Source organism: Bacillus sp. I-2, from assembly GCF_001974945.1.
Lineage (GTDB): Bacteria > Bacillota > Bacilli > Bacillales > Bacillaceae > Bacillus > Bacillus safensis.
On record NZ_LZRW01000022.1, the window covers coordinates 1 to 230,686 of the forward strand.

General features: G+C 41.5%; 248 protein-coding genes, 1 tRNA gene, 1 rRNA gene, 4 pseudogenes and 3 riboswitches (1 of these 257 cut by a window edge). Of the genes and pseudogenes, 67 read left to right on the top strand and 187 right to left on the bottom strand.

Annotated features, from left to right (window positions below; translation table 11 throughout):
• Nucleotides 1–196 (bottom strand): 16S ribosomal RNA (locus tag BAE31_RS06285); the annotation flags it as partial.
• A 435-nt stretch (nt 197–631) separates the two neighbouring features.
• A riboswitch (TPP riboswitch) is annotated at nt 632–733 on the top strand.
• A 98-nt stretch (nt 734–831) separates the two neighbouring features.
• Between BAE31_RS06285 and thiT the strand changes: the two genes are divergently transcribed.
• Nucleotides 832–1,407: an energy-coupled thiamine transporter ThiT gene (gene thiT, locus BAE31_RS06290; RefSeq protein WP_076839858.1), complete on the top strand. Its 576-nt coding sequence runs from the start codon at nt 832–834 to the stop codon at nt 1,405–1,407.
• Between the two features lie 92 nt (nt 1,408–1,499).
• Nucleotides 1,500–1,688 (top strand): hypothetical protein, encoded by a 189-nt coding sequence (locus tag BAE31_RS06295; RefSeq protein ID WP_076839860.1) that lies wholly within the window; start codon nt 1,500–1,502, stop codon nt 1,686–1,688.
• On the opposite strand, the gene BAE31_RS06300 is transcribed toward BAE31_RS06295, so the two are convergent.
• From BAE31_RS06300 to BAE31_RS06310, 3 genes are all read right to left on the bottom strand, one after another.
• Nucleotides 1,648–2,202, bottom strand: a complete 555-nt coding sequence (locus tag BAE31_RS06300; RefSeq protein WP_076839862.1) for a GNAT family N-acetyltransferase — start codon at nt 2,200–2,202, stop codon at nt 1,648–1,650. The genes BAE31_RS06295 and BAE31_RS06300 overlap by 41 nt on opposite strands.
• A 150-nt stretch (nt 2,203–2,352) precedes the next feature.
• The gene (locus BAE31_RS06305) at nt 2,353–3,900 is read right to left on the bottom strand and encodes a flotillin family protein (protein WP_024423234.1); all 1,548 of its coding nucleotides are present in this window, start codon (nt 3,898–3,900) and stop codon (nt 2,353–2,355) included.
• Between the two features lie 11 nt (nt 3,901–3,911).
• The gene (locus tag BAE31_RS06310; RefSeq protein WP_034284306.1) at nt 3,912–4,442 is read right to left on the bottom strand and encodes an NfeD family membrane protein; all 531 of its coding nucleotides are present in this window, start codon (nt 4,440–4,442) and stop codon (nt 3,912–3,914) included.
• Between the two features lie 207 nt (nt 4,443–4,649).
• Between BAE31_RS06310 and BAE31_RS06315 the strand changes: the two genes are divergently transcribed.
• Nucleotides 4,650–5,129 (top strand): DinB family protein, encoded by a 480-nt coding sequence (locus tag BAE31_RS06315; protein WP_024423236.1) that lies wholly within the window; start codon nt 4,650–4,652, stop codon nt 5,127–5,129.
• Nucleotides 5,130–5,168: 39 nt separating this feature from the next.
• On the opposite strand, the gene BAE31_RS06320 is transcribed toward BAE31_RS06315, so the two are convergent.
• Both BAE31_RS06320 and betB read right to left on the bottom strand, forming a co-directional pair.
• Nucleotides 5,169–6,377: an iron-containing alcohol dehydrogenase gene (locus BAE31_RS06320; protein ID WP_076839863.1), complete on the bottom strand. Its 1,209-nt coding sequence runs from the start codon at nt 6,375–6,377 to the stop codon at nt 5,169–5,171.
• 27 nt (nt 6,378–6,404) lie between these two features.
• Nucleotides 6,405–7,874, bottom strand: a complete 1,470-nt coding sequence (betB, locus tag BAE31_RS06325; RefSeq protein WP_076839865.1) for a betaine-aldehyde dehydrogenase — start codon at nt 7,872–7,874, stop codon at nt 6,405–6,407.
• A 206-nt stretch (nt 7,875–8,080) separates the two neighbouring features.
• On the opposite strand from betB, the gene cudC reads away from it, so the two are divergent.
• Together cudC and BAE31_RS06335 are read left to right on the top strand one after the other, a co-directional pair.
• Nucleotides 8,081–8,638: a choline uptake/conversion transcriptional regulator CudC gene (cudC, locus tag BAE31_RS06330; protein ID WP_076839866.1), complete on the top strand. Its 558-nt coding sequence runs from the start codon at nt 8,081–8,083 to the stop codon at nt 8,636–8,638.
• Between the two features lie 72 nt (nt 8,639–8,710).
• Nucleotides 8,711–8,783: transfer RNA gene (locus tag BAE31_RS06335), tRNA-Ala, on the top strand.
• A gap of 52 nt (nt 8,784–8,835) precedes the next feature.
• Here BAE31_RS06335 and BAE31_RS06340 read toward each other — a convergent pair.
• The 20 genes from BAE31_RS06340 to BAE31_RS06430 form a co-directional block, all read right to left on the bottom strand.
• Nucleotides 8,836–9,018 (bottom strand): hypothetical protein, encoded by a 183-nt coding sequence (locus BAE31_RS06340; protein WP_076839868.1) that lies wholly within the window; start codon nt 9,016–9,018, stop codon nt 8,836–8,838.
• Nucleotides 9,019–9,134: 116 nt separating this feature from the next.
• Nucleotides 9,135–9,938: a peptidoglycan recognition protein family protein gene (locus BAE31_RS06345; protein ID WP_076839870.1), complete on the bottom strand. Its 804-nt coding sequence runs from the start codon at nt 9,936–9,938 to the stop codon at nt 9,135–9,137.
• Between the two features lie 19 nt (nt 9,939–9,957).
• Nucleotides 9,958–10,221 (bottom strand): phage holin, encoded by a 264-nt coding sequence (locus BAE31_RS06350; RefSeq protein WP_019743388.1) that lies wholly within the window; start codon nt 10,219–10,221, stop codon nt 9,958–9,960.
• Between the two features lie 11 nt (nt 10,222–10,232).
• The gene (locus BAE31_RS06355; RefSeq protein ID WP_012011023.1) at nt 10,233–10,445 is read right to left on the bottom strand and encodes a BhlA/UviB family holin-like peptide; all 213 of its coding nucleotides are present in this window, start codon (nt 10,443–10,445) and stop codon (nt 10,233–10,235) included.
• 36 nt (nt 10,446–10,481) lie between these two features.
• Nucleotides 10,482–10,625, bottom strand: a complete 144-nt coding sequence (locus BAE31_RS06360; RefSeq protein ID WP_034624530.1) for an XkdX family protein — start codon at nt 10,623–10,625, stop codon at nt 10,482–10,484.
• 37 nt (nt 10,626–10,662) lie between these two features.
• Nucleotides 10,663–11,358 carry a hypothetical protein gene (locus BAE31_RS06365; RefSeq protein WP_249895849.1) on the bottom strand — a complete coding sequence of 232 codons (696 nt, stop codon included), beginning with the start codon at nt 11,356–11,358 and terminating at the stop codon, nt 10,663–10,665.
• A gap of 43 nt (nt 11,359–11,401) precedes the next feature.
• Entirely contained in the window at nt 11,402–12,529 is a 1,128-nt protein-coding gene (locus BAE31_RS06370) for a pyocin knob domain-containing protein (protein WP_024425890.1), read from the bottom strand.
• Between the two features lie 7 nt (nt 12,530–12,536).
• Nucleotides 12,537–12,710: a phage portal protein gene (locus tag BAE31_RS06375; RefSeq protein WP_024425891.1), complete on the bottom strand. Its 174-nt coding sequence runs from the start codon at nt 12,708–12,710 to the stop codon at nt 12,537–12,539.
• Nucleotides 12,707–13,036 (bottom strand): XkdW family protein, encoded by a 330-nt coding sequence (locus tag BAE31_RS06380; protein ID WP_024425892.1) that lies wholly within the window; start codon nt 13,034–13,036, stop codon nt 12,707–12,709. The genes BAE31_RS06375 and BAE31_RS06380 overlap by 4 nt, the downstream gene beginning before the upstream one ends.
• Before the next feature lie 10 nt (nt 13,037–13,046).
• Nucleotides 13,047–13,925, bottom strand: coding sequence for a hypothetical protein (locus tag BAE31_RS06385; protein WP_076839872.1), 879 nt, complete (start codon nt 13,923–13,925; stop codon nt 13,047–13,049).
• Between the two features lie 15 nt (nt 13,926–13,940).
• Entirely contained in the window at nt 13,941–14,324 is a 384-nt protein-coding gene (locus BAE31_RS06390; protein ID WP_041107568.1) for a phage tail-collar fiber domain-containing protein, read from the bottom strand.
• Between the two features lie 11 nt (nt 14,325–14,335).
• Nucleotides 14,336–15,259, bottom strand: a complete 924-nt coding sequence (locus BAE31_RS06395; protein ID WP_034624537.1) for a YmfQ family protein — start codon at nt 15,257–15,259, stop codon at nt 14,336–14,338.
• Nucleotides 15,243–16,292: a baseplate J/gp47 family protein gene (locus tag BAE31_RS06400; RefSeq protein ID WP_076839873.1), complete on the bottom strand. Its 1,050-nt coding sequence runs from the start codon at nt 16,290–16,292 to the stop codon at nt 15,243–15,245. Before BAE31_RS06400 ends, BAE31_RS06395 begins: the two co-directional genes overlap by 17 nt.
• Nucleotides 16,285–16,707, bottom strand: a complete 423-nt coding sequence (locus tag BAE31_RS06405) for a DUF2634 domain-containing protein (protein WP_024423252.1) — start codon at nt 16,705–16,707, stop codon at nt 16,285–16,287. The genes BAE31_RS06400 and BAE31_RS06405 overlap by 8 nt, the downstream gene beginning before the upstream one ends.
• Nucleotides 16,708–16,721: 14 nt before the next feature.
• On the bottom strand, nt 16,722–16,988 hold the full coding sequence (locus BAE31_RS06410) for a DUF2577 family protein (protein WP_041107576.1): 267 nt from the start codon (nt 16,986–16,988) through the stop codon (nt 16,722–16,724).
• Complete coding sequence (locus BAE31_RS06415) at nt 16,985–17,995, bottom strand: XkdQ/YqbQ family protein (protein WP_048237251.1); 1,011 nt, start codon at nt 17,993–17,995, stop codon at nt 16,985–16,987. Before BAE31_RS06415 ends, BAE31_RS06410 begins: the two co-directional genes overlap by 4 nt.
• A 12-nt stretch (nt 17,996–18,007) precedes the next feature.
• Nucleotides 18,008–18,676 (bottom strand): LysM peptidoglycan-binding domain-containing protein, encoded by a 669-nt coding sequence (locus BAE31_RS06420; protein ID WP_076839876.1) that lies wholly within the window; start codon nt 18,674–18,676, stop codon nt 18,008–18,010.
• Complete coding sequence (locus tag BAE31_RS06425; RefSeq protein ID WP_076839877.1) at nt 18,669–22,784, bottom strand: transglycosylase SLT domain-containing protein; 4,116 nt, start codon at nt 22,782–22,784, stop codon at nt 18,669–18,671. The genes BAE31_RS06420 and BAE31_RS06425 overlap by 8 nt, the downstream gene beginning before the upstream one ends.
• Nucleotides 22,785–22,922, bottom strand: coding sequence for a hypothetical protein (locus tag BAE31_RS19450; protein WP_095357030.1), 138 nt, complete (start codon nt 22,920–22,922; stop codon nt 22,785–22,787).
• A 41-nt stretch (nt 22,923–22,963) separates the two neighbouring features.
• The gene (locus BAE31_RS06430; RefSeq protein WP_012011040.1) at nt 22,964–23,404 is read right to left on the bottom strand and encodes a phage tail assembly chaperone; all 441 of its coding nucleotides are present in this window, start codon (nt 23,402–23,404) and stop codon (nt 22,964–22,966) included.
• 183 nt (nt 23,405–23,587) lie between these two features.
• Here BAE31_RS06430 and BAE31_RS20125 point away from each other — a divergent pair, with 183 nt between their 5' ends.
• Nucleotides 23,588–23,644: a putative holin-like toxin gene (locus BAE31_RS20125; protein ID WP_350223447.1), complete on the top strand. Its 57-nt coding sequence runs from the start codon at nt 23,588–23,590 to the stop codon at nt 23,642–23,644.
• Between the two features lie 284 nt (nt 23,645–23,928).
• On the opposite strand, the gene BAE31_RS06440 is transcribed toward BAE31_RS20125, so the two are convergent.
• From BAE31_RS06440 to BAE31_RS06520, 18 genes are all read right to left on the bottom strand, one after another.
• The gene (locus BAE31_RS06440; protein ID WP_003213309.1) at nt 23,929–24,372 is read right to left on the bottom strand and encodes a phage tail tube protein; all 444 of its coding nucleotides are present in this window, start codon (nt 24,370–24,372) and stop codon (nt 23,929–23,931) included.
• Between the two features lies 1 nt (nt 24,373).
• On the bottom strand, nt 24,374–25,720 hold the full coding sequence (locus BAE31_RS06445; protein WP_041107583.1) for a phage tail sheath family protein: 1,347 nt from the start codon (nt 25,718–25,720) through the stop codon (nt 24,374–24,376).
• 3 nt (nt 25,721–25,723) lie between these two features.
• Nucleotides 25,724–25,936, bottom strand: coding sequence for a YqzN/YkzM domain-containing protein (locus tag BAE31_RS06450; RefSeq protein WP_034282476.1), 213 nt, complete (start codon nt 25,934–25,936; stop codon nt 25,724–25,726).
• Nucleotides 25,923–26,378 (bottom strand): phage tail terminator family protein, encoded by a 456-nt coding sequence (locus BAE31_RS06455; RefSeq protein ID WP_039180991.1) that lies wholly within the window; start codon nt 26,376–26,378, stop codon nt 25,923–25,925. Before BAE31_RS06455 ends, BAE31_RS06450 begins: the two co-directional genes overlap by 14 nt.
• Before the next feature lie 4 nt (nt 26,379–26,382).
• On the bottom strand, nt 26,383–26,880 hold the full coding sequence (locus BAE31_RS06460; protein WP_041107586.1) for an HK97 gp10 family phage protein: 498 nt from the start codon (nt 26,878–26,880) through the stop codon (nt 26,383–26,385).
• Complete coding sequence (locus tag BAE31_RS06465; RefSeq protein ID WP_041107588.1) at nt 26,877–27,233, bottom strand: YqbH/XkdH family protein; 357 nt, start codon at nt 27,231–27,233, stop codon at nt 26,877–26,879. The genes BAE31_RS06460 and BAE31_RS06465 overlap by 4 nt, the downstream gene beginning before the upstream one ends.
• The gene (gene yqbG, locus BAE31_RS06470; protein WP_041107590.1) at nt 27,230–27,613 is read right to left on the bottom strand and encodes a protein YqbG; all 384 of its coding nucleotides are present in this window, start codon (nt 27,611–27,613) and stop codon (nt 27,230–27,232) included. Before yqbG ends, BAE31_RS06465 begins: the two co-directional genes overlap by 4 nt.
• A gap of 13 nt (nt 27,614–27,626) precedes the next feature.
• A complete protein-coding gene (locus BAE31_RS06475; protein ID WP_024425904.1) occupies nt 27,627–28,550 on the bottom strand; it encodes a phage major capsid protein in 924 nt (307 codons plus the stop codon).
• 22 nt (nt 28,551–28,572) lie between these two features.
• A complete protein-coding gene (locus tag BAE31_RS06480) occupies nt 28,573–29,661 on the bottom strand; it encodes an XkdF-like putative serine protease domain-containing protein (protein WP_076839879.1) in 1,089 nt (362 codons plus the stop codon).
• Between the two features lie 38 nt (nt 29,662–29,699).
• Complete coding sequence (locus BAE31_RS06485) at nt 29,700–31,157, bottom strand: phage portal protein (protein WP_041107594.1); 1,458 nt, start codon at nt 31,155–31,157, stop codon at nt 29,700–29,702.
• Complete coding sequence (locus BAE31_RS06490; RefSeq protein WP_163115067.1) at nt 31,154–32,455, bottom strand: PBSX family phage terminase large subunit; 1,302 nt, start codon at nt 32,453–32,455, stop codon at nt 31,154–31,156. Before BAE31_RS06490 ends, BAE31_RS06485 begins: the two co-directional genes overlap by 4 nt.
• A gap of 8 nt (nt 32,456–32,463) precedes the next feature.
• Entirely contained in the window at nt 32,464–33,108 is a 645-nt protein-coding gene (gene terS / locus BAE31_RS06495; protein ID WP_076839883.1) for a phage terminase small subunit, read from the bottom strand.
• Between the two features lie 152 nt (nt 33,109–33,260).
• Entirely contained in the window at nt 33,261–33,779 is a 519-nt protein-coding gene (locus BAE31_RS06500) for a sigma-70 family RNA polymerase sigma factor (protein ID WP_024423267.1), read from the bottom strand.
• A 130-nt stretch (nt 33,780–33,909) separates the two neighbouring features.
• On the bottom strand, nt 33,910–34,116 hold the full coding sequence (locus tag BAE31_RS06505; RefSeq protein ID WP_024423268.1) for an XtrA/YqaO family protein: 207 nt from the start codon (nt 34,114–34,116) through the stop codon (nt 33,910–33,912).
• The gene (locus tag BAE31_RS06510) at nt 34,113–34,514 is read right to left on the bottom strand and encodes a RusA family crossover junction endodeoxyribonuclease (protein WP_034624557.1); all 402 of its coding nucleotides are present in this window, start codon (nt 34,512–34,514) and stop codon (nt 34,113–34,115) included. The genes BAE31_RS06505 and BAE31_RS06510 overlap by 4 nt, the downstream gene beginning before the upstream one ends.
• Nucleotides 34,515–34,564: 50 nt before the next feature.
• A complete protein-coding gene (locus BAE31_RS06515) occupies nt 34,565–34,807 on the bottom strand; it encodes a hypothetical protein (RefSeq protein ID WP_029706250.1) in 243 nt (80 codons plus the stop codon).
• Nucleotides 34,785–34,937, bottom strand: a complete 153-nt coding sequence (locus BAE31_RS19605) for a hypothetical protein (protein ID WP_162860191.1) — start codon at nt 34,935–34,937, stop codon at nt 34,785–34,787. The genes BAE31_RS06515 and BAE31_RS19605 overlap by 23 nt, the downstream gene beginning before the upstream one ends.
• Nucleotides 34,934–35,197 carry a helix-turn-helix transcriptional regulator gene (locus tag BAE31_RS06520; protein ID WP_076839884.1) on the bottom strand — a complete coding sequence of 88 codons (264 nt, stop codon included), beginning with the start codon at nt 35,195–35,197 and terminating at the stop codon, nt 34,934–34,936. Before BAE31_RS06520 ends, BAE31_RS19605 begins: the two co-directional genes overlap by 4 nt.
• Nucleotides 35,198–35,356: 159 nt before the next feature.
• Between BAE31_RS06520 and BAE31_RS06525 the strand changes: the two genes are divergently transcribed.
• The 3 genes from BAE31_RS06525 (at nt 35,357) to bioB (ending at nt 37,449) form a co-directional block, all read left to right on the top strand.
• Nucleotides 35,357–35,734, top strand: a complete 378-nt coding sequence (locus BAE31_RS06525) for a helix-turn-helix domain-containing protein (protein WP_076839886.1) — start codon at nt 35,357–35,359, stop codon at nt 35,732–35,734.
• Nucleotides 35,735–35,951: 217 nt separating this feature from the next.
• A complete protein-coding gene (locus BAE31_RS06530) occupies nt 35,952–36,302 on the top strand; it encodes a hypothetical protein (RefSeq protein WP_076839887.1) in 351 nt (116 codons plus the stop codon).
• A gap of 151 nt (nt 36,303–36,453) precedes the next feature.
• Entirely contained in the window at nt 36,454–37,449 is a 996-nt protein-coding gene (gene bioB / locus BAE31_RS06535; protein ID WP_041107600.1) for a biotin synthase BioB, read from the top strand.
• Between the two features lie 35 nt (nt 37,450–37,484).
• On the opposite strand, the gene BAE31_RS06540 is transcribed toward bioB, so the two are convergent.
• The 4 genes from BAE31_RS06540 to BAE31_RS06555 form a co-directional block, all read right to left on the bottom strand.
• Nucleotides 37,485–37,958, bottom strand: coding sequence for a hypothetical protein (locus BAE31_RS06540; RefSeq protein ID WP_024423274.1), 474 nt, complete (start codon nt 37,956–37,958; stop codon nt 37,485–37,487).
• 170 nt (nt 37,959–38,128) lie between these two features.
• Complete coding sequence (locus BAE31_RS06545) at nt 38,129–38,962, bottom strand: undecaprenyl-diphosphate phosphatase (protein ID WP_025094210.1); 834 nt, start codon at nt 38,960–38,962, stop codon at nt 38,129–38,131.
• 127 nt (nt 38,963–39,089) lie between these two features.
• On the bottom strand, nt 39,090–40,232 hold the full coding sequence (locus BAE31_RS06550; RefSeq protein ID WP_024423275.1) for an AI-2E family transporter: 1,143 nt from the start codon (nt 40,230–40,232) through the stop codon (nt 39,090–39,092).
• Between the two features lie 65 nt (nt 40,233–40,297).
• Nucleotides 40,298–40,690, bottom strand: coding sequence for a DoxX family protein (locus BAE31_RS06555; RefSeq protein WP_024423276.1), 393 nt, complete (start codon nt 40,688–40,690; stop codon nt 40,298–40,300).
• A 197-nt stretch (nt 40,691–40,887) separates the two neighbouring features.
• On the opposite strand from BAE31_RS06555, the gene BAE31_RS06560 reads away from it, so the two are divergent.
• Nucleotides 40,888–41,880, top strand: a complete 993-nt coding sequence (locus BAE31_RS06560) for a Gfo/Idh/MocA family protein (RefSeq protein ID WP_076839889.1) — start codon at nt 40,888–40,890, stop codon at nt 41,878–41,880.
• Between the two features lie 74 nt (nt 41,881–41,954).
• Here the strand turns inward: BAE31_RS06560 and BAE31_RS06565 are convergent, their stop codons facing one another.
• From BAE31_RS06565 to BAE31_RS20145, 7 genes and pseudogenes are all read right to left on the bottom strand, one after another.
• The gene (locus BAE31_RS06565; RefSeq protein ID WP_076839891.1) at nt 41,955–42,479 is read right to left on the bottom strand and encodes a type 1 glutamine amidotransferase domain-containing protein; all 525 of its coding nucleotides are present in this window, start codon (nt 42,477–42,479) and stop codon (nt 41,955–41,957) included.
• Nucleotides 42,480–42,569: 90 nt separating this feature from the next.
• Nucleotides 42,570–44,558, bottom strand: coding sequence for a methyl-accepting chemotaxis protein (locus BAE31_RS06570; RefSeq protein ID WP_076839892.1), 1,989 nt, complete (start codon nt 44,556–44,558; stop codon nt 42,570–42,572).
• Nucleotides 44,559–44,922: 364 nt separating this feature from the next.
• The gene (locus BAE31_RS06580) at nt 44,923–46,899 is read right to left on the bottom strand and encodes a methyl-accepting chemotaxis protein (RefSeq protein ID WP_076839895.1); all 1,977 of its coding nucleotides are present in this window, start codon (nt 46,897–46,899) and stop codon (nt 44,923–44,925) included.
• Between the two features lie 173 nt (nt 46,900–47,072).
• Entirely contained in the window at nt 47,073–48,023 is a 951-nt protein-coding gene (locus tag BAE31_RS20130; protein WP_390892037.1) for a methyl-accepting chemotaxis protein, read from the bottom strand.
• Nucleotides 48,018–49,064 (bottom strand): annotated as a pseudogene (locus BAE31_RS20135) (HAMP domain-containing protein); the annotation flags it as partial. The pseudogene BAE31_RS20135 and the gene BAE31_RS20130, both read right to left, overlap by 6 nt.
• Before the next feature lie 125 nt (nt 49,065–49,189).
• Entirely contained in the window at nt 49,190–50,140 is a 951-nt protein-coding gene (locus BAE31_RS20140; protein ID WP_373272901.1) for a methyl-accepting chemotaxis protein, read from the bottom strand.
• Nucleotides 50,132–51,181, bottom strand: a pseudogene (locus BAE31_RS20145) (cache domain-containing protein); the annotation flags it as partial. The pseudogene BAE31_RS20145 and the gene BAE31_RS20140, both read right to left, overlap by 9 nt.
• A gap of 156 nt (nt 51,182–51,337) precedes the next feature.
• Between BAE31_RS20145 and BAE31_RS06595 the strand changes: the two are divergent.
• On the top strand, nt 51,338–52,078 hold the full coding sequence (locus tag BAE31_RS06595) for a protein-glutamine gamma-glutamyltransferase (protein WP_076839898.1): 741 nt from the start codon (nt 51,338–51,340) through the stop codon (nt 52,076–52,078).
• A 21-nt stretch (nt 52,079–52,099) separates the two neighbouring features.
• On the opposite strand, the gene BAE31_RS06600 is transcribed toward BAE31_RS06595, so the two are convergent.
• From BAE31_RS06600 to BAE31_RS06625, 6 genes are all read right to left on the bottom strand, one after another.
• A complete protein-coding gene (locus BAE31_RS06600; RefSeq protein WP_024423284.1) occupies nt 52,100–52,348 on the bottom strand; it encodes a hypothetical protein in 249 nt (82 codons plus the stop codon).
• 24 nt (nt 52,349–52,372) lie between these two features.
• Nucleotides 52,373–53,404, bottom strand: coding sequence for a nitronate monooxygenase (locus BAE31_RS06605; RefSeq protein WP_076839900.1), 1,032 nt, complete (start codon nt 53,402–53,404; stop codon nt 52,373–52,375).
• Nucleotides 53,405–53,420: 16 nt separating this feature from the next.
• Nucleotides 53,421–53,822, bottom strand: coding sequence for a secondary thiamine-phosphate synthase enzyme YjbQ (locus BAE31_RS06610; RefSeq protein ID WP_076839901.1), 402 nt, complete (start codon nt 53,820–53,822; stop codon nt 53,421–53,423).
• A 113-nt stretch (nt 53,823–53,935) separates the two neighbouring features.
• Nucleotides 53,936–55,228, bottom strand: coding sequence for a hemolysin family protein (locus tag BAE31_RS06615; RefSeq protein ID WP_076839903.1), 1,293 nt, complete (start codon nt 55,226–55,228; stop codon nt 53,936–53,938).
• Nucleotides 55,229–55,276: 48 nt separating this feature from the next.
• Nucleotides 55,277–55,951: a zinc metallopeptidase gene (locus BAE31_RS06620; protein ID WP_024423288.1), complete on the bottom strand. Its 675-nt coding sequence runs from the start codon at nt 55,949–55,951 to the stop codon at nt 55,277–55,279.
• 81 nt (nt 55,952–56,032) lie between these two features.
• Nucleotides 56,033–56,257: a YuzI family membrane protein gene (locus tag BAE31_RS06625; protein WP_041107610.1), complete on the bottom strand. Its 225-nt coding sequence runs from the start codon at nt 56,255–56,257 to the stop codon at nt 56,033–56,035.
• A gap of 126 nt (nt 56,258–56,383) precedes the next feature.
• Between BAE31_RS06625 and BAE31_RS06630 the strand changes: the two genes are divergently transcribed.
• Nucleotides 56,384–57,370 carry a potassium channel family protein gene (locus BAE31_RS06630; RefSeq protein WP_041107611.1) on the top strand — a complete coding sequence of 329 codons (987 nt, stop codon included), beginning with the start codon at nt 56,384–56,386 and terminating at the stop codon, nt 57,368–57,370.
• Here BAE31_RS06630 and BAE31_RS06635 read toward each other — a convergent pair.
• The 5 genes from BAE31_RS06635 to BAE31_RS06655 all read right to left on the bottom strand — a co-directional run bounded on the left by BAE31_RS06635 (nt 57,367) and on the right by BAE31_RS06655 (nt 62,268).
• Entirely contained in the window at nt 57,367–57,768 is a 402-nt protein-coding gene (locus tag BAE31_RS06635) for a YugN-like family protein (protein ID WP_024423291.1), read from the bottom strand. The genes BAE31_RS06630 and BAE31_RS06635 overlap by 4 nt on opposite strands.
• 44 nt (nt 57,769–57,812) lie before the next feature.
• Nucleotides 57,813–58,016, bottom strand: a complete 204-nt coding sequence (locus BAE31_RS06640) for a spore germination protein (RefSeq protein ID WP_226015519.1) — start codon at nt 58,014–58,016, stop codon at nt 57,813–57,815.
• Nucleotides 58,017–58,328: 312 nt separating this feature from the next.
• Nucleotides 58,329–59,684, bottom strand: a complete 1,356-nt coding sequence (locus tag BAE31_RS06645; protein WP_041107612.1) for a glucose-6-phosphate isomerase — start codon at nt 59,682–59,684, stop codon at nt 58,329–58,331.
• Nucleotides 59,685–59,810: 126 nt separating this feature from the next.
• Complete coding sequence (locus BAE31_RS06650) at nt 59,811–60,983, bottom strand: iron-containing alcohol dehydrogenase (RefSeq protein WP_076839904.1); 1,173 nt, start codon at nt 60,981–60,983, stop codon at nt 59,811–59,813.
• Nucleotides 60,984–61,104: 121 nt separating this feature from the next.
• Nucleotides 61,105–62,268, bottom strand: a complete 1,164-nt coding sequence (locus tag BAE31_RS06655; protein ID WP_041107614.1) for an iron-containing alcohol dehydrogenase — start codon at nt 62,266–62,268, stop codon at nt 61,105–61,107.
• Nucleotides 62,269–62,412: 144 nt separating this feature from the next.
• Here BAE31_RS06655 and BAE31_RS06660 point away from each other — a divergent pair, with 144 nt between their 5' ends.
• Nucleotides 62,413–62,649: a DUF378 domain-containing protein gene (locus BAE31_RS06660; RefSeq protein ID WP_003212952.1), complete on the top strand. Its 237-nt coding sequence runs from the start codon at nt 62,413–62,415 to the stop codon at nt 62,647–62,649.
• Between the two features lie 243 nt (nt 62,650–62,892).
• On the opposite strand, the gene yugI is transcribed toward BAE31_RS06660, so the two are convergent.
• The 3 genes from yugI to BAE31_RS06675 all read right to left on the bottom strand — a co-directional run bounded on the left by yugI (nt 62,893) and on the right by BAE31_RS06675 (nt 65,178).
• Nucleotides 62,893–63,285: a S1 domain-containing post-transcriptional regulator GSP13 gene (gene yugI / locus BAE31_RS06665; RefSeq protein ID WP_007500519.1), complete on the bottom strand. Its 393-nt coding sequence runs from the start codon at nt 63,283–63,285 to the stop codon at nt 62,893–62,895.
• 198 nt (nt 63,286–63,483) lie between these two features.
• Nucleotides 63,484–64,677, bottom strand: a complete 1,194-nt coding sequence (locus BAE31_RS06670; RefSeq protein ID WP_041107615.1) for an aminotransferase — start codon at nt 64,675–64,677, stop codon at nt 63,484–63,486.
• Entirely contained in the window at nt 64,678–65,178 is a 501-nt protein-coding gene (locus tag BAE31_RS06675) for an Lrp/AsnC family transcriptional regulator (RefSeq protein WP_003213765.1), read from the bottom strand.
• Nucleotides 65,179–65,353: 175 nt separating this feature from the next.
• Here BAE31_RS06675 and BAE31_RS06680 point away from each other — a divergent pair, with 175 nt between their 5' ends.
• On the top strand, nt 65,354–66,178 hold the full coding sequence (locus BAE31_RS06680; protein WP_041107616.1) for an alpha/beta fold hydrolase: 825 nt from the start codon (nt 65,354–65,356) through the stop codon (nt 66,176–66,178).
• Here BAE31_RS06680 and BAE31_RS06685 read toward each other — a convergent pair.
• Nucleotides 66,175–66,435: a YugE family protein gene (locus tag BAE31_RS06685; protein ID WP_041107617.1), complete on the bottom strand. Its 261-nt coding sequence runs from the start codon at nt 66,433–66,435 to the stop codon at nt 66,175–66,177. The genes BAE31_RS06680 and BAE31_RS06685 overlap by 4 nt on opposite strands.
• 83 nt (nt 66,436–66,518) lie before the next feature.
• Here BAE31_RS06685 and BAE31_RS06690 point away from each other — a divergent pair, with 83 nt between their 5' ends.
• Both BAE31_RS06690 and BAE31_RS06695 read left to right on the top strand, forming a co-directional pair.
• Nucleotides 66,519–67,694, top strand: coding sequence for a MalY/PatB family protein (locus BAE31_RS06690; protein ID WP_076839906.1), 1,176 nt, complete (start codon nt 66,519–66,521; stop codon nt 67,692–67,694).
• Between the two features lie 133 nt (nt 67,695–67,827).
• Nucleotides 67,828–69,120 (top strand): sensor histidine kinase, encoded by a 1,293-nt coding sequence (locus tag BAE31_RS06695; RefSeq protein ID WP_041107619.1) that lies wholly within the window; start codon nt 67,828–67,830, stop codon nt 69,118–69,120.
• Here the strand turns inward: BAE31_RS06695 and BAE31_RS19610 are convergent, their stop codons facing one another.
• Complete coding sequence (locus BAE31_RS19610) at nt 69,121–69,297, bottom strand: hypothetical protein (RefSeq protein ID WP_170871276.1); 177 nt, start codon at nt 69,295–69,297, stop codon at nt 69,121–69,123. It lies immediately after the preceding gene.
• Nucleotides 69,298–69,388: 91 nt separating this feature from the next.
• On the opposite strand from BAE31_RS19610, the gene kapB reads away from it, so the two are divergent.
• Nucleotides 69,389–69,781, top strand: a complete 393-nt coding sequence (gene kapB, locus BAE31_RS06700) for a kinase-associated lipoprotein KapB (protein WP_044332458.1) — start codon at nt 69,389–69,391, stop codon at nt 69,779–69,781.
• Here the strand turns inward: kapB and kapD are convergent.
• Nucleotides 69,778–70,395 carry a 3'-5' exonuclease KapD gene (gene kapD / locus BAE31_RS06705; protein WP_056765912.1) on the bottom strand — a complete coding sequence of 206 codons (618 nt, stop codon included), beginning with the start codon at nt 70,393–70,395 and terminating at the stop codon, nt 69,778–69,780. The two genes, kapB and kapD, sit on opposite strands and share 4 nt — an antisense overlap.
• A 218-nt stretch (nt 70,396–70,613) precedes the next feature.
• Here kapD and BAE31_RS06710 point away from each other — a divergent pair, with 218 nt between their 5' ends.
• The 3 genes from BAE31_RS06710 to BAE31_RS06720 all read left to right on the top strand — a co-directional run bounded on the left by BAE31_RS06710 (nt 70,614) and on the right by BAE31_RS06720 (nt 74,230).
• Nucleotides 70,614–71,792, top strand: a complete 1,179-nt coding sequence (locus BAE31_RS06710) for an MFS transporter (RefSeq protein ID WP_220396324.1) — start codon at nt 70,614–70,616, stop codon at nt 71,790–71,792.
• Nucleotides 71,793–71,899: 107 nt separating this feature from the next.
• The gene (locus BAE31_RS06715) at nt 71,900–73,801 is read left to right on the top strand and encodes a transglycosylase domain-containing protein (protein ID WP_076839908.1); all 1,902 of its coding nucleotides are present in this window, start codon (nt 71,900–71,902) and stop codon (nt 73,799–73,801) included.
• Nucleotides 73,802–73,819: 18 nt separating this feature from the next.
• Nucleotides 73,820–74,230 carry a thiol-disulfide oxidoreductase DCC family protein gene (locus tag BAE31_RS06720; RefSeq protein WP_056765908.1) on the top strand — a complete coding sequence of 137 codons (411 nt, stop codon included), beginning with the start codon at nt 73,820–73,822 and terminating at the stop codon, nt 74,228–74,230.
• Between the two features lie 42 nt (nt 74,231–74,272).
• On the opposite strand, the gene BAE31_RS06725 is transcribed toward BAE31_RS06720, so the two are convergent.
• Complete coding sequence (locus BAE31_RS06725; RefSeq protein WP_024423305.1) at nt 74,273–74,830, bottom strand: YufK family protein; 558 nt, start codon at nt 74,828–74,830, stop codon at nt 74,273–74,275.
• Nucleotides 74,831–75,015: 185 nt separating this feature from the next.
• Here BAE31_RS06725 and malK point away from each other — a divergent pair, with 185 nt between their 5' ends.
• From malK to BAE31_RS06760, 7 genes are all read left to right on the top strand, one after another.
• Nucleotides 75,016–76,614, top strand: coding sequence for a malate sensor histidine kinase MalK (malK, locus tag BAE31_RS06730; RefSeq protein ID WP_024423306.1), 1,599 nt, complete (start codon nt 75,016–75,018; stop codon nt 76,612–76,614).
• Nucleotides 76,607–77,314: a response regulator gene (locus BAE31_RS06735; RefSeq protein ID WP_024423307.1), complete on the top strand. Its 708-nt coding sequence runs from the start codon at nt 76,607–76,609 to the stop codon at nt 77,312–77,314. The genes malK and BAE31_RS06735 overlap by 8 nt, the downstream gene beginning before the upstream one ends.
• Nucleotides 77,315–77,708: 394 nt before the next feature.
• Nucleotides 77,709–78,791, top strand: coding sequence for a BMP family lipoprotein (locus BAE31_RS06740; RefSeq protein ID WP_024425935.1), 1,083 nt, complete (start codon nt 77,709–77,711; stop codon nt 78,789–78,791).
• Between the two features lie 159 nt (nt 78,792–78,950).
• Nucleotides 78,951–80,486 (top strand): ABC transporter ATP-binding protein, encoded by a 1,536-nt coding sequence (locus tag BAE31_RS06745; protein WP_075621899.1) that lies wholly within the window; start codon nt 78,951–78,953, stop codon nt 80,484–80,486.
• Nucleotides 80,479–81,525 (top strand): ABC transporter permease, encoded by a 1,047-nt coding sequence (locus BAE31_RS06750; RefSeq protein ID WP_075621898.1) that lies wholly within the window; start codon nt 80,479–80,481, stop codon nt 81,523–81,525. The genes BAE31_RS06745 and BAE31_RS06750 overlap by 8 nt, the downstream gene beginning before the upstream one ends.
• Nucleotides 81,526–82,485, top strand: coding sequence for an ABC transporter permease (locus BAE31_RS06755; RefSeq protein ID WP_024423311.1), 960 nt, complete (start codon nt 81,526–81,528; stop codon nt 82,483–82,485). It abuts the gene before it with no gap.
• Nucleotides 82,486–82,661: 176 nt separating this feature from the next.
• Nucleotides 82,662–83,999: a 2-hydroxycarboxylate transporter family protein gene (locus tag BAE31_RS06760; protein WP_024423312.1), complete on the top strand. Its 1,338-nt coding sequence runs from the start codon at nt 82,662–82,664 to the stop codon at nt 83,997–83,999.
• A gap of 74 nt (nt 84,000–84,073) precedes the next feature.
• On the opposite strand, the gene BAE31_RS06765 is transcribed toward BAE31_RS06760, so the two are convergent.
• On the bottom strand, nt 84,074–84,283 hold the full coding sequence (locus tag BAE31_RS06765; protein WP_024423313.1) for a hypothetical protein: 210 nt from the start codon (nt 84,281–84,283) through the stop codon (nt 84,074–84,076).
• Nucleotides 84,284–84,502: 219 nt separating this feature from the next.
• Here BAE31_RS06765 and BAE31_RS06770 point away from each other — a divergent pair, with 219 nt between their 5' ends.
• Genes BAE31_RS06770 through mnhG form a run of 7 tightly spaced genes read left to right on the top strand, consistent with a single transcriptional unit; the run spans nt 84,503 to nt 90,273 of the window.
• Nucleotides 84,503–86,908 (top strand): Na+/H+ antiporter subunit A, encoded by a 2,406-nt coding sequence (locus tag BAE31_RS06770; RefSeq protein WP_076839909.1) that lies wholly within the window; start codon nt 84,503–84,505, stop codon nt 86,906–86,908.
• Nucleotides 86,905–87,336, top strand: a complete 432-nt coding sequence (locus BAE31_RS06775; RefSeq protein WP_024423315.1) for a Na(+)/H(+) antiporter subunit B — start codon at nt 86,905–86,907, stop codon at nt 87,334–87,336. The genes BAE31_RS06770 and BAE31_RS06775 overlap by 4 nt, the downstream gene beginning before the upstream one ends.
• Nucleotides 87,336–87,677 carry a Na(+)/H(+) antiporter subunit C gene (locus tag BAE31_RS06780; protein WP_024423316.1) on the top strand — a complete coding sequence of 114 codons (342 nt, stop codon included), beginning with the start codon at nt 87,336–87,338 and terminating at the stop codon, nt 87,675–87,677. Before BAE31_RS06775 ends, BAE31_RS06780 begins: the two co-directional genes overlap by 1 nt.
• Complete coding sequence (locus BAE31_RS06785) at nt 87,670–89,148, top strand: Na+/H+ antiporter subunit D (protein WP_076839911.1); 1,479 nt, start codon at nt 87,670–87,672, stop codon at nt 89,146–89,148. Before BAE31_RS06780 ends, BAE31_RS06785 begins: the two co-directional genes overlap by 8 nt.
• 6 nt (nt 89,149–89,154) lie before the next feature.
• Nucleotides 89,155–89,634 (top strand): Na+/H+ antiporter subunit E, encoded by a 480-nt coding sequence (locus BAE31_RS06790; protein WP_076839912.1) that lies wholly within the window; start codon nt 89,155–89,157, stop codon nt 89,632–89,634.
• Nucleotides 89,634–89,915 (top strand): Na(+)/H(+) antiporter subunit F1, encoded by a 282-nt coding sequence (locus tag BAE31_RS06795; RefSeq protein ID WP_024425942.1) that lies wholly within the window; start codon nt 89,634–89,636, stop codon nt 89,913–89,915. The genes BAE31_RS06790 and BAE31_RS06795 overlap by 1 nt, the downstream gene beginning before the upstream one ends.
• Nucleotides 89,899–90,273, top strand: coding sequence for a monovalent cation/H(+) antiporter subunit G (mnhG, locus tag BAE31_RS06800; RefSeq protein ID WP_024423320.1), 375 nt, complete (start codon nt 89,899–89,901; stop codon nt 90,271–90,273). Before BAE31_RS06795 ends, mnhG begins: the two co-directional genes overlap by 17 nt.
• A 92-nt stretch (nt 90,274–90,365) precedes the next feature.
• Here the strand turns inward: mnhG and BAE31_RS06805 are convergent, their stop codons facing one another.
• The 6 genes from BAE31_RS06805 to degQ all read right to left on the bottom strand — a co-directional run bounded on the left by BAE31_RS06805 (nt 90,366) and on the right by degQ (nt 95,184).
• A complete protein-coding gene (locus tag BAE31_RS06805) occupies nt 90,366–90,755 on the bottom strand; it encodes a hotdog fold thioesterase (protein WP_024423321.1) in 390 nt (129 codons plus the stop codon).
• Nucleotides 90,756–90,778: 23 nt separating this feature from the next.
• Nucleotides 90,779–91,420 (bottom strand): two-component system response regulator ComA, encoded by a 642-nt coding sequence (comA, locus tag BAE31_RS06810; protein WP_024423322.1) that lies wholly within the window; start codon nt 91,418–91,420, stop codon nt 90,779–90,781.
• A gap of 80 nt (nt 91,421–91,500) precedes the next feature.
• Entirely contained in the window at nt 91,501–93,807 is a 2,307-nt protein-coding gene (locus tag BAE31_RS06815) for a sensor histidine kinase (RefSeq protein ID WP_076839913.1), read from the bottom strand.
• 13 nt (nt 93,808–93,820) lie between these two features.
• On the bottom strand, nt 93,821–93,991 hold the full coding sequence (gene comX / locus BAE31_RS06820; RefSeq protein ID WP_076839915.1) for a competence pheromone ComX: 171 nt from the start codon (nt 93,989–93,991) through the stop codon (nt 93,821–93,823).
• Nucleotides 93,969–94,892, bottom strand: coding sequence for a polyprenyl synthetase family protein (locus BAE31_RS06825; RefSeq protein ID WP_076839916.1), 924 nt, complete (start codon nt 94,890–94,892; stop codon nt 93,969–93,971). Before BAE31_RS06825 ends, comX begins: the two co-directional genes overlap by 23 nt.
• A gap of 151 nt (nt 94,893–95,043) precedes the next feature.
• Nucleotides 95,044–95,184, bottom strand: coding sequence for a degradation enzyme regulation protein DegQ (gene degQ, locus BAE31_RS06830; RefSeq protein WP_003213123.1), 141 nt, complete (start codon nt 95,182–95,184; stop codon nt 95,044–95,046).
• Between the two features lie 505 nt (nt 95,185–95,689).
• Between degQ and BAE31_RS06835 the strand changes: the two genes are divergently transcribed.
• Complete coding sequence (locus BAE31_RS06835; protein WP_083703979.1) at nt 95,690–96,046, top strand: YuzC family spore coat inner layer protein; 357 nt, start codon at nt 95,690–95,692, stop codon at nt 96,044–96,046.
• Nucleotides 96,047–96,081: 35 nt separating this feature from the next.
• Here the strand turns inward: BAE31_RS06835 and BAE31_RS06840 are convergent, their stop codons facing one another.
• The 9 genes from BAE31_RS06840 to BAE31_RS06880 form a co-directional block, all read right to left on the bottom strand.
• Nucleotides 96,082–97,308, bottom strand: coding sequence for an EAL and HDOD domain-containing protein (locus tag BAE31_RS06840; protein WP_041107632.1), 1,227 nt, complete (start codon nt 97,306–97,308; stop codon nt 96,082–96,084).
• Nucleotides 97,309–97,445: 137 nt separating this feature from the next.
• Complete coding sequence (locus BAE31_RS06845) at nt 97,446–98,918, bottom strand: nicotinate phosphoribosyltransferase (RefSeq protein WP_076839918.1); 1,473 nt, start codon at nt 98,916–98,918, stop codon at nt 97,446–97,448.
• 17 nt (nt 98,919–98,935) lie between these two features.
• On the bottom strand, nt 98,936–99,487 hold the full coding sequence (locus BAE31_RS06850; RefSeq protein ID WP_076839919.1) for a cysteine hydrolase family protein: 552 nt from the start codon (nt 99,485–99,487) through the stop codon (nt 98,936–98,938).
• Between the two features lie 60 nt (nt 99,488–99,547).
• Entirely contained in the window at nt 99,548–99,955 is a 408-nt protein-coding gene (locus BAE31_RS06855) for a YueI family protein (RefSeq protein WP_024423329.1), read from the bottom strand.
• Nucleotides 99,956–99,982: 27 nt separating this feature from the next.
• Nucleotides 99,983–100,231: a YueH family protein gene (locus BAE31_RS06860; RefSeq protein WP_076840239.1), complete on the bottom strand. Its 249-nt coding sequence runs from the start codon at nt 100,229–100,231 to the stop codon at nt 99,983–99,985.
• Nucleotides 100,232–100,327: 96 nt separating this feature from the next.
• Nucleotides 100,328–100,549: a spore germination protein gene (locus tag BAE31_RS06865; protein WP_024425952.1), complete on the bottom strand. Its 222-nt coding sequence runs from the start codon at nt 100,547–100,549 to the stop codon at nt 100,328–100,330.
• 98 nt (nt 100,550–100,647) lie between these two features.
• On the bottom strand, nt 100,648–100,869 hold the full coding sequence (locus BAE31_RS06870) for a spore germination protein (RefSeq protein WP_003213446.1): 222 nt from the start codon (nt 100,867–100,869) through the stop codon (nt 100,648–100,650).
• Nucleotides 100,870–100,935: 66 nt separating this feature from the next.
• A complete protein-coding gene (locus tag BAE31_RS06875; protein ID WP_024423333.1) occupies nt 100,936–102,039 on the bottom strand; it encodes an AI-2E family transporter in 1,104 nt (367 codons plus the stop codon).
• Nucleotides 102,040–102,222: 183 nt separating this feature from the next.
• A complete protein-coding gene (locus BAE31_RS06880; protein ID WP_024423334.1) occupies nt 102,223–102,459 on the bottom strand; it encodes a YuzF family protein in 237 nt (78 codons plus the stop codon).
• Nucleotides 102,460–102,635: 176 nt separating this feature from the next.
• Here BAE31_RS06880 and BAE31_RS06885 point away from each other — a divergent pair, with 176 nt between their 5' ends.
• Nucleotides 102,636–104,123 carry an esterase/lipase family protein gene (locus BAE31_RS06885; RefSeq protein WP_249895850.1) on the top strand — a complete coding sequence of 496 codons (1,488 nt, stop codon included), beginning with the start codon at nt 102,636–102,638 and terminating at the stop codon, nt 104,121–104,123.
• On the opposite strand, the gene BAE31_RS06890 is transcribed toward BAE31_RS06885, so the two are convergent.
• The 8 genes from BAE31_RS06890 to BAE31_RS06925 form a co-directional block, all read right to left on the bottom strand.
• Nucleotides 104,120–104,653: an HD domain-containing protein gene (locus BAE31_RS06890; protein WP_024423336.1), complete on the bottom strand. Its 534-nt coding sequence runs from the start codon at nt 104,651–104,653 to the stop codon at nt 104,120–104,122. The two genes, BAE31_RS06885 and BAE31_RS06890, sit on opposite strands and share 4 nt — an antisense overlap.
• Nucleotides 104,654–104,918: 265 nt before the next feature.
• Nucleotides 104,919–105,662 (bottom strand): (S)-benzoin forming benzil reductase, encoded by a 744-nt coding sequence (locus BAE31_RS06895; protein WP_034622151.1) that lies wholly within the window; start codon nt 105,660–105,662, stop codon nt 104,919–104,921.
• Nucleotides 105,663–105,764: 102 nt separating this feature from the next.
• On the bottom strand, nt 105,765–106,247 hold the full coding sequence (gene essA / locus BAE31_RS06900; protein WP_041107636.1) for a type VII secretion protein EssA: 483 nt from the start codon (nt 106,245–106,247) through the stop codon (nt 105,765–105,767).
• Nucleotides 106,237–109,122, bottom strand: a complete 2,886-nt coding sequence (gene esaA, locus BAE31_RS06905; protein WP_076839923.1) for a type VII secretion protein EsaA — start codon at nt 109,120–109,122, stop codon at nt 106,237–106,239. The genes essA and esaA overlap by 11 nt, the downstream gene beginning before the upstream one ends.
• Nucleotides 109,119–113,594, bottom strand: a complete 4,476-nt coding sequence (gene essC, locus BAE31_RS06910; protein WP_076839925.1) for a type VII secretion protein EssC — start codon at nt 113,592–113,594, stop codon at nt 109,119–109,121. The genes esaA and essC overlap by 4 nt, the downstream gene beginning before the upstream one ends.
• Nucleotides 113,595–113,645: 51 nt before the next feature.
• Entirely contained in the window at nt 113,646–114,959 is a 1,314-nt protein-coding gene (gene essB / locus BAE31_RS06915) for a type VII secretion protein EssB (protein ID WP_076839926.1), read from the bottom strand.
• A gap of 14 nt (nt 114,960–114,973) precedes the next feature.
• Nucleotides 114,974–115,213 carry an ESX secretion system protein YukD gene (gene yukD, locus BAE31_RS06920; protein ID WP_003213579.1) on the bottom strand — a complete coding sequence of 80 codons (240 nt, stop codon included), beginning with the start codon at nt 115,211–115,213 and terminating at the stop codon, nt 114,974–114,976.
• 95 nt (nt 115,214–115,308) lie between these two features.
• Complete coding sequence (locus BAE31_RS06925) at nt 115,309–115,602, bottom strand: WXG100 family type VII secretion target (protein ID WP_003213769.1); 294 nt, start codon at nt 115,600–115,602, stop codon at nt 115,309–115,311.
• A 406-nt stretch (nt 115,603–116,008) separates the two neighbouring features.
• Between BAE31_RS06925 and BAE31_RS06930 the strand changes: the two genes are divergently transcribed.
• The 3 genes from BAE31_RS06930 (at nt 116,009) to BAE31_RS06940 (ending at nt 119,198) form a co-directional block, all read left to right on the top strand.
• Entirely contained in the window at nt 116,009–117,238 is a 1,230-nt protein-coding gene (locus BAE31_RS06930; protein WP_024423341.1) for a PucR family transcriptional regulator, read from the top strand.
• Between the two features lie 110 nt (nt 117,239–117,348).
• Nucleotides 117,349–118,485 carry an alanine dehydrogenase gene (ald, locus tag BAE31_RS06935; protein ID WP_076839928.1) on the top strand — a complete coding sequence of 379 codons (1,137 nt, stop codon included), beginning with the start codon at nt 117,349–117,351 and terminating at the stop codon, nt 118,483–118,485.
• Nucleotides 118,486–118,601: 116 nt separating this feature from the next.
• The gene (locus tag BAE31_RS06940; protein WP_034282595.1) at nt 118,602–119,198 is read left to right on the top strand and encodes a biotin transporter BioY; all 597 of its coding nucleotides are present in this window, start codon (nt 118,602–118,604) and stop codon (nt 119,196–119,198) included.
• Between the two features lie 39 nt (nt 119,199–119,237).
• Here BAE31_RS06940 and BAE31_RS06945 read toward each other — a convergent pair whose 3' ends face one another.
• From BAE31_RS06945 to BAE31_RS06955, 3 genes are all read right to left on the bottom strand, one after another.
• Complete coding sequence (locus BAE31_RS06945; protein WP_041107645.1) at nt 119,238–120,014, bottom strand: sporulation protein; 777 nt, start codon at nt 120,012–120,014, stop codon at nt 119,238–119,240.
• Between the two features lie 159 nt (nt 120,015–120,173).
• The gene (locus BAE31_RS06950) at nt 120,174–121,502 is read right to left on the bottom strand and encodes a Na+/H+ antiporter family protein (protein ID WP_041107647.1); all 1,329 of its coding nucleotides are present in this window, start codon (nt 121,500–121,502) and stop codon (nt 120,174–120,176) included.
• A 140-nt stretch (nt 121,503–121,642) separates the two neighbouring features.
• The gene (locus tag BAE31_RS06955; protein WP_076839930.1) at nt 121,643–123,133 is read right to left on the bottom strand and encodes a leucyl aminopeptidase; all 1,491 of its coding nucleotides are present in this window, start codon (nt 123,131–123,133) and stop codon (nt 121,643–121,645) included.
• A gap of 323 nt (nt 123,134–123,456) precedes the next feature.
• Between BAE31_RS06955 and BAE31_RS06960 the strand changes: the two genes are divergently transcribed.
• Nucleotides 123,457–123,933: a divergent PAP2 family protein gene (locus tag BAE31_RS06960; protein WP_024423347.1), complete on the top strand. Its 477-nt coding sequence runs from the start codon at nt 123,457–123,459 to the stop codon at nt 123,931–123,933.
• Between the two features lie 40 nt (nt 123,934–123,973).
• On the opposite strand, the gene BAE31_RS06965 is transcribed toward BAE31_RS06960, so the two are convergent.
• From BAE31_RS06965 to BAE31_RS06975, 4 genes are all read right to left on the bottom strand, one after another.
• Nucleotides 123,974–124,618: a 3D domain-containing protein gene (locus tag BAE31_RS06965; RefSeq protein ID WP_076839931.1), complete on the bottom strand. Its 645-nt coding sequence runs from the start codon at nt 124,616–124,618 to the stop codon at nt 123,974–123,976.
• 99 nt (nt 124,619–124,717) lie between these two features.
• Entirely contained in the window at nt 124,718–125,038 is a 321-nt protein-coding gene (locus tag BAE31_RS06970; RefSeq protein ID WP_024423349.1) for a YuiB family protein, read from the bottom strand.
• Nucleotides 125,039–125,119: 81 nt separating this feature from the next.
• On the bottom strand, nt 125,120–125,245 hold the full coding sequence (locus BAE31_RS19615; RefSeq protein WP_157840088.1) for a YuiA family protein: 126 nt from the start codon (nt 125,243–125,245) through the stop codon (nt 125,120–125,122).
• Between the two features lie 135 nt (nt 125,246–125,380).
• A complete protein-coding gene (locus BAE31_RS06975; protein ID WP_024423350.1) occupies nt 125,381–126,598 on the bottom strand; it encodes an NAD(P)/FAD-dependent oxidoreductase in 1,218 nt (405 codons plus the stop codon).
• Nucleotides 126,599–126,989: 391 nt separating this feature from the next.
• Here BAE31_RS06975 and yumC point away from each other — a divergent pair, with 391 nt between their 5' ends.
• The gene (gene yumC / locus BAE31_RS06980) at nt 126,990–127,988 is read left to right on the top strand and encodes a ferredoxin--NADP reductase 2 (protein ID WP_076839933.1); all 999 of its coding nucleotides are present in this window, start codon (nt 126,990–126,992) and stop codon (nt 127,986–127,988) included.
• A gap of 46 nt (nt 127,989–128,034) precedes the next feature.
• Here the strand turns inward: yumC and BAE31_RS06985 are convergent, their stop codons facing one another.
• On the bottom strand, nt 128,035–128,241 hold the full coding sequence (locus BAE31_RS06985; RefSeq protein WP_024425965.1) for a hypothetical protein: 207 nt from the start codon (nt 128,239–128,241) through the stop codon (nt 128,035–128,037).
• 237 nt (nt 128,242–128,478) lie between these two features.
• Between BAE31_RS06985 and BAE31_RS06990 the strand changes: the two genes are divergently transcribed.
• Entirely contained in the window at nt 128,479–129,246 is a 768-nt protein-coding gene (locus BAE31_RS06990) for a MerR family transcriptional regulator (protein WP_170871277.1), read from the top strand.
• A gap of 296 nt (nt 129,247–129,542) precedes the next feature.
• Here BAE31_RS06990 and BAE31_RS06995 read toward each other — a convergent pair whose 3' ends face one another.
• From BAE31_RS06995 to BAE31_RS07005, 3 genes are all read right to left on the bottom strand, one after another.
• Nucleotides 129,543–129,905 carry a HesB/IscA family protein gene (locus tag BAE31_RS06995; protein ID WP_024423354.1) on the bottom strand — a complete coding sequence of 121 codons (363 nt, stop codon included), beginning with the start codon at nt 129,903–129,905 and terminating at the stop codon, nt 129,543–129,545.
• Between the two features lie 73 nt (nt 129,906–129,978).
• The gene (dapF, locus tag BAE31_RS07000) at nt 129,979–130,833 is read right to left on the bottom strand and encodes a diaminopimelate epimerase (RefSeq protein ID WP_076839936.1); all 855 of its coding nucleotides are present in this window, start codon (nt 130,831–130,833) and stop codon (nt 129,979–129,981) included.
• A gap of 270 nt (nt 130,834–131,103) precedes the next feature.
• Complete coding sequence (locus tag BAE31_RS07005; RefSeq protein ID WP_008346813.1) at nt 131,104–131,340, bottom strand: YuzB family protein; 237 nt, start codon at nt 131,338–131,340, stop codon at nt 131,104–131,106.
• A gap of 255 nt (nt 131,341–131,595) precedes the next feature.
• Between BAE31_RS07005 and BAE31_RS07010 the strand changes: the two genes are divergently transcribed.
• Nucleotides 131,596–132,663 carry an NAD(P)/FAD-dependent oxidoreductase gene (locus BAE31_RS07010; RefSeq protein WP_041107658.1) on the top strand — a complete coding sequence of 356 codons (1,068 nt, stop codon included), beginning with the start codon at nt 131,596–131,598 and terminating at the stop codon, nt 132,661–132,663.
• 50 nt (nt 132,664–132,713) lie between these two features.
• Here the strand turns inward: BAE31_RS07010 and BAE31_RS07015 are convergent, their stop codons facing one another.
• The gene (locus tag BAE31_RS07015) at nt 132,714–132,944 is read right to left on the bottom strand and encodes a WYL domain-containing protein (RefSeq protein ID WP_041107660.1); all 231 of its coding nucleotides are present in this window, start codon (nt 132,942–132,944) and stop codon (nt 132,714–132,716) included.
• 100 nt (nt 132,945–133,044) lie between these two features.
• Nucleotides 133,045–133,374, bottom strand: coding sequence for a YuzD family protein (locus tag BAE31_RS07020; protein ID WP_034282615.1), 330 nt, complete (start codon nt 133,372–133,374; stop codon nt 133,045–133,047).
• A 121-nt stretch (nt 133,375–133,495) separates the two neighbouring features.
• Here BAE31_RS07020 and BAE31_RS07025 point away from each other — a divergent pair.
• Nucleotides 133,496–133,795 (top strand): annotated as a pseudogene (locus BAE31_RS07025) (NifU family protein).
• A gap of 212 nt (nt 133,796–134,007) precedes the next feature.
• Here the strand turns inward: BAE31_RS07025 and BAE31_RS07030 are convergent.
• The 6 genes from BAE31_RS07030 to yutH form a co-directional block, all read right to left on the bottom strand.
• The gene (locus BAE31_RS07030) at nt 134,008–135,981 is read right to left on the bottom strand and encodes a S9 family peptidase (protein WP_076839938.1); all 1,974 of its coding nucleotides are present in this window, start codon (nt 135,979–135,981) and stop codon (nt 134,008–134,010) included.
• Between the two features lie 304 nt (nt 135,982–136,285).
• Nucleotides 136,286–137,218, bottom strand: coding sequence for a homoserine kinase (thrB, locus tag BAE31_RS07035; RefSeq protein WP_076839939.1), 933 nt, complete (start codon nt 137,216–137,218; stop codon nt 136,286–136,288).
• Complete coding sequence (gene thrC / locus BAE31_RS07040; protein WP_076839941.1) at nt 137,215–138,276, bottom strand: threonine synthase; 1,062 nt, start codon at nt 138,274–138,276, stop codon at nt 137,215–137,217. The genes thrB and thrC overlap by 4 nt, the downstream gene beginning before the upstream one ends.
• A complete protein-coding gene (locus tag BAE31_RS07045; protein ID WP_076839942.1) occupies nt 138,276–139,577 on the bottom strand; it encodes a homoserine dehydrogenase in 1,302 nt (433 codons plus the stop codon). The genes thrC and BAE31_RS07045 overlap by 1 nt, the downstream gene beginning before the upstream one ends.
• A 223-nt stretch (nt 139,578–139,800) precedes the next feature.
• Nucleotides 139,801–140,769, bottom strand: a complete 969-nt coding sequence (locus BAE31_RS07050; protein WP_076839944.1) for a 2-hydroxyacid dehydrogenase — start codon at nt 140,767–140,769, stop codon at nt 139,801–139,803.
• 74 nt (nt 140,770–140,843) lie between these two features.
• On the bottom strand, nt 140,844–141,866 hold the full coding sequence (gene yutH / locus BAE31_RS07055; protein WP_076839947.1) for a spore coat putative kinase YutH: 1,023 nt from the start codon (nt 141,864–141,866) through the stop codon (nt 140,844–140,846).
• A gap of 132 nt (nt 141,867–141,998) precedes the next feature.
• Between yutH and BAE31_RS07060 the strand changes: the two genes are divergently transcribed.
• Nucleotides 141,999–142,499, top strand: coding sequence for a phosphatidylglycerophosphatase A family protein (locus tag BAE31_RS07060; RefSeq protein WP_041107672.1), 501 nt, complete (start codon nt 141,999–142,001; stop codon nt 142,497–142,499).
• A gap of 39 nt (nt 142,500–142,538) precedes the next feature.
• Here the strand turns inward: BAE31_RS07060 and BAE31_RS07065 are convergent, their stop codons facing one another.
• The 3 genes from BAE31_RS07065 to BAE31_RS07075 are packed head-to-tail and all read right to left on the bottom strand — an operon-like array spanning nt 142,539 to nt 144,060.
• The gene (locus tag BAE31_RS07065; protein WP_087978090.1) at nt 142,539–143,312 is read right to left on the bottom strand and encodes a TIGR01457 family HAD-type hydrolase; all 774 of its coding nucleotides are present in this window, start codon (nt 143,310–143,312) and stop codon (nt 142,539–142,541) included.
• Nucleotides 143,313–143,330: 18 nt separating this feature from the next.
• The gene (locus tag BAE31_RS07070; RefSeq protein WP_076839949.1) at nt 143,331–143,765 is read right to left on the bottom strand and encodes a DUF86 domain-containing protein; all 435 of its coding nucleotides are present in this window, start codon (nt 143,763–143,765) and stop codon (nt 143,331–143,333) included.
• Nucleotides 143,766–143,784: 19 nt separating this feature from the next.
• Nucleotides 143,785–144,060, bottom strand: coding sequence for a YutD family protein (locus BAE31_RS07075; RefSeq protein WP_024423368.1), 276 nt, complete (start codon nt 144,058–144,060; stop codon nt 143,785–143,787).
• A 120-nt stretch (nt 144,061–144,180) separates the two neighbouring features.
• On the opposite strand from BAE31_RS07075, the gene BAE31_RS07080 reads away from it, so the two are divergent.
• Nucleotides 144,181–144,816, top strand: coding sequence for a YhcN/YlaJ family sporulation lipoprotein (locus BAE31_RS07080; protein ID WP_024425978.1), 636 nt, complete (start codon nt 144,181–144,183; stop codon nt 144,814–144,816).
• Between the two features lie 39 nt (nt 144,817–144,855).
• On the opposite strand, the gene lipA is transcribed toward BAE31_RS07080, so the two are convergent.
• Nucleotides 144,856–145,752, bottom strand: coding sequence for a lipoyl synthase (gene lipA / locus BAE31_RS07085; protein WP_008360456.1), 897 nt, complete (start codon nt 145,750–145,752; stop codon nt 144,856–144,858).
• 326 nt (nt 145,753–146,078) lie between these two features.
• On the opposite strand from lipA, the gene BAE31_RS07090 reads away from it, so the two are divergent.
• The gene (locus BAE31_RS07090) at nt 146,079–147,023 is read left to right on the top strand and encodes a M23 family metallopeptidase (protein WP_239500369.1); all 945 of its coding nucleotides are present in this window, start codon (nt 146,079–146,081) and stop codon (nt 147,021–147,023) included.
• 26 nt (nt 147,024–147,049) lie between these two features.
• On the opposite strand, the gene yunB is transcribed toward BAE31_RS07090, so the two are convergent.
• The 4 genes from yunB to BAE31_RS07110 form a co-directional block, all read right to left on the bottom strand.
• Nucleotides 147,050–147,814, bottom strand: coding sequence for a sporulation protein YunB (gene yunB, locus BAE31_RS07095; protein ID WP_034282711.1), 765 nt, complete (start codon nt 147,812–147,814; stop codon nt 147,050–147,052).
• 75 nt (nt 147,815–147,889) lie between these two features.
• Complete coding sequence (locus BAE31_RS07100) at nt 147,890–148,195, bottom strand: YunC family protein (RefSeq protein WP_024425980.1); 306 nt, start codon at nt 148,193–148,195, stop codon at nt 147,890–147,892.
• 67 nt (nt 148,196–148,262) lie between these two features.
• Entirely contained in the window at nt 148,263–149,636 is a 1,374-nt protein-coding gene (locus BAE31_RS07105; RefSeq protein ID WP_076839953.1) for a bifunctional metallophosphatase/5'-nucleotidase, read from the bottom strand.
• 66 nt (nt 149,637–149,702) lie between these two features.
• Nucleotides 149,703–150,554 carry a DUF72 domain-containing protein gene (locus BAE31_RS07110; RefSeq protein WP_044331225.1) on the bottom strand — a complete coding sequence of 284 codons (852 nt, stop codon included), beginning with the start codon at nt 150,552–150,554 and terminating at the stop codon, nt 149,703–149,705.
• Between the two features lie 305 nt (nt 150,555–150,859).
• Here BAE31_RS07110 and BAE31_RS07115 point away from each other — a divergent pair, with 305 nt between their 5' ends.
• Together BAE31_RS07115 and BAE31_RS07120 are read left to right on the top strand one after the other, a co-directional pair.
• Nucleotides 150,860–152,029: a PucR family transcriptional regulator gene (locus BAE31_RS07115; protein WP_041107678.1), complete on the top strand. Its 1,170-nt coding sequence runs from the start codon at nt 150,860–150,862 to the stop codon at nt 152,027–152,029.
• 64 nt (nt 152,030–152,093) lie between these two features.
• Nucleotides 152,094–153,252: pseudogene (locus BAE31_RS07120) on the top strand (oxalate decarboxylase family bicupin).
• 57 nt (nt 153,253–153,309) lie between these two features.
• On the opposite strand, the gene BAE31_RS07125 reads toward BAE31_RS07120, so the two are convergent.
• Both BAE31_RS07125 and BAE31_RS07130 read right to left on the bottom strand, forming a co-directional pair.
• Nucleotides 153,310–154,500 (bottom strand): tetracycline resistance MFS efflux pump, encoded by a 1,191-nt coding sequence (locus BAE31_RS07125; RefSeq protein ID WP_041107682.1) that lies wholly within the window; start codon nt 154,498–154,500, stop codon nt 153,310–153,312.
• A gap of 167 nt (nt 154,501–154,667) precedes the next feature.
• A complete protein-coding gene (locus BAE31_RS07130; RefSeq protein WP_076839955.1) occupies nt 154,668–155,894 on the bottom strand; it encodes a pyridoxal-phosphate-dependent aminotransferase family protein in 1,227 nt (408 codons plus the stop codon).
• A gap of 171 nt (nt 155,895–156,065) precedes the next feature.
• Here BAE31_RS07130 and BAE31_RS07135 point away from each other — a divergent pair, with 171 nt between their 5' ends.
• Nucleotides 156,066–156,944 carry an endonuclease I family protein gene (locus tag BAE31_RS07135; protein ID WP_076839957.1) on the top strand — a complete coding sequence of 293 codons (879 nt, stop codon included), beginning with the start codon at nt 156,066–156,068 and terminating at the stop codon, nt 156,942–156,944.
• Between the two features lie 13 nt (nt 156,945–156,957).
• Here the strand turns inward: BAE31_RS07135 and BAE31_RS07140 are convergent, their stop codons facing one another.
• The 8 genes from BAE31_RS07140 to BAE31_RS07175 form a co-directional block, all read right to left on the bottom strand.
• A complete protein-coding gene (locus BAE31_RS07140; RefSeq protein WP_076839959.1) occupies nt 156,958–157,701 on the bottom strand; it encodes an IucA/IucC family C-terminal-domain containing protein in 744 nt (247 codons plus the stop codon).
• Between the two features lie 21 nt (nt 157,702–157,722).
• Nucleotides 157,723–158,760, bottom strand: a complete 1,038-nt coding sequence (locus BAE31_RS07145) for a FecCD family ABC transporter permease (protein ID WP_041107690.1) — start codon at nt 158,758–158,760, stop codon at nt 157,723–157,725.
• On the bottom strand, nt 158,753–159,769 hold the full coding sequence (locus tag BAE31_RS07150; protein WP_041107692.1) for a FecCD family ABC transporter permease: 1,017 nt from the start codon (nt 159,767–159,769) through the stop codon (nt 158,753–158,755). The genes BAE31_RS07145 and BAE31_RS07150 overlap by 8 nt, the downstream gene beginning before the upstream one ends.
• Before the next feature lie 73 nt (nt 159,770–159,842).
• The gene (locus BAE31_RS07155; RefSeq protein WP_076839961.1) at nt 159,843–160,796 is read right to left on the bottom strand and encodes an ABC transporter substrate-binding protein; all 954 of its coding nucleotides are present in this window, start codon (nt 160,794–160,796) and stop codon (nt 159,843–159,845) included.
• Nucleotides 160,797–161,360: 564 nt separating this feature from the next.
• Nucleotides 161,361–161,921: a cupin domain-containing protein gene (locus BAE31_RS07160; RefSeq protein WP_076840241.1), complete on the bottom strand. Its 561-nt coding sequence runs from the start codon at nt 161,919–161,921 to the stop codon at nt 161,361–161,363.
• Nucleotides 161,922–162,277: 356 nt separating this feature from the next.
• Nucleotides 162,278–162,706: a phosphate-starvation-inducible protein PsiE gene (gene psiE / locus BAE31_RS07165; protein WP_024423385.1), complete on the bottom strand. Its 429-nt coding sequence runs from the start codon at nt 162,704–162,706 to the stop codon at nt 162,278–162,280.
• Nucleotides 162,707–162,743: 37 nt separating this feature from the next.
• The gene (locus BAE31_RS07170; RefSeq protein ID WP_076839963.1) at nt 162,744–164,057 is read right to left on the bottom strand and encodes a HAMP domain-containing sensor histidine kinase; all 1,314 of its coding nucleotides are present in this window, start codon (nt 164,055–164,057) and stop codon (nt 162,744–162,746) included.
• On the bottom strand, nt 164,038–164,739 hold the full coding sequence (locus BAE31_RS07175; RefSeq protein ID WP_076839965.1) for a response regulator transcription factor: 702 nt from the start codon (nt 164,737–164,739) through the stop codon (nt 164,038–164,040). The genes BAE31_RS07170 and BAE31_RS07175 overlap by 20 nt, the downstream gene beginning before the upstream one ends.
• 249 nt (nt 164,740–164,988) lie before the next feature.
• On the opposite strand from BAE31_RS07175, the gene BAE31_RS07180 reads away from it, so the two are divergent.
• Complete coding sequence (locus BAE31_RS07180; RefSeq protein ID WP_076839967.1) at nt 164,989–166,194, top strand: DUF418 domain-containing protein; 1,206 nt, start codon at nt 164,989–164,991, stop codon at nt 166,192–166,194.
• Between the two features lie 83 nt (nt 166,195–166,277).
• On the opposite strand, the gene BAE31_RS07185 is transcribed toward BAE31_RS07180, so the two are convergent.
• A complete protein-coding gene (locus BAE31_RS07185) occupies nt 166,278–167,210 on the bottom strand; it encodes a helix-turn-helix transcriptional regulator (protein WP_076839969.1) in 933 nt (310 codons plus the stop codon).
• 82 nt (nt 167,211–167,292) lie between these two features.
• On the opposite strand from BAE31_RS07185, the gene BAE31_RS07190 reads away from it, so the two are divergent.
• A complete protein-coding gene (locus BAE31_RS07190) occupies nt 167,293–167,937 on the top strand; it encodes an FMN-dependent NADH-azoreductase (protein WP_041107704.1) in 645 nt (214 codons plus the stop codon).
• 166 nt (nt 167,938–168,103) lie between these two features.
• Here BAE31_RS07190 and BAE31_RS07195 read toward each other — a convergent pair whose 3' ends face one another.
• Both BAE31_RS07195 and BAE31_RS07200 read right to left on the bottom strand, forming a co-directional pair.
• Nucleotides 168,104–169,960 carry an alpha/beta fold hydrolase gene (locus tag BAE31_RS07195; RefSeq protein WP_076839970.1) on the bottom strand — a complete coding sequence of 619 codons (1,857 nt, stop codon included), beginning with the start codon at nt 169,958–169,960 and terminating at the stop codon, nt 168,104–168,106.
• 57 nt (nt 169,961–170,017) lie between these two features.
• Nucleotides 170,018–170,584, bottom strand: coding sequence for a TetR/AcrR family transcriptional regulator (locus BAE31_RS07200; RefSeq protein ID WP_076839972.1), 567 nt, complete (start codon nt 170,582–170,584; stop codon nt 170,018–170,020).
• A 463-nt stretch (nt 170,585–171,047) separates the two neighbouring features.
• On the opposite strand from BAE31_RS07200, the gene BAE31_RS07205 reads away from it, so the two are divergent.
• A complete protein-coding gene (locus tag BAE31_RS07205) occupies nt 171,048–171,476 on the top strand; it encodes a hypothetical protein (protein ID WP_076839973.1) in 429 nt (142 codons plus the stop codon).
• Nucleotides 171,477–171,893: 417 nt separating this feature from the next.
• Here the strand turns inward: BAE31_RS07205 and sufB are convergent, their stop codons facing one another.
• From sufB to BAE31_RS07295, 19 genes are all read right to left on the bottom strand, one after another.
• Nucleotides 171,894–173,291, bottom strand: coding sequence for a Fe-S cluster assembly protein SufB (gene sufB / locus BAE31_RS07210; protein WP_007500362.1), 1,398 nt, complete (start codon nt 173,289–173,291; stop codon nt 171,894–171,896).
• Between the two features lie 17 nt (nt 173,292–173,308).
• Entirely contained in the window at nt 173,309–173,755 is a 447-nt protein-coding gene (gene sufU, locus BAE31_RS07215) for a Fe-S cluster assembly sulfur transfer protein SufU (RefSeq protein ID WP_012011181.1), read from the bottom strand.
• On the bottom strand, nt 173,745–174,965 hold the full coding sequence (locus BAE31_RS07220; RefSeq protein WP_041107713.1) for a cysteine desulfurase: 1,221 nt from the start codon (nt 174,963–174,965) through the stop codon (nt 173,745–173,747). Before BAE31_RS07220 ends, sufU begins: the two co-directional genes overlap by 11 nt.
• A complete protein-coding gene (gene sufD / locus BAE31_RS07225) occupies nt 174,965–176,278 on the bottom strand; it encodes a Fe-S cluster assembly protein SufD (protein WP_024423399.1) in 1,314 nt (437 codons plus the stop codon). The genes BAE31_RS07220 and sufD overlap by 1 nt, the downstream gene beginning before the upstream one ends.
• Nucleotides 176,279–176,296: 18 nt before the next feature.
• The gene (sufC, locus tag BAE31_RS07230) at nt 176,297–177,082 is read right to left on the bottom strand and encodes a Fe-S cluster assembly ATPase SufC (RefSeq protein WP_007500355.1); all 786 of its coding nucleotides are present in this window, start codon (nt 177,080–177,082) and stop codon (nt 176,297–176,299) included.
• A gap of 213 nt (nt 177,083–177,295) precedes the next feature.
• A complete protein-coding gene (locus BAE31_RS20025) occupies nt 177,296–177,430 on the bottom strand; it encodes a YuzK family famiily protein (RefSeq protein ID WP_254965641.1) in 135 nt (44 codons plus the stop codon).
• A 215-nt stretch (nt 177,431–177,645) separates the two neighbouring features.
• Nucleotides 177,646–178,014: a carboxymuconolactone decarboxylase family protein gene (locus BAE31_RS07235; RefSeq protein ID WP_003212803.1), complete on the bottom strand. Its 369-nt coding sequence runs from the start codon at nt 178,012–178,014 to the stop codon at nt 177,646–177,648.
• 308 nt (nt 178,015–178,322) lie between these two features.
• The gene (gene metQ, locus BAE31_RS07240) at nt 178,323–179,144 is read right to left on the bottom strand and encodes a methionine ABC transporter substrate-binding lipoprotein MetQ (RefSeq protein ID WP_024426003.1); all 822 of its coding nucleotides are present in this window, start codon (nt 179,142–179,144) and stop codon (nt 178,323–178,325) included.
• Between the two features lie 14 nt (nt 179,145–179,158).
• Complete coding sequence (locus tag BAE31_RS07245) at nt 179,159–179,827, bottom strand: methionine ABC transporter permease (protein WP_024423401.1); 669 nt, start codon at nt 179,825–179,827, stop codon at nt 179,159–179,161.
• Nucleotides 179,820–180,845, bottom strand: coding sequence for a methionine ABC transporter ATP-binding protein (locus BAE31_RS07250; protein ID WP_076840243.1), 1,026 nt, complete (start codon nt 180,843–180,845; stop codon nt 179,820–179,822). The genes BAE31_RS07245 and BAE31_RS07250 overlap by 8 nt, the downstream gene beginning before the upstream one ends.
• A gap of 154 nt (nt 180,846–180,999) precedes the next feature.
• Nucleotides 181,000–181,108: riboswitch (SAM riboswitch) on the bottom strand.
• Between the two features lie 102 nt (nt 181,109–181,210).
• A complete protein-coding gene (locus tag BAE31_RS07255) occupies nt 181,211–181,552 on the bottom strand; it encodes an SCP2 sterol-binding domain-containing protein (protein ID WP_024423403.1) in 342 nt (113 codons plus the stop codon).
• Nucleotides 181,553–181,672: 120 nt separating this feature from the next.
• Nucleotides 181,673–181,975 carry a thioredoxin family protein gene (locus tag BAE31_RS07260; protein ID WP_024426005.1) on the bottom strand — a complete coding sequence of 101 codons (303 nt, stop codon included), beginning with the start codon at nt 181,973–181,975 and terminating at the stop codon, nt 181,673–181,675.
• Between the two features lie 12 nt (nt 181,976–181,987).
• Nucleotides 181,988–182,332, bottom strand: a complete 345-nt coding sequence (locus tag BAE31_RS07265) for a toprim domain-containing protein (protein ID WP_024423404.1) — start codon at nt 182,330–182,332, stop codon at nt 181,988–181,990.
• Nucleotides 182,333–182,463: 131 nt separating this feature from the next.
• Nucleotides 182,464–182,700: a YusG family protein gene (locus tag BAE31_RS07270; RefSeq protein ID WP_024423405.1), complete on the bottom strand. Its 237-nt coding sequence runs from the start codon at nt 182,698–182,700 to the stop codon at nt 182,464–182,466.
• 44 nt (nt 182,701–182,744) lie between these two features.
• On the bottom strand, nt 182,745–183,128 hold the full coding sequence (gene gcvH / locus BAE31_RS07275; RefSeq protein ID WP_008347039.1) for a glycine cleavage system protein GcvH: 384 nt from the start codon (nt 183,126–183,128) through the stop codon (nt 182,745–182,747).
• A 66-nt stretch (nt 183,129–183,194) separates the two neighbouring features.
• Nucleotides 183,195–183,551, bottom strand: a complete 357-nt coding sequence (locus tag BAE31_RS07280; protein WP_024423406.1) for an arsenate reductase family protein — start codon at nt 183,549–183,551, stop codon at nt 183,195–183,197.
• Nucleotides 183,552–183,662: 111 nt separating this feature from the next.
• On the bottom strand, nt 183,663–185,444 hold the full coding sequence (locus BAE31_RS07285; protein WP_076839975.1) for an acyl-CoA dehydrogenase family protein: 1,782 nt from the start codon (nt 185,442–185,444) through the stop codon (nt 183,663–183,665).
• Nucleotides 185,445–185,458: 14 nt separating this feature from the next.
• Nucleotides 185,459–186,634 carry an acetyl-CoA C-acetyltransferase gene (locus BAE31_RS07290; RefSeq protein ID WP_024426007.1) on the bottom strand — a complete coding sequence of 392 codons (1,176 nt, stop codon included), beginning with the start codon at nt 186,632–186,634 and terminating at the stop codon, nt 185,459–185,461.
• 12 nt (nt 186,635–186,646) lie between these two features.
• Nucleotides 186,647–189,034 (bottom strand): 3-hydroxyacyl-CoA dehydrogenase/enoyl-CoA hydratase family protein, encoded by a 2,388-nt coding sequence (locus tag BAE31_RS07295; protein ID WP_076839976.1) that lies wholly within the window; start codon nt 189,032–189,034, stop codon nt 186,647–186,649.
• A gap of 199 nt (nt 189,035–189,233) precedes the next feature.
• Here BAE31_RS07295 and BAE31_RS07300 point away from each other — a divergent pair, with 199 nt between their 5' ends.
• The 3 genes from BAE31_RS07300 to BAE31_RS07310 are packed head-to-tail and all read left to right on the top strand — an operon-like array spanning nt 189,234 to nt 190,008.
• Nucleotides 189,234–189,371: a YuzL family protein gene (locus tag BAE31_RS07300; protein WP_003212904.1), complete on the top strand. Its 138-nt coding sequence runs from the start codon at nt 189,234–189,236 to the stop codon at nt 189,369–189,371.
• A gap of 44 nt (nt 189,372–189,415) precedes the next feature.
• Entirely contained in the window at nt 189,416–189,649 is a 234-nt protein-coding gene (locus BAE31_RS07305; protein ID WP_224426662.1) for a hypothetical protein, read from the top strand.
• 11 nt (nt 189,650–189,660) lie between these two features.
• The gene (locus tag BAE31_RS07310) at nt 189,661–190,008 is read left to right on the top strand and encodes a spore coat protein (protein ID WP_024423410.1); all 348 of its coding nucleotides are present in this window, start codon (nt 189,661–189,663) and stop codon (nt 190,006–190,008) included.
• Between the two features lie 214 nt (nt 190,009–190,222).
• Here the strand turns inward: BAE31_RS07310 and BAE31_RS07320 are convergent, their stop codons facing one another.
• The 3 genes from BAE31_RS07320 to BAE31_RS07330 form a co-directional block, all read right to left on the bottom strand.
• A complete protein-coding gene (locus BAE31_RS07320) occupies nt 190,223–190,474 on the bottom strand; it encodes a YusU family protein (RefSeq protein WP_041107719.1) in 252 nt (83 codons plus the stop codon).
• 71 nt (nt 190,475–190,545) lie between these two features.
• Nucleotides 190,546–191,376: an ABC transporter ATP-binding protein gene (locus BAE31_RS07325; protein ID WP_008347057.1), complete on the bottom strand. Its 831-nt coding sequence runs from the start codon at nt 191,374–191,376 to the stop codon at nt 190,546–190,548.
• A 146-nt stretch (nt 191,377–191,522) separates the two neighbouring features.
• Nucleotides 191,523–191,969: a YusW family protein gene (locus BAE31_RS07330; RefSeq protein WP_170871283.1), complete on the bottom strand. Its 447-nt coding sequence runs from the start codon at nt 191,967–191,969 to the stop codon at nt 191,523–191,525.
• Between the two features lie 113 nt (nt 191,970–192,082).
• On the opposite strand from BAE31_RS07330, the gene BAE31_RS07335 reads away from it, so the two are divergent.
• Entirely contained in the window at nt 192,083–192,925 is an 843-nt protein-coding gene (locus BAE31_RS07335; protein WP_080769515.1) for an oxidoreductase, read from the top strand.
• Between the two features lie 45 nt (nt 192,926–192,970).
• Here the strand turns inward: BAE31_RS07335 and BAE31_RS07340 are convergent, their stop codons facing one another.
• The gene (locus BAE31_RS07340; protein WP_076839979.1) at nt 192,971–194,371 is read right to left on the bottom strand and encodes a S1C family serine protease; all 1,401 of its coding nucleotides are present in this window, start codon (nt 194,369–194,371) and stop codon (nt 192,971–192,973) included.
• 327 nt (nt 194,372–194,698) lie between these two features.
• Between BAE31_RS07340 and BAE31_RS07345 the strand changes: the two genes are divergently transcribed.
• A complete protein-coding gene (locus BAE31_RS07345) occupies nt 194,699–195,376 on the top strand; it encodes a response regulator transcription factor (RefSeq protein WP_076839980.1) in 678 nt (225 codons plus the stop codon).
• A complete protein-coding gene (locus BAE31_RS07350) occupies nt 195,373–196,704 on the top strand; it encodes a HAMP domain-containing sensor histidine kinase (protein WP_034280863.1) in 1,332 nt (443 codons plus the stop codon). Before BAE31_RS07345 ends, BAE31_RS07350 begins: the two co-directional genes overlap by 4 nt.
• A gap of 20 nt (nt 196,705–196,724) precedes the next feature.
• Here BAE31_RS07350 and spxO read toward each other — a convergent pair whose 3' ends face one another.
• Nucleotides 196,725–196,889 (bottom strand): anti-adapter protein SpxO, encoded by a 165-nt coding sequence (gene spxO, locus BAE31_RS19620; protein ID WP_003212782.1) that lies wholly within the window; start codon nt 196,887–196,889, stop codon nt 196,725–196,727.
• Nucleotides 196,890–197,081: 192 nt separating this feature from the next.
• Between spxO and BAE31_RS07355 the strand changes: the two genes are divergently transcribed.
• Entirely contained in the window at nt 197,082–197,960 is an 879-nt protein-coding gene (locus BAE31_RS07355; protein ID WP_076839982.1) for a TetR/AcrR family transcriptional regulator, read from the top strand.
• Between the two features lie 21 nt (nt 197,961–197,981).
• Here the strand turns inward: BAE31_RS07355 and BAE31_RS07360 are convergent, their stop codons facing one another.
• From BAE31_RS07360 to BAE31_RS07370, 3 genes are all read right to left on the bottom strand, one after another.
• Nucleotides 197,982–198,287, bottom strand: coding sequence for a hypothetical protein (locus BAE31_RS07360; RefSeq protein ID WP_229137085.1), 306 nt, complete (start codon nt 198,285–198,287; stop codon nt 197,982–197,984).
• 154 nt (nt 198,288–198,441) lie between these two features.
• Nucleotides 198,442–199,836: a class II fumarate hydratase gene (gene fumC / locus BAE31_RS07365; protein WP_024423418.1), complete on the bottom strand. Its 1,395-nt coding sequence runs from the start codon at nt 199,834–199,836 to the stop codon at nt 198,442–198,444.
• Nucleotides 199,837–199,925: 89 nt separating this feature from the next.
• On the bottom strand, nt 199,926–200,093 hold the full coding sequence (locus BAE31_RS07370) for a YvzF family protein (protein ID WP_003213147.1): 168 nt from the start codon (nt 200,091–200,093) through the stop codon (nt 199,926–199,928).
• Nucleotides 200,094–200,205: 112 nt separating this feature from the next.
• On the opposite strand from BAE31_RS07370, the gene BAE31_RS07375 reads away from it, so the two are divergent.
• The 4 genes from BAE31_RS07375 to BAE31_RS07390 are packed head-to-tail and all read left to right on the top strand — an operon-like array spanning nt 200,206 to nt 204,235.
• The gene (locus BAE31_RS07375; protein WP_076839985.1) at nt 200,206–201,630 is read left to right on the top strand and encodes a spore germination protein; all 1,425 of its coding nucleotides are present in this window, start codon (nt 200,206–200,208) and stop codon (nt 201,628–201,630) included.
• Entirely contained in the window at nt 201,617–202,711 is a 1,095-nt protein-coding gene (locus BAE31_RS07380) for a GerAB/ArcD/ProY family transporter (RefSeq protein ID WP_076839987.1), read from the top strand. The genes BAE31_RS07375 and BAE31_RS07380 overlap by 14 nt, the downstream gene beginning before the upstream one ends.
• Nucleotides 202,708–203,829, top strand: a complete 1,122-nt coding sequence (locus BAE31_RS07385) for a Ger(x)C family spore germination protein (RefSeq protein WP_076839989.1) — start codon at nt 202,708–202,710, stop codon at nt 203,827–203,829. Before BAE31_RS07380 ends, BAE31_RS07385 begins: the two co-directional genes overlap by 4 nt.
• A 37-nt stretch (nt 203,830–203,866) precedes the next feature.
• Nucleotides 203,867–204,235 (top strand): hypothetical protein, encoded by a 369-nt coding sequence (locus BAE31_RS07390; protein WP_039181321.1) that lies wholly within the window; start codon nt 203,867–203,869, stop codon nt 204,233–204,235.
• A 42-nt stretch (nt 204,236–204,277) separates the two neighbouring features.
• Here BAE31_RS07390 and liaR read toward each other — a convergent pair whose 3' ends face one another.
• The 7 genes from liaR to BAE31_RS07425 form a co-directional block, all read right to left on the bottom strand.
• A complete protein-coding gene (liaR, locus tag BAE31_RS07395) occupies nt 204,278–204,913 on the bottom strand; it encodes a two-component system response regulator LiaR (RefSeq protein WP_076839991.1) in 636 nt (211 codons plus the stop codon).
• The gene (liaS, locus tag BAE31_RS07400; protein ID WP_024426016.1) at nt 204,910–205,974 is read right to left on the bottom strand and encodes a two-component system sensor histidine kinase LiaS; all 1,065 of its coding nucleotides are present in this window, start codon (nt 205,972–205,974) and stop codon (nt 204,910–204,912) included. Before liaS ends, liaR begins: the two co-directional genes overlap by 4 nt.
• The gene (gene liaF / locus BAE31_RS07405; protein ID WP_169510657.1) at nt 205,971–206,762 is read right to left on the bottom strand and encodes a cell wall-active antibiotics response protein LiaF; all 792 of its coding nucleotides are present in this window, start codon (nt 206,760–206,762) and stop codon (nt 205,971–205,973) included. Before liaF ends, liaS begins: the two co-directional genes overlap by 4 nt.
• Before the next feature lie 3 nt (nt 206,763–206,765).
• The gene (gene liaG / locus BAE31_RS07410; RefSeq protein ID WP_041107741.1) at nt 206,766–207,635 is read right to left on the bottom strand and encodes a LiaG family protein; all 870 of its coding nucleotides are present in this window, start codon (nt 207,633–207,635) and stop codon (nt 206,766–206,768) included.
• Between the two features lie 104 nt (nt 207,636–207,739).
• On the bottom strand, nt 207,740–208,408 hold the full coding sequence (gene liaH, locus BAE31_RS07415) for a stress responsive protein LiaH (protein ID WP_024423427.1): 669 nt from the start codon (nt 208,406–208,408) through the stop codon (nt 207,740–207,742).
• A 15-nt stretch (nt 208,409–208,423) separates the two neighbouring features.
• Nucleotides 208,424–208,816: a hypothetical protein gene (locus tag BAE31_RS07420; protein WP_076839992.1), complete on the bottom strand. Its 393-nt coding sequence runs from the start codon at nt 208,814–208,816 to the stop codon at nt 208,424–208,426.
• A 164-nt stretch (nt 208,817–208,980) separates the two neighbouring features.
• A complete protein-coding gene (locus BAE31_RS07425; RefSeq protein WP_076839994.1) occupies nt 208,981–209,550 on the bottom strand; it encodes a cob(I)yrinic acid a,c-diamide adenosyltransferase in 570 nt (189 codons plus the stop codon).
• Between the two features lie 259 nt (nt 209,551–209,809).
• Here BAE31_RS07425 and BAE31_RS07430 point away from each other — a divergent pair, with 259 nt between their 5' ends.
• Entirely contained in the window at nt 209,810–210,130 is a 321-nt protein-coding gene (locus BAE31_RS07430) for a putative quinol monooxygenase (protein WP_076839995.1), read from the top strand.
• Nucleotides 210,131–210,290: 160 nt separating this feature from the next.
• Here BAE31_RS07430 and BAE31_RS07435 read toward each other — a convergent pair whose 3' ends face one another.
• The 13 genes from BAE31_RS07435 to BAE31_RS07495 form a co-directional block, all read right to left on the bottom strand.
• Nucleotides 210,291–211,577, bottom strand: a complete 1,287-nt coding sequence (locus tag BAE31_RS07435; RefSeq protein WP_076839997.1) for a heme ABC transporter ATP-binding protein — start codon at nt 211,575–211,577, stop codon at nt 210,291–210,293.
• A complete protein-coding gene (locus BAE31_RS07440; protein ID WP_076839999.1) occupies nt 211,574–212,632 on the bottom strand; it encodes a FecCD family ABC transporter permease in 1,059 nt (352 codons plus the stop codon). Before BAE31_RS07440 ends, BAE31_RS07435 begins: the two co-directional genes overlap by 4 nt.
• Nucleotides 212,598–213,548 carry an ABC transporter substrate-binding protein gene (locus tag BAE31_RS07445; RefSeq protein WP_024426031.1) on the bottom strand — a complete coding sequence of 317 codons (951 nt, stop codon included), beginning with the start codon at nt 213,546–213,548 and terminating at the stop codon, nt 212,598–212,600. The genes BAE31_RS07440 and BAE31_RS07445 overlap by 35 nt, the downstream gene beginning before the upstream one ends.
• A gap of 147 nt (nt 213,549–213,695) precedes the next feature.
• Complete coding sequence (locus BAE31_RS07450; protein ID WP_076840001.1) at nt 213,696–215,111, bottom strand: glycoside hydrolase family 28 protein; 1,416 nt, start codon at nt 215,109–215,111, stop codon at nt 213,696–213,698.
• Between the two features lie 20 nt (nt 215,112–215,131).
• Entirely contained in the window at nt 215,132–216,625 is a 1,494-nt protein-coding gene (locus BAE31_RS07455; RefSeq protein ID WP_076840003.1) for a UxaA family hydrolase, read from the bottom strand.
• Nucleotides 216,622–218,079 carry a tagaturonate reductase gene (locus tag BAE31_RS07460; RefSeq protein ID WP_076840005.1) on the bottom strand — a complete coding sequence of 486 codons (1,458 nt, stop codon included), beginning with the start codon at nt 218,077–218,079 and terminating at the stop codon, nt 216,622–216,624. Before BAE31_RS07460 ends, BAE31_RS07455 begins: the two co-directional genes overlap by 4 nt.
• A gap of 58 nt (nt 218,080–218,137) precedes the next feature.
• Nucleotides 218,138–219,148: a LacI family DNA-binding transcriptional regulator gene (locus BAE31_RS07465; protein WP_076840007.1), complete on the bottom strand. Its 1,011-nt coding sequence runs from the start codon at nt 219,146–219,148 to the stop codon at nt 218,138–218,140.
• Between the two features lie 57 nt (nt 219,149–219,205).
• A complete protein-coding gene (gene uxaC / locus BAE31_RS07470; protein ID WP_076840009.1) occupies nt 219,206–220,645 on the bottom strand; it encodes a glucuronate isomerase in 1,440 nt (479 codons plus the stop codon).
• Nucleotides 220,646–220,780: 135 nt separating this feature from the next.
• Nucleotides 220,781–222,535, bottom strand: coding sequence for a HAMP domain-containing sensor histidine kinase (locus BAE31_RS07475; protein ID WP_075621784.1), 1,755 nt, complete (start codon nt 222,533–222,535; stop codon nt 220,781–220,783).
• A gap of 3 nt (nt 222,536–222,538) precedes the next feature.
• A complete protein-coding gene (locus BAE31_RS07480) occupies nt 222,539–223,261 on the bottom strand; it encodes a response regulator transcription factor (protein WP_024423448.1) in 723 nt (240 codons plus the stop codon).
• Nucleotides 223,262–223,435: 174 nt separating this feature from the next.
• On the bottom strand, nt 223,436–224,251 hold the full coding sequence (locus tag BAE31_RS07485; RefSeq protein WP_024423449.1) for an ABC transporter ATP-binding protein: 816 nt from the start codon (nt 224,249–224,251) through the stop codon (nt 223,436–223,438).
• A gap of 20 nt (nt 224,252–224,271) precedes the next feature.
• The gene (locus BAE31_RS07490) at nt 224,272–225,294 is read right to left on the bottom strand and encodes a FecCD family ABC transporter permease (protein WP_048237425.1); all 1,023 of its coding nucleotides are present in this window, start codon (nt 225,292–225,294) and stop codon (nt 224,272–224,274) included.
• Nucleotides 225,295–226,347, bottom strand: a complete 1,053-nt coding sequence (locus BAE31_RS07495; protein ID WP_024426037.1) for a FecCD family ABC transporter permease — start codon at nt 226,345–226,347, stop codon at nt 225,295–225,297.
• Nucleotides 226,348–226,606: 259 nt separating this feature from the next.
• Between BAE31_RS07495 and BAE31_RS07500 the strand changes: the two genes are divergently transcribed.
• The gene (locus BAE31_RS07500; protein ID WP_076840011.1) at nt 226,607–227,545 is read left to right on the top strand and encodes an iron-hydroxamate ABC transporter substrate-binding protein; all 939 of its coding nucleotides are present in this window, start codon (nt 226,607–226,609) and stop codon (nt 227,543–227,545) included.
• A 40-nt stretch (nt 227,546–227,585) separates the two neighbouring features.
• On the opposite strand, the gene BAE31_RS07505 is transcribed toward BAE31_RS07500, so the two are convergent.
• From BAE31_RS07505 to BAE31_RS07515, 3 genes are all read right to left on the bottom strand, one after another.
• Nucleotides 227,586–228,992: an amino acid permease gene (locus BAE31_RS07505; protein ID WP_041107769.1), complete on the bottom strand. Its 1,407-nt coding sequence runs from the start codon at nt 228,990–228,992 to the stop codon at nt 227,586–227,588.
• Between the two features lie 191 nt (nt 228,993–229,183).
• Nucleotides 229,184–229,362: riboswitch (Lysine riboswitch) on the bottom strand.
• Nucleotides 229,363–229,483: 121 nt separating this feature from the next.
• Entirely contained in the window at nt 229,484–229,627 is a 144-nt protein-coding gene (gene sspJ, locus BAE31_RS07510) for a small acid-soluble spore protein SspJ (RefSeq protein WP_024423454.1), read from the bottom strand.
• Nucleotides 229,628–229,708: 81 nt separating this feature from the next.
• A complete protein-coding gene (locus tag BAE31_RS07515) occupies nt 229,709–230,137 on the bottom strand; it encodes a MarR family winged helix-turn-helix transcriptional regulator (RefSeq protein ID WP_024423455.1) in 429 nt (142 codons plus the stop codon).
• A 171-nt stretch (nt 230,138–230,308) separates the two neighbouring features.
• Between BAE31_RS07515 and BAE31_RS07520 the strand changes: the two genes are divergently transcribed.
• A protein-coding gene (locus BAE31_RS07520) for a metal-dependent hydrolase (RefSeq protein ID WP_056765800.1) crosses the window boundary here: on the top strand, nt 230,309–230,686 show its 5' portion. The gene runs 108 nt beyond the window's last position; only the first 378 of its 486 coding nucleotides appear in the window; it begins with the start codon at nt 230,309–230,311; its stop codon lies off the right edge, out of view.

Genomic DNA, 230,686 nt, shown 5'->3' on the forward strand with positions numbered 1-230,686 from the left:
CCATGCGGTTCAAGGAACTATCCGGTATTAGCTCCGGTTTCCCGGAGTTACCCCAGTCTTACAGGCAGGTTACCCACGTGTTACTCACCCGTCCGCCGCTAACATCCGGGAGCAAGCTCCCTTCTGTTCGCTCGACTTGCATGTATTAGGCACGCCGCCAGCGTTCGTCCTGAGCCAGGATCAAACTCTCCGAGGTATGCAGGATGCATATCACACATGCGTTGCTACACGATGTAGCGAACTTAGCATGTGATCATTTCCTGCCTCGCCAGTTTGACTGACTACCTATGAAGTATCATAGGATTTTTTTATAAAAACTCGAATTAACAGGTACGTTTTGTCTTGTTTAGTTTTCAAAGATCATCTTCGTCGTCTCTCAGAGGCGACTTTATCAATATAACATTCTATCAAGATAAAGTCAACAACTTTTTTCTTAATGTTATTTATCAACCGCGCTGTTTCAGCGGCGAATACAAATATAACACCTTTTGAAAGAAGAAACAAGTATTTTTTCTAAATAATTTATTTTTCCTTATCTCTTCCTATATATTGATACAAATGCTGCTTATCTCGGGAATTGTCTATTGTTGATCCTGCAGGTCTTTAGTATATTTATAATAGATTGAAACTTAATAACCGCAGGGGGAGCTTTGTGCTGAGAGTGAACATTCGTTGTTCTGACCCTTTGAACCTGTCAGTTAATACTGAAGTAGGAATGTGGAATCACTTGAATACATACGGTGTATTCAAATCGATATGTTTTTCTATGAATAACATACTCATCCTTACACGGTCTCTCCTTGCTCAATTCATGAAAAAGGAGATTTTTTTATGCAGCAATCAAATCAATTGGTACGACTGATGGAAATCGCAATTATGACTTCACTTGCACTTGTATTAGATTACTTATCAGGTCTCTTTTTAAGAATGCCCAATGGCGGTTCTCTTGCGCTGATTATGATTCCCGTCATTCTCATGTCTATTAGATGGGGAATATCTACCGGATTTATCATCGGTGTGTTAATCGCAGGTCTTCAGCTGATGAATAGCCCGATCATCGCTACACCTGTTCAAGGATTCCTCGATTACTTCGTTGCATCTGTTGTTATTTCTTTAAGCGGCCTGTTTTCTGGACTGATCAAAAAAGCCATTCAGGATCAAAAGCGAAAACAGCAATTCTTCTATATTACCCTAGCTGTTTTTGTTGCTAGTTTCTTCAGACTGCTGACGTTCTTTATTTCTGGCGTCGTTTTCTTTTCTCAATATGCACCGAAAGGAACACCAGGATGGGTCTACTCTTTAATTTATAACAGCACATATATGGTTCCTTCATTTATTATTTGCAGTATCGTTCTTTGCATACTCATCCCAAGTGCATCCCGTTTGGTTTTTCCTCGTCAAAAATAACCGGCTGATTACAGCTGGTTATTTTTTTATGCATAATTTACCGCTCTATGGAATCTATTAATAATAGAAGATTTCATGCTGGAGGTACGACAATGAATCCTTACTCCATTATGCTTTGCTGTTATATTCTCAGTCTTGCTTATTTCTTGGCAGGTTTCTATGAAGCTTTAAAAATAGCAGGCGTGAAAGGAAAAGTAGAAGCTTCACCGTTTATTTCTTACATGTTGCTTGCTGTACTTTTCACTTTTTTCTCTCATTATTACTGGAAGCTGACGATTTAATTCGTTGTACATGGTTATTCAATATAGACAGCTCCCACCCATATCCTATTTCATTATGGTTCTCGCCAGCCAGCTCGAACTGGCTGGTAACGACAAAATGAGGTTGAAGCTTTTGATAAAATTGTTTTGCCGAATTTTGTTCAAACACCCATAGCATCAACTTCTGATACCCTTTTTCTATTAAATAATCGACACCTTTAGCAATTAAAGCAATACCCGCCCCTGATTTCTGTTTCTGTTGTAATAAATAGATGGCATATAGCTCTCCATCATATGTAGAATAACGTTCGTCACGTTGTTTTCCGAAAGAGGCAAAACCAAATACGCCATCCGCATCTTCTGCGACAAACGTGCCTTCAAGCGATCTTTTTCTCCAGCTCTCTTCCTTCTCTGCAATGTTTAAACCATCTAAATACTCCTGCGAAATAATCCCTTGATAAGTCGTCTGCCAGCTTTTCACATGTATTTCGGCGATTTTTGGAATATCTTGATGTACAGCATGTCTCACCTTCATCCGCGCCACTCCTTTTAGTTTTTTTCACCCTATCTTCATTATGATAAATTCCTATTATATAAAATTCAATGACCGACGTTTTGTCAGCATACCTTTTAATGATTACAGAAAAAAGTGACACCTTCTGATAGAAGGTGTCTTCTTTTGATTTTATTCTTCTATTTGACGATCAGCGATTTCTTTTTTTCTTGGCTGTTTGATTTCATTGGTTAGTTCTTGGATGCTTTGTTTCACATTGCCTTTGCCAGAGAAATTCTCAATAATTTCTTTGACATCAATCCCAGAGGATGCTTTCAGGCTTTCTTGCAGACTGGACATGAGATTTGTGGCATAGCCTGTAACTTTATTGGCACCGCTGCCTTCTCCGTTACCGCCCGTATCCACAACAGTAATTTTATCAATGTTAGAAAGTGGTGCAGATACTTGCTTCGCATATTCAGGTAGCATTTTCACAATCATATCAAGAATCGCTGCCTGACCATACTGTTCGAATGCTTCCGCAATTTTCTCTTTCGCTTCGGCTTCTGCAAGTCCTTTTAGTCTAATGACTTCTGCTTCTGTTTCCCCTTTTGCACGATCCGCTTCCGCTTTGGCAAGCCCATCAATTCGGACTTTCTCAGCTTCTGCTTTTGCCATTGCTTCAATGCTGTATTTCTTGGCATCTGCTTCAGCGAGGCGTTTCGCTTTTTCCGCGGCAGCCGACTGCTCAACAGCATAACGGTCCGCATCTGCTTTCTTTTTCACTTCAGAATCGTATTGACGTTCACGACGCTGAATCTCTTTTTCTTCTAATTCAATTTGTTTCTGACGCTCAATGATTTTGACTTGCATTTCTTGTTCAGTTACGTGCTGACGGTTACGAGCTGTTTCTAGATCGTACGCTTGGTCAGCACTTGCTTTTGCTGTATCCTGTTCACGTCTGAATTCTGCTCTTTTCAGCTCATTAATCTTTTCTGCTTCAGCGATTTCAGTAGCACGCTCAAGCTCAGATTTCTTCGCATCTTTATCTGCTTCGGCACGTTTGATACGTGTTTCTTTATCTGCTTCAGCTGTTGCAATATCTGCATCGCGTTTTACTTGGGCAATTCTTGGTTTACCTAGAGATTCTAAATAGCCATTTTTATCACGAACATCTTTAATCGTAAACGATACAATGACAAGACCCATTTTCGCTAAATCTTGAGAAGCGACACGTTGTACTTCTTGAGAAAATTTCTCTCTGTTTTTATAAATCTCTTCGACTGTCATTGATCCTAAGATGGAACGAAGGTGGCCTTCTAATACTTCTCTCGCTTCGTTTTCACGGTCTTCTTTTGTTTTCCCTAAAAATTGCTCTGCAGCAGTCGCGATTTCTTCAATCGATCCGCCAATTTTAATGATGGCCGTTCCATCCGCCATGACCGGTACACCTTGTTCGGTATAGACTTCAGGTGTTGAAACGTCTAGCTTGCTAGATAGTAAGCTGAGCGGCTCTGCTTGTTGAAAGACTGGAAGTACAAAGGTACCGCCGCCTCTCACAATCTTAATCTTGTTTCCACCTTCATCCACGTGGACATTTTTACTTCCTAGGTAACTTCCTGTGACGATTAATGCTTCATCTGGACCTGCTGTCCGGTATTTAGAAACAAATACACCAATAAGTGCAATAAGAATTACAAGCACAATTCCAATGATCACTAAAATAGTTGTTCCTGGCATAGCATTCCCTCCTAGATTTCTTCATTTGGTATAACAGATAAGACGCCTTTGTTCACTTCGACAACTAGCACACGGGTTCCATATGGAATCTCCTCTTGGTCGAAACTGACAGCTGGCTTTGAGATTTTCCCGCTATTACTGATTAACAGCACTTCTCCAAATCCGTCTTTTGGAACAGATACAATGATCTCCCCAGTTCTTCCTTTTAAATCGGCTTCCGTATAAGAGAGAGATTCTTCAGCAGAGGAAAGCGGGACTAATACAAATACATTCAAACAGGTCACAAGGATCACTGCGAGGATGGCAGATAATACTGCGCCAAGTCCACTTCCTACAATTGCTGTTTTTTCAGAGATAAACCCTCCAGCCGAGAAAAAGGTAAGAAATGCGAGGATCAATGTTGGTTGAAGGAATGGAACAGGGATCGCTTCAAACAATCCATCAAATACATCGCCGAAAAAGACGAAAACAAGTGTCAGGATTCCTGATATCATCAATATGTATAAATACAGCGTCTGAAGAGGCAGCCCGAACACATCCAACTTCCTCACCCTTTCATCATGAAATGAACATCTTTTGTTTCATTTAGACCACACTCACCTCCAATGTATTCCTTCTAACAGGTAATACGAACCACTTTTGTAAAGGTTTCATATTTCATCACAATTCTTCAAAGGGATTTTCGGATAGCTCAAGAATGATTGTCATGTACCATTATGTTAAAATTTGACCTTGAGGTGATGAAGAAAATGAGTTTATTACATGAAGCGAGACAAGAATTGTGGCACGAGCTGCAAGGTTTGAGCGAAGAACAATTGAACCAAAAATTATCTGATGATACTTGGAGTATTCAAGAGGTAGCAGATCATTTAAAGAAAATGGACCTAGTTGCAGCAAAACATCTAGCTGCTGAGGGTAAAAAAGCACCGATTAAAGAATATGAACCAAAGCCGGTAGAAATGGCAGAGGACCGTTCGAAAAAAGCCACTGCGCCTAGTATTGTTGAGCCTGAGCGCAAGCATGTAACACCTACACATTTAAAGGATGAGCTCGATACTGCACGTGAGCAGCTCAATCAAATTTTATCAACATTTACTGAGGAAGATTTCAAACGCGTCATTGCACACCCTGTGTTTAAAGAGCTATCCCTTAAGCAATACCTTGATTTTATCGGCGCACACGAAAAACGCCATATTCATCAAATCAAAGAAATTAAAGAACAACTATAGACATAAAAAAGACTCCCTTTTGGGAGCCTTTTTTCATTGTTACACCGTTTTAGGTGTTAACTCAAAGCAACGAGCATAAATCCATTTGTACGCTTTTTCGTTTAAATCTCTTGGGTTTCCAACTGTTTGCGGATCTTTCATCGCTTCTTTAGATAAACGATCAATCATATCTTTTGATACACCTTGTTCTTCTAATGAAGGAACTTCTAAATCCTCCACTAAATCATACATCCAGTTCACAGCTGCTTTGGCTGCTTCCTCTGTTGTCATTCTGCTTGTATCAATCCCAAACGCTTGCGCAATTCGAGCGAATTTTTCCGGATACCCTTTCCAGTTATACTCCATCACTGGTCCCATCATCGCTGCAACACACTGACCGTGAGCGACAGGAATAATACCTCCGAGTGTTTGACTCATCGCATGTGCAGCTCCAGCTGATTCACTTCCATAAGAAAGCCCGGCAAGCATCGCAGCTTGTGCCATTCCATATCTGGCTTCTAAGTCCTCGCCATCAGCAAAGGCACGGCGAATATAATGAGCAGCATATTCAATTGCCATGAGCGCTACCGCATCTGTAATCGGCTGAGCAAATTTCATCGTATAGCATTCAATCGCGTGAGCAAGCGCGTCAATTCCAGTCATTGCTGTCACATGAGGCGGCATGGACACATGAAGCTCTGGATCAATTACTGTTAGATGAGCTGCAATGAGAGGTCCACCAGTATTGAATTTGAATTCTCTTTCTTCATCAGTAATAACCGCCCACTGCGTTACCTCGGAACCTGTACCAGCTGTTGTCGGAATAGTGGTTAAAGGAGGGATTCTGTTTTCTAGCGGTTTTTTTCCCTCTGCTGCTTCGTAATCAAGGACTGAACCTTCATGAGTTGCCTCTACTCCGATTGCCTTTGCTGTATCCATTGAACTGCCGCCGCCTACTGCGACTAATCCATTACAGCCTTCTTTTTCATATAAAGCAGATCCTTCGCTCACTAGACGGACTGGCGGATTTGGCTCTACTTTATCAAATAGAACGACATCGATTTGCGCTTCTTTTAATGAAGCAATGACTGGGTCCACCACGCCGGCTTGATAAATACCAGGGTCTGTTACAAGCAATACCTTTGAAACGCCGTATGCTTTCACTTCTTCCCCAACATGTTTCACTGCACCAATGCCGTGTTTGATAACAGTCGGAATTTCAAATGTGTGGAATTTCTGCATGCTTTCAATTTTCATATTTAGTGTCATAAAGAATCTCCTCCAAATGCGTAATTTTTATTTAAACCAATGAACCGCTTCAGGTTTTGTATTTCGATATAAGTGCTTCAGTTCGGTATATTCTTCAAGTCCCGTGCGTCCTAATTCGCGCCCAATGCCTGATTGCTTGTAGCCACCCCAAGGTGCTTGAGCGAAATAAGGGTGGAAGTCATTGATCCAAACTGTGCCTAATCTTAATTGTCGAGCCACTCTTTCGGCCTTGCTGATATCAGAAGACCAAACAGCTCCTGCTAAACCATAAATCGTGTCATTTGCCAGCTTGATGACTTCTTCCTCTGTACGGAAGGATTCGACTGTCAGGACGGGTCCAAAGACTTCTTCCTGTACAATCCGCATATCTGACGTGCAGCCTGAGAAAATGGTCGGCAAGTAGAAGAACCCATTTTGCAGCTCCTCTGCGTCAGGTCTTTTTCCGCCTGTCTCTAACTTAGCGCCTTCTTCTAAACCGATGCTGACGTATTTTTCTACTTTTTCTCGATGCTCAGCTGAGATGAGCGGCCCGCTCTGGGTGTCTTCATCAAAGCCGCTGCCTAGCTTGATTTTTTTCGTACGCTTCACCAGTTCTTCTAAAAATTCATCATGAATAGATTCTTCCACTAGCAAACGTGAACCTGCTGAACACACTTGCCCTGCATGGAAAAATACAGCATTCATTGCCTGGTCAACCGCTACGTCTAAATCAGCATCTTGAAACACAATATTCGGATTCTTTCCGCCAAGCTCAAGGGCTATTTTTTTCACATTCCCGCTGGCTCCCTGCATAATTTTCTTCCCTGTTTCAATACCGCCTGTAAATGAAATCAGATCTACTTGATCATTTACAGCAAGCTCATCACCAACGGTTGCCCCAGGTCCAAGCACAAGGTTTGCAACGCCTGCTGGAACGCCCGCTTCTTCCATGAGTTTAAATATTTTTATTGTGGTGAGTGGTGTGATTTCACTTGGCTTTAGAACGATTGTATTTCCCGCCGCAAGTGCAGGAGCGATTTTCCAGCTTGCTTGAAGCAATGGATAGTTCCAAGGAGTGATTTGTCCGCATACACCGACAGGCTCTCTGACTAATTCACTTTTCGAGTTTGAAATTGGTGATGCAATGATTTCCCCGCCATCTTTATCAGCCAGACCTGCGTAATATTGGAACACGTTCGCAATATCGTCCATATCTGCTTTGCTTTCCTCTAATGTTTTGCCAGTATCAAGCGATTCCAATTTGGCTAATTCATCAAGATCACGTCTAATCAATTCAGCTATCTTAAACACAATATTTCCTCTTTCAAGTCCAGGCATGTTTGCCCAGTCCCCTTGATCGAATGCTTTTCTCGCTGCTTTAATGGCTAGCTGCGCGTCATTTCTAGATCCTTCGCTGACTGTCGCGATCACTTCTTGATTGAACGGATTGATGATATCTCGCGTGTCGCTACTTTTAGCGCCAACCCATTGTCCGTCTATAAATAGTGTTTGACTCATAGAAGGAACCTCCTCTGATTCTCTTTGATAAGTTTGTTAAATAAAAATTTAACGTTTTGAACATAATTAACTTATCATGTTCAAATTTTTCTGTCAAAGGGAGATATGCTTCATTTATTTTGACATTTTGTATTCTTTCGTTAACATATAGTCCATAAAGATTTTTTTGAACGGATTGAATTTTCTTAATAGAAAGCAGGGACAAAATGAAAAAGCAGGAAAAACCGCAAGCAGAAGATCGTATTTTAGCTGCTAAAGATCTAGTCATTGATTCCATAGCTGAAACGATGGATCTCTATGGCATTACACGAAGTGCAGGTATTCTATATGGGACAATGTATTTAAATGAGGAAATGACGCTGGATGAAATGCGTGAAGAGCTGCAAATGAGTAAGCCCAGTATGAGTACTGGTGTGAAAAAGCTGCAAGACATGAATATTGTCAAAAAGACGTTTCACCGGGGCCGAAGAAAACACAGCTTTGTTGCGGAAAAAGACTTTTTTAAGTTTTTCACGAACTTCTTTCCGCAAAAATGGGAACGTGAGGTCGAGGTCAATTTAGCGGCAATTGAAGAAGCGCAAGAGCAGCTTCAAGAGGTGGCGCGTGATGATCAGCTGGAGGAACATATAAGAGAAGAAGCGCAGCAGCTCATTGAGCAGCTTGAAAGCTCAAAAGCCTATTATGACTGGCTGAGACGATTAGCCCATTCTGTTCATTCTGGTGAAATTTTTGACTATATTCCGATTGAACAGAAAGAAAAATAGACGATGTGTTTATGTTTTACAGCTTGAATTTCACAGGAGGATTGATTATAATAAATTATGTCGTCATACCTCGGGGCATTAGCTCAGCTGGGAGAGCGCTACGCTGGCAGCGTAGAGGTCAGCGGTTCGATCCCGCTATGCTCCATACGAAAAACCATTCTTGTAAAATCAAGGATGGTTTTTTATGTACATATCTCTTACAGTTCTGTTTGTTCTTTGTTTTTTCTTAATACCTTTATGATGCGGTATGTGATCACAGAAAGATAAGTTAGGATGAGAATGATTGTGTAGGACACAGGGAAATCGCTCGTCATTCCGTGATAAAAGAAATAGATGAGCAGCACTGACAGCATGATGATCTGGAACAGTTCTTTTTTCATTTTTCTCTCCTCTCAAAATAGTGATTTGGCCGATTATATCACAAATGAAGTCAATTTTAGTTAGCTATCAGCAAGGAAGCATTTCCTCACTTGCTGATAGCTTTTTTTATAGATCATCACTTCTTCTGTAGTTGTTCGATTTTGTTCTTCGTCTTCGGTCCGTAAATTCCGTCTGCAGCTAAGCCGTTCATGAGCTGGAACCGCTTGACCGCATTCGCCGTTTTTGGTCCATAATAGCCATCAATCCCGTTGTTTTTTGCCCCTTTGTCTGGGTAAAAATAGAGGGAAGATAAGGCTTTTTGCACGGCTGTGACTTGAGGGCCTTTTGTCAAGGGCTTGGTGACTTTTAAAATGCCAGATGGCAGGTTTGACGAATTTTGTCTGGGAACGGGTGCTTTGTGGCTCAAGCTTTCTGTCTGAACTGGTTTTCTTGTGCTTTTGCTACCGGTATGTGCTGTGGCTATTCCAGCTTTAAACTGATCCCATCGTCCGAGAAGTTTCCTTGGACACTCTTTCCCGCTCCAATGTTTATGAGGCACTACATTTGATAAAGGAATTCCGAAATCTCCCATCAGCTTTCGAATGAGCCATTGGGCATTTTCGACTGCTTGTTCAAAGCTGCCGTCTGCATTTTCACAAATTTCAATACCAATTGATTTCATATTGCCGGTGCCTCTGCCATCCCCTGCGTGCCAGCCGTTTTCGTTTAACGGTAAATGCTGATAAATCACCTTATCATCAACGGTGTAATGCCAGCTCACCCCGGTACTTGAACGTGCAACAAATGCTGCATGACTGGCTGCATTAGCACCTTTTGCACTGTTAGACGTATTATGCACTGTAATATAGAGCGGCTTCATTGTTTTTCCTGGTCTGTTGCGATGTTGTTTTGGAATCAATGCTTGAATGATTTTTACCATGTCGTTTCTCCTTCAAGTATTATTTTGTTAGCCCTCTTTGTTTCAGAGCATCTTTTTGTAATTGGCCTTTGTAGGTCACATAATTGTTTTTAAACCAAGCTATTACCGCTGTGACCATAGTAAAAATCGTAGAACCTGCCACATAAAGTGCTTCACCTGCGGTTTGTACTTGCTCCTCACTAATCGGCAGCACCGTCTGTCCAAACATGACAAGCGTTTGATTGATCAGAGCAATAAAAAGAAGCACTGTGCGAATCACAGTGCCTTTGTCGAATGTTTTCATGATCTTTCCTCCTATTTTAAATTTCGTTCTATTTTGTCGAGTTTGTCGATCACGACATCATACTTTTCACTAAACTTTGCTAACACTTCATTTTGTGCCTCGATTTGTGCATTGAGCTTATTTTCTCGTTCCTTCGTTGTGTTGAGAACATAAAACAGAATCCAGCAAAAGAGAACGGCAAAGGGGCCTTGTGTCATTAAGTTCTGTACGACATCTACTTCCATTGGAATCACCTTCTTTCCGGCAAAAAAATAAAGCCATTAGGCTTCGTATTTGTCTCCTGTTATGTCTTGATAGTCATCTGCCGAGATCCAGCCGATGCTTACATAAAATGCAATGTCCTCTGGGCCGTAACATTGCCAGTCCCAAAATTGTTTGATATCTGCTACAGTTGGAAACATCATTTTGATTCAGCTCCTTTAAAGATAGCAAATAGCTGCGTTAAATGATCCAGCCATAAGTATTTTCACTAAAGACTGATAAGACCCTCATAGAACTTTTTGTAGGCAGATCGGGGTGTGCTTCATGAATATACCAAGAATGCACGCCAGGTAATTTGATAAGTTTATCTAAAATACTAGGATCGTTTGCATTAATTCTTTCATAAGCTTTTCCATCGTCAGCAGTGATTTTAGATAGTTGTCCTGCGTCCCATTTGTTTTTTTCATTTTGTGTCGGCAATTGGAGCCAGTTAATTCCGACGTCATTCACATGATAGGAAAAACAAAATGCATTGCCTGATGTGTCAATCGCGATTCCTACGCCAATATTATTTTGACCTACAAGCTGAAAGCCTCTTAATGCAGCATTACCTATAGCAGGAGAATCGACTACTCCAGAACCTCCCGGAGCATAGAACGAGCAGGCACCTAACGATTTAATCCCGTTATAAATACTGCCGCCAGCAGGGATATTCACCAACTGGGACCCGTTATCATTTGTCATTTTATATAACTGAGATTGATCCCATTTATGCTTTTCTGTTACAGATACATGAGATGTTGCATCATTTTTGTGTTGATTGATTTGATCCAAAAGTCCAACATCATTTTCAAGAATAACCTTGATCATGTCATTAAACAGATCTGCATGGGCTTTGTCACTGACTTTAAAAGAACGAGGTGTCTTTATCTCCATGAACATTCTCCTTTTATATTTCAGCTCTAAATATTGATTTTATTCACCTTGTGCTGAACTTAAAACCAAATGTAATAAACTCAGTGGGATTGGCGTTATTTGAAGATGATTGTACACATACATTACCCTCTTTATCTATTAAGGTACGATGGAATTGTGGTACTCCTGGAGTCCCTATACTAGAAGCGACTCCTACAAAATGCATTGCCTGTTTCGGCCGATATTCTTCAGGCAAATTAAACACTGCATTATTTCCTAATGTCCCACCTTTTACAGCTCCTACTATCTCAACTTCACCTAGGAGATTCTTGCGATATTTTACTGGTAAATTAATAGGGTCATATTCCTTCCAATTGCTTTTAATCTCTTTAGGTGTTTCCCAAGATCCTTCTAATAAATCTGATAGCGTGATTTGCTTCTCCCATGGTGTCCATGATTCTGCATTGTGTTTAAGAACTCTAAAGTATGTGTTCTTCCCATAAACAGATTCGTATGCTATTTGCACTAATGTACTGCCATAACTCATGACCAATAAAAACACTCGATTAAAGGATGATGGACCGTTTATACCTTGGTTATAAATGAGGTACATTCCTGTCTGAGTGAGGGTGTTATAGTCTGTTTCGCTAGCAAATCCATGATAAATGGGCTTTCCATTATCTTGTGTGATTTTTACTAATTGACCGTTATCCCATCTATTCATATCGCTTTCTGTAGGCAGCTTTGTCCATGAAATCGATGTATGTCCAGCATCATAATAGAAAAAATAAGCATTACCTGACATATCAATCGCAAAGCCAGATCCAATATTTTCTTGCCCTACTGTCTGCAGCCCTCTTATTGATACATTCGGTAAGGCAGGTGAATCCTCCACGCCAGCAGCTGCATAAAATGTACATGTTCCTTTGTCTTTTATCGCATCAAATATGCTTTCCCCGGCTGACACATTGATAAGCTGTCTTCCACTATCAGCCGTGATCTTATAACTCTGGGATTCATTCCATTTTTTCTTTTCTGTTTCAGATGCGTGTACTCCGCCATCATTTGTATGTTTTAAGAGATGCTCTAATAATCCAGTATCATTTTCAAGTAATACTCTGACCATGTCATTAAACAGATCTGCATGCGCTTTATCATTCACGTTAAATGGTTTTGGTTCTTTTATTTCCATTCGGTTTTCACTCCCTTGCCTTGAAATTTGGTTCAATCTCTTGCAGCTGCTCTAAAGTGAGTATCCTTTGCTCGTATCCTGCATTTAGATCTTCCATTGAACAATCACCTAGTTCAATTGCCTGTTTGACCAATCCAGGTGTCACCCATTTGAAATATAATGCCATTACCCAATAACTCATCTATCACTCTCTCCTTTAATGAAAAGGATCTCATTTTTTAGCGCTTTTAGTTCGTTTGATAGAAGATCACATTGATGTTCAAGCTGTTTTCTCATCAGCTTTTCTTTTGCTACTTCTTGTGCTAGATAATCTAGCGGGAGCGGTGGTTGATACCTTGGATTGGCTTGTGATTCCTCCCACCATTTTTTCAACTCTTTCTCTGTTGGTTTGGGCACATCAAGATACCATTCATCTATATACGAACCAGCACCGTCATTTCTTAGTTCAAAATCCTTTTGCGGATCCGCAGCGGGATATTTATATTTAATGGCTTCATATAAAATCATCAAAACCCTCCTATACTCGCGGGAAATTTCGGCCGCCTACTTCTGTAATGTCAAAATAGTTGTACCAGCCTGAGTTATCTGATATATAACGACTAACGTCTCCGTCATACCCTGCGTACATGTAAATTTCTAAATAATCCCCTTTATTAGCCGGTACATTGGCAGAACCATAAAGTCCCATACTAAAGCTCAACGTATCAGATGGGCTTGTCGGACTTTGTCTTTGATGTGAAATATTTTTATATCTTTTTCCATTTAAATAGATCGATAATTCAAAGTTTGCATACCGTTGAAAGCTTTCAATATACACACCAGCATTCACTGAATACATTCCGTTTTCAGGGCAGATGAAGCGATTATTTTTGATATCAAAATTGTTATGACTGTCTTTTATCTTTCGATTAAAAAGGACTTTTTGATACTCTCCCTTGGTTAATAACTGCTTCCCAGTTGTACCTATATTGGCATGACAGAACCCAGAGAGTTTATGCCACTCGGTCCACCCCGACCCAGTCCACCAATGACGGCACCACGTACCTGTGCTATCAAAATAGCTGCCTGCTTCGTTTCCAGTCCCATAATAATATTGAACAAATCGAAAGTTACTATATTTTTCATTTTTCACAAAGCCGAATCTTGTAGGGTATCCCGTATCATTGGCTTGACCAATATCCATGAATGTAATACCTATTGGATATTCCTCGCCGCTGACTGTTGCATCTTGAATGGCTTGATCCCCTGTTAGTTTGAATAAGCTTTCATTTGTGATCCCTGCTATTTGTTTACTAAGCGCATTGTCATTTTCCACAAGTGTGTCGACCATCCTGTTAAACAAATTGGCATGTGCTTTGTCAGAGGTTTCAAACGGTAAAGGTGATTTTATGTCCACTTCATTTCTCCTCCATCAATAAATATCATCAATCTCAAAAACAAATTCGATGTCGCCGTCTTTTTGTTTGTCTGTCATGGTGCGGATGGCGGTGAATTTGCCTTCTTCGTCGACAAGTGCTAGTTCGTTGATCACTTCTCCTGCCAGTTCTCCTTCGGCGATCGTGCAGGTGTAGCGGATTTTTGCTGGTTCCATGAAGGTAAATGAATCAATATTTTTTTGAACTAGTTCTTTTTTTAGTTTTTGTTCAGTGCCGTCTAGTGAGATCGGTTTTCCATCCTTCGTTCCCCCATTTCCAAATGCCATTTTGACGACTTTTGTGAGTTTTGTTCCTTCGGCTCTTGCCTTTGCCATTTGTTGACGTGCATACAGTGTTGTTACGGTTAATTGATCAGCCATTGTGATCCTCCTTATAAATCTATTTTTTTAGAAGTTGCTGCTAGCATTTTTGATCCGTCCAGCGGAACAGATCCATCGAGAATCCAGTAATGATCCTTGATCAGTAAGCTTCCATCTTGCTCAGTTTGGACATGTACTGGCAGACGGAACGTCATCTTCTTCTTTGTTTGATGCTGGAGCTGATTTTTTGTGCGTAAAGTCAATGCCGCTCCTTGCTTCGTTTCATGTACCGCTCCAGTCATGACATAGTTCATGCGATATGCTGTTTCTGACTGATGTTGAAGCGGCATTCTCATGTTTAATGAGTGCCGAAAACGAGCAGGCACATCCGTTGTCCCTCTTGTTCCGCTGAGATAAAACGTACCATTTAAGACAAATTCACCATTGAGTAAAATGGGGATATGATCGAAAAAACCCACTCTGCTGCGCAGTGTGAGCCTCCCGTGATGATCATTTTTTTCATGTACGTCGGTATGATGAAAAGCCGTGAATGTATAAGCCAAGTGTGCAGGTTTTAACGTTTCAAGTATTTCTACAATATATCTCGTGTTTTGCAGATCATCTAGGTTCACACGTAAGGCGAAATGATAGCGATTGGTTGTGAGACGGATGACAGCACTTGGATTCTTGAGAAAGCGATTGACTGATTTCTCTAATGAAAGATACGTGATTGGCGGAATATTTGACATCATATTGAGTAAGCGTGCCCTGCGCAGTTCAATTGAATCATCTGATTCCCGCTGCACCTTCAGCATTCTTTCCCATCTATTCAATCCCCATGTCGCTGTTAAAGGAAAGAACTGATCCGTTAAGTCGAAAATAGATTCGTCCAATCCCTCAAATTCCGGTGCCTCTGTCTTGAGCAGGTGATCAACTTCATAAATCTCTGTAAAATATGGCGGCAAGTAGTTTTTCATTTCATCCTGTTTGCTCAATAACCTTCACCTGCCTAAGACGCGGAATCTCAATGTCCTGTAATACTAAGTTTTTCGACTCCCCATTCAATAACACATCTGCATAATCTGACACACTTTCTGAATGGTACAGAATATCATTTAAGGCGGACATTCGAATGGTACTCTTTTCAAATGCGATTGATTTCAACAGCGTCTTGACCTTTTCTTCTATTTCTTTCTGAGCTCCTTCAAGGGTCCAGTCCATTTGAAGTTCGACAGCCACTTCTATGTCGATATCCAGCCATTTGGCGCTTTCAACGGTTGCTTTTGAGCCTATAGGCGCTTGTCCTTCTCCTTCACCTGGCACTGGGTCTATATATTCCTGTACCCTTTTGACTAGAAGGTCTGATGCAACATCTAGATTGCCATCTGTGATGACAATTTTGACTGTCCCTTCTCCGTTCCAAAGCGGGAACACTTTCGCTCTGCCAACACCAGGCACTTCCTCAGCCCATTTTTTATAATGCGCCCTGTTGGCGCTGACAGCCTCCCGCCTCGCACGTATTAAATATCGATCATATAAAGAAGCGTCATCTTCCTCCTCTTGACCTGGTATTACCAGTTCTTTCATCTTAATCGATTCAAGTCCTGGAATTGTATCAAGTGACAGCAGCGGCTGATCTGTTAATTGAACATTGCCGGCTTTACCAGGTGTCTCGCATTCTAGCGTACCATCCTTCGAATACTGGAAATAAACGTCTTCAATAAAAAAACGTGAGCCAGCTGGAATGTTGATACTGTTGGGCTGAATGACCGCTGACCAAACCGCTTTAGTGGCTGGTTTTCTTTCGATCCCTACTTCAGCAGCCCGCCGATCTAGAAACTCTCCTTGTGCTGTGTCTGCAAAGACCAGCTCAAACACTTGGTCAAGCCAAATATAGGACTGGGCCAGTTCAGCGGCAGCAGGTGCCAAGGCATTCCAAATGACGCTGTTTTCTCTTTTATCTATATCATCTGGCAGTCTATCCAGCATTCTTTCCATTAATGCTTCGTACGTCTGTTCCTCAAACATCGCCCTCCATCACCTCCTCTATTTCTAATGTGCCCTCATCTGTGACAATCGCTAGTTTGACATGAAACGAGTCATTTTGTTTTGTGACCTCTAACTCTTCAATATGATCAATCCGTTCGTCAACGAGCAGTGCTTCCTCTAGCAGCCTTGGAATCTCCATTTCTTTGTATTCATCCGTAGCTTCTGTATCCGTCAACAGCTCCTGAATTTCAGTGCCAATGTCGTGGCTGTAGATAGGATGTGCATACCGCTCTGTCCTAAGTGTCATATAAATGAATTGCCGGATTGCCTCAATACCTGAAATGGTTTCGCCTGTCAGTCTGCCAGTTTCAAAATCTATTCGATACGTCGTTGAGGTTTCGACCTCTTCATCTTCTTCTATTTCCTCGATTTCTTCCTCTGGTGAAAGTGCCACGTTCATCACCTCCCTTACAATTTGTCGATGATGTAAAAGGATTGGCCTCCTGCCATTGCAAGCACCATAATACTGTCTCCCCTTTTCAGCTCATCATCCTCACCCTTATTTAAGCGCTTCGGCCAAATCAGTAATTCTTCTGGAATGATCAGCTTATGATTTTCATTTAATCGGATGCCGAGAGGGGAAACTGCCGTGACTTCTCCGATAACAAGATCAATTGGAGATGCTGCGTCTACTGCATTCACTGCTAATCGTTTAATCGCTTCACTTAATCTCACGCTTGATCACCCTTTGGCATGGAATTCTTCTCAACAACATCAATGGTCATGGTGTGTTTCACCCCACTGAATTCATGTTTGTCTTGATCGATCCAGTAAGTTTTTTTTACGTTGATTTCAGGAATTTTCAAATAGATTGGGAGACCGCTTTGCAGCTCAGGAATTCCTAGGGCTTGTATGCTTTTGACTTCTTGTTTGACGCCTTTTTTCTCTGCCAGCCGTACTTTGGCTCTTTTTTGCAGCTGCGGCTGGTTGATTTGCCCTGTGACTGTCTCAACATGCTGTAAAATACCGTATTTATTCTGACCGGCTTTATCCTGTTCAATCACCACAATCTCGGATTTACTGCCTTTTTTCTTATTCTTCCCCTGTTCATCAGCAGACGTACGCATCTTGACACGAGTGGCTGTCTCTTCAATCGAGGTGCTGTATTGATAGCTGATGAGATTAACGCCTGATTCAATGACCCATACGTCCTCTGGATCAGGCCAGGCTCTCAGCCCCATCTTGCCTTTAGCAGAATAGATTTGATAGTTTCTTCCTGTTTGCCGCTTCGTTTCTTTCAATGCTTTCAATATCATGTCATACAAGCTTGTATCATTTTTAAACACTAGTGATTTTATGACATGTCCTGTATTGGCGATGGAGGTCATTGGAATTTGAAAGTCAGCTCCAATCCGCCTTAAGATTTGATCTGCTCTTTGATTTGAAAAAACATAGACATCTTGGTTTTTCACCAAATATTGGAGCATATCGTATGCAGTAAACGTCAGCTTTCCTTCAACAGGCGTCCGGGAAAAAACAATGCCTCTAAACAGCTCTTTTCCTTTCCATTTAAAAAGAACCGTGTCCCCTTCCGAGACACGGTAATATGTTTGACTGCCTTGCTTTGTGATAATATTTGCCTGAATTGAGCGAGGGGCTTGATACCTTTGCCCCTGAAGTGTCACACTCTCTGTGACAAGCTCATACATGGTGCCGCTTCTGATGGCAAAAAGCTCGATCAATGCCAGCCCCCCCTATTGTGGTATTTTTAACCTTTGTCCAGGGAAAATCCAATGCCCCGGCTGCTTAATATTACGTCTGCTACGTTTAATCATCACTAATTTATTGGCATTCCAAATACGCCGCCATTTTGTACTGTCTCCATAAAACCTGCCAGAAATTGCCCATAGTGTATCCCCTTTTTTGACGGTGTACATTTTTGGTGGTGTTTTTGAAGGCCGCTTCTTTTTCGTTTGTTTTGCTTTTTTCTTTCGTTTGATTTTCCTAGGCGATGCGGTTTTATATTCCTTTAACTCAATCGTAAATTCACGATCTCCAATATCATATGACCCTTCCTTGTGGGTGAAGCTTTCAATGCTGCACGTCATATTGATTTTTGTTCCAGTTACAATCAACCGCACGGATTTCTTTGAACGCATCATTCGTTCAATTTTCGCGATCGCATTCTCTGGTGATGGAATGCTTTTATATTCAGCAATCGGCGAATATTTCTTAGGAAATAATGAGGTGAATGATACTTGTTTCGCCGATGGTACGTCAATAAAGGTCAGTTCTCCAAAAGAGGCGACCTTTACCGTTTCATTTTGTACGTTATTTGTGATTTCGAGTTCGGATGGAAGGACAGGGAATCGCAACTTGTCCTTTCCTTGGGAAATCCACAATTGATACACTGATTTACCCATCAATTACGACCCCCTTCGTTCCTGTATGAAGCTCTACTTCCAGTTCATCTACAAGCATTTGTTTAATTTTTTCGACTAGCGATTGCTGGTCTTGTCCATTATGGAAATGCTGATCTCCATTGAACTGAATCGTGATTTGTTTATTACCTGACGGTGTTGTACTGCCAGTAGTCTGAGCTGAGGTGACTTGCTGCATCTGTGCTTCCGGTAAAGGAGCAGATGCATTTGATGGATCATATACTTGCATCCCAAGTGCCTTGGCTGCCTGCGTCAATAAATACCTTCCGCGAATGCCTCTTTCCTCAGGAATAATCCATTCGCGTTTATTTCCTTCACCGACTCTAGCAACCTGCTCTTGAGTAATCAGTCCGCCATTTGCGTAGCCTTTATAAGGGCCGCCTCTTCTCATACTTCGTAATCCCGGTGTGTTGAAGACTGTTCCATATCTGCCCTTAATGTAGTTAATGGCTGCTACGGCATTATGAATTGGGTTCCAAATGTCATTCATGCCTTTGCCTTTATTGGCGTTAAACGTCGTTCCAATGGTTTGCATTAAGCCTTTAGAAGGGGTTCCCTTTTTAGCGTTGGAATCCCATAAGTTGATCGCTCTCGGATTTCCATTTGATTCATGCTGCGCGATGGTCATCAGACCTGGAAGCCAGTTCATAGATGTGCCAGTTGCCATCAGAGCTGCCATCAGCCATTGCTGAACACTAAGACCTGAAGCCCCCATCCCGCTGAAGGCACCAATCAATGAACCAGCCTGATTTTCAGCAAATTTTTTCACATCAACTGAGTCAAGCCCTTTGACGACACCGATCGATGCGAATTTTCCAAGACTCATCATGACGCGTGAAGGGGAATGAATGTCTAATTCCTCTCTAAACGCCTGTTCTACTTTCTTCGCCATATCTTTGGCTGCTTGCGTGACTTCGCTTCCTTTGGAACGCATGCCGCTGTTAAAGGCGTCAATCATTCCAGAACCCCAGCCTGGTGATTCTTGTTTTGCTTGCAGGAATGGTTGTTTGATGTTTTGATCTACGTATTGGCTCGTCCCAATTGATGTGGCATTTTGGCCTGCTGCAAAACCACTCACCGTTCCAGAACCCCAAGTTGGTGATGCTGTCATGACTTGTTGGTAGGGTGCTTTTACACGACTTTGTAAAAAGCTATTTGTTCCTGTTGGTGTCATCTGCTGACCGTTTGCAAAGGCAGAAACCGTTTGCTGACCATACTTTCCTGAGTCTGATGTCAATTGACCAAAAGGCTGCTGAATATTCTTTTGTTTCCATTGATCAAGAGAGATGACTTTACGGTTTAACCCTTGTTCAAAATCGTTATTAAATTGCTCGCCAATGCTAGAGGCTTGAATGTTCGCAGTCATCGAGACCGATCCGTCTATTGAACCGACAGAAGATGATGCAGCTACAGCTGTAGGAGCTGGAGAGCTTGATACTTGATTTCCAGCTGCTCCGCTTGGCATAACAGACATTCCAAGTTGAGAAGCAGCCTGAGCAAGCAGCATTTTTCCGCGTCCTCGGTTATTTTGAGTTGGAATAACAAATTCGTTACCAGCTTCACCGACCCATGATAAGGTTGGCTGGGTGATATAGCCGCCTGTGGCTTTTTTATCAGGGGTTCCAAAGACATGTTTCAATATAAAATCAACCCCACCGCCAGCCTTATCAAAAATCTTTTTGACCCAGCCAAACGCTTTAGAAAACCCATCACCAATAGCTTCTGCTACTTTTACAATTGGCTTTTGAATGTTGTCCTCAAACCATTTGGATAATCCATCCCATATATCTGTCACGACTTTATACGCTTCTTCAAACTTTTTACCGAAACTGTCTTTAATGGTTCCTACTGTATCTACAAGTGGATTCCACACATTTTCCATAAACCATGTCGATACAACTCCAAAGATTGATTGTATCTTTTTCCATGCATTTGATAATGCTGTCCAAATCCCTGTAGCGACTGTAACAACTGTGCTGCTTAGTGGCGTCCAGACGTTCTCGATAAACCAGCCTGCGACTGCGCTGAACGTTTCTTGAATCCATGTCCAGGCATTGACTAGGCTTGACCAGATGGTCGTGGCTACTGTAACGACTGTACCGCTTAACGGCGTCCAGACGTTCTCAATAAACCAGCCTGCGACTGTACTGAATGTTTCTTGGATCCATGTCCAGGCATTGACTAGGCTTGACCAGATGGTCGTGGCTACAGTAACGACTGTACCGCTTAACGGTGTCCAGACGTTCTCAATAAACCAGCCTGCGACTGTACTGAATGTTTCTTGGATCCATGTCCAGGCATTGACTAGGCTTGACCAGATGGATGATGCTACTGTGACAACCGTATTGCTTAATGGTGTCCAGACATTTTCTGTGAACCAAGTCGCAACTGTTGACCAAACTTCAACAATTTGGTCTTTGATTTCAATGGCTTTTTGGCCAATCTTTTCAAATCCGCCGCCATCAAACCATTTTCCGATCGTTTCACCGATAGATTCGCCGCCCATACTTCCAGCGATGCCGCCTACTAGACCACCGATGGCTGTACCTACTCCTGGAACTACGCTTCCAATAGCTGCACCTGCTGCTGCACCTGCCATCCCGCCGGCGATACCGCCTCCAGTCGTACCGATCTTTTCACCAGCATTCTCTTTTTTCATACCGATTAAATTTGTTGCGCTAAGTAAACCACCTAGAATAGGTACTTTCTTTAATAATTTACCGCTCCCTTTACCGATATTTTTCACCGCATCTCCTAGTCCACTTAACCCCTTGCCACCTTTCATTAGACCCGTAAGTCCGCCAACTGAAGCTGCGATACCCGCACCTTTCTTTAGTCCACTAGGGATTTTTCCAAATAATTTACCTGCATTTGATTTCAGTTTCCCTAATTTACTTGGAGGCCTTCTATTCATTTCGGTTCTTGATGTGGCATTTGGATTTGTTGATCGTCTCGGTGAACGGCCATTTTTCGCTTTAGTAGATCCTCGGCTGCTTATACCTCTTGCACAACAAGGGCAGCAACTACTGCGAAACAAACCTTTTCCACCTCGCGGCTTAGGCTGCGTTTTAGGAGCCGAATTAGATGGTGTTGATGTTGGTGCAGTTGTCGGTGCTGTTGTTGGTGCTGTTGTTGGTGCCGGAGTGGTACTGTTGTTTTCACTTGATGGATCACTTGTACCAAAGAGGCGATCTAATCCAGTCTTCACCAATTGATCTAGTTTTTCTTCAGGATTAAATTTAATCTTCTCTTTAATTCTTCCGATCACATCTTGTTTGTACTCTTCCATTTTATTTTCAACCCAAGGAAGTGCTTTTTCATCCCAAAACTTTCTAGGACTCAATTTCTCCTTCACTTTGTCTGCAACGTCACCCGCATATTTTTGAATTTCATTTAATCCTTTATTGGCAAAGTTTTGGAGCCAACTCTGTTTAGGTTCATCCGTTTTAACTGACGGACTAGCAGTCTCAGGATCTTTTTTTATGGTTTTTTCTTTCACAACAGACTCTGCCTGATCTCGTTTTTTCAACTTACTTTTTGCATTGTCTTGAACAGACACTCTGATTTCGTGTTTGGACATTGTCAAGCTTTTGAGCGTCTTTTTGATTCGTTGAATTGCAGCGGTGGCTTGGTCAACCATGTTTAATCTCATATAGTACGTTCTGTTGATGAGCTGAAGGATTGATTTTTTAATCGATGACATTTTCGCTGACAATTGATCGTTTAGTTTAAACGTCAGCATAATGGGACTTGTCCCCATTTGTTTCAAACGATCTATGCTGGATTTAATGACATCCAGCCCCTTCGCTTGAAAGGATATGACCAGATGATTTGGAATCATATTTAACTGATTGTTCAATGCTTTTAGATCCCGATAGATTCCTTGATCCAGCCTCATAGAAAATCCTGAAACTTTCCGCAATGATAAAGTGAGGTTTCTTAATTTCTTTTCATCCATTTCCAGACTTATTTTCACTGGTTTTCTAAATGGTTTGAGCTGCTTCTCAAATGTTTGAAATCGTTTTTGAATGCGTAATAACTTCTTCGATACCCGGTCTTCTAATTCAAATCGTGCTGTAAGTTTCGCCAATTATTTACCTCCTTTCTTTGCTTCTTTTTCTAGCATGTCTAGCTTGTAGCTGATGAGTCCGAAAAGGAATGCTTTGAATGGTCTTGGTGATTCGTATAATTCCAGGAGTTCAGATGGGGAGTAGTGAAGCTCGTGCATTGCGTAATATAAAAACACCGCTTCTTTGTCCCCATCTTTTATTAGTTTTTTGCTGCTTCTTCTAAATCTTCAATTTCATCTTCGAATCCGTTGATCTCGATCGCTTTGTTTAACCAGTTCGCATATTCACCGCCGACTGACAGGACACGTTTTGCTACTTCAACTGGATCTTGTGTGCTGTAGGCTTCTCTTAATTCCTTTGAGCGGAAATCTGGATAAATCGTCGATTCAATCGCAATACGTGCGTAGAAGCGCTGGCTGTCTAAGTCTTTCACACGTCCTCTGCCTTTGACATTTTTGAAGGTTGTGTTTTCTTTTTCCAATTCATCAATACGTTCAGTTGTAATAGCTTTAAAGACAAAAGGAATGACATTCCCTTTTTTATCAACAAAACGCTTAGAAATCGGTACTTTGACTTCTTCCGCTTCTACTGTTTGTCCTGGCATAAAAAATGAAAGATCAAATGTTTGTTTTTCACTCATGTTTAAAAACTCCCTTTGTTATGTTTTTTTGAATGCAAAAAAGCACATCCATTTTTTGAATGTGCTTTCCAATCTTTTCATGTATCATTTAAATTGTACAATTGAACGGCTTGCTCAAGGGCGTCTGGCTCACCCAATAGGAAGGGGGTGATGCATATGTCAACATTTGAAGCGATTTCCCTTATGCTTTTATTCGGGATGTTTATCTTTACTTTGTTGACGTATATAGACAAAAAATAGACTCCCCCTTGAGCTGTGGAAGGTTAAAGGGAAGTCTACCTAAAGAACCTATTCGATAAGCCAGCCCCTTGAAGGGCCTCATTGTACATTGCCGGGATGTTAGAGCATCCTGGCTTCTTTTTATTTTATGCAAATTGCTTTGCATGTAAACATATTTTAATGAATCGAATACAAGACGTTACCAGACGAAATTAAAACCGCTTCAAAACGGTTGTATTACAACTGCATTATAGCATATTCAGTTATTATTTTGCTAATTAATTAGCTAATTTCCTCCACTTTTCTTAGAAAGAATTCTTTAACTTCTCAGGAAGATCAAAGTCTTCAAACGTGAAAGGAACCTCTTCTTCAAGCGCCTCTGAATCAACATCTAATCCAGCGATTTTAGCAGAATCAAAGTTGACATCAAATAACGTCACACGCTCTGTGCCACGGCCTGATGATTTATCGTCAATGACAGCTTGAAGAGTGAAATATGGATCTTCTCCTTTTTTCACGTAATTGAGCATCAATTGAACGAAACGCGACGTAACTTTATAGAAGGTTGCCGTTCCTGTTCCGTTTGCTCCCGTTGTTTTATGTCCAGTCATTCGGCGGCCCATGACGTTCACTTCTGATTTGTTTTTCTCCACGTTTGCTTCGAAGGTTTTGATAAATGCAAGCTCCTCACCTTCTAAGAAAAGACGACCTTCTTTACCTGAAATTGTATTTTGTGCTTTAAAAGCCATCTTACTTCACCTCCACATTGAAATAGAATTTTTCTGCTGCATCTACTGGTTGAACCGCTAAATCGATGATAAATCCATCACGATCTTCATTGAGGCCAATTACAATATCTGTTTCTGAATTAAAGCCTGTAATGCCGCTGCCATCTTGAAGCTGTGTGAGATACTGGGTAATCAGTGTTTTCACAAGCTGCACTCCATCATCTGATGCTGGAATGTCATTGCCATTGGCTTTACGTAATTTAATCAGATTTTTTAATTCGAATGTTAAATCATTGTTAATCGCATCAAGCACACGAATGATTTTGTTTTTCGCCATTTGCTGGTTCTTTTCAGCTGTGAAGCTTGTCAAGGAGTTAATATCTTTTTCAACACTCACGGTACGATCTCTCGCATCAAAGGTGAAAAGGAACTCCCCTTGCGATAATCGGTATTCTACTTGATCATTGTCAAGACGTTCTAATGTATCGACCGCTCCTTCGTATTCAACAAAGGTCAGTGACTGATTGAAATTTGCTCCGGCACTTGCACCTGCGACCCATGCTGTTGTTTGAGCAGGTGTTAGTTCGGTTCCATCTTCGAGTACAACACCGCTTGTCACATTGATGATTCCTTCTTGGTCAGCTGCATAATTCGCCACAACCCCTTGCACCTTACGTCCTTGCTTATCACGCAAACGCTCGATAAATGAAGCGAAGGTTGCTTTTAATTGCTCACTATTATCGACTGGAAGAGCAATGACATCGAAGTATTCTGTTTCTGCTGCTTCTAGGAAAGCTGTATAATCTGCGACACTTGCCACGCCGTTTTTCCCGCCGCTTAGTGCCACACCTGCTGTGATGACGGCTTCACCTTCACCAGAAAATTGAACGTATTTGTTTTTCACAAGGTCTTTGACATCAGTGACGACCTGTTTATCCACAATATCTGTTCCAAGATAAGTGATCACATCGCGTTTTGTGCTATCAAGTACATTTTCTGCGACTTGTACTGTGATCTCATTTCCTTTTAGGCCGCCATAATTTGCTGTGACGACAAAATTTTCAGCAATTTCGGCTTTGGCCGGCTCTCCTTCATTTAGGCGGTAAAGTAAGACCGTTTGCGCTTTTTTCTTTGCTTCACGGAAAAGAAGAAGTGACTTATCATCAATGTTGAGTCCAACCTTTTTATTTAAATCTTCCATATTTGAAACGGAAATAAAGGTTTTTGGTTCTCCCCAGCTCATCACAAGGGGAAGTGCCACCGTACCTCGATCGCCTAAAGTAATTCGCTGCTCTGCTGTTGTTTTAAAATTAAAGTAAATACCAGGACGCTTTTTCTCTGTACCTGGTGTAAAAGTGCCTCCGTTCATCCTTTAAACCTCCTTGGACAAAAAAGCATCAATGTGCTTTTTCGCTTCTGTTTTTGTAATTGGTTGATGTTTGATATAAAAAAGAGCACCTTCAAGGATTTCTGGTTTGACCCCAAAAAGATCCTTACTGTGCTCCTTTAAGGCTTCAAATGAAAAGCCAAATTCTTTTTCTTCGCCGGCTGTTTGAGCGGGCTGTGCATGTTTAGTCTTGCTCACGTTTGATCACCCCATCTGAAAAGTTGATATCTTCAAGGCTTGCCTGTTTGTCACGGTTGTACCAATAGCTGCTATCCCACGTCAGGACAATCGCTGCTACGCCTTGATCTATCATTCTTGTTTCCACTCTTTTTATGCGGACATAATCATCAAGCACCTCTCCGTCTTCACTCATCATCTGAATGATTTGACGATCAGCAAGCAATGCATCAACGATTGTTTCTGCCGCATCATGTGCTTTTTCTGTATCAATATGAAAGACTTTCACTTGCAGCGAATAAGATTTCATAAAGGTAGAGACCGTATCTGGACCACTGATCACTGTCACAGGCGGCACATAAACGGATGGCACTTGAAAGCGTTCTGGCAAAAGACGATCATACATTGTCACAGGAAAGTGTGTGTAGATATAATGCATGATTGCCCCGACTTCTTGATTCATTCCATCACCTCCCAAAATGTCGATCGAACCAGCTTTGCAGCTTTCGATCCAGCGACTGTTCAAACATTTGCTCATAGAGCATGACAGCATGATCCCAGTAGCCATTGCCATCAATCCATTGAGAGGCAAGCATCATTCCTGTACTTGCATTCGGATCATATTCAAAGCGGCTGCCAGTCCATCTGCCAGGCACCCATCTTCGCTCTCCACTTGAAGAAGTGGCATGTCCGTCATTGACATAGGAGGCATATTCAAGCTGCGTTCCCACCTCAAGTGTGAGGCCGCCTTTTGAAATGAGAAAATGATTCTCCTTATCGCCTTGTGTAAAGGATCTAAGAAGCCGGCCTGTATCAACAGCATTCTCCTTGATTAATTCATCCTGAATGATGTCTAAAAACTGCAGGCCCATGTCCTCCAGCCAATCTTGATATTCTGCCTTTAAGCCGCCATCACACGCTGTCCGCAGCTGCGAAATCAACCGGTCAAGTCCATCAATTTTCATAGATTTTCCTTCCTGACTGCTATCACTTCGATGTGATGATTTTTCACTTTTTTAGGCTGCTGTAATTTGAGTGACACGCCATTCCACACTATTTTGTCATGCAAGCGAATATCACTTGCTAAAGGAAAATGGACAAGATAGGATTGATAAATGACTGTATTCGGCTCTTCTTGCACAAGTGACTGGTTCTTTTCTATGACATAACAAGCAAGATCGGTCAAGCTGGGAGTATCAGGATAGGAAAGTGTTATTTGTAAATCATCAGCTGGAATTCCAAATTTTCCGCGGGCGGAATCCTGCTGTTCAAGATGAAAAAGATCACAGCGATCTGTTAATAGAGATTGATAGCTCATAATGACCTCACCTTTAACTTGGCACTGCCGCCGGTCAATGTTGGTTCAATGTAATCTACAAGCAGGGCATATACATAGGGTCTGACTTTGACTTGATCAGCTGCCTTCGCATATGAATAATCGCCCATTTTCTCTGACGTAAAGCCTTTCATCATAGATTCATCATCATTCAGCATGGCAAAATATTGGGCCATTTTTAATAATGCGATTCTTGCTTTTTCAGGGAGGGGCTGATATTTTTCGTTTGAGAAATCGTGACCTACGATCTGAAATACCGCAGCTTCTGCTTCGATAATATCTGCTGTCAGTCTTTCCACAGATCGATTTTTCACACGATCAAATACAGAATAGGCTTGCAGTTCTTCAGCAGAAATGATCATGGCCTGCCGTCACCTACTCTTTCACTTTCATCACTTTTGCTACAGCATCCTCTTCCTCAAATTTACTGTCTAGCTTCGCTGTAAGGACAATAATAAATTTACGGCTGCGAATATCTTTTTCTACTTCAATTCGAATATTACGAGAGAAACCTACGATAATATTTTTAGGGTGTGTCAGCAAAATATCTGATACGTCTGTTCCCGCTTCATCATATGGCTGCATATTGGCAAGACCTTTGACCGGCACACCAAATGCAGAAGAAAGTCCGCCTTGAATGGCCGCATCTCCAAGGCCTGTCTGACGGTTTGCTACTTGATCCTTCCATTCAACTTCTAAGCTTGGGGATGTGTAGAAACGGAAATCCTGAGGTACACGTAAATATTTTGATGGCATCGCTTTATAGGCTTGCTTAAACATTTGGCGGCTGATTTCCGCTCCGTTTGCATCTACGATATGAGAGACCGCTTGTTTTCTCACGCCATCCATTTGAGCTAAAAATGGATCTGCTGAAGTCGTATCGCCATTGACGATGAGCTCTTCAATGTCAACGGCTGCTCGTTCAGCGAGCATTTGCATAATCGTCTGCTGAATTCCGTCTTTCTCAATATTGTTTTCAATGCTGTCATAGGTCATATGAATCTCTGCGATGACCTCTTTCGCATTTAGCTGGACAGTGCTTGTCGCTGGGACAACACGGTCTTTCGCATCAAGTGCTTTGCCTTCTTCTGCTGGGCGCAAAATACGCTGGCCAAAGCCGATTTTTTCGATTTTTTGTGAATCACTTTCCATTGGAATGATACGTGCATCATTTAAAACGGTTGGTGTATTTTGCATCATTCTAATGAATGTGTTGGATTGGGTTGCGTTCATGAGACCGCCGGTTTTTAAACTGGCAAGTGTCATTTCGGCCTTGCGAATCAACTCTTGATTTCTCACACTGTTTCCTCCTTATTTAGGCTTATAGTAAGCCATCCCATATGGGCTTTGTACTGTCGTTTTGTGTATCGTGGATTGTTTGTTTTGACATACCGCGCGCTTTTTCAAGCATGTGAATCCGCTCTGAAATAGGCAAAAGCTGCTGCTGAAGCACTTGCTCAAGCGCTGCTTTTTCTCTGCTGGCTGATTTCTCTAAGGAAGAAAGCTGATGACGAATCGGTGCAACGACTTGCTCAAGCACCTTTTGGACAGGTTCTTCCTCTGTTTGATCTGTTTCCTGCTGTTCTGCCTGCTGTAAGACGTTTTCAATGGCCATTTTTGCTTTTTCAAGCTCTTGTACTTGTTCCGTCGTCAAAGCGGCATCTTGTTTTTGTACGGAGGCTGGCCTTTCACCAATCGTTTGAAGCACATCCTCTGTCTTCAAAATGTCCTGCACGATTGGCAGCAATTGCTCAAGCGCTGCTCTTACGACCGTCTCATCACCATCACTTGACTGTAAGGCTTCCAGCAGATGGTCTAAAACGCTCCAAAATTGTTGTGACATGTTTGCACCTTCCTCTTTCAAAAAGAAATTTTTCAGCAAAGAAAAAAGCCCTCTCTCATTTGTGCTTTGAGATAGGAGCTGATCTTGTTCTTCTATTGCTACGATGTCCGCCGTTCCAGCCATTGAATACCCTGTAATGTGGCCTTTCTGAATTTGATCCCAAATCTCTTGGGAAGCCTTTGTTACAAGTACCCAAGATCCTTTTCGAATCAGCTCACCGCCTACCTCAAAATCAGCGGGGGCAATGTATGATTCAACAACCTCGCCCACACCATGTTGAAAATCATGCTGCTTGTCAATGTGACGAGCATCCTTCATAAAACCATGTGCCGCTCTTTCAATTTCTGTTGCAGACATAAAGTCTTGGTGTGCATCAGGTGTATTCGGTTCATACACGACACCATACACAAGGCGATGAGCATCTTCTGCCTTTGTCAGCACACTAACCTCCTTTTGAAAGTCAGGCTGGCTTTTCTTTGCCTTCATCAAAAAGAATTTCTTTTTGTTTGCGGCTCTGTCCACATAGGAAACATGCGTAATTTTTGCGTTTTTTAATTCTCTTGGCATATGTTCACCCCCTTTCAAAAAAGCGCATGCGCTTCGGTTTATTTCTTCAGCTGATTCGTCTCTCGTTGAGGCTGTTGCTCGGCTGATGTCATGCGGCTTTCTAAAGGTCTGTGATAGAGATCCTCCGGCCATTCCTCTAACGTTTTCCCAAGGATACGTCCCGCTAGATCTCGCAAATCGTTTGGTGACACTGCCCCAGCCTGAATAAACGGTGTCAGAACCTTGGCAATCTCTAATGGATCTCTAAAGTCAGGTCCATTTAATAGGAAACGAACGTGCCAAATATCAAGATCCGGCAGGAAAAGGGTATTGAGTTTTCCTGTGATGAGATGCCGTTCAGGCTGAAATACCTGTTCTTCTGTTGTTTTCCGCGCCGTATCGGCTGTCGCTTTGTTATAGTCTTGAGACTCACCTGTGTAAATAGGCGGCAGGCGAAAAGCAGAGCGGATCTTGTTTCTTGTTTTTTCATCGTATTCTAAAAAGAGTGCATCTTCTTGCAAGATCTCTGCCAGAGATTTGAAGTTCACTTTGACATTTGAGACATCTTCTTCTCCAGTTAACCCTTTTTCCGTCGGGAGACCTTCGACTTCAAGCAAGAGAAACTTATGTGCATGATCAGAGCCTTCAATATCGTCCATATAATCCTGAAGCTGCTGATAGGAAGACTCAGACAGCATTCCATTTTCGACAATGATGGCTCCAGGTACATGCCGCCCTTGTTTAAAATAAAGGTAGTTCAGCTCTTCTGCCTTGCGTGCTCCATACATATTGACGATGTTGCCAATCCAGCGGGGAATTCCATACGTTCCACTGCCGATTTTAAAATGAATCACTTCTGTTGCGCGCAGCGGCTCTGGGGTGGTGTCATCGTATTTGCCTGTTTCACAATGTAAAATGCGCGGATCACCATACTCCTTGAAGAAGACTTTCTTTTCATTGATCACCTGCACATATTTACGGAATCGTTTCTTTCGATTCATTGTTTTCACTTCGCCGTTTTCTGTATACCGGAATTCAACGTCAACTGGCTCACTAAGCTTGCAAATACGGATATGGAGCGCATCTAAATACTCGATTCCTGCCGGCTTTCCCTGACCATCTCGGAGAACCTCTAAAAAACCATTCCCCGTTTTCTCCCGGTCTTCGATGACATAGCCAAGAACCACATCAGCAGACTCATCATAGTTCATGTATTTCGTAAACTCTTCAAGTCTTGTCCATTCCTTCTCTGCTGCCTTCTTTTTTGCCGGTTTCACACCTTCTGCATTAAAGTCAAAGGCGTATTCAACACCAAAACCAAAGCCTAAAATATTGGTCTTATACGCATCAATACATTGCTGAAGAATGGTTGAATATTCTGCCATGCTTTTTAATTCATTGATATTGTAAGGCGGGGGAACAATGTCATCCTTTTCGTAGGAAAATTCATCTGCATACATTTGTTTTGTATGATCAGACATGTTTGCCTTCATAATGGTAGCTTTCAATTGTTTCATTGTATGGACCTCCTCTCTCTGTTTGGACGGACACGCTCCGAGGCGGTCTGTTTCAAATCTGTCACTTCATAATCATCCAGCGCATACCAGATGGCTGATAAAGTGTGCGGATCGATTTGAAATTCATCTTCCTCTAGACGTCCATCCTTATCTGCCTTATAGGTTAGTGATTGAAGTTCATAGATGGTATATGGACAAGCATCAGAACAAATAATTTTCTTAAACCGTTTGATTTTTTTTGTATACTGCAAACGTGAGCCTTGGAACTTATGTGCCGCTACCATTTGAAAGCCGCGCTGCCGAAAATAGTGAATGGTTTTAGGTTCGGCTGCGTCAGCTTTAATCTTTTCCTTTGATTCAATGAACTCTTTCAAGTCAAGGGCTGTTTCATCATCTGTTTTCCCGCGGTCGTAATATTCCCAATAAATATATAAGTACTTTTTTTCATGATCGACAGCTAACCGAATGAGCGCATTGTATGATTCAACAAATCCAAAATCCATGCCTGCTCGTTTCAGCGGTCTGTCAATCTGCTGAATGGCTTCTAATACATCAGAATGGCTTCTCACCTCAAATTGAGGAAAAACCTTTGTGCCATTAATGCCGAAATACCCCTTCCTCGCAATGCGATAGAGATCTGGATCATACTCTTTCAGCTCATCCAGCTGCTTCACGTAGCTTTTAGGAAGGAATAGGTTATCTTCCGCCGTGGAGTGATGGTAATACGTATCCTTGATGACAACGGTTCGCTTTTTGTATAATGTTTCGTCATCTAAAACAAATCGCTTCAGCTGTTCATCTCGAAAAAAATGTCTGTACGTCCAATTATCCTGACCAACAGGATTCGTCGATAACATCATATAAAGCGGTAAAGATGGATGCCTCAGCCTTCCAAGCAGCTCTTTAAAACCTTCATAAGAAACCTCTGAACATTCCTCAATCCAAATGATCGAGATGTTGTTGATCGATTTCAATTTTTCAGGCTTGTCCAGTCCTTTAAATAAGATGCTGCTGCCGTTTCGAAACGTTAGTGCAAGCGGCGAACTTCGGCACTTTACCACATGGTCGATGCCGAGGTCGCTGACGATTTCTTGTAATAAAGAAAAGGTTGATTCGCGGTGCGTATCATACACCTCTCGAATGACAAGTGCTGTCCGCTTTTCTTCCAGCAGCTTTAAGACAAGCTTTAAAGCAATGTGATAGCTTTTAGAGGAGCCATAGCCCCCTACTAAAAATTGAAACTTTTGATTCCAATCGAATAGAAAGTGTTCAAAATGAGGATTGACTTCTTTTTCAATCAATGGCGTCATGAGTCGTCCTCTTTTCGCTTGATCATGATTTGAAGATCTTCCTCTTTTTCTTCACGCACTGCTTTTTTCGTTTTTTCAATCGTCAGTTCAATTTGCTTCAGCCTTAATCTTCGTTCATCCTTCGCATGTGCGAGCTCTTCAAACTGTTTTATTAGACGTCTGAGTTCACCCATTGCACGGGATTGTGCATTCAAAAACGTCGCATGCCGATCCCATGAAAATTGAAACGAGTATTCTTCTGAGGTCATGTCTAGTTCTGTCTGAATACCTTCGCCTGTTTCTTCTAATGAAGAAGGCATGTATGCCGCCTTTTTCAGCTCTTTGATCATGTCCTCTTGATCTGCTACATACATGATTCGCTGCGCACGAATAATGGCTGCATATTGAATTTGAATTTGGTCCCAGATTAAATCAAGCGATGTGCGTCCATCCATTTTCTCCATGATTTCAATTGTTTCATCTGAAAGAAATTGATTGAAAATCGAGTGTGCTTGCTTTGACGAAGTTTTTTGTCTTTGCCATCCGTATCGTCTTTTCCACGATTTGACGGTATGGATCGAGACATTGTAATGATCAGCAATTTGCTGGTACGTCATCCCTTTCATATAATCCTGCTTGGCCTCTATCCGTTTATCTTTCATTTACATTCACCTGCCGCCTCCTTTTAATTCGAATGGTTCCCTCTGAAGGAATCATTTGTGTAGGGCTAGCAAACATTCGTTTGGTCTTTCTAACTATAGGTGGCAACTGTAAGACAAGCTTTAGCTGATTTATTTTTGAACAGAAAAAACACCTATTCAGCAGCTCTGAATAGGCGTTCTTGTACTTTTTTGGACATCTTCGTCCGCGCTCTTTCCATATGTTTTTGGACAGTTCCTTTTTTGACATCCAGCATAACCGCAATCTCGCTAAACGATAATCCTTGTGTTGTGTGCATAAAGAACACGTCCTTTTCTCGATCTGTTAAAACAGACAAAGCTTCATCAATTCGTCTTTTGTCTCTCTCACTGACTTCTCTTTCTTTCTCTTGAATAAGGGTATATTCATGTGATAAAGCCTCTAACACTTCTGGATTTGCGAGAATGGTACGCTGATAGACTGAACGTCTGTCCAATCCTCTGCGCGCACCTGGCTCTCTTCCGATTTGAAGCCATTCTACTACGTATTCCAGATCGCTTACCATACTGGCGATCATTTTTTTATCATGCTTGTCTTGAACGGACAGCTGATGTTCTTCTTTTTCTTTAAATGGTTCATATTGTTTTCTAGCATTCTTTAAAGCTCTTTTATATTCAATGAGTAAATCTTGCATATTGGCTCTCTCCCTTTTTTAAGAAAATAAAAAACGGACACCAATCAAGTCCCCTTTTAGCAGGGTCTTGATCAGTGTCCGCAGGCTTTCCGTCTTGGACATAATATTGTGCTTTGATGTGTTCAGTCAGTTAACTGATTTTAAAACCAATCTCGTGATCTACTCTTGCAAAATGACCTTTTGCCGTTTGAATAATGGTTTTTCCATGTTCAGGTACATCCATTTTATAAGCCGTTCCTACATTCCCATCTAACACGATGACTTGAATTTTTCCTTTTTCCATCTCACCGACAAAGGTTTGGTTTTCTTGAATGAATAGTTGTTTTGGCTCGTTCATATGCTTGTCTCCTTTTTTGGTGATGGCCTCGTGCCACCACCTACCGTATTGATAATGATTTCAACTCTTGGACACATACTATAAAACTGAGAAACTCTTAAATCGACCATCTGCAGAGGAACTTCATCGGCTATAGAATGAAGTGCTTCTTGAATATGCTGTAGATTCGGCTGAAAGATGCTGACGTGTACCGGGCGTATCAACCCTTTTTCTGCGTATGTACGCTTTTTTTGGCAGTCAGCTATGTCAAACGGCATGTGATCAAATAAACGAATTTCAAGTGATAGTGCGCCTTTTAATTTTTGCGGGCATTGCCCTTTTGCAGCTGATCGTATTCTTTTCATCAATGTCTCTTTTGTTAACAAATGCTCATGTTCAATGATTAAATGGATGACCATGTTATGATCTCCCGTCATCCTTTGACCACTGGCGAATGTCTTGTTCGTTTTTACTCGCTTTGAGCAAGCATTTCAAAAATGTCATGATTTGCTTCCATCGTTTCACGTTGCCCTGATTCCTCCTTTTTTGTATCATCGACCTTAGCTTCCAGGAGGGTCATATATGTCTCTTTCTCTTCTGCTGTGGCAAAAACAAACATCGGTTTCTGACGATGAAAGGCGATCCAGCCGCCAGCTTGGTCTAAACAAAGCTGTGCTTCTTTTCTAGCATCAAACGTCAGCTGATGTCTCATCTTCTTCAGCTCCCTCCAAGCTGTCCTCAATTTCTGTTTGGTATCCATATCGTTTCATGTCATATAACCAATAGCTTTTTGGATAACCAAAGTCACTCATCTGAGTCACCATTGGATGTTCAATATTCATTCTGCTCGTCTCCCCTTTTCTAAGAACCGATCTTCTCTTAAAGAATTACTCTTTCCGTGTAACTTTTGGCCAAAAAAAAGCTCTTGAACCCCGGTATTCAGCAGATCTGCAATATGCTTTGCTATTTCTAAGCTAGGCTTTGTTCTGCCCATTTCGATATTCGCATAGCCGCTTGTGTACTTATATCCCAATTTTTTCGCCATATAGGTTTGTGTTTTTCCTTGCAATATGCGCTCTTCTCGTAAATTTTCAAGTTTCATCTTTCCACCTCTTACTCAATATGTGTAAGTTATATTCATTATGATAATATACACGAAACGAGTAAGTCAATCATATTTTTATTCTTTTTGTGTATTTATTTATCTTTTCCGTGTAATTCATGATAAAATTTACTCATAACATGAAAAAAGGTGTTTCTGATGGATAATTTGACTGGGAAGATTCTAACTGAATTAAGAGAGAAGCATGGATGGAGCAAGTCAACAGTTGCTAAAAAACTCGGATTAAAGGCAATGTCCACTTATGCAAACTGGGAATACGGCTTGAGAAAACCCGACGGTGAAATGATTGTGAAAATTGCCGAGTTATATGGGGTCTCAACCGATTATCTTCTCACAGGTAAGGACAGAGGCAGGCCCGATGACGATCTTGCAGACGATCCTGATTTGCAAATTGCGTTTAAAGCAGCCTCAGATTTTTCCGAAGAAGCACGAAGACAAACCATCGATTTTATTAACTACATTAGAGAGAAAGAGAAGCAAAAAGGTCGTCAGCCAAAAAAGCGAGACGACCATTGATCATCTCTTTTCATCTGCTTTACGCTGGGACGAACCCAGCTTTTTTTATACCTCTTTTTCCCTTAAAAAAGAAATAGCATATGAATAAAAAATCATGTCTTTTCCAACAAATATGTGACAATTTTCTCCATAATTACTCTTTTTTTCATATATTTTAATTGACAAATAATTCTATTATTATTAATATATGTATATACCAAAAAAAGGAGTGTTATCGATGAAAAAATTCATGAAAATCTGTACATTGTCTGTAGCTGCTGTAGGTGCTCTTACGTTCTCTCAAACTGAAGGTGCTCATGCAGCTGCACAGCCAAAAGAACCAGTCATAGCAAAAGCTCCTATTATGAATAAAGTAATTACGGTGAACCGTACACTTTCTGTAGGTTCTTCAATCGCCGTCTCTCTTCCAGCAAGCCAAATTTCTGTGTCGGGTGCAACGTATGCGATTCAATTAGATCAAACAGCTCCAAACTTCACTTGGATTCGCGCTGTACAACGCGGTTCTGTGACAGTTTCCTACTATAATTCACTAGGCGAGCTTGTGATTAACTATATTACTGTTCGATAAGCAATCTAGCTTTACATATCTAAAGGCGATGACATGAAGTCATCGCCTTTTGGTGTTTAGAGTTGGTTTCATCTGAATCATGATTGCCAACATCCGCCCAATATGTTAACTTTTAATAAAAATATGTTAACATATTAAGGGGGCATTAATGATGAGAGAGCAGCTGTCTTTGTCTTGGGAAGCAATAGCGGAGAAGGCGATGAAAAATGAACCGATCACGGTGCAAGAGGGTCTAGACATTCTTGAAGCTGACGATAGAGAATTGTTACCTATTATGCATGCAGCCTATCAAGTGCGATTTCATTTTTTTCAAAAAAAGGTGAAATTAAATATGATTTTTAACGCAAAAAGTGGATATTGCCCTGAGAACTGTGGATATTGTTCACAGTCGATGATTTCAAAAGCACCAGTTGAAAGATATACAATGCTTGATCAAAAGACCATTGTAGCTGGTGCGCGTGAAGCTCTCAAAAGAAAAGCCGGGACTTATTGTATTGTGGCAAGCGGGAGAGCGCCTTCTCATAGGGAATTAGATGAAGTCACAGCAGCAGTCAAGGAGATCACTGAAACGATGCCTTTGAAGGTGTGTGCCTGTCTTGGGTTATTAAATGAAGAAAAAGCGAAGCGGCTGAAGGAAGCGGGTGTTCATCGGTATAATCACAATATCAATACACATCATGATCATCATGCTCATATTACGACAACTCATACATACGATGACCGCGTGTCGACCATTGAGCAGGTCAAACAGTCTGGCATGTCACCTTGCTCAGGGGTCATTATTGGAATGGGTGAAACCAATCAGCAAATCGTTGAAATGGCTTTTGCGCTAAGAGCACTTGATGCGGATTCAATTCCAGTCAACTTTCTTCATGCCATCGAAGGAACACCGCTTGAGCATCAAAAACGAACACACCCGATCAAAGCATTGAAAGTGCTGGCAATGATGAGATTTGTCAACCCAACAAAAGAAATTCGGGTATCCGGAGGCAGAGAGTTTAATTTACGGACACTCCAGCCGCTCGCACTTTATGCCGCAAATTCCATTTTTGTTGGTGATTATTTAACAACAAAAGGCCAGCAAGTCCAAACGGATCATCACATCATTGAAGATTTAGGGTTTGAAATAGAAGAATGTGCGTTATAAAAAAAGTCTGCCGATTCTCCGGCAGACTTTTAAGATTAGAATCTTTTATGAAAATCGACAGTTCCGCTTCCATCTTCTCGGTCAAAGCTGCCAACAAACGTCCAGTTAATATATCCACCGTCTCCATTATTGACAAACGTACCATCTTCAAATACCCAAATACCAAACGTAATACCATCATATTCAACACTATCATAGTAGACAACATTGTTCAGACCGCTAAAGTCGTGGTCTTGGCTTAAGTTTTGGACAACTACGTTGTAGTTTTGACCTGCTTCATAGAACGCACTGTATGCAGCATTTTTTACGAATCCATCACGATTTTGAGATGACTTTACTGCTTGTTCAATTTTATCGGCAATGGCTACTGGATCAATTGAGACACTTCCATCAACACCTGTTGTTGTAGCAGCTTCAGCCGTTTGACCAAAAGTCGTAAGAGATAGAGGGGCAGCAATCATTGACGTAGCGATGACAGAACCAACAAACATTTTGCTTGTTTTTCTCATTATTTCTAACTCCTCCTTTAATTGGTATGTTTATGTACTACCCCTTTATCTGTCTCTTAAACACTAATTTATGAAAAAAATTCTTATTCTACCAATTAAGAGGGTATTTTTACTGTTTAATTAGGTGGGATAACAAAAAAACTACTCTTATAAAAGAGTAGTTTACAGTATTACATGAACAGGATAAATAAAATCACACCTAGGATAATTCGGTATATCGCAAAAGGCACCAGTTTGATTTTATTGATCAGTTTTAGGAAGAATCGAACAACAAAGAGAGCCACAACAAACGCACTCACAAAGCCGACGATAAAGAATGGCAGCATGTCAGGTGTTAAATATTCGGCATTTTTCACAAGGGTTAACAAGCTTGCTCCTGCCATAATCGGCATCGCCATGATAAATGTAAAGTCTGCCGCAGCACGGTGATTCAAACCAAGAATAACCCCGCCTGCGATCGTCGAACCTGAGCGCGAGAAGCCTGGCCATAATGCTAAACATTGAAACAGTCCAATATAAAGTGCTTGTCTGTACGTCATGTTATCGACAGAGCTTGTTTCTGTTTTCCGTTTATTGATCCAGTCAGCGACAAGCATTAGAACTGCCCCTAAAATCAAACCGACAGCGACCGTTCTGACGTCAAATAAGTATTTATCAATATAATCTTCAAATAGGAATCCTAAAATGACGGCTGGAACAAGTCCAACTGCAATTTGGGCGATGGTCAGTTTATGCCCGCTGCGCTTTTGCTCTTCGGTGATATTTTTCTTTAAGCCCAATAAGTTTAAAATACGATCTTTAAACACGATCATGACAGCTAAAATTGAGCCTAACTGAATCACGACTTTAAATGTGTTGGCCGCTTCTGGCGTAATAATTTCCTTTGATTTTAACCAAAGATCATCGACAATAATCATGTGACCTGTAGATGAAACAGGTGCGTACTCTGTTAATCCTTCGACAATTCCTAAAACCAGTGCCACGAATAAATCCCATAGATTCATGATTTTCTTTCCTTTCAATTCTGATCTTTTGAACACGCCAAACATCTATGTCCACATAAAGACAAGCTTCCTTCATCGAAAGCTCGTCTTTATGATACTATATTTTTTTCAAAAAAAGATTATGACATCAAACCTTTTCTTCTTTATACAAATTGGACCGCATTTTGAACCAATCAAATAAGTGAGTCGTGATGACCTTCAGAACGGCATACGTCGGAATAGCGACAATGATGCCGACCACGTTGAACAATTTACCAGCTGTTAATATAACAAAAATAATCGTAATGGGATGAATATGAAGGTTTTTCCCCATCACCTGAGGAGAAATGAATTTCCCTTCAACTAGCTGAACCACTGTCCAGACTATAATGAGTTTTAACAGCATTACTGGTGACGTCACAAGTGCAATCACAATCGCTGGTGTAATCGCAATTGTTGGACCAAGGTAAGGCACTATGCTTGTACATGCAGCAATGATAGCGAGCAGCAGCGCATAGTCAAGTCCAATGATCATATAACCGATTAACAGAAGAACACCGATACAGAAGCTGACAATGATCTGTCCGCGAATATACGAGCTCAGACGGTGGTTCATTTCGTGAAGCATGATATGTGTATGTTCCCTCATTTTACTTGGGAAAAATTTCAATAGATAGTCAGGCAGCTTTTTACCGTCTTTTAATAGATAAAACAGAATAAACGGCACAGTCACGATCGAGATGATGACTTCTGTGAGCGCCCCTAAGAATGTTCCTACACCGGTAAAGGTGCTTTCCAAAATCTTCGTCGCTTGACTGGATGCTTTACTTACTAATTCAGACACGTTAAAGTTCATCGAGTTTTGCACTTGATTAATAAAGTTACTTCCTGTTAATTGTCTAATTTGATCTTCTACTGTATCGACGTATTTCGGAAGATTATGAAATAGACTCATGGTTTGAGCTTGTAAAAAAGGAATAATGGACACGATGGTCACTGTAATAATCCCAATAATGACAATATATAAAAGCAAAATGGAATAGATCCGCTTGATTCTTGCTTTCTCTAACAAGTTGACAATTGGATTTAATAAATAATACACGACCCCCGTTAAAATAATCGGTAAGGCAATGGTTTTGACGAGTACAATGAGCGGTGTGAAAATAAATGATGTTTTCATGAAAACAAGGATATTCAATCCAATTAATAACAGGACGAGTAAAAAGAGAACAAACTTGTTATCAAGAAAAAATTTTCTAAATCGACTGCTCCACATTTGCATAGAGTTCATATCGTTCCTCCAAACACGGGCTATTTTATGAGTAAATTGTACACTACTTGATCATGATATGGTGATCATTGTTTCAGCTTTTTTTCCCATTTTGCAATAGACATCACCCATACAATGAGAATCGGCTGTCCAATAAGCCTTATCCATAGCAAGGCTTGTTCTGTATTTTCTTGACCTGGAAATGGTATTCCCTCACGAGCAGCAAATAAGTTTGCAGGGAAAATGAGTACAAGATAGACAGCAATGGATTTTGCCGCTGTAATCCTGACATTTGGCAAAAGAAGCAGCACGGCCAGCAGCCATTCAAAACATGCAGTCGCATAGACCATTACATATGGAAATGGCCAGCCTGGCATCATGCGGGCAAAGCCGCTCGGCTCTATCACATGAAAAATACCAGCCGCTATAAATAAAAGCGCAAAGATGTATGTACTTCCTATATGCAGGACGCGCTTCATGTTTCCTCCTCTCCCTTCTATCCTGAGTATTACCCGAAGAAGGAAGAAACTACCCACTTTTCGTACATTTATATCCTTTATGTAAGACGTTTCAGCCTATATAAAGGTTTCATCCGCTTATCAATAAAAAGAATATTCTTTCATACAAACGCTTTCAAAGCATGTATAATCAGAGAAAAGCAGAAGGAGGGAATCACATGATTCGATTTGCTGTCATCGGAACGAACTGGATTACAGATCGGTTCTTACAAGCTGGTGAAAAACTAGCTGATTTTACATGTACAGCCGTCTATTCACGGTCCGCTGAAAAAGGACAGGCCTTTGCCGAAAAATATGGAATTGATACGGTTTTTACGAACTTACAAGAAATGGCGGAAAGTGATACGTTTGATGCCGTGTATATTGCGAGTCCAAATGCCCTTCATAAAGAGCAAGCCATGTTGATGATGGAGCATCAAAAGCATGTTTTATGCGAAAAACCATTCGCCTCTCATCGAAAAGAAGTGGAAGAAATGATTGCCGCAGCGAAAAAACATCACGTTTGTTTGATGGAAGCGATGAAAACGACATTTCTGCCTAATTTCCTTCAAATCAAACAGCATCTTGATCAGCTTGGACCTATCAGGCAAGTGGTCGCGCATTACTGTAAATATTCTTCAAGATACGATGCCTATCGAAGCGGCGAGCTTCCAAATGCCTTTAAGCCGGAGCTATCCAATGGTTCTTTAATGGATATCGGGGTGTACCTCGTTTACCCAGTCATATACTTATTTGGTCTGCCGAATCAAATCACCGCGAGAGGCTATAAGCTTTCTTCTGGTGTGGATGGGAACGGTTCAGTCCTTTTACAGTATGACGGGCATCAAGCACTTCTTTTTCATTCTAAAATTTCAACGTCTCATTTATCGGCTGAAATTCAAGGCGAGGATGCCACGATGGTGATTGATCAATTCCACCGTCCGTCACAAATTACGATACATGGCCGTGACGGACATCAAACTGACATCTCTCTCAAAGATGATCAGCCAGCTATGTCTTATGAAATGAATCATTTTATTGAGTGTATTCAGCAGGGAATGGGGCAGTCTCCGGTCAATACATTTGCCTTATCTGTTCAAACCATGTCCGTCATGGACGAAGCGAGAAGACAAATGGGCGTGATGTATCCTGCCGACAGACAAAATGTATAGGGCATGAAATGATGAACAAAGGGCGAAATTATTTTTTTGTTCGCCCTTTGTTTTTTACGTTTCGTGTCAGTCATTTATTTTGCCGCTAACACATCCGCAAATGCTTTTACATACGGCGGAAGGTCTGGCGGGCGTCTGCTGGAGATGAGGTGGCCATCTGTGACGACTGCCTCATCGAACCAGTCCGCACCAGCATTGGTCATATCATCTTTAATACCAGGTGTACTTGTCACTTGTCTGCCTTTCAGGATTCCTGCTGATATCAGCACCCAGCCGGCATGACAAATCTGCCCGATTGGTTTTTCCTTTGCATCAAATGTACGGACGATGTCTAATACTTCTGGATAACGGCGCAGTTTATCAGGCGCCCATCCACCAGGGACTAGCACAGCATCATAATCATCAGCTTGAATGGAATAAAAATCTGCATCGGATACCGCCGGCACACCATACTTCCCGATGTACTCATGATTTGCTTTTTCACCTACAAGATGGACAGTTGCTCCCTCTTCTCTTAATCGCAGAACCGGATACCACAGCTCTAAATCTTCAAAATCATCGCTGACAAACGCAATGACCTTCTTATCTGATAAACGCATACTATCTCTCCTCTTCTTTCGATTTCCTCTATTGTACGAGATGTCCGCTTAAAAAGAAAAGCGGTTCCCCTTGAGGAGAACCACTTAACCTTATTCACTGATCTTGAATTTTTTAATTAAATCACGTAATTCTTCCGCCATTTGGGAAAGAGTTGTGGATGAAGAACTAATCTCTTCCATTGAAGCAAGCTGCTCTTCAGCAGATGCTGCGATATCTTGGATGCTTGCTGAACTCTCTCTTGATACATCTGCAATTTCATTCACTGCTTTAGAAATTTGCTCAGAGCCTTTCGACAGCTCGCGCACCGTTGTATTCATTTCATTAATTCTTGCTGCGATTTCCGCTGTTTGTTCATTTATTTGTGAGAAGCTTTCTTTCGTTTGATCTGTAATTGTAAGACCATTCTTCACTTCTTCATTCACTGCTTTGAACATATTTTGAGATGTTTCAATTTCAGTGACGATTTCATTCACAAGCTTTTCAATCTCTTTTGCTGAATCCGATGATTGAACCGCTAGTTTACGCACTTCTTCGGCAACAACAGAGAATCCTCTGCCTGACTCGCCTGCTCGTGCTGCTTCAATGGCGGCATTAAGTGCAAGTAAATTCGTTTGATCCGCAATACCGTTAATCACGCCTAGGATGTTTGTGATATCTTTTGATTTATGCTCTAGCCCGTTGATCACGCCTTCAGCTTCTTTCACTGAATGGTCAATCGTCTTCATTTGGCCAACAGTCTGCTCCACAAGCTGTCCGCCTGTTTCCGCAACTGTTTTTGATTGAATAGATGACGCTGTGATGACATCAGACGTTTCGGCAACTTCGTTCAGTCCTTCATTCATTTGTTTTAAATGAGCCGCGCTTTGTTCCACCATTTCGCTTTGATTTTCGTTGCCGTTTGAGAATGTTTCAATAGATGATGTAATATGTTCGGTTGCTTTTGTTGTTTGACCTGCGCTTGCCGTCAGTTCTTCAGATGATGAAGCGACATTCTCAACAGATGTTTGTACAGCTTGAATGACATCTCTTAGGGACTCGCTCATTTCATTAAAGCTTGTGCCAAGCTGTCCAATTTCATCTTTTGAGCGGACATCAATTTTTTCTGTCAAATCTCCCTGACTGATCTTCTTCGAAGAAGAGACAAGAGTGGAAAGTGGTTTTGTAATGGAACGGATGATAAAGAAGATTAGAATCCCGCCAATGATAAGCGCGCCGGCTAAAATGATGGCGGCCATGTTAAAGACTGGCTGTGCAGCTTCTTCTACTTCACTGACAAACATCGTCCCGACAATCTTCCAGCCAGTCGCCTTGTTTGTGGTGAACTCCATTTGCTTTTCTTTTCCTTCAAACATATAGCTCATAGCTCCGTTATCTTGTGAATACATTTTTTCTAACCATTCACCAGATAATTTTGTTCCTGCTTTTTTCGTTGGATGTGCCACATATGTACGGTCTGGACTTCCAATAAAGGCATAGCCTTGTTTCCCAATATTAATGCTATTGGACTCTTTAACAAGATTCGCAATGTCTAGGTTCATCGCGATGACGCCTGATCCATCCTCTAACTTTTTAGAGATGGTCACCACAAGTGTACCGGTTGAAGCCGTTGCATATGGTGCTGAAACAGACAGCTCACCGTTTTTCGCCCAGCCGTCTTTATACCAATCACGCTCAGTTGCGACATAATCGGCAGGCATTTTTTGATTAGGATATCTTGAAAACACTTTGCCATCACTTGAAGCAACAAAAATGCCTTCTGTGTCATCATTCATACTCATGAACTGCTCAAAGCGTCCTTGAATATCGGTCGTTCCTTTTTGCTTGAGCTTTTTCTCCGTGATCCATTTGCTAAAGAAATCGGCTGCGTCTGTTTTCACTTTTACAACCTTCGTAATATTTTTATCTAGCTGCTCTACGTTTTCCTTTGCACTTTGCATAATTTGATCATTTAAGGAGGTGCTTGCCGTATGGTATGAAGAGAATGCCAATACGATGATTGGGCATAAAAGAATAAATAAGAAAGAGAATACAAGCTTTTTTGAAATAGATGGCTTTCTGAAATACTGTATGAATTTCATAAAAAAGAAAACTCCTTTTAGTAAGATAGTATATATATCGGAAGTACTACTAGGTTGTTTACTTTTTTAACTTATTAAAGTCTAAATAAGTCCAAATTACCCAATTTATATGCATTGAATGGAAAAACACCTAACGTTTTGGCGTCAGGTGCTTAAGATTGTTGAGGGCTAAACTGTTCTTGATTTTAGCCCTTTGCCTTTTCAGTGTGATAGAGAACCTTTGCAGCCCTAGGAAAAAGGCGAGCACCGGAACGGAGCGAATTTGACATTCGTGAGTACCGGCGCAGAGACCGGCGGGCGAATGCGAGGGTTTGTCTACACGCTGAAACACCTGACGTTTGCCGTCAGGTGTTTCGCTACTCTCTTACATTTTAAATTGTTTAATAAGCTCCCTTAGTTCTTCTGCCATCTGAGATAAAGTGGCAGAGGATGAGCTGATCTCTTCCATAGATGCCAGCTGCTCTTCTGCTGATGCCGCGATATCTTGGAAGCCTGCTGAGCTTTCTCTTGAGAGCTCTTTGATTTGATTCACCGCATGAGAAATATCATTTGAGCCATGCGATAGCTCTTTGGCTGATCCGTTCATTTGCTTCATTTGTTCTGTTATTTCTGATGTTTTATCAGTGATTTTCTCAAAACTTACTTTCGTTTCATCTGTAATGTTTAATCCAGATTGTACTTCACCTGCTACTTGTTTAAACATTTTCTGCGATTTTTCTATTTCCTCCACAATTTCGTTCGTCAGGCTTTCAATTTCTTTTGAAGAGCTTCCTGACTGCTCTGCCAGCTTGCGGACTTCTTCTGCGACAACAGAGAAGCCTCTGCCTGCTTCACCTGCTCGTGCGGCTTCGATCGCAGCGTTTAAAGCAAGGAGATTCGTTTGATCCGCAATACCGTTGATGACCCCAAGAATGTTTGTAATATCCTTTGATTTCTGCTCTAAGCCTGCAATGACAAGCTCTGCTTCTTTTACTGCCTGCTCTATGGTTTGCATTTGACCTGCTGTTTTTTGAACGAGTTCTCCTCCAGCCTGAGCGGTTTTGCTCGATTCGATCGACGATTCCATCATATGAGAGGTTGTGTCGACCATATGCGATAAGCTCCGATCCATTTCGTTTAACTGGACTGAGCTTTTTTCGATCATATCATTTTGATGTTCAGTGCTGTTTGAGAACTGTTCAATAGATGATGTGATATGCTCGGTCGCTTGAGCTGTCTGTCCTGCACTAGCCGTTAACTCTTCAGACGAAGCAGCCACATTTTCAATGGAATTTTGGACAGCTTGAATGACTTGTTTCAGCTTTGCTGACATGTCGTTAAAGCTCTGCGCTAGCTTACCAATTTCATCGTGCGTACGAACTTCAATATGCTGGGTCAAATCACCTTGACTGATTTTTTCAGCCGATTCAGAGAGCTCTATCAGTGGCTTTCGAATCGATTTAATAATAAAATAAATCGCGATTCCGCCCATGGCAATCGCAGCCGCAAGGATGATCATTGTTAAATCGAGCACTGGCTGTGCGGCTTCTTTTACTTCATTCACATACATCGTTCCAGCAAGCTTCCAGCCGGTTGCTTCATTTGTGGCAAAAAACATTTGCTTCGGCTGGCCATTGTATTCATATTCAAAGCTGCCTTCTTTTTTATCATATAGTTTTGAGATGAAGTCACCAGTCAGCTTTGTCCCCGCCTTATCGGTTTTATGGGCCACATAACGCTGATCTGATGTGGCGATAAACGCATAGCCTTCTTGGCCAATTTTGATGCTGTTTGTATCTTTTACAACCGTATTTAATCGTACATTCACCCCAATCACACCAGATCCATCTGCTAACTGTTCTGATATTGTGATGAGCAGGTCATCTGATGACTTGTCAGCAAAAGGATTTGAAATGATGAGTTTCTTCTCTCCCATCGATTGCTGAAACCATGGTTCATTTTTTGCGCTCTTTGCATTACCTTTGTGAATCTTGGAATATTCAGTTAGTTTACCATTTTGATCTGCAACAAATACTTCTACTACATCATCATCTGTTTCCGATAATTGCTCTAATTTCACTTTGAGTAAATCTTTGTTTTTAGCAGTCAATTCTTCCTTTTTGACCGATTTGGATAAATATGAAACCATGTCAATTTTAGGCTGTATATCTTTATTAATGAGTTCGTTTAATTGTTGAACACCATTTGCAGCACTAGACATAATCTCATCATTAAGAGACTTTGAGGCCACTTCATAAGAAAATGCAGCCAATACGAGAATTGGCACTAGGAGAATCGTTAAGAATGCAGTAATTAATTTCTTCGACATCGTAAAGTGCTTAAAAAAGTTGATTTTTTTCATGACTCTACTCCTTTTGATTTATGATTTGTGGTCTTTCTCTTCTATTCTTAGGTAATATGAATTATTTTTCAAGAAATAATGTTCGAAAAACCCAAAAAATAAGTATAATTACCCATTTCTTTTGATTTACTCAATGAAAAAGAGCCTCTAGCTGGAGGCTCTTTTCTTCCTGTCTATTCAACCTTAAATTTGCTAATTAAATCGCGTAATTCTTCTGCCATCGAAGAGAGTGTGGCAGAGGACGAGCTGATTTCTTCCATTGATGCCAGCTGTTCTTCTGCTGAAGCAGCAATGTCTTGAATATTTGCCGAGCTTTCACGTGATACATCTGCAATCTCACGTACAGCCTCTGACACATGTGCAGAGCCTTTTGAAAGCTGGACAACGGTTTGATTCATTGTTTGAAGCTGGTCAGAAATTTCTTTTGTCATTTCGAAAATATTGTGGAAGCTTACTTTCGTTTGTTCAGTGAAGCTTAGGCCTGATTGAACTTCTCGATTCACCGCAGTGAATACTTCCTGTGATACGTCGATGTCTTGCACGATTTCTTTAATCAAATTCTCAATTTCTTTTGCCGAGTTGGCAGATTGAACCGCCAGTTTTCTTACTTCTTCTGCTACAACGGAGAAGCCTCTGCCAGATTCACCGGCTCTTGCTGCCTCAATCGCTGCATTTAGTGCAAGTAAATTCGTTTGATCGGCAATTCCATTGATGACACCGAGAATTTGGGTAATGTCTTTAGATTTACTTTCAAGCGCACTGATGACATTCTCTGCTTTTTTCACGGACTGATCAATGACATTCATTTGAGAAGCGGTTTTTTCAACAAGCTGTCCGCCTTCTCCTGCGATATCTGTTGATTTAATCGATGAAGCAGTAATAGATTCAGCTGATTCATTCATATGTTGAAGACCACGGTTCATTTCCTCTAACTCGACTGAGCTCAATTCGACTTTATCATTTTGGCTTTCATTTCCGCTGGAGAATTGTTCAATGGCTAGTGTAATATGCTCTGTTGCTTTACTTGTCTGTCCTGCGCTGGCAGTCAGTTCTTCTGATGAAGATGCGACATTCTCGACTGAAGTTTGAACGGCTCCAATGAGAGATCGCAATGAGTCAATCATCGTATTAAAGCCTTTACCAACTTGTCCAATTTCGTCATCTGACTGGACCTGAAGCTTATCGCGTAAATCACCTTCGCTGACTTTTTTCGAGAAGCGGGCAAGGTTGGATAATCTTTTTGAAATAGAGCGGACGATAAAGAAAATGAGGGTTCCTGCTACAATGAGTGTGACACTGAATACGATAATGGCTGTATTGAAAACGGGCTTTGCCGCTTCTTCTACTTCAGATACGAGCATCGTTCCACCAATTTTCCAGCCGGTTAATTCATTGGTGACATATGCAACCTTTTTATCTGTTCCTTTGAGGGTATAGCTGCCGCTTCCTTCTTTGTTTTTAAAAATAATGCTGGCCAGATTTTCATTGACTTGACTTCCTGGCTTTTGGGTTGGATCTGCTAAAACGGTTTTATCTTTCTCCATGATGAAAGCATAGCCTTTTTGCCCAATTTTGATTTCTTTTAGTTTTTGGAGCAGGCTGTCAATTTCCATATCAAGACCAATGACACCTGAACCATCTTTCATTTTTTGGGCAATTGTGATAACCATTTTGCCTGTGGATGCTGCTACATATGGTTTTGTGATGACTTGTTTTCCGTTTTCTGCTTTCAATGCCTCTTGATACCATGGACGTTCTCTTGGATCGTAGCCATCTGGCATCTTTTGAACTGGATATTGCATAAACAATCCTTTTTCAGAGCCTGCATAGATTGCGGATACATCTTTTTCATTAATTTTTCCAAATTGCTGTAATTCTTTAATGGTCGCATTTCTATTTTTTTCTTGAAGATTAGACGCTTTGAGCGAGTCTGAAAACAGTGTCACGGCATCTGATTTGTTGCCAATATTCTCATTGATTAAGGTATCAAATGCATTGACCTGACTCATCGCACTGCCCATAATCTGTTTGTCTAGCTCTGTCTTTGATGTAAAAAACGCACTAATTGTCAGTGCCACAGTTGGCAGAATAAGGACGACCAAAAAGGCAATGATTAATTTCTTTGAAATGGATGGTTTTTTGAACCATTGGATCATTTTTCCCATTTTAACTTTCCCCCTTTACTTCTCTAAAGTTATTATCGGATGAAAGGTTTATTTTTAGAGGCTGGAAGGGAGGTTTAAAAATAAAAAAAATATCCAGACAATTCTGGATATCTTTTCATCATCATTTAATTAATTTTAAATTGACTTGTGAGCTCTTTTAGTTCCTCTGCCATGTTGGCAAGTGTCACAGAAGAAGATGTGATTTCTTCCATAGATGCTAGCTGCTCTTCTGCAGAAGCCGCAATGTCCTGAATGTTTGCTGCGCTTTCTCTAGAGACTTGGCGCATCTCCTGCATCGCTTGTGAAACAAGCTTTGAACCGCTCGATAGGTCTATGGCTGTATCGTTTAATTGCGACAGTTTTTTTGACATTCCTTCTGCCGCCTTATAAATGTGCTGGAAGCTTTCTTTTGCTTCTTCTGTCATACCGAGTCCTGCGTTTACTTCTCGATTGACTGCTTTGAACATATCTTGAGATTTAGCAATTTCTAGCACAATTTCTTGGATGAGCTTCTCAATTTCTTTCGCTGAATCTGCAGATTGGACAGCTAGTTTTCTCACTTCTTCTGCAACGACGGAGAAGCCGCGTCCTGATTCACCTGCTCTTGCTGCTTCAATTGCTGCATTAAGCGCAAGTAAATTCGTTTGATCCGCGATGCCGTTAATGACATTTAAAATACTCGTAATATCTTTAGACTTGTATTCTAATTCTTTCATGACCTGCTCTGCTTCTTGTACAGATGTATCAATATGTTTCATTTGGCTCGCTGTGCTTTCAACAATTCGGCCGCCTTGACCAGCAGCTTCTGTTGATTGAAGAGAGACAGCAGCCACTTCAGATGAGGTTTGTGACATATCTTGTAATCCTTCGTTCATTGCCACAAGCTGATTCGTACTAGATTCGACTTTCTCGTTTTGTGCTTCATTTCCATTTGAAAATTGTTCAATCGACATCGTGATATGCTCAGTTGCTTGACTCGTTTGGCTGGCACTTGCCGTCAGCTCCTCTGAAGCCGAAGCCACGTTGTCGACAGATTGCTGTACAGCGCGAATGACGTCACGAAGAGATTCACTCATCTTGCTGAAGCTTCTTGTGAGATCTCCTATTTCATCCTTCGATTTGGTTTCGAGGGTTTCTGTTAAATCCCCTTCACTCACCTTTTCTGAGAAATCAACAAGCCTTCTCAGTCCAATGGTAATCGAGCGAACAATGAAGAAGATAGCGACACCGCCAAGGATAAATGAAGAAATTAAAAGAATAATGGCAGAATTCCAAACTGGCTGTGCTGCTTCTTCTGTTTCTGATACAAACATCGTTCCAGCAATTTTCCAACCTGTTAAATCATTTGTGACAAAAACGATACGTTTTTGTTCTCCTTTATTCTCATAAGTTGATGTTCCTTCTTTTCCGCTGTAAAGGATTGATGAAATATTTCCTGTGACTTCAGATCCTGATTTTTCTTCTGGATGGGCTACAATTTGTTTGCTTTTATTTGCAATAATTGGATATCCTTCTCGTCCAATATTAATTTCTTTGATTTTATCAACAATGTCTTGCACATCAATGTCAATTCCGATCGCTCCCGACCCGTCCTTCAGTCGCTGGGCAATCGTGACCACCATGCCGTTTGTTGTAGCAGAAATGTATGGATTGGTGACAACTGGCTCGCCTTTTTCATCCTGCATCGCTTGCTGATACCAATCGCGTGTTGTTGGGTCATAGCCTTTTGGCATGTCTACTTTAGGAAACTGAATGAAATCACGATTTTTACTCGCTGCATAAAATCCAACTACATCATCTTCGTTGATTTTGCTGTATATTTCAAAATGCTCATACAGTTCGTCCTGGTTTTTCTTTTTAAAGTCTGCAGCAGTTGTTGTTTGAGTAAAAAGTTTCACCGCGTTTTCTTTATTCAAAAGCTTTTGCTCGATCATGTCATTCATATCATTGACTCTTGCTTTTGCTCCGTACATGATTTCATGATCTAATTCTTCTTTGGCAATCTGATATGAAATCGTACTAAGTGTAATGATTGGCAAGACGAGAACAAGTGTGAATGAAATAATCAGTCTTTTGGAAATCGATGGTTTTTTCAACCATTTTATTGCACTTTTCATGTTTTTCCTCCTTTTAAACGATATGTTTTATATCGGACATCTTCATAGTATTTTCATGTTTTTCAAATAAAAAGGATGCTAATTTGTTTATTTTCACAAATTGATTCCTTGCCCAAGCACCCTGCATACGCTAATACAAAAGGGGGCGCTTTTCATATGATTATCCTTTCAGGACAGCCAGTGACAAATGAGCTGCTGGCATCGTTTCAGCTAGAGGGACAAAAGCGGATCATTTTGATGCAGTTACAGGCTTCGAATGATACGTTCCGCTATAGGCAAGCATCTGATTTGTTATTTGAGGTCACTTTAAGATCGAACATTATGAATGCTGCAAGAGATTTGGATAAAAGCGGTGCCTCATTTGCCATCTTTCAAAGGTCGCGTGCAAATGATGCGTTTTGGCGAGTATCGGAAGCGGGAGCACTAGAGCTGCGCTATCAAGTGGAGCCATCTAGAGGCATTAAAGACATTTTTGAAAATGGTTCAAAATATGCTTTTGAATGTGCAACGGCAATTGTCATTGTGTTTTATATGGGGGTCTTGCAAACAGTAGGAGAGGAGAAGTTTAATCGAAGACTTCGCAGTTTAACACTGTATGACTGGCACTATGATACTTTGTCGATTTATACAGAGCGCGGGAATGATTTTATCTATGGGGATTGTTTATATTTCGAAAATCCAGAGTTTAGCTATCAGCAGTCGCAATGGCGCGGAGAAAATGTGATTTACTTAGGAGAAGATCAATATTACGGTCATGGGCTTGGAATTTTAACAGCGGCAGAAATTATCGACAAACTAAATAAGAGAAGACGGCCAGGTGCGGTTCAATCCGCTTATTTATTACCGCAGACTACCCGGATGGATGTCATTTATCTCAGGCAAATGTTTGGCAGCTAAAAAAAGCCTCTTGTCTCTTGGTTATGACAAGGGGCTTTTGTATGCCTTGCGTTTACGATAATTTTGGAGTGTGCCAAGCATCGTGTTCGCAAGGACCTCCATTTCTTCTAAATCTTTTCTTGTAACCGGCGAGTCGTGCCGGCTCCATTTCACGTAGCGAACAAAATAGTAATGACGAATGGGCGTAAGGACAGCAGGAGAATGAGGGAAATCATCAAACCAAAATTCAATCTGGCCTTTTTTTCGGTAGGAATGTTTTAAGATGTCCATCCTGTCACACCACCCATCATGATTTTATGTCTGCGTCAGTTCGTGCATGATGTCTTCAACGGTTAAAATCGAGTGAATACGTCCAACCCCCTGTCCTGCCCACAGAGCCATTTGATCAGGGTTACCGCCGGCAGCAGCTGCTTTTCGCATCGGTGTTGTGCATACATGCTGAACTGGATAAGGAAGAACCCGATCTTCATGCAGGCTTTCATCCTCCATCCACTGATTCACAATACCTCTCGCTCTTTTCCCAGAAAAAAGTCTGGTCACCTTTGTTTCACTGCCTTCTGCCTGTAAAATAGCCTTCTTATATACTTCTGCCGCAGCACTTTCCTTGCTGGCTAAAAACCGTGTACCGATTTGAACCGCATCCGCTCCAAGCGCTAGCGCTGCTTTGACACCTGATCGGTCCGTGATGCCTCCGGCGGCAATCAAAGGCACGCGGCAGACCGGTTTGACATCAGAGATCAGGCTGATGAGTCCCAGCAGAGCGTCTCCTTTTGCACGTAAAAATGTGCCGCGGTGCCCTCCTGCTTCACATCCTTGCAGAACAATGGCCTCCATTCCCTTTTCCTCTAAAAGCAGTGCTTCCTCTTTTGTTGTGGCCGTTCCGATTAAAAAGATCCCCTTTTGTTTTAGGTGGTGAATCGTTTGTTCTTTTGGACAAGCAAATGTAAAGGAAACGATCGGAACGTCTTCTTCCAGAAGAATGTTGATTTTCTGTTCAAAATCATCCCACAATTCTTCTTCGCTTGGCATCCTATGAGCTTCGGGCCATACAGGCAGTCTCTTCTCCCAAAACGCCACATCCTCTTTTTTCACATCTGGAATTGGCTCTGGTACAAACACATTGACCTGAAACAGGTGAGTTGTCAGCTGTTTGACCTGTCTAATCTGCTGTCTCAAATCGTCAGGTTGCACATATCCACTTGCCAAGCTGCCAAGCCCTCCGTAATTTGAAACAGCGGCTGCCAGCTGCGGTGTCACAGCTCCTCCTGCCATTGGCGCTTGGATGATTCCATGTTCGATTTGCAGTAACTTTTTGATATCCCCCATTTATTTCCCCCATCTCTTACTCGTTTGACGACACTTGTACATAAAAATGACGATGCCTCGGCCCGTCAAACTCACAGAAATAGATTCCCTGCCACGTGCCAAGCACAAGATCTCCATCATGAATGAGAACATGCTGAGACGCCCCCATATAACTCGCTTTCATATGTGCTGCCGTATTTCCTTCCATATGGCGATCCTTTGGATGTTCCCACGGAAAAACTTCATCAAGCCGGCGAAGCATATCCCGTTTCACATCTGGATCCGCATTTTCATTAATGGTGATCCCGGCTGTCGTATGTGGACAATAGACGATGACAGTTCCGTTTTGTATGCCTGTATCCCTGACATATTGGAGAACCTCATGTGTGACGTCGATCATGTCATCGCGTCTGTCTGTTTGTACATTGATTTTTTTCATATGAGCTGCTCCTTTTTCACGTTTCTATAAAAACCATACCCTTTTTATGCGAAACAAATCTTCTTATCTAAAGTTTACCAAGCAAAAAAACCTCGTCAAGCAATGCGAGGTTTTTAAGAAAAGTGAACCTTTTTGACTTCAATGGTTCGAATATGGTGGTCTTCAGCATCAATGATCGTAAATTCACAGCCTTCTGCTTCAATCGTATCTCCAATGTCAAAATCAAATTTATGCGTCATCATCCAGCCTGCAATTGTATCAACATCATCATTCTCAATGGCTAAATCCAATAAATCATTTACTTCATCAATCAATGCTTTCCCATCCATCACATAATGGAAATCACCTTTTTTAACGATGTGAGGTGTTTCATCCTGATCATATTCGTCTCGAATCTCTCCGACAATTTCCTCTAATATGTCCTCCACTGTGACAAGTCCCGCTGTACCTCCGTATTCGTCTACGAGCACTGACATATGAATCCGTTCCTTTTGCATCAAAATGAGCAATTCTTGAACAGGGGTGCTTTCAATCACTCGGATCACCGGACGCATTAAGTCTTCAATCGATACATCTTGATTTAGGAAGCTGGCCTTAAATACATCTTTGCTATTAATAACACCAATCACATGATCTTTGTCTTCTTTAATAACAGGGTAGCGTGTGTACCTTTCGTTCAGCATATAATGGGTCACGTCTTCTAAGGTCTGTTCAATCTCTATAGCTGAAATTTCTGTACGCGGAATCATGATCTCTCTTGCCACTCGGTTATCAAATTCAAAGATTTTATTCACATATTTGTACTCAGATAGGTTAATCTCACCCTTCTCATAGCTTTCAGATAAAATGAGACGCAATTCTTCCTCACTGATCGCCACTTCATGTTCTTTGACAGAATGATAACCAAATAATTTCACGATGCTTCGTGCAGCTCCATTTAATGCTTTAATAAACGGGTACATGACTTTATAGAAAAAGATGAGTGGTTTTGCTGTCACAAGGCTGACCGCCTCTGCCTTTTGAATCGCAATTGTTTTAGGCGCGAGTTCTCCCACAACGACATGTAAAAATGTAATGATCACAAACGCGATGATAAACGAAAGGATGTCAGTCAATGCAGAATGAAGCCCGATTTTTTCAAACAGCGGATGCAGAAAATGCTCCACCGTCGGCTCACCCAGCCACCCTAGGCCTAAAGCTGTGATGGTAATGCCAAGTTGGCAGGCGGATAAATATTCGTCGAGATTTGATATCAGCTTTTGAACATGGATGGCTCTCTTATCACCGCTTTCAATCAGCTGGTTGATTTTAGAGCCTCTAATTTTCACAATCGCAAATTCAGTGACAACAAAAAATGCTGTTGCAGCAATGAGTAAAATGACTAAAAATACGTTTAAAATATACAAAAAAACCCTTACCTAACACTGGTAAGGGCTCACCTCCTCTGGCATCAATTAATCATTACGGCCATTTAGGAAGATCATTACAAAACGGAGCAATTCAAACAGGGAGACAAGGGCCGCTGCTACGTATGTCAGAGCTGCAGCATTTAACACCTTGTTCACGCCTCTTTCTTCACTGCTTCTAATGATTCCTTCTGAAACAATGATATCTTTTGCACGAGAACTTGCATTAAACTCGACAGGCAATGTCACAAGCTGAAAGAATACAGCTGCTGAGAACAAAATAATCCCAAGCCCAATTAAGTTAAGGCTGCTGAGCAAAATTCCACCAAGGAAAAGAAGCGGAGCAACACCAGATGCAAAGTTCACGACAGGAAAGATCTTATGTCTCAAAACAAGCGCACCATAGGATTCCTGATGCTGCAAGGCATGTCCAACCTCGTGTGATGCGACTGAAATGGCCGAAATGGAGTGGCCGTAGTACACAGGTTCAGATAAACGAACCACACGCTGCGTCGGGTCGTAATGATCAGTCAAAGTTCCTCTTACCGGTTCAACGGGCACGTCATATAACCCGTTGCGATCTAAAATATATCGAGCGGTTTCAGCACCTGTTTTCATACTGGATGCTTCCACCTTTGAATACTTTTCAAAATTATTCTTCACTTTAAATTGTGCCCAAAATGATAAACCCAATGCGGCAAATGTTAAAAAATAAAAAAACAGCATGCTCATCAGCTTCCTTTTTATTTTATATATTTATTTACAATTTTAATGACTTTTATGTACCATGTACAGCAAAAAGCACTAGGTCTTTTTTAGGGGAATAACCGCACCAATGAAAAAGAAGAACACACCTAAGCAAGCTGTATAAAAGGTCCCTGTACCATAAAGGTCTTGAAAAAAGTGCAGCCATGAAAAATCATTCATAAAATGATTCACAGCATTTAAATCAAACACGAGTAAGATGACAGCTGATGATAAAAAGTGCGCGCCAATAAAAAGAAGTACGGTCTTTTGAACAAACGACATTCGAATTCCCTCCTTCTTCTCCCTTATTTTAAGATATGGGTTCTATTTCAATACATGACGAAGATGAAAAATTGTTTCCTCAATCGGGCATACTGACATTAGCAGTCTCCTGAAAGGAAGAGTCCGATGAAATCAAACCGTATCTTTATCGCTTGGCTAAGGTGGCCACTTTATCTTCGAATTGCCATTATCATCTGTTTCTTGCTTCTCTTTTTTGGACAATTAATCGTTTTACTTGAACCGAAGCAGTATCATACGATCTTTGATGGGATCTGGTGGGCACTCATTACAGTCTCTACGGTTGGCTACGGTGATTTTGTGCCGCAAACCATGCCAGGGCAGGTGGCAGGTATGGCGCTCATTTTTATCGGAGCCAGCTTTGTCACCGCTTATTTCGCCACACTTGCCGCCGCTGTGTTCAGCAAGCAGCACCATTATGTTGAGGGCAAGGTAGCCTTTAAGGGGAAAGGACACCTCATTATCGTCGGCTGGAATGAGAAAACGAACAAACTGCTTCAGTCGTTTCAAACGATTGATCCAGCCATGCCGATTGTGCTGATTGATGACTCCTTGAAAGAAGGGCCTCTTTTGGAAAATGTTCATTTTATTAAAGGACATGGGACTGAAGATGTCACACTGCGTAAAGCCAACATTACCGGTGCAGATGCAATCATGATTACCGCGGATCAGCATGAAAATGAAGTGACAGCCGATATGCAGAGTGTTTTAACCTTACTTGCAGCAAAAGGATTAAATCCTTCGCTATATTGTTTAATTGAAATCTTAACAGATCGTTACGTGAAAAATGCCGAACGTGCTGGTGCCAACCAAGTCATTCATACCTCTGATGCTGTCAATCATTTAATGGTTGAACATTTTCTAATAAAGGAACAGCTTACGGCATTAACAAAAAAACGACAAATGACCTTGCATAAAAACGTCACCATCATACCTGTACCAGCTTCATTAGCCGGAGAAACCTTCTTAACAGCGCTCCATCATTTTTTAGAGCATCATGTGATCATCGTCGGCGTACAAAAAAAAGAAGGACCCATGATGAATCCTCCCTTTGGCTATGAGCTTCATCCAGAGGATGAACTGATCAGCCTTTAAAGCAGTGCGTCTTCTAATTCCTTGACGAGCGAAAAGCCAATCTCAGCATAAGCCTTTGATACATCCCCATCTTTCTCTTTTGGCTCTTGGAATTGGTTAAAGGATGCGCCCACATTTCCAACCATCGCATGATCATCTAACTTGTCTTGATAGACATGCTTTAAGAGAAATGGATGTCCCATTTTCACCACAACACCTGGCTGATCGAGCTGGCCTTTCTCGGCTGTAAAAGGAACTCTGAGAAAGGTATAGCCATCACGGTTATCAATTTTATAATCAAAATACCCGTGATCATAATCCCAGTTCCCATTAATGACATAACCGAGCGGCTTCATCGTTTCTTCTAAATGGTAAAGTGAAAAGCTTTCACCAGGCAGCCTGGATGGTACATGAATCATACGAAACCCTCCTTTTTGTATTAGGGTTCGTTAAAGAGAGGAATTCATACATTTCCTCTCGCGATTTGGACATTGTTTGTAAACGCGGCATCAAATAAGCTTTGATTGGTTGATTGATTCGTCTCGTTATCACTGCCGGAACCTGCTGTTTCCTTCGTAGCACTCTTAGAACAAATGCGTCCGACATTACCAAAGTTCACGATCGCCTGGCCAGAAATATCATGAATATAAATATGATTCGTCCTCATTTTTCACCCTCCTCCATTCATTATTCTATGTACAGAACACAGGAAAGCTTGCACAGGAACCTGAAGAAAACAAAAAAGGCACACCTTTATGAAAAGGTGTGCTCAGACTGTTGACAAAGGGCTAAAATGATCTTGATTTTAGCCCTTTGTCTTCTTTTCAGCGTGATAGAAAACCTTTGCAGTCTAGGAAGGACGAGCATCGGAGCGGAGCGAATTTGACATTCGTGAGCACCGAAGCGCAGAACTGACAAAGAATGCGAGGGTTTGTCTACACGCTGGGCACACCTTTATGAAAAGGTGTGCTTTTTGTTCTTATGATTGTTTTAAACGGCTTTCAAGCTCTGCTTTTTTCTCTTCGAAGCCTGGTTTTCCTAGTAAAGCAAACATATTCACTTTATAAGCTTCTACTCCAGGCTGATCAAATGGATTGACGCCTAGTAAATATCCAGACATCGCACATGCTTTCTCAAAGAAGTACACGAGGTATCCGAATGTATAAGCATCCATCTCAGGAATTGTCACGATAAGGTTCGGTACTTTTCCATCTGTATGGGCAAGCATCGTTCCTTCAAATGCTTTTTTATTGACGAAATCAACCGTTTTTCCTGCTAGATAGTTCAAGCCATCAAGGTCTTGTTCTTCTGCTTCAATTACAAGCTCATGTCGAGGCTTGTCTACACTCACGATTGTTTCAAACAAGTCTCTTCTTCCTTCTTGAACATATTGGCCAAGTGAATGAAGATCTGTTGAGAAGTTAGCAGATGAAGGATAGATTCCTTTTTCATCTTTCCCTTCACTTTCACCGAATAATTGCTTCCACCATTCTGCGAAATATTGCAGGCCTGGCTCATAGTTAATCAGCATTTCAATTGTTCTGCCTTTATTGTAAAGGACATTGCGGACGACAGCATATTGGTAAGCTGCATTTTCAGAAAGCTCAGATGAAGCGAAGTCTTCGCTTGCTTTTGCCGCACCTTCCATCATCTGATCAATGTCTGCACCGCTCACAGCGATTGGCAAAAGACCGACTGCTGTTAATACAGAATAGCGTCCACCAACATCATCAGGGATGATAAATGATTCGTAGCCTTCTTCAGTTGCTAATGTTTTAAGTGCACCGCGTGCCTTGTCAGTTGTCGCATAAATACGTTTTTTCGCTTCTTCAGCACCGTATTTTTCAATAAGGAGCTTTTTAAAGATGCGGAACGCAATGGCTGGCTCTGTTGTTGTACCAGATTTTGAAATCACGTTAATGGAGAAATCTGCATCTTCCAATAGATCCATCACATCTGTTAAATAAGAAGAACTGATGTTGTTTCCAATAAAAATGATTTGCGGTGTCTTGCGCTTGCCTTTTGGCAAAGTGTTATAGAAAGAATGGTTCAAAAACTCAATCGCCGCACGTGCACCTAGATATGACCCGCCGATTCCGACAACGAGCAGGACGTCAGAGTCAGACTTAATTTTATCTGCACTTTTTTTAATGCGGGCAAATTCTTCACGGTCATATTGCTTCGGCAAGTCCACCCAGCCTAAATAGTCACTGCCTGCACCCGTTTGTTCATGAATATTATGATGGGCTACCTTCACAAAATCTTTTAAATATGTAAGCTCATGTTCTTGAAAGAAAGGTAACGCTTTCGAGTAGTCAAATTGAATATGTGTCATCGCTTGTAAGCCCTCCATTACGTTAGTTCTGTCCCTTTCACTTTAGCGGAACTAGCTATTGAAATCAAGTGATCGTCACTGGCATGGCAAAAAGCCGCTTCTCTGGATGAAAAGCGGCAATCTGGATTATAAAGAAGCTTTCAAAATCGCTAGAATATCATCACGGTTAAGTTTCATAAAGTTTCCAAAACCACCGTATTCCATTTCTTTTGCTGCAATGTCGGCAATTTTGTCCAGCTGATCCTCACCAATGTCATAATCAGCTAAACGGCTTGGTGCACCAAGGCTTGTCCAGAAAGCTGACAGTTTGTCGATTCCTTCTAATGCGATGTCACGATCTGATTTTCCTTCTGTTTCAATGTCAAACATGTTCAGCATAAGATTTTTAAAGCGTTCTACATTATGATCGAGCGTGTGGCGCATCCAGTTTGGGAAGAGGATAGCAAGCCCGCCTGCATGCGGAATGTCATAGACAGCTGATACAGCATGCTCAATCGTATGGGACGCCCAGTCGCCAAAGTAACCCATTTGCAGCGTGCCATTTAAAGCAATCGTTCCTGCATAGAGAATCGTTTCACGATGCTCATAGTTTTGTAAGTCTTCCAGCAGTTTTGGTGCTGTCTCGATCACTGTTTGAAGAACAGCAAAACACATCCGGTCCTGTAAAGGCGTGTTTTTCACATTATGGAAGTATTGCTCAAAAACGTGGCTCATCATATCGACCATACCATACACCGTCTGGTTTTCTGGCACAGAATACGTATGCTCAGGGTCTAGAATTGAAAAAGCAGGGTGAGTGACAGAGCTGCCCCACACATATTTTTCATTCGTTTCCCAGTTTGTGATGACTGAATTCGGGTTCATTTCTGAACCAGTTGCTGCAAGTGTCAGCACTGTGCCAAACGGCAATGCTTTTTGAGCGGTTGTTTTCTTTGAAATAATATCCCACACATCACCGTTATACTCTGCTCCGGCTGCAATCGCTTTTGTACAGTCGATCACACTTCCGCCGCCAACGGCTAATAAGAAATCAATGTTCTCCTTTTGGCAGATATCGATTCCCTTTTTCACTGTTGTGAGGCGCGGGTTTGGTTCAACGCCAGACAGCTCAAACACTTCAGCATCTGCTTCTTTTAACGCACTGATGACATTGTCATAAAGACCATTTTTCTTAATGCTGCCGCCACCATATACAAGTAACACTCGTTTTCCATAACGAGCAAGTTCGCTTTTGAGTCCTTCTAGCTGTCCTTTTCCAAACATCAATTTTGTTGGATTATAATAAATAAAATTCTCCATCTGTTGAAACATCTCCTTACAACGAATATATCCAAAAACATGAAAGACTACTGTAACATATGTACACGATGAACTCAAAAAAAGATAACTGCCCGCAAGCAGCTATCCCTTTGTTGTTCAATTATAAAGAAGCGTTCAAAATGGCTAAAACATCTTCTTTGTTCAGCTTTTTAAATTGACCAAATTCACCACGTGCCATTGCACGGTCTGCAATTAAATCAATTTTCTCATCGTTGATGTCATAATCCGCTAAACGGCTTGGTGCACCAAGACTTGTCCAGAAAGCTGACAGCTTGTCGATTCCTTCTAAGCCAACTTCTTCGTCTGTTTTGCCCGCAGGATCTACATCGAATACACGCACCGCTAATTGTTTAAAACGGCCTGGGTTTTCTTGAATCACATGTTTCATCCAGTTCGGGAACAAGATCGCAAGACCGCCTGCATGAGGGATATCATAAACAGCAGATACTGCATGCTCAATGTTATGAGATGCCCAGTCACCACGTGCCCCCATTGAAAGCATGCCATTAAGCGCAATAGTGCCAGTGAATAAAATCGTTTCACGCAGCTCATAGTTCTCTAGATCGTTGATCAACTTCGGTGCCGTTTCAATGACAGTGCGAAGAAGTCCTTCACACATACGATCTTGATAAGGTGTATTTTCTGTGTGATGGAAATATTGTTCGAACACATGTGACATCATGTCAACCATGCCATAAATCGTATGGTTCTTAGGCACAGTGAATGTGTTGACTGGATCAAGAATAGAGAATTTCGGGAAAACTGCTGGACTTCCCCAGCCATACTTCTCATTTGTTTCCCAGTTTGTGATAACTGATCCAGAGTTCATTTCAGAGCCTGTTGCGGCAAGTGTTAACACCGTACCGAACGGAATAGCTTCCATTGGGACGTGTTTGCGTGTCACGATATCCCAAGCATCTCCATCGTACTTCGCACCAGCTGCGATCGCTTTTGTCGCATCAATGACACTGCCGCCGCCAACTGCCAAAATAAAATCAATGCCGTTCTCTTTGCAAAGCTCGACCCCTTTTCTTACTGTTGTTAAGCGTGGGTTAGGCTCTACACCAGCAAGTTCAGTAATTGCAGCTCCTGATTCTTTTAGGATGCTGACAACTTGGTCATAAAGGCCGTTTCGTTTAATACTGCCTCCACCATATACAAGTAATACGTTTTTTCCGTAGTGTTTGAGTTCATCTGAAAGGGCTGATACTTCTCCCTTTCCAAAAATTAATTTCGTTGGGTTCCAATAAGTAAATCGATCCATGTGATCTCCTCCTCGCGCTACATTATGCGCCTCATTCATTCCAAAAGTAAAGTAATTTGCTTTCATCCATTTTCTTACGCATAGTTTGGCTAAAAATCTGCAAAATATAAATGTATTGATGCTGTAGCGAAAGGAGGAATCACGATGAGTGCTATTCAGCGTATTGCCCTCGTGCTCACGATTATCGGTGCTATTAACTGGGGACTAATCGGCTTTTTTCAATTTGACTTAGTAGCAGCGATCTTTGGCGGACAAGGTTCTGCATTATCACGTATTATTTATGGTCTTGTTGGAATTGCAGGTCTTGTCAACCTTGGTCTGTTGTTCAAACCAAGCGAAGAAGCTGTTCGCCGTGACGAGCCAAACCCAGAAGTTCGTTAAATAAAAGGACATAAAAAAGGCTGCCTACATGAGGCAGCCTCAGCGTGTAGACAAACCCTCGCATTCTTTGTCAGGTCTGCGCGCTGGTGCTCACGAATTCTAAATTCGTCCGCAAAAGTAGCCGCCCTTCCTAGACTTCAAAGGTTTTCTATCACGCCGAAAAAGAAGACAAAGGGCTAAAATAAAGATCATTTTAGCCCTTTGTCAACAATCTAAGGCACCGTTTGAAGCGGTGCTTTTTTATTATTTCTTGATAAGGTCTTTACGGTTTGATTGCTCAATCCACTCTTCAAGTTTATCTTTAAGCGTATTGAAACCTTGTGGTGCTGCAGCTTCTTCTTTCACTTGCTGTGGTCTTTGTTTCTTTGGTTTGCTTTCTTTTCTTTCAGGTGCATCTTGTGTCGCACGGATAGAAAGGCTGATTTTACCTGCATTTTCATCAACAGAAAGAACTTTTACTTGTACTTCGTCACCAATTGAAAGGTGCTCGTTGATGTCTTTTACAAAGCCATGTGTTACTTCAGAAATATGCACAAGTCCTTGAGTTTCTTCATCTAATGCAACAAACGCACCATACGCTTGTAATCCTGTTACTTTACCAGTGTAAACACTGCCTACTTCAAACTTTGTCGCCATGATAACAACTCCTAAATAAATGTTTTAATATTCGTTTATACGCAATTAAAAACTATATCACAGAACGGGCAGTTACGCAAAATATTTTTTAAATGGGTTTAGATGAGAACAAAAGGGGGAATACCTGAAAACAAGAATGCTTTCTAGTATTCCCCCCTAATTTGTGAGGCATGAGTCCATTTGGATTGATGCCTTTTTTTATTTTAAAATGGCTGATGCTTCTTCCTTCACTTGTCGAGCCTGCAAAAAGCGCTGAATTCTTGAAAGTGATTCCTGAAGATGATCAAGTGACGAAGCATATGAACAGCGGATATGGCCCTCACCGCTCGGTCCGAATACATTCCCAGGAACAACGGCCACTTTTTCGCTTAGGAGCAGCTCCTCAGCAAATTGTTCTGACGTCATGCCTGTGCTTTTAATCGATGGGAATGCGTAAAACGCTCCGTTTGGCTGGTGGCATGTGAGTCCTAGTTCATTTAAGGAGCCGACAAACAAATTACGGCGCCTTCTGTAGCTTTTCTTCATTTTCTCTACATCTTCAAGCCCATTTTTTAATGCTTCTTCTGCCGCATATTGTGCCATCGCCGGTGCGCACATCATAGAATATTGATGTATTTTCAGCATGGCATCCCGCAATACAGGTGGTGCTGCCACATATCCTAAACGCCAGCCCGTCATGGCAAAACCTTTAGAAAAGCCTGAAATCAAGATCGTTCTTTCCTTCATATCTTGAATGGCCGCGACGCTTGTAAAAGCTTCATCGTACGTCAGCTCTGCATAAATCTCATCCGTAATAATGAGCAGGTCATGCTCTTTCGCAAATTGAGCAATATCTTCAAGCTCTTCCTTTGAATAAACAGACCCAGTCGGATTTGATGGCGAGCAAAGCAAAATAGCTTTTGTCTTCGGCGTCAGCTTCGTACGAAGATCCGCAGAATCTGCTTTGAAATCTTTTTCAGCGGATGTACTTAAATAGACAGGCACTCCGCCTGCAAGTGTCGTAAGTGCCCCGTATGCTACGAAGCAAGGCTCTGGAATGATCACTTCATCCCCGCTGTTTAAAATCGCACGAAAGGCCAAATCAAGTGCCTGGCTTCCGCCAACTGTGATAATCAGTTCTTCTTCTGGACTGTAGTTAATGTGAAACCGCTTATATAAATAGTGGCTCAGTTCTTTTCGCAAAGAAATTAAACCTGCATTCGCCGTATAAGAGGTCAGCCCTTGTTCTAATGACATAATACTTGCCTCTCTGACATTCCAAGCTGTCACGAAATCTGGCTCGCCGACACCAAGGGAGATAACCCCTTCCATTGTGGCAGCCAAATCAAAGAATTTCCGAATACCTGACGGCTGAATGCTTTGTACCGTTTCAGATAAATAAGACTTTTTCATTTAAGGAGACACCACGATTCTTTTGTCATCGTCTCCTGTTTCAAACACTTTCCCATCATGTTTATATCTTTTCAAAATAAAGTGGGTAGTTGTTGAAACAACGGAATCAAGTGTCGATAATTTTTCAGATACGAAGCGGGCAATATCAGACATTGATCTTCCGCGAATCACAACGGAAAGATCGTAAACACCTGACATGAGATAGACAGACTCCACTTCCTGAAACCGATAAATCCGTTCAGCAATTTCATCGAATCCGACGCCTCTTTTTGGTGTCACTTTAACATCAATCATTGCTGTAACGCCTTCATGACCATCCACTTTTCGCCAGTCAATCATGGTTGAATAATCAATAATGACTTTTTGATCTTCAAGTTTTTGAATGATGGCTTCGGCTTCTTCTGTTGTCACGCCTGCCATTTTTGCAATTGTATTTAAATCGGCGCGGCTGTTTTCATCTAAAATCTCTAATATTTCAGTTTCTTTTTCTGTTAGTTTCATTTGATTTCACACCTCAGATTATAAAAGCTAGTTTTAAAAAATCTTCTGAACATTATAGCACGTTTTTCCCATTATGCTAAGCAGGGAAAAGATTCTAATGATAGCTTAAAATCCACTTTTTAGGGTACAATACAGTCACCTAACAGAGAGAGTATCTAGTATCGGAGTGAAGAATGTGGACATTGTTCAGCCAGCTTATATGAAAAGTACATTCGGTTTAGATATCTATTACGAGCACTATCCAAATGAAGGCAAGAAGACATTGATCTTAATTCACGGTCTCTTCTCTTCTACCTTCAGCTATCGAAAGCTCATCCCGCTTCTGAAACAGGATTTCAATTTAATTGCAATCGATCTGCCGCCATTTGGACAGTCCGAGAAGTCGAATACGTTTATTTACAGCTATCGCAACATGGGAAAAATTATTATAGAGCTAGCTGGTTATTTACAGATTCAGCATGCGATTCTAGTGGGTCATTCAATGGGTGGACAGATCGCCTTATATGCTGCATCTGAACGGCCGGATCTATTTGAAAAGGCGGTTCTATTGTGCAGCTCAGGCTATTTGAATAAGTCAAAAAGATCACTTGTTTACAGCACATATATTCCTTATTTTTATCTGTATCTAAAAAGAAAGCTTTTAAAGCAGGGCATTATGAAAAATTTAACAGCCGTTGTACATGATCATTCCATCATTGATCAAGAGATGGTCGACGGCTATTTAAAGCCGTTTTCAGATGATCAAATCTTTCGGGGGATATTTCGTTTGATTCGGCACCGGGAAGGAGATTTAACCTCGGACGTTTTAAAGAAAATGGAAACACCCGTGCTGCTCATTTGGGGCGAGGAAGATCGAATCGTTCCCATTCAAATAGGCGAAAGACTGCACAAAGATCTGCCTAATTCGACCTTACATGCATTAAAAAAAACCGGGCACCTCATTCCTGAGGAAAATCCGGTCTTTGTGTCTGATCAAATCGGACATTTCAGCCTGTCTTAGCGTGAACAGGAGCTGCTGTCTCGTATGACAAAAAGCTGATTCGCTGTATGCTGACAGCTCTCTATCGGAAGAAGCTGTTCAAATGAGTGATGGTAGATGGCTTGAATCTCTTTTGCTAAAGATAACGGGTCTTCTGCGTCGTATAATGCACTGATGACGTCAGCAGGCTCCGTTTCATAAAAATCCTCTCCATAATGAAAAGGGTCCCATGCCTTAATAAATTGAATCATCTCTTCTACAGCTTGACTATCTTTCATCGGTATCACCGCTTATAATAAATTTTGTGATGTTTATTTTAGCACAACCAAGAATGGTTGAAAAACAGCTAGAGGTGGGTTTCATGAATTTCGACGAACAAATCATACGTAAAGGTTCAAAATCAGTGAAATGGGATCAAGCAGAGTCTTTGTTCCTGACAACAGATGCCCTCCCGATGTGGGTGGCTGATATGGATTTTAAAGCTCCGCAGGTCGTCCTTGATGCATTGAAAGAGCGATTAGATCACGGTGTATTTGGCTATGCATTTCAGGATCAGGATACGCAGCAGGCAGTCGCTGGCTGGCTCAAAAGAAGACATGGATGGACAATCCAGACAGATGCCGTCACCTTCACACCAGGAATTGTAACGGCACTTAGTTTTGCTGTTCAAGCCTTTACAGCACCGCACGACGAAGTAGTTATACAGTCACCAGTGTATACACCTTTTTATCAAATGATTGAACGAAATGGACGTACAGTCTCAACCAATCCTTTAAAAATAGAAAACAACCGCTATATGATGGATTTTGATGATTTAGAGAAAAAACTGAGCAGACCACAAGCAAAGCTCATGTTCCTTTGCCATCCGCATAATCCGTCCGGAAGAGCATGGTCAAAAGAGGTATTAAAGCGAGTCGGAGACCTATGTGTAAAGCATGGAGTCACAGTCGTTTCAGATGAGATTCACTCGGATTTGATGCTTTACGGGAAGCAGCATGTGCCCTTCGCCAGCCTTTCTGACGACATTGCACATATCACGGTAACGTGTATTGCGCCGAGTAAAACCTTTAATCTAGCGGGGCTCCAGGCATCTGCTATTATCATTTCAGATGAAGAAAAAAGAACCCTTTTCAACAATGAAGTGCAAAGAAACGGACTGTCCAAACTGAATGCCTTTGCGATTCCAGCGATGGAAGCAGCATACCGCCACGGGGATGAGTGGCTCGATGCCCTTGTTCTTTATCTCGAAGGCAATATGAAGACGGCGATGGACTATATCGACGAAAATCTTCCAAATATGCGTTATATGAAACCAGATGCTTCTTATTTATTGTGGCTGGACATTCGGGATTATCAATTCAGTCAAGCGGAATTGAAACGGAATCTGCTGAAAAAAGGGAAAGTGATCCTAGAGCTTGGTCACGTGTACGGACCCGAAGGAGACGGCTTTATTCGGATGAATCTCGGCTGTCCTGCTGCAACAGTCAGAGAAGGACTGAAACGTCTCCACCAAGCGTTCACGCTATCAGCTGAATAAGACCTATACGATAGAAAGAACATCCTAACGGGTGTTCTTTTTAAAGAAAAAAACCCTCCTTTTATCATATCTACTTTGTACATGAAATGATATAATGAGAGGAATTACAATTATTTACGAGGAGAGCATTTAAATGGAAATGTTCAAGGATTTTCTGCTCCATGTATCTTTTATTCTATTTCCAATCTTTTTATATCATGCGCTATGGTTAAGCCGGACCCCTGCTCATTTCCCAAAAACGAATAAACTGCTCATCACAGTATTCGCATCCATCTCTTCAGCACTATGTATTATGTATCCAGTTGGTTCGATTTTAGATTTGCAGACTGGGCTTCAATCCATTCCCCTTGTACTTGCTATTTTATACGGAGGATATATGGCGGGGATCGTTGCCATTTTGATAAGCATCATTGTCAAATTCGTGATGTACGGCTCTTTCTTATGGATTGGACTCATCGTTGTCCCAATTTACTTTTTTATCCCATTCCTGTTCTACCGAAAATGGCATCAATATTCGAAGCTAAATAAGCTGTTTTACGGAGTGCTTATCGGTTTATCCAAAGGATTCTTTATTTACATTGGACTGCTTGCGGTCAGCTTAATGGCATACAGCCCAGCTTTTATTATGCAGCAAAAGCTCCTTGAGTTATTTTTCTCAACTCTTTACTACATATTCTTTCTTGTGCTCAGTATCTATTCCATTGAATTCGTTAAGGAAAATGCGGAAATGAGATCACAGCTTGTCCAGTCAGAAAAACTGACCATTGTAAGTGAACTTGCTGCAAGTGTTGCCCATGAAGTACGCAATCCGCTGACAGTTGTGAGAGGCTTTATTCAATTGCTCTTTTCGAGTGATCATACAAAAGAGCCACCTGCCAATAAAGATTATAAAAATCTCGTTCTGTCCGAGTTAGACCGGGCGCAGGACATTATCACGAGCTATCTTGACATTGCAAAACAAAACTATTATCAAATTGAATCTCTTAATCTCTCTAAATTACTAGAGGAATGTGCATCACTGATGACATCCTATGCGAATTTTAAATCGGTCACGATTCATCAATCCATTGAACCTGACTTATACATTCAAGGTGACGTAACGAAGATCAAGCAAGTCATGATTAATTTAATCAAAAATGCGATAGAAGCGGCTCCTGAACATGAAGGGAAAATTGAACTTTTTGCTTCAAAAGAAAATCATAAAATCTGCCTTTATTTCGTTGATAACGGTGTAGGTATGACAGAAAGTCAGATGAAAAAGCTTGGCGAACCCTATTACACCTTGAAAAATAAAGGGACTGGCCTTGGGCTGACAGTGACTTTTTCAATTATTGAAAATCACCATGGAACGATTCGTTTCAAAAGCTCGCTGCAGTCTGGAACAACCGTCACCGTGAAATTTCCTGAAGATACAAGAAGAAAATGATTAATCCATTTTTTTTGTTCTTTTTTCATCTATCCGCTCCTGCTTCTTAGACGAACGAACGAAGAGACGAAAACAAATAAACGCAGCAATAAAGAAAATCACCGTGGTGATAGCCGCTGGGATGTACTCCCTTTTATCTTCAGGAAAATATAGTAGAAAAAGTACGATGAATGACATCTCGCCATTCCCCCTTTTGCTCGTTTACTTCACTATATTGGCTAAAAGAAATGAAATACCTTCCTATGAGAAGGAAATGGAGGAATTTCACATGACAGACATTCAAATTGGACAAGTTGTGAAAGGTTTTTATAAAACAGGTGTATACGTTGGGGAAGTGACAGCAGTGAAACCATCGACCTATCTCGTTCAAGTAAAAGCCGTTCTGACACATCCCACTCAAGGCGACCTGCATCATCCGAAAGAAGCAGACGTGCCTTTTTTCCAAGAAAGGCGGGCTTTGGCCTATAGAGAACAGACAAATATCCCTCATCATATGGTGAAGCCTTATGATGGCGATATCCCTGATTATGAAGAGTCACTGAAAGAAGCTGTAGATAAATTGAAACAAGCACTCCGTGCGGATGATTCCAAATGGGCTGAAAAATCAAGAGCATGCCTATCTTCTCTTGAGAAAGATTATTTTCCAGAAGACGGCCGCTAATCAGCCGAATCAAAAAAATGTGAGAAATCGATCAGCTCACCAATTTTGGTTGTTTGCGGATTTTCCACATAGGCTCTGTCTTTTTCAAAAAGGGTGAACAGCTGATAAGTCGTCATGGCATCATCGAGTGCTTTATGATGCTTACCAGCCCCTTCACTGCCGTATTCCTTTGCTGCTTTTCGAAGCCCTGTCAGTGTGCGATCACCAAAAAAGGTTTTATATTCAAAGGCCAGGTCCCTCAGCTTCCCCTTAAAAGGAAAGGCAATGTGATTGAGCATACAATTTTGCTTCAATACCTTCATGTCCATGTTGCCCCACGTAATAATTTCACAATTCTCTCCCCCATCAAGTGACACGAGCTTCTCGATAAATTCCTCAAATGAAATTCCGCTCTCTACCTCCTCCTGCGTAATTCCGAGGAAAGATTTACAGCGCTTCGTCAGCTTCGGGAACTTTTTCGGTTTGACGTAGCTAGAGAATGTGTCTATGATCGTTTCATCTGCTGCTTTCACTACCCCAGCTTCAATAATTTCAGGAAAAAAATTTTGCGGATGATATTTTCCATCAGGCATCGTAAATTCAAAATCGACCACAAGCACCGTCTTCTGTTCCACCAGTTTCACCTCACTTTTTCGTCAGCTTTTCATTCTCATACCATTATATTAAGACGGACCTTGAAATCACTTCATTTTCGTGAAAATAATGCAGATTCACTATGCCCAACCTATTCATCTGATGAAAGATCGTTTATTTTCCTTTATAATTATTAAGGAACACGAAATAAATAAAGAAGGTGATCTCTATCACAAACAGGAAGAAAAACTTGTACATCATGTGGTTTGTAAACTTTTTTGTATCTGCGAGCATTACAATGATCGTCCCTTTTTTATCACTTTACATAGAATCTCTTGATAGCAGCTATTCAAATGAATTTGTTCAAAGATGGAGCGGCTATGTCTTTGGGGTCACGTTTTTAACAGCCTTCCTGATTTCTCCGATTTGGGGGCGGATTGGCGACCGGCATGGCTATAAAAAGATTTTATTAATTAACGGAATTGGCATCGCCACAAGTATTCTATTAATGGGGCTTGTGCACACCGTGTATCAGCTATTCGCACTAAGGCTCTTCATGGGGCTTGTCACAGGCTTTATCTCGACTTCAATGGCACTGATTTCTGCACAGACCGAAAAGGCAACTGCCGGTAAAACCCTTGGCACGATGCAAATGAGTAATGTTGCCGGAGGATTGTTTGGTCCATTAATGGGTGGATTCATGGCAGACAGCGTCGGATTTATTTATACGTTTTTCCTTACAGCGGCTGTCATTTATGTGTCAGCTATTGTAATTATCTTCGGAGTGAAAGAACAGCCGATCCGATCAAAAGAAGCAAAGCGTGTTTCTTACTCACGGAAGGATGTACTCTTTCACATTTTCAAACAGCCTTTGCTTGTGGTCACGATGCTTTTAACGTTTATTACACAAGTAGGGAACTTTAGCATTCAGCCGCTTTTGGCTTTATACATTCATGATTTACATGGTCCTGTCAATCTCGCTTTTTATGCGGGCCTTGCTTTTTCTGCAACTGGACTTGGCAATTTGCTGTTTACGCGAAAATGGGGAGATCTCGGAGATCGAATTGGTCACGACAAGGTGCTGCTTGCCCTTCTCATTCTCTCCTCTATTTTATTTATCCCGCAAGCGATGGCGGATTCGTACGTCATGTTAGTCATTTTCCGTTTCCTATACGGGATGGCACTTGGCGGAATTATTCCGTGTACGACGGCGTATATCCGGATTAAAGCACCTGCTTCTATGCAAGGGGAAGTGCTCGGATACAATGTCAGCTTCCGCTTTCTTGGGAATGTCGTCGGTCCGGTAATCGGCGGCATTGTGGCGAGTCATTACGGGATTCCAGCTGTCTTTTATGTCACTGCCGGCATTTTTCTGTTTGGCGCGTTATTTTTATGGGCGGTCCGCTCGCATGCGAAAACAAAGGAAAGGAGTGTCTGATCATCTTCAGATACTCTTTTTTCTTGCGGAAAAGCCTTATTCACTAGACTTCACGCCCTTTCTTTTCTAAAAATAACCTTCTCGTATCCGCAAAAGAATGGTACGATATGGCTAGAAAATTGAAGAAAGTGAGTGACCTCATGTTTCGTGCAATCATTGGTTGGTTATTACTTGCTGCCCTCATCCCATTATTTGCTCTGACTTTTTATCTATCAAAGGAAGAAGCTGCAAGTGTAAAGCCTGTTAACGAAGTGCTTGATCAAAAAATCAAGCTGGAAAAGATAGATTTTTCCCAAAACAGTTATATGTATGACCGGGATGGTTCTCTTATCTCCGAGATCGTCTCAAACGATGAGAACCGAGTGTTCGTGAAATACGATAACATTCCTGAACCTGTGAAGGAGCTGTTCCTTCGTTCAGAGGACCGCAACTTTTATGACCATAAGGGAATTGACTTTATGGGGGTTGTTCGTGCCCTTGCTGCAAATGTCAAAAACCATGGCATCAGCCAAGGAGCGAGTACGATCACACAGCAGCTGTCCCGCAACTTATATTTAAGCCATGAACGTTCGTTCAGCCGAAAGTTTACGGAGCTACTCTATTCCTATGAACTTGAGCGGAAATTCTCGAAGGATGAAATTCTCGAAAGCTATTTAAATACGATTTATTTCAGTAATGGTGTTTACGGTGTTGGTTCAGCGGCTAATTACTATTTTGATAAGCCGCTTAGTTCTTTAACACTGGCACAAATGGCATTTATCTCTGCTATTCCAAACAACCCAACACTGTATGACCCATTAAAACAGTTCAAGCACACAAAGAAACGCCAAGAACGACTGCTTGGTATCTTGAAGAAAGATGGCGTCATCACCAAAAAGCAATACAAAAAAGCCGTCAAAGAAAAAATCAGCCTTTCTTTAAGTGAAAAGAAAAACCTATACCCTGACTATGTGACATATGCCAATGAAGAGTTTACCGATCTTGTGTCTGATCAGGAGGGCTTTACAAAACGATTGAAGAAAGCCAAAACAGCTGAAGCGAAAAAGGCGATTCAAAAGGAATTATCTGAAAAGGTCAGTGCCCTGCTCCAGGATGGTGTGAAAATTTATACGGCGCTTGATCCTTCCTTACAGCAAAGAGCCGTCTATCAGCTTAATGCTCAATTGCCTTACCAAGGTGTGGAAGGCGGATCAGCCGTCATTAATCATGAAACGCATCAAATTGTTGCACTTGCTGGCGGGAAAAACTATAAGAAATTTGATTTTAACTACGCTTATCAAGCGCAAAGACAGCCTGGTTCTGCGATTAAGCCGCTTTTAGACTATGCGCCTTATATTGATCAAACCGGCGCAACGGCTTCAAGCACCATCAGTGCCGGCAAGTTTTGCAGCAGCGGATACTGTCCGCAGAACTATAATCATAAAACGTATGGAACAGTCACACTTGAAACAGCCTTTAAACATTCTTACAATACCCCTGCGATCCGAATGCTGGATACAGTAGGTGTCAAAAAAGGCTTCAGCTATTTAGAGAAGTTCTCATTCGAGCATATCGTAGCGGATGATTACCGCCTTCCTTCTGCACTTGGCGGATTTACGAAAGGCTTCTCACCGCTAGAAATAACAGATGCGTATACCGTCTTTGGCAACCAAGGAGCCTACACACAAAGTCATTCGATCACAAAAGTGACAGACTTAAACGGTAAGACCCTTTACAAGTGGAAAGAGTCGCCAAAGCAAGTATATTCTCAGCGTACAAATGAAACGATGCGTAAGCTGCTTACCTCTGTTGTGAAGAGTGGGACAGGGAAAAAAGCGAATTTCAACGCCCCTTACATCGGTGGTAAAACAGGGACATCCAATGACTACAAAGATATTTGGTTTGTGGGACTGACAGATCAGTACACAATGGGTGTCTGGGTTGGAAGAGATAGAGGAACGGTGGAATCGATTTATCAATCAAGCCCGCACTTACGTATTTGGAAAAATACGATGCAATACGCCAGATAAACAGGAGGTTTGATTGCGATGCATTCAACACATCCACCCCATTTAATCTTATTTGACGGTGTCTGCAACGTGTGCAGCGGCGCTGTTCAGTTTGTGATTAAGCGCGATCCGAATGAACGGATGATGTTCGCTTCCTTACAATCAGATACAGGGCAGCATATTTTAAAGGAAAACGGTTTGCCTTTAGATGAGTTCAATTCATTCATTTATATCGAAAAAGGGACCCTTTATACGAAATCAACAGGCATCTTAAAAGCCGCGCGGCATTTAAAAGGGATATACAGATGGAGCTTTTTACTCCTAGCCATACCTCGCCCAATCCGTGATTGGTTTTATCAGTTGATAGCAAAAAATCGCTACAAATGGTTTGGTCAAAAAACATCTTGTATGATGCCTACACCCGATATTCAAAAACGGTTTCTTTCATAAAAAAAGCATCCTCCATCATTGGAGGATGCTTTCTTTGTCTGCTTATGAAGGCAGACTTGCCATCACACTGTTATAAAGCTTAATAAATAAGTACAAAATACCGATCAAAAACGTCGCCCAGAACAGCAGAATAAACATCATAAATCCAATCAAATTCAGCATAGAAAGCGATTGATAAATGCGAACCACAACCCAGATAAAATAGACAAGACTTGCTAATGCAAAAAGTCCGACTAGCAGAATGAGCTGCTGCGTCAACAGAAATGCTAGCAAGCTGGCAAATAAATAAACAACGGATGCAATCCGAATTTTCTTTAAGTTCTCCCCTTCAGGGTCCTTAGCGAAAAAGAGCAACGCCAGCTCTAATACCGTATCTGCAATCAGTTTTAAGGCAGATAAGATCATAAAATAAACAAGTGCAAAAGCAGCAAAGAGAGCAAGACGAATGCCCTGTTCAGAGAAAAATTCAAGCATTCCTTTTAAAATGCCTGCTTGAGTCAAGAAATCAGTTGTGATACCTACTGTGAAAATCGAAAAAGCAGAGCTGAATAGTAAAATTGAAATCAGCGGAAAATATCCAGTCAAATATGTATTTTTCATAAATAGATCCTTTCTCATAAGCTCACATTTATTATGGCTCACTTAAAACGGATTGACAAGATGCTTTCAAAGTAAACCGACAGCAAAATCAAATTTATGATTTTGCACGTACATTCCTTCACAAACTTACATTTTCCCGTTAAAGTATTACTGTTACGAAAAAATCGTGCGTTAGGGGTATACTCGTGAAAAAAACTTTAAGACTGCAAACACGGCTGACGATCTTTGTGTGCATCGTTGTCCTGATCTCCCTTTGTATCACATTCTTTACGATATGGTCGGAAACAGCCAAGAACATCCATCAGCAGGAACGTGACATTGCTCTCTCTACTGCCAAAATGGTCGCAGAGGCACCGATCACAGCACAATCATTAGAAGATCATTCATATTCCGCATTACGAAAATATACAACAAGTGTTCAGCAAATCACCAAAACCGAATTCGTTGTCGTCATGGATATGAACGGTATCCGCAAAACACACCCGAATCCGCAGAAAATTGGAAAGCGGTTTGCCGGCGGTGATGAAAAAGCAGCATTACAGGGAAAAGAACATATTAGTACGGCTTCTGGAACACTCGGCAGATCCATGCGTGCTTTTGTTCCTGTTTATGATCAAAATGGAAAGCAGCTTGGGGCTGTGGCCGTAGGGATTACGTTAAAGGAAATTGACTTGATTATTCATCAAAGCTTACTTCCACTTTACTTCGTCACATCACTCAGCCTTCTATCTGGCATCATCGGAGCACTCATTGTGGCAAGAAAAGTGAAGAAGATTATGTTTGGACTTGAGCCGGATGAGATCGCCACATTGTTAAAAGAACGAAGTGCCATGCTAGAATCAACAAAAGAAGGGATTCTGGCCGTTGATCAGCACGGTAAAATCAAACTGGCCAATGCAGAGGCAAAACGGCTCTTTCATAATATGGGCATTATGGTTGATCCTAGAGAACAAGATGTGCAAACTCTCCTTCCTTCAAGCGGCTTAAAACAGGTCATTGAAACACGCAAGCCGCTGCTTGATCGTGACGTGAGAATGAATGGACTGGAGCTCGTCTTTAATGAAGTGCCAATTACGGTAAAAGGTGAAATTGTCGGAGCCATCGCCACCTTCCGTGACAAAACAGAAGTGAAACATCTGGCTGAGCAGCTTAGCGGGGTCAAAATGTATGCGAATGCGCTCCGTGCCCAGTCACATGAATTTATGAACAAGCTGCATGTCATTTTAGGATTGGTTCAGCTCAAAAACTACGATGACCTTGGCACCTATATCAAAGATATTGCGATTTATCAGCAAACGGAAACAAATGAAATCATCAACCATGTGAAAAACTCTGTTTTAGCAGGATTTTTACTAGGAAAACAAAGCTATATCAGGGAACAAGGCGCTGCCTTGGAGGTTATTTGCAGCACACAAGTGCCAAATACGGAGGACCCGGCAGTGACGCATGATCTCATTACCGTGATTGGCAACTTGTTAAATAACGCACTCGATGCTGTTTCACATACTGACACGAAAAACATCTCGATCTCCTTCAGATACGTCCATGAGCAGCTTCACATTGAAATCACGGACACAGGTGTTGGTCTCACGAAAGAAGAACAAGACATCATGTTTGATCAAGGCTTTTCAACTAAAGGAGAAGACCGAGGGTTCGGACTCTACTTCGTTGACCAAAGCATCAAGAAATTGAACGGACATATGATTGTCACGAGTGAAAAAGGAGAAGGAACGACCTTTAGTCTCCGCATTCCGTATAAACAAAAGGAGGATTCACATGATTAATGTGTTAATAGTAGAAGATGATCCAATGGTTGGGGAGCTGAACAAACGCTACCTGACCCAAATCGACGGCTTTGAGTTAAAGGGGATTGCCACCTCCTTTCAGCAGGCACTTGAAGTGTTAAAAACAGAAGTCATTCACCTCGTACTGCTCGATATTTATATGCCTGGACAAAATGGACTGGCATTACTAACAGAAATTCGCCAGCAAAATCATGCCGTTGATGTCATTGTCATTTCGGCTGCAAATGAAGTCGATGTTGTACAGCAAACGATGCGAAATGGAGCAGTTGATTATTTAATTAAGCCGTTTGAGTTCGAACGATTCCAATCAGCACTGGCAGAGTATAAACGGAAACACGCCCTGTATCAATCCATGAACAGCATTTCGCAAAATGATTTAGATGCGAAGCTTTTTCATAAAAAAGCAGAGGCGGAAAAAGTCCTCTTGCCAAAAGGACTGACCAAAAGCACACTTAAACTCATCTGGACAAGCATTCAATCATTTGGCCAGCAGGCTTTCACAACCGAAGACCTAGCCAATCATACAGAAATCTCTCAAGTCTCCATTAGAAAATACTTGAAATTCCTTGAGGATATCGAAGTGGTGGATGTTGAAATGGCATATGGGACAATTGGACGTCCTGTTTTCCAATATAAACTGAACACGAGCAATATGAATTTGATTCAGCAATATCTTTAAAATACTACATCTGACCTTTCACAAAGGCCAGATGTTTTTTTATGGCATAAGATGTAACAAACCCCTTGATATCAGTGGTTCTGCTGTAGCGGAGCACATCACAAAAGCGGCATTATATCATATTTCAGCAGATAAAAAGACATCAAATAAAGCCATTTAACATTTTTTTAAAAATAAAACAAATTTCTATTTATTTATTCGATCGGAAATGATAAATTATGATTGATTAGTTCAACGAGATATAAGTCTGATGTCTTACATCTTCTCTCCTGCCCTCCATAAGTTTCATGAGAAAGCAGGATAAAATACCCTCTTCAGAAGGGTGAGAAGAGATAGATCGGTCTTTTTTCGCGAGACTTTTCTGAAACTTTTAAATTTTATAGGGGGTTATGTTTTGAAGAAGCGCAAAATTGGACTAGCATTGTCCTTAGTCGTAGCAGCAGGAACCATCCTTGGAGCATGCGGCAACTCTGGCTCAAACAGCGGTGAAAGCAAAAAAGATAAAGATCAATTCACTGTTGCAATGGTAACTGATGTCGGTGGTGTCGATGACAAATCGTTTAACCAATCAGCTTGGGAAGGTTTACAAGCATTTGGGAAAGACAACAATCTAAAAAAAGGTAAAAACGGCTTTGATTACTTACAATCTAAATCAGATGCTGACTATACAACAAACTTAAACACACTTGCTCGTGAGAAATTCGACCTGATTTACGGAATTGGTTTCTTAATGGAAGATGCTATTTCTGAAATTGCGGATCAACGTAAGAAAAACCACTTTGCGATCGTTGATGCCGTCGTGAAAAAAGACAACGTAGCCAGCATTGTATTTAACGAAAACGAAGGATCATTCCTTGTGGGTGTTGCGGCTGCTCTTTCTACAAAATCAAACAAAATTGGATTCGTCGGCGGCGTTGATTCTGAATTAGTCAGAAAATTCGAAGTTGGCTTCCGCGCAGGTGTTGAAGCAGCTAATCCGAAAGCAAAAGTTGAAGTGAAATATGCCGGTGCATTCGATAAGGCTGACATCGGGAAAGCAACAGCTGAAAGCATGTACAAATCTGGCGTCGACATCATCTATCATGCTGCTGGCGGCACTGGAACTGGTGTCTTCACAGAAGCGAAAAACCTGAAAAAAGCAGATCCTAACCGTAAAGTTTGGGTTATCGGTGTAGATAAAGACCAGTATGACGAAGGAAAAGTACCTGGAACAAAACAAAGTGTCACCCTTACTTCTATGGTTAAGAAAGTAGACACAGCGGTACAAGACTTAACAACGAAAGCAAAAGAAGGTAAGTTCCCTGGCGGCGAAGTGATCACATACGGTCTGAAAGAAGGCGCTCTTGACATCTCTCCATCTAAGGAAAACCTTGATAAAGATGTATTAAAGAAAGTTGAAGAATGGAAACAAAAAATCATCAAGGGTGAAGTGAAAATCCCTGCAACACGTGATGAACTAAAAGATTTTAAAGCTTAATTTGAGCATCGGGATAAGCGCGCCTTATCCCCTTGCCTCTCCTTTACCTCCTCTTTATTCGTAAAAGGTGGTAAAAGAAAAGCTGCAGCCTCGTTTTGCAGCTTTTCTTTTGCTAGTTTTTATCTTTATCAGCACCCTAAAAAAGGAGCGGTTAAACCTGTGGATTATGTCATTGAAATGTTGAATATACGCAAAGAATTCCCTGGCATTGTAGCAAACGACAACATTACGCTGCAGCTAAAAAAGGGCGAAATTCATGCGCTGCTTGGTGAAAACGGCGCTGGAAAATCAACGCTCATGAACGTGCTTTTCGGACTGTACCAGCCTGAAAAAGGTGAAATCAAGGTACACGGAAAACCTGTGACCATCTCTAGTCCAAATGATGCTAGTGATTTAGGCATCGGAATGGTGCATCAGCACTTTATGCTTGTCGATACCTTCACTGTCGCTGAAAACATCATTTTAGGTAAAGAGCCCAAGAAGTTTGGAAAGATTGACAAAGAACAAGCCATACAGCAAGTACAAGAGCTTTCTGACCGCTATGGTTTGAAAATAGATCCTGCCGCAAAAGTATCTGACATCTCTGTCGGCATGCAGCAGCGTGCAGAAATCTTAAAAACACTTTACCGCGGCGCTGACATTTTGATCTTCGACGAACCAACGGCCGTTTTAACACCTCAAGAAATCAAAGAACTCATACAAATTATGAAAAACTTAATCAATGAAGGCAAATCCATTATTTTAATCACCCATAAGCTGAAAGAAATTATGGATGCCTGTCATCGCGTGACCATTATCCGAAAAGGCCAAGGCATTCGTACACTTGATGTGGAAAGCACAAATAAAGACGAACTTGCAAGCCTCATGGTTGGCCGTGAAGTGTCATTTAAAACAGACAAAAAAGCTGCTTCTCCTGCTGAGGAGGTTCTTCAAATTCAAGACCTCACAGTAAAAGACGCCAGAGGAATTGAAGCTGTCAAACAGTTGAACCTCTCAGTGAAGGCTGGCGAAATTGTCGGAATTGCTGGGGTAGATGGCAATGGCCAGTCTGAATTAATTGAAGCCATTACTGGTCTAAAAAAATCAGAATCTGGCACAATCATGCTAAACGGGAAAGCCATTCAAAATCTCCCGCCTCGTAAAGTGACCGAATCTGGGATTGGACATATTCCTCAGGACCGTCATAAACATGGACTTGTACTCGATTTTTCAATTGGAGAAAACATTTCCTTACAAACGTATTATCAGCGTCCTTATTCAAAATTCGGCTTATTGAATATGAAAAATATTTATCAAAAAGCAAAACGAATCATTGCGGAATATGACGTCAGGACACCGAGTGAATATACAGAAGCACGCGCTCTGTCAGGCGGTAACCAGCAAAAAGCCATTATCGGCCGTGAAGTTGACCGCAATCCTGATTTATTAATTGCCGCTCAGCCGACACGTGGACTTGATGTTGGTGCGATTGAATTTGTTCATAAACGTCTAATCGAGCAAAGAGACGCAGGTAAAGCCGTTTTGCTCATCTCCTTTGAGCTTGATGAAATTATTAATGTCAGTGATAAGATCGCTGTTATTTTCGAAGGCAGCATTGTCGCCATTGTTGATCCAAAAGAAACAACAGAGCAAGAGCTTGGTCTATTAATGGCTGGAAGTACGCAACAGGAAGTGGGGAAAGAAGCAAATGTCTAATCGCTTAACAAATCTGCTGATTCCGCTTATAGCCATTGTACTTGGTCTTTTGGTTGGGGCCATTATTATGCTAGCAAGCGGTTATAGTGTCATCGAAGGCTATAGCGCCCTTTGGAATGGCGTTTTCGGTGAAACCTATTATATGGGAGAAACCATCAGGCAAGTGACACCTTATATTTTATCAGGTCTTGCTGTTGCCTTTGCATTTCGGACAGGCCTGTTTAATATCGGTGTAGAAGGTCAAATGCTTGTTGGCTGGGTAGCTGCTGTATGGATTGGAACAACTGTCCATGCACCTATGTATATTCATCTGCCGCTTGCACTCATCACCGCAGCTGCTGCAGGTGCTTTATGGGGCTTTATTCCCGGTTTTTTAAAAGCTCGTTTTTATGTGCATGAGGTCATCGTTACTATCATGATGAACTACATTGCCCTTCATGTCACAAACTATTTAATCTCAAATGTCTTAACAGATAATAAAGATAAAACAGATAAAATCGATGCCACTGCCTCGCTCCGCTCTGGATTTTTTGAGCAGATCACTGATTTTTCCCGAATGCATAACGGTATTTTTGTTGCCATTATTGCTGCGGTCGTGATGTGGATCATTATTCAAAAAACGTCTAAAGGGTTTGAATTACGAGCAGTTGGAATGAACCAGCAGGCATCACATTATGCTGGTATGACCGTTCGCCGCAATATCATTTATGCGATGCTCATTTCAGGTGCTTTTGCAGGTCTTGCAGGCGCTATGGAAGGTCTTGGTACATTTGAATATGCCTCTATTAAAGGCTCGTTTACTGGCGTAGGTTTTGATGGAATTGCCGTCGCTTTATTAGGTGGAAATACGGCTGTTGGTGTTGTCCTTGCTGCATTATTGCTTGGTGGATTGAAGGTCGGTGCATTAAATATGCCGCTTGAATCAGGCGTACCGACTGAGGTTGTTGATATTGTCATTGCGATCATCATTCTTTTCGTCGCCTCAAGCTATATTATCCGTCTTGTGATTCAACAAATGAAGAAAAAGGGGGGAAAATAAGTGGGATTTCTGCAAATACTTGAAATCATCGTCCCAGCTACACTTGTTTATGCTGCACCACTTATTTTAACCGCTCTTGGAGGCGTCTTTTCAGAAAGATCAGGTGTTGTCAATATCGGTCTTGAAGGGTTGATGGTCGTCGGAGCATTTTCCAGTATTATCTTTAACTTGTTTTTTGCTGATACGTTTGGAGCCTTGACCCCGTGGCTTGGGCTTCTCGTCGGAATGGCCGTTGGCGGATTGTTCTCACTGATTCATGCAGTGGCGACCATTACCTTCCGAGCTGATCAAACGGTCAGTGGTGTGGCGATTAACATGCTGGCACTTGGCGCAACATTGTTTGTCGTCAAACTGATTTATGGAAAAGCACAAACTGATAAAATTACAGAGCCTTTCTATAAAGGAGATATTCCCCTTTTAAGTGACATTCCGATCATTGGTGATATTTTCTTTAAAGATGTTTATTATACGTCTATACTCGCCTTAGCTCTTGCGGTTGTTGCTTGGTTTGTTTTATTTAAAATGCCGTTTGGTCTTCGTCTTCGTGCAGTCGGAGAGCATCCAATGGCAGCTGATACAATGGGAATCAAAGTGTACCGGATGCGTTACATCGCTGTTTTCATTAGTGGACTGTTTGGCGGTCTTGGCGGAGCTGTTTATGCCTCAACGATCGCGCTTGATTTCTCACATGCCACCATTACTGGACAAGGCTTCATCGCACTAGCTGCGCTTGTATTCGGTAAATGGCATCCATTTGGCGCAATGGGCGCTGCTTTATTCTTTGGATTTGCTCAAAGTTTAAGCATCATTGGCTCTCTCCTGCCGCTGTTCCAAGATATACCGAATGTGTATATGCTCATAGCACCATATGTGCTTACCATTTTAGCACTTACTGGCTTCATTGGACGTGCCGATGCACCGAAAGCTCTTGGTACGCCTTATCTAAAAGGAAAACGATAAATACGATGTATGATCAATCCCCTGAAGGACAAACTACCTTCAGGGGATTTTTGTATGATAAAAAACTCAAAAACTCCTGTTTATTTTACTTTTATTACACTTATTTTAGTTTAATAAATAGAAGAGTGTCATTGAATCTTCTACAATTGAGACAAATAGCATTTGGGGGTGTTTATGTGGCTAATGCACAACAATTGAAATCGATTACAGACGATTCTGACAATAATAAAAGCGTTTTCCGTAAGATCATGTCTTGGAAAATTGGTGTTATTGATCTACCTGTGTATTTAGTACTTGCAGCGATTATTTTAACTGCCGCTTATTTCAATAAAATTCCAGCAAATATGCTTGGTGGTTTCGCTGTTATTATGATTTTGGGGATTTTCCTTGGAGATGTAGGACAACGTATTCCAATCTTAAAAGATATTGGTGGACCGGCGATTCTTTCTTTATTCGTACCATCGTTCCTGGTCTTTTTTAATGTTCTGAATCCGAACTCATTGGAAGCGGTTACGTCTCTTATGAAAACGTCGAACTTCCTTTACTTCTATATCTCTGCTCTTGTAGTAGGTAGTATTCTTGGGATGCAGCGAACTGTTTTAGTACAAGGCCTTATTCGTATGTTTGTTCCTCTCGTTGCAGGTACAATTGCAGCTGTGAGTGCTGGTATCCTTGTTGGCCTTTTAGTTGGTTACACACCGCATCATTCATTCTTCTTTATTATTGTACCGATTATTGCCGGTGGTGTTGGAGAAGGGATTTTGCCATTATCTATCGCTTATTCACAAATTCTTGATGTATCAGCAGAGTCATTAATTTCTCAATTAATTCCTGCGGCTGTCATTGGGAACGTCATTGCCATTATCTGTGCTGGCGCATTGAAGAAGCTTGGTGAAAAACGTCCTGAACTAAACGGAAATGGCCGTCTTGTGAAATCTAAAGAAGCAAACGAAATTTTCGAGCAGCCAGATTTGGATGCAAAAGTTGATTTCGGGTTAATGGGTGCTGGTGTACTCGTTGCTTGTACAACCTTCATCTTTGGTGGTCTGTTAGAAAGCTTTGTTCATATTCCAGGTCCAATCTTAATGATTGTTCTTGCTGCTTTAATCAAATACTTAAACGTGATGCCTCAGCATCTTCAAAACGGCTCACAGCAGTTCTACAAGTTTGTATCTAAAAGCTTTACATGGCCGCTAATGGTTGGTCTTGGTATTCTATACATTCCACTTGATGATGTAGCAACTGTCATCTCCATTCCATTCGTATGCGTATGTATCGCTGTTGTACTCGCAATGGTTGGTTCTGGTTACTTCGTTGGAAAACTAATGAACATGTATCCAGTAGAATCTGCTATTGTCACTGGCTGTCACAGCGGACTTGGCGGTACTGGCGACGTTGCGATTCTTTCAGCTTCTGGAAGAATGGGTCTTATGCCTTTCGCACAAGTATCTACACGACTTGGCGGAGCAGCAACTGTTATCTGTGCAACGATCTTACTCAGAGTGTTTAGTTAAACTACCACACATAAAAAGCATGGGCTCTCACATGGGCCCATGCTTTTTTTATATTTCTTTTCTCCTATAGGATCTTATTCATCAGCTAATACAATTCGTAAATATTCTCTGGGCTGAAAAGGATACAGCTTGGTTTCTTGATAGCTCATGTGAAGAAGATGCTCAGAAAACAGCGGCCATTCACTCCCGGCCTGCCACCTTTTTTGATCATTTCGGTCAATCAAGAATGCTCCTCCTAAAATCGTGCAGAATAGGCTTAAGCTGATGGCGATCTTTCGTTTCATTTGATCAGCTCCTTTAGGAAAAGCATGTACGAAAAACAAAACAATATACAATGAGTATCATTTTTGATAAAATTATTTTTGTGGTCAAAAGAACCTAAAACAAATACAGTTTGCTTGAAATCGTTTCAAACCAATGCACTATGGCTGTATTTACGCTATAATTTTAATTACCAGTTCTTTAGAACGTGAATTTATATTGATCAAAGGAGGTTCATTTTCTTGCAGCTTATTCACTTCGCCATCCTATCACCTTTTTTACTCGCTTTTGTTGTACCTTTCCTTTACAAATATGTGAGGCGTATACATACAGGATGGTTTGTTCTCATCTTGCCGATTCTTTTATTTACCTATTTCATCCAAATGATACACATCACTTCGAATGGACGAACGCTTTTCTCACAGGCTGAATGGATTCCATCGTTAGGGATGAATTTCACTGTGTATGTCGATGGTCTCAGCCTGTTATTTGCTTTATTAATTACAGGTATCGGCTCACTAGTGGTGCTGTACAGTATTTTCTACTTATCAAAGGAAAAAGAACAGCTTGGCTCTTTCTACACGTATTTGCTCATGTTTATGACCGCGATGCTGGGTGTCGTTCTTTCTGACAACATGGTGGTTCTATACTTGTTTTGGGAGTTAACGAGTATCTCTTCCTTCCTCTTAATTGGGTATTGGTATAAACGGGAGCGCTCTAGATATGGAGCAACGAAATCACTGCTTATTACTGTTTTTGGCGGATTAGCTATGCTTGGTGGCTTTATCCTCATTTACCTGATTACTGATTCATTCAGTATTCGTGAAGCAGTCAATCAGCTTCAGCTCATTATGGCATCACCTTACTTTATCCCTGCCATGATCCTAATCTTACTAGGTGCCTTTACGAAATCAGCGCAGTTCCCATTCTATATCTGGCTGCCTGATGCAATGGAAGCACCGACCCCTGTGAGCAGTTATCTGCATTCTGCTACGATGGTGAAAGCCGGTATTTATCTTGTTGCCCGCTTCAGTCCAATCTTTGCTATATCAGAGGTATGGTTCTGGACCATTTCCATCGTGGGACTTGTCACATTATTCTGGGGATCATTCCACGCCGTCCGGCAAAACGATTTGAAAGCCATTCTGGCCTATTCGACAGTGAGCCAGCTCGGCATGATTATGCTCATGCTTGGCGTCGGCGCAGCTGCGATTCATGAAAACAATCCTGCCTTTTTTGGCGCAGCCGTTCTTGCAGCTATTTTTCACCTCATTAACCATGCTACGTTTAAAGGCAGTCTCTTTATGGCAGCTGGTATTATCGATCATGAAACAGGAACTCGTGACATTCGGAAATTAGGCGGATTAATGACGATCATGCCGATTACCTTCACAATTACGTTAATCGGTACATTTTCAATGGCCGGATTACCGCCATTTAACGGTTTCTTAAGTAAAGAGCTATTTTTCACAAGTATGATACGGATTTCTGATATCAGCTTTACGGACGTTTCAACATGGGGTGCCATCTTCCCAGCACTCGCTTGGCTCGCTAGTGTCTTTACGTTCATTTATAGTATGATGCTCCTCTTTAAGACTTTTAGAGGCCGTCTGAATATAGACCAATTGGAGAAAAAACCGCATGAAGCACCGATCGGCATGCTCATTCCGCCCATCATTCTAGCTGCACTTGTGGTCACCTTCTTCTTTTTCCCTAATATTCTTGCCTATTCTGTCATTGAACCTGCAATTGCGGCGATCATTCCTGAAGCGATTGAAACAGGAAGCCGTTTTTCTGTGAAAATTGAAGCATGGCATGGCTTCCAGCCAGAACTCTATATGACAATAGGTGTTGTTGTACTCGGCACAATCGGCTACTTGACGCTTTCAAAATGGCGTCCAATGTACAACATCTTTAAGGAAAAGTGGTCATTTAATGCTTTATACGACCACTCTCTTATCGGTTTGGAAAAAGGTTCATACCGCCTGACAAACAGTTATATGACTGGTTTTCTTCGTGACTATCTTGTTTATGTGTTTGGGTTCATGATTATCGTCATTGGCGGCGTGATGTTTTATCAGCAGGCCTTTTCATTTCAAACTGAGCAGGCTGCCTCAATTGGCACGTATGAGGTGATTCTTTCACTTGTGATGGTGGCGGCGACGATTGCCACAGTATTCGCAAGTTCACGATTAACAGCTATTATTGCACTAGGTGTCATGGGCTACACGCTGTCATTATTCTTCGTGATTTTCAGAGCACCTGACCTTGCGCTGACGCAGCTGATTATTGAAACGATTTCTGTTGCACTGTTTTTGCTTTGCTTCTATCATTTGCCGAAGCTGAGCTTAAAGCAAAAAACAAGAAGATTCAAAATGACCAATTTCATCATTTCATTAGGGGTTGGGGTTGTTGTCACTTGTCTAGCTTTCGCTTCCACAAGTCAGCAGTCGCTTGACACCATTTCAACTTACTTTATTGAAAACAGCTACAAACTTGCTGGCGGTGACAATATTGTCAATGTCATTCTTGTAGATTTCAGGGGCTTTGATACCCTTTTTGAAATTACCGTGCTCGCCATTGCGGCACTTGGTATTTATGGGTTATTAAAAACGCAGGCAAAACGGAAGAGAGGTGTGCGGCGATGAGAAAGATTGATACGAATGATATGCTTTTGCAAGTCACAACAAAAATCACAGCATTCATCATCTTGCTTTTCTCCCTTCACCTATTTCTTGCGGGACATAACAATCCTGGCGGCGGATTCATTGGCGGCCTGATGAGTGCTGCGGCTGTCGTTCTTCTGCTTTTAGCCTATGATCTGAAGACAGTAAGACGCATTTTGCCATTTGACTTTATTTATGTAACTGGAGCCGGTTTGCTCGTTGCGATCCTGACAGGTATGGGATCCTTTCTATTCGGTGCACCTTTTCTATCCCATGCATTTGATTATTTCCAATTACCGTTTTTAGGGAAAACAGAACTGGCGACAGCCGTCCTGTTTGATATCGGTGTGTATTTGGTTGTTGTCGGTGTCACCATGACCATTATTCAAATGATTGGAGAGAAGGAATAATGGAATTTCTAATGTCTATTATCGTCGGAATTATTTTTATGGCGGCGACCTATTTGATGCTGTCAAAGAGCCTTCTGCGGGTCATCGTCGGTACTGCTGTTTTGAGTCACGGCGTCCACTTGCTTCTTTTAACAATGGGCGGTTTAAAAAAAGGAGCGCCTCCAGTTCTAAAAGAGGGGCTCACATCCTATGTAGATCCATTGCCACAAGCATTAATTTTAACAGCCATTGTCATTGCTTTTGGTGTGACATCCTTATTACTTGTCATGGCCTTCCGTGCCTTCCAAGAGCTGCGAACAGATGACATGGATCAAATGAGAGGAAATGATCAGCATGAATAATCTCGTGATCCTGCCTATTTTAATTCCATTACTAGCTGCTACACTATTGATCTTTATGAATAAAAACATCATGCTGTCAAGAGTCTTTAGTGTCTTGGCATCTCTTTCAGCCATTATATGTAATGCATATTTGGTTCAAACGATTTTCACAAATGGGATACAAACCCTTTATTTGGGCGGCTGGAAAGCGCCATTTGGGATTGCCCTTGTGGCCGATCAATTTGCTGCACTCCTTGTGCTGACCGCTTCCGTTGTCGGGCTTGTGACAGTCCTCTTCTCCTTTCAAACGATTGGGAAAGAAAGAGAGCGGCTCTTCTATTATTCTGGCGTACAGTTTTTGTTAGCTGGCGTGAGCGGAGCCTTTTTAACGGGAGATATTTTCAACCTGTTTGTATTCTTTGAATTACTGCTGATGGCATCTTATATGCTCATTGTATTAGGCGGATCAAAGCCTCAGCTTCGTGAATCACTCAAATATATTGTGTTTAATATCATCTCGTCGGCATTATTTATTGTTGGAGTCGCCTGTTTATATGCAGTGACGGGTACGCTCAATATGGCTGATTTAAGTGTGAAAATAGCTGAATCAGGGCAAACAGGATTAATCACTGTTATTTCCATCCTGTTCCTCATTGTATTCGGCTTAAAAGCTGGGATCTTCCCGCTTTATTTCTGGCTGCCAGGATCGTATCACGCGCCGCCAGCAGCGATTTCAGCTCTATTTGGGGCTTTGCTGACAAAGGTTGGCTTATATGCGATTGCCAGAGTCTTTACATTAATTTTTATACACGATACAGGCTTCACCCATACACTCATGGCGTGGCTTGCCGCACTGACGGTGATATTCGGTGTGATAGGCTCGATCGCCTATTCTGATGTGCAGAAGATCGTGATTTATAACATTGTCACAGCTGTTGGGGTCATTTTGTTTGGCTTTGCAGCCAACACACCTGCATCACTCCAAGGAGCCATTTATTATCTCATTCACGACATGGTGATCAAAGGGGCTTTATTTATGCTGGCAGGTGCCCTCTTTGTGTATGCTGGTACAAATCAACTGAAAAAAATGGGCGGACTGATTCAATCCCAGCCTCTATTAGGATGGATGTTTTTCATATCGGCTTTATCACTGGCAGGAATTCCGCCGCTGAGTGGCTTTGTTGGAAAACTAAAAATTGTAGAAGGTGGATTTTCTGCTGGACACATGACGTTTTCTATTCTGGTCTTACTGTCCAGCCTCCTTGTCCTCTACTCTATTATGAAGATTTTCATATCCGCATTTTGGGGCGAGGAACAGGATATGCGCAGAAGAAAGCCGTCAATTAAAGGAATGGTGTACCCTGGCGTACTGCTTGTCGTCTTATCGCTTGCCATTGGGTTAGGGACAGAGTTCATTGCCCCTTATATCAATCAAGCAGCGGAAATGCTCTCTACACCAGAAAAATATATTCAAGCTGTGCTGAAGGAGTAGATGAACATGGCCTTTCAAATATTACTAAACGCACTCCTCGCCTTTACATGGATGTTTATGAATGATACATACAGAGCCGCAGACTTTGTATTAGGTTTTGCATTAGGGATGATCGCCATTTTTATGCTGCGTCGATTTTTCCCGCAGCGTTTTTACGGCTATGCCCTTTATGCGATTTTCAAGCTGATCATCATTTTTATTCGCGAGCTTCTTCTTGCCAATTTAAGTGTATTAAAGACCGTATTATCTCCAAAGCTCACGATTAAGCCCGGTATTTTCGCCTTTCGTACGGACTTGAAAACAGATTGGGAAATCACTATACTGGCAAATATGATTACATTGACACCAGGTACACTAGTGATTGATATTTCCGATGATCGTTCCATTTTATACATTCATGCGATGGATATTGAAGATGCTGAAAAAGCCATTCACGATATCCGGGTTTCATTTGAAAAAGCGATTCAGGAGGTGAGCGGTAAGTAATGGAACTCATTTTGCAAATGTCACTTGGCATTCTTGCGCTGTCTACCTTGCTTTTTGTGATACGAGTGATCAAAGGTCCCTCTATTCCTGATCGTGTAAGTGCACTTGATGCGATAGGAATCAATTTAATTGGGATGACAGCCATCGTTTCAATTTTACTGAAAACCACTGCATTCTTTGAGATTATTTTACTGCTCGGCATCCTTGCCTTTATCGGTACTGTCGCTTTTTCCAAATTCCTTGAGAAAGGGGAAGTGATTGAAAATGATCGTCATCGCTAAAGCCATCGTGATTTTCTTTATCCTGCTAGGCGCTATCCTCTGTTTGATTTCAGCCATTGGTGTCCTTCGCCTGCCGGATGTTTACACACGTATGCATGCTGCATCAAAAGCATCGACCCTTGGCGTTGTTCTGATTTTAGTAGGTGTGTTTTTTCACGAATGGTTTCTTGCAGGCGTTATTTCTGCAAAAATCCTTCTCGGTATCGTATTCATCTTCCTGACAGCACCAGTCGGCGCACACTTAATCGGAAGAGCCGCCTACAATACTGGTGTTAAGCTCGACAAACGCAGCGTTCAAGATGATTATGGCGGTTTCCGTAACTTTGTGATTAAGCGAAAAGAAGATTCTTATTTATAAAAAGCGAAAAAGAATGGCCTGCCATGTTGGGCCATTCTTTTTTTACCGCTCAACAGCATACAAAAAAAGCTTCCGCTGCACCGGGAGCTTTTTTATATGCGATCAATGACAGCAAGTGTGCATCTTGACGTACAGATGTGCCGGTCTCGATCATCTTTTATATCGATTTGAAATACCATTGTACGCCGTCCTACATGTACAGGAACAGCTGTCGCTGTCACAACTCCATCGCGTACAGATTTCAAATGATTGGCATTGATTTCAATACCTGAGCAAACTTGCTGCGTTAAGTCTAAATGAGCCGCAGCCCCCATGCTCGCCACTGTTTCTGCTAGAGCAGCAGATGCTCCTCCGTGCAGCAGTCCAAATGGCTGTTTTGTTCTGTGATCGACTGGCATTGTTGCAACGCATCGTGATTTATTGCACTCTACAATCTCAATACCTAGTGCCTCAAGCAGTGTATTTGATCCGCTCACATCCATTAAGGCCCTCTCCCTTCACACGTTTACAGCACACTTTCAGACTTAGCAATTAACACCGCTTCTGTACGAGATCCAACATTCAGCTTATTAAAGATGGATGTCAAACTGTACTCAATTGACCGTTTGCTCAAATGAAGCACATCGGCAATCTCCTGGTTCGTGTATCCTTTTTCTACTTCTCTAAGGATCAAACACTCCCGTTCGGTTAAGAGGTCGTGATCAGTCTGCTGTGCCTGTTCTGGCTTTTCTTGCTGCTGTGAAATTAATTTCTTTAAATAAGACAGCTGAATGACAACTTCTCCTTGTAATGTGCGGTGTATGTATTCAATAATTTTGTCTTTCGTCTCTGTTTTGCTAATTGCACCGTGTAATCCAGCCCGAATAGCCTCTTCAAAATAATCATCTACTTCATACCCTGTATAAATGATAATTTTCACTTGATGGTTGGTTTCTAAAATTTGTTTCGCAATGTCCATTCCATTGATATCCCCGAGATTTAAATCCATTAAAATCACATCATAGATGGAAAAGTCATGCGTCTTTAAAAAGGCGGCTTCTGCATCAGGACTTAAACAATCGACTGATAGCTGCTGGTCTGATTCTAATATGCTTTTTGTCCCTTCCATGACAGCCGGATGATCATCAATGACCAATATCTTCTTCATGTCTTCCTCCCTTTAAATCACTCACTTCCATTTTATATAAAAGACTTGGCTGATGCCAAGTCTTAATCCTTAATAAATCGTTACAATTCCATTTCAATTTTCACCTTAAGCCCTTTTTCCGGTGCTGTGTGAATTTGAAGCTTTCCATTTAACGCTTTCACTCGTTCTCTAATTCCCGATAGCCCCATGCTCATTGTATGCTGATCAAGATGACTGGCATCAAAACCGACTCCATCATCCTCATAGTGAAGAACAACCTGATCTTTAATACAAATCAGCATCACTAACACTTGAGTGGCTTTTGAATGCTTCAGGGCATTGGATAACAGCTCCTGAACAATTCGGTAAATATTCAGCTGTGAATCAATATCAATGTCCAATTCTTTATCAAAGCGTGTCGTATTCAGCCTAATATGAAACGGCGCTTCCTCCTGAATTTGAGAAGTCAGCTTCGATATCGCCTTTACTAAACCTAAATCATACAGCAGCTGCGGCCGAAGCTCATGACACGTTTCTCTCGTCGTTTGAATCACTTTGGACATTTGATCATTCCATGAGATAAGCGAATTTTCAATAGATGTCGGGCATTGGTTATTTTGGAAATTCGTTAAAAACATCTCCGACTGCCTTTTTAGTGATATCAAGTCCTGCAGCACGGAATCATGAAGATCTCTCGCTAAATCTGAACGCTGCTTTTCTTCCATAGCAAACATGATTTTCTTCAGCCATGCAGGATTGGACTCGCGCTGTTTCAAATCGTCAAGATGCTCCATCAACTCTTCGATTTTAACGACATTTTCCAAACTGACACTTGTATAAAAGGCCAATGTTTTCAGCCAAGAAATCTCATCACGCGACAATTTTGGTGTCCGTAAATTAGATAAACAGCAAATCACAAAAGAGTGACCGCCCCGCTCACCAATTTTCATCATGAACCCTTTATCCAACCCGATGATTTTACCAACTTCACCTAAAATATCTTGAAATTGATCCACATAATCTTTCCATAGCTGGGTTTCTTCTATTGATTCATCAATTTCAACAATTTGTCCATCTGCCTTCACTTCAAGCACAAAGGCTTTGTTCACAACAAGTACTTCTAAGATGGTGTATTTTAAATGATACAATACTTGATGAAGTGATGACGCCTCACGAATAAGCTGTGTAAATTTAAATACACTATCCTGATAATTATGCTTCTCTGAAAAACGCTTCAATCGAAAACGGAAATCGATAATTTCTTTAAAGTAGAAGACGGTGAGCATAAGAATGTACGTGATAATCGTAAATTTCACTGTATAGAAATTTGCGTTTGGCTTTTGAATAAAATCAAAAATAACAACCACTAGTATTGTTGGTGTAATCGCTAAAAAACCGTAGTATTTAATCCTCCCCATAAAGAAATCAACATTATACAGCTTATTTGACATAAATTGATAGACTAAGAAAAAAGGAATTAAAAGAACAAACGATGCAACAACATAAGGTGAAATAAAATATATACCAAAAAAATAAGGAATGATAAAAAATAGCATGAATGGACTGAATGCTGAGATTAAAATGAGTGCAAATGCTCGAAGTACATTGCTGACTTCATTGTCTTTCAATTTTTTAGCAGCCCTTATAGTGATAATAATCGAAAGGAAAGCCAGAACAAAAAATGAAAGTAAATTGACATATGCTAATAGATCTACTGGTCCTGCTTTATTTTTATAGAATAAAACTAATAAAACATTAGTAACTGGAACTAGATACAAATACAAAAGAACTCGACGACGAATAATTTCTGTTCCTAATTCTTTTAAATATTGATACATAAAGTGCATATATAGTGGAGGTACAATATTCATTGTAACGATTACAAGAATACGACTGATAGCCTCTCCTTTTCCAGAACCACCAGAACTTACATAACCTATAGACACCGCCAAAAGAAATAAAGCTAAAATATAAGCTGAGTCTTTTTGGTTTGCTTTATTCATTTTTAAAATCATAAATATACAAAATAGACAGATGGAATAAAGAATGACTGGTATTAGATAAATAAACAGATTCGCTTGACTCAATAACCTTACATTCTCTAAATTAATTTTATCACCATGTCTATCAACGACTAAACTTTTAACATTAGCTAAAAAACCTCTTTTAACTTCTTCAACTGGTTTTTTATTCCCATTCACTTCAAGTATGATATCGCCTTTTCTAACTCCAGCTAGATAGCTATCTGTAAAATTATCGACATCCACTACCTCAAGTTGACCGTGACTATTTTCCTTAACAGCTGCTCCAACAAAAATATTAAATACGTTGATATAAGAGATGTAAATCACATAGATGAAGCTAAGGATAACTAATATAACTGTTAACTTAGAGTAAAACTTTCTCATAATATTTATCTACTCAAGCAGTTGCCCATATGATTGCTTTAATAACGTCTTCTTTCTGAAATCCGTCAACAATAATACTTGCAGTTTCTTCATCAACGTGAAGCAATGATGCGTTCCCATTAACGATTTGATTTAATGTTGAAGGATTCTCCACTAAATAACTAACCAATTCCTGAATGTTCATCTTCTCCATCTCCAATTAAAAAAAGTATCAGCTTTTCCTTTTTTGAAGCCTCTAAATGTAGTTTCTTGAATGCTTCTTTAAACTTATTTCTGAGAAGGTTTCTCATAATAAATACATATTGTTGAGCACCAGATTTTTTTAATTTATCCTTTAATTCTTCAAAGCCGGCACTCTTATCCTTTGATTGAAAATAACTGAGCAAGTCTGAACTAGATGGATTAAACTCATTTTTCAAGTAAACTAGCGGTAATGTTTGCATTCTTTTAAAGTCAATATTATCTTTATTAAAAAGACCTAGATAGTCATTTTCAAGCTGTTCCGCCATTCCTAGGTAATAAGCATATTCTTCTACCTTCTTTTCAAAAGAACCTGTTGCTAAAATAACCCCTAACACACATGGTAATACAAACAGTGACCCTGCTTTTAACTTCATGATATTTAAACAATCCTGCTCATTCTCTGGCTCCAGTGTCATATCTATATGCTGTCCTTGCATTGATTGAATGGAATAGAAAGATACAGTGTTTAAAAGCTTCGCTCCATGATCAAGCTTTGAGAACACATCAAAACTCAATGCAAAGAGAACATTCGCCGCATTAATCGCAATTCCGCTCTGACACTTCATCCAAGGATACGAATCTTTGTCCTGATCTTCAATATCATCTAATATATCGGCTGATAAGATGAGAAGTTCAATCCCTGCTGCCAGTTTTGTAATCGCTTGCTTGTCTTGACCGCCAAATGCCTTATAATGTTGGTAAGCTAATTGTCCAAAAGGGAATTCATTCTTTATATCTGTAAATTCAAGAAGCAGTTTTTGTAAATCATTCTGCCTGACTGCATGTTGAATAAAATCAGACATATTCTGCTTGATTTTTGTATTCTCTAGATAGTTTAGCATACTCGATCTTGTACCTCACCCTTTCGTCTTTTATTTTACTAAAAAGACATGAGCAAATGTCCACTGACATCACTATTTAACAATTATATAATAATATATCCTTTTTTTGTATGTATTTGGATAAAAAAAAGACTTGATGATTATCAAGTCTTTAAGAAATTTTCACATATTCATATTTGTCGTATTGATCAATGCTTTTGTTAATGTTATGAAGAGAAGCCGTTGTTTCTCTGATTTCGTTTTCAAGTTTCCATAATAATTGTTTAAGTTCTTCGATTTCATACTTTTCCATCGATTCCACTCTCCTTTTTTGGAAGATCAATGTATTTGTGTATGGTGATTGGGTCATAAGTATTTGATCTGTTACTAACAGTGTAAATGTAATTGAGTATTTTTTCACCGAAAAGTATGCACAAAACGTGTGCGTGATACCGCAAAATTCAATAGGTCTTTTTTCATCATTTTCTGACTTTTCAAATCATACTTTTATCTCAATTTCAAAGGAATTGCGTCATTTTTGCGACAGGAATAGGCATCATTCGTCACACTTCTCTCCCGACAGAACGTACGATCCCCTCTGTATCTTCGGTTTTGCGTGTCATAGGTCAGACGACAGACACTATTGTGGACACCGCAATTTTTTGGCGACATTCACCGAAATTGACCGCAAAAGTACCTATTTTTATGCTGGAATTACAAAGATAGAAAGATCATTTTGATTCTTTATTCTGATTTTCTACATACATTTAGAACAGATATCCGTCCAATTTCACGTCAATGAGAAAAGAGGTGACCATGTGTTTTACTATGTTTCTTATCCTGCTTTGCAGGTTCCCGCAATGAACCGCGCATATCCGCCGCGCACGCCAATGACTTTTCCTCCAGTAGATGCCCACTCATTTCAACGAGCCGCAAAAGAATCAGCCCGCCTCGTTGCTGATGCTTCACTCATTACACAGCAAATTTCCAGCTCCCTTCCGTTTGCGCAGCGCATCATGGAGGCTGCTGAGCGCTCTGATTCAACAAGTGTCATCCGAATGCTGAAGCAAATCGGTGTGAAAAGCGGCATTGATATCCGCTTTAGTCCAGAAGGGATTCGCATCTACTTGTCTCTTGCCTCCAGCAGACTTTTTCTTCTTTTAAAATGGGCATGACAAAGAAAAAGCCGCTCTCACACGAGCGGCTTTTCTTAAGATTCAAACATTTTATGGCACCATTCAATGGCTTCTATATAACACCCATAGGCCTCCTGTTTCGGGAGATTTCCATCTAACATTTCATCATCCCATTCATTTCGTTCAATACGTTTGGCCACACCTAGCACAAAAGAATAATCATTTTCATAGCCAAGCAGTGCCTCGCCAACTTCATCAGAAAGCGGCAGTTCCTTCACAAGTTCTGTGATATCTGCCCTGACAAGCGTATCAATGAGAGAAAACATACCTGTCAGCATATAAGAGGCGGGATGCTCTCGTTCAGTACGAGAAGCAATCAACTCACACGTTTTGGCACGAATGAATGACATTTTGATAATTTCTTTTTGGCTTGAGTTAGCTTGGACATTCAGTTCTTTAAATGAAAGGATAAAGATCCAGCGCCGAATTTCATTAAATCCAAGCAGGATAATCGCCTGCCTGATACTTTTAATTTGATATAGACGTCTCATGCTGCCTGAATTCAGCATTTTTAATAATTGATATGATAGCGAAAGGTCACTTTCAATAAAATGGGTCACGGTCTGGATATTCGGCTGGTCCTTGCTTAACTCATTTAAAAGCTGATGGTACGCATGGAAGCTGGTCGATAATGCTCGGCCCGATATCACATGCGGCTCACTAAAGAAATACCCTTGAAACAAGTGGAAGCCCGCTTCAAGCGCCTCTTCATATTCTCTTCTCGTTTCTACCTTTTCTGCTAGGAATCGAAGGCGATACTTTTTATACGAATGCAGAATATCTCTTCGTTCTTGCGTTGTGGTTTTCAGAAAGTCAATTTTTAAAATATCTATGCAGTAGAGGAGTTCCTCAAGCAGCTTGTCACTATAATGTGTTCCGTTTAGGAAGAAATCATCGAGTGCAATCGTATATCCCCATTTTTTTAACTGCTTACATCTCATAATAAGTGCCGGGGTAATCGGTACATTTTCTAATATCTCGATCACAAGCTGATGCGGATCAAAATAGGTGAGCAGATCAGATGAAAGCAAGCTTTCGGTGAAATTAATATAGCATCGTTTTCCTTCTGTCAGTGTTTCGATGCCGATATTTAGAAAACTATTGATAATGAGGTCCGTTGTCGCTTGATCACCGTCTTCAGCGCTATATGTATTGGTTTCACTATCTCTATAAAGCAGCTCATATGATACGACTTGTTCTTTTCTGTTAAAAATAGGCTGTCTCGCAACAAACACCCTCAACTGCTCCAATCCTCCTTTATGCCATGACAAACAAGATGTGCTTTCAGTATACCAAATGATTGCGCTTTTAGTTCAATTTCAATCGGTCAAAATAAAAAAAAGAGACCACCTGGCTTGATGGTCTCCCTTTCTTCAAATCATTCGCTTTCATAAAGCTCTTTTTTGATTTTATTTTTCACATCATGGATAAACTGCATTTTATTATCCCAGCATTTTTGACTCAAATCGACTGGATATTCTTCTGGTTTGCTGATTCGTTTGTATTCCTCCCAGAAGAGTCCAAGACTCTCCTGCACGTAGGCTTGAATCGTTTGAATATCTGGATTGTCATAGACAAGTTTTCCTTGCTCAAAAATCGGGACGTGAAGATCTTTCGCCACAAAGTTTGTCACGAATTTACTAATAAATGTATGCACAGGGTGGAACATTTTTAGTTTATCCTCACTATGAACATCTTCCTCTTCAAGCGCAATGTAGTCACCCTCAGAATGATGATTCAATTGATTGATAATGCGGTACACACGTTTACGGCCTGGTGTTGTCACTTTCTCTGGGTTGGATGAAATTTTGATGGTATCATTCATTTTGCCGTTTTCTTCAATGGACACCAGTTTATACACTGCACCGAGGGCTGGCTGATCGAATGCTGTGATCAGTTTTGTTCCAACACCCCACACATCAATTTTGGCGCCCTGTGCCTTTAAGTTCATAATGGTGTGTTCATCAAGATCGCTTGATGCAATGACTTTGGCATCATGGAATCCTGCTTCATCCAGCATTGTTCTAGCTTTTTTAGACAAGTATGCAAGGTCTCCGCTATCAAGTCTGACACCAATGAAGTTGATTTTGTCTCCAAATTCTTTCGCTACCTTAATCGCATTCGGAATACCTGATCTGACAGTATCATACGTATCGACTAAAAAGACACAGTCTGTATGTGTTTCAGCATATTTTTTAAATGCTGTATATTCATCGCGGTATGCTTGTACAAGTGCGTGAGCATGTGTTCCTGATACTGGAATGTTGAAGCGTTTCCCAGCACGAACATTACTTGTCGCCTGAAAGCCGCCGATGAGTGCCGCTCTTGCTCCCCACATCGCCGCATCCATTTCATGCGCACGTCTTGTTCCAAATTCTAATGCTGTCTCTTCTTCAATGATTCCTTTAATCCGGGCCGCTTTTGTTGCAATCAGCGTCTGGAAATTCACGATATTGAGCAATGCCGTTTCAATTAACTGAGCTTCAACAAGCGTTGCCTCGATGCGCATAATCGGTTCATTCGCAAAGACAATTTCCCCTTCTCGCATTGAATGAAGTGTACCTGTAAAGGACAATCCGCTTAAATAGTCAATGAAATCGCTTTTATAACCGAGTTCATCTTTTAAATACGCCAGATCGCTTTCGGTGAAGGAAAAGTCCGATAAATATTCAATCGCTTTCTCTAAGCCAGCAAATACAGCGAAGCCATTGTCAAATGGAAGCTTTCTAAAGAAGAGTTCAAAGACTGCCTTCTTCTCATGAATGCCGTCTCTCCAATACGTTTCTGCCATGTTAATTTGATAAAGATCTGTATGTAGTGATAAACTGTCGTCATTAAACCGATGCTCCAACTTCCATTCTCCTTCCCTTACTTAACCACTTTCGCACCAAGCGACTGCTCAAAGTGAGAAAGTGCCCACTCGTGCCCCGCTTCATTAAAACTCGCCACAGCATTTTGGTGAATCACAAGTTCGAAGCCTTTATTGTACGCATCAACAGCTGTATGAAGTACACAAATATCGGTACATACGCCGGCTAAGTGAAGTTCCGTGATGCCGCGCTCGCGCAGTTTCATTTCTAATTGAGTGCCTGCAAAAGCAGAGTATCTTGTTTTTTCCATATAGTAGACATGTTTTAAATGTTTTGACGTGTGAAATAGTGAACTTAGTTGTCTATAAAGTTCAATACCCTCTGTTCCGCGAATATTATGGGGCGGAAATAACTTTGTCTCTGGATGATAAGGGTCCTCTTCTTCATGATGATCGACAGCAAAGACGACAAAGTGGCCTTCATCAATAAATGAAGAAGTGATCTCTGTGATCTTAGACTCAATCGCCTGTCCAGGCTTTCCGCATGTCAGTTTTCCATCGTCTGCAACAAAATCAACTGTATAATCAATACAAATCAACGCTTTGCCCATCCGCATCTCTCCCATATGCTCTTTTGAATCATTATAGCTTATTCATTTCACTAGGGAAACCTATTCAACAGATTCATGAGAAAAAGCTTTTTGAAACAGCTCATCCTCTATATAGATATGCTCCTGATTGACCGCACCAGGCATCTCTATGACAAGACCAAAAGGAGAGTGTGCTTCGTGATGATTCACCACTTTAAAGGAACATCCAGCGGCATTTGCCATTTTCACATATTGAGAATAAGAAGCATAGGACAGTTCACCATTTAAAAGAAGGGAGGCCTGTCGATTGGCCTTCAATACTTGTTCCACCTCTTGATACGGTTTATTTCTTGATACCTGTCCCTTTGTCAGGGCGAGAAGCGCTCGTTCCCTTAATGAACCAAGAAACATCCTTCGTTCATCAGGTTTTGTTTCAGCATGTCCAAATATCCCTTGCTGCAAATAAAAGTCTACGGATTCTTCTTTCATCGCTGTTTTCACTCCTGGTTTCTAAATTTACATTTCTGTGACCCAGTGCACAACCTTGAGTGCGAGTTCACGGGCTTCGTCTGTTTCTATTCTTTCCATTAAGGATTGTTCAAGCGTATGGATGAGCTGCTCCTTTTCATCCTCATACGCAATGGAAATACTCCATTCAATGTCAGGTACGGCTACAAGCGTTTTATATTCTTTTTTATTTTCATGTAAATATACATTGTAGGTCTTTGGTTGTCCGCTTGTGATGTGTGCTTTTCTAATTTTCATTTGACTCAGTTCACACCTCTTTTTTCTTCTTACATCCATATCCATTGTACCATAAAAAAAGACAGCTTCTGAAAAGGAATTCCCTTTCAAAGCTGGCTATGCATTAAAGCTCTTTTGCTGGCTGATCAGGTCTATATCCCACATAAACGTAACGTTTGGACTGCTAAAAAATTGGACAAAGTCCCCTGCATTATAGGTACCTGATCCACCGGCGGAGTGATCGACACTTTTTGGCGAAATGGCAAAAACATCACCGAAATGTGCAGAACCATTTCCAATCACACGGTCAATATGAATAGGTCCAACAATCGCTGGCATCTTTCCACCACCTTTTCTCCCCACATCATATGCCCAGCTCAAAAATAAGTGTATGAAAAATAAAAAAGACAGCTGATCTGTGACCATCAGCTGCCTTTCTATGCGTTAAATGATTGAGGCTGGCCAAACAATGTAAAGTCCCAAAGCATCGTGGCATTCGGATCACTTGTAAGTGACATATAATCACCTGAATTAAAGGCTCCCGCACCGCCAGTAGAGTGGTCTACAGCCAAAGGGGCAATGGCCAGGACATCACCGAAAGTAGCTGCACCGTTTCCTCCTAACGACTCGATATGAATAGGTCCAACGATTGCAGGCATCAGAATCTCCCCCTATCTGCTTATCTCAATCATCTTATGCAAGTAGGGAAAAGATGTGCATCTGTCCTAGACGTTTAAATGCTGTTCTTTGCGAGATCGCTGACGCAGCTGCACCAATCTGACAATATTCAAGGTGATGGCTTTGAGCAGTGCATAGACAGGGACCGCAAAGATCATGCCAAGGATTCCGCCAAAGCTTCCTGCCCCAATTAATAGCAGGATGATGGTCAAAGGATGTGTGTTGAGGCGTTTCCCAATGATCAATGGAGAAATGACATTTCCGTCAATTTGCTGAACGACAAGAATGACAATGACTGTCACCACCGCTTTTCCAGGCGAATCAAGAAACGCAATAAGCACAGCTGGTGCCGCGCCAAGATATGGCCCAAGGTACGGAATCACATTTGTGACCGCAATGATAATGCCGAGAATGAGCGCATATTTCACACCGATTAATAAATATCCGATAAAACAAGCCACTCCAACAAATAAACAGACAACAATCTGCCCTTGTATGTAAGCCGCAAGTGTATCGTTTAATTCTTTAAAGATTTTCAATCCTTCCTTACGGTAAGGCATTGGCAAAAATTGAACGAGCTTGTCCGGAAACTTATGTCCGTCTTTCAACATATAAAACAAAATGAAAGGAACTGTGATCACAGCTAAAGCAATATTAGCAATCACGCCAAACACAGCAGACATGCTTGACGCAATATTTTCCGGCAAACCTTTTAATGTCGAAACAATTGTCTGTTCAAACTTCGAGACAGAGACATAATCTTGGTTCATCATCCAAGTAAATGTTTTAGAATGCGAGAAGTCGTTGATAAATTTCTGCATATCCGTCACATAACCAGGGAAGCTTTTGACAAGTCCACCGACCTGCGTGACAATAACCGGCCCCGCAGCATTCACAATGAATGTGATGAGTCCGATGAACAAAAGATAAATGATCAGGATAGCAAGTGTCCTAGGAATTTTCTTGGACAAAAATCGAACAATTGGATTAAAGATGAAAAAGAGAATCCCAGCCAGCAAGATGGGAACAAACAAGGTGGATGCAAATAAAATAATCGGCTGAAATAAAAACGAAACCTTTGTTGATACATAAACAATGAGTAAAACAAGTAATATTTGGAATGTCCAAAAATGAACTTTAGATTTTAACAAAGATGCTCCTCCTGTTACGTATTGATCTTATTAAAAAACTACTATTCAACCCACCTTCTGTCAACTGCTTCTTGTTTTAGAACCTTATTTTTTGTAAAAAAAAGAACAATTGGTATATCATGCACTTTTTCCAGATATACATTCTATAAGCATGAAAAAAGCAGACACCTATGCGTCTGCTTGTTACACTCTTTCACTGTGATCAGGCATCACCGATACAATTTGCTGGATCCGCACATAAAAAACTGATTTTGCCCCCGCCTCAATCACAATATGATCCGGCATGACTTCCTTCAATTTTCCGCGCACTGTATCTTTCACTGTTTGAACAATTAATCTCATACCGATCACTTTCTGCAATGTTTGATAAACATATGGATCAACTAATGAAACAAGCTGCGGACTTCCTTGTTGTGCCATCCTACCTGCCCCTTTACTTGTGTATTTACCCACAGCGTATGCAATGACCCATGTGAATGTCACTCAGGGCAAACCTACAACTCAAATACCATATTTTAACATTTTATATAACTTTACATCTTTTGGAAGTATAATAGATTGGTGCTGCCAACAACTTAAAACATTTGAAGAGGTGAATGATCTTGAAAAAACTCATCTGTCTCGCTGCTGTCATGCTCTTTTTTTCCTTTGCAAGTGATGCGTATGCAGGATCAATTGGGGATGAGCCTGGGACACCAGGGAAGTGGTTTAAAGGAGAAGAGCCGGTTCAAAAAGACGAGTCAAAACCGCCACTTGTTTTTGTTCACGGCATTAACAGCTCCTCCTCCACATGGTTCGATCGAAACGACATGGCAAAGCAAGCTGTTCTGAACGGATACGAAAGCGCATTCATAGATTTGTATCCAGATCAGGATACGAAAAAGAATGGCAAACTATTAGCAGAAAAGTTAAAAGAAATCTATGATGTGTTCGGTCGAAAACTCATTGTGATTGGTCATAGTAAAGGCGGGGTGGATACACAGTCCGCACTCGTGTATCACAATGCCCATCCATATGTAGAGAAGGTCATCACACTCGGGTCCCCTCATTACGGGACGCCGCTGGCAGATTTAGCGTATAGCAAGGGCGGAAGCTGGCTCGCGGAAATTCTTGGACAAAAAAGCGACGCGCTCTATTCTTTGCAAACGGGGCTCATGGCGGCTTTTCGAAGTGAAACCGACAAGCTGGAGAAGTTTCCTCATAAATACATCACGTATTCGGGATCGGAATGGGGAACATTTGGCGGGGTGCTGTACTTAGGCGGCATGTATTTAAAGAGCTTTGGTGCAAATGATGGCGCCGTCACGGTAAGCAGCACAAGACTATCATATGCAAACAATATTTTAACAGGGAAATGGGATCACAACTCAATTAAAAACGGCACAAGCATGTTCCCTGTGTTTCAGCATCAGCTGCTGGCAAATGCCGCAAGCGCTGAAAAAGAAAATATAGAGAGCCCGAACTCTACTGAGCTGAATACAGATGTTTATGTGAAAGGCGGAGAAAGTGAAAAGGAGAAAACAGAAGCGTTCTATGTAGAGGAAGGAACGAATGGCTTATCGATTCAGTGGTTAAATGAAAGTCATGAGGCGCGGCCAGAAATCATCGCCCCAAATGGAGACGTCTTAACAAATCTGAAGACATCGGAAGCATCTTTCCCATATGAAGGCGCATTTTCGCACCATGTACAAATCAATAAACCCGTTCCTGGAAAATGGACGATTCGATCAAATTCAGGAAAAAAGGCTCCTTATTTGCTGCTCGTATCCTTTGATTCACCATTAAATGACGAAATCAAAGCAGAGGCAGCGAAATCAGGGGATGATGCATCGACCCATTCAAGCGGTCTGATTAAACGATTAAGCAAGAAAGTAGAAACCTTTTACTTTAAAGATGCCCAAAAAGATCATCCTCTCAAAACAACTGCTTCATCAGCTGTTCAATTGAAAAAAGAAGGTGCTTATTCTGTCACGGTTCATTACACCGGACTCACTGCATCAGGTACATCTGCATTTAACCGTACCATTATTCGCACATTGTATGTCGATCAGGATGGAAATATTCATGGAGACATTCCATACTAAACAGAACGTTTCATGGGCTGAAGTGCCTGCTGCACTTTCTGATCCAATTCCGTGATTTTTTTCATTGCAAGTGATTCGTCTATTTGTCTGTAATGATGATGTCCGCCAGGCTCTTCATCCATTTCATCTGCTTTCTTGACGATTTGCTGAAGTGTGTCCTTATGAAGGTCGCCCTCTGGCAAATATGAATCTGTATGAAGCAGAATCGCAAGCGCAATATCTTTGGCTGCCTTTGGTTCCTCACCGAGGCGTATGAGCAGTTTGTGAGCCCGCTCTGCGCCTTTAATGGCATGAATATCATTCCGTCTATATGTCTCGTAATCCCATTCTCCGCCAGCTGTATACCATTCATAGTGGCCGATGTCATGCAAGAGGGCTGCTTTCACAGCGAGATCTGGATTAATCCCAGCCTGCACCGCCAGTTTGAATGCGTGATAAGCACAAGCAATCGCATGGGCTTTTCCTGAACGATTTAAATATTTTTGAGCGACTGGATGGGTGTAAACATCCATTAATGTAACCTTTCTCATGGAAACCCCTCCTTATCTATATTTTTAGCATCCTAACATATTCTGAAAAGAAACTCAAATGTTCTGTTATATTTTCTATGAGTCTCAAGAATAGCTTATGTCAAATAAGCTGTGTTTGCTTGTACAATACGAAAAAAGCAGTCGTTATGACTGCTTTTTTCTTCTTTAAAACCATTGAAGTCTAGGAGCACGGAGCGAATTTGAGATTCGCGAGCACCGGCACGCAGGACTGATACCGCATGCGAGGGTTTGTCTTCATGCTTCATTATGACTGCTTTTTCCCATACTCACGTGCATCGTAGACACATCCGCCAGCTGGATCATCCGCTAAAAGATCGAGCAAAATACGTGCGACTTCATCTGGGCTCTTTAACGTGCCTGTTTCATATAATTGCTGAAAACGGTCTATTTGTTCAAAGTCTTGTTTTGATGATTTCCGAATTTCCCCCTGCATATCTGTATCGATCGTGCCGGGTGAAAAGGAAAACGTGTTGATCGGATGCGCCTCGTCCTGTTGTTCCTCATGAAAAGTCCTCATAAACATATCGAGTCCTGCCTTTGAACTGCAATACGCACTCCAGCCTTTGTATGGGTTTTTCGCCGCTCCAGAAGAGAGATGAACGATCGTTTTCTTTCCGTTAAATGATTGAGTCTGCTTGGCAAACACATGGCTCAGCAAAACAGGAATGACAAGATTCAGCTTGTAATGCTGATGAAGTGTATCCTGTCCGCCTTGTCCAACGCGCTTGATAGGTGTGACCATTCCTGCATTGTTGACAAGTAAGATGTCATCAGCATCTGCCAGAGTTTGCGGCGTAAGACTATGTTGAAGCCATTTGGCCGCTGCTTCTTCATCGGTCAGATCAACCTGGGTATGTGTGAGCTTCGGATGGGATATCGGCGATGCACTTCTTGCTGCTGTGTACACATGATCCCCGCGTGAAAGCAGCCTGTTCACAAGTGCTAGGCCAAAACCTTTTGATCCGCCTGTAACGATTGAAATTCGAATGACAATCTCCTCCCTTGATATCACTATTTTACGTAGTGAAACGGTATGACATCAAGCAATCTGCATAAAGAAAAGCCTGCCTCTTTTAAAAGAGACAGACTATTACTTTTCAGCCTTCACATTCACCTTTGGAATCAGGATGATCATCACAACGAGACCAAGGGCTATCAAGAAACCAAAGATCATCGGAAGCAGTGCCGATGTCTGCTTCTCATGTTCATCCTCAGAAGGTGCTGATACAGCCGAATCACTAAAAGAGATATTCATTTCTTTCATCATACGAGCTGGAGTTTTGGGCGGGTTCTCCTTTAGATCACTAAATAGCTGCGGAGAAAGAGATCCCCCCGGGGCTTTAGGCGGTTTAGCAAAATGAATGTCTGTTTTGATTTTTGATGTCGTTTTGCTTTGTTCGTATTTCGTTTGATCCCTCAATATACTCGAGTTAATATTGAGTTCCTTTTCCTGATATTCATTCGGCTTGACATTCGTATCCGTATCTTCACCAGCAGCGAAAGCAGCAGGGATGAGGAGAAAAAGGGAAACGGCAACGAGTGCCGTCCCTTTCACGAATAGATTAAGCTTCATGAGTCACATCACGTTCCTCTGTTTTATCTTTCCATAGCTTTTTCACAAGCGGTACGACCATGAAAAGAACAGTTAAAATCACTAACCCTGTGACGCCCATTCCAAAGGTGTCTCCATTTCCATATTGGATCGACAGGTACAAGTCTGTCACTGGATTGGTAAAGTGGAAATTCGGCATCACCAAATCAATTAACGGTGCGACAAAGAAGAAAATCAGCGCTGTTGCTGCCATCCACCCGGCAATAGAACCGAATAGGAAGGCCGTGCGAATAAAGGCAGAGCACGCCACTAATAACAAAATGGTGAAGATCGACCATTGAATGGCTTGATCATCTGCAAGCTTGTAAATGTTCAGTCCAAACAAGCTGATCATGAGCCCGACTAATAGATTCAAGATGCCAAACAGTGCACCTTTGACCAGCATCGGAGCTGACGCATAATACGAGCTGAAAAAGCCAATTAACAAACTGCTGATCATCACAATGACCAAAATGACGACCGGCGGTACAGTCTGCGTTTTTTCTTCCGGCACATCGCCGCTGATTTTCAGCGGATTGGCTAAATGGTTATACACATAGTTGCTGTTGCCTTGATCACTTAATGTATTTCCTAAAATACCCTTTAAATCTTGCTGAACAAGCTTTGTAGAGTCGACATTCTTGCTCCAGTTTTCATTCAGCGTATCTGCTTTTTCTTGAACTGTTGTGACACTCTCTTCAATGTTATTCGTATAATCCGCCACCCCTTTTTGGCGGTCGGTTAACGAACTCATATTTTCAGAAAGACGAAGCACTTCCTGACCAATTGAATCCTGTGCACTGACAACAATTGAACTGCCTGCAAGATCAGCCGTATACACCGCATCCCCTTGATCAGCCATTTGCTCAGCTACATTGTCCGCACTTTCAGAGATTGTTTGTAATTCCTGTTCCATGCTTGCCTGCTGAGTCGTAATGTACTCCGCATAACCATCTGAAAACTTCTGCATCTCATCAATAAAAGTAGACACATCATCGTTTGATGTCAGCATCTGGTTTTTGAGCTTATCCCAGTTTTCTGTTTCTTCTTTTTTGATGGAGAGGATGGATTTAATCTCATCTCCTTTTGTGTCTATTAGAGAAGAGTTATTTGTTGGTTCGTATAAGTCACCAAGCATCATTTCTAGTTGAGAGAGTTGATTGGAATACTCCATTAAATTCTTAGTGTTTATTGTCTTCACTTCAAATTTTTTCTTAAAAAGATCATCATCTAAGACATTACTAATCGGTGAGTTTCTTTCCTGCAGATTTTTCACTTTGCTTAAAATAGCCGCTTCCTGATTTTTGATTTCATTCGGCATCACATTATATCGATTTATGATCTTTTCAAGTTTATCTATTTTATCAGAAAGGTCCTTAAGCTCTTTATTTATCTGACTCACTTTATCTTTCAATTCGTCATTATGAGCGGCAGCTTTTTCTTGAATTTTCTTTTTCACTTCATCTAAACGAGTCGAGAGTGCTTTTAGATCTTCTTTCGACTGATTCGTGTTTCCGGAATCCGGCTGAGCAGGATTTTCACCGTTGTCCAGCTCTTTATCACCTTCAATAGAAGGTGGCGTCTCCTGATCTGCTAATTGATCGGCGAGATCGTTCATTTCTGTTGAAATTTTCGAGAGTTCATTTGTTTCCTCATCTAAATTAATCCCAATCTCTTCAGGGTTTTCCTTATCTTGATCTGATGATCCGTCATTGCTGGAGTCATCTGGCTTTTCAGTTTCAGCTAAAATCTGCTCCCTTTTTTCTTTTAAATTATTTTGCAAGGTTTTCATCTTATTTTTATAGTAGTCCAGATACCGCTCTTCATAGGTTTTAATCAGTTTTTCCTGAGACGTCTTCACAAGTTCCGTTAACCCCGTGGATTGCTTAGGAATAACGTCTTCTCTCGACTTTTGAACAGATTGTATGGCGCTGTCCGTTGTTTTTAGCTGACTTTGTACCCCGTTGATGTCTGTTTTGAGTCCGCTCATTTGATCACTAAAGCTGCGGGCATTTTGGTTTTGAATGTCAGCGAGCTGTTTGAGCCCTTGCTGGATTTGCTTTTGGCTTGCTGATTGCGCTTTGATCAAGAGATCCTTTTGTTTGTCTTGATACTGCTGGTATTGATCGACTGCTTTCACAAAGTCCTTTAACTGGTTCTTTGCTTCTTCTGTTGTACTCAAGCCGTCTTTATATTGTTTCTGTGAATCGGCCATCGCATTTTTTAATTCTTCTATTTGTTTCTTCTGCTGCTGGACGGCATCTGATAGTTTGTTTGAGTTCGGCTTATAGAAGTTGTACATCGTGTTTTGGAATTCGACTTCTTTGCCGACAATATGCTCAAATTCTTCTCTCACATTGCCAATTTCCTGTGATACAAAACTCCAGTATAGCGTCGACATCTGTTCATTCATTTTCTTTTGCGCATTTTCCAGCTCTCTCTGCACTTTCTCTTTATTGACTGCATTGAGCTGATCTTGAATTGAAAATTGAATGGACGCCTTTTCAGGATGGTCTTTATCATAGCTCAGCACATTTTTAGAGAAGTCAGACGGAATATAGAGGACAGCGTCATACTTTCTGTTTTTCAGTCCATTTTCCGCCGCACTGCGATTCACTACAGTCCATGTATAATCAGGACGTTCTGACAATGCTGCCACAACATCCTGTCCGAAACGAGCCGTGTTTTCACTTTCGCTCGCTCCCATATCCTCATTGACCACTGCAATATTTCGTGTGGCATTCTTCTTCTGTTTTGCCGGGTCATCTCCAATTAGGTGGAAAAATAAAACCGGCAGCACAAGAATCAATATCATCGTGGATACGATTTTGATGGAACTTTTTTGCTGCTCTGTCATTGAACACTCTTCCTTTCTACCGCACATAAAGGAACCTGGATTTTCTTCTCTTTTCCGTTTTCAACCAAATACCCGAAGCCTGGCTGAATCTCTGGTTCTTGTCTTGCATACGGAAGCGGTATGATGTTTTGCTCTGATTTTTTCATGAGTAACATAGCATGACGAACTTGTTTGATTTCGTTTGTGAGTGCATCATAGCCCTTACTGAACTCGGTATGGTTCCCTGATGCAATCAGGCTGAAGCCTAAGTGTGCATATGACTTCATGAAATCAGCTAATTGATCTTGAAGACGCGGATCGATCGTCTGCTGAAAACGCGTAATGCCATCAATGACAAGCACAATTTGAGGAAATAACAGCTGGTCGGTCTCCCCTCGGCGCACAGCTTCGACGTACATTTCTTCCCGCACCTTGAATATTCGGTCCATTTCTTCTGCCCATTCGGTGATATCATCCTTTGTTTCAAGGTAATCAATGTTCTCTTCTTTTGCATAATGGGATAGACCTCGATCAATTGAATCAAAGACAGCCAGCTTTTCAGGCTTTGCCACTAAAAGCTGATCAAGCATCAGTTTTGTCACATTTGTTTTACCTCGCTGCGTTTGACCGATAATGAGGCAATGTTTATTCTTTTTCAAGTCAAAATAAACAGGTGCCACAGATTCCTCATCTAATCCGACTGGAATGTCATAAGGCGGTTTTTGTTCATCTAAACGACTCTCAAGCTCCCAAACTGTCAGCTTATCAGGAAGCATTGGCACAGGCTTTGGTTTTTCAGATGCTTCAAAGCGGTCATGAAGAAGCTGTATCTCTTGTTTCAGATGCTCAAACAATTCGAGATCATTCTCTCCTTCAACTGGCAGGAACATTTGCGCGAAATAAAGCTCTTCTTTGTTAATAATAACTCGGCCTGGGATCGGCTCTAAGCTGAATTTCGGTCTGCCAATAATCGAGTACGCCTCTCCTTGATCCATTAAGTAATGGACAATCTTTGTTTTCAGATTGTTCATCAGCGATTGACGCACTGCATTTACACGGGTCGCTGTAATCAAGAAGTATATACCTAGTGATTGTCCATCACGGCTCAGCTGAATAAATTCAGATTCAAGATCATGCATTTCGTCTTTCACAATGTCAAAGTTGTCAATCACGATAAAAATGAATGGAAGCTTTTTCTCATTTAAGGCGTTGTACATTTTGATATGACTCATTTCTTGCTGTCTAAATAACCGCTTGCGATATTCAACCTCTTCCCGCAGACGCTTCATTGATTTTTGAATCTTTCTCATCTGATCCATTAAGAAATAATCCGCCGTATGCGGCAGTTTGGCTAACGGAAGCAATGTTCCGTTTCCGAAGTCATAAATATATGCGTGCCATTCTTCAGGTGAATACCTCTCCGCAAAGCTCATCAACAGTGTTGTAGCAGCAAGTGATTTGCCGTAGCCGGAGGAACCGAAGATGCCAATGTTCCCATCTTCCATCATTTGATAAGAAAGTGGATGCTGGCTTTGCTGATCTGGTTCATCAACAAGCGCAAAATGAAAGACATGCTCTTCACTCGACGCATAACGCGTTTTTGGAATCCGTTCTTCAAGCGGTGGAAGCCATGGACTTGGCAGCTTCTCAATTCCAAGCTCCTGCTGCATACGTTCAATTTCATCCACAACAGCGGAAATCTCCGTCACTGTCTCTTTTTTCACTGCTGGCTCTGTGCTTACGCCTGATAACGGAATAAGACCAGTATCTGTCACAATGGCAATGTCATCTTCTGAGCCGTAGCCATCTTCCATATATGGTGCACCACTCCAAGCCGATTGGAACAATTCATAAATTTCATTGTTGCCCACTTGTAAATAACCGCGGCCTGTGACGGTAATGGACGCTGCATCACTATTTTTCAAAATTTCCTTACTGTCTGACGCATCTTGCACTTTTAGTGCGACCTTAAAACGGGAGTTACTCCAAATCTGATCATCAATGACCCCGCCTGGCTTTTGGGTAGCCAAAATGAGATGGACCCCGAGGCTTCGGCCGATACGTGCAGCGCTGACAAGCTCCCTAATAAAGTCTGGCTCTTCACTTTTTAATTCAGCAAACTCATCAGAGATTAAGAACAAGTGAGGCATTGCCTGCTCAGCCTTTTTCTCCTTGTAGAGCTTCGTATAATCATTGATGTGATTCACGTGATACTGATCAAACAGCCGCTGCCTTTTCTTCAATTCACTTTTAATTGAGGCAAGCGCTCTTTCACTAAAGTTCTTGCTGCCTTCAATATTGGTGATCGTTCCAAGTAAATGAGGAATATTTCGAAACGGCTGCGCCATTCCGCCTCCTTTATAGTCAATCAACAGAAAAGCAACTTCATGCGGGTGAAAATGTACAGCGAGCGATAAAATATACGTCTGTAAAAATTCACTTTTCCCTGATCCCGTTGTTCCCGCCAACAGTCCGTGCGGGCCGTGCGCTTTTTCATGCAGGTTCAGATCGACAATGTCGTTTTTTCCCTTATAACCGATTGGAACTGATAATGATTTGGCCGTTTCTGAAGTCAGCCATTTTTCACGAATGCCAATGTCATCTACCTGTTTAGCATGGAAAAGATCAAGGAATGAGACCGTCTCAGGAATCGAATTGGTCATACCGACTTGATGATCTAATGTTCTCAGTGTTCTGGCAAACAGTTCATTGTCCCCGCGCTCATGTGTATCAAGCTGAAACGGAATTCGTACTGCCTTCTTGTGCTGAATGAGAATATCTCCTTCTTCTTCGTTAATATAACGAACAAGCGTCGAAATATTTTCAGCCAAGCTTTCCTTAGTTTCTGCAGCAAAAATGATGGAGATACCAAGGTCTGTCCGGCTGCCTTCTAAGTATTCTAAAATCACATGCTCGGCAATGAGCTCATGATTTGTCACGATGAACACAAAATGAGGCGTAAAGATTTTCTTCTCTTTTTCTTCTTCTAAATCACGCTCGCGTAAAATTTCATAAATAGAGGACAACAGCTGATCGCGTGTTTGTTCGTTGTAAATAAACCCTTTGCCATATGTATGAGGCAGCTGGAAGTGCGGAAGCCATTTCATCCATTCCCAATTCTCATACTCCTGCTCATGAAAGATAAAGACAAATCTCAAATCGTGATAGCTGTGCGAGAAAGCAAGCTGTCCAACTAGCTGATGAAGCTCATTTTTCACAATCGCAGGCTTCCCTATTAATCCTGTTGGACCATCCGCAAGACCGAATGTAATCGGGACATTCTTCACTTCACGATATACTTTTTGCATGTGCTGCGTTTGTTCCATTAAGTCATCAACATCTCGATTGGCCATATCGCCGCCGCTCATCGATAATTCATAGCTTGATGGGACTGCGCCTGTTCCAAGACGCAGGTGCAAGAAGTCTTCACTCACAAGCGTCTTTTCCCAAATGCGTCCGCTGATTTCTGATGTTAAATACTTCATTTTTTCAAATGACGGATAATGATACGTCAAAATATATTGCTGGCGGTCATACAGCTCTTGCAGCTCTTTTCGTTTATTTTCTAAATAAAGAGAATAGACACGCTGCCGCTTCTCTTCTCGTCTTTTGCGCTGTGATTTTTCCTTAAAGTATTGAACGGACGATGTAATTAACGTCATGATAAACATCGCCATCGACACGATAATAAAGATTCCTCGCGGCTGGATAAGGGCAACAATCCCCATCACAAGGAGCATCACAAGCGGCGGAAGGACAACAAGCCAAAGCCCTCTGCTGTTATTTTCACTCTCCTGCGAAGGAAAGCTAAAGGATACCCGGTCATCTGGCAAATCATAAATCAAACGCGGTGTACGTCTGTATGAAGGGTATTTTTGTTTTGTTTCTGTACTTGGCGGTCTTGTTTTTTCCAAACGTGTATGAAAAGGTTCGTAAGCTGTCACCTGTAATAAATCATCATCTTTAAATGTCACCGTCAGAAAGTTCCAGAACAGCTCATCTCCTGCATAAATCTTCTCTGGACCGTGGATTTTCTTTCCGTTCACGTAAATTGCCTCGTCCTGAGGCATGACATACCATGTTCCTTCGATTTTCTCTAAAGTGAACTGGCTGGCATCTTGAAACATGGAATGAGCTTGTTCTTTCCACACATCAATCTCATCTTTCTCTTCACGTGAAAAAGACAGCTCGACTCTATTTCCTAGGTAATAAATATGTTGATCATGATGTGCATCCATTAAAATAAGTGTGAGTGAACCAAGCTGATATGGTTCATGTGGAAGTAATTTCCCCTTCTTCTCATCTCCCTGATAAATATAAAAACCATCATTCGGTTCATCAGGAGATAAACGAATGAACCCTTCATCAAACGAAAGTGAAGGGATTGTCACTGTATGCTCTATTTCAGGTCCAATCAGAGCTTCTCGATTGAACTGCTCATCTAAACGGACAGTTTGATAATCCTCCTCATAAAAAACCCAAAGAAGACTCAAACGCTCCACCTCCTCATGGGACAGCACCAACTGTCAGTTGTATCGAAAGAATTATTTCTTCTCATCTTTTTTCGTCTGAGAGGTTTTCTTTTTCGCTTCAGATTCTTTCTCTTTTTTCTCTTGATCGGCTTTTGACTGCTCTTTTTGTTCAGCTGTTTCATCTGTTTGGCTTGCGTCTGAGGAGTCATTTGTGCTTGTCTCGGTTGTTTCTTTTTCTTCATATTTCGCCATTTCCTTAATGATCGGATCTAGCTGTTTTTGTTTTTCTTCAGCAGAAAGGCTGTCATCGTTTTGAATTTCATTGCGGTAGGCGACGAGTGCCGTAAATATGTACCTGTCGTCTCCAAGCACCCGTGCAATATCAAGTGCTTCCTTGCTATTTCCTTGTCCAATATGAATCCAAAAAAGGAAGTATTGCGGATCTGTCTGCAATGTGTACGTTTCTGTGATTTCTTTTTTATGCTGATCAAGCAACAAACTGCCTTGGTTCGTTTGTACATACGAAATGGCCAGTTCATATTGTAGAGAGACTGGCATTTGATTGGCTGGATATTTCTCTAACGTATCCACCACTTGACTGTACTGTTTGTTGAGATAATATTTGTTTGCCTCGACGTACGCTTCTTGTTTTGGCATGGCAAAAAAGAAGGTGTAAATGGTGTACACCAATGCAGGGATTAACAGGACAAGCAGACCTAATCCGATGTATCGCTCGATCTTCCATTTCTTTTTAGGAATGGTTAAGAGCGTTTTTTCTTTCGCATCGATTGCTTTGATCTTTTGCTCAATCAAAGCTGACAATTCTTCCAGCGACTTCTTTTCACTAATTTCTTTTGCCAGCTCAGATAATTTCAACGTTTCATTGTAAGCCACATATTCTTGAAATTGATATTCATGGTCAACCACTCGAAGAACGACGGCCTTGACCTCTTTTAACAGGCGTTGCTCATCGGTTTCATATGGCGGAATGCTTTCTTTAACCCCATAATGCAAAAATGCAGGAGCTAAGCCTTGATGAAAAACAATGTTTTCAGGAGAAACAATAGGATGCAGCCGCTTCACGTCGTGTTTAAGAACTGCATCGACAAGCTGGTATGAAAAAATCCATTTGCTTTTTTCATCCTTTGCATGGATGAAACGAAATTCCTGATAGGCAGGAGGCGGTTGTATAGAAATGATGACCTCATCTTCAGTTAATTGAATCTCTTTCTGAAATGATGGATTGATGTCTTTGATCGGTGCCGCTTCTAAACCGTCTAAGAGTTTAATCGTCTCTTTTTGAAAAATAAAGGTATAGGTGCCTCCCTCTTTTTTCATGACTGCTTCTAATTGTTCTTCTAAATAGGAACTCTTTTTATCTGCCATTTACAAAAGTCCTTTCATAGTATTTCCAGCCTGTCTCCTGTGGTAATTCCACAGTCTGACAGCTTATATTCGCCTGAAAACACAGCTTTCTTATTCACTACCCGCACCCATCCGCCTTCTCGCTTTGGAAGTGAGATTTGTTTTGCCTGCCAGGCGATATGGATGACTTGTTTAATATGTAAATAATTTGATAGTCTCAAATCAAACACACTGCCATCATAATTTTTTAAGTCGATGGTAATATCGATATACACAAATTTCCACCTCACAAAATAGAAAGAGCGCCGGCATCCATTGACAGACTCGGCGCTGTTTCTGCTTTTCACACTTAGAAAGGAAATCCCTTTGATTAGCCGCGGATTTGGCTTGCGATGTCTTGGTCAGTGCTTTCAAGTGTATTTGCCGTTTGATCAAGCTGATTGCTGACATCTGTTAATAGATCAGACATTTTGATAAATGAAGGCTTAAGCTGTTCGTATTGATCAGCAAATGCTTCACTAGAAGCACCTTCCCACATTCCTTTTAAATCAGAGATCATTCTATTTAGACGATCAACTTGGTTTAACACTTCTTGACTTTCAACACCATATTGCTTAGCGGTCGCTCTTAGTTCTTCTGGGGTTACGCGAATAATTCCTGACATATTCCTCATTACCTCCCGTGCATAGCCGCCATATAATGGGCTAATCCACTTATTTTTTGACGTTATTATTATAAAAACAGAAATGATACACAGTCAAACAAATCTGTTTTTATTTTACAAAATGAGTCTATAGAATTACTGTTTTTTCGCTTTTTATCTAGTATTTAACATTTTTTTGGTCATATATTCATAATAAGTGTCCACCTACTTTGGTAGACCTTTCCGCCTATTGATTTTTTACTACGTTATTATTGTACTATTTCTTTTTCATCGTGCTTCACCATCCATTTGCTTGCTTCTCACATTTTTTGTTTTTTTAAGTTTATGGCAGTTTTTTGTTGATTTACGTACCTCATTCTCTTCATAATGTAAGTACGTGAAATATTCGAAAAAGCAGGGGTTTTTTATGACAAAAAAGACAGATCCGTTTAAGTATAGTCTTGATCGTTTAGAGGATGTGGCAGACCAAATTAGTGATGTGCTCAATTGCCCTATTACTATAGAAGATACTCATCATCGATTATTGGCATATAGCACACACAATGATTTTACTGATCCCGCCAGAACTTCAACCATTATCTCCCGCCGGGTACCGGAAAAAGTCATTAATCGGCTTTGGAAGGACGGCATCATTCCTACACTCCTTAAAACAGACGAACCGCTTCGTGTCCCTCAAATTGCAGAAGTGGGTTTATCTAGCAGGGTCGCCATTTCGATCTGGAAGGACAAAGAAGTGCTCGGATTTATTTGGGCGATTGAATCCGCACAGCCTTTTTCAGAAGAAGAAATGGACCTTCTCAAAATGGCAGCACATGCCGTGAAAAACAAATTACTCAATTTACAAATTCGAAAAACGAAAACAGAAGAACGTAATCAGGAGCTTTTCTGGAAGATGCTCACAGGTCATATTCATGAAAAGGATGAGATGCTTGACCTATTTTTAAGGCTTGGCATCAGATGTCCAGACACATATGCCATCATCATCTTCCGTCTTCGTGACGAACTCACAGAGGAGACAGAAAAAAAGCTGTCCTATCTGCTTGAAACAACACAGCAAGTACAGGTACTGTTAACGACTGTTGATTTTCACGAATTCATTATTCTTGTCTCACCAAAAACAGAACATCCGCTTCAAGATATTAAGCAATTCACAAGCGGCATGCTGCAGCAGCTTGCGGACCGGTATCATATTCAGCATGTTCAGGCAGCAATTGGAGGAATTTACGATAACATCTCTCAAATTCAGCCTTCCTATAAAGAAGCACTGGCTGTATTAAAGACGAAAGAACGCTTTCCAGTTGAAACAGAACGTTTAAACAGCTTTTCCGAACTAGGCATTTATCAATATCTTGATGTGCTTGCTGAGAAGCGAAAGGGCTCTTCTTACTCCAGTTACTCTTTATCGAAGCTGGAGGATTACGACCTGAGGCATCATTCCAACCTTGTCGAAACCCTTGAGCGGTTTATTGACTGTGACAGCAATGCCAATATTGCCGCAAAGCAATTAAACATCCACATCAATACCTTAAATTATCGATTAAAACGGATTACAGACATCGCAGAAATTGATTTAAAAAACATGAATGAGAAAATGACCATCTACCTTGATATGAAGCTAAAAAACGTCCATTTGTGAAATTTCACAAAGAGGCGTTTTTTTATTTTTTATTTCAACCGAAGAATTTTCTAAACTTTCCGGATACACTAGACATACAATATCAATAGATAAGCATAGGAGGAATAAACATGATCATCGGCATTCCGAAAGAAATTAAGAACAATGAAAACCGAGTGGCTTTAACACCAGGAGCAGCTTCTCAATTGCTTTCAGCTGGACATCAGATTTTAATTGAAACAAACGCTGGTTTTGGAAGCGGATTCACTGATGACGATTATGTATCTGTTGGTGCAGAGATTCTTGATCAGGCGAAAGATGTATGGGCATCTTCTGATATGATCATGAAAGTAAAAGAACCATTACCTGAGGAATATCCTTATTTCAGAGAAGGACTCATCTTATTTACGTACCTGCATCTAGCCGCAGAGCCCTCCTTGGCTGAAGCATTAAAACAAAAAGGCGTTACAGCCATTGCTTACGAAACAGTAACGGACGGAAAAACACTCCCTCTTCTCACACCAATGTCTGAAGTAGCAGGCAGAATGGCTGCTCAAATTGGGGCACAATTTTTAGAAAAACCAAAAGGCGGAAAGGGTATTTTACTTGCAGGTGTACCAGGGGTATCAAGAGGAAAGGTCACCATTATTGGCGGCGGTGTTGTTGGAACAAACGCAGCGAAAATGGCGATCGGACTTGGCGCAGATGTCACCCTGATTGATGTAAACGCAGAACGGCTGCGTCAGCTGGACGACCAATTTGGCCATCAAATGAAAACGTTAATGTCCAATCCTGTCAACATTGCAGATTCAGTCAGTGAGGCAGACCTTCTTATTTGTGCGGTGCTGATTCCTGGTGCCAAAGCACCGACGCTTGTGACAGAAGAAATGGTCAAACAAATGAAGCCTGGTTCTGTCATTGTGGATGTAGCGATTGATCAAGGCGGCATTGTCGAAACCATTGATCATATCACAACCCATGATCAGCCTACTTATGAAAAACACGGCATATTACATTATGCTGTCGCCAACATGCCAGGCGCCGTTCCGCGGACATCAACTGTTGCGTTAACGAACGTCACTGTTCCATATGCGCTGCAAATTGCGAATAAAGGCGCTGCAAAAGCTATTAGAGAAAACAATGCCATCGCAGAAGGTGTCAATGTGATGAACGGACATATCACGTACGAAGCGGTCGCTCGTGATCTCGGCTATGATTACGTACCTGTCAGCAAAGCCATCGATGCCACTTTTATAACCGAAGCTTAATCAGCTACCCGCCCTATTGATGGGCGGGTTTTATTGTTAACCTAAAATAAAAATAAGTTGACAAATATCCTTCTTCCCCTTAATCTATTTGTACAGATAAGACAGGGGGAAACATCATGCAAAAGAAGACAAGAACTGCTGACTTTGTGCTAGTGGGAATGTTTGCTGCACTCATGGCTATCGGAGCCAATATCACATCCATTGTGCCATTTTTACAGGTCGGCGGAATTCCACTTACGATGCAGCCGTTTTTTTGTGTGCTTGCTGGTCTCTTACTCGGCAGACGGCTTGGCGCATTAGCTATGATTGTCTATGCCTTGGTTGGAATTGCTGGTGCACCTGTATTCGCCCAGTTCTCTGCGGGCTTTGGGGTCATTTTAGGCAAAAGCGGTGGCTTTGTATTATCGTACATCCCTGCTGCCTGGCTTGCTGGATTCATTCTAGAGAAAAGAAAAAATCCTGGCTTTGGCCGCTTTTTGCTTGCAGCCATTGCTGGTACGACCGTGATGTATGTGATCGGAACCACCTATACATACCTCGCATTAAATGTATGGCTCAATGCACCGATTTCCTATCAAACCACGTGGTTCTTTATGATCTGGTTTATGGTAAAAGACTATGCATTGACCATATTACTTGCGATGCTGGCACCTAAAATTTATCGCTCTGTTTCCAAAGCCACATCCTTTCGAAAACAAGAAGCTGTATCATAGAAAAAAGAGCCTGTCTTCATTCAGGCTCTTTTTTCATCATTACTCAGCATATTGGTCTATGATTTCTTCTAGCATTCCTTCAAGCACTTCTATATCTTCAAGATCTGATGGACTGAAGCGGTAGCGTACAAGCTGTTCTCCATCATTATACATCTCCTCAAGCCAGCCTCTCAGGCCTCTTGCTCTACGGTCGACTTCGAAAACAATGTCTAATCCGCCTTCATCTATCAGAAAAATCAGCTCTAACTCATCAAGCATATAGCGATAGTAGTCTGATGTCGGTATGAACTCGAATTCTTGGACGAATGGCAGGCGCCGCTGGAAGTAAGGTGCCTGTTCACAGTCTGCTTCGTTCAGGTGGAAGCCTAGATTTCTAGTGGCTTCCAGCACATTTTTCACCCAAGGATGAGCTTCAACGAAAATGCGGTCATAGTCAGATTTATCGATTCCGCCTTGGATATCAAGGTCTGTCTCTACTGCAATTTCTACTTTTCCAATCGTCATCGGGGTATCAATAGGAAGAATAAATGAAAACGGAAATTCATGCTTTTCTCCAGGCTGGATGGTAAAAGAATCCGTTACCCGTAAAGTATAGATGTTCGCATATTTTCTACGCTCTTCATCATCTTTCACAATCACATACTGTGTTTCAATCTTGACATTGATATAGCGTATTTCCTGAGCGACTTTACCGCCCTTTACATGGACAGTTCCCGTTACTTCTTGTCCTGGATAATAAGCGTTTTTCTCTAAAATAGTATCTACCTTTGCCGCACCAATTCCTGCACTTGCCGCTAGCTTTTTAAAAAATGACATGTCCCATCTTCCCCTTTTCATTTTTATCAGCATATATACGTAAGATAGAGGAAGAAAGATTCATTTAATTCATACTTTTGTCCTAATTATTTTTTCATCTGCGAACAACAAAAAAGCTTATAGAAAAAACATCATCGTTTTCTCTACAAGCTTTTCATCTTACAGAATAATGGCCGCCAGCCAGCCGAACAGAACAAGCGGAATATTATAATAGATAAAAGTCGGGACACAAGTTCCCCAAATGTGGTGATGCTGTCCATCCATATTCAATCCAGATGTTGGTCCAAGCGTACTGTCACTTGCAGGTGAACCTGCATCTCCAACAGCCGCAGCAGAGCCAATAATGGCAATGGTAGCCATTGGACTAAAACCTAAGTGTAAGCAAAGTGGAACAAAGATGGTTGTAATAATCGGAATCGTTGCAAATGATGATCCGATCCCCATTGTCACAACCAGGCCAACGAGCAGCATTAAAATCGCTGCAAGGCTGTGGCTATTGCCAATATATTGGGAAGATGCTTTGACAAGAGCTTCAATGTCTCCTGTTTTTGTTAAAACATTGGCAAATCCAGCGGCAACAAGCATGACAAAACCGATAAATGCCATCATATTCATTCCAGATGTAATCAGTTCATCTGCTTCATCGCGTTTCATCATTCCAGTCACAAACAAGACAAGCAGTCCTGAGAGTGCACCGAAGATCATTCCTTCCACACCAAGGCTTTGCGATAAATAAAGCTGGACAATCAACGAAACGAGAATAGCAAGACCGGCAAAGAATAAGCTTTTTTTGGTATAAGCCGATTTTTCTACATCTGTAATTTCACGATCCTCATATACTTTCGGCTTTCGATACACAAAAATGGAAACGATCAATCCAAGAACCATACCCGCAACAGGAATCAGCATCGCATACGGAATATCTGCAAGGTCTACGGTCAGACCCGCTTCCTTCATATTGTCACGAAGCATTCCGTGGAAAATCTGTCCAAAACCGACTGGAAGTAATATATATGGTGCAGTGAGTCCGAAGGTCATGACACACGCTAGCAGTCTGCGGTCAATCTGAAGCTCGTTAAACACCTTTAATAACGGCGGAATTAAGACTGGGATAAAGGCAATATGAACAGGAACGACGTTCTGTGAAAAACAAGACACGATCAAAATGACAAGAACGATGAGCACTTTTGATAGTGTTTTCCGTCTTGAATCGCCTTCTTTTCCTAGAAGCTTCACTGCTCCTTCAACCATGGCATCTGGAAGACCTGTTTTCGTCAGTGCCGCAGCAAATGCCCCTAATAACGCATAACTAATCGCCACTGTTGCATTTCCTCCGAGTCCGTCCGTAAAGGCGTCCACTGTTCCTCCTAAGCCTAATCCACCTGCAAGTCCGCCAGCTAAAGCACCTATTGCCAGCGCAATCACGACATTGACCCGCAGCAAGCTTAATATCAACATTAAAACAACCGCTAAAACAACTGCATTCATGGTGAAACCTCCGAAATCCTTTAGTTTACTAATGTAGTAGATAATTAAAGTACCAACGTATGTTACCATAGAAAAAAAACTTCGTCAAATGGCGTATGTCCTACATAAAAAAGCTCTGCCACTTGGCAGAGCTTTCTCCTTTATTTTGTTCCTTCAAATCGTTCCACAAATGTTGCGAGTGATCTCACCATTACTCCTGTTGCCCCTGTTGGTCCAAAGCATGAAGGTTTTTCTGTTGTTGCAGTTCCTGCAATATCTAAATGAACCCAAGGCGTATCCTCTGCGAATTCTCCAATGAAAGCACCTGCCATAATCGCATGACCATCACGGCCTGGTGAGTTATTGAGATCCGCCATTTTGCTGTTTCGTACTCGTTTCTTATCTTTTTCCGTGATGGGCAGCTGCCAGATCATTTCACCGCATTCTTCTGATGCTTCTTTAAACTGAGCGTACAGCTCATCGTTATTGGTCATCGCGCCTGTTGTCTCATTTCCAAGCGCCACAATGACACCCCCTGTTAATGTGGCCACATCTACAAGGACAGAGGCACCGTGCTGCTTCGCATATGTCACCCCATCTGCTAAAACAAGACGGCCTTCTGCATCCGTATTAAGCACTTCGATTGTTTTACCGCTCAGTGACACGATGACATCATCCGGCTTCATAGCGTCTGCTGAAATCATATTATCGGTTGAGGCAATGACCGCAATGACATTTTGCTCTGGACGAAGTTCTCCGATGATTTCCATTGCGCCTAGAACAGAGGCTGAGCCGCCCATATCTGTTTTCATGCCAACCATACTCGCTCTTGGCTTTAAAGAATAGCCGCCGGTATCATACGTGATGCCTTTACCGACAAGACCGATGACGTCTGTCCATTCTTCCTTGCCTTGATATTTCAATACGATGAGTTTTGGCGGTTCTGTTGAGCCTCTATTGACGGCTAAAATACCGCCCATTCCGAGCTCTTCCATTTGTTCTTTATCTAAAATTTCAATCTCAAATTCGTATTTATATGCAAGCTCTGCCGCATACGAAGCCAGATCAGAGGATGTGAGCATATTCGGCGGCATATTCACAAGGGTACGGGCCGAATTGACTGACTGTCCGTACACTTCGCCGACTTTCAAACTCGCCTGAATTTCAGCTGTATCATGATCCGTCGTAGCATAAACAAACTCGATGAAGCGATCCGGTTCATTTGTTTTATGTTTAAAATCCTGTAATTCATATGTAGCTAAAAGGCAGCTTTCAGAAAGGGCATGGGCCGCATCTTGAGCAGGAAGATCCTTTCCAATAAACGTATCCAGCAAGACAGAAACCGCTTGCTTTTTATCTTGATGAAGCTTTTTGAATAAATGGGCAAACACTTCTTTTGCCTCTTCAAACGTGTAATCTGATTCCTTCCCAAGCCCGACAAAATAAATGCGTTTGATGCCTGTTTCAGGGGATGGGAAAAACTTCGTAAGCTGATTTCGTTTGGAAGAAATGTCGCCTTCTTTTAATAATTCAGTGATTCTTCCTTCAAGTAATTCATCCATTTCTTTTGCTTTTCCTGATAATTGGCTCTTTTGAAAAAGTCCGATCGCCAGTGTATCTTTATGCTGCAATTCATTTGTCGAGAAAAACATATTTATCACACGCTCCTTAATGAACTCCATTTTTCACATTGGAACTTCTATTATATCAAAATTTGCGTGCCTATACGATCATTGCCAGGCTGTCTTTACTTGATGAACATTTATATTTTCACACGCGGAAGGGCATCATGAAAAAGCGGCGAAACCTGAGCAGCCTGTCCGTGTTCTCCTCATTCCACATCTACTTTCTTTAATGTTATAATGAACATGGACTTGGCAGCTTTTTTTACTGCTATCATTTTTTCATCATACTAGGATTTTTAGTCCACCATTTCGCACGATATTTTTTCTTAAAGAGAGGATGTTTCTTGTTCATGAGCGTACTGACGAATTTTCCGCTGCTTGCCAGCCTTGCAGCCATCTTTTTTGCTCAATTTGTAAAAGTACCGATTCAATTTATCATTTCTAGACGACTAGATTGGTCGCTCATTACAAGCACAGGCGGAATGCCAAGTTCACACTCCGCAGCAGTAACAGCACTCTCAACAGCAGTGGCTTTAGAGCACGGGCTAGATACATCTATCTTTGCCATTTCCGCCATCTTTGCCATTATTACGATGTTTGATGCGACAGGCGTTCGCAGACAGGCAGGAGAACAGGCGACTGTTCTCAACAAGCTCGTAACAGATTTTAACCGATTTGTTTCCGAAGCAAAGAATTTCCCAAATGCGGAAGAAAAAGAAAAGCAAAAGAAATTAAAAGAGCTTCTTGGTCATAAGCCGATTGAAGTCTTCTTCGGCGGCTTAACAGGGATCTTGCTGACACTCATCTTAGATTATTACTTCATGTAGAAGCGAAAAAGCTTTGGACCTTAAACGGCCCAAAGCTTTTTTATTCTTTATTGGCTTGAAACTGCTGACGGAATACTTGCATCGATTCTGCTTCATTAAGCTGATTTAAGTCTTTTTCCGTTAACGTCCCTTCACCCTTTTTGATGATATACACATCGAGCACTTTTTTACCCCATTCTCTATACACATCATCAACGGTTTCATAGTATAAATCAAGCTTATGACCTTTAATGGCTTTGCCGGTATCTGCAACCACACCGTAGCCATAGTTTGGGATAAACAGCACCGTTCCAATTGGAAAAACAGATGGATCGGCTGCCACTGTTGAGTATAAATCACGTTTCACTTTGACGCCTGAATATGTAATGCCATATGCATGATGTTCCTTCGTTTTGCCTGTTGATTCCACACCTGCTGTATAGCCGGTTGCAACAACTTTCTGTTTCGGGTAATCGTTCCAATTAAACGCTTCTTCGAGAGAAACAGCCCGCGAATCTTCACTTTTGAGTGCCATCGTTTCCCTTTTTTGCTGCTGAAAAAAAGAAGATACTTGCTTGCCCGCATCGGTCTCTTTCACCCATACAGCTAAATCACTTGGTTCGACTCCAGATATGCCCATAAAGCTTGTCAAAAGTGCAAGCATGAATAGGGCGGTCATGAACAATCGTTTCATCCATGTTTTCATCTCTATTTGTCACTCCTCTACCCATCTATTTGTTTCCAAACAAAATGGAAACTATGCAAAGGAGAAACAAAAAAACCCACTTGCGTGTCCACAAGTGAGTTAAAACATTTGATACCCTCTTTTTCGTAGTGCATTAATGACAAAACCTGATGTGATTGCACCGATCAGGCCGCTTAATAAGATGATGATATCTGCCGCAGCGAGTGAGACAATCCGGTCTCCTATTCCTGAAAAAGCGGTGCCAGGCTCTCTTACATAAGCGATCATCTTTTGATTGTTGATAATGAAAAGGCATACAATTGGATATAAAATAGCCATAATCCATGACATTCTCAGCAGCATATTGAGCAAAAAACCAATGCCGAAGAATAACACGAAAAATAAAATAACTGAAATGATAACGACTGGTAAACTGATCACTTCATCTCCACCCCCAAATATCCCATCATTAGTTTAACTTGGAAATAGAGATGAAGTCAATCAATGGAAAAAGCAGATCGATTAACGCTTCTTTCCTGTCCCTTTACATTCCTCACACGTTTCAGATCCGCCGAGCAATAGCTGAAAATACCCTTTTCCTGAACAATATTGACAGGTTGATGTTTTTTCCTTTGTTTGTGCATTCATATTGCTCACTCCTTAATCTAAATTTTCTGATAATTCATCATAACATATTTTGCCGTCAATGACCAAGTGAGAAAATATACCACAACTTATAAAAAAACGTGTATCACGAGGATACACGTTTTTGTCTATGATGGTTTAGAAGAACTTGAATTTTCCTTTTTTCAGAACAAGTCCTGGTCCGCCAACCATGAATAAAGAACGGTTGTCGATGATTTTCTTCATTGCAGAAGCTTTTGTTCCTTGAAGTTTTTTACCAAACGCAACACCTACAGCGTCGTGTTCACCAAGAGAAGCAACTGTTCCTTTGATGTCTGGCTTAAAGCTTTCAAGAGAACCGCCTTTTACTAGTGCTGCAAGGTTTTTCGCTACTGTCTCACCTTGCTGCATAGCGATTTGTGCAGTTGGTGGGTATGGACGGTTGATTTCTTCATTGATAATCAATGAACAGTCACCAATGATGAAGACATCATCATTTTCTGGTACACGAAGATCTGGAGAAACTTTTACGCGGCCGCGCATGTTTTCAAAACCAGCTTCTTCAACGATTGGGTTACCGCGTACACCTGCTGCCCAAACAACAGTTGCAGCTTTGATTTCTTCTGTATCATCGTCTTTTCCAACAATGATCCCCTCAGGCGTACATTCTTTGATCGCTGTACCAATTTTGAACTCAACACCTTTACCTTGAAGGTAGTTCATCGCATAGTCGATCAATTCTGGATCGAATCCAGGAAGAGCTGTTGGCGCAGCTTCTACACAGATGATACGCACGTCTTTTTGATCAATGTCATACTCTTTGCAAAGCTCAGGCACACGGTTTCCAAGCTCACCAAGGAACTCAATACCTGTGAATCCTGCGCCGCCGACAACGATTGTCAAACGCTCTGGACGTTTTTCAGCATCCGTATTATACGTTGCAAATTGAAGCTCAATGTGCTCACGAAGCTGACGAGCAGAGTTAATGTTAGAGATTGAGAATGCGTATTCTTTCAGTCCTGCAATACCAAATGTTTCAGGAACAGCACCAAGTGCAACAACAAGGTAGTCATAAGAAAGTTCGCCATCTGATGTCACAACTTTCTTTGCTTCCTTATCAATGCTTTCAACTGTTGCTTGTACAAAGTTGACACGGGAACTGTTAATCACATCTTTGATTTGATAACGACAGCGGTCATGATGAAGTGTACCTGCACTTGCTTCATGAAGCCATGTTGTTTCGTAATGATAATTATGCTTGTTCACAAGAGTAATGTCCGCATCATTTGTGCCAAGCTGTTTTGTTAATCTTGTTACAGTCATTAATCCGCCATAACCTGCACCTAATACAACGATTTTCGGTTTATTCACTGGAATCACATCCACCTTTTTTAAATTTGCTGTAAAACGGATAAAGAATTACATATCGTTATTCTCAACCGCTTTGCGGCATTTTATGAAATTTAAACAAAAAAATAAGTATGTGAAAATCTGAACTTTCACCTACATAAAACGAAAGCATTTGACCGTATCCGACAAAAATTCATAAAAAATTAATATTTAGTTCCCTTAACAATAATAGCGAGTTCTGCTCCAATTTTCAAGGCTTTAAACTGAAAATCCTTATGATAAACGGTCTTTCTCACTTTTTCCTCCTTTTCAAAGCTTCAGCATCAAAAAACGACAAGTTTTTCAAAACAAGTCAAACGACGATATGTGGTATGATATGATATAGTGATAACAATTTTCATTTGGGAGGATTAAAGGAATGCAAGAAGATTCTAAGGTATATGACATTACCGTTATCGGGGGCGGCCCAGTTGGATTGTTTACTGCGTTTTACGGAGGCATGAGACAGGCAAGTGTGAAAATCATTGAAAGCCTTCCTCAGCTCGGCGGTCAACTATCCGCTCTTTACCCTGAAAAATATATTTATGATGTGGCTGGATTTCCAAAAATCCGCGCACAAGAATTAGTTGATAACTTAAAGGAACAAATGGATAAATTTGATCAAACCATTTGCTTAGAGCAGGCAGTTGAAACGGTTGAAAAGCAAGCAGATGGGATCTTTAAACTTGTGACAAATCAAGAGATTCATTATTCTAAAACAATTATCATCACAGCTGGTAACGGTGCATTCCAACCGAGAAAGCTTGAGCTAGATGCAGCAGAATCATTTGAAGGAAGCAACCTGCATTACTTCATTAATGACTTGAACCAATTTGCCGGCAGACGTGTGGCCGTTCTTGGCGGCGGAGACTCTGCGGTGGACTGGGCACTTATGCTTGAACCAATCGCAAAAGAAGTATCCATTATTCACCGCCGCGATAAATTCCGCGCGCATGAGCACAGTGTAGAAACCCTGCACAACTCGAAAGTCAATGTACTGACACCATTTGTACCAACTGAGCTCATTGGTGAAGACCGCATTGAACAAATCGTGCTCGAAGAAGTCAAAGGCGACAAAAAACAAGTGCTTGATGTGGACGACGTGATCGTCAACTTCGGTTTTGTTTCCTCCCTTGGACCAATCAAACAATGGGGCCTTGAAATCGAAAAGAACTCCATCGTGGTGAAATCTACAATGGAAACAAACATTGAAGGCTTCTATGCGGCAGGAGACATCTGTACGTATGAAGGAAAAGTCAAATTGATTGCAAGCGGATTTGGTGAAGCACCAACTGCTGTCAACAATGCGAAAGCTTACATGGACCCGAAAGCCCGTGTACAGCCTCTCCATTCCACAAGCTTATTTGAAAACAAATAAGAGCGGATCAAAAAAGGAGTTCCCACTCGCGGAACTCCTTTTTCGTTTATTTAAAAATCCCAATATAGGCATTTGCCATTCCAAGTACCATTGCAGCAAGCAGCACCACAACAATTCCTGCCACAACCAAAATCACCCGATCCTTCACACGTTCCTTTTTCGGAAGCGGCTTCTCAATCCCGCAAGATGGACACGTTTTGGAACGATACGGAATCAGTTCATGACAGTTCCTGCAATTGATTTGTTCACTCAAACCTCAGCAACCTCTTTTCTCACTACAGTTTATGTTTGGTTCTCATGATACTCTTTTCGAGTGGAAATAGCCAGTTGTTCGGGCCAGCTGTAACAAAATTGAGCGATTTGCGAAAAAACATAGCTCCTTGAATTCACTGCTTCAAACAAGATCAACAATGATATAAATTTTTAAAAAGATGATTGACCCTAACGCAACGTCATATTTTATAGTGGATATCAAGAGAGGTGAATTGAAATGAAAGTAAAAGAAGTAGCTGAATTATTTGGTATTAGCATTCGTACACTTCATCATTACGACAAGATTGGTTTATTGACCCCAAGTGAAGTCACAGAAAATCGTTATCGACTTTATTCAGAAGAAAACCTTGAAACATTGCAGCAAATACTATTTTTCAGGGAACTTGGATTTCCATTGAAGGAAATTCACAAAATGATGCACAATCCTTCATTTAACAAGAAAGAAGCATTTATGCTACAAAGAAAAATGTTAATAGAGAAACGAAATAATCTCGATAAAATGATCGGAAATATTGATAAAACGCTACAGCATTTAACGGGAGAAACTCAATACACCTATAAAGAAAGGTTTGAGAATATGAATATGAAATTTAGTCAATATGAAGAAGAAGCTCGTCACCGTTGGGGACATCAAGCTGTTGATGAAGTCAGCTCAAAACTAAATCATTTGTCTAAAGATGAACAAATTGAATTATCCGATAGCTGGGATAGTATATTTAACAAGCTAGCCTCTCTTCGCAGCCATTCCCCTAAATCCAAAGAGGTGCAAATCGTCATCAAACTATGGTACGACTTTTTAAACGAAAACTTCAGTTATTACTCTCTTGATGCTTTTTACGGTTTAGGCCAACTCTATATTCAAGATGAACGTTTCACAAAGAATATAGATCTTTATGGTGAGGGCTTGGCATCATTTATGAGCGAAGCGATGAAAGTCTTTACTACTCTTCATAAAAGAGGGGACAGCTTTGAAAATGATGATTGAGAATACAATCGATTAATACGAAACGTTATTCTCAACCAAACACAATCAAGAGCATTTTTTCCGACACACCATAATGAAACCTTTTGAAAAGATGTGGAAGATGAACAGAGGAAATACTAAGAAACTGCGAGCTTTTTTCTAATTAAATATCTTTATAAAGAGGACGTGCTGAGTGATGAAGTCATGTCCTTTTTTTGCATCTTTAAAAACAACACAAAAAACCTCCTCAAGAAAATGATTAATATGAGGAGGTCTTCATTATACAAATGGTTTTACAGAATGAATCGTTTTAACCCTTAACACTCTTCCGGCGTACCGGTATTCGTCGCTGTTCTGAAAGAAGAACCGCATCCGCATGACGCGATGGCGTTCGGATTGTCGATGGTGAAACCGCCGCCCATGAGTGATTGTTTGAAATCAATGATGGTTCCGTTCATGATATCAAGGCTTTCGGAATCGACAAGGACATTGATGCCGTGCTGTTCGAACTGCGTGTCTTTCTCTGAAACTTCATGGTCAAAGCCCATGCCGTATGAGAGACCGCTGCAGCCGCCGCCTTTTACGCCCACTCGAAGGAACGCATTTTCTTCTTCATGTTCTTTCATCATATCTTTAATCTGCAGTGCAGCAGCTTCTGTAATGGTTACTGGTGTACTCATGATCATCCCTCCTTTTGACTGGATGTTTCTTTTCAATTATAAACGTGATGATGCCTTTTCTCAAATAAATGGTTTAGAGATAAAATGTGCCGTCACAAATCGTTTCAGCAGGTCCTGTCATGAGCACGTGGTCATTGTCTTTCCAACGAATGATGAGGTCTCCGCCTGCTAAATGAACGGTCATGTCTGTTTCTTTTTTTGCCTGACCATTCATAATTGTGGATACAGCCGCAGCACAGGCCCCAGTTCCGCAGGCCTGGGTAATTCCTGAACCTCTTTCCCACACGCGAAAATGAAGTTCTGTTTCACTGACAACTTCAACAAATTCTACATTGACGCCTTCTGGGAACATGTCGTGTTTTTCGATGATCGGCCCAAGTGTATGAAGCGGCGCTTTTTCAATGTCCTCTAAATAAAAAACGATGTGCGGGTTTCCCATCGAAACGGCCGTTCCATTTAATTTCGCAGTGCCAAAATCAAGTGGCTCATTAACCGTTGTGCTAGCCGGTTCACCAAGCATCGGCATTGCTTCTTTTTCAAAACGTGGTTTTCCCATATCTACTGTGACTAGCTGAACGTGACCATCCTGAGCGTGAACGGTCGCTTCAACGAGTCCTGACAATGTCTCAATCTGGAACGTTGAGTCCGTCACAATTTGATGCTCATACACATACTTTGCAACGCAGCGCAGCCCATTACCGCAGTTCTTGCCCTCTGATCCATCATTGTTGAAAATGCGCATCTTCACAGGTGCAACATCTGATGGGCAAATCAGGATCATCCCGTCAGAACCGATTCCTGTATAAACAGAAGAAACGCGAATCGCTATCTCTGATAGCTGCTCTTCTGGGAGCTGTTCCTTCATCTGATTGACGTAAATATAATTATTTCCTAATCCGTGCATTTTCGTGAATTGAAATGATGTCATGAGCTTCCTCCAAAAATGTTGTTTCTTTATAGTATAAAAGGAGTCGATTCAGGAGACAATCTTATCATCCCCCGTTTTTCATACATAGAAGCTCTTTGCTGCCATGGCAAAGGGCTTTTATTATGCATATGCCTCTTTTTCTCTCGTGTGATGCTTCATATTGATGATATTTTATTAGCATAACATATTGGATGCGCTTTCTATTGATTCTCCTTAAAAATGGAAGCTGAAAATGTGAAAAAAATGCACCTCATGACCCATGTGGTGCATTTAAAACATGTCGTTTTCCTCTATAAATGCATAAATACGCTCGACTAGCTGCTCTGCATTTTCTCCTGAAACAAATTCTCCATTCACAAGTGCAAATGGGGAGTCCATACATTTGCCGCAATAGCTTAAACAGCCGTATTCCATTACGTCTAGGTTTGGGTCTTTTTCAAGCTTCTCTTTTGCTTCTTGAGACCCTTGTGCAAGATTACTTACACAAAATTCGATCAGTGGAAACACTGTGCTTCACCTCACATTGCCTTACCATCCTACCGAAATTCCTTGTATTAGTCAAAATATGAGCTTCGCCTATATCGTTACGCCTATTCCTCATAAAATGTTTTACTATTTAGGACTAACTGATGAATATGTAGGTTATTTTGAAACAATTATTGTGGTTTCACAGTAAATTCGATATAATTTTATTTGGTATTTTAACTTAAAGTTTTTTAGTATAAGTGTTTTTCAATGTCTACGGGGAAAAGGAGAATCGTCATGAAAAATTTAGTCTTGATCGGCGGAGGTTACGGGAATATGCGGGTTCTCCACCGCTTATTGCCAAATCAATTACCTGATGATGTCACTATCACATTAATTGATCGAAATCCTTACCACTGTTTAAAAACAGAATATTATGCACTTGCTGCTGGAACGATCTCTGATCATCACATTCGAGTATCTTTTCCAGAGCATCCGAAGCTGGATATTCAATACGGGGAAGTAGAAAAAATTGATATTGAAAACAAACAGATCTTATTCAGCGACCGTGAACCGATCCCGTATGATGATACGGTGATTGGACTCGGCTGCGAGGACAAGTATCATAATGTCCCTGGTGCGAAAGAACATACATACAGCATTCAAACCATTGATCAGTCAAGACATGCGTATAACAAATTAAACAATTTGAGCGCAGGTGCAACGGTTGGCATCGTCGGTGCTGGACTTAGCGGGGTAGAGCTGGCCAGTGAACTAAGAGAAAGCCGTGCTGATTTAAACATTATTCTTTTTGACCGCGGAGAGCTGATTCTATCAAGCTTCCCAAAAAGATTAAGTTTGTATGTGCAAAAGTGGTTTGAAGAAAATGACGTAAAGATCATTAACTGTGCCAATATTACAAAGGTTGAAGAAGGTCTTGTTTATAACCATGATAACGCGATTGAAGCTGATGTCATCGTCTGGACAGCAGGAATACAGCCAAGCAAAGTGGTGCGAGAGATGGATGTTGAAAAAGACGCACAAGGCCGCGTCGTATTAACTCCTCATCACAATCTCCCTGGGGATGAGCATGTATATGTTGTAGGTGACTGCGCAAGTCTGCCTCATGCCCCAAGTGCACAGCTTGCTGAGGCGCAGGCAGAACAAATTGTCCAATCTCTGCAAAAACGCTGGAAAAATGAGCCGCTTCCTGAGGCTTATCCACAGTTTAAGCTAAAAGGTGTTTTAGGTTCTTTAGGGAAAAAAGCCGGCTTTGGCTTAGTGGCTGATCGTCCACTTGTTGGACGGGTGCCAAGACTCCTGAAATCTGGACTCCTTTGGATGTACAAGCATCACAATGGCTAAAATCATGTGAATTTTTTCTCAAAGCTCCTTCGTGACGAGGGAGCTTTTTTCTATGAAACGGCATGTGCCGATGAGTTGGTCCATTTGATCGGAGCAAGAGCAAGAATGCAGTCTTTACGAAAGGTTCTCATCGTTTTCTTCGATAAACAATACGCTTGGATAAGCTGATCCGTTTGACGGTGTACAATGATTTTTCTCTTTGTGCAGTCTCCATTTTTCTTCATATAAATCATCTCAATCGGTATTTGCTGATGAAGAGATTGTTTTAGTAAATAATTCATGATGCTCACACTCCTTTCATTTCATTATAAACGAACAAACGTTCTTTTTCAACCCGAAAAGGAACACTTGTTCGTTTATATTTCTCAAAAAAAGAACAGCTTATTCACTGCTCTCCTTGTACCCGTACTTCTCCATTTCTTGATAAATGTCTTTTAATTTCGGATTGCCCTCTCCAACGATTTGATCCTCTACTAAAACAAGCGGATAAAAGAATTCATCATCAAGAATTCGTTCAGACAATTCCTTTTGTTGTTCATTTTCTGGCGGGTGCTCAATATCAATATATGTGATGCGAAATGGCTGATTCGGATATTTTCGTTTTAATGCTGCATCTAACCATTCAAACGTATCTTTTGAAGAAGGCAGATTCACGCAGCTAGCGCACAAGACATCTCTTCCATATACATAAAGATCGACGGTTTTGTTCATTTGACAAGCCCCCTATTCTTTCTTCATTTTAGCTGAATTTTATGGATGAAAAAAGTCAAAATCACTTTTTGTTTCAAGATGAGATTGTGCTATAATGAGAAGGAAACTTTGAAACCAATCAATAGATTTTTATCGTCCAGATGAATATAATGGTGATATGTTGTGAAAGGAGCGATTATATCTAATGACTGAAGTCGAAATGAAAGACCAAGTACAGGAAGTACTGGACAAACTTCGTCCATTTCTATTACGTGATGGTGGAGACTGTGAGCTTGTAGACATTGAAGATGGCATTGTAAAATTACGTCTTCTTGGTGCATGCGGCAGCTGCCCAAGTTCAACCATTACATTGAAAGCCGGTATTGAGCGCGCATTATTAGAAGAAGTGCCTGGCGTTGTAGAAGTTGAACAGGTTTTCTAATTCATATATGACATGAAAACGACCCGATTTGGGTCGTTTTTTTCATGATTGATAAAGGCTTTAGCCTCAGCGTGATATGAAAACCCTTGAAGTCTAGGAAGGACGAGTACTGGCGCGGAGCGAATTTTCTATTCGTGAGCACCAGCACGCAGGACTGACACCGAATGCGAGGGTTTGTCAGCACGCTGAAGCGGCCCGATTTGGGTCGTTTTTTATTCGGCTAGCTTTTCTCTAAACCATTCCTTTATAAAAGTCAGTCTTTGAATACGCTGCCCCGGGTGGCCGCTTCTGGATAGATCATGAGATGCCTTCGGAAATTTGACCAATCTTGTGTCTTTCCCAAGCTCCTTCAAGGCCACAAAAAGCTGCTCTGCTTGATCAACTGGGCAGCGATAATCTTCATCACTGTGCAAGATGAGCAGCGGCGTGTTCATCTGCTTCACATATTTTAGCGGCGAACGATCCCATAGCTTATCGACAGAGTCATAAATATCCCCATCAATCTGCCACCTTGTAAAGAAATAACCGATATCACTGATACCGTAAAAGCTAATCCAGTTTGAAATGGAGCGCTGTGTGACAGCTGCGCGAAAGCGGTCGGTCTGTCCGACAATCCAGTTGGTCATAAAACCGCCATAGCTGCCGCCTGTCACGCCAAGTCTTGTCTCATCAAGGAAATCATAGGCTGTGAGCACATGATCAACAGCCTGCATGACATCGTCATAATCAACGTCACCATAGTTTCCTCTCACACGTTCGGTAAACATCTGTCCATACCCATGACTGCCGTGCGGGTTGATATACACGATGGCATAGCCTTCAGAAGCGAGCATTTGAAATTCATGAAAATACGTATGACCATACATCGCATGCGGTCCGCCATGAACCTCTAGAATGAGCGGATATTTCTTTCCCTCTTCCATGTTGGAAGGCTTCATAAACCAGCCATGCACCTCGTCGCCATCTTTTGACTGAAAAGAAAATGGTTCAGGTTCGGATACGATATGCTCCTTTAGAAAATCATGATGCTCGAATGTGATTTGCTTTAGTTCTGCCTCCCCTAATGTCAGCTCATACAGCTCGCTTGGTGAAACAGGTGTAAGCCGGCTGAGCAGCAGTTTGGATTCATCTGGATGAAGGCTGAAATTGGTGATATGTTCCGCCTCTAGTCGAACAGGATAGGCTAAACCTTCAATAGAGAAATAATAAATCCCTGTGCTGCCTTGATCAGAAACAAGCGCATAAAACCCTTGGCTGTCCTTTGTCCACTGCGGAAGCTGATAGACCTCTCCCATCACGCTATCTCCTGCCATACAGTTCCCAACATACATATCGAGCATTTCTGACAGTTGAACCGCCTTTTCTTCCTTCAGATCATACAGCCATATTGATGGGAAGGTGGCATTTTGAAATTCGCGCTCATGTCCAATATACAAAAGACTCTCTCCATTTGGAGAAAAAGATACGGTGGAATAAGCGCCGTTTGCTTGTGTGATCTTTTTTGTCTGACCATCTTCTAATGACAGAAGACACACGTCACTTATGTAAGGTATCTGCGGATTTAATTGAATAAAGGCAAGCCATTTGCCGCAAGGAGAAACCGTATGATTCATATGATGAACCTGCTCACTCGTAACAGGCTCTATCTCTCCTGAATCGATATCCACCTTCACGATCTGCGTGACACGTCCATCTAAAAAGCCTCTTCCATCTGCTTTATAGGTCAAATCATCATATACCGCTGGAGCAAAGTCATCTTGCTCTTCCTTTTTTTCATCATGAACAGATTCTGATTGTTTCAATGACACAGCCGTATAAAGAAAAGCGCCGTCTGGGGAAAAAACAGGATGAGATACTCCGTAAGGAATCGTCGTTAAGGTTCGCACGCCGCCTCCTTCGCTCTTCATGAGCGCCAGCTGAGGGACTTCCTTTGGCTTTTGTAAAATAAAAGCAAGCTGCCTGCCGTCTTTTGACCAAACTGGCTGATGATGCTTTCCATCCTCAAATGTCCATTGTGCCAGCTCCTCTGTCTCTTCATCTCGAACCCATAAGTGGATGTTGTAATCGTCTTTTTTCTCATTCACAGTGACTTTTGTAAAGACTGCCTTTTTTCCATCTGGTGAATAAACTTGATGGGAAACAGAAACAATCTTCGTTAAATCTTCTGCCGTCATCAATTTCTTCATGAACGTATCTCCCCCTTTTATGCTTAAAAAATAGTTCGATCCTCTAAATAATAATCCCTGCTTCTTCCCATAAAAACAAGCATAAAAAAGAACGTGCAGATTCACAGCACGTTCTCAGATTGTTGAAAAAGGGCTAAAATGATCTTTATTTTAGCTCTTTTTCTTCTTTTCAGCGTGACCTGAAAACCTTTGCAGTCTAGGAAGAACAGCTACTTTTGCGGAGCGAATTTAACATTCGTGAGCACCAGCGCGCAGGACTGACAAAGAATGCGAGGGTTTGTCTACACGCTGGGAACATGCAGATTCACAGCACGTTCTTTACTTGATTAACAGGATGATGCTGCACGACAACACCTTCTACTGGCACCGTCAGTAAATCGACTTCACAATGCGGGAAATTTTGGGCTAGCTGCTCTTTCAGCGCTTCTCCCTTCCCTTTTTCCACTAGGGTGAGGATCGTCGGCCCAGCGCCGCTCAAAGCCGTTCCATACGCTCCTTTTAGAGAAGCGACATGCTCTACCTTCGACAGCTCTGGCACGAGCATTGTGCGGTAAGGCTGATGAAATAAATCCTTATTCATCATTTCTCCAACAAGCGGCCAGTTTTGCGTCATTAAGGCGGCTACAAGGACGTTGCTCACAGCACTCGCACTGACAGCATGTTTATAGGAGAAATCCTCTGGCAGGACATCACGGGCATCCTTTGTGAGCACTTCATAAAAAGGAATCACCACGACGACATCTACATCCACATGCTGCACTTTAACGGCATGTGTTTTGTCTTCTTCATGGAGACCAATCAGTAAACCACCAAATAAAGAGGCACCCGCATTATCTGGATGACCTTCTACCTCACTTGCATAAAAGAGCTTCTGATCATCTGTCATGTTTAATTCAAGAAGCTGATTGGAGAGTTCAATGGCGGCCACGATGGCAGCAGCACTGCTGCCAAGCCCCCGTGCCAATGGAATATCACTCCACACTTTGACATAAACAGGCGGGAGTGTTTTTCCAAAGTCATCTGCGACCTTTTTGGCTGTTTGGTAAATCAGGTTGTCGGTGCCTGTTGGAATCCCAGACACGACATCTGTTTCTGCTTCAAACAGCCAGCTATCATGGTCATAGACCGATAGCTTTAAATAGCGGCTGAGCGCCATTCCAACTGAATCAAAGCCTGGTCCTAAATTGGCAGTGCTTCCCGGTACTGTGATTGAAAAAAGCATGGAGGCTTCACTCATACGCGTGCGGCCTTTTCTAAGTGTTCAAGAATTTGATCTTCATCTGCATCAAGTGTGACCGGCTTGATTTGTGAAATATCGATAGCCGTATTTGGATCTTTCAGTCCGTTGCCTGTTAGTACTGCAACAACTTTACTGCCTGGCTTGATTTCTCCAGATTTCACCTGCTTTAACACGCCTGCAATCGACGCACATGAGCCCGGCTCTGCAAACACACCTTCCTCACGTGCAATCAATTGATATGCATGAAGAATTTCTTCATCAGTTACTTCATCAATCTTACCGTTTGATTCATCCGCGGCTGCCACAGCTTGTTTCCAGCTCGCTGGATTTCCGATACGGATTGCCGTTGCCACTGTTTCTGGCTGCTCAATCACTTCATTTCGAACGATTGCCGCTGCACCTTCTGCTTCAAAACCACGCATGACAGGCAGTCCAGTTCCTTTTTTCTCGTGATATTCCTTGAAGCCTTTCCAGTAGGCCGTGATGTTCCCGGCATTTCCGACAGGAATTGCCAGTACGTCCGGGGCAGAGCCTAGCTGCTCACAGATTTCAAATGCTGCTGTCTTTTGTCCTTCAATTCGATAAGGATTGACCGAATTAACAAGGGCAATCGATGCTTTTTCACAGATGCTGCGGACGATTTTCAGTGCATCATCAAAGTTGCCGTCAATGGCAATGATCTCTGCTCCGTACATGACCGCCTGTGCAAGCTTACCGAAGGCAATTTTCCCGTCAGGAATGATGACAATACATTTCATATCCGCACGGGCTGCATAAGCCGCTGCTGCTGCAGAGGTATTCCCTGTTGAAGCGCACATGATTGTATCGTTGCCTTCTTCTTTAGCCTTTGCAACAGCCATGACCATTCCTCGATCCTTGAAAGAACCTGTTGGATTGACGCCTTCTGTTTTCACATGAAGCTCGATTCCCAGCTTTTCTGAAAGCTTGGCGAGATGGATCAGCGGTGTATTCCCTTCATTTAATGTTAGTTTAGGTGTAGATTCGTTTACTGGTAAGAATTCTTGAAATTCTTCAATGAGTCCATTCCATTTCATCAGCTTAAACCGTTCCCTTCTACTCGGTACGTGCTCTTCACTTGAACCACCACGTCGAGGTCGTTTAATTTTTGCAGGATATTTGAGAAATCTTCTTCTGAGGTCTGATGTGTAATAATCACAATTTCAGCCAGCTCATCATGTCCTTTCACAGGAAGCTGAAGGATCTTTTCAAAGCTGATGCCTCTTTCAGAAAAAATAGATGTAATGCGGGAGAATGCCCCGACTTGATCTCTAACATGAATTCTTAAAAATTGCTGAGCAAATATTTCTGATGAGGATTTGATCTTCTTCTCAAACTGCGGTGCGATAAATCCGCTTCCGTTCACGCCAAGGCGCATGTTTTTCATCACTGCCACTAAGTCTGATACAACAGCTGTTGCTGTTGGCAAACTTCCTGCTCCAGGTCCGTAAAACATCGTTTCTCCTACAGCACTTCCGTAGACATACACAGCATTGAATTCATTGTTGACGGATGATAATGGATGATGATCAGGAAGTAAGGTTGGCTGAACGCTGACCTCCACTTTCTCTCCGTCTCTCTGAGCAATTCCAATCAGCTTCATTGTATAGCCAAACCGCTTACTGAAATTAATATCCTCATCAGAGATATCAGAAATACCTTTCACCTTTACGTCCTCTAAATCTACATTCATAGAAAAGCCGAGTCTTGCAAGAATCGCCATTTTCCTTGCTGCATCCAGTCCTTCTACATCGGCTGTCGGGTCTGCTTCTGCAAAGCCTAGATCCTGTGCTTCTTTTAAGACATCCTCATATGCGCTTTTATCGACATTCATTTTCGTTAAAATAAAATTCGTTGTACCGTTCACAATCCCCATCATCTTCGTGATTCGGTCAGAGGCCAGCCCTTCCTCCAGCGTACGCAGAATCGGAATTCCTCCGGCGACACTTGCTTCATAATAAAGATCACAGCCATTTTCTTTCGCTACATGTAAAAGCTCCGTACCGTAAAGCGCCATTAAATCTTTATTGGCTGTAATGACATGCTTCTTCTCATTCAACGCATCTATTAAATATTGTTTAGTCTCTTCAATGCCGCCCATCACTTCAATGATGACGTCGACCTCTGGATCTCTAATCACATCGTATACTTCAGTTGTGAAGACCTCTCTTGCGACATCCACATCTCTTTTTTTATCGGGATTGCTCACAAGCACTTTTTGTATTAATATCGGACAGCCGATTTGGTGCATTAATTTATCCTGATGGTCTTGGATAATTTTTACGACACCGCTTCCCACTGTTCCTAATCCTAATAGCCCAACTCGAATTGCCTTCACCTGAAATTCCACCTTTCTCCGTAAATGTCCTCTCTAAAAAGACATTTGTTAACCTTACACAGACATTCAATGTACACACATTATAAAGGGGTATCCTCATTTTGACAAGGTAATAAAATAAGAGATTGTCAGAATGAAACCGCTTAACAGCTATTTACATCAAGATTCTATATTTTCAAAATATTTTTGTCAGAAAAGCTCCCGAACACCGGGAAGCCTTATATTATGAACGAACCGGCGTTTTGGCTGGCTCGTCTTGTAAGACAAGCGCAATATTTTCAGCACATAAACGCATCATCGTTTTTCTCGTTTCGACACTAGCACTTCCAATATGAGGGAGGACTGTGACGTTACGTAATGTCGTTAACGGATGAGACGGACTGACAGGTTCCTCTCTAAATACATCCAGACCAGCGCCGGCAATTTTTCCTGTTGTGACAGCCTCGTATAAAGCATCCTCATCCACAGTCTGTCCTCTTGATACGTTAATGAAATAAGCAGAGTTCTTCATCAGATCAAATGCTTTTTCATTAAACATGTCTTTCGTTTCCGGAGTTAACGGCGTCAGACAAACGATGAAATCAGACTGCTTGAGCAGTTCCTCAAAAGCCGCATAGGTCACACCAAGCTGCGCTTCTGCCTCGGGTTTTCTGGAACGATTATGATAAAGGACATTCATATTAAAGCCTTTGGCCCGCTTGGCTAGTGCTGTTCCAATGCTGCCCATTCCGACAATCCCGAGTGTTTTGTGATGAACATCAGCACCGGCAAGAAGAAGCGGCCCCCAGCCTGTCCAGTTTCCATCCTTAATCCAATCACTCGCCTCGACAATGCGTCTAGCTGATGCCATCAGAAGGGCAAAGGCTAAATCAGCCGTCGATTCTGTTAAGACGTCTGGTGTATGACATACGGTGATTCCGTGCTTTTTGGCTGCTTCAAGATCAATATTGTCATAGCCAACAGCAAGGTTTGCGACCACCTTGATATTTGGAGCCTTTGATAAAAGCGGCTCATCTATTTGATCTGACAGCATGGTGAGAAGCGCATCCGCTTTAGCAGATTGTGTTTCTAACTCTTCTCTTGGACACGGCTCATCCTCGCTTGGCCACATCTCAACATGAGCGACTTCTTTTAATGGTGTAAGTGATGCTTCATCCAGTTTTCTTGTGATATAGACGTAAGGTTTCGTCAAGAAGAACACTCCTTTTATCGATTTCTTTAAGCATAACGAAAAACGCCTCAAGAGAAAAGAGACGTTTCGTCTGTTCACTGAAACTTCAAATCAGCTGCAGGCTGAATCCAGCCAACAGCCGGAATGGGGCTCCCGCCGCTTCGCATGGCACTCATTTCTTGAAAGACCTTCAGAAAGTATTCATAACGATTGGCATCATTTAAGACGTAATCTAACCGCTCTTCATAATATGACTTTTCATTTTCTCCAGACATGTAGTAGCCTTCTACAATTTCAAAGTAATGAAGCGGAAACAGCAGGCGGCTGTATAACAAACGCTTTGAAAAGGAGGAAAGAGGTGTCACCTCCTCATATTGCTGAAGAAAGGAAAAGCCTTCTTCAATTAAATCTTCCTTATGCTGTACAAAGGTTTCTCTTAAGTATTCAGCAATATCACGGGTTGGATGATCAAAGACCCAATCCACAGGTAAACGAAGCGGCTGCTCATGCGGCCATGTCATACGTGAAAAGCGCTGATGACAGACAGTGCCTGAGTCACCTTCTTTCGGTTCATCATCAAGCTCAGTATCGACTAAATATTGAATGGCATTCTCCGTTAATCCAAGATAATACGGAAACGATTCAATGAATTTTTGTTCAAACCGTTCCAGCGGTTTTTGATGCATTTGCTGCATCCAAAAGCCTTCGAGCTGATCTAATCGTTTTGCCCATAATTCCTTCCAGGCACCGACACGTTTTGTTTCGGATACTTCATATGGAAATCCTCTTCCCCTGACATGGAAGGCTGCCAGCTCTGACGCTTGCTGAAACGAGCGGCTTGAGAGCGGAGGCGCTGCTTTTAATAAAGCATACCGCTCCTTCCCATGAGTAAAGGTGGGTTTCTCTTCATTTGTTAATTCGAACACAGCGACGTATGGGTCTCCAGCATTCAGTAAATACTGACTGATATGATACAACTCTGAGAGTTCTTCTTCTCGCAAATGAGACACAGGAACAATGAGGAAGAAAGCCTCCGCCGTTTGAAAGCTCTGATAACTGCCATATGGCGTAAATTGACGAACATCAATACCAAATGTGTGATAGATGGTTTCTTTCATGTTTTCACCTGCGTTCCTATGATCAATCTCTTATCATATCGTAGTCGCAGGTTGAGGGATTTATGAATACTATTTACTATCCGAAGCTTTTTACACGTTGTGGACAAATTACGAGGATTGGGTGAGGAATACATGCCGCATCATCATGAGATGAACGAAGTAGAAAAAACAGCAAGACGCCGTTTACAAGAACGTGGCGTAACCATTCAAGATATAGCAGACCTTGTCTACTTTTTACAGGAAAAATATCATCCTGGCTTAGACATGACAGAGTGCATCCACAATGTGGAGCGTGTCATCGCAAAACGTGAAGTTCAAAATGCGATATTAACGGGCGTCGAACTCGACGTACTCGCCGAGCAAAAAAAACTGACTGAGCCGCTTCAATCAATACTTGAAACGGACGAGAGCCTGTATGGCGTTGATGAAATTTTATCCTTTGCTATCGTCAATATTTATGGTTCGATCGGCTTTACGAATTACGGATATATCGATAAAGAAAAACCAGGAATTCTGGGGAAACTCAACGATAAATCCACGGGCGAATGCCACACCTTTTTAGATGACATTGTCGGCGCTATTGCTGCTGCCGCATCAAGCAGGCTGGCACATAGTGCAAGAAATGCGAAATAAAGAAAAAGAGGACGCGCGCGTAACGCTTGTCCTCTTTTTCTATGATAATCGCTCAATCCACTCGGATAATGAATCAATGACATAGGTTGGCTGCTTTTCATACTTCTGAAGCAGCTCTTTTGTTGTCACACCTGTATGGACGAGTAATGTGTCCATTCCTGCATTCATTCCTGCCATAATATCCGTATCATAGTTATCACCCACCATGAGCGTCTCAGACACATCTGTCCCAAGTACACGCATCGCTTGTTCCATAATAATGGATTCCGGCTTTCCGATAAATGTCGGCTGAACCGTTGTTGTCACGGTCAGTACAGATGTTAATGAGCCGTTCCCTGGCAAAAGCCCTCTCTCTGTTGGAATGGCAATATCCCCATTTGTTGAGACAAATTGTGCGCCTTGACGGATGGCAATCGCACCTACTGCTAATTTTTCATATGTAATGCCACGATCAATTCCAACAACAACGAAATCAGCGTCTTCCTGACCAAACGTCAGCCCTTTTTCTTCAATGGCCTGCTTGATTCCTTCTTCACCGATCACATAAACGGACGCATCTTTCTTTTGCTCAGCGATATAATTAGCCGTCGCCATACTTGTTGTAAAAACTTGTTCTTCTGTTGCTGGGATATCAAATGAAACGAGTTTTTCCGCTACCTGCTTTGGCGTGCGTGAAGAGTTATTCGTGACAAACAAGTAAGGGATGTTCAATTCATTTAACTTTTGAACAAATTGACCTGCTTCCTCGATCTTTTCTGTTCCTTTATACATGGTCCCGTCTAAATCAATTAAATAGCCTTTGTATTTCATGATGCTCACAACTCCAATGGTTTATTTAAACGCTGATACTGGGCCAAGCTCCTGTTCCAAGTAGGTACGGATGCGGCTTGGAAAGACCTCTAGCGCCTGCTCTACTTCGCTGATCACCTGCAATAAGTCATGATGAACCACTTCCTGATATTGCTGCACAAGTGTTTTGCGGGATGAGACAAGCTTTTTCAGCTGACTTCCTTCTTCTTCTGGTACAACCTTTTCATCAACAAGTATATCCATGATGTCATCATAGCTTCCTGGGTCACGCATAATAAAGCCATCAATCATGTCATTTCCGGTATCAAGAATACATTCGACGAGCAAATGAACAATTCGTTCCAGCGCTTTTTTCTCTAGAGGACTTGTCCATGTTTGATGACTCTGCATCAACTCATATTGCTCCTCGAAAAAACGTAAAGTCTCTTCAATCTTTTTTCTGTCTACGAAATACATTATGACGCTCCCCTTTGCGTTATTTTCTAATTCGCTTTAAGACAAAATAGGCACAGCCAAAATTACAGTATTCATAAATGTATTCATCGAGTGTGCTGATTTTAGTATCAAATGTGGCCTTTTGGTTTTGGTCATCAAAGAACCCTTTCAGCCTGAGCTGATTATAGCCCCAGTCCCCCACAATATAATCATACTTATTTAAAATATCTGAGTACCTTGCTTTAAACGCTTCTTCATTAAAGCCGTCTTTGATATCTCTTACAAGATCAAAGGTAGCATTCTGAACGACGATCATCTTCTCACCTCTTTTTAAACGATCCATCTTTAATGATAATTCATTGGAAGAACTCCATCAATTGCTAAAGCATGTTTTTTCTGATTTAGCCGAAGCTAAAGGAAAAAGGAGGTCACATTTATGAAGAAACAACTGACAGCCGCGATTCTCCTCAGCATGCTTTTAGGCGGGTGCGGCTTTCAATCAGGTATGAACCGGCAAGTGGATGAAGATTCTTCAAGTAAAACCATCCGTCTGTCGGATCGTCATGAAGGAAATAATTCCAACATGCCAGAAGCAGATACAAACAGAGCAGGATATGTTCGTTATCAGCGCCAGCAAGTAACGGATCAGAAAGAAAGAACCCCTGCTTTAAATCGTGAGCATCTTGCCCACGTGATTACAAGTCTAACGGTGCAGCTGCCAAACATCAAAGATGCAGCCACACTTGTGACAGATGAGGATGCACTCATCGTGTATCGAACAGGAAACAAAAACCGTGATGAATCTGCCGATCAAGTAAAGAAAACGGCGGTTTCTGTTCTCCCTCGTTATTATCATGTATACGTCTCTGATAATCCAGAGCACTTTCAATCCATTGCCAATTTTTCACGTCTTCAAACCAATTCACGTGATTTTGACCAAATTTTAACCAAAACGATTCAGCAAATGAAGTATTCCCCTCAAGGCGGGAACATATCGAATCAAGAAGATGCAAATGGGATGACGAATTCCGACCGTACGATGAGAAGAAACGCCCCTTACGGCCAAAATTAATACGAGAAAAAACGCCAGAGAGCTCTGGCGTTTTCTTTGTTACGCTTGCGCCTGACGCTTTTTAGACGCTTCGTTTACTTGTTCATCTGCATGGTAGGAAGAGCGCACAAGCGGCCCAGCTTCACAGTGGCTAAAGCCTTTTGACATCGCAATTTCCTTCAGCTCTGCAAACTCATCCGGATGGTAGTATTTTTGAACTTTCAAATGCTTTTTCGAAGGCTGTAAGTACTGACCAATTGCCATAATATCCACATTATTGGCAAGAAGATCATCCATGACTTCAATGATTTCTTCCTTCGTTTCACCAAGTCCAATCATAATGCTTGATTTTGTTGGAATATCGGGCTGCATTTCTTTTGCACGACGCAAGAATTCTAATGAACGATCATATGTAGCACGCGCACGAACTCTTGGCGTTAATCTGCGAACTGTTTCAATGTTGTGATTTAAAATGTCAGGACGAGTGTCCATTAACGTCTTCAAGTTATCATAATTACCGCCCATGTCTGAAGGGAGAACTTCAATGGTCGTGAATGGGCTTTTTCTTCTTATCGCACGAACGGTTTCAGCGAACACACCTGCGCCGCCATCCTTTTGATCATCCCTTGCAACCGCTGTTATAACAGCGTGCTTTAAGTTCATTAAGGCTACTGAATCTGCCACGCGTTCTGGCTCTTGCAGATCAAGCTCAGTTGGAAGTCCAGTTTTCACCGCACAGAAACGGCATGCGCGCGTACAAACAGATCCAAGGATCATAAATGTAGCGGTTCTTCTCACTGCCCAGCATTCGTGAATATTCGGACATTTTGCTTCCTCACAAACAGTATGCAGGTTGTTTTCCCGCATCATTTTCTTTAAACCGGTATAGTTTTCATTCGTATTCAGCTTAATTTTAAGCCAGTCCGGTTTTCTTACGTGCTCTTCCTTCTTTGCCAATTCCATCATCTCCATATGAATTCGTTAAAGGTGCATCTACAAAAATCTTCCTGCTATATACGATGGATGCAGCTAAGAAGCTGCAAAAAATTGAATCTTCGGCCTAAAGCCTTTTCTTTAGACACTTTAACATAGTACAGATTGAACAACAAGGGAATGAGCTGCAAAAATACCCAAAAGCCTCCTAAAAAAACAGAAGAAAATTACTAACATTTTCTTCTTATGAAATAGAGTGATCTAACCACACTAAACGGTAGAAGACGATGCTCGATGAAAGGAGATGGACGTTTGTGAAAGTGGTTTTAGCCATCATGATTGCTCTTTCAATGCTCCCTTTACCTGTTCATGCAAAAGGGACGGACAAGCAGCCAGATGAATTGATGCAAAGAATGGCCCTATATGAAAAAGTCTCCATCACAACACAGGTTCCATGGTATGTACTTGCTGCAGTTGATCAGTATGAACACAATATTCGAAAAAGCAGAAGAGATTTACCGAAACAAAAAGGCGTCATTGGCATCTACATTCCCCGGGAAATGTGGATTGGACCAGAAAACCCGAATAAACAGGATACCTCTCCTTTAAGCATTAAAGTGTTTGACGGAATTGGTCTTGATGGGAATGGGGATGGCAAAGCAAGCAGCGATGACGATGAGGATGTATTGTTCACGTTTGCTCAATACTTGCTTCACTACGGCAGCAGCATTGATCAATTAAAAATTGGCTTATGGGACTATTATGGACGTGATCAAACCGTTGGAATCATTTCATCTTTTATGAAGCTATATAAGCACTACGGCCATCTTGATCTTGGAAAGCATGCTTTTCCTCTTCCGGTTGGAGCTGACTACAGCTACCGAAGTACATGGGGAGATGCGAGAGGGTTTGGAGGAAGGAGAATTCATGAGGGAACCGATTTATTTGCCCATTATGGACTTCCCGTTCGTGCGACATCGTATGGCGTAATTGAAATGAAAGGCTGGAACCGCTTCGGCGGCTGGCGGATAGGCATTCGAGATATTCATAATCATTATCATTACTTCGCTCACTTAAATGGTTTTGCGAAAGGACTCAAGACAGGTCAAATTGTTGAACCCGGTCAGGTGATTGGGTCTGTCGGAAGCTCCGGCTACGGCCCTCCAGGCACCGCAGGAAAGTTTCCGCCGCATCTTCACTATGGCATGTACAAAGACAACGGCAGAACCGAATGGTCATTTGATCCATATCCTCATTTGAGGGCGTGGGAAAGAGCTGAACGGAAACGAAAGTAAATAACAGCCCAATCATTGTTGGGCTGTTATTCCTTTTTCTCCTTTTTCTCTGGGAGAACAATTGATGGAGCACCTGAGTTTGTTCCGCTGCCATTATAATAATCTGGAACGTCTCCTTGAACGGCTTGTATGGAGACAGGAACAGAGTTTTTAACTACGATTGTTTCAGAAGCAAATGGGATAATGACTCTTACCTTGACCTCGATCAGAACACTAATATCAATCAAGGCATTGTTGATGCCATAAGGCTTAATGTTTTTTTCAACGTCCGTATGCGGATCACCAATCACACTAAAACGTACAGGCACTTTGGGTCCGAGGTTGGCGATGAGTGCATTTCCGGATGCTTGCCCAAGCGGAATGTTATATATAATGCCGTCATGTCCATCTGTTTGATCCTTTAATGCTTCTTTTGCCTCTTTTTGAAAGTTCCCCTTTTCAATGTCCTCTAAATTTTTTTGAAGATGACGCGAGAGGTCAGCCATTGCTTTCGATGTTGCTTGCGCATTAAAATCGATGGTCGTCACTTTTCCGTTCTCACTTGTATTCATGACCACCATATCCTTCATATTCTCCTGATCATCTGCAAAGTCTTGCACTGAATATTGTATGAGGTGATTGGCGATGCGCTCTGTTTCTAGTTCAGCAATGTGAATAAGGGTTGGTTTAATGGAGCGGTTAATAAAAAATAGACTTATGACGGTCGAGAGCACAAAGAATAAAATCGCAAGCAGCATGACGTAACGAAATGGCAAAGGGCCCTTCTTGTAGGGGCGATAACGGCGGTTCATTCTCAATAAAAAATCCCCCCTTCTCCATTACATGTGTATGCAGACAGGCGGGGGGATAGGAATCATCTCTCTATTTTATTTCACCATTTTTAATAATGCATCTCTTCCAATTGTTCCAGCTGAGATGCCCAGCGCTTCTGCGGCGTATGTCACAGATTCTAAAGGAGCATCAAGCAATTGCTCAATGGTTCTTACACCAACTGCTCTTCCTGCAATAATTCCTCTATCTGCAAGCTTTTCATTCAAGAGCCCGACATCCAGTGCACCGCACATGATATATCCATGTTCATTTGTTACTGCCATGAAATTTGTCTTCGGCAGCTTGACGGTGACCGCTGTAAAGGAATGGCCATCAATTGTAATAGGTGTTAAATTCACCAAATCCCTTCACTCCTCTCACCACAATCTATGTGAAAAGAGGGCGCGAGTTGTTAGGCTGAAGCGGATTTCATGTTGCTTCCTTCAAGCGCCATGTCAGAACATCACGTAAAAATTCAGGCATAAAATATTCAATGTGTTCGTGATCACGGATATGAGGAAAAAGAGAGCCTAATGTATACATATCGACTGTGCCAACAGTATAGGAGGCGTCTTTTTTGATCAATTGACCATGTACAAAGACATCCTTCACCCGTTTGGCCTCGCCTTCTTCTAATGTATAGCTGAGGCCGCTATATAGCATTTTCCCCATCAGCTCACCTCTAAAGCCGAAGCCCTTGATGCGCAGCTGTTCCATTTTTTCTTCACAGCCCCGCTGAACCGTTTCGATGAGCTGTTGACCGGTAAGCGTCACCCGAATGGGATTAATGGGATGCGGACATATCCGGTGGATTTCTTCTCTTGTAACAATCCCTGCCTCTAATGAATCAAGCACCATACCTGCATTCATCATCCCAATATCTGCTCCGCACCAATCTTTAATGGCATCTGTTAAGAGCTGCGGAAGCGGAGAATCGTCGAACCACTTCGTTTCTAGCTTCGACTCAATCGTTGTCACTTTTTCCTGCATGAGTGCTTTCGCTCTTCTTTCTGCCTGCTGCAAGGTGGTGATGGCTTCATCTGATTCACTAATGAGCTGATCCACTGACTGTACTGTCGCTTTTTTCTCTATCAGCTCTTTGCGCGCTGTATCGATCGTCAGCTCAACGCATCCAATATAATGCCCATACTTTTCAGCGCATGCAAGCAGCACACCATTGTCCATTTCACCTTGTTCTAACAGATGATGCGTGTGTGAGCCTAGGATGATGTCGATTTCAGGGAAGTCTCGGGCAACCTCCCGATCATGGATGATACCGAGATGGGATAAGAGCACAATGACATCTGCCTGTCCCTTCACTTCACGCAGCATGTCCCGTATGCTGTCAAACGGATCAGTAATGTTCCAGCCCAGCTTTTCATATACAGGTGTATACGCAATAGTCACGCCTAAGAGACAGAGCTTCAGTCCGCTTTCCATTGTGATCATATGATAGGGCTTTGCCCATGATGGCCTTTTGCCTTTCTCAAATAAATTAGACAGGACCACTGGAAATTGTGCATTCTCATACAAGTGATCCAGCTGATCATGAGGCAGCGTAATGCCTTCATTATTCCCGATCGTGACTCCATCATAGCCAAGCTGATTGAGGAGCTTGACATTTACCTTTCCATAATCCGCTTCGGATACGAGGTTCACTCGATCCATATGGTCGCCAATATCAAACAAGAGCATCTGATCGTGAACTTGACGCTTTTCTTCAATATAAGCTGCAATTTTTGGCCAGTTCTCAAAGTGGCTGTGCAAGTCGTTTGTATGATATAACCATAGCTTCTGCAGCATGTTGATCTCTCCCTCAAGTTGTCACTGACCGTCTCATTCAGGTTGAAAGCTTCAGTCAGCTCTCGGTTAACTAAATAAATCTAACTGCTTCGGAGACAGGTTTGAATAGGTGATATCCAGCAAATCAATCATCTGCTGGCCATTTGCCGCTGCATCTCCGCCGGAGTTATTATTAAACACGACATAGACATCTTTCGATTGCTGATGCAGAATGTCGAGATTCTTTTTCCACTCTTTTAATTCAGCTTCATTATATAAATATAAGTATCTCACTTCACGCCAATTCTCATGGTCTGCCGGGTGAAGCCAGCCCTGTTTATTCCTGCCGTGAAATCGGACCAGTGTTTTATCACGGTGTGTAGCTTGTATGACTGGCGGAATGGAGCCTTCTCCGACTTGCGGTTCATCACAGACAGAATGAATCCATCCTTCCTTTTCCATAAAGGACAAAGTCTGCTCATAAAATTCATCTGAAAACCATGTACGGTTTCGGAATTCGAGAGCACAAGGAATGTCCCCCATCTTCTCCTTACACCATCTTAAATAGTGGACGTGCTCTTTTTTGCAATCAAACCAAGGTGGAAATTGAAAGAGCACCATGGCCAGTTTCCCTTCACGAATGAGTGGAGTCAGCGAAAGAATAAATGCATCAAACATGTCCTCCTTTGAAGCAAACGGAATCTCGCCCCTTTGATGTCCAGTCATTCCTTGGTATGCTTTCACAACAAATTGAAAGTCATCTGGCGTATCCTTTATCCACTTTTCATGATTACGCTCAGGCTGAACCGCATAAAAGCTGGCATCCAGTTCCACAATCGGAAACGTTGACGCGTAGTGAAACAGCTTTTGCGCGCTGCCAATTCTTGGCGGATAAAGACTGTCATGATCTCCCCAGCCAGTTAATCCGATATAAATCATGTTCCTCACCTCTTGCCACTCTCATGTATAGACGGCTTCCTCATTCGAAGCCTTTGTTTCTTGTGATACCCATATTTTCTGAAAGAAATTCTTCTGTCTACAACATATCATATTTGCTCGTAATTCTGAATGAAGATGACTGGCGGCACGTGATTTTGTCCTGACACTCTGTTTGTTTGTTATATGAATTGACAACTTTCTATCTAAAATGATTTTAGCTGATAACATAAAATGCATATCAGAGATGTTGTCAGTGATTGTCCATTTTTTTATTCATCTTCACCAATAAAGGAGACCCAGTGGATATGAGCATAGACGATAACCAGTTTGAAATTTTACAAAAAATGGCCAAAAAGATTCACAAGCCCATCTATTTGTTTAACCAGCATGGACGTATTCTCTATACCTCGCACCCCATGATCACAAGCTCAGAATGGATGCACATTCTCCCCTTTTTTCAAAGCAGGACAACTCATTCTTTTTCAATGATACATGCAAAACAAACCTTTTCCATCTTTCCAATTGATCTAAACGAACAAACATGTGATTATCTGGTCATCCTTTCTTTCATTCACCCGCAGAATAAAACTTTGCATGGGATCATTGCAAAAGCAGTAAACGAAATGTCGATTGCACGTATGAGACAATATGCCGCCCTGCAAACGGCCAAGCGTGCTAGAAATGAGGGCTTTCGCAAATGGATAGAGAGGGCATCGTCTTCCCAGCAAGATTCCTTACATTTCGCTCAGGCGTTTGGATTAAACGCCGAATGCCGCTATCTATGTATGATCTGTCAGCTTGACGAGCGCAGTGATACCACATGTTTTATGAAGCAGCAAATGGTTTTGGATCAAGTGGTTGATCTGCTCGAAAGTGCACTTCCAAGCTGCCCATTTCCTGCCTTTCTGTTTTTAAAAGGTGATATGGGTGTTGTATTGATGGAGGAGACTGGCAGTTGGCCGGAGGTTAGCGACAGGCTCAGCTCTTTTTTAAAACAGTTGCAGATGCTTGTTAAACTGCAAGTGAATCATACTATTTCTTTTGGGGTGAGCTTGACGGGCTGCCTCATTTCCCATCTGTCTGAAGGCTACAATGAAGCATTAGAGGCTCTTCAAACCGGACATCTCTCATTGCGGACTGAATATATTCAATTTTATCAAGCCAAGGATGTGCCAGATTTACTAAGGCTCATTCCAAGAAAGGATATGATCACGTTTCACCAGCTGCACCTTCACCCGTTATCTGAACCATCACAAGTCGATCAAAGCCTTCTTCACACCTTATCAGTCTATTTAGAAACCCATTGCCACATTTCAGAAACAGCCAAACGATTGTCCATTCATCGCAACACGGTCATTTATCGCCTCGAGAAGTGTGAAGAATTGCTTCGAATCAGCTTAAAAGATTCTGACGCAACATTGCGGCTGCGCTTAGCCTTCCGTATTCAAATGTTTCTCTCATCCCATCCTGATTGAATTTTTTCTTCTGAAACCTCATATAGTTTGGAGGAGAAAAATGAGACTCAAGGAGGGATGATAAATGGATGATGAGCTCCGTCACATCCCGCAGCCCATTCGAAAGGATGGCGCGGGTGCCACCGACTTAGGCCCACGCGATGTCCTTCGAGATATAGAGAACCCAGATATGCTCGTTCCCCCTAAAACCGATGCCGGAACAATCCCCAATTTAAAATTTTCATTTTCTGATACACACATGCATTTGAATCACGGCGGCTGGTCGAGGGAAATTACAAAGCGGGAGCTGCCTGTTTCAACAACGATTGCAGGTGTCAACATGCGGCTCACACGTGGAGGTGTTCGGGAACTTCATTGGCATAAGCAGGCTGAATGGGCGTATATGATTTTAGGCAAAGCCCGCATCACATCTGTAGATGCAGAAGGGCGAAATATGATCGCTGATCTAGAAGAAGGCGATTTGTGGTATTTTCCACCTGGTATCCCGCACTCCATTCAAGGACTTGAGGATGGTTGTGAGTTCCTTCTTGTATTTGATGATGGCGATTTTTCTGAATTTGATACATTCACGATCACAGACTGGTTTGCCCATACACCGAAAGAGATTCTCTCCGCCAATTTTGGTGTTTCTAAGAAATTGTTTGACCATATTCCGAATAAGCAGCGCTATATGTTTCAAGGCTCACCGCCGTCATCCTTAGAAAGCCAAATGGTATCTGATCCATACGGGAGCATTAAGCCGCCATTTACGCACCAGCTCCTTCGTCAAAACCCGATAACGACCTCTGGCGGAACCGTCCGAATTGTCGATTCACGGAATTTCCCGATTTCAAAAACGATTGCGGCTGCACTTGTTGAAGTAAAACCTGGTGGCATGAGAGAAATGCACTGGCACCCTAATAATGATGAGTGGCAATACTATTTAACAGGTACAGCTAAAATGACGGTCTTTGGAGCAGGAGGTACTGCCCGCACCTTTAATTACAGAGCAGGTGATGTTGGATATGTTCCTTTTGGCCATGGGGCATTACATCCAAAATATCGGCCAAACGAGCCTTTGGTTTTTAGAGATTTTTAAAAGTGACCGGTTTGCAGATATTTCGTTGAATCAGTGGATGGCCTTAACCCCGCCTCAATTAGTGAAAGAGCATTTACACGTAGATGAAGCGATGATTCGTGCGCTTCATAAAGAAAAATCACCTGTCGTGAAATATGAGAGATGATGCCCATCATAAAAAAACCGATCAATTCGTCCTGATCGGTTTTTTTATCAGCAAATTTTAAGAAGCTGCCGAAGCATGCTGCACTTTTTTCCCCCACACGATGGATGCAGCGAAGCTTACGCAAAGCACTAGTGTTCCAAACATAAAAGGAAACTCAATATTCACATCAAATAATATACCCGCAAGACTCGGTCCAACGATATTGGCAAGGCTCATAAAGGATGTATTGAGACCGCCTGCTACCCCTTGCTGATTGCCTGCCATCTTGGACAGCAATGTATTGAGGGCTGGTCGGACAAATGACGTAGCCGATAAAAATAAAATCGAACCCGTAAAAATCAACCAAAAGGACGGCGCATAACGGCAGGCGATCAGCATGAAAGCCGCACCTAACAGCGCATAACGGACGACTCTCATCTCTCCAAATCGTTTCACGCAGGCATTCACTAACGCCCCTTGAACAAGCACCCCGGCAAGACCCGCAACCGTAATCACAAACGCAATATCCTTCGGTGAAAATCCGTGTTTTTGGTCTACATATAAGCCGAAAATCGATTCAAAATGAATGATTCCGAAATTGAGGACAAAGGCCAATATAAACAAAAAGCCGTACGATGTCTTTAGAGCCTTGATCATTTGTACAAAAGGATTGAAATGAATATCCTTGTTGAGCCGTGCCTCTTCCTGTTTTTCCTTTGTTAATGTTTCAGGTAAGAAGAGGATCGATAACAAAGTAGAAAGAGCAGCAAAGGAACCGGCAATAAGAAATGGAAATGCGATCCCGTACTCAACCAAATAGCCGCCTACGCCCGGCCCGATGACAAAACCTAGTGTCATCGCTGCACTGAATAGACCCATTCCTTTCCCTCGGTCCTTTTCACTTGTAATATCAGCGATGTATGCAAACATGGCCGGCATAAGCAAAGCCCCTGCAGCACCGCCTAAAAACCGAGACACAAATAGCATCCAAAGCTGATCAGCAAAAGCAAAAATAAACTGAGCAATCGTAAAGCCGGCAATCCCGGCAATGATCAATTTTCTTCGTCCAAATCGATCGGTCAGTGCCCCGGCAACCGGCGATAACGCAAATTGTGTAAAACCTGTTGCAGCAACAAGAAAACCGAGTGTTTTTCCTGTTGCACCAAAGGCTTCAATATAACTCGGCATAACAGGTACAATGAGGCCAAAACCAAGCATGGCAATAAAAATATTGAGCATCAAAATGTATAATCTGCCCATCTTCTTCATATAAAAACCTCTTTCTGCATATAAATGAAAATGATGACAAAAAATGATGAGAACCTCTCCAGTATAGCGATAACCTCATCTATAAGTCTAGTTTTTCAAAAATTAGCGTTCTTTTCCAAATAAAAAATACCCGCCACTGGCGAGTATGTTGGAGCTCGTTATTCAGCTTATTCATAGATAGAAAGAGCCGCCTGAAGTCCTGCTCCGCAATGGATAGACGCACCGCGTTTGATGAGAATCGCTTCCAGCCCTGCTAACACAAACAGCACATTTTCCTTTCGGCAGCTGTAGCCCATCGTCCCAATTCTCCATATACGGCCGGCAAGCGGTCCAAAGGAGCTTGCAATCTCAATCCCAAAATGATGTAGCAGATCGGCACGGACCGCTTCTCCGTCAATACCACTTGGAATGACAATACAGGTCACAACCGGCATTTTACAATCTGGATCACCAAACAATTCAAGCCCCATTGCTTCAAGACCTTTCATTAAGGCTTTCTCATGATATGAGTGCCTTTGAAAACGTTCAGACAGCCCTTCTTCCAGCACAAGACGAACCCCTTCTCGCAGTGCATAAAGCATCGTTGTCGCTTCTGTATGATGATTTAATCGTCTTGGGCTCCAATAATCCTGAAGCTGGCTTAAATCAAAATAATTGCTTTTGATTGGAGAAATGTCAATTTGTTTTTGTAATTCATCCTGTGTCGCAATGCCTTTTTCTACTTTCTTTCTCGATTCAATGACAGCTGCGACTCGGTCATTATACGTAATAGGTGACATACCTGATGGAACAGATAAACATTTCTGCGTGCCGCCAATCGCCGCATCTATTTTCCATTCGTCCACTTTTACCTCGACACCGCCAATGGTTGCCACAGCGTCTACAATAAACAGCGCATCAAGAGCCCGGCATGCTTGCCCGATTTGCTTGAGCGGCTGTAATCGTCCGGTGGATGTTTCACCATGAACCATGGCAACGATTTTAGGCTTGACCTGCTTTATTTCTTTGATGATGTCGTCAGGATCAAAAACCGTCCCCCATTCACATTCCATTGTATGTACCTCAGCACCATAGCGCTGTCCTATTTCAATGAGCAGGTGACCGAAGCGGCCAAAGACAGGCACAAGCATTGAATCTCCCGGCTCAATCACACTGGCGAGCACAGCTTCAAGCCCTGAACGGGACGTACCGTCAATTGGATAAGCCCATCTGTTTTCTGTTTGAAAAAGTGACCGCAATAAAGTCATTGTTTCATTCATAATGTGTGTAAATGCTGGATCAAATTGACCTAGAATTGGCGTGCTCATCACACGGAGCACTCTCGGATCTACTTCAACGGGTCCCGGTGTCATAATCGTTCTTGAAGGTGTTTGCAGTTCTTTCACGTGATCCATCCTCTCCCTTGCTGTCCATCCTTATAAGCCCACTTATACAGGAATGCGCCTAAAATAGCAATCTCTTTTCCTATGAACTTATTACATAAAATTTACGGGAAATCCATTTATTTCTTCATGGCAATATGATAGAAATAAAGAGAATACATTCCCTATCAAGGAGGAAATCGAATGAAAAGAACTTTATTTGGAACTGTGGCCGCCGGAATCATGATATTCGGCACATTCGCCGCCCCGCTGCCTCCAGCTGCAAATGCTCAAGGTTTCAATCTGAGTGAACCTAGTCAAACGATCACCTTTTCCCCGTTACAGCTTCAAAACGAAACATCTGCACAAGAAACGCAAACTGCCGCCACAAGTCAAATCGATTCCTATTACCAATCTGCTGCTGGCAAATCAGGACCCGCTCTTAAAAAGGCTTTACACGATATCATTGATGATCATACACAGCTATCCTACAGCCAGGTGTGGGATGCATTAAAGAAAACAGATGAAGACCCCAATAACCCAAACAATGTGCTGCTGCTTTATAGTGGTGCCTCCCGTTCAAAGCAAGCGAATGGCGGGAATGTGGGCCAGTGGAACAGAGAGCATGTCTGGGCCAAGTCTCATGGCAATTTTGGGACAAGCCAAGGGCCTGGGACAGATCTCCACCACCTTCGTGCGACAGATGTGCAAACGAACAGCACACGCGGAAATTTAGATTTTGATACAGGCGGTAATGAATACAAAGGGGCGCCGGGCAATTTCTACGACAGCGACTCATTCGAACCTCACAGCCGGGTCAAAGGAGATGTTGCGAGAATGCTCTTTTATATGGCGGTTCGCTACGAGGGTGATGACCGCTTTCCAGATTTAGAATTAAACGACAAAGTGAATAATGGAAGCTCCCCTCTTCACGGCAAAATGTCTGTACTTCTCAAATGGCACAAGCAAGACCCAGTCGATCAAATCGAACGGAACCGCAATGAGATCATATATCAAACGTATCAGCACAACCGCAACCCTTTTATTGATCACCCTGAATGGGCAAGTGGGATTTGGGAATAAAAAAAGGGCACTGCTACGAGCAAGCAGTGCCTTTCTTTTTTTCAAGAGGACAAACAAGACAATAATCGAGACTCTCCGATTTTTTCTCAAGCTTATAATACATACAGCAGGTTTTCCGGTTGGATGTTTCAAGTAAACTGTCGTCTAGGTTTAGGCTGTGCTGAAATGGATTTTGCTGAGCTCCGAATACATCACCAGATGCCTGCTTCAGGTACAGATAATCCTCCCGCATGCGCTGCTTCACCGCAGGCTCTTCCGCTTCCCGCATCATGCTTCGATAAAGAGAGTTGATTCGAACCGCTACATTTTCCCATAAAATACGATAAGAGAGTTTTGATGTGCGGTTCAGCACGTCTAAAAGAGGCGTGACACACTCCGTAAACAGCGCACGTACGACCTTCTCTCTCCACTCATGCCGATCTCCTTCTAGTGGAACAAACGAACACGCCGCCTCATCCACTTCAATTTTCCGATCCTCTCTAAATGCACAAGCTGCTGGTGGAAACTGATAGACACCGTCATACAGCGTCATCAAGTATAAAGAGGAACTGACGGTTAAGTAGGCGTACCGTTTTGAAAACATAGAAGCTGCTACCGCAAGATTCGGTGCATGCATCGCTTCCTTTTCAGCTTCTAATAAACGCATGACGGCTGCTTCTGAAAAAAGCGCAGCAAGTGTGCGATCAGATGTCATTGGTCCATTTGTGATGTGTACCCCGAAATCAAGTAATTCCCTCTCAACCCACTCTGGCCTCATATCAAAACCCCCATCTTCTGTTTATCGATTGCGCTGTTGATATAACAAATAAATAAAGAACGGTGCACCAATGGCCGCCGTAAATACACCTGCTGGAACATCTAACGGTAGAAATGCGGTTCTAGCCACAAGATCAGCCAGCATCACGAGAATACTTCCAACTAGCGCAGATGCTGGAACAAGCGCTATGAATGAACGTCCAATGATCATCCGTGCAACATGCGGCGCCATGAGTCCAACAAATTCAATGCCGCCTGCAAATGCGACTGCAACACCAGCCAATGTCACACTCATCAGGAGAAAGAATAATCGTTTCGCCTGCACTTTTACCCCGAGACCTGTTGCAAGATCATCGCCAAGTTCTTTTACATTCATCGTTCTTGCTAACACCATGACAATCGGTAAAATGATCATCACCCAAGGAAGCATCGCAGTGACGTCTTTCATCGTAGAACCATATAAGCTCCCCGTCAGCCAGATGTAAGACTTGGTCGTTGTCATCGTATCACTAAGAACAAGCGTAAACGTCACACAAGCCTTCATAATGGCAGAAATCCCAATTCCCATTAGGACAAGTGTGATCGGCTTGACCCCTTTTTTCCATGAAAGCAAATAGATCAGACACGATACCGCAAAAGCACCTGCAATCGCCCATAAGGATTGATAAGCAATAGGCACAGTGCCCATCCAAAAGACGATGAACATAATCGCACCAAACGAAGCACCACTTGTAATTCCAATGATATCAGGTGATGCCAGCGGGTTACGGATCAACCCTTGCAAAATAAGCCCTGATACCGCAAGTGCGGATCCAACTAAGACAGCCAGCAGCGTTCGTGGAATCCTCAGCGTATTTAACACAAAGGAATTCCCCTCTCCCTGACCGATTAAATGAAGCAGCACATCGACCGGCTGAATGAACCGACTTCCCATACTGAGACTGAGAATAAATAAGCCAAAGGCAATGACTGTCAATAAAAGTAAAATCAAAAACGTCCGCTTTGAAAATTGAAATGAAATGCGCCCGCCTTTAGAACGCACTGTATATGTTTTAGCCACCTGTCTTCAACCCCTTGCGCACGAGATAAACAAATAGAGGCGCTCCTGCTACCGCCGTCATGACACCAATCGGCACTTCTTGCGGCATGATCAGAAAACGAGCCGCCAGATCCGCGGCAAGTAAAAGCGACGCCCCCACAACGGCACAATACGGCAGTACCCAGCGGTGGTCAGGCCCGACGAGCTTTTTCACAATATGCGGCACAAGAAAACCAACAAAACCAATTGAACCAGCAACAGCGACGGAACCACCTGCTAAAAAGACAACGAGTACACCCATCGTGATTTTCAGCAGCAGTGTACGCTGGCCAAGTCCTTTGGCAATATCATCTCCCGACAAAAGAACATTAATAGAACGTCCAAGAAGCAACGCCACTACAGTCGCACCTAAAATATAAGGCAAAACAGGGATTAACATATCAATGCTTCTTCCAGACACTGAACCAGCCATCCAGAACAAAATGCTTTGAATCGACTGTTCATTCACGATTAAAAGACCTTGTGTAAAAGACGCAAACAGTGCAGATATTGCCGCACCTGCAAGGACTATTTTAACCGGCGTCAATCCATCTCTTCCAATGGAGCCCAATAGAAAAACGAGCATCCCTGCAATCGCTGCGCCTAGAAAGGCTGTCCACATATAGCTTGTTAACGACTCTGTTGAAAAGAAAACAATCGAAATCACGATAAAAAATAGTCCACCTGCATTAATTCCTAATAAATCGGGCGCCGCAAGCGGATTTCTTGTCAATGCCTGCATGAGTGCACCTGAAATCGCCAGGCTTGAGCCAACGACCGTTGCGATTAATGCTCTTGATAATCTGGATGTCATGACAATGACACTGTTTGGATCCGATTCATCAAATTGAAGAAAAGCATGGATGGTGGCTTTGAGGGAAATTGAGGTTTGCCCAAGGGAAATACTGAGCATAAAAAAGACCAACATCAACACAATGAATCCAGCAAAAAGCAGTGCCTTGCTTGAATCCTTTTTTAATAAACTTCTCATCTGATTCCCGCTTTCAATCTGTTATGGAAAAAAGGAGAAAATGGTATATTCACATTTTCTCCTCTGTTATGTCTTATTTATCAATTCCTAGACGATCGTAAATATCATCAAGCATCATGTTTGCAGCGATAATACCGCCGCCCATGTTCCAAGTGATTTCATCTACTTTATGCACTTGTTTCGCTTTCACTGCGTCAAGCTGCTTCCATAAAGGATGACTTGTCCACTCTTTATATGCTTTTTCAACCGCTTTATCCTTTTCATCCATAAAGTAATAGATCACATCCGCATCCATTTGCGGAATGCTCTCTTTGTCTGTAAGTGTAATGATGTCTTGCTTTTTATCTTTGACATTCTTAGGTCCTTCAAAGCCTAGCTCTGTTAAAATGGACCCTGCGAAACCAGTTTGATAGATTCTAGCATGATCTGCACGGAAGTTCACCACAGACACACTCATTGGCCAGTTCTTGATGTCTTTTTTCGCTTTTTCTTTAAAATCAGCGACGCGGTCATCCCACTTCGTCAGCAATTCTTTTGATTTGTCTTGCTTGTTTAATGCTTCACCCATTAATTTCACTGTGTCTTTAAAGGTGAACACAGTTTCAGTTGCAACAGTTGGAGCGATTTCTTTCAGCTGATCAAAAATTTGCTCGTGGCGGATTTTTGATGCAATGATCAAATCAGGCTTGAGCTTTTCAATTTCCTCTAAGTTTGGCTGTGTTTCCTGCCCAACAATTTTAACATCCTTTAAGTCATCTCTTAAATATTTATACGTAGGTGCTTCAAGCCATGATTCAACAACACCCACTGGTTTAATGCCCATAGCGACTGCTGCATCCGTTGCTCCTTGGTACAGTGTCACCACACGTTTAGGCGATCCTTTAATTTCAGTTGAACCGATAGCGCTTTCAACGGTTCTTGTTTTCTCTTTACTATCTGACTTGCCGTTACTGCTATTACTGCCGCAAGCTGCAAGTAAAACGATGGAGAGCACAACTAATAGCGACCAAAAAGATTTCTTGAACATGTACCTCACCTATCCATTCTATATGTAGTCATATCGTTTGATAACGATTCTCATTATCACACTATGATTTTATCATAGAAAAGGATGGTGTCAATGTAAAATATAAAAATAACAACTGATCATCGCCTCATCACATCATGACATATTATAGGAAAACACAATTCTTTCATCTTTTTTACCGTCTTCTATTTCTTTCTGCGATGGAGTGAAATGATTTTTTAAAGGAAGCTTTGAACTCTATGCTTATGTTGGCTAAAGTATCAGCAATAAATTAAAAAAACACCGACAAGAAATGCTGGGATGTATTTCACAGCACCTCTTTTTATCGGTGTTTCTTTAATGAGTGATACTATCTTTGTTGAAAAAGTTTCGATTCTCCTGTACGTTTCATATGCTTTTTCAGGAGTATAGTCTTTTCCTATAAGAACTTCCTATTGGGAAAAATTCTTGAAGAATGTGTGTATAGTGTAATCCTCCTTTTAATATCCTCCAGTCCTTCAAATTCAGTGCACTGCATCCACTCATTCTCATCTAACATCTTGTCAAAAATAACTAAATTCTATTTCAATGACCATGACCTTCTTCCGAAGCTATGGCGTCTTTTTTGGTTACATGGACAGTCCCAAATGGATGATTAGGAGGTGCATATATCGAATAAAGTTTTAACGGAATATTCCCTCTATTAGTTACGTTATGCCATGTTCCAGCTGGTATAAATATGGCATAATCATCATGCACATTTCTATAGAAATTTAAATTATATTTACTTTTTCCCATTTGGACAATCCCATGTCCTTGTTCAATTCTTAAGAATTGATCAAGGTCAGGATGCATTTCCAACCCTATATCTTCACCAACGCCAATACTCATTAAAGTGGTTTGCAAATGTGTTCCTGTCCATAAGGCAGTGCGATAAGTATGATTTTGCTTTGTTGCTTCATTGATATTGATGACAAATGGTTGTGTGCCATAATCTTTTAACCGTCTTTTTCCATCAACGTTAAAGTTTTCAAGCCTTCTTTCATGAGGGAAATTCCAGTAACCAGGATGCACACTATGATGATGCCTCGGGGCACTTACATAATAAGGATATTCATATGGATAAAAATAAGGATTATAGTACATTTTCAATCAATCCCTTCACCTTGATATAAAACCATCCTATGCAATGGGTAAGGAATTGTACTCTGGTTACATGAAAATCAAGATGATAAAAAGAGAGACAACCACTTCACTTATAGCGAATAAGTGCAACAAGAACAAAAAACTTGCACAGCGACATAACCTACAATGAATAAGATTTGTTGATGGTTGAAAAGGGAATAAACATGCATTTCCTCAATATGCACCAAATTATGTTGATTTTTATCGTGTGCCAGTTGATTTATTAATGCTATTCAAAAAGCCATAAAACTAGGCAGAAGCTATTGAATGGAAAACGAAAACCTCATTAATCAAGCGTTTTGAATATCCCTCTTCCCTCACTTCACTTCTTCATGCTCCTGAACCGCATGTCGCTTACTGGCGATAAAGAGTGCAACGGTCATGGCTAAAATGGTCAGCGCCCACCAGAACGTCGATACTGCCTCCTTATGATCGATGATAATCAAACGGATGACGGCTGTGATGCCAATATAAATAAAATAGCGAAGCGGAAAATGAAAATTTGATTTAAAGTACTTAATAATTAAGGCAATAAACTCAAAGTACATAAAGAAGATCAGCAGCTCACCAAGCATTTCATAATAACTGTCTTCTTTGCTGAGCAAATTCTTGTAGACGAATTGGACAATATACCAAGTTTCACTAATTAAGAGGACGCTTAAAGCAATAGCAAGAAAGAATAAACAAATATTCAGAAGGCCTTGCAAGAGATCCGGTACCTTTTGGAAGTTGTTGAATCGTTTCATTAGATTGTCTCTCCATTCCATGTTATTCATTTGCCACCTATATTTTGATGTGCCAGAAACGCAGCACGATGTAGTAAACGCCGTTCTTTTCCATCCTTTCAAACTGCCCGTGCATGCGGGACATCATTCGTTTTATGCTTCGTTCACCAAGTCCAGTGCTTTCCTGTGTGTCATTTGTCTCGTTTATCGCATTGCTGACATGGATCTCAAAGATTTCTTGGTCGGATAGAAACGTGAGATTGATATCTTTTTTCGGGTCAGCGTATTTCAGTATGTTCGACATCAGATTATCAAACACTCGGCCAAGCTCCTCGACATTCACATTGATATAACTGTCTGGCAGCTCTCCTAAAAGATGAACCTTAAATGTCTCTTGATGCAAGATCGCCACCTGATCTGATAAGAGATCGTAAATGACCTCTTTGACTGCAACTGTCTCAAGCTCAGGTTCATGTTCTTTATCAAGTAGAAAATAGGCGAACAGATTATCAGATAGATTTTTCAATTGCAGTGCTTTTTCATAAGCACTCGCTATATATTGGTCTTTACGGGTATCCGCTCCAGCCTCCTCTTTTTTCGCAAACTCCAGATTCATCATCAGCGACGTCAGCGGTGTCCTCATATCATGGGACATTTCGGTGACCAAGCTGCGGCTCTCTTCTTGCAACTCGTCGATGGCTTGAAGCTTGTCCAAAAAAGCTTTACGAAGGTCCTCAATACTTTTGGCAATCATCGCTAATTCGTCATGCCCTTTCACCGTCATCTCATAGTCCAGCTCGCCGCCTTCAAGAATATGAATGTCTTGGTGAATCGTTTGCAGGTAGCGTAAACTTTTGCGAATACCGAGAAGAACAATGAGGAGAAAAATAAGCGTTGCTCCGAGCAGCTCGAGTGTAAAGGCAAGATCGTGGTAGCGAGATGAATAGAACCCGTCCACCATGACGCGGCCTTTACCGTCGCTAAACTGAACCGGATACGAATGTTGCTCAGCGTACTGGGTCATCCTTTCTTTTCCGTACGCCGATTCATCGGCAGCGGAATAAATAGAGTCATATTGCAGCACTTGATCCTTGAAGATGGTCAAATTAATGTAATTCTCTTTTTTCACCCACTCACCAAACGCTTTTCGATCCGTTGAAGACAGCTTATTCTCAGACACGTAGCGGCTGAATTTTTGAATGTACTTGGCTGACTCCTGATCGTAATACTCATCCGAACTCAAATATCCATCGATCAAATCATTGGTGATCTTTTGCAGCGTCAAAAAGACAATACCACTCACAATTGCAGCCGCCAAAATCAGCAGTGCAAGCTTTTTGGCCAGTGTATATTTACGATGTGGATGTGCCAAATCGATATCCTCTTCCCCATTCAGTTTTGATATATACAGGACGTGCAGGATCATCTTCAATTTTGGCACGCAGCTTTCGAATATGCACCATCACCGTATTGTTGGAACAATAGAAATAAGGCTGTCCCCACACGCTTTCATAAATATTTTGAGCTGAAAAGATTTTGTTTCGCCTGCTCATGAGCAGTTTTAACATCCGATATTCTAGATCAGACAGCTTAATTTGCTGGTTTTCTTTCCATACTTCATTAAATTCTTCACTTACCCTCAGTTTGCCACCAACAAGAAAGGTCTCTTCCTGTTCCTTCTTTTCCTGATAGACGGTATACCTGCGTAATTGCGCAATGACTCTAGCATGAAGTTCCTCTTGTGAAAAAGGTTTTGTCATATAATCATCCCCGCCGGCAAGTAAGCCTTCGGTTTTATCGAATGTACTTGATTTGGCTGTTAGAAATAGAATCGGGACATTAGAAGAGGCTCTTATCTGCTGGCACGTTTCAATGCCTGAGAGCCCCGGCATCATCACATCTAAAATCACCAAATCGAGCGAATCCTCCACAAGCTTCAATGCTTGCTCGCCATTCATCGCTCTTAGCACCTCATATCCTCCACGTGAAAGGGATTCCTGCAGAAGGTCACCAATATCCTGATCATCTTCTACGACTAATATTCGATGGGCCATGTCTCTCACCTCATGTAATGTGTTGCTCTTTCTTTTATGTCTTTACTATATATCATCTAGCTATGTGAAAAGATACAGCATAAACCTTAACAGTTTATGAATTTGACCATCTGCCATCAATTTGTCACATTTATTTTCAAAAAATTGGATCTTCATAAATTGTTAAGAATTGGGCCGTATATTGATTCATTGTAAGGATCAATGAATTGATCCGAATGACATTTATCATACAAGAAAAGGAGCATGGATATGAATGTAAACAAAGTAGCACACGGACAACCGATGAGTCTGCGGGAACGGGTTCATTTCTTGGACATCGTACGAGGGTTTGCCTTAATGGGGATTATTCTAGTCAATTACTTTTTGATCGTGGATTCGGCCAAGGGATTTGACATGCTGTCAAATGATGTTTTTCACAATGTGGTGAATTGGTTTGCCTCGGGGAAATTTATTACACTGTTTTCCTTTCTATTCGGGGTTGGTTTTATGATTTTTATGGACCGAGCTGCTCAGAAGGTGGACAGTCCGAACAAACTGTTTGCCCGCAGATTAACCATTCTCTTAGGATTTGGCCTTCTGCATTTGACCTTCGTTTGGATTGGTGACATTTTGGCCTATTATGCAGTCGCTGGCTTTTTATTGCTTTTCTTTTACAAACGCACAGCCAAAACCATCCTATACTGGCTCATCACACTCTTTGTGATTCAATTGCTCACACCTATTTTCACGATGCTGTTCAATACCGTCAGTTCAGGATCATCAGGCAAGCCGGACTTTGCTGATTTCGAGCTGACCAGCCACAACAGTCTGACTTATTTAGCATCTATTGGTGATCGGTGGACAGATATGGTCACAATGGCTTCCAGTTCATTTTCCACCGTCTATTCTATGTTCTTCATGTTTTTACTTGGTGTGTATTTTGTGAAAATGAAGTTTTTCAAAAACATGGAGGCGAAAAAAGCGATATGGAATCGCATTTGGGTCATTTTCACAATCGCATTTCTGATGACACAGAGCAGCACGATCATAGCAGCGGTTAATCCTTTTGAAAATACGCTCTGGACGAACATAGCCTCTGCCCTTGAGCAAAACGGCGGATTAACAGGCAGTATGTTCTATATGAGTACACTTGCGATGCTGTTTCTTCATGTCCCTCAGCTGCGAGGTGCTTTGATGGTCTTTACCAAAGTCGGACGCATGTCACTGACCTGCTATTTGCTTCACTCCATCATTGGCACAACGCTATTTCTGAAATACGGAGCCGGACTTGCCGATCATCTTCAGCCCGCTGGCACGTTTATGATTGGACTCGGGGTTTATGTCTTCCTCGTGCTCTTTAGTACATTATGGTTAAAGCGGTTTAAATATGGCCCGATGGAGTTTATCTGGCGTCAGCTGACATATGGGAAGGTTGATGATCAACCGAAAACAAATACAATGGATGTGGCGAAGTAACTGAAATAATAGTAGTTAAAAAGAGTGGGAAAAGGCGAACTTTAGTGGTTCGCCTTTTCTGTAGTATATTAATTTTTTTTGATTCAATACTTGTCAATCACTTCTCGTAATTGATTCAAATAACTTTCTTTCAATTCATCTGGGTATTCAATTTTCACATGTTTCCCAAATGACATCAAATAGTGAGTCATATACGATAATTCTTCTTGGTTGTATCCACCGACAATATAAGGGATTTGATCAATGATCTCCAATCTCATATTTGGGTAATGATGCTTTAAAAACTTTTCTTTTCCTTGTTCCGTTAATCGACATTTAAATGAGATATCATGATAAGTTTTTTCGTACTCGAGCTGCAGTTCTTTTAATTCATCCTTCGTAAATGTGTCTCTCATTTCTTCTTCAATCATCATGTCCTTCATAAAGTCACATCTATAGATGCCCCACTTTTTATCTTGAACATCATAGGCTTGAGAAAACCAAATGCCATTTCGATAAAACAACTCAAGAAATTGCAGCCTGATCCATTTATTTTCATATTGAGTGTACGTCATCTTCACGATTTGATCTTCCATAATCGCCTGTAAAATCAATTCCAAATGATTTTGTTCACTAACTGGTGCGACATTATAGTAATGAATCACATCCAAAGTCTCCGTAATCATTTGCTTTCTCTCTTCAGACATTGTGGCAAACAACTTTTGCCGAATTTGTGAGTAGGATTTTTTAAATGGTGTTGCTGACAGCAGGTCTAGCGCTTTAAGAGCGAAAAAAATAGCTTGGACTTCTTCTATATTGAAATAAATAGGAACCAATGGAGATTGATTCACCAGTCGATATCCTCCGTGTCTGCCAGGTTCAACATAAAAAGCTAAGCCCATTGACTCTAGCTCTTCTATATCTCTTAAAGCCGTCCTTTTAGAAATGCCAAATTCGGACTGTAAGTCCTTTAACTGAAAAGAGTGTTTATCGCTTAAAAAAATAAGTTCTTGGTTTAAACGTTCTGATTTTTTCATTTGTTTTCCCTCTTAAAAAGGTGCCTTCTTTTGTCACCTTTATCATTTATACTCAGCTTATCAAAAGAAAAGGAACATGTACATGCAAACATTAATCATTAACGCTCACCCAGATTTCACTCATCGAGAAAGTTATTCAAACAAACTGCAAACACTATTTTTAAAACAGTTTAAAGAAAGGTTTCCTCATGAGGAACCAACCATTTTACATTTATATGGAACTGAAATTCCTCGTATCGAAAAAGAACAGCTGCTAGGAATTTGGGATAAGCAAGCATCCAAACAAGCATTAACGGCTGCCGAAGAAAAAATCGCCGCTGCTTCATCTGCTTTATTGGCTCAATTCAAAGCACATCATCGAATTGTGATCGTGTCACCTGTTCATAATTTCAATGTAACTTCACGAATGAAAGATTATATAGATAATATCTTTATTGCGAGAGAAACGTTCAAATATACAGAAAATGGTTCTGTTGGTCTGATGACTGACGATTATCGTGTACTTTTACTTCAAGCAAGCGGCTCAATTTTCACAAATAACGATCGATATACACCTCTGGAATTTTCACATCATTACCTAAAAGAAATATTTCAAAACTTGATGGGGTTTCATCAATTTCATATTGTCCGAGCACAAGGAACAGCGATTTTAGAGCAAGATGCGATCTTACAATCTGCATCTGATGATATGACGAAAACCTTAGATCAGTTTTATGCACCTCATTAACCTCTATTTAATCAAAAAGACCCAAAACGAAAAATCGTGCTTTTTTATTAAAAATCACCTTTTTCGTTTTAGGGTGCTATAAAATCTTTCAGTTGGTGTGCATCGGTGGGATCACAAGCACTGCGATTTCATTTCAATTACGACATACTTTATTTATCCCACATTCTCAACTGCTAGTAAGACTATTTTTTATAATTAATGCTGCCGTTTCACTAGGATGGCTAAGAGGAAAATGATGGCCATATGGAACAACATCAACCTGACCAAGATGCAACGGAGCAGAATAGCCTTTGTCATACTCCCCCCAGATAATATGAGGATGATCCTTTGTTAATTCATTGAATTCACCTTGATCGGTGTTCAGTAGTAAATGATTAAGCTGAACCGTCGTATTTAAAATTCTAGGAGACGTAAAACTGTTTCTGATTTTTTCAATATAATGTTCAGGGATGCTCTCCGTCCTTTCAAACAAACCATTACTTAATAAATAACGCTCTATCATTTTAGGAGTTGCTAATTTTAAAGACCATTTGTTCATCCATTGAGGAACATTTAGCGATTTAGCATTTTTTTTGGCAACTGGCGGCTGAAGTAAAGTGATTGAATACTTCTTATCTATGTACCCTTGTCCCAATGCTTTCAATAGAATAAACGCACCGAATGAATGGCCAATTAGATGTGCACCATTAGCCGCTTTCTCCAATACCTTTTTCACTACATTCAAATAGATATCTAGAAGGTGTTTCTCTCGTTTAAATGGAGAACGTCCCAAACCTGGAAGATCCAAGATCCATACAGGCTGACCCGTTTTTTCATGAAGCCCTTGTGCTAAAAGAAATAAATCCTCTCCATCACTCAATAAACCATGTAATAAAATAAATGGCTTCCCCTCTCCTTGTAATTGGTAAAGGGTATTGTTATCGCATAATGTTCGCTCAAATACATGATGATGCTCACCATGTTGATCCATCATGCGATAATCCAGATCAGCTACTACAGCAGGAAAAAAGTTCATGACACTCGTCTTCTTAAACCAATCCCCTCCCATTATGTTTTTCACTGAAACATTTGAAAATGTTCGTTTTGTCATAAAATTGAGGCCATCAGAAGGAATGTTTGTTATTTTACTTACTCCACTTTTCATTATTGTTTTCATAAGCGGCATTGGGACAGAGATTTTTGGTGCTCTCATATTCATACTTTCCGACATCACACTTAATAATTCAGCAATGTTCTGATCATACTCTTTGTCTTCAACAAGTGTATATGTTTGAATAGCCGGCTGCTCCATCCTGAAAACCTGCACAATAAACTTCGCAAACTCATCGTTTGAAATCAGTGGCAGCCTATATCCTTTACCTCCAGGAATCACTGGCATAAGCCCTCTTCGCATACTTGTTACAAGCAAACCTAATCCTGCTATCTGTTCTGTACTCCCTGTTTTACTACTGCCGACCACAGTTGGCGGATTAATGACAGACAGCGGATAACCTACAGCTGATGCTTGTTGACGGATATAAAGATCTGCTAAAAATTTTGTTCTTTCATAAGGATTCTTTATTTTCAGGTAATCATTTCCTTCTTTAAACACATCAATTGCAATCTTGCTATTTTGATCATCAAAGGGGCTCATATAACCGACAACATGAATAAATTGATGCAAGCCCTTCAATTGATGAATACTTTTAGCTAATTCACCAATATGTTTGGCACCATTTAAAAAGACGGAAGCTGCCTCGTTACTTGTCGCTTGAATATCCATAGGGCCTCCTGCGTGAATCATCACATCCGTCTTCAATACCCTCTCTTTATCTTCAGGACTTAGACCTAAATCTATTTTCGTCAAATCACCTTCAACAAAGTGCATCACTGAATCTTTTAAAATACCTCTTTCTTGAAAAATGCGTGTCGCTTTACTTTTCGACCTCACTAAAAGAAGAATGTTCACATCCTCTTTGGCTAATTCTTTCACTAATTGCTTTCCAATAAAGCCTGTTCCACCTGTTAAAAATACTGTTTTCATATGAAATCTCCTTTTTAGTACTAAACAGTACTAATTTGATGTAAAAAAAATGCTTCTTTATCGAAGCAAGTTAAATAAATGATCTACTGTTTTTGTGATGACAGTGGCATCCTTCAATGTTTCTGAAATAAATAACGCTCCTTCAAGATTTGTAATAAAAAGTGATGCCACCTCATCAATCTGAATCGTATCTCTGAATTCCCCGTTCTCTACACCTTGTTTCAGTAATAGAGAAACTTTCTTTTGTAATCCTGTAAAAAATAAACCTATTTTTTCTTTTATTTGTGTGGCCTGTGCAGGACTTTGAATATAAAGAGTAATAAATGGACAGCCTCCCTTATACTCTCTCGACTGAACGCCTTGTGATAATTGCTTTAAAAACATTTGGACACGCTCTTCAACCAAAAATTGATTCTGAGACATTACGTCATCAATTGCAGATTGATACATGTCAATCCAATAATCAACGACCCCTTCTAATAATTCCTCCTTATTAGAAAAGTGATAATACACATTCGACTTTGATACTTTGCTTACACGTACCAATTCATCCATACTTGTATAAGCAAACCCTTTTTCTAAAAACAATGTTGCAGCTACTTCAAGTACACGTTTTTGATTCATTAATTTTGCCTTTGTCATAATTAGAACTATACAGTACTAATTTGAATGTTGCAAGTATTTATGTTCGTTTAGAGAAAAGTTTGATTAAAAAAGTTCACTAACATTGATTTTACTGCAAAAAAATCCTTATCTTTAGAAGAAATGATTATTAGAAACAATTTTAATAAAGGGTAATGTTATTTTTCAAGAGGTTTTGAACGTAATGATAGAGAAAATAGAGAAACTCGAAGCACTACACAAGAAATATAGACTGTATGACGAATAAACAAAAAAGGACCAGGTTCTCACTTTCATGAGTGCCTGGTTATTTATTTTGATGACTATTCAACAATACCTATACCTGTGTCTACGAGGTTTAATTGGTATATATACCTATTAAAAACTAATAATTGGTTTGATAACCAAAAATATCTATGTTATCATAACGTTTCAATATATTTCTAAATATAGGAGGTTTTTCTTTATGAAAAAATTATTACTCGTCCCCATTATTTCCCTAGGATTATTTAGTGGAATAACTGATGATGTATCTGCTACTGAAACAAAAAACTACAATCAAAATCAAAATATTTCTACTATCATGAATACATCTAGCAGTATTCATGATAAAGCCTTTGAACTAAAAAATGGAGGTATAGGTAATTCTTATACCAACAAGTATAACCCCATTAAATATTATAAATTTTATTTTGATGGTTATGAAGGCGTCAGTGTAATATTTGATAGTAAGGGATCTCATAAAATAAGTATCTTAAACGGAAATTTTTTTGAAGTTGGAACAGACATTGCATTTTTTCCGGATATAACTTCAGGTTGGAATTATATTGAAGTAGTAGATACAAGACCTAGCCTTGGTGCATCATACTTTGATTTAAAAATACAATGGAATTAATTTGTTAGTACATATTTAGAAAAAAATACTTTTAAATGTTTATTTAAATGTGAGAATATAAGACCCAGACGGCAATTACGCTATCCAGGTCTTATTTTATTTATTATGTCTTTGTTGAATTGCAAGATACAATTCTACTTTGTTGAAAAACAGATTAGATGAGATACCAGCAATAAAGTAATTTTAACAACCTTAAAGAACACATCATCCTCTTATCACATGTTTAAATGATGCAGTATTAAAAGAACTTAAAAAATTTAAGGTAAAACAGAATGAAATGAGAGTACTGAGAAAATAGAAGAAGACGAACTAAAAAGTTCGCCTCCAATCAAAAGATAAAATCTATATCGGCACGGCCGATTTTTATTATTCTTTCATAACCTTTAAAATCCTTTTAAATGAGGCGTTTCAGGTGTATTACCCGATACTGCCTTCCATTTCAAACTTAATCAAACGGTTCATTTCAACTGCGTATTCCATTGGCAGTTCTTTTGTGAATGGCTCGATGAAGCCCATGACGATCATTTCTGTTGCTTCTTCTTCAGAAATTCCGCGGCTCATCAAGTAGAACAGCTGTTCTTCTGATACTTTTGATACTTTTGCTTCGTGCTCTAATGAAATGTTGTCGTTTAAGATTTCATTGTAAGGGATCGTATCAGATGTTGATTTGTTATCCATGATGAGTGTATCACACTCGATGTTTGAGCGTGCACCCTCTGCTTTGCGTCCGAAGTGAACGATTCCGCGGTATGTGACTTTACCGCCTTGTTTCGAAATCGATTTCGATACGATCGTTGAAGATGTGTTTGGTGCAAGGTGAATCATTTTCGCACCTGCATCTTGGTGCTGACCTTTACCTGCTAGGGCAATACTTAATGTCATACCACGAGCGCCTTCACCTTTTAGGATGACCGCTGGGTATTTCATTGTCAGCTTAGAACCGATGTTTCCATCAATCCATTCCATTGTTGCATTCTCTTCACATACTGTACGTTTTGTCACAAGGTTGAAGACGTTGTTTGCCCAGTTTTGAATCGTTGTATAACGGCAGTAGCCGCCTTTTTTGACGATGATTTCAACAACCGCACTGTGAAGTGAGTTTGTTGTGTAAACTGGTGCTGTACAGCCTTCTACGTAATGCACATGTGCGCCTTCGTCAACGATGATCAGTGTACGCTCGAACTGACCCATGTTTTCAGAGTTGATACGGAAGTATGCTTGAAGTGGAGTATCTACTTTTACGCCTTTTGGTACGTAGATAAATGAACCACCAGACCATACAGCCGAGTTAAGCGCAGCAAATTTGTTGTCAGTCGGAGGAATGACTTTTGCCCAGTGCTCACGGAAGATGTCTTCGTTCTCTTTTAATGCGCTGTCTGTATCTTTAAACACAATTCCTAGATCTTCAAGATCTTGCTTCATGTTGTGATACACAACTTCAGATTCATACTGAGCAGATACACCTGCTAAATATTTTTGCTCTGCTTCTGGGATACCAAGCTTATCAAAGGTTTGTTTGATTTCTTCTGGTACTTCATCCCAAGAACGCTCAGAGCGCTCTGATGGCTTTACGTAGTACGTAATTTCATCAAAGTTTAATGCATTTAAATCTCCGCCCCATTGTGGCATCGGCATGTTGTAAAAGTGCTCAAGAGATTTCAAACGGAAGTCGAGCATCCACTGAGGCTCTTCTTTCATACGAGAAATTTCTTCAACGATCTCTTTTGTCAGTCCGCGCTCTGAACGGAAAATGGAAACGTCTTTATCAGAAAAGCCGTATTTATATTCACCAACATCTGGCATTTTTTTAGCCATCCATTTTCACTCCAATCTTATGATTTGCCGTTATCTTCGGCAGATGCGCCTTTTTCAAGCGCCTTCCAGGATAATGTTGCACATTTGATGCGGGCAGGGAATTTTGCTACTCCCTGCAGCGCTTCAATGTCACCAAGATCAATGGAATCGTCGTATTCTTTTCCTAGCATCATATCGGAGAAAATCTGAGACATTTTCAAAGCTGTTTCAATATCTTTCCCTTTAATCGCCTGCGTCATCATGGAGGCAGATGCCATCGAAATCGAGCATCCTTCTCCTTCAAATTTCGCATCGGTGACTTTTTCGTCTTCGATTTTCATCGTAAGACGAATACGGTCACCACACGTTGGGTTGTTCATATCGACGACAATGCTGTCGTTTAAGACACCTTTGTTTCTCGGATTTTTATAATGATCCATAATCACTTGTCTGTACAGTGTGTCTAAGTTTACATTAAAAGACATTCGTAAAATACTCCTTTGTCTTACGGAGCGCTGCAATGAGTAGATCAATCTCTTCTTCTGTATTATACAGATAGAAGCTTGCTCTTGCAGTTGCTGATACACCAAGCCATTTCATGAGCGGCTGTGCACAGTGGTGTCCAGCACGAATGGCGACACCTTCCGTATCCAGAACAGTTGACGCATCATGCGGATGGACGTCGTCTAAGTTAAACGTCACAAGCCCAGCTCGGTGCTGCGGTCCATAAACAGTCGCACCGTCAAGCTCTTTAAAGCGCTCAAGCGCGTAAGTCGCAAGCTGATGCTCGTAACGGCTGACTTCCTCCATACCGATGTCATTTAAGAAGTCAATTGCTTTTCCTAGTCCAACTGCTCCAGCAATAATCGGTGTTCCCGCTTCAAATTTCCACGGCAGCTCTTTCCATGTGGAATCATACAGATCCACAAAGTCGATCATTTCACCGCCAAACTCAGCAGGCTCCATATTATTCAAAAGGTCCTTCTTCCCGTAAAGCACACCGATGCCAGTCGGTCCACACATTTTATGCCCAGAGAATGCGAAAAAGTCACAATCTAGATCCTGAACATCAATTTGCATGTGCGGGGTGCTTTGCGCACCGTCGACGACAATGATTGCCCCATGATCGTGGGCAATTTTGGCGATTTCTTTAATCGGGTTAATGGTTCCTAATACGTTTGAGACATGTGTGACAGCGACGATTTTCGTTTGATGTGTGATCGTTTGCTTCACATCTTCAAGCGATAGCGTGCCGTCTTCCTGTAACGGAATGTATTTCAATGTGGCGCCAGTTGCTTTTGCTGCTTGCTGCCAAGGGATGATATTCGCATGATGCTCCATATGCGTAATGACAATTTCATCGCCTTCTTTGAGGTTGGCTCTAGCATAGCTGATCGCCACTGTGTTTAGTGCAGTCGTTGTACCTCTAGTAAAAATAATCTCCTGGACAGATGAAGCACGGATGAATGCACGAACTTTCTCTCTCGCACCCTCGTATGCGTCCGTTGCTCTTGTGCCAAGGGTATGAACACCCCTGTGGACGTTCGAGTTGTAAGACCGGTAATACTCATTCATTGCATCAATGACCACTCTTGGTTTTTGAGAAGTCGCTGCACTGTCCAAATACACCAAATCATGTCCGTTCACTTGCTGATGAAGGATTGGAAATTGCTCACGAACGTCTTTGATATTCATTATTTTACTTTCCTTTCAATCACAGAAATCAGCTGCTTTTTAACTCCTTCAATCGGCAGTTCTTTCACAACTGGATTTAAGAAGCCATAAATCACAAGTCTTTCTGCATCTTCTTTGGAAATCCCGCGGCTCATGAGGTAGTACAATTGAATTGGATCAACACGTCCAACAGAAGCGGCGTGCCCTGCTGTCACATCATCTTCATCAATTAAAAGAATTGGGTTTGCGTCACCGCGTGCTTTCTCACTCAGCATGAGGACACGTGATTCCTGCTCTGCATTTGACTTTGTTGCGCCATGCTCGATTTTGCCAATTCCGTTAAAGATAGAGGATGCTTGATCCTTCATCACACCATGCTTCAAGATATACCCTTCAGAGTTTTTACCGAAGTGGATGATGCTTGTTGTGAAGTTTTCTGTTTGGTTTCCTCGGCCGACAACAACTGATTTCGTATCACCGAATGTACCGTCACCCATCAGTTTTGTGATGTTTTCAGATACGACGTCTCCATCATTCATCAGGCCAAGTGCCCATTCGATTTTACTGTCACGGCCATTTGCCATACCGCGTCTGTTTACATATACTGTGACTCCTTCTGCAAGGTTATCTACAGCACCGTATGTGACGCGGGCGTTTGCGCCTGTGAACACTTCAGAAACGATATTGAAGATCGCTTCTTCCGGTTTTGCCGTACTGATGTAGTTTTCTACATAAGTCACAGCACTATGATCGTCTGCTACGACGATGACATGGTTGAACAAAGTCGTTTCATCATTTTCATGAAGATAAACAGCTTGAATTGGTGCTTCAAGCTCAACGTTTTTCGGAACATAGAGGAAAGCTCCTCCATTCACTAAAGCAGCATGTAAAGCTGTTAGTTTATGCTCATCCACTTTCACTGCATCTGTCATGAAGTATTGTTTCACTAAATCTCCATGCTCACGGATCGCTGTATGAAGATCAGTGAAGATCACACCTTTGTCTTTCGCTTCAGCTGAAAGAGACAAATAGGCCGGCGTTTGATCACGCTGAATGTAAACTGTCTTATCTGTGTCCTCTAAATCAATAAGAGATTTCACTTCTTCTGGAAGCTCTTCTAATGACCCAAATGGCGCACTTTCGACTGTATGCTGTTTGAAATTCGTTAAATTCCATTTTGAAATATTCGTTTTGTCAGGCTTTGGCATTGGGAGGTCTTCTGCTTTTTCAAGAGCCTGTAAGCGAAGGGAGCTCATCCATGCCGGTTCCTGATGCTTCTCGGAGAAGCTTTTGACATAATCTTGATCTACTGATAATTTCGTTTCTAATGTCATCAATAATCCTCCTAACGCTTACGCTTCTTGACCAACAGTTTCGTCTTCAATTCCTAACTCTTTTTTAATCCAATCATAGCCTTCTGCTTCTAGACGCTGCGCAAGTTCTGGTCCGCCAGATTTCACGATACGACCTTGCATCATGACATGAACATGATCTGGTGTGATGTAGTTCAGCAGACGCTGATAGTGAGTGATCATTAAGCAGCCGAAGCTTTCGCCGCGCATTTTATTAATTCCTTTAGAAACAACTTTCAGGGCATCGATATCAAGACCAGAATCGATTTCGTCAAGGATGGCGATCTTTGGTTCAATCATCATTAATTGAAGGATTTCGTTGCGTTTTTTCTCCCCGCCTGAGAAACCTTCGTTTAGGTAGCGCTGTGCCATATCTGGGTCCATTTCAAGGAACTCCATGTTTTCGTCCATTTTGCGGATGAATTTCATAAGAGAAATTTCATCGCCTTCTTCTCTGCGTGCGTTAATTGCAGAACGAAGGAAGTCAGCATTTGTAACACCGCTGATTTCAGATGGGTATTGCATCGCAAGGAAAAGACCAGCTTGAGCGCGCTCATCTACTTCCATTTCAAGGACATCTTCGCCATCAAGCAAGATGCTGCCTTTTGTTACTTCATATTTAGGGTGACCCATAATTGCAGCAGATAAAGTAGATTTACCTGTTCCGTTTGGTCCCATTACTGCGTGGAATTCTCCACCTTTTATCTCGAGGTTTACACCCTTTAAGATTTCTTTCCCTTCAATCTCAACGTGCAAGTCCTTAATTGTTAATGTCGAAGCAGTCATATATCGATACCTCCAAAATAATCATTATTCTCAATTTATTCTCATTCTAATTTTATAACAAATTAAAACTGAATACAACACATTCACGATAAGCGTGAGAGGATGCTCTCAAAATTCTAACAAAAAAAGCAGGTAGATAAAAGGATTTATGTCGAAAAGACTGTTTTCATAAAGAAAGGGCGGGAAACTGTTCTCCCCGCCCCTCAGCTATTATTAGCCTCGTATATTCATTTTTGCGAGCTGTCTTTTCTCATCTCGATAGGACTGCTCTCGTTTATATTCCACTTTCATCCGTAAGTCATGGTCTCTTTCGTACTCTGCATAGCTCATGCCATGAGCTTGATGCATGGCCTTTTCCATCTCGGCGGTATAATCCAATCCTAGTGTACTATGGTCCGAACAAATAATAAACCATTCCCTTCCTTGAGTGTAGCTTTATTGTAGCAAACGTATGCGTCTTCACTCAAAAGGGATATGACACCCTATGCTGGCATATTTTCTCACACAATCGGATGAGAAGCGCTCAACTCCCTGAGATGGAAAAATACCGTGTTTTGCTTCCCTTAATGCGTCTGTCCTCCAAATTCATCAATACATTGCTGAACGACAGTGATTCCTTGGCTTAGTGCTGCTCCTCCGCCAAAAGCTGCCGCCACGCTGACAACCTCCAGCAAATTCTCTTCTGTCGCCCCTTGATCGAGCGCTCCTTTTGTATGATAAATCATGCAGTATTCATCCTGCGCATGAATACTGATGCCAAGGGCAATCATTTGTTTTTCTTTTTGCGTTAATGAATCGCTCTGGAAGCACTGCTCCGTAAATTCATTGAATTTCTTACCAAACACTGGCATTTTCTTCTGGAATTCACCCATTGCGGTTTTATAATCAGTCAGTGATTGCTGCATGGATCCGCTCATATGCTGTTCATTCATCTTGATTCCATCCCTTCAGGTCATTTGTACGTTTTTATTATGAGCGAGATTTGAAAAAATACACAAAAAACCTCGCTTTGATGAAAGCGAGGTTGCAGATTATTGACAAAGGGCTAAAATGATCTTTATTTTAGCCCTTTGTCTTCTTTTTTCAGCGTGATAGAAAACCTTTGCAGTCTAGGAAGGACGAGTACCGGAGCGGAGCGAATTGAACATTCGTGAGCACCGGCACGCAGACCTGACACCGAATGCGAGGGTTTGTCTACACGTTGAAACCTCGCTTTGATAGAAGCGAGGTTAAAATGTTGTTATTCAGATACAGGCAATACTGCACCGTCATATTTTTTGTCGATGAATTCTTTGATTTTATCAGAGTGAAGAACTTCCATTAATGTCTTGATCTTATCTGATTTTTCGTCACCTTTGCGAACCGCAACGATGTTTGCATATGGGTTGTTCTTTGTTTGCTCAAGTTCGATTGAATCTTTTTTCGGATTCAATTTATTTTGGATCGCATAGTTGACGTTGATGAATACAGCATCGCCTTCACTGTTTTCATAAGCTTTCGCCGTTAATTCAGGCGCGATTTTTTTGAATTTTAGGTTCTTTGGGTTTTCTTTAATGTTCTTTACTGTTGCGTTAATTGTATCAACCTTCGGATCAAGCTTGATGACACCAGCATTTTGCAGCAGGGCAAGCATACGGCCTTGCTCAGCTACGTTGTTTGTCATGATGATTGTGCCGCCGTTTGGAATATCTTTTACGGATTTGTATTTCTTAGAGTAGATACCGAAAGGCTCAAGGTGAACCGCACCAGCACTCACTAGGTTATAATCTTTGTTTGATTTATTTTCTTCGTTTAAGTAAGGGATATGTTGGAAAAAGTTCGCATCCACTTCTTTTTCAGCTAACGCTTTGTTGTACATTTTATAATCGCTAAGCACTTTCACTTTTAAATCGTAGCCTTTTTCTTTTAGAAGTGGTTTTGCTTCTTCAAGAATTTCGGCATGCGGCGTTTTTGAAGCGGCAACCGTAATGGTTTTGCTTTCACTTGCGTTATTAGATGAACCGCACGCAGCTAAAATACCTGCAAATGCTAGAAATAGTGCACTTAAAATCAATTTCTTCATGAATAAATCCTCCCTTAACGTTTATCAATTTTATTTGTAATCAAATCACCGATTATTTGAATAATAAAGACGATGATGAGAATAAACACAGTAGCTACAAGTGTGACATCTGTATTACCAGATTGGTATCCTTCCACATAGGCGAGGTCACCAAGTCCGCCTGCTCCAATTGCACCTGCAATCGCAGTAGAGCCAATTAGAGCAATCGCTGTTACGGTAATACCTGAAATAAGGGCTGGCAATGATTCTGGCAGCAATACTTTGAAAATGATTGTCGACGTTTTTGCTCCCATTGATCGTGCTGCTTCAATGACTCCTTTGTCTACCTCACGCAGTGCAATTTCGACAAGACGTGCATAGAATGGAGCTGACCCTATGACAAGGGCAGGGAGTGCTGCATTTGGGCCAAGAATCGTATGCATTAAGAATTTCGTAAACCCTAGTAATAAAATAATTAAAATGATAAAAGGAATCGATCTGAAAATATTGACGACAGCGCCGATGACAGCATTTATCGGTTTATTTTCCCAAAGACCGCCTTTTCCTGTAAGGAAGAGCAGGAGCCCTAAGATAATCCCGATTGCAAAAGCAAATGCCAATGAAATCAGTGTCATATATACCGTTTCACCTGTTGCACTCCAGATGACATCTAAATCAACGTTCGGAAACCATTTCTCAAACATGTGTCATCACCTCGATTTCAACCTGTTTGCTTTGGATATAGGCGATGGCTTTTTCTACCTCGGCCTCTTCTCCATTAATGTGGATAAAGAGTGTTCCAAACGCGCCTTCCTGCGTTTGAGAAATCTTCCCTTGAAGGATGTTCACATCGACGTTGAAGGATCGAATGATTTCAGTGATCAGCGGCTGCTCGGCAGAATCTCCAATAAAGGACAACCGTACGACCTGACCTTCTTTTACTCGTTCTAAGACGTGCTCGATTGTTTCTTTCGCTTCCTCTGGTTCTGCAAGCTGTTTCACAAATCGTTTCGTCATTTCTTCCTTTGGCTGTCTGAAGACGCGTAATACTTCGCCTTCTTCGACAATGCGTCCATTTTCCATGACCGCAACGCGATGACAAATTTTGCGAATGACGTGCATTTCATGTGTAATGAGCACAATCGTGAGCCCTAACCGTTTATTGATATCCGCCAAAAGCTCAAGGATCGAATCAGTCGTTTGCGGATCTAGCGCAGATGTCGCTTCGTCACATAGAAGAACCTTTGGATCATTCGCTAATGCTCTCGCAATGCCGACACGCTGTTTTTGCCCGCCGCTCAGCTGAGACGGGTATGCATTTTCTTTTCCTTCTAAACCGACCAATTTAATCAGTTCATTCGCACGCTCTCTCCGTTTCGATGTCGGTACACCTGCGATCTCAAGCGGGAACATAATGTTTTGTCTCACCGTTCTTGACCAAAGTAAATTAAAGTGCTGGAAGATCATGCTGATTTCTTGTCTTGCTTTCCGAAGTTTCGCATTCGATACTTCATTGATCCGGTTGCCTGCCACTTCAACAATTCCTTCTGTTGGCAGCTCCAGACCGTTTAATAGGCGAATAAGCGAGCTTTTCCCTGCACCGCTATACCCGATAATTCCGAATATTTCACCTTTATCAATATCCAAGTTGACGTCTTTCACGGCATCAACATTTCCGCTTTTTGAATGGTACGTTTTTGATACATTCTGTAAATGGATCACAGTCTGATCACCTGCTTTCTTGCTGAATCTATAGGTTTCCATCACATACGTTATTTATTCTTCTTTCTGTCATGACTCTAGCCTGGCGCCAGGTCAGTAAAAAAGACCTAACTGCAACGCAAGCAGAAAGGCCTTTTATGTCAATTACGCCTTTCTCTCATCTTTCAAAGCGCTGCGGCTTTGAGTGAATTGGCACCAATTTCAGCTATGCTGACGGTTGCCGGGTTTCATAGGGCACGTCCCTCCACCTCTCTTAATAAGAGAAAATATGTTGTTTTATGTGATGTTCATGTTTTTACTAACGTAGAATATCATGCTACCCGAGATATGTCAACGCTGTAAATCGCTAATTTCCAAGTAAACAACTACGTTATCATTTTTCGAAAAAAACCGTTCGTCAGCCAAAGCACTGCCTCTAGTCTAAGGAGCGCACGGAATGACCCTTTCACTTTGACTTGTCCTCTGCTGATTAACTGCTGTAAGGACATATCTCCATCTAATAATTGAAGAATTTCTTTCCTCTCACCATAAAAGATGAGATCCGATAACTCAATTGCAGGTAGTTTCTTCACTTCACCACGTTCATCCACAATCAATGTACAAGAGTCAGTTTCCGCCTCAAATGTAATCTTCAAGGATGATGATGAGAGCAGCGGCTTTAATAATAAACGCTGCCCTGTGTTACCATGGGCTTTCACATTTTCCACATGTATAACCTCCCTGTCATTTGGTTATACATAACATTTCTCTACAAACATCGGCTTGTCCTTTATAAATAACTCGACAAATTTTCAAATGAATTTCTTGAAATATGACAAAAAACCGCTTTATTTAGCGGTTTCAATCATTTCATGAAGATATGGAACTGAGTGAAAGGCATAGCCTTTTTGCACCAATTCACCTTTTTTAAACAGGAGAAAGCAAGGAACACTCTCAATTTCAAATGCTTTCGCAAAGCCTGGTGAATAGTTTAAATTGTTTTCGTAAAATGGTACATCCGGCTGCATGGCGTCTACGACTGCCAGCATTTTCTTTGCCAGCTGGCATGTTCCGCAAAACGGTGTATATAAGTATAAAAGAAATAAATCGTCCTCTATCTCCTTGAATTCGTGTTCTTCAATCTCTTTCATATACGTCCACCCTCATAAATATTTCGAATGAACATCAATGTTTGCAGCTAATAGGATAGATGCAATGTGGGCTGACGGTGAAGCGGCCACTTCGCGGTACGTTCTGTCGACAAAAAGATGAAGTGCTTCAGGGAATTCTTTTCGAAATTGCTTCCGCAGTTTGTCGCCTGCATCGTCACTGTCAGCTAATATGTAAACGTCTTTCCCCACTAAATCGTCCACAAGCTGATCCAGCTTCGATGTACTGATCGTGCCATTGGTGCAAATGATGGTAACAGGTTCACTTATGACTTCTTTTAGCTTTTGTTTGTCTGTTTTACCTTCTACAATGATGACCTTTTCTATCTCGACATTCATCACGATCACCCGGCCCTTTTGACGTTGATTCACTTCTTCCTTAGATTACAATCTTTCATTCAGGTTGTAAAGATTGAGCGCCTCGTCATCAAAAAGACTGCAGCTTCTGTTCACTGCAGTCTCATCTGTGATTAGCACCAGCCATTTTCATCGTCACAGTCAACATATTTTTCTGTCCCATCGGTCAATGTATCCGTTAAACGATAAAAACGATTTTGATCATAGGAATATCCCGATTTCAGCTCATATTGGTTTTCACTAATCATCGTGCCAATCTCTTCATTTTGATGATAAAGCACCATGCCGCTTTCTTTGAATCGTCCAGTGACATGCTCTGTTATATCCACGTGTTCTTTTTGAAAAGACAAATTGGACACCCCCCATAAAGGTAGAGTGTCCAATTTCTCATGAATTAGTCTTCTTTTGTCATTTCTTCATATTGCTCAGCCGTCATTAAGTTCTCAATTTCAGAAGCATCAGCTGGTTCTACCACGATCATCCATGCTTTTTCATATGGAGAGTCGTTGACGAATTCTGGGCTGTCATCCAGCTCATCGTTCACTTCAACGATAGTGCCATTGATCGGTGCATAAAGTTCAGAAACAGTTTTCACTGATTCTACACTTCCGAAAGGCTCGTCCGCTGTGATTTTGTCTCCTACTTCAGGAAGCTCAACGAACACGATATCGCCCAGCTCAGATTGAGCAAAATGCGTAATACCGATACGCACCTTATCTCCTTCTACTTTGACCCATTCATGTTCTTCTGAATAACGTAAATCTTTTGGTGTGCTCATTCAATACCCCTCCAGTCTTTTCTTACAATCTATATTGAAGATACCACAATCTGAATGAAAGTTACATCATTTCCAGACGCTTTTAAATGTATCTTCATTAAATCCTACCGTGACTCGTTTTCCGTCTGTTGTAATCGGGCGCTTGATCAGCATTCCGTTAGACGCGAGTAATTCTAGCTGCTCGTCCTCTGACATTGCAGGAAGTTGATCTTTCAGCTGCAGCTCCCGGTATTTTTGTCCGCTTGTATTAAAGAATTTCTTCAGCTCTAAACCGCTTTTTTCGTAAAGGGCTTTTAATGTTTCTTTATCAGGCGTCTCTTCGACAATATGTATGCTGTTGATGTCTTTATTGTGTGCTTCCAGCCACTTTTTTGCTTTTCGGCATGTACCGCAAGATGGGTATTCGTAAAAATCTAAAGCCACCATTTTCACCTCCTGCAAATTGTGACAACATTTTATCACAAAATATTTTAAAAACCTAAATGTATGCTTACAAAAAGGTGCGGAGTAATATCCGCACCTTTTAAGCCGTCCTTATACGATATATTTCTCTGCTTCAAAGATTCGTTTCGCCACTTCGCGCTTTTTGGCGATGACATTGATCGGCGTAAATCTTGTCAGCTTGCGAAGGGCTGACAGGCTCATGCGGAGTGAATCTCCTTCCTCCATCGCAATCAAGGATTCTTTTGCATGGGCTTCAATCTTTAAGAAAGCCTCCTGCGTGAAAATTTGTGTGTAAGCAAGCTTTTGTTCATTCTTTTCTGCCCCTGTTGCAGCGATTGCCTTTTCTGTGCGCAGAATCGCTGATTCAGCAGCAAAAATTTCATTGACGATATCGGCTATGTTCACAAGAATTTCTTGCTCTTTGTCTAAGGCTTTCCCGTATTTCATGGCTGCCATACCAGCCACCATTAAGGCGATCTTTTTCGCATGGGCGAGCAAATATTTTTCTTGATCGAGCGGCTGATCACCTGGCTCTTCCGGCATCATCATCATTAGCTCTTCCTGTAAGGTTTGCGCTTTTTGAAGCAGCGGAAGCTCTCCTTTCATCGCTTTCTTCAAGAATGTACCTGGTACAAGCAAACGGTTGATTTCGTTTGTCCCTTCAAAAATCCGGTTAATTCGCGAGTCGCGATAGGCTCTTTCGACCTCGTATTCTTGCATGAATCCATATCCGCCGTGAATCTGCACGCCTTCATCCACAATATAATCTAACGTTTCAGAGCCAAGCACTTTACAGAGAGAACATTCAATCGCATATTCCGCAATGGATTGGGCAATTTGTTTGCCGTCTTTTTGCTCTTCATCACTTAAGAGGCCCATCCGCTGTTCAAATAATCCAACCGTACGGTAAACAGCACTTTCCATCGCATAGAGCTTTGCTGACATATTGGCTGCTTTTTCACCAATTAAGCTGAATCGAGAAATTGGTGTTTTGAACTGCTTACGCTGGTTCGCATATTCTGCCGACAATTGAATGACGCGCTTTGATGCACCGATTGTGCCGACTGCCAGCTTATAGCGCCCAATATTCAAAATGTTAAACGCAATCACATGACCTCTGCCAGGTTCACCGAGCAAATTCTCCTTCGGTACTTGGGCATCTTCAAGAATCAATGTTCTTGTCGATGATCCTTTAATACCCATCTTTTTCTCTTCAGGCCCCGTTTTGACACCTGGAAAATCCTTTTCGACGATAAAAGCAGAGAAGTGTTCACCATCAATCTTCGCATACACAATAAAGACGTCGGCAAATGCGGAGTTTGTGATCCACTGCTTTTCTCCATTGAGGACATAATGGGTACCTGCTTCATTCAGAACTGCCGTTGTTTTTGCTCCAAGAGCGTCAGAGCCTGATCCTGGCTCAGTGAGTGCGTACGCCGCAATGGTTTCACCAGAGGCGAGTCCAGGCAGGTACGCTTCCTTTTGCGCTTGATTCCCGAAGAGCACGATCGGCAGAGAACCAATACCGACATGAGCACCATAGGAAAGTGAGAAGCTTCCTGCTCTAGCGAATTTTTCAGTAATGATCGCTGAACTGATTTTATCTAATCCAAGCCCGCCGAATTCCTCAGGCACATCGGCTCCAAGCAGCCCAAGCTCACCAGCCTTTTTGAGAAGCCTGACCGAATGCTCGAACTCATGGCTTTCAATTTGATCTATATGCGGAACTACATCTTGTAAAATATAATCCTCTGTTGTCTTTCCAATCATTTGATGTTCATCAGAGAAATCCTCCGGTGTAAAGATATGCTCATAATTCGTCTCATCAATTAAAAAGCTTCCACCCTTTTTTACATCTTCCAATGCTTTCATCCTGATTTCCCCCTTTAGATCAATTCAAAAATGCCTGCTGCTCCCATGCCCCCGCCGATACACATTGTGACAATGCCAAATTGCTCATTTCGCCGTTTCATTTCATGAATAAGTGACAGCGTTAGTTTCGTTCCTGTACAGCCGAGCGGATGTCCGAGCGCAATTGCCCCGCCATTGACATTCACCTTTTCCTCATCAATCCCTAAATGGCGAATGACTTGAATTGCCTGAGAAGCAAACGCTTCGTTTAATTCAAACAGACCAATATCCTTCAGCTCCAGTCCAGCGATTTTCAGCGCACGCGGAATGGCTTCAACCGGACCGATCCCCATCACTTCAGGCGGTACACCGCCAACCGCAAATGCTCTGAATTTAGCGAGCGGCTGAAGAGAAAGTGAGGAGGCTTTCTCGCGGTCCATCATCATCACACACGCAGCCCCGTCACTTGTTTGAGACGAGTTCCCTGCGGTCACCGTGCCTTTTGTTGAGAAGGCTGGACGCAAAGTAGACAGAATCTCCTCCGTTGTGCCTGCTCTCACACCTTCATCCTGTGAGAACGTGAATTGATGCTCTTCTAATTGATACTGCTCTCCTACCCGTCGCTCTGTTACATCAACGGGCACAATTTCATCTGAGAATTTCCCCTCTTGAAGTGCCTTTGCTGCCTTTTGATGACTCCTCACCGCAAAGGCGTCCTGATCTTGACGTGTGACCTGATACTTTTGCGCCACTTGCTCTGCCGTGTGCCCCATGCTCATGTAGTATTCAGGTGCTTGCTCTGCCAAGAGAGCATTTGGACGAATGGAATGACCCATCATCGGCACCTGCGACATCGATTCGACTCCTCCGGCTAAAATCGTGTCTGCCTGCCCGAGCATAATACGTTCACCCGCATAAGCGATAGATTGAAGACCAGACGAGCAGTAACGGTTTATGGTGATAGCAGGTACCGTATAAGGCAGTCCCGCTAATGCCCCAATATTCCGCGCCACATTTAACCCCTGCTCTGCTTCCGGCGTTGCACAGCCAATGATCAAATCATCTATTTGACCGTCGTATTCACCGGCACGCTTTAACGTTTCTTTTACACATAATGCGCCCATATCATCAGGCCGGACATGTTTTAACGATCCTTTTTTCGCCTTCCCTACTGGTGTTCTTGCGCCAGCGACAATGACTGCTTCTCTCATTTTGACTCCCCCTTAGTTACGTAAAGGTTTTCCTTTGACGAGCATGTGCTGCATACGTGCCTGTGATTTCACTTCTCCTACAAGACTTAAAAAGGCTTCTCTTTCAAGCTCTAATAAGTATTGCTCCTCTACCTCGGTTCCAAATGGCAGTTGCCCGCCGGAAATGACATGAGCTAATTTTTTTACAATGGTCATGTCATGCTCTGAAATGTATCCTGACAGTCTCATATTTTCAGCAGCCAAAATCATCGCTGCATAGCCTGTTTCTCCCATGACCGGCACCTTTTGCTTGAGCGGCGCACGATAACCGGCTTCATCAAGAGAGAGCACCAGTTGTTTTGCATCATAGATCAGGTGATCCCCGTTCATACTGATACGGTCACTCACGCGGAGCATGTTCATATCCCGCGCATCCTCAGCTGAAGTCGATACTTTTGCCATTGCAATTGTTTCAAATGTTTTCAGCGTGGCATCCTGTATAGCCGTCTGCGACGGCTTCGCTGATCCTTGCAGATGACGAAGATATAACTCTTTGTTTCCGCCGCCTCCTGGAATCAGACCAACTCCCGCTTCCACGAGTCCCATGTAAGTTTCGCTGGACGCCTGAATAGCTGCTGCCGGCAGACAAACTTCTGTTCCGCCTCCTAATGTCATCCCAAACGGTGCGGCTACGACTGGACGATTGCTATATTTCACCTTCATCATTGCCTGCTGGAAGCGTCTGATCACAAAGTCAATTTCAAAGAAATTGTCGTCCTGTGCTTCCATTAAAATCAAGGCAAGGTTTGCGCCAACACAGAAGTTCTTCCCTTGGTTTCCGATGACAAGTCCTTTATAATTCTTTTCCGTCTCATCAACAGCACGATTGATCATATCAATGACATCTAGTCCAATGGCATTGCTTTTAGAGTGAAATTCGAGCAAGGCGACATCATCACCAATATCGATCAGGCTCGCACCAGAATTTTTGAAGATAACGTCGTGTTTCTTTTTCAATCTAGCTATAGAAATATGTTTGTCGTTTCCTTTTTCCTGTTCATAAACGCCATTCTGATAAAAGGCTCGCTCTCCTTCAGCATTCTCTTGATAGAATGTCTCGTGTCCTTTTGACAGCATGTCTTGCACCCATGCTGGAATACTGTGGCCTTCTGCTTCCATGCGTTCGGCGGCTTTTTTGACACCTATTGCATCCCACAGCTCAAATGGGCCGTGCTGCCAGCCAAATCCCCATTTCATTGCGTTATCGATAGACTGAATATCATCCGCAATTTCACCTTTTAGATGAGCTGAATAAAGAAGTACGGGCGCTGTCATATTCCAAAGCAGTTGCCCTGCACGTCCATCCTGATAAATAAGCGCTTTCAACTTTGCTTTTGCACCCTTTTGCTGTTTCGCCATCTCAATACCTGGATCTTTTAGCTTTGTGCGTTCTCCATATGTGAGCGTCACAGGGTCAAGCTCTAAAATGACCTTCCCATTTTTTTGATAAAAACCTTGGCCTGCCTTGCTGCCAATCCATCCTTTTTCGAGCATTCTTTCAATAAACTCAGGCAGCTGAAAAATCTCTTTTTCCTTTCCTTCTACCTGTTCATATACGTTTCGTGCCACATGAGAAAACGTGTCGAGCCCCACGACATCCAGTGTACGGAAGGTCGCACTTTTCGGTCTTCCAATGAGGGGCCCTGTGACAGAATCCACTTCTCCAATGGTGTATTTGTTCTCAAGCATTTCACGCACTGTGACAAGAAGTCCATAAGTGCCAATGCGGTTTGCAATAAAGTTCGGTGTGTCCTTTGCTTCAACCACACCTTTCCCGAGTACATCCTCGCCAAACGTTTTCATAAATGACAGTACTTCTGGATCTGTTTCTTGAATAGGAATGATTTCTAAGAGCTTTAAATAACGAGCTGGGTTAAAAAAATGTGTGCCTAAAAAGTGGCGTTTAAAATCATCTGATCGGCCTTCTGCCATTTTTTCAACTGAAATACCGGATGTATTGCTTGATACGATGCTTCCTTCTTTGCGGTGTTCGTCGATGAGAGAGAATACGTGCTTTTTGATGCTGAGCTTTTCAGTGACGACTTCAATGATCCAGTCAGCATCGTGTAATAAGGAAAGGTGGTCTGTGAGATTTCCCGGTGTGATGTATGATAGGTTTTTTGCTGAAGTAAGAGGTGCTGGCTTTTGCTTTAACAATTTTTTCATCGCTTCTTGACTTAATCGATTCCGAACACTAGGGTGATCAAGCGTCCGCTTTTTCGCCGTTTCTTCCTTTGTCAGTTCATTTGGCACAATATCTAGCAGTGTAACTGGTATCCCAATATTGGCTAAATGTGCAGCAATGCCTGAGCCCATGACACCTGAACCAATGACAGCCGCCTTGCGAATATGTTTGCCCATAAATATCCCCCTAAACATTTTGAATGAACAGTCATTCATTTTTTGTCCAAAAAAAAGCAATGCCTCTTTCTTTATCTTAAAAGATTTTCCGAAACAGTTCAATAGCAGATTTCAAAAATTTACACATTCTCGTGTGCCTTATTTTGCGGCGTATGAATTAAAGATGAGAGGGAATTGTAAGAATGGAGGTGATGTCCACATGTCTCGTTTGAAGAAAAACCCATCGAAAGCAGGCGTTAGTGCTGCAAGTGTAAAAGGAAACGCAGGTCCATCACAGGAAGCAGACCTAGGCGGGAAAAAAACCAGTCAAAATCAGCAATATAAAAAGAATCAGTAAGGAAACAAATTCGTAAGGAGGAACACAAGTTGAACAATCAGCAAATGAATATGCCCCCAGAAGTCATTTCAGTGAAGGATTCCTTGTACTTAGAGGATATGCTCAACTGGAACTTGATCGCCATGAAAAAGGCTCATTTTATGGCCGAGCATTGCCAGGACCAAACATTGAAACAAGAATTAAATCAAGTTGGACAAATGCATCATCAGCATTACACACAAATTCTTCAGCATTTAGGCAGCTCAGGGCAAGGCCAGTCTACTGGCTTTATGCAATAGGAGGAAAAAACATGGAACAGCAAAACCAACAAAAAATTGGGAATCCACAAACTCCGGTTCCCACAACAACCAACATGAACGATCGTGATTTTGTCACAGATCTCTTATCGACTGAAAAATATATGACAAGCGGATACAACACAGCGCTCAATGAATTCAGTCATGAATCTCTTTATCAGGATATTCAGCGAATTGCACTGGAAACACAGAAAACACAAAGACATTTATATGATGTCATGTTCCGATATGGCTGGTATTCTGTTGAAGCCGCTGATCAGCAAAAGCTCCAGCAGGCACATCAGAAATTCCAGCAAACACTGACAGATCAATCCCCGTACGGATCATCACAAATGTCATAAGAAAAAAACTGCCAGTTGGAGCTGGCAGTCAATTGTTGACAAAGGGCTAAAATGATGTTGATTTTAGCCCTTTGTCTTCTTTTCAGCGTGATAGAAAATCTTTGCAGTCTAGGAAGGACAGCTACTTTTGCAGAGCGAATTGAACATTCGTGAGCACCAGCACGCAGGACTGACAAAGAATGCGAGGGTTTGTCTACACGCTACTGGCAGTTTTTTAACGGTCTTTATTGGCGCGGTGCGCTTCGTTCAACTGTTTGATTCGTTGAATCGTGTGTTTGATTTCTTTTTTTGCTTCTGGATACGTTTCATTAAAATGCTTTGCTAGCGGCGGCATGCTTTTTGCGATATGGGAGTAGATCACCCATTGTTTCACATCTTCTTTCAGCTCGTCTGTTGATTCACCGAGCAGCAGCTCTGTATATTTATCAAGCAAGCCTTCCAGCTTTTCATCTAATTCATTTCCCATTGATATTCCGCTCCTTTTTCAGAAAAAAGCCTGACTCTGTGAGATACAGATGTCAGGCTTTTGACATACGATTATCTTGCAGCAAGAAATGTTTCAGCTTGCGCTTGCTGCACAATACAGCGTCCTCTACCGTGCGGAATACATAATGGTGTTCCAAATAAAGGATCTGTTGTCACTTGGCAATTCATATCAAAGACATTTTTCACGAGATCACAATTAATCACTGTTTCTGGTCTGCCTTCTGCATAGATTGACTTGTCTTTAATCGCCACAAGATGATGAGCATATCTGCATGCGAGATTGAGATCATGAAGAACCATCACAATCGTGCGCTGCTCTTTCTCATTTAAATCAAACAGAAGGTCCAAAATTTCGATTTGATGCGTCATGTCTAAATATGTCGTCGGCTCATCTAACAAAATAATATCGGTCTCTTGTGCCAGCGTCATCGCAATCCATGCACGCTGCCTTTGTCCACCTGATAATGAATCAACGGTCCGATCAGCAAGATCTTCCATCTTTGTTGACTTTAATGCTCGGTTCACTGCTTCTTCATCTTGCTTCGACCACTGCTTCAGCCAATTTTGATAAGGATATCTGCCTTGCTTCACTAACTGATGCACAGTTAATCCTTCTGGCGCTTCTGGTCCTTGTGGAAGAATGGCGAGCTGTTTCGCTACTTCTTTTGTTGGTAATTTTGCAATGGAATGACCTTCAAGCAGGACAGAACCACCCATTGGCTTCATGAGACGGGCCAAAGAGCGAAGTAGTGTGGATTTACCGCATCCATTACTGCCAATAAATACTGTGATTTCACCCTTAGGGATTGATACATTTAGTTCATCGATGATCATTGTTTCTCCGTAGCCTAAGCTTAAACCTTCAGTAGAAATGGCACTCATTCCGCTCAAACGCTCCTTTTCTCATCCAAATTTTTATATGAAATATCGTCTATGTACAGACGTAAAAGATCACTTATCTCAATTTAGTGTATCAGATTTAAGTGATCTTGAAAATCATTTTCAATTAAAAAATGAGAAAGTCTCGTTTATTTCTTCCTTTGGAATGTACGTTTGGTCCCATCCTCGAGCTTCAGATCGATCTGAATGCGCTGATAATCATCATCTAAATTAAAAGCAGCTAATAGTTCATTTACATACGATTCATTGATCGTTGCACTAGGAATCGACATATCATTCAGCTTCATCTTCATCTCGCGCAAGGCTTCTTCCCCTTCATAGCGGACCCCATTCATATGATCACGAATGATTGCTTCCTCTTTGCCTCTTGCCTGACGGTAGGTCGCTTCGTATAATTCGTTTTTCTGTCCATATTGGACAAGCAGATGCACATGCTGAAATGGCAGTTCCTTCATTTGAACAGCTGATAGACTTTCTGCTTCTGCTTCATGTGTTTGTTGTAACGGTTCAACTGATTGACAGCCGGACAGCATAAAGAGCAGCACTCCTATTCGTCCCGCCTTCTTCCAACACATCATGTGTTTCCTCCTATTTCACAGCATCGCTTTTTATTCTTCTCCAGGCTCCTTTTTGTTATTCAATAAAACAGCGCACTATGATAAATTGAAACAAAAAGGAGAATGGGATGATGAAAAGAACAGCCATTGTAACTGGTGCCAATAGCGGCTTTGGCAAGCTCATCACGATGCGTCTCGCCAAGCGGGGCTATACAGTGATTGCCGGCGTCAGACAGGAAACCAATGCCAAAAAGCTCGCTGAAGAAATCGAGCAAGCCTCTTTATCTGGCATGATACATATTGAAGCGTTAGATGTGACCGATACGCAGTCGATTCAAGCATTTCAGAAGAATCTTCATGCTTATGCACCCATTACACTGCTTGTGAACAATGCGGGAACAGCCTTTGCTGGTTTTGCAGAGGAGATTCCTGTCGACACGTACCGCCAACAATTTGAAGTGAATGTCTTCGGTGTGATGGAAATGACCCAAGCCGTGCTGCCGTTTATGACGAGTGGTGCAAAGATTTTCAATATGAGCAGTATCAGCGGATTGATGGGAATGCCTGCACTTTCTCCATATGTATCATCTAAGTTTGCGTTGGAAGGCTATACAGAAAGCTTGCGGATTGAACTGGCTTCGTTCGGTATACAGGCGGCCTTGATCGAGCCGGGCTCTTTCCAAACGAATATTTGGAACACCTCCATGAACGAGCAAATGATTCAGCCAGCAGAAGGATCGAAATACACAAAACTCTATCAAAAGATGATGGCCCATATTGATGCCCAGAAATCCAACTATGGAGATCCTCGTGAAGTGGCGGAGCTTGTTGTACGATTAGCTGAAAAGAAGCGGCTGAAACGGTTGAGATATCTTGTTGGAAAAGGCGTACGGCTTTCATTCACAGCAAAGCAGCTTCTGCCTTGGAACATGTGGGAACAGATCATACTACGTACACTCTCTTCAAAAAAATAAGCACAAAAAAACAGGCGGATATGTTGACATCCACCTGTTTTTCATTTATTCGCTATCTGACTGTCCAAGGGTAATATCTAGATTTTTATTCTTTCCTTCACGGATGACAGTCATTGTGGTTTTATCGCCGACTTTTGTTTCTTTGTAAAGAATTTCTTTCAGCTGAGAGCTGTTCACTACGTCTTTCCCTTTGAACTTGATGATGACATCTCCAGATTTCAAGCCTGCTTTTTGTGCAGGTGAACCTTTTGAAACATCCTTTACGTAAATGCCTTTGCCGATTTGTTTATCAAATAAGCCGAGCGTATTTTCCTGATACGTCTCAGGCACTTGCTCAAGGTCAATCATTTGTACGCCAAGGTATGGACGTTCGACTTTTCCATTTTTCAACAGCTCATCTACAATCGGTTTGACATCGTTACTTGGGATCGCAAATCCGAGTGATTCCACACCGCTTTCGCTGATTTTCAAGCTGTTGATGCCAATGACTTGACCATCAGTATTGATAAGGGGCCCCCCGCTGTTTCCTGGGTTAATGGCTGCATCTGTTTGCAGCACATTCATCTCCACCGTACCAGATGACGTATTTGCTTCTACGGTACGATCAAGACCACTAATAATTCCTTCTGTCACAGTACCCGAGAACTGTGCACCGAGCGGATTCCCAATGGCAATGACTTTATCTCCAGCACGAAGCTTAGAAGAATCACCAAAGCTCGCCACTTTATCAATGCCGTCTGCGTTCATTTCAACAACGGCTAAATCGGTCATGACATCACTGCCGACAAGCTTTGCGTCTTTCGTTTTTCCATCATAAAGGGTGACCTTGATTTTATTGGCACCTTCGACAACATGGTTATTTGTAATAATGTACGCTTTTTTGCCATCTTTTTTGAAGATGACACCAGAGCCTGTTCCAGCTTCAGCTTCTGTTTGATCACCGCTCAGGCCAAACGAATTTTGTGTAGATTGATAGTTTGAGACCCCAACAATGGTGGGCTCTAAATCTTCTACCATATCAGCCACATTTGTGGCATTGGTGATTTGTTTTGTCGAGAAATTATCTGAGACTGCCGGCTCGGTTGATGCGGTCTGCGTTTGCGTGTTGGCAGCTGTATCCTGTGACTGCGGCAAAAGCGGTGTAATGCCAAGTACAAGACCCCCGCCAATAATTCCTCCAAGAATCGGGCTCAGCCATGCCGCCTTCCGCTTTTTCTCTTTTTTCGACGCACGGTCATCCACCATTTGAGGAGAATGATTTGTCACACTCTCCTGAGTGGCAGATGCTTCGTTTTCATGCTGGTGGAAAACAAGTTCCTTCTCTTTTTTTGGTGCGTCTATTTGATTCTCATTCTCTGGATAGGTATCTTTTTGCTGATTCATTTCATTGTCTTGATTTTCTGGATGATTCATCTTATTCTCTTCATCTTCTCTTCGGAAATCCATCGCTTGCACTCCTTTACATCATGTTTCATTCATATGTCTAGATAGGACTTCAGGTCCTCTTAATGGAAAGATCATTGAAAAATACTTTATGGCAATATGTCAAATTATATAATACTTATTCATAGAAAAAAAGCAAGGTGCGCACATTGATGAAAAGCACCTATTCATCCGCCTTTTGTCTATGCCCTTTTTTCCCTTGACCTTATCATAATCAAACATTATGGGATAATGATGAGAAGAATATGTGAAATTGTGAAAAAAGCGTGTGATTGTTGACATGCCGCCTTCGTATCCCGTTATAATGACGTTGAGAGGATGTGGAAGACTTTGTCGTACACCATTTATTTAGTTGAAGATGAACAAAACTTAAATGAACTGTTAACCAAATATTTAGAGAGTGAAGATTGGAATGTCTCCTCTTTTTTAACTGGAGAAGCGGCACGCGAGGCCATGAACAAGCCGCCGCATCTATGGATTTTAGATATCATGCTGCCTGATACAGACGGCTATACCCTCATTAAAGAAATTAAAGCCGCATCACCTGACGTACCGGTCATTTTCATTTCAGCCCGTGATGCAGATATCGACCGTGTCCTCGGTTTAGAGCTGGGAAGCAGTGATTATATCGCAAAGCCGTTTCTTCCGCGTGAGCTGATCATTCGGGTTCAAAAGCTGCTGGAGCTTGTGTATAAAAACAGCGATACCCCGCAGCAGCAAAGCGTCACTTCAGTTTCTTCTTATATCATTCATGAGGATGTAAGAGAGGTCTATGAAGAAGGGCAGCTCATTAACTTAACTTCTAAGGAATTTGACTTGCTGCTTTTATTTACACATCACCAGGGACATGCTTTTTCGCGTGAAGATATCCTCGTCAAGATTTGGGGACACGATTACTTCGGGACAGATCGTGTGGTGGATGACCTTGTCAGACGGCTGCGCAAAAAAATGCCCGACTTAAAGGTCGAGACCATCTATGGATTTGGCTATAGGATGCTTAAAGGATGAAGAACAAACCGCTCGCTTTTCAAATTTGGGTTGTGATCTCTGGCATTTTGCTCACCATTTCCATTGTCCTGATTATTCTATTTTCCAATACATTACGTGACTTCTTCACAAATGAAATTTATAAAAATATCGAAAATGAACAGCAAGTGCTGACAGAATATCCATTGAACCGAGACGGCTCGCCAAAGTCGACACCGGAAAACCGCTCCGTGCAGCACATTTTGATCCCGTCAGATGAATTAGATCAAATGGCGCAGTTTTTTCCGCATGCCTTTATTGAGAAAATCCAATCGTTTGTGAAAAAACAGAAAAGCGCAACGAAACGGTATTCTGAAGAGGTGAACGGCCAGCATATCTTTTTTGTCATCAAAAAAGTATCATCAGGCAATACACAATATATTCTTCTGTCCTATGCACCAGATTCTTATCGAGACGACCTGTCCTTTACGCTGTTTAAACAGCTGATCTTTATCTTAGGCACTGTTATTTTACTAAGCTGGATTCCATCGATTTGGCTTGCCCGCTATCTATCCCGACCAATCGTTGCGTTTGAAAAGCACGTCAAACGGATTGCCCAAGAGGACTGGGACGACCCTGTCATCGTTGACCGGCAAGATGAAATTGGCAAACTTGGTCATACCATTGAAGAAATGAGACAAAAACTCATTCAAAAAGATGAAACAGAACGGACACTTTTGCAGAATATTTCACATGACTTAAAGACACCTGTCATGGTCATCCGCGGCTACACGCAGTCCATTAAAGATGGTATTTTTCCTAAGGGAGATCTTGAACAAACGGTGGAAGTCATTGAAGGTGAAGCGGAAAAGCTTGAGAAGAAAATCAAGGATCTGCTGTACTTAACAAAGCTTGATTATTTATCTAAACAACATCCCGCACATTCTTCCTTCCTACTCAGTAATACGATGCTGGAAGTGGTCGACCGAATACGCTGGTCGAAAAATGAATTGCAGTGGAACGTGGACTTAGATGATGAGGCTGCTCTTGAAGGCGATCCAGAACAATGGAGCAAATTATTTGAGAATGTACTAGAAAATCAACTTCGCTACGCAAAAAGTAAGATTGATATTCAGATGAAACAAGAAGAGGATCAAATCCGCATTGTCATTCGTAATGACGGTCCTCCAATTGAAGAACATATGCTGTCCAACCTATACGAGCCTTTTAGTAAGGGAAAAAAGGGCGAATTCGGTATTGGATTAAGCATTGTCAAAAGAATACTTTCAATGCATCAAGCGTCCATATCTATTGAAAATGATGATCTAGGTGTACGCTATACAATTATGGTTCCAAAGAAGAGACTGTAGGTTTTTGACCGCAGTCTTTTTTAGATGAATGAATACCCATTGAAATCACGGTATGTGGCTTTGATCTTTTTGCCAGCTTGATACATCCATTTCTTTTCAATGGTTGTCTCTTTCGGCATTTTGACTTTTTCTACTTGAATCCCTTTTGTTCGCAGGCGTCTAATCATATCATCGATTTCTCTCATGGAACATCATCCTTTCACATATTTTGACCAGTTGGTCACCTTACTTTATAATATAAAGAATTACACTGTAAAAAACAAGTTACAATCTGATTAATTTTTGAAAACTTTCGTCGTTTATGACCGATAAGTCACATCTCTTTGCGTACGTTTCCTATGACATTTGTCTCTCGGTAAGAAAGGATGACATTCATTTTGAAAAAGAAAGAAAAAATGATCATTGAGGCTGGCATGAAATTATTTGCCAGCAAAGGCTATAACACAACGTCTGTTCAGGAAATTGCAGATGAATGCCACATGTCAAAGGGTGCTTTTTATCTTTATTTTAAATCAAAGGAAGCACTGCTCATTTCGATCCTTCATTACTATTACGATAAGGTATTTACCCGGATTCATGAGGTTCAAACAGAGGGCGGCACACCAAAAGAAGCCTACCGCAAACAGCTCACTGTCTATTACGATAATATTTTGCAGCAAAAGGATTTTATTAAAATGCAGCTGAGCGACAGGGCGCTTCCATTGAATGAAGAAACGCAGCAGCTCGCAAAGCAAATTAGGATTGCAACCATCCAGCTTCACATCGATAACATTAAACAAGTGTATGGAGATGCTGCTATTCCTTATATGGCTGATTTATGTTTGACGATTGAGGGCATGAGCCACGTTTATTTCGAGCTTGCAATTTTATATGATTTTCAGCTAGAAGCAGAAGAGCTTGCCACAACCATGATTCATCGTATCGATGATTTGATGGGCGGTATGATGAAGCGAAATGATCTTCCTCTCATTTCTGTAGATCAAGCGAGCGATTGGTTTGGTCCAATTTATGAACGGTCATTCGATCCGCTCACAGAATCTCTTTTAAAGGAATTAAGAGAGATGGCTGAAGCACACTATGAAGTGAAAGACGAGCCTGAATTATTTGAAGCGCTTGGCATCCTGGAAAATGAATTAAACAAACAAAAACCAAGACAAGTCATCGTGAAAGGCATGCTGTACCAATTGAAATTATACGCACCGCTTCAAACCAACTCCGAATCTCTTTTGCGTATTTTGAAAGAGGATCATTTGTAAAACCCAGGGGATGCCCTGGGTTTATTGTTGTGATAAAAAATCAAAATCCTTATGTGTCAGTTCAGGAAGTTTGCTGGCTTGAACTCTATTTAGTAAGTCATCTACATATCTTTTAACAGCAAGCATGTCACAAGGAAAATCAAATTCAAATTCTTCCTCTATCGACAGTGTGTCCATACAATACGAACAGGTTGGTTTAAAGCCAAGCATATCGTTATTGAAACTTAGAACATCTTCATACGACTCTTCTGACAGCTCAAAATGAGAGATCAAAAATATATCAATATGATTCCCACCCTCGGGCCGTCTTTGATCAATATATAACAAAAAAGCTGACTCCTCCGTATCTTGGGACATTACTTGAAAGAATTCAACATCACGTGTCCGCAACCATCTAATAAACCTTGTCTTTAATGTTCTCACAACTATTCACCTCAAATATCTTCCCACATAAAAACCAGGGGCAGCTGCCCCTGGTTTCTTATTTTGCTTTTGGTGTCACCATTTCTTCTGGTTTCACAAATTGCTCGAACTGCTCTTCTGTTAACAGCTCTAATTGAAGTGCTGCTTCTTTTAGTGTTAATCCTTCTTTGTGAGCAAGCTTCGCAATTTTTGCTGCATTTTCATATCCGATGTGCGGGTTAAGTGCCGTCACAAGCATCAATGAATTGTTCAAGTTTTTCTCAATCGTTTCAAGGTTTGGTTCGATTCCAACTGCACACTTGTCATGGAATGAGTTCATGCCGTCAGCAAGTAGTTCAACTGATTGCAGGAAGTTATAAATGATGACTGGCTTAAATACGTTCAGCTCAAAGTTTCCTTGGCTTGCCGCAAAACCGATTGTGGCATCATTCCCCATGATTTGTGCTGCAATCATGGTTAAAGCTTCACTTTGGGTTGGGTTGACTTTTCCTGGCATAATGGAGCTTCCCGGCTCATTTTCAGGAATGATCAATTCACCAATTCCGCAGCGAGGACCACTTGCAAGCCATCTCACATCATTGGCAATTTTCATTAAATCAGCTGCAAGTGCTTTTAAGGCACCGTGTGCATACGTAATTTCATCATGGCTTGTCAGCGCATGGAATTTGTTTGGTGAAGAATTGAATGTTTGACCTGTCAGCTGGCTGATTTCCTCAGCAACATATTGACCGAACTCAGGATGTGCGTTAATGCCTGTACCAACAGCCGTTCCGCCAATGGCTAATTCTCTCATTTTTTCAGTTGATTCTAGAATCATTTCTTTTGAACGGTCCAGCATATATACCCAGCCGCTAATCTCTTGACCAACTGTCAGCGGTGTTGCATCCTGCAAGTGCGTACGGCCGATTTTCACAATCTCTTGATACGCTTTTGCTTTCTCATCAAGAGTTGTTCTTAACTGGTCAATTGCAGGCAGCAATTTTTTGTACACAGCTAAAACAGCTGCCACGTGCATAGCCGTTGGGAATGTATCATTTGAGCTTTGGCTGCGGTTAACGTCATCATTCGGGTGAATGCTGAACTCGCTATTTTTATCTTTCAAGTAAGCAGTTGCTCTGTTTGCAACGACTTCGTTCATGTTCATGTTACTTTGTGTTCCACTGCCTGTCTGCCAAACAACAAGCGGGAAATGCTCGTCATACTTTCCGCTGATGATATCATCACATACAGCAGCAATTGCTTCTGCTTTTTCGCTTTCAAGGTTGCCAAGACGTTCGTTCGCAATCGCTGTGCTACGTTTCAAAATTGCAAACGCATTCACAACTTCCTTTGGCATTTTCTCAGAACCGATTTTGAAATTTTCTTTGCTTCGTTGTGTTTGTGCACCCCAGAACTTGTCCTTCGGCACTTTGATTTCGCCCATTGTGTCTTTTTCGATTCTAAATTCCGTCATTATGTATCCCTCCATAGCTTCTCATCACTCAACTCTATTCTATACAAAAAACGAAAATCCTTTAAGCGTTTTCAATTAAAATTTTATCTTTATTTTAATTTTAGTTCAATATAAACGCGAACATCCTTCGAATATTTGTATTTTGGGTTCGTTTTTCCGTAATCCTTTGATGTATATGTCACCTCATAATGCTTGTCAAACGACTGTAGAATACGGTCAATCTCCTCTTTTGTTCCTGCTAAACGAATCTGTGCCATCTTATTTCCTCCAAAACCCTCATTCTTTCTTTTACCACAAAATAATGTAACACAGAATATTGTTTTTTCAAGCAGGTAATGCTAAGAAAAAGATTTGAGGCGGGTGATCCGAATGAATCAAACTCCATTAAAAGAGCACTTATACGATAATCTCTCCGTCATCCTTCCACAATTAAAGGAAATGGACGATTTGGTCCATGAGAAAAAAACGCTGCCTCACGGACAGGTTGTTTACTATTTATACATAAAAGAAATGAACGAAACGATGGAGATTCAAACCTTTTTAAAGCTACTTCTCCAAGATCATACGTCTCTCACAAAAGAGAAGCTGGAATCCAATTTATCGATGATGACCACCCGTTCGGTGAAGACCTCTGAGGAATTGGTCGCTGCGATATTTGATGGGCATTGCGTGGTACTGATTAATGGATTTCAGCATGCGTATATTTTAGAAACGCATGGAACTCAGAAACGCAGTATAGGGGATGCTACCTCTGAAACAGTTGTGAGAGGACCGAAAATTGGCTTTATTGAAGATTTAGATACGAACTTAGCTCTTGTAAGACAGCGCTTGAAAAACCCCGATCTCAAAACGGTTGACATGAAGATTGGACAAAAGAAATACACCCAAGTGACCATCATGTACATAGATGGTATCGCTCAATCGTCTGTTTTAAAAGAAGTGAAAAAACGACTGAAGCAAGTCACCATTGATGATATACAAGACTCTGGGGTTCTTGAGGAACTGATTGAGGACAATGTGTACTCTCCTTTTCCGCAAATCCAAAACACAGAACGGCCGGATAAAGTGGCATCCGCTTTAAATAATGGACGTGTCGCCATTTTTGTCGATCATTCACCTTTTGTGTTAATTGTACCAGCTTCTCTTGCGACGATTATGCAATCACCTGATGATTATTATGAAAGGTGGATCGCTGCCTCTCTCATTCGGATGCTGCGGTTTACCTCTATCTTTCTGACATTATTTTTATCAGCCATTTATATTGCGCTTGTGTCCTTCCATCAAGGGCTTTTACCTACACCTCTGGCTATTTCGATCTCAAGTACTAGAGAAAATGTCCCCTTTCCGCCTATTGTGGAGGCACTCATCATGGAGATTACGATTGAACTGCTGCGAGAAGCTGGTTTAAGGCTGCCAAATCCGCTCGGTCAAACGATTGGACTTGTAGGCGGAGTTGTCATCGGACAGGCGGCGGTTCAGGCCCATATTGTGAGCTCAATCATGGTGATTATCGTTAGTGTGATGGCCCTTGCATCATTCACTGTCCCGCAATATGGGATGGGGATGTCGTTCCGAGTGCTCCGGTTTGTGTCCATGTTTACAGCAGCTACCTTTGGTTTATATGGGATTGTGCTGTTCATGCTCGTTCTCCTTACTCATTTAACACGGCAAAAAAGTTTTGGTACACCTTATTTCTCACCAGATTTTGTGTTCAGCTATAAAAACAAAGACAATTCCATCATTCGATTGCCTTTAAAAAATCAAAAGAAAGGAGAACGATATGGTCAATCATAAAGAGTCGATCACAAGCTATCAGGCAAGTGCCATAATTGCCAATACAACATTAGGTGCAAGTATGATGATTCTGCCACGAGCAATGGCTCAGGCTGCAACTACACCTGACGGCTGGATTGCACTCTTACTCATGAGCGTCATTTACATTGTATTTATTTTTGCGAATGTCCTTATGATGAAAAAAGTCCCCTTCTCCTCTTACTATGATTATACGAACGAGGGGCTTGGCAAGTGGATCGGTGCCCTTGCTAACCTGCTCATTATTATTTATTTTCTCGGCGTTGCCAGCTATGAAGTACGGGCTATGTCGGAAATGGTGAAGTTCTTTTTGCTTCAAAACACACCTGTAGCGGTGACCATGATCAGCTTTATTTTGGTTGGTCTTTATCTTGTAGTCGGCGGGATTGGTGATTTTGCCAGACTGTGCCCTTTTTTTCTCATTGTCACCCTGATTATCTTATTTATTGCTTACGGACTCAGTGTTCAAGAGTTTAAGTTAGATAACCTCCGGCCTGTTTTAGGAGAGGGCTTCTCCCCTGTCTTCAAATCCCTTAACGCATCAGCCATTTCGTTTGTCGGCATTGAAATGATGCTGTTTATGCCTGTCTATATGAACACGCAAAAACACACCTTTGCTTATGGCGCAGTCGGCTTTTTGATTCCTGCGATCATCTATATTTTCACCTATATTCTTGTCGTTGGTGCGTTCACCGTGAAAGAAACTGCGACGTTGACTTGGCCGACGATTGCTTTATTTCAATCATTTGATATACAAGGAATTTTTATTGAACGGATTGAATCCTTTTTGCTTATCGTTTGGCTTGTTCAGCTTTATACGAGCTTTGTAGGATATACGTTTTTTGCTGCAATGGGGGTATCTAAACTAACAAAATTACCAAAAAAGATCGTGCTCGCGTTGATGGGAATTGTTATCTACTTTGCCGCCGTTTTCCCAAAGGATGTTGATACAGTGCGTGATTATTTAACCTATGTGAACCATTTATTTTTCCTTTTATTCGGCATCCTCCCGTTTCTCTTATTTATCATCGTGTTTTTTAAAAGGAGGCGGAAAGCAGCATGAAAAAAAAGGCGGCCTTTGCATTAATGGCCCTTGTTCTATTAAGTGGATGCTGGGATAGTACCAATATTGAGGAGCTCAACATGGCGATTGGTTATGGCTTAGATAAAGGAGATGACGGTCATAAGCTTAAAATATCTATGCAAGTCCTTGTTCCTCAAAAAATTGAGCAAGAATCCAGCGTAAAAGACCCAACAAAGATTATTGAAACTAGTGGTGATTCCGTACATCAAATATTCCGAACAACGACGCTCAAAAGTCACCGTATTTTTGCCCAGCAGCTGAGGGTGTATTTATTTTCTGAGGAGCTCATCAATGAGAATAATTTCGACCTCGTCATTAATCAATTCATTCGCGACAATGAAACGAGGAGAGGAAGCCTCGTCTTTATGACCTCTGAAAAGCCTGGGGACTTGCTGAAAATCAATGACGATGGACAGCCAGCTTCTTCTACATTATATGATATTTCTGGGAATACAAAATTGACCATACGTATGCTCAAGCCTGTTTCATTAGGAGATATTTCTTCTGCTATGCAAAACAACGTATCTTTCGCTGTTCCGAAAGTCGGTGTGGATCAAGGGAAATTAATACTCGACGGAGCCTCTATTATAAAGAATAGACGATTTCTCACCAACATCTCTCCGTTAGCAGTGCAGTCATACAACCTGTTGACCGGAGAAGGAAAAGGCGGAGTCATTGAATTTGAATATAATCACAGCATCTATTCGTTTGAGATTTTTAAACTGAAACACAACATTGAAACGAATAAAACAGCCAGCGGAAAATATCAGTTTAATGTGTCAGTGGAGCTTGATGGAAGATTATCTGAGGATTGGAATGAGCGGGGAAATGCATTTAATGAAAAGTATCTTCAAGAGATTGAAGGTGTAGTGGAGCGTCGATTAGAGAAAAACGTAAAAGATTTCATTGGGGAATTACAACATGAGATCAAAGCAGATATTTGCGGGTTTTCTCAAAAAGCGAGTATTGCGTATCCAAAGGACTTTCGAAAAGAAGCGAAGCATTGGGATGAGATTTTTAGTGAATCGGACATTCGTTACAAGGCAAATGTGAAAATCCGTGACTTCGGGACTAAGGGCGCAACACAATCTTTATAGAGTATGTTAAAATGGTAAGAAAAAAAGGGTGTCAATCATGAAACGAGCTTTACTTTCGGCCGGCATTCTATTTTTGATTCTAGGGATACTTCTGTTAATCGTTGTATTCATGCAATCAAAAGAAGATTTCTTCATTGAAGCCGACAGCTTTTCAAGCACATTTTTGATCGTGGTTTATTATGGACAAACCCCTGCGCTCCTTCTGTTGGGAGGCGGATTATTCGTCGGACTTTCACAGATCATTGATTTGCAGGAAAAAAAAGCGGCAGCAGCAAAGGAGAGCGTAAAGCTTTTATCCGAAATGAAGAAAACCCTGGAAGAAAAATCGGCCAAGGAGCAGGAGGCTTTTCCAGTTCCTGAGCTCCATCAACTATCCGAACGTCCGATCACAGGACAGAAGGACTAATTTTACGCATGTTCTAGCAGCTTTCACATGAAAGCTGTTTTTTTATTGAATCAGCTTATGACGGTGCGCATACACAGCCGCTTGCGTTCGATCTTCCACATCAAGTTTGGAAAGAATGTTGGTAATATGGGTCTTCACCGTTTTAATTGTAATATATAATTCCTCGGCAATGACCTTATTCGATTTCCCATCCGCAATCAGCTTCAAGATCTCCATTTCTCTTGCTGTTAATGAATCGTGAAGGATGGACCCATTTGATGAATGACGGAGTTTATTCATGACCTTTCCAGCCACTTTTGATTCAAGTCTTGGTTCGCCGATACTTGCAGATCTGATGGCATCAGCAATTTCTCCTGCCTTGGATGTTTTTAATAAATAGCTTAAAGCACCCGCTTCAATCACCGGATAGACTTTATCATCGTCAATAAAGCTCGTCAGAACGATGATTCTAGCATCTTCAATTTCTTGACAAATTCTTTTCGTTGCTTCGATGCCATCCATCCCTTCCATGACAAGATCCATTAAAATCACATCTGGCTTTAACTCAACGGCTAGCTCTACACCTTTTTGTCCATCTGACGCTTCACCAATGACTTCAATATCAGACTGCGCCTCTAAAAAGGCCGCAAGCCCCATTCTCACCATTTCATGATCGTCGATTAAAAGCACTCGAATCATCGAACGTTCTCTCCTTTTCCTTCATCAAAAATGGGAACCTTCACATCAATTTGTGTGCCTTTTCCCTCAAATGACATAATCTCTGCGACACCGCCTACTTCACTTGTTCTCTCTCGAATCGATTCAAGTCCGTAGGAGGCTGTCTTCACATGATCTGTTTGAAAGCCGATACCATTATCAATAATCTTTAGCTGCACTTGCCGGTTTCTTATGAGCAGGCGCACAGTTACCTTTGTCGCCTTTGCATGCCTAAATACATTAGACAGGGCTTCTTGCACAATTCGGAAGAGGTGGTCCTCTACTCCTTTAGATAACGGAACATCATCTTCGATTTCCCAATCAATATCAATCGGCTGCTTTGCTTGGAATTCATTTAGCAGCTCAATTAAGCCTTTTTTCAGGTCTTTTCCTTCTAGCGTGATCGGTCTTAGGTGAAGCAGAAGAGCACGCATCTCATTTTGTGCATCACCAGCCATTCGTTCGACAAGCTGCATTTGCTTTAATATCTTTTCGTCCTTTTCCTTCATGCCTTCAAGAATAGCTGAAGTCATCATCGAAATCGCAAATAACTGCTGACTGACTGCATCATGGAGCTCTCGTGCAAGCCGCTGGCGCTCTTCTGAGACGACCGATTTCTTCATTTGAACCTGCCATTCAGCCCGTTCATTAGAGAGCTTTTGCAAAGAGGCTACTTGCCCTTCGACCCGCTTCGCCATTTCATTTAATTGATCGGCGGCTAAGCCAATTTCATCGTCGCCAAGAGACGGCAGTCTGTATGCAAAGTTTCCATTTTCAAATTTCAAAATCGACTCTACAAGCTGATCAAGGCGTTTCTTATGCTGATAGCCAAATACACTCCCGGCAGAAATCCCAATCGCAAGACTAACGATGAGTAAAATACAAAAAAACGGTATCCCAAACCAGCGGGTAGAAAGCAGGATCATCGGATCAAGCTGATAATAAAAAAACATCGGCAGTGTCGTCATCGTCACAACACCGAGCGAGATGCCGACGCCAAGACGAACAGATTGCCACTGGAGACCTAAATGCAATTTCCTCATAAATATCTCACATCCACATCTCCGATCAGCAGAGAGATGGAGATTTTCACTTTTCTTTTGCTCTCATCGTAATCGTTGGTCATCACGTACACTTTACTGCCGAACCCGCTTCTTTTTTCATCTATGATTTTCATATCACCAATCGCGGCGGAAGCACTCACACATACTTCAATATCCTGCGGTACGTAAATATCCACATCTCCGATCAGCCCGCTAATCACGATCGTACTCTCTTCTTCTGCGATGATCGCCTTTGATAAATCGATTTTAACATCGCCAATAAAACCTGAAATGGTCAAATCACTTAATTGAAACGGCTTTTTCATCAGCCTGACTTCACCAATAAAAAAGTCATGCTCTTTGCGCGGCTTTGTCTGGCTTTTTGTTTTCTTCTGATCGCTCTTTTTTTCAAGATTGACTTTCAGTGAAGGCTTCCCGTCTTCTGATGTTTCCTTTTTATCGACATCAAAAACAGGTTTATTTTTCAATAAGCGATAGCCGGCATAAATCAAAAAGGCCGCAAATAGGTAACCTGTTAAACTAAATGTAATATTGAGCAGAAATTTTAAGAAGAGAAAGCCGGCAAAAATATAGGAAACTGAACCGAGCCAACGTTTGGATCGTGAGTGCAGCCAATAACCCGCCAGCGCAAAAAACACAGGCCAAAACAAATCTGCTCCGATCCCAATAATTTTGAGAAATAAATTAATACCAAATATCACGACAATGATGCCTAAAATTTGATTCCTTGTAAAACGCAGTTGACTCGCCTCCTTCCTTTCTTTCATTCATTACCGCAGCTTGAGGTTACCACTTGTCATTTCAATATCGACTAAATGTGTCCCTTTTCCCCGCGTACCTGTAAAGCCTCGACCTTCACTATCCACTTGATCAAAGTCATACGAGTGATCGACGCTTCCACTTGTTTTTTTCACCTGAACGTTGAAATCTCCGTCATCTGGCAAATTAAATTTCGCGCTCCCTGATGTCATATGAAAGGAGACAGGTGACTCAATTGTATCAAAACTTGCTGTCAATCGGCCGCTTGTCATGCCCAATTGCAGCTCGCCTTTGACATCATTAATATCAGCACGCCCTGAAGTTGCCCCAATATCACTATCCTTCGCATCAATGTGCGACACTGCCAGTCTGCCAGAGGTTGCTTTGATTTCTACATTTTTTGCTGAGAAATTCTCGGCTGTGAGGTTTCCGCTCGTTGATTTGAGTATCACATCTTGAAGGGACAGCTTTCCTTCTCCGTCAATCTCACTGACGCCGCTTCCACCCGTAATCTTCACATTTTTATGATAATCTGTTGGAATTTTAACTAAAAGCTCTCCTTTTTCAAATTGAGTAAAAAACAAGAAGCTTTTATTTTCAGCACGAATTTTGAACGTACCGCCTGTTTGCTCCGCATACATTTTCCCTTTTCCATTGACAGCAGTCACGGAAATATCGGAACGATTTTCAGGTTTTACCTTCACGCGAAACCCAGAAAGAGAAATATCTAATTGATCAATCTCCTCTTTTTTCGCTGAAGCTGTTGTCACTGGTTTTTCACGGGAAAAACTTAAATGAAAGAGATTTTCATTTTTGAAAAGCATGCCAATCATTAAAAAGATACCTACCAGTATACAAATTAGACCGATTAATCGCTTCATTCATACCATCCCTTTATCTTCTGACCTTTTCATTATAAGGAAAAGCGAAACAGAAAGAAATCAAATATCGGAAGAAAAAGCCTGCTTTTCTTCCGATGTGATCTCTATACGTTTGCTTGCTGTTGTTCAGGCTTTTTCTCGAGCTTGAGCTTCTGCCATTCTTTTTCAACCTCATCGGCATAATCTAAATGAGCATATGCCCCTTGATCTGCAAATTGTGCATAGCTGCCTGCTTTTGTTTCCATTTCTTCAATACGGTTCTCCATTCGGAGAAACTCTTTATATGCACTTTCACTGTCTACTTTATTGATGGAATCATTCATATGCTGCTTTGCCTGTGCGGCATTGGCTCTTGCAATCAGTGCCTGCTTCTTGTCTTTTATATCACGCAGCTTCGTTTCTAAGTGCTGCAATTGCTCTTTCAGCTCTTTCAATTGTTTCACAGATTGCTGGTAGGCTTCCTGATATTCGTTGTGCTTTTCTTCAAAATACTTCATTTCTGTGAGCGCTTTTCGTGCAAGCTCCTCTTCTCCCGCATGATATGCCAGTTCGGCCTGTTTCTTTCGCTTTTCAGCAAATGCTTCCGTCTCTTCTGCTTTTCGCAGGAAGCCTTGCTGAATCGTTTGCTGTTTGATGATGGCATGTTTCGCTTTCGCAACATCATCCTCCATATCACGAACGTATTGATTCAGCATGACACGCGGATTCTCCAATTTATCTAAACCTTCATTGACAGTTGCAACAAACATATCTCTTACTCTTCTTAATACCATTTGATATTCCTCCCTTTATTTTTTCTTTAAAAAGTCTTCCCATTCTTGATCAAAAGACGTATGAATCGGTTCTTCCGTATTAGGTGCCGTGTTTGGCTCCATATATGCTCTGCTTGATGAGTTTTTGGTAGATTCACCATTGATCATCGACCAGCCAAAATAAAGAAGTACCCCTGCAAATGCGATGCCGAGTATAAACGGCAGAAATTGCACGACGATTAGTACACCAATGACTGCTAGAATGATCCCTAAGGTTTTACTGCCTTTTTCGTATTTTTTAACACCTACATAGATGAGGCCTGCCCCAATTAAAACCGGGATCAGTCCACCAAATGAACCACCAAAGAAGATGGATAAACCGACAAACAATAAAATTGAACCGATAATGGTTTTACTTGTTATTTTCATCTTCATGCCTCCTTTCTTGCTCCTTGCTTTAACTATAGTCAAAAAAGAAAGCCGGCAAAACGTGTCACAGATTGATCTTTGATTGCGACTAGAGTCGTAACAATGCTCAGACTGAGCGGCAGAACCTAATAAAAAAGCACTCTTCTATTTGAAGAGTGCTTTCCTTATTTAGAACGAAACACGTCGGCACTTCGTTCATATTCAACATCAGCTTCACCAAGCCGATGATTCACGATTCGGGCGGCTGCAAATAAATAGTCGGAGAGACGGTTTACGTATGTGAGTGCAACGGCTGGAATCTCCTCCTGTTTCGCAAGCGTCACAATATGCCGCTCTGCTCTTCTGACGACTGTCCGCGCTACATGTAAGAGAGCAGCGCCTTCCTGACCGCCCGGTAAAATAAACTTGGTGAGCGGCGCGGCCTCTTCAACATAGACATCCATTCTTTGCTCAAGAATTGTCACAGAGGCTTCTGTTAATTTGCCTTCCTTACGTGGTGTCACTGCTGCCAAATCACCGCCGCAGTCAAACAGCTCATGCTGAATAACGATCAGCTCTGACAAAAGATCCTGAAACAATTCGCCATGCTGCCGTAACTTTGCATGTGCAAGTCCAATGAAGCTATTCGCCTCATCTAACGTACCATATGCCTCTACTCTCACATCATCTTTATCGGCTCTTCCGCCGATCAAGCCTGTTTGGCCCTGATCCCCGGTTTTCGTATAAAGTTTCAACGGTTTTCCCTCTTTTCTACTACTTTGTCTTTTTAGTATAACCCGAACTGAAGAAGATGCAGTTGTTTTACTAAATCATGATGAATGAATGTCATCAATGAAACAGAAAAGTGAACCATTTGTTAAATTAAGATATTAAATAATAGGATAGATAGTCCATTATGAAGGCAAACCATCCTTTTTATTTCATTATAAAATAGTGATTGAAGATATAGTTTATAATGTAAAACATGATTAAGACAAAATGAAGGAGGATGGTATGAGTAAATTTAGTTTATTTAACAAGTTTTTGGTACAAGAAGGCGAAAAAGAAAAAATGGTTGATATTCTGTTAGAAGCAGCAGAATCAATGAAGAATTTGGATGAATGTGACATATATCTTGTGAATATTTCCGAGAATGAACCAAGTTCTGTTTATGTTTATGAAGTGTGGGCAAATGAAGATGCCCATCAAGCGTCTCTAGGTCTCGAAGCTACCCAAACATTAATAAGCCGTGCAAAACCAATCATGACTGGTATGGAAAGAATCAGCACTTTAATAACAAAAGGCGGAAAGGGCATTTCATCTAATAAGAATTAAACCACCTTAGATATAAAATTAGAACTAGCCGGCATTGTTGCAATTTTTTTCCTATTTAAAACAAAGATTAAGAAGTATTGTAAGGACTACACATTTTAGATATGTGTAGTCCTTTTAATATCAACTGTCTTACTCAACTAACCTAAATATAATTGTACATTCACTTTTGAATGACATTCAACGTTTGAAGAAGCCTTTGTACCTTTTGTCCTAATCTTACGTGTAAATGGTCAGCATCTTCCGTTTCTTGCGTATTGAGTGCAGCGATGCACAGATGATGGATTGGAATGCTTGTTTCTTGCTTCATGATGTGCATAAGCTGCCCCATAAGCTGAACAGCTGCGCCGTCTGCTAAAGATCGTTTTAGGATAAGCCAAATGGTCAACGCTTCTTGCTGAAGCATGCCGTAAAGGATCATATCGTCTTTGGCGTCTTCTGCGGCAAATTGTGCTAATCCGTTAGCTTGCTCGAAAAACAGCATATCTTCAGCTGACTCTAGCTGCTCATGAAGCGTCTTCGTCCCCGTTCCAATAGACCTTTCCCAAAAGAACCCGCCGTTTTTCTTATGTGAGGAAAGGATGCGAAGAGGCTGATTAATGGAAAACGTCATCCCTTCTGAGCCATATGTCCTCCAGCCATCCGCTATGTTTACAATTGATGCTTTAGAAGGGGCTGCAGGCTCAACCATCAGCTGAGGGTTAGCCCTAAATGGATGCTGGAGCGGTGTCACATTTGTTTCATACACACGGTTGATTCGTTCAGTGGTCAAGACGTGATGCGGCATTCCTAACATGTCTGTCTTTCCTTCATGAAGCAGCAGCAGCCGATCACAATATAAACTGGCGATGTTTACATCATGGAATACGCCAATGACCGTTAATCTAGAGGAAGCAGTTTCTTCTTTAATTAAATCAAGCAAATCTTTTTGATAGGCTAAATCAAGGAAACTCGTTGGTTCATCCAGCAATAAATATTCAGGCTGCTGCGCCAATGCCTGTGCTAAATACACACGCTGCTGTTCTCCTCCGCTTAACTCGTGGATGGATTGATCCTTAAACTGTGCAACACCCGTTTGTTCCATGACTTTGGTGACGACCTGCACATCTTCTTGCGTGACAGATTGCAGCCACCCTTTTTGATATGGATAACGGCCAAATTGGACGGTTTCTTCCACCGTAAATGAAAAAGCTTGGTCCGTTTTCTGCGGCAGAACTGCCATCTTTTGCGCAAGCGTCTTTGGCTGATAGGATTGAATAAGGTGACCGCCGAGACGTACTTCACCGCTCATAGGTGCTAAAATCCCTGCCATCATTTTAAGAAGGGTCGTCTTACCGCTCCCGTTTGGTCCGAGTATACCGAGAAATTCTCCTTGCTTTACTTCAAGATTAATGCCACGAATGACCTCTTTCTCTCCATATCCACCTCTGATTTCCTTCACTTGAATCATACGTGCGTCCCCCCTCTATATTTACGAATGAGGATGATGCCAAATACAGGTGCACCAATTAACGCAGTAATGATGCCAATCGGTAATTCAGTCGGCTCAATGATGGTACGGGATAACACATCTGCTAATACAAGAAAGGAAGCACCATTCAGCATAGACAAAGGCAGTAGATGCCGATGATCCGTAATAGTTAAGAGACGGATAAAATGAGGAATCACAAGACCTACAAAACCGATCGTCCCTGATACCGCTACTGCACTTCCGGTCAGGATCGAGCCCGCCAGCAGCACAATATATTTGCTCCTTTTCACATGTACACCTAATAGCTTTGCCTTCTCCTCGCCATACGTCATCACATTCAAATCTCGTCCCATCAACATTAACGCAAAGGTCCCAACAAGAAAGAAAGGAAGAAAAAGCACAATATAACGCCAGCCCCTCATGGACACACTGCCAAGCAGCCAATGAATGATCTCTTTTAGATCATCACCTGTTAAAGCAATCATCAATGAAATGAGCGCACCCAAAAAAGAGCTGAAAATTACTCCTGTCAAAATTAAAGAAGATATGCTCATCCCCCGATGAACAAGACGCGCAAAAAAGAGAACGAGACAGAGGGTCACAAGCGCTGTTGTCATACTGAATAATGGCAGTGTGAAACTGCCAAAAAGCGGGAGCTGCAAGCTGAAAAACAGGGTCGCTACGGCTCCAACTGATGCCCCTTGAGATACCCCCAGCGTATAAGGGTCAGCAAGAGGATTTTTTAATAAACCTTGAAAAGCTGCACCAGATAACGCAAGTGCTGCTCCGACTAATGCCGCTAATATGACTCTTGGCAGCCGAATGTTCATCATAATATTGCGATCGATAGAATCAATGGTTCCAAACTGCACTCCGAATAGTTCATGAACAAATATACGAAGAATAGAAGGAATGGGAATCCCTAAGCTTCCAAAGGAGATTCCCATTCCAATGCTCATCACAAGAAGTAAAACACTTAGTGTATATGCGATGGTCAATTTATTTGAACGTATCAGGATAGACGTTTTTCGCAAGAGCCTCGACTCCTTCAACCAATCGCGGTCCCGGTCTTGATGCGAGATCCGTATTCAATTGAAAGACTTGTTTTTCTTTCACTGCTTTCATTGCATTCCAGCCGTCTCTTTTCTTCAAGTCAGCTAAGCTGGAACCATCAATTGTCACGATAACATCAGGATTTCGCTTGATGATCGATTCTTCTGTCATTTGCACCCACCCAGTTTGATCGCCTGCAGCATTTTTGGCATGGATAACAGAAAGCATTTCATCCATAAATGTATTTTTACCAGTTGTATAGATTTCAGGTGCACCTGACACTTCGACAAAGACTGTTTTTTGCTTGTCTTTCGAAATCCCCTCTGCTTGTTTCTTGATATCATTCAGCTTTGTTTTCATTTCGTCTACAAGCTTTGTTGATGCTTCTTTCACGCCAGCTGCTTCACCGATCATATTGATTGATTTGTACACATCCTTAAAGGACGTTGCATCATTTACAGTCAGCACTTGGATCCCTGCATCTTCAAGCTGTTTAAATCCATCTTTTGATCCCATCTGAGATGCATGTGCTAAGACAAGATCTGGCTTTAAGGAAATGACCTTCTCGACATTGAATTCAAGTCCGCCAATCTTCTCTACCTTTTCGACTTCCTTTGGATAATTGTCAAAGTCTGATCGTCCAACCATTTTATCTCCAAGACCGAGTGCATAAGCAACTTCCGTATTACTTGGAATTAACGAAACAATTCGTTTAGGCTGTTCTTTGATTTCAACTGTTTTGCCAGCTGCATCTTTTATTGATACTGGAAATGCCGCAGTGGCCGTTTCTTTATTTTGTGACCCTTTTGCTTTGTGATCTGTCTCAGCGCCTGCACATCCTGCTAAAACACCCATCACAAGCAATAACGATAGCCAAATAGCTGTTAACTTTTTCATGAGTGAACCCCCTGTTTATGTACTGCTTAACGAAATCTCTTTCGTCAATTCTTTTCTAATTTCGGGAATATTATACTACAGTGCAGATAGGTTGTATATGTGATTTCTAAAAGCGTCTTTTCTGTTCCTAAAACAAAAAAACAGCCTCTAAAAAGACTGTTTTTCACTCTTCAATGAATTGATTTGTTCTCCATTGATGACGACTTTCTGAAAAGCAGGAGAAACGGCATGCTCTAAAGATAAGGGATACGCCACATCATCTATGACACAATCCTTCATTTTAAAATGTGTCACAGGAGAATGTGCGTATGCGGCTATTTTCACACCATATCGCCCGCCGCTGCTTTTGAGTCCTTCTACTTCAATATGACGTACAACAGGACGGTGCGGACCAGCATCTCCTTCCTCATACATCATGTCGATACAGATCACTTCATGCTTTAGACTTTTCACTGTATTGTTTTTAAAATAAATATGTTCAATGGTGCCGCCTCTGACAGAGTTGGTTTTAATACGCAGTGCCCGGTCAAGGTTCGGACTGTCCATGACATTATCTTCTGCATAAACATACTTTACCCCGCCAGAGATCTCGCTCCCGATCGTCACACCGCCGTGTCCATCCCGCATCTCATTTCTACGAATGACAATGTTTTCAGATGGAATCCCTATTCTCCGTCCATCCTCGTTTCTGCCCGATTTGATGGCAATACAATCATCTCCGTTATCAAAATAACAATCTTCAATGAGCACATTCCGGCATGATTCCGGATTGACACCATCTGTGTTTGGTCCATGCCCAATGATTTTAACGCCGCGGACGATGACGTTATCACTTAACACAGGATGAATTTGCCACATCGGTGAATCCTTCACTGTCACTCCTTCGATTAGCACATGCTGACATTGGTATGGCTGAATAAAGCTCGACCTTAAATAATGATCTTCTCCAAATATCCTTTCTTCTACCGGTATTCTCTTTTCCGCCATTTCAAATAAAAGCTGGCGATCCCGATCCTGAGAGGGCTGGCCATTTGTCCCATACTTCCAAGGCCACCAATGATGCTCATCCCCTCTGCCATCAAGCGTTCCGGCTCCCGTTATAGCGATGTTTTCTGCATGGTGTGCATAAATGAGAGGTGAATAATTATAAAGTTCAACCCCTTCATATCTTGTCAGTACAAGAGGCAAGTAATCCCTTGGGTCTTGGCTGAATGTCACATAGGCTTTCTCATGCAGATGAAGTTCTACATTGCTTTTCAATTCTAAAGCACCTGTCATAAATGTCCCTGCTGGGATCAGCACCCGCCCCCCTTTCAACCGGTGCGCATCATCAATGGCAGACTGAATAGCATTTGTTGAAAGCTCTTGCCCTTCCGCATCTGCTCCATAATGCACCACATTCAATTCACGATCTGGGAACTGCGGTGCTTTTATCTGCTTTAGCACTTGATCAATTCCGTTTACTTTTTTATCTTTCTTCCCTTGCTTTGCTAAACGAGCAATTCCAACTCCAGTTAGTACCGTTCCTGCTGTGATATACATCAAATCCCGTTTTTTAGACACGTACTCATCCCCCAGTCGACTTAAAGTGTGACACCTGTTTTGAAAATAGCCAGCTCTCTAAAATTGTTTTTTTCATGATTTAACAGCTTCCCGCTCGCCACATCAATGACAGTTGAAATGAATTTTTCTAATACAACATCTTCCGGTACATCTTCAAGCAGTTCTCCAGCATTAAAGTCAATCCAGTGCTTTTTTGTTTCATATAAGGCTGTGTTGGTTGAGATCTTCATTGTTGGCACAAACGTACCAAATGGTGTCCCCCGGCCTGTTGTAAACAAGACCATTTGACAACCAGAAGCAGCCAGTGCAGATGAAGCAACCAAATCATTACCAGGTGCACTTAATAGGTTCAATCCCTTTTGTTTCAGCAGCTCTCCATATTTCAATACATCTTTAATATCAGAAGTACCTGCTTTTTGTGTACAGCCAAGAGATTTATCCTCTAATGTCGAAATTCCACCTGCTTTATTTCCCGGGGAAGGATTTTCATATACCGGCTGTCGATGATCCATGAAGTATTGTTTAAAGTCATTGATCATTTGCACAATATTGTCGAAAGTCTTTTCTGATTCCGCTCTCTCCATTAAAATCGTTTCAGCACCAAACATTTCTGGCACTTCTGTTAACACTGTCGTGCCGCCTTGAGCTACAATAAAATCGGACAGTCTGCCTAAAAGCGGATTTGCGGTAATACCAGAGAATCCATCTGATCCTCCGCACTTCAAGCCAATTTTCAGCTCAGATAACGGAATGTCTTCACGATGATCTTCTTTCGCCGCATCATAAATTTCCTTGAGTAAAGCGACTCCCGTTTCTATCTCATCTCCTACTTCTTGGCTTCTTAAAAATTTCACTCTCGTACGGTCATATTCACCTAAAGTGGACTGAAAATCCTCAATGTCATTGTTTTCACAGCCAAGTCCAAGAACGAGTACTCCTCCAGCGTTAGGATGCTTCACCGCATTTTGTAAAATGATTTTGGTATTTTCATGATCGTCCCCAAGCTGTGAGCAGCCATAATTGTGCTTTAATACGAGGGCTGTTTCAAAAGGATGGATGTTTCCACCCATTTCAGCGGTGAATATTTGGATCATTTGATCGGCGATACCATTCACGCATCCAACGGTAGGAACAATCCAAAGCTCATTGCGGATTCCGCTTCCTCCATTTTTTCGTTTATATCCTTTAAATGTAAGATTCGTTTTTTCATAGGGGTTTTCTGATAATGAAGGCTGGTATTCGTATTCTAGCTTGCCAGATAGATTGGTTTTGATATTATGCGTATGCACCCATTCTCCAGCAGAAATGGCAGTCACTGCATGACCAATGGGATAGCCATATTTGATAATATTCTCTCTTTGCTTGATTTCAGCCAATGCAAACTTATGACCTTTGGCGACGGTCTCTTTTAAGATAATCGTATGTCCTTGATGCTGCAGCTCCTCCCCTTGCTCAAGCTCTTTTAAAGCAATACCGACATTATCTGAAGGGTGGATGACAATAAAGTCTTTCATGCTTTCTCCCCCTGACTTTCATATTGATTAGGCATCATTCGATGAACAGCCGCTCTCATCCCATGCGTCTGTATGAGGGTAAGCTGATCAGCTACAGCTTGACTCAATCCATTTATATCCGTTAAATCTCTGCCCCATAATGACTCGCATGAAAGAATTTTCGCTGCAACTCCTTCATTAGAATGGTTTTCCTCTTCCCATGCTTCCTTCATGAGCGTTAGCACAGTTTCATCATCTTTGACCCTTCCTGCATGTGCTCTGTAGAAATAAATGAGACTGCTAAGTGAAAACACAAGTTTCATTGGCAGCTGTTTCTTTCGTTCAACATAATCAAGCAATGACGGAAGATTACGGGTTCGGAATTTGGATACCCCATTCAGTGCAATATCCAGCAATTGATGCTTTACAAATGGATTGCAAAAACGATCCCAAACGGATTGTGTATAAAGAAGAAGCTCATCTTCAGGGAGTTCAAGCCCTGGAAGTACTTCCTCCTCCAGCATACGCCGGACGAACGGACCAACATGCTCATCATCCACAGCTTCTTTTACAGTTTCTAAACCGCATGAATAGGCAATCGGCACCATCGCTGTATGTGCACCATTTAAAATTCGTACCTTGCTCATACGATAAGGCGCAATATCCTCTACAAAAAGTACATTTAATCCTGCTTCTTGAAATGGGAGCTCCTTTTGCACAAAGGCAGGCGCTTCAATGACAAAAAGATGATAATATTCTGCCGTGACAAGCAATTCGTCGATATACCCTTCCTCCTTTTCTACAATTTCAGCCGCTTCCTTAGAGAATCCAGGGACAATCCGGTCCACAAGTGTATTACAAAACGTGTTGGCTTCCTTAATCCATGTAATAAACGCAGGCGGCAGTTCCCACTCATCTGCCATACTGATCACATATTCCTTCAATCGATCACCATTTTGTTCAACCAATTCACAAGGCAGAATGATCAGTCCTTTCTGCTCATCTCCAGCAAATGCTTTAAACCGGTGATACAAGAACGCTGTCAGCTTTCCTGGAAAACTGGCTTGCGGCCGATCCTCCAAACGATCCTCTTTTCTGAACACAAGTCCTGCCTCTGTCGTGTTTGAGAAGACAAAGCGAAGATTCGGGTTTTCCGCTACGTGTAAAAACTCCTCGTAATCCGTATACGTACTAATTCCTCTGCTAATCGATTGGATGATCATACGTTCATTCATTTCTTGCTGGTCATGATATCCCTGAATACATAATGTGTACAAGCCATCTTGTTCATTTAAGGTTGCTACCGATCCTTTTCGTGGAGGAACAACAACCGCTCTTCCTTTAAAATCTGTGCAGTCGTTCAGCTTCTGGATGTGCCAATTGATAAATCCTCGCATAAAATTTCCTTCGCCAATCTGCAAAATCGTTTCCGGATACTCAGCCGCCGGGTATATGGCTTTTGATAATCGTTTCAAATGGATTCCCCTCTCCAAGAAATATGCACACGTGAACATTTTTCTAAGAAGGTGCTGATTACTGCACCTTTTTGACTGAATCTCTAATCATCAGCTCTGTGTGGACATACACTTTTTCCATATGATCCTCTTCTTGCTCTTCACCGTTTATTACTGAAAGGATAGCTTCTGCTCCAAGTGCACACATTTTTTCAATCGGTTTTTTCACCGTTGTCAATGCAGGTGTAGTATAGGACGAAAAAGCAATATCATCAAAACCAATAATAGAAATATCACCTGGACACGTTTTGCCTTTTGCAAATAATGCATTCATTGTACCAATCGCCATGTCATCGTTTGAGCAAAAGAGCGCTGTTGGCGGTTCATCAAGGGCCAGCAGCGATTCCATTGATTCATAGCCGCTTTTCATATGATAATCGCCTTTCATCATATATTCTTTCTTCATAGGTATTTGGTGATCAATTAACGCTTGCAGGAAACCAGCTTTTCTTTCTTGAGTTGATTTAAAGCCTTCTTTCCCTTCAATGATGGCGATTTGTTCATGACCTTGCTGAATGAAATGGTGTGCAGCCTGGTAAGCTCCTTGACTATCATCTGCTAATATATTCATGACCTCATGACTTTCTACACGGCGATTCAGCACAATGATGGGAATGCCCTGTTTCTTCACGTGATGGATAAATGCTTCATCGTGTTCGCTTTGACTCATGAGCAAAATGCCATCGTAGCGTTGTTTATGAATGGTTGTGTAATCGTGAAAGTCGTCAATTCCTCTTACAAAGAGATTATAATACTCTGTCATGACGCTGTTGACACCTTTTAACGCATCCACAAAGAAGCTTGAAGATGTGCCTTCTGTTAAACTTGTAAAAAACAGACCAATTGTAAATGATTTTTGTGATACTAGGCCTCTCGCATGGACATTCGGTGAATAATTCAGCTGTTTTGCAATCGACAAAATCTTTTGTTTTGTCTTCTCTTTAATAAAAGGACTGTTATTCAAAGCCCTTGATACCGTGGTATGAGAGACGTTTGCCAATTTTGCTATGTCTTTAATTGTGACTGTCATGCTATTCCGCCTTTTATGATTTTTTACCATCTTATCATAAAACCGCTTTCATTTTCTTCATGTCATTTTGTTTGGGTGGCGCTTGAGCTGATTTGCCCGGTCAAATTTGAAATACTGCCTGGCATTTTCATAGCTGATTCTTTTCACGATTCCCCCTAACAGCTCAAGATCATAAGGGGCTTCTCCTTTTTCTACCCAATCTCCAATGATATCGCAAAGCAGTCTTCGAAAATATTCATGCCTTGTATACGACAAAAAGCTTCGTGAATCTGTCAGCATCCCAATGAAACGGCTGATCAGCCCAATACTGGATAGAGCCATCATCTGCTCTGTCATCCCTTGTTTCGTATCATTAAACCACCAAGCTGTGCCGTGCTGGATCTTCCCAGGTGTCGTTCCGTCTTGAAAGCTTCCAGCCAATGTGGAAATCACAACATGATCCCTAGGATTCAAGGAATAGAGAATGGTTTTTGGCAGTGCCTGTTCTTGTTCTAAACGGTCTAATATTCTGCAAAGCGGCTTGGCAATGTCTTCATCATTCATCGCATCATACCCTGTATCTGGCCCAAGCCGCTCAAACATTTTCGTATTGTTGTTCCTAAGCGCATTGATATGAAGCTGCATCGCCCAGCCCCGCTCATAGTAAGCCTGACCAAGCTTAATGAATGTTTGTGTTTTAAATTTAACCTTCTCTTTATCCGTCAATGAATGCCCCGACATTTTTTTATGAAAAATGGCTTGCACTTCTTCTTCCGTCGTTTCTTCAAACGTCATTTCGTTAATGGCATGATCTGAGATCAGGCAGCCCTGTTCATGGAAAAAATCAATTCTTGCGAGGAGTGCTTTCAAAAAGTCTTGATAGGATTGGATTGGAGTAGATGAAGCCTTTGCCAGTTCGTGAACATACGCTGTAAATAGGTGATTCGTTATATCGAGTGCCTTATCAGGCCGAAATCCGGGCAGTACTTGCACAGTGAATTCTTCTTCCCGCAATTTTTGATGATAGCAAAGCGAATCGACTGGATCATCTGTTGTCACGACTGTTTCAACGTTCGATTTCACAATGAAGTCTCTTGCACCAAAACCCTCTCCTTGCAGCTTTTCATTTACTTTTTGCCAGATGATGTGTGCGGTTTTTTCGTTTAAAAGTTCTTGAACTCCAAAATATCGTCTCAGCTCTAAATGAGTCCAGTGATAGAGCGGGTTTCCAATGGTCATGGGAATGGTCTTCGCCCACGCCAGAAATTTCTCATAGTCTGAGGCATCCCCTGTGACGTGCGATTCGGGTATGCCATTTGCTCTCATGGCACGCCATTTGTAATGATCTCCGTAAAGCCATGCTTCGGTGATATTATGAAAGGTTTTATTTTCATAGATTTCTTTTGGGCTTAAATGACAATGGTAATCTATAATTGGAAGGTCCTTTGCAAATTCATGGTATAGCTTTTCCGCCGTTTGACTGTTGAGTAAAAACTGATCATCTAAAAAAGCTTTCATCAAACTCCCCCATCTCTCTTATAGATAAAAATAATTTGTTCACGTTAACAATTTTATTGTAATCGTTTACAAAATTGATTTCAATCCTAAAATAGGAAAAAACGATCTCCTTTAGAAAAGAAAATCGTTTTTTGGCTATTTTACAGGTGATGATTTTTTTAGGATAATCGCAATAGTTGTTCCAGTGCCTAGTTCACTTTCAACTTGAATATCACCGTCATGCAGCAAGACGAGCTCTTTTGCTATCGCAAGCCCGAGACCTGTTCCGTTCGTTGGATCGTTTGTATTTGTCCCTCTGTAATAGCGGTTAAATAGGTGATCCACCGTTTCCTGTGCCATTCCGCGGCCATTGTCTTTCATTTCGATTCGAACTTCTTCATCTGTTTCAGATAAAACAGCTGTAATATGTGTGCCTTTTTCGTTATGCTTCACTGCATTCGCCAGCAGGTTCTCAATCACTCGTCTGAACCATGCTTTATCGATCTCAAATATGACACCATCTGTTTGATCTTCAAAGGAGGATGGATAATCCTCAGATGAGGAGCTTCTTGAAAACTCGTCCATAATGGAAGCTAAAAATTCACTGAGTTCAACCGGTTTCCGATTAATAGGCAGGGCACCATTCTTCAATCGGTACGTGAGGTTTAAATCCTCAATCAATGTCGACATGTATTCTGATTTCTCACGAATCACCTGTCCCATTTCTATGACTTCTTCCTTGGACCATTGATATTGATCGGATTCAAGCATGAGTCCATAGCCGTAAATCGTACTTAGAGGCGTTTTCAAATCATGAGACAATCCTGCAATCCATTCTTCCCTTGTGGTTTGAATTTTTCTTCGGTTTGCTTCATTCTCTTTTAATGTAAGCGTGAGCTGATCCATTGTTTTTAGGATATCCTCAAATAATCGGTATTCCCGCTTAATACGGCCTTTTTTATTTTTACTGACTGGAATTCCCTTTCTATTTGTTGGTTCCTGCAATTTATTTCTTGATAAGAAAATCAGCCAGCGAATAATGTGATAAATTGGCAGTCCATAGCGATACGAATACCATGAAGTCATGACAATAATAATGGTGAGTGCAAGACCTGCATTTAAGATGGTTGTATATTGATTTAAAGCGTCTGTCTCTTTATCGTAAAGCTCATCCGGGCTGTATACTTTATTTGGTACCGAAACAATAATATACAGGTTTTTATTCACTTTCATATAAGACAGATCACTTCTAAACTCCCAAGGCTTCGATTGATACTTGAGCAGTTCAACATCTGTTACGTTATGTTTCAAATCGGTGTTGGCTCGAATGCCTTTTAAATATTTTCCTTCGTCATTGAACAAATGCACCGATCCATTCATTCTCTTCAAGAATTCTTTCGTTTCAACCGAATATTGAGATAGTGCAGCCAAATTCTTCTCGTGCTGCTTCAGATAATTGGCTACCTTTGTGCTGTTCGTTTTGAACCCATATAACACGATAAAGCTTTTTTGATCAATCTCAATTGGCCAGAAGTACATCTTGTAATCTTTAAATTGTCTCTTTTCAAAGATTTTGATCATTTCATCCTTTTGATAGGATGTTGGAATGGTTTTAGGGCGATGATAACTATAAACGTTTTTCTTTTTCGAATCAATTACTTGCAGCCAGCCGTCTCGTTTTTTCACTGCTTGCTTGAGCTGATCGTCGGCTTCCATTTTTCCATCCTCGTTAAAATAAAGCCAGCTCATGAGTGTATCTCCATCAGCTTTTGTTAAACCAGTTTCGGTCATGTTCTTGTAGTATTTATTTAAATATAAGTTCTCAGAGAACGTATTCCCAATCATCAAAATGGCAATCACAATAAACATTTGTCCGACAAAGTGAAAGAAAAGTTTTGCTCGTAAATTCATAAACTATTGAAGAACCTTTGCGGGGTGCGGTATAAATTTATATCCCATACCACGGATCGTCACAATATATTCTGGCTGACTCGGATCTAATTCAATCTTTTCTCTCAGCTTTCGAATATGAACCATGACGGTGTTGTTATCACCATATGATGGGACGCCCCATACTTTCTCATAGATTTGATCTTTTGAGAGTACCACATTCGGATGATCACAAAAGTACTTCAGCAAAGAAAGAAGCTGAGCAGAGCATGCCGTCACCTCTCCTCTTACCTTCAATTCGGCTGCATGAGGATGATAGGAGAAATGGGCATAATGATATTGGCTTTGAGTGTCTTCTTGCTCCTCCTGTAAAGAGATATATGTTCGGTTTAGATGAGCCTTAATTCTAGCCACTAGCTCAAGCGGGTTAAATGGCTTGGTGATGTAATCGTCTGCCCCCTGTGCAAAGCCCGTCAGTTTATCGACATCAGACGTTCTTGCAGTTAAATAGAAAATAGGCACTTTCGTTAACTTTCTGATTTCAGGCAGAACGTCAAAACCAGACTTACCGGGCATCATTACATCTAGAAGTAAGAGGTGGATGTCCTCGTTTTTGACAATATCTAATGCTTCATCTGCATGGTAGGCTTTATAAATATGCTTGAATCCTTCTTTTTTTAATACGCGTTCAACCATTTTCACAATTGCTTCTTCGTCATCTGCAATCAATATTTTTGCTGTTTCCACGCATCTCTTTCCTTTCTAGCATGATCTCTAACCGTATATTACCATTGTCTAAAGTAAAAAAGTACCTCTTTTCTGCATAAAAGCGAAAAAATATCAACTGGAGAAAATGGCAGGACTAGGAAGTTTTAAACATGCAAAAAAACCCGGCAGCTGCACCGGGTTCCTATACATCTATTATCCATTCACAGCTTCTAGCTTTCGTTCATGATTCATTAAGTCATATGTTAAACAGATCGGCTTATTCGTTCTAGGATCAAGCACAATTTCTGCATCAATATGGAATACCCGACTGAGTACATCTTTGGTCATGACCTCATGAGGCGTACCATCTTTTATGACTTTCCCTTGATTGAGGGCAATCATGTAATGTGAAAAACGCGCCGCATGATTCAAATCATGGATGACCATCAACACAGTTCGGCCCTGCTCCCTATTTAAGCGTTCTAACAGCTGAAGAATCTCGAGCTGATGTGCAAGATCCAAATACGTCGTAGGTTCATCTAATAGGAGCAGCTCTGTTTCTTGGGCAAGTGCCATCGCAATCCATACACGCTGACGCTGTCCACCGGAAAGTGCTTCAATTGGCCGATCATGAAAAGCAATCATTCCCGTTTCCTCAAGTGCCCACCTAATGATTCGTTTATCTTCATTTGATAAGCGGCCAAACCCATTTTGATGCGGGAAACGTCCATATGACACGAGCTCATACACTGTCAATCCACTTGGTGCTTCGGGCGTTTGCGGTAAGATCGCCATTTGTTTTGAAATTTCTTTTGTCGGCGTCTCGTGGATAGCCTTGCCATTTAAGTAAACAGCTCCTCGATTGGATTTCATTATACGAGACATCGTTTTTAAAATGGTTGATTTCCCGCAGCCATTCGGTCCAATCAGTGTTGTCACCTTGCCTTTTGGGATACTGACATTCAAATCTTCTACAATCAAACGGTCTTGATAACCGATACAAAGCTTTTCTGTTTCGAGTGATTTCATATGTTGTCTCTCCTTCCTCATTAGTTCGATTTCATCAATAAGTAAATGAAGTAAGGTGCGCCTAAAGCAGAAACGACAAGGCCAACTGGCACTTCTGATGGTGCAAGGATGACGCGGCCAATTGTATCTGCCAGTAATAATAACAGCGCGCCAATCAGTGCGGAGGCCGGTATCATTCCTTGATGCTTTGGCCCAACAAGCTTTCTAGCTAAGTGCGGTGCGGCTAATCCTAGGAAAGAGATACTTCCTGCAACAGCAACACTCGCACCTGCTAATGCAACGGCAATCAGCATGAGAAGGCTTCTTTCTTTATGAACAGAAATGCCCAATCCATAGGACAGCTGATCACCTAAATTCATAATGTTTAAGTAGCGTGATCTGACAAGCGCTAATATAAGGAAAATCAGCATCCATGGCAGAACAGATAAGACGTACGTCCAGCTCGAGCCATAAATGCTTCCAGATAGCCACACGATGGCTTGGTTAAAATCATTTGGGCTCATTTTCAACTGGATGACCACAATTGCTGCTGAAAACGCAGCATTCACACCAATACCAGTTAAAATCAATCGAACAGGTGTGATGCCTTTTTTCCACGCTAACACATAGATGAGAAATGCAGCAAAGCCTGCACCTACGAACGCGAAAAGCGGCAGTACAAAAATCGTAAAATCACCTAAATTTGTCATCGTGCCTTGAAATGCAAAGATAAATAGCACAACGGCAAAACCAGCACCGGCATTGACACCGAGAATACCTGGGTCAGCTAAACCATTTTGAGAAACACCTTGCCAAATCGCTCCTGATACAGCGATAGAAGCGCCGACAAGTAAAGCGATGACCATTCTTGGAAGCCTGAACTCGAATAATACGAGTTCATCCATTTCACTTCCGAATCCAAAAAGTGTTTTCAATGTATCCATCGGAGAGATTCGAATTTCTCCGGTATTTAAACTAATGAGAAACACAGCTACGATCGCGAAAAAGATCATGAGCATCGTTCGTTGATATTTCTTTTTCTTTGCTTGCTGCACCATTTCCATTTAAATCCCGCTCCTTTCACGTCTAGCTAAGTATAAGAAGAAAGGAACGCCTATAATCGCTGTAATGGCACCGACTGGCGTTTCAAACGGAGCGTTGACCAGTCTTGCAGCAATGTCTGCATAAATTAACAAAGTGGCCCCTAAAATAGCGGAGCATGGGATAATCCAGCGATAGTCCACTCCGACCAAGAATCGAGTGACATGAGGGATCACAAGCCCAATAAAACCAATAGAGCCTGCTACCGACACGGCAGCACCCGTTAAAAGAATAACAACCAATATACCAAGCACCTTGACCGTTTTTGTATACTGTCCAAGTCCTTTCGCCAGTTCTTCACCTAAGCTCAAAACCGTGATCGAACGGGCAAGGATCATTGCAATAATTAGTCCTGCAATGGCAACTGGAATGATGATATGAATATTGCTCCAATTCACCCCTGCCACTCCGCCAGCATACCAAAAGCTCATATCTTGAGCGACGTCAAAACGGATGGCAATGGCTGAGGATACGGAGCTCAAAAGTGCTCCAACCGCTGTACCAGCTAGTGCGAGCTTTACAGGGGTCAGCCCCCCTTTTGACATAGTACCTACACCAAATACAATAGAGGCACCGAGTGCGGCTCCAACAAATGACCAAAGAATTAATGTAAAAGAAGATTGGCCAGGGAAAAATGCTAATGCAATGGCAATCGCAAATGCGGAGCCATTTGTCACACCCATAATCTCAGGTGACGCAAGCGCGTTTCTTGTCATTCCTTGCATAATGGCACCTGATACGGCTAAAAAGGCACCGACGAGGGCAGCTCCAACTGTACGCGGCAGCCTCAATTCCCGAATGATTTGATGTGAAGTTTGATGTGGATCAAAATGAAAAACGGCTTCCCATACAGTCTGTAGATGAATGTTTGCCGCTCCTAATGATACTGATAAAAAAAGACCAAATGCTAAAGCGATCATTCCTATGATGATAACAGCTGCTGTTCCAAAAGGCTTCGTGACAATATCGATCGTATCATCGCTGGCTGGCAGCTGTTTATTCGATTGTGAGCCCAAAACCAGTCTCTTCCTTTCCGTTCATGTCTATTCTCTATTAGTGATAATGATTATCAATCTCGAAGTCTAGTATATCACTTTCTTTTCTTTTTGAAATCACTGTTCTGATAAATTTCTTTATTTTCGGCAAAAAACTGTGAGAATTTCATCATTTTTCTTTTGGTTCTAAATTAGCCGATGCATTTTTGTTCCTATCATGTTACGATAAAATTGAAAATGAGAATCATTATCAAGGAAAAGTGAATAGGAGAGAACTTTTGTGAAAAAACGAACTGGATTTCTTTTGATTTCTTTATCCATCCTTATGATCTTTACAGCCGCTTGCGGCAGCACTTCAAATAAACAATCTGCAGCGAAAAAGAATGACATGATTACATATCAGGATGCCAAAGGTGAAGTGAAGCTTCCGAAAAATCCGAAACGAATAGTGCTTCTTGCAGAAAGCTATTACGGGGACCTCGTCACACTCGGCAAGACGCCGGTTGCTACAACATCGCCCATCTTTAAAAACCCTTTTTATAAAGGGAAAACAGATGGAGTGGAAAATCTCGGAAGGACCCCATCAGTTGAAAAGGTAGCCGCTTTGAAGCCAGATATGATTATTGCTTGGGGAGAAGACGAGAAGTTTGATCAATACAAAAAAATCGCCCCAACTGTAGCGGTTAAATACAACCAATATTCCTTCAAAGACCAGCTAAAAGAATTCGGTAAAATGACAGGTACATCAAAAAAAGCAACAGAATGGATCACGAAATGGGATACTAAAATTGCTGAGGTGAAACCAAAGGTAACAAAAGCTGTCGGCAGCAAAACGGTTTCGATCGTATCGCCATTTGATAAAGGTATTTATATCTTTGGAAACACCTTTGGCCGCGGGGGCGAAATCATTTATGACGAGCTGAAATTAAAAGCACCGAAAGCCGTCAAAAAAGAAGCGATCGACAGCGGTGTCGGCTATGCAAGCATTTCTCTTGAGAAGCTGCCAGAATTCGCTGGCGACTATATTTTCACAGGTCCATGGAGCGGCTCAAAAAGTAATGGTGACCAAGTATATCAAAGCAGCATTTGGACATCACTTCCTGCCGTCAAAAATAAACGTGTATTTGAAATAGATCCCGTCGGTTACTTTTTTAATGACCCAGTGTCACTAGAAGGTCAGCTAGAGTTCATTGTGGACCGATTGACATCTGCATCATAAAAAAACGTTTCTCCAGAGATGGAGAAACGTCTTCCTTATCTTATACCGTTTCTTTGGCAAATCCTTTTGACATGAGTGGATAAAGCAAAATACCCACTAAGAATAGACCGATTCCAAGACCAAAAGTTTTCAAGTCGGCTGTTCCTGAAATAATGACCCAAGCTGAATATCCCATCGCAACAAGTGCAATGATACCGTCTCTTGTTCGATTTCCTTTTTGAAGCTCATATGTGTCACCTTGCATGATGACCTTAAAGCTGTAGATGGAAGACACAATATACGGAATAAGATACGCAAGTGTCGCTGATGTGGTTAAAAAAGTAAAAGCTTCATTAATCGTACGTGACATCACAGAGAAGATAAACAGCTGTGACATAATATTTGTAACAGTCAAAGCGAAAGCAGGGCTTCCTTTTTTGTTTGTTTTTGCAAAAACTGCTGGAAAATCACCAGCCTTTGCTGCTTGATACGGTACTTCTGAACCAAGTAAAATCCAGCCAAGCATCGAACCAAACAAACAAATAATCGCCAGCAGTGCCATGACAATTCCGCCAGCTGGCCCAATAATAAGCTGAAGCACATCCACGAATGGTTTGTCAGAGCCTTGCAATTGATCATGCGGCAGAACGCCCATTGTAATCAATGTGATAATCATGTAGATCGAAAGTGCGATTAAAAGACCTGTAATCGTCGCACGTTTCACATCACGCTGTGAGGATGCTCTTCCTGATAAAATGACAGCTGATTCAATCCCAATAAATGCCCATAGTGTGGAAATAGCCGCATGATGAATTTGGCCACCAAGTCCGAGCACTCCTTCTCCGCCTGTTTCAACTGGGAAGTAATAATGTTCAAATAATGCCGTTTGAAATGCAAATAATCCCGCCACAATAAAAAGGACGAATCCAAGCACCTTCGAAAAGGTCGTAATAAAATTCAATTTACTTGCAGCACTTAAGCTAGTGATTAAAATGGTATGTGTTCCCCATAGAAGAAGGGTACATACGATAAACGTCATGAGCTGGCCAAGTGTGACCGCTTCTTTTCCAAAGGTAAAAACTTCAGTCTTCACGGTGAGAATAGGGAAAAAAGTCGTTAAATAACCAGCAAGGCTTGTAATAATTGCGACATTACTAATCCAGCTTGCCACCCAATATCCCCAAACCATTGTAAAACCGGCCGCTTTCCCTTTTTTCGGATCTTTAAAAAGCGCCCTTGCATAACTTTGTGGTCCAGCCGTCAGCTGCGGCTTATGAATGGACAAATGCCCAAATACAAGCGCAATCATCAGCACACCGCCGCCTGTGACAAGCCATGCCATCGTCACACCTAAAGGACTGGCGTGCTGGGCAAGCGTACTTGGCAGCATAAAGATGCCTGAACCTACCATATTTCCGACGACAAAAGCCGTCAATAACCAAAAACCCCATTTTTTTGTCTGTTCCATTTCCGTACCTCCGTTTTATTCACTTTGGACCAGACCCGGCAGTATCTTCATTGATATATTTGTGAAGCAATGACTTGCATTCTTTATGTTCATCATGGATTACTTATTCACAGCATACCCTTATTTTTGTTACTCAGAACATAAAAAAAAGCCTGAACAAAAGTCCATGCTTTTCAAAACATACACCTTGATCTCCGGATAGCCCTCCACGCTTCAAAGACGTGGCAGTCCTGCATTTATTCAATGCAGACCCAGCATAAAGAAAGTTGGAGCTCTCTTTACACTTCGGCGCTGATGCCTTTTTTCTCATGATCTACGATTCCATCTCTCCTATGAGTGACTCATCATCCGCGCAACCTCTACCTCACTGAGACATAGCGTGAGGATTTCTATTCATTTTTACTACACGAAGGTTATCAAACATTCTCACATCTGTCAAAGGGAAAAACATAGAAAAAAGGCAGAGAACGGTTTCTCTGCCCTTTACCTGCTTATTGTTGGTTGTTTTTCTTCTTTTGTACAGCTTCCTGAAGCGGATCGCCTGCTAGCTCTTTACTTGCTTCCTCTAACAGCTGATCTACCTGCTGATGGTTTTTCTCACTTTTCGCCTTTTTATCCTTTTGGAAAAATGACATCGCTGTTTCCTCCCTTTTCATATAATGCGGTTGCCTGTTTAATTTGCGCTACAGCGCTCAGCATTATACAAGGGAAGAGGCTCAATCATCATGAAAGGTCTGTCTCATTTTTTGCAAGTACGACAGAAAGGTTTTTAAATCATCCTTTGTGAAGTCTGACATCATATGCTGAATCACTTTTCCGAAAAGACGTGTATGCTTTTCATAAATCGCCATCCCTTTTTCCGTGACTTCTAAACGAACAAGTGATGAATCGTCCTTGTCCCGTTCTCTTTGAATATAACCCTGCTCACATAATTTATTGAGTGCAATAGAGGCTGCACCAGGGTTTAAAGAGAGTCTTTGCTTCAGCTCTTCGGCATGTGATACTTTGCCTTGTATCAAAATAGAAAGAGCATATATCTGCGGGGGCGTGATGTCTTTCTCTAACTCAAGTAACTTGCGGTTTAATTTACGGCTGACTTCATAATGTACAAGAACAATTTCTTTTAAAATGTCTGCATTACCCATCCGAATCGCATCCTTATCGTTAGTATCAACATGACTTCTCCCTTATTATAGAATGTTTTTCCATTCAGCCAACCATTTTGGCCTCTTTTTCTTTAGAAATAAGCCTTGCTGAATAAATCCACCCTTGATATAGTGAGTACTTGAACTAAAGATAGAACAGGAGTACGCATCATGACAGGAAAAACACACATCATGGGCGGAGTTGCCGCCTCTACAGCCGTTGCCTACTATTATGGATTCGACCCAGTGACGATGGCTGCTGCTGGATCAGTTGGTGCCCTGATCCCTGATCTTTGCCATACAAAAAGTAAAATCGGCAGAAAATTCCCGCTGCTCTCGGCACTGATCAGCAGTGTATTCGGTCATCGCACGTTTACACACAGTTTATTATTTTTGCTGATCATTTATTTTCTAGCGACAACATACATTCCAAATGACAGCCTAAGTATCGGTTTACTAGTCGGGATGGCAAGTCATCTGATCCTGGATGCAGGAACTGTGAACGGGATTAAATTTTTATTTCCAGCTTCCATTAAAGTGCGTCTTCCC

Bases quoted from the DNA above. Each gene is read 5' to 3' on its own strand.
- BAE31_RS06605 (WP_076839900.1), bottom strand. From the start codon at position 53,404: ATGGGGGATATCAAAAAGTTACTGCAAATCGAACATGGAATCATCCAA.
- BAE31_RS06725 (WP_024423305.1), bottom strand. From the start codon at position 74,830: ATGAAAAATACATATTTGACTGGATATTTTCCGCTGATTTCAATTTTA.
- BAE31_RS06505 (WP_024423268.1), bottom strand. From the start codon at position 34,116: ATGAACGAGCCAAAACAACTATTCATTCAAGAAAACCAAACCTTTGTC.
- BAE31_RS06865 (WP_024425952.1), bottom strand. From the start codon at position 100,549: ATGCCAGCGATTGTTGGACCTATTCATATTGACCGTGTGATTGGAAAT.
- BAE31_RS19610 (WP_170871276.1), bottom strand. From the start codon at position 69,297: ATGTCATTCATCGTACTTTTTCTACTATATTTTCCTGAAGATAAAAGG.
- BAE31_RS06300 (WP_076839862.1), bottom strand. From the start codon at position 2,202: ATGAAGGTGAGACATGCTGTACATCAAGATATTCCAAAAATCGCCGAA.
- BAE31_RS07080 (WP_024425978.1), top strand. From the start codon at position 144,181: ATGAAGAAACAACTGACAGCCGCGATTCTCCTCAGCATGCTTTTAGGC.
- BAE31_RS07190 (WP_041107704.1), top strand. From the start codon at position 167,293: ATGCAAACATTAATCATTAACGCTCACCCAGATTTCACTCATCGAGAA.
- BAE31_RS06565 (WP_076839891.1), bottom strand. From the start codon at position 42,479: ATGCGTTTATCAGATAAGAAGGTCATTGCGTTTGTCAGCGATGATTTT.
- yunB (WP_034282711.1), bottom strand. From the start codon at position 147,814: ATGAACCGCCGTTATCGCCCCTACAAGAAGGGCCCTTTGCCATTTCGT.
- BAE31_RS06380 (WP_024425892.1), bottom strand. From the start codon at position 13,036: ATGATTTTATATGAAGCCATTAAATATAAATATCCCGCTGCGGATCCG.
- spxO (WP_003212782.1), bottom strand. From the start codon at position 196,889: ATGAGAGAAATCGATGATATGATTAGACGCCTGCGAACAAAAGGGATT.
- BAE31_RS06630 (WP_041107611.1), top strand. From the start codon at position 56,384: ATGAAATCAAACCGTATCTTTATCGCTTGGCTAAGGTGGCCACTTTAT.
- degQ (WP_003213123.1), bottom strand. From the start codon at position 95,184: ATGGAAAAGTATGAAATCGAAGAACTTAAACAATTATTATGGAAACTT.
- BAE31_RS07140 (WP_076839959.1), bottom strand. From the start codon at position 157,701: ATGAGGCCAGAGTGGGTTGAGAGGGAATTACTTGATTTCGGGGTACAC.
- BAE31_RS06360 (WP_034624530.1), bottom strand. From the start codon at position 10,625: ATGATGTTTCCAACTGTAGCAGATATCAAACAATTTTGGGACTGGCAA.
- essA (WP_041107636.1), bottom strand. From the start codon at position 106,247: ATGAAGCTTAATCTATTCGTGAAAGGGACGGCACTCGTTGCCGTTTCC.
- essB (WP_076839926.1), bottom strand. From the start codon at position 114,959: ATGGCAGATAAAAAGAGTTCCTATTTAGAAGAACAATTAGAAGCAGTC.
- yqbG (WP_041107590.1), bottom strand. From the start codon at position 27,613: ATGATCATTTCTGCTGAAGAACTGCAAGCCTATTCTGTATTTGATCGT.
- liaF (WP_169510657.1), bottom strand. From the start codon at position 206,762: ATGAAAGAAAGGAAGGAGGCGAGTCAACTGCGTTTTACAAGGAATCAA.
- kapB (WP_044332458.1), top strand. From the start codon at position 69,389: ATGACAGACATTCAAATTGGACAAGTTGTGAAAGGTTTTTATAAAACA.
- BAE31_RS06480 (WP_076839879.1), bottom strand. From the start codon at position 29,661: ATGCCAAGAGAATTAAAAAACGCAAAAATTACGCATGTTTCCTATGTG.
- comA (WP_024423322.1), bottom strand. From the start codon at position 91,420: ATGAAGAAGATATTGGTCATTGATGATCATCCGGCTGTCATGGAAGGG.
- BAE31_RS06595 (WP_076839898.1), top strand. From the start codon at position 51,338: ATGATTATCCTTTCAGGACAGCCAGTGACAAATGAGCTGCTGGCATCG.
- BAE31_RS06515 (WP_029706250.1), bottom strand. From the start codon at position 34,807: ATGAGACATCAGCTGACGTTTGATGCTAGAAAAGAAGCACAGCTTTGT.
- BAE31_RS06960 (WP_024423347.1), top strand. From the start codon at position 123,457: ATGAGCGTACTGACGAATTTTCCGCTGCTTGCCAGCCTTGCAGCCATC.
- BAE31_RS07030 (WP_076839938.1), bottom strand. From the start codon at position 135,981: ATGAAGAAATTGATGACGGCAGAAGATTTAACGAAGATTGTTTCTGTT.
- bioB (WP_041107600.1), top strand. From the start codon at position 36,454: ATGAGAGAGCAGCTGTCTTTGTCTTGGGAAGCAATAGCGGAGAAGGCG.
- BAE31_RS06880 (WP_024423334.1), bottom strand. From the start codon at position 102,459: ATGGCACAACAAGGAAGTCCGCAGCTTGTTTCATTAGTTGATCCATAT.
- BAE31_RS07490 (WP_048237425.1), bottom strand. From the start codon at position 225,294: ATGGAAATGGTGCAGCAAGCAAAGAAAAAGAAATATCAACGAACGATG.
- BAE31_RS06890 (WP_024423336.1), bottom strand. From the start codon at position 104,653: ATGAGAAAGGTTACATTAATGGATGTTTACACCCATCCAGTCGCTCAA.
- BAE31_RS06785 (WP_076839911.1), top strand. From the start codon at position 87,670: ATGAATAATCTCGTGATCCTGCCTATTTTAATTCCATTACTAGCTGCT.
- BAE31_RS06500 (WP_024423267.1), bottom strand. From the start codon at position 33,779: ATGCAAGATTTACTCATTGAATATAAAAGAGCTTTAAAGAATGCTAGA.
- BAE31_RS07305 (WP_224426662.1), top strand. From the start codon at position 189,416: ATGAATATGCCCCCAGAAGTCATTTCAGTGAAGGATTCCTTGTACTTA.
- BAE31_RS07180 (WP_076839967.1), top strand. From the start codon at position 164,989: ATGAATGTAAACAAAGTAGCACACGGACAACCGATGAGTCTGCGGGAA.
- BAE31_RS06550 (WP_024423275.1), bottom strand. From the start codon at position 40,232: ATGAACTCTATGCAAATGTGGAGCAGTCGATTTAGAAAATTTTTTCTT.
- BAE31_RS06320 (WP_076839863.1), bottom strand. From the start codon at position 6,377: ATGACACTAAATATGAAAATTGAAAGCATGCAGAAATTCCACACATTT.
- BAE31_RS07335 (WP_080769515.1), top strand. From the start codon at position 192,083: ATGAAAAGAACAGCCATTGTAACTGGTGCCAATAGCGGCTTTGGCAAG.
- fumC (WP_024423418.1), bottom strand. From the start codon at position 199,836: ATGACGGAATTTAGAATCGAAAAAGACACAATGGGCGAAATCAAAGTG.
- BAE31_RS07320 (WP_041107719.1), bottom strand. From the start codon at position 190,474: ATGGGAAATGAATTAGATGAAAAGCTGGAAGGCTTGCTTGATAAATAT.
- BAE31_RS06545 (WP_025094210.1), bottom strand. From the start codon at position 38,962: ATGAATCTATGGGATTTATTCGTGGCACTGGTTTTAGGAATTGTCGAA.
- BAE31_RS06655 (WP_041107614.1), bottom strand. From the start codon at position 62,268: ATGGATCGATTTACTTATTGGAACCCAACGAAATTAATTTTTGGAAAG.
- BAE31_RS19450 (WP_095357030.1), bottom strand. From the start codon at position 22,922: ATGCACGAGCTTCACTACTCCCCATCTGAACTCCTGGAATTATACGAA.
- BAE31_RS07135 (WP_076839957.1), top strand. From the start codon at position 156,066: ATGAAAAGAACTTTATTTGGAACTGTGGCCGCCGGAATCATGATATTC.
- BAE31_RS06350 (WP_019743388.1), bottom strand. From the start codon at position 10,221: ATGAAAACATTCGACAAAGGCACTGTGATTCGCACAGTGCTTCTTTTT.
- BAE31_RS07175 (WP_076839965.1), bottom strand. From the start codon at position 164,739: ATGGCCCATCGAATATTAGTCGTAGAAGATGATCAGGATATTGGTGAC.
- BAE31_RS07340 (WP_076839979.1), bottom strand. From the start codon at position 194,371: ATGGATTTCCGAAGAGAAGATGAAGAGAATAAGATGAATCATCCAGAA.
- BAE31_RS06925 (WP_003213769.1), bottom strand. From the start codon at position 115,602: ATGTCAGGAATTATTCGCGTAACCCCAGAAGAACTAAGAGCGACCGCT.
- comX (WP_076839915.1), bottom strand. From the start codon at position 93,991: ATGAACATTCAGGAATTGGTTAGTTATTTAGTGGAGAATCCTTCAACA.
- BAE31_RS07295 (WP_076839976.1), bottom strand. From the start codon at position 189,034: ATGGGCAAACATATTCGCAAGGCGGCTGTCATTGGTTCAGGTGTCATG.
- BAE31_RS19605 (WP_162860191.1), bottom strand. From the start codon at position 34,937: ATGAATATTGAACATCCAATGGTGACTCAGATGAGTGACTTTGGTTAT.
- BAE31_RS06295 (WP_076839860.1), top strand. From the start codon at position 1,500: ATGAATCCTTACTCCATTATGCTTTGCTGTTATATTCTCAGTCTTGCT.
- BAE31_RS06625 (WP_041107610.1), bottom strand. From the start codon at position 56,257: ATGTCGTTTGTTCAAAAGACCGTACTTCTTTTTATTGGCGCGCACTTT.
- esaA (WP_076839923.1), bottom strand. From the start codon at position 109,122: ATGACAGAGCAGCAAAAAAGTTCCATCAAAATCGTATCCACGATGATA.
- BAE31_RS06720 (WP_056765908.1), top strand. From the start codon at position 73,820: ATGCATTCAACACATCCACCCCATTTAATCTTATTTGACGGTGTCTGC.
- BAE31_RS07150 (WP_041107692.1), bottom strand. From the start codon at position 159,769: ATGAGAAGTTTATTAAAAAAGGATTCAAGCAAGGCACTGCTTTTTGCT.
- yumC (WP_076839933.1), top strand. From the start codon at position 126,990: ATGCAAGAAGATTCTAAGGTATATGACATTACCGTTATCGGGGGCGGC.
- BAE31_RS06555 (WP_024423276.1), bottom strand. From the start codon at position 40,690: ATGAAGCGCGTCCTGCATATAGGAAGTACATACATCTTTGCGCTTTTA.
- yutH (WP_076839947.1), bottom strand. From the start codon at position 141,866: ATGAAAGAAACCATCTATCACACATTTGGTATTGATGTTCGTCAATTT.
- betB (WP_076839865.1), bottom strand. From the start codon at position 7,874: ATGAGTCAAACACTATTTATAGACGGACAATGGGTTGGCGCTAAAAGT.
- BAE31_RS07130 (WP_076839955.1), bottom strand. From the start codon at position 155,894: ATGGATCACGTGAAAGAACTGCAAACACCTTCAAGAACGATTATGACA.
- BAE31_RS07485 (WP_024423449.1), bottom strand. From the start codon at position 224,251: ATGAAATCACTCGAAACAGAAAAGCTTTGTATCGGTTATCAAGACCGT.
- BAE31_RS20025 (WP_254965641.1), bottom strand. From the start codon at position 177,430: ATGCATCAAGCTCATGGCATGAGCTATGCAGAGTACGAAAGAGACCAT.
- BAE31_RS06580 (WP_076839895.1), bottom strand. From the start codon at position 46,899: ATGAAAAAAATCAACTTTTTTAAGCACTTTACGATGTCGAAGAAATTA.
- BAE31_RS07375 (WP_076839985.1), top strand. From the start codon at position 200,206: ATGAATCAAACTCCATTAAAAGAGCACTTATACGATAATCTCTCCGTC.
- BAE31_RS07060 (WP_041107672.1), top strand. From the start codon at position 141,999: ATGCCGCATCATCATGAGATGAACGAAGTAGAAAAAACAGCAAGACGC.
- BAE31_RS06855 (WP_024423329.1), bottom strand. From the start codon at position 99,955: ATGAAAGAAGAATCCGTAGACTTTTATTTGCAGCAAGGGATATTTGGA.
- BAE31_RS07310 (WP_024423410.1), top strand. From the start codon at position 189,661: ATGGAACAGCAAAACCAACAAAAAATTGGGAATCCACAAACTCCGGTT.
- BAE31_RS07195 (WP_076839970.1), bottom strand. From the start codon at position 169,960: ATGAAAACAGTATTTTTAACAGGTGGAACAGGCTTTATTGGAAAGCAA.
- BAE31_RS06645 (WP_041107612.1), bottom strand. From the start codon at position 59,684: ATGACACATATTCAATTTGACTACTCGAAAGCGTTACCTTTCTTTCAA.
- BAE31_RS07380 (WP_076839987.1), top strand. From the start codon at position 201,617: ATGGTCAATCATAAAGAGTCGATCACAAGCTATCAGGCAAGTGCCATA.
- BAE31_RS07385 (WP_076839989.1), top strand. From the start codon at position 202,708: ATGAAAAAAAAGGCGGCCTTTGCATTAATGGCCCTTGTTCTATTAAGT.
- BAE31_RS06510 (WP_034624557.1), bottom strand. From the start codon at position 34,514: ATGGTCATCCATTTAATCATTGAACATGAGCATTTGTTAACAAAAGAG.
- BAE31_RS07260 (WP_024426005.1), bottom strand. From the start codon at position 181,975: ATGAAAGAGATTGAAGAACACGAATTCAAGGAGATAGAGGACGATTTA.
- sspJ (WP_024423454.1), bottom strand. From the start codon at position 229,627: ATGTCATTTTTCCAAAAGGATAAAAAGGCGAAAAGTGAGAAAAACCAT.
- BAE31_RS06430 (WP_012011040.1), bottom strand. From the start codon at position 23,404: ATGAGTGAAAAACAAACATTTGATCTTTCATTTTTTATGCCAGGACAA.
- BAE31_RS06345 (WP_076839870.1), bottom strand. From the start codon at position 9,938: ATGGTAAAAATCATTCAAGCATTGATTCCAAAACAACATCGCAACAGA.
- BAE31_RS07070 (WP_076839949.1), bottom strand. From the start codon at position 143,765: ATGTATTTCGTAGACAGAAAAAAGATTGAAGAGACTTTACGTTTTTTC.
- BAE31_RS06885 (WP_249895850.1), top strand. From the start codon at position 102,636: ATGATCTTGAAAAAACTCATCTGTCTCGCTGCTGTCATGCTCTTTTTT.
- BAE31_RS06995 (WP_024423354.1), bottom strand. From the start codon at position 129,905: ATGAGTACACCAGTAACCATTACAGAAGCTGCTGCACTGCAGATTAAA.
- BAE31_RS06870 (WP_003213446.1), bottom strand. From the start codon at position 100,869: ATGCCTGCAATCGTTGGACCTATTCATATCGAGTCGTTAGGAGGAAAC.
- BAE31_RS07075 (WP_024423368.1), bottom strand. From the start codon at position 144,060: ATGATCGTCGTTCAGAATGCTACCTTTGATCTTGTAAGAGATATCAAA.
- BAE31_RS06600 (WP_024423284.1), bottom strand. From the start codon at position 52,348: ATGGACATCTTAAAACATTCCTACCGAAAAAAAGGCCAGATTGAATTT.
- BAE31_RS07300 (WP_003212904.1), top strand. From the start codon at position 189,234: ATGTCTCGTTTGAAGAAAAACCCATCGAAAGCAGGCGTTAGTGCTGCA.
- dapF (WP_076839936.1), bottom strand. From the start codon at position 130,833: ATGACATCATTTCAATTCACGAAAATGCACGGATTAGGAAATAATTAT.
- sufC (WP_007500355.1), bottom strand. From the start codon at position 177,082: ATGACTGCTTCGACATTAACAATTAAGGACTTGCACGTTGAGATTGAA.
- BAE31_RS07015 (WP_041107660.1), bottom strand. From the start codon at position 132,944: ATGAATTATTTACTAAAACAATCTCTTCATCAGCAAATACCGATTGAG.
- BAE31_RS07505 (WP_041107769.1), bottom strand. From the start codon at position 228,992: ATGGAACAGACAAAAAAATGGGGTTTTTGGTTATTGACGGCTTTTGTC.
- BAE31_RS07455 (WP_076840003.1), bottom strand. From the start codon at position 216,625: ATGAAAGACTTTATTGTCATCCACCCTTCAGATAATGTCGGTATTGCT.
- BAE31_RS06455 (WP_039180991.1), bottom strand. From the start codon at position 26,378: ATGAATCAAGAAGTCGGGGCAATCATGCATTATATCTACACACACTTT.
- cudC (WP_076839866.1), top strand. From the start codon at position 8,081: ATGAAAAAGCAGGAAAAACCGCAAGCAGAAGATCGTATTTTAGCTGCT.
- BAE31_RS06340 (WP_076839868.1), bottom strand. From the start codon at position 9,018: ATGAAAAAAGAACTGTTCCAGATCATCATGCTGTCAGTGCTGCTCATC.
- BAE31_RS07105 (WP_076839953.1), bottom strand. From the start codon at position 149,636: ATGCTGCAGAAGCTATGGTTATATCATACAAACGACTTGCACAGCCAC.
- BAE31_RS06570 (WP_076839892.1), bottom strand. From the start codon at position 44,558: ATGAAATTCATACAGTATTTCAGAAAGCCATCTATTTCAAAAAAGCTT.
- BAE31_RS06735 (WP_024423307.1), top strand. From the start codon at position 76,607: ATGATTAATGTGTTAATAGTAGAAGATGATCCAATGGTTGGGGAGCTG.
- BAE31_RS06635 (WP_024423291.1), bottom strand. From the start codon at position 57,768: ATGATTCATGTACCATCCAGGCTGCCTGGTGAAAGCTTTTCACTTTAC.
- BAE31_RS07205 (WP_076839973.1), top strand. From the start codon at position 171,048: ATGAAAAAATTATTACTCGTCCCCATTATTTCCCTAGGATTATTTAGT.
- BAE31_RS07200 (WP_076839972.1), bottom strand. From the start codon at position 170,584: ATGAATCAAAAACGTGTACTTGAAGTAGCTGCAACATTGTTTTTAGAA.
- thiT (WP_076839858.1), top strand. From the start codon at position 832: ATGCAGCAATCAAATCAATTGGTACGACTGATGGAAATCGCAATTATG.
- terS (WP_076839883.1), bottom strand. From the start codon at position 33,108: ATGAAAGATAAACGGATAGAGGCCAAGCAGGATTATATGAAAGGGATG.
- BAE31_RS06710 (WP_220396324.1), top strand. From the start codon at position 70,614: ATGTGGTTTGTAAACTTTTTTGTATCTGCGAGCATTACAATGATCGTC.
- BAE31_RS07350 (WP_034280863.1), top strand. From the start codon at position 195,373: ATGAAGAACAAACCGCTCGCTTTTCAAATTTGGGTTGTGATCTCTGGC.
- BAE31_RS06640 (WP_226015519.1), bottom strand. From the start codon at position 58,016: ATGAGGACGAATCATATTTATATTCATGATATTTCTGGCCAGGCGATC.
- BAE31_RS07515 (WP_024423455.1), bottom strand. From the start codon at position 230,137: ATGGGTAATGCAGACATTTTAAAAGAAATTGTTCTTGTACATTATGAA.
- BAE31_RS06485 (WP_041107594.1), bottom strand. From the start codon at position 31,157: ATGAAACAATTGAAAGCTACCATTATGAAGGCAAACATGTCTGATCAT.
- BAE31_RS07370 (WP_003213147.1), bottom strand. From the start codon at position 200,093: ATGGCACAGATTCGTTTAGCAGGAACAAAAGAGGAGATTGACCGTATT.
- BAE31_RS07090 (WP_239500369.1), top strand. From the start codon at position 146,079: ATGCTCCCTTTACCTGTTCATGCAAAAGGGACGGACAAGCAGCCAGAT.
- BAE31_RS06370 (WP_024425890.1), bottom strand. From the start codon at position 12,529: ATGGAAATAAAAGAACCAAAACCATTTAACGTGAATGATAAAGCGCAT.
- BAE31_RS07125 (WP_041107682.1), bottom strand. From the start codon at position 154,500: ATGAAGAAGATGGGCAGATTATACATTTTGATGCTCAATATTTTTATT.
- BAE31_RS06750 (WP_075621898.1), top strand. From the start codon at position 80,479: ATGTCTAATCGCTTAACAAATCTGCTGATTCCGCTTATAGCCATTGTA.
- BAE31_RS06315 (WP_024423236.1), top strand. From the start codon at position 4,650: ATGAGTTTATTACATGAAGCGAGACAAGAATTGTGGCACGAGCTGCAA.
- BAE31_RS06765 (WP_024423313.1), bottom strand. From the start codon at position 84,283: ATGAAACGAAAGATCGCCATCAGCTTAAGCCTATTCTGCACGATTTTA.
- sufU (WP_012011181.1), bottom strand. From the start codon at position 173,755: ATGTCTTTTAATGTAAACTTAGACACACTGTACAGACAAGTGATTATG.
- BAE31_RS06460 (WP_041107586.1), bottom strand. From the start codon at position 26,880: ATGAAAATTGATGGACTTGACCGGTTGATTTCGCAGCTGCGGACAGCG.
- BAE31_RS07475 (WP_075621784.1), bottom strand. From the start codon at position 222,535: ATGAATTTACGAGCAAAACTTTTCTTTCACTTTGTCGGACAAATGTTT.
- BAE31_RS07110 (WP_044331225.1), bottom strand. From the start codon at position 150,554: ATGATTTATATCGGATTAACTGGCTGGGGAGATCATGACAGTCTTTAT.
- BAE31_RS06445 (WP_041107583.1), bottom strand. From the start codon at position 25,720: ATGAACGGAGGCACTTTTACACCAGGTACAGAGAAAAAGCGTCCTGGT.
- BAE31_RS07290 (WP_024426007.1), bottom strand. From the start codon at position 186,634: ATGAGAGAAGCAGTCATTGTCGCTGGCGCAAGAACACCAGTAGGGAAG.
- BAE31_RS06540 (WP_024423274.1), bottom strand. From the start codon at position 37,958: ATGAGAAAAACAAGCAAAATGTTTGTTGGTTCTGTCATCGCTACGTCA.
- BAE31_RS06990 (WP_170871277.1), top strand. From the start codon at position 128,479: ATGAAAGTAAAAGAAGTAGCTGAATTATTTGGTATTAGCATTCGTACA.
- BAE31_RS07220 (WP_041107713.1), bottom strand. From the start codon at position 174,965: ATGAATATCAAAGACGTTCGTGAGCAATTTCCAATCCTTCATCAGCAA.
- BAE31_RS07285 (WP_076839975.1), bottom strand. From the start codon at position 185,444: ATGAAAGCATTGGAAGATGTAAAAAAGGGTGGAAGCTTTTTAATTGAT.
- BAE31_RS06520 (WP_076839884.1), bottom strand. From the start codon at position 35,197: ATGAAACTTGAAAATTTACGAGAAGAGCGCATATTGCAAGGAAAAACA.
- BAE31_RS07235 (WP_003212803.1), bottom strand. From the start codon at position 178,014: ATGAATGAACAGCATATGAGCGGATCCATGCAGCAATCACTGACTGAT.
- metQ (WP_024426003.1), bottom strand. From the start codon at position 179,144: ATGAAGAAATTGATTTTAAGTGCACTATTTCTAGCATTTGCAGGTATT.
- liaR (WP_076839991.1), bottom strand. From the start codon at position 204,913: ATGATTCGAGTGCTTTTAATCGACGATCATGAAATGGTGAGAATGGGG.
- mnhG (WP_024423320.1), top strand. From the start codon at position 89,899: ATGATCGTCATCGCTAAAGCCATCGTGATTTTCTTTATCCTGCTAGGC.
- BAE31_RS20130 (WP_390892037.1), bottom strand. From the start codon at position 48,023: ATGATTGACTCATTGCGATCTCTCATTGGAGCCGTTCAAACTTCAGTC.
- ald (WP_076839928.1), top strand. From the start codon at position 117,349: ATGATCATCGGCATTCCGAAAGAAATTAAGAACAATGAAAACCGAGTG.
- BAE31_RS06930 (WP_024423341.1), top strand. From the start codon at position 116,009: ATGACAAAAAAGACAGATCCGTTTAAGTATAGTCTTGATCGTTTAGAG.
- BAE31_RS06945 (WP_041107645.1), bottom strand. From the start codon at position 120,014: ATGTCATTTTTTAAAAAGCTAGCGGCAAGTGCAGGAATTGGTGCGGCA.
- BAE31_RS06560 (WP_076839889.1), top strand. From the start codon at position 40,888: ATGATTCGATTTGCTGTCATCGGAACGAACTGGATTACAGATCGGTTC.
- BAE31_RS06675 (WP_003213765.1), bottom strand. From the start codon at position 65,178: ATGAAACTAACAGAAAAAGAAACTGAAATATTAGAGATTTTAGATGAA.
- BAE31_RS06780 (WP_024423316.1), top strand. From the start codon at position 87,336: ATGGAATTTCTAATGTCTATTATCGTCGGAATTATTTTTATGGCGGCG.
- liaH (WP_024423427.1), bottom strand. From the start codon at position 208,408: ATGGTATTAAGAAGAGTAAGAGATATGTTTGTTGCAACTGTCAATGAA.
- BAE31_RS06790 (WP_076839912.1), top strand. From the start codon at position 89,155: ATGGCCTTTCAAATATTACTAAACGCACTCCTCGCCTTTACATGGATG.
- BAE31_RS07155 (WP_076839961.1), bottom strand. From the start codon at position 160,796: ATGTTCAAGAAATCTTTTTGGTCGCTATTAGTTGTGCTCTCCATCGTT.
- BAE31_RS06365 (WP_249895849.1), bottom strand. From the start codon at position 11,358: ATGGAGATAAAGACACCTCGTTCTTTTAAAGTCAGTGACAAAGCCCAT.
- yugI (WP_007500519.1), bottom strand. From the start codon at position 63,285: ATGGCGACAAAGTTTGAAGTAGGCAGTGTTTACACTGGTAAAGTAACA.
- BAE31_RS06850 (WP_076839919.1), bottom strand. From the start codon at position 99,487: ATGGGCAAAGCGTTGATTTGTATTGATTATACAGTTGATTTTGTTGCA.
- BAE31_RS06685 (WP_041107617.1), bottom strand. From the start codon at position 66,435: ATGAAAGATAGTCAAGCTGTAGAAGAGATGATTCAATTTATTAAGGCA.
- BAE31_RS06825 (WP_076839916.1), bottom strand. From the start codon at position 94,892: ATGCTAAACTATCTAGAGAATACAAAAATCAAGCAGAATATGTCTGAT.
- BAE31_RS06805 (WP_024423321.1), bottom strand. From the start codon at position 90,755: ATGGATGTGAGCGGATCAAATACACTGCTTGAGGCACTAGGTATTGAG.
- BAE31_RS06390 (WP_041107568.1), bottom strand. From the start codon at position 14,324: ATGGCTGATCAATTAACCGTAACAACACTGTATGCACGTCAACAAATG.
- BAE31_RS07010 (WP_041107658.1), top strand. From the start codon at position 131,596: ATGAAAAATTTAGTCTTGATCGGCGGAGGTTACGGGAATATGCGGGTT.
- BAE31_RS07330 (WP_170871283.1), bottom strand. From the start codon at position 191,969: ATGTGTTGGAAGAAGGCGGGACGAATAGGAGTGCTGCTCTTTATGCTG.
- BAE31_RS19615 (WP_157840088.1), bottom strand. From the start codon at position 125,245: ATGAATGCACAAACAAAGGAAAAAACATCAACCTGTCAATATTGTTCA.
- BAE31_RS06670 (WP_041107615.1), bottom strand. From the start codon at position 64,677: ATGAAAAAGTCTTATTTATCTGAAACGGTACAAAGCATTCAGCCGTCA.
- BAE31_RS06440 (WP_003213309.1), bottom strand. From the start codon at position 24,372: ATGGCTTTTAAAGCACAAAATACAATTTCAGGTAAAGAAGGTCGTCTT.
- BAE31_RS07435 (WP_076839997.1), bottom strand. From the start codon at position 211,577: ATGATTCAAGTGAAGGAAATCAGAGGTGGATATGGAGAGAAAGAGGTC.
- thrC (WP_076839941.1), bottom strand. From the start codon at position 138,276: ATGAAATGGAATGGACTCATTGAAGAATTTCAAGAATTCTTACCAGTA.
- sufB (WP_007500362.1), bottom strand. From the start codon at position 173,291: ATGGCTAAAAAAATGCCAGATGTTGGTGAATATAAATACGGCTTTTCT.
- BAE31_RS06695 (WP_041107619.1), top strand. From the start codon at position 67,828: ATGGAAATGTTCAAGGATTTTCTGCTCCATGTATCTTTTATTCTATTT.
- BAE31_RS06950 (WP_041107647.1), bottom strand. From the start codon at position 121,502: ATGAATGCAGTTGTTTTAGCGGTTGTTTTAATGTTGATATTAAGCTTG.
- BAE31_RS07390 (WP_039181321.1), top strand. From the start codon at position 203,867: ATGAAACGAGCTTTACTTTCGGCCGGCATTCTATTTTTGATTCTAGGG.
- BAE31_RS07265 (WP_024423404.1), bottom strand. From the start codon at position 182,332: ATGAATGTCGAGATAGAAAAGGTCATCATTGTAGAAGGTAAAACAGAC.
- BAE31_RS06955 (WP_076839930.1), bottom strand. From the start codon at position 123,133: ATGTTTTTCTCGACAAATGAATTGCAGCATAAAGATACACTGGCGATC.
- BAE31_RS06940 (WP_034282595.1), top strand. From the start codon at position 118,602: ATGCAAAAGAAGACAAGAACTGCTGACTTTGTGCTAGTGGGAATGTTT.
- BAE31_RS06420 (WP_076839876.1), bottom strand. From the start codon at position 18,676: ATGGGTAAATCAGTGTATCAATTGTGGATTTCCCAAGGAAAGGACAAG.
- BAE31_RS06860 (WP_076840239.1), bottom strand. From the start codon at position 100,231: ATGAAAATTAGAAAAGCACACATCACAAGCGGACAACCAAAGACCTAC.
- BAE31_RS06650 (WP_076839904.1), bottom strand. From the start codon at position 60,983: ATGGAGAATTTTATTTATTATAATCCAACAAAATTGATGTTTGGAAAA.
- BAE31_RS07160 (WP_076840241.1), bottom strand. From the start codon at position 161,921: ATGTACTATAATCCTTATTTTTATCCATATGAATATCCTTATTATGTA.
- BAE31_RS06530 (WP_076839887.1), top strand. From the start codon at position 35,952: ATGAAAAAATTCATGAAAATCTGTACATTGTCTGTAGCTGCTGTAGGT.
- BAE31_RS06305 (WP_024423234.1), bottom strand. From the start codon at position 3,900: ATGCCAGGAACAACTATTTTAGTGATCATTGGAATTGTGCTTGTAATT.
- BAE31_RS20140 (WP_373272901.1), bottom strand. From the start codon at position 50,140: ATGAGTGAATCTCTTCGTGACGTCATTCGCGCTGTACAGCAATCTGTC.
- BAE31_RS06610 (WP_076839901.1), bottom strand. From the start codon at position 53,822: ATGAAAAAAATCAATGTACAAACAGACAGACGCGATGACATGATCGAC.
- uxaC (WP_076840009.1), bottom strand. From the start codon at position 220,645: ATGAAAGCTTTTTTAGATGATCAGTTTTTACTCAACAGTCAAACGGCG.
- BAE31_RS06400 (WP_076839873.1), bottom strand. From the start codon at position 16,292: ATGTTTGAGGAACAGACGTACGAAGCATTAATGGAAAGAATGCTGGAT.
- BAE31_RS07445 (WP_024426031.1), bottom strand. From the start codon at position 213,548: ATGAAAAAGTTAACAGCTATTTGGCTATCGTTATTGCTTGTGATGGGT.
- thrB (WP_076839939.1), bottom strand. From the start codon at position 137,218: ATGAGTGAAGCCTCCATGCTTTTTTCAATCACAGTACCGGGAAGCACT.
- BAE31_RS07020 (WP_034282615.1), bottom strand. From the start codon at position 133,374: ATGAACAAAACCGTCGATCTTTATGTATATGGAAGAGATGTCTTGTGC.
- BAE31_RS07420 (WP_076839992.1), bottom strand. From the start codon at position 208,816: ATGAAAATAACAAGTAAAACCATTATCGGTTCAATTTTATTGTTTGTC.
- BAE31_RS06775 (WP_024423315.1), top strand. From the start codon at position 86,905: ATGAGAAAGATTGATACGAATGATATGCTTTTGCAAGTCACAACAAAA.
- gcvH (WP_008347039.1), bottom strand. From the start codon at position 183,128: ATGAGCACACCAAAAGATTTACGTTATTCAGAAGAACATGAATGGGTC.
- BAE31_RS06660 (WP_003212952.1), top strand. From the start codon at position 62,413: ATGAGTGCTATTCAGCGTATTGCCCTCGTGCTCACGATTATCGGTGCT.
- BAE31_RS07465 (WP_076840007.1), bottom strand. From the start codon at position 219,148: ATGACAGTCACAATTAAAGACATAGCAAAATTGGCAAACGTCTCTCAT.
- BAE31_RS07245 (WP_024423401.1), bottom strand. From the start codon at position 179,827: ATGTTTGAGAAATGGTTTCCGAACGTTGATTTAGATGTCATCTGGAGT.
- BAE31_RS07185 (WP_076839969.1), bottom strand. From the start codon at position 167,210: ATGAAAAAATCAGAACGTTTAAACCAAGAACTTATTTTTTTAAGCGAT.
- BAE31_RS06795 (WP_024425942.1), top strand. From the start codon at position 89,634: ATGGAACTCATTTTGCAAATGTCACTTGGCATTCTTGCGCTGTCTACC.
- BAE31_RS07115 (WP_041107678.1), top strand. From the start codon at position 150,860: ATGAGCATAGACGATAACCAGTTTGAAATTTTACAAAAAATGGCCAAA.
- liaG (WP_041107741.1), bottom strand. From the start codon at position 207,635: ATGAAGCGATTAATCGGTCTAATTTGTATACTGGTAGGTATCTTTTTA.
- BAE31_RS07325 (WP_008347057.1), bottom strand. From the start codon at position 191,376: ATGAGTGCCATTTCTACTGAAGGTTTAAGCTTAGGCTACGGAGAAACA.
- BAE31_RS06715 (WP_076839908.1), top strand. From the start codon at position 71,900: ATGGCTAGAAAATTGAAGAAAGTGAGTGACCTCATGTTTCGTGCAATC.
- BAE31_RS06375 (WP_024425891.1), bottom strand. From the start codon at position 12,710: ATGAGTTATTGGGTAATGGCATTATATTTCAAATGGGTGACACCTGGA.
- BAE31_RS06525 (WP_076839886.1), top strand. From the start codon at position 35,357: ATGGATAATTTGACTGGGAAGATTCTAACTGAATTAAGAGAGAAGCAT.
- liaS (WP_024426016.1), bottom strand. From the start codon at position 205,974: ATGAGGAAATTGCATTTAGGTCTCCAGTGGCAATCTGTTCGTCTTGGC.
- BAE31_RS07430 (WP_076839995.1), top strand. From the start codon at position 209,810: ATGAGTAAATTTAGTTTATTTAACAAGTTTTTGGTACAAGAAGGCGAA.
- BAE31_RS06965 (WP_076839931.1), bottom strand. From the start codon at position 124,618: ATGAAAACATGGATGAAACGATTGTTCATGACCGCCCTATTCATGCTT.
- BAE31_RS06355 (WP_012011023.1), bottom strand. From the start codon at position 10,445: ATGGAAGTAGATGTCGTACAGAACTTAATGACACAAGGCCCCTTTGCC.
- psiE (WP_024423385.1), bottom strand. From the start codon at position 162,706: ATGAAACGATTCAACAACTTCCAAAAGGTACCGGATCTCTTGCAAGGC.
- BAE31_RS06815 (WP_076839913.1), bottom strand. From the start codon at position 93,807: ATGAGAAAGTTTTACTCTAAGTTAACAGTTATATTAGTTATCCTTAGC.
- BAE31_RS06465 (WP_041107588.1), bottom strand. From the start codon at position 27,233: ATGAGCTATCAATCTCTATTAACAGATCGCTGTGATCTTTTTCATCTT.
- sufD (WP_024423399.1), bottom strand. From the start codon at position 176,278: ATGACATTAGAAACGAAATTATCAGTAGATCAAGATTATGTCAAAAGC.
- BAE31_RS06690 (WP_076839906.1), top strand. From the start codon at position 66,519: ATGAATTTCGACGAACAAATCATACGTAAAGGTTCAAAATCAGTGAAA.